A 227,559-nucleotide genomic window follows, 5' to 3' on the forward strand; every position below is an offset into this window, starting at 1 on the left:
TGCCTTTATATAATTCTTTTAATCCTTTCCAATAAATTTTAAAATGGTATAATTTGATTGATTCATTTTTTTATGGAAGGGTATGAGACTTAATGAAATCAGCTTATTGGCTCGGTAATACAATTAAGTTAAGAGCACCTTTAAAAGAAGACATACATATATTTGATACTTTGGATCGTGACATATTAAAGAATCTGAATTCAATTTCTTTTCCTCGAACCAGAATACAAATTCAAGAATGGATTGATACTATTTCAAAAACTCCTTCAAATGAAAGTGACGATTTTTATTTTATTGCTGAAGATGAAAATGAAAATGTAATCGGCACGATTGAAACATTTGATTGTGATATTAAAAATGGTACATTTTCTTATGCCTTATCTGTTTTCCCTAGTTATAGAGGAAAAGGTTTTAGTAAAGATATGATTTTAACTGTGTTGAGATACTATTTTTTTGAACTTAGATATCAAAAGGCAACCATTTGTGTTTACTCGTTTAACAATGAATCTATAACTCTTCACAAAAATCTTAATTTTGTTGAAGAAGGTAGGTTACGAAATATGATTTATACAAATGGTTCATATTTTGATGAAATCTATTTTGGTATGACAAAAGAAGAATTTAAATCCTTTTATAAATTTCCTACTTAATCTTGTAACCCATTCTGTAATCAACACGAGGAAATTCACCCTTCACCGTTTCAATGATCGTTTTTCCATGTTCCGGTGCCTTAGCTTCGTAAGCTGTTCCGTACCACCGCTTTTTTCTCTTGCCCATTACGCGATGACTTGGACTTCTTTTGTTTGATTTCTTCACTCAAAGCAGTTGCGAGATAATATTTGATTGAGTCCATCGCTTTGATCTTTCATGTATCACCATCAGCCTCAAAAAGTGCAAAGATTGGACCATTCTTCATTCTGAATATAAATTCTGACTCTGGCTTGCTCAACTTGGGCGAACGTTCTATATGATGGAGCCAAGACGACTGGATTTGGTACTTGTACGTTTGCCAATGAAGCAACTCCTGTTTTTGCAACAACTTGTTGAAACCCCAACGGAATTGACCTCTTCCTCTTTGATATTTCCAACGACCTTTAACATGAGTCTCGGCCCGCATTTTTCACAAATACCGATTGCAATTTGATGTTGAATTCTTCAGTAGCGTAAAATTGATCAAATCTGAACGAAGGAAGTAGCACTTCAACATTGATAAACTCTTTACGCTGCGTGTCTCTATTAAGCTGAGAGTAAACAGCTAAGATTATTGATTTCGAGAAACCAAGAATTGAAATTATATTTTGGCCAAATACGGTAAAGACCGCGAGCGTGGTTTCCGATGGGGGATAGTCATGAAAGTGAACCAGGCAAATCTAAAATAGATAATTCTTTTTTGATATGGGCGCGGAATTTAGAGTCTTTTAAAAATTTCAGCAGGAACCCATTCATATTTCGAGAAAGTTTTGCTTTCTCGACTGGAGTTAAATCATTTGCAAAAAATGCAATATCTGTCTGGTTTCCATCTTTATCTGTCGCATACATTGCAATCGTAAGAATAAACGCGGTAGATCCTCCCTTTTGTCCCGCATGAACAAGCCATTCACAATTGTTTGGATTTCTCATTATTTGTTCCATTACTGGATCAAGATATTGATATACACTTTCACTAAAATATACTTTGCTATTTAGCTTTTTCATAATAGATACATAATCTCTAGTCGTTGATCGGGGCAAACGGTCAGACCAAATTTTTTGAAAATCATTGTCCAAAGTTTTTCTTAATTGTTTTTTTTCTTGATCAGTTAGTGGTTGGCTCAGCCATCTATTATGAATTTCAATCGCTTTATTACGGTATTCATGCATATCCATGTTTTTCATTACTTCTAGGACTTCTTTTTTCGATAAGTTCTTTTCATTCATCAGTTGGGCAGGTATATAAAGTGCACTTACAATGGGATACATAGGCTCATGCTTTAACATATCTAAGCTCTTTGGAACATGATTGATGTTTTGAAGCCCCAGCACCTCAATTAAGTATTCAGTATTTGCATTAGAACTGTAAGCAATCATCCCGTTGACTACCTCACATAATGGAACACGATCTATCTCTATCTCTTTGTCTTTTTTCAATTGAATAATCCAAGCCTCATGCGCACCGCCGTCTGTTTTTGGGATATAGAAATTCTCTAATTCCTTTAATCTTACTTCTTTTTGCGGATCGATTTTTCCTGCTGCTGCTTGTTGTGCATATTCAATGGCTAAGATGATTTTCACAGTACTTGCCAGAGGGAGTTGTTCGTTTACGTTAACATCAACCCAATTCTCATCGTTGTGTTTTATGGATAATGAGACATTCCCGCTTCCTGATTTTGCTTTAACAAACTGTACAATATACTCTGGATTTAACTTTTTTATTTCCCTCCGAAACATAAGAATACCGATTGCTATTACTAAACCAAGAGAAATTATTATACCTGCAATAATCAATAGTGCAATCTTCAATTTAACACTCCCTATAATGTTCAAATTACTATAGATACGAATTAAATAATGTTAGGTTTCAATTTCCTTCACACCAGCTCTTATGGTACGCAGTCCAGAAACCGTTCTTCTCAGGATTTCTGGGCATCATGGTCCATCCGAATGACACGGCCATCATCACGTTGATACTTAAGCTGGAATCACCAGTCCACCGCTTTTAAGAATAGCAAACGTTATTTCTGCCTTTTTGATAATCTCCGGGTTTCTCATCGTAATCTTCCTTTTAAAATAAGCCATCCCAAACGGCCTTTTTTAACTAAGTCTTGATCGGTTTTAATTTGTCATCAAGCAATTTCTCAACCTTTTTTCAATTCGTATTCGATTCTGCCAGACGAGAGCTCACAGAAATCTTACGACCGCCTTTTTCTACTGGTGTTTGGTGCTTTGCTTCAAAAAAGAAGTTTTTCAGCAAATTAAAAAGCCCTTTTTCTTCATTAGCAGAAGAAAAAAGGCTTCTCTTTTTTTTCGTTGGTTCAGCGGTCGCGACCATTGAATCCCGGTTATGTCACCTTTTTTGATAACGCATTCCAAGCTTATGCGACGAGAACTCAAGCTTCTTTTTTGACCTTGAAATCGGCCGGCGCAGCCTAGGATTCCACTGCTTCACCGACGATGTTGCTTGTCGATCTGCCGTTTTCATGCAGAATATCTGTTACATATGAAGGCTCACTACACTTCAGTGCAGTTGATGACTTCTGTTGGCAGAGTTGGACGCCAACTTGCCAACAGATTTCCATAAATGTATATGGCGGGGACGAAACATCTCTTCTGAATTAATTGAGGGATATCAGGCAGATCACTGTATTCCTAAACTTCCATTCATTCAGTTTTCAATTTCCTTCTTTCTGTCAATTGCAATTTTATGCAATAATGTACAAGGGTTTGCTCATCATGTTCATTCATCTTGATAAATTCAACTGTCATGAGCTGTTTGTTTGTTCTGCGATCAATGTAAGTGCGTTTAACTTGAGCATGGACGTCAATCACATCTTCATCATGTCCCTCATTTGGCAGATGGATACTTAGCTTCAAATCTTCTTCCGGTTCGTGTTTTTGCGTTTCTTCAATGATTAACGCAGCGCCTCCAGCACTGATATTTGCTGTATATGTTTTAAACATTGAGCCAGATCCATATGGGCGAACAGTGACGGGAAGCGTTGTATTGACTCTAAAAAATTGCCGTCTTTGAACTTTTTTCATTTGAACTTCTTCAGGTAAATACATATTTAGTACAGGTATATCCTGATAAATTTCCCGGCCTTTTATTACACTATTAAATTTATATGGGACTTGTTGCTCATTTATAAAATGAACTGTTACCGCTGTATTTGTTGGAATAATAACAGTTCTCCCCGTTTCTTCATCAACAGGATAATGCACTCTTAAAACATTGTCTTCAATAGATAGTACTTTGCTTTTCGCAAGGACATATTCTTGAATTTCGTTTTCAAATTCTATTGTTATAATATTTCCTAAAGATAACAATGGACATCACTCTTTCAATTCTACTTAATCATTATATCGGTACTATGACACATAATTTAAAAAAAGAAAAGAAGAAGGCATTGAAAGGCTACTAAATCTTACATACTGCATAGACTCAGCCGCTTCACCAGTAACCCTGACGATCTTCATCTTCATTCGATACATCATTTGATTATGGAAAGGTGTGTCCCCGGCATTAAAAAGCGGCCGCCAATCAGCTGCACAACATGTGCAAAAGATCAGTGTCCGCAGCCTCTTCGTCTTTGACTTAATATTCACGTTCGTTTTTCTTTTCTCTAGTTTTATCCCCTGAACATAAAACAAGCACTCGATCTGAGATAAGTGCTTGAATATATTAAATTATTCTTCATCGTCCCACTCTTCGTCTTCTTCCCAGTTTTCTTTAGACTCCTTAAGGTCTTTCATGAAAAACTCTAGAAAATTATGTGCAACAACATTTCCGTAACCTCCGTCATTAGCCCATACAATTACAGGACACTCTCCGTCTTCCATTTTATTTGTATCGAGGCAATAGGAGAACTCGTCAACATACTCTATTACAACTATCCCATCAGGTAAATTATAATATTTCCTATAGTCCTCAGTTTGCTCTACAACATAGGCACCCTCAAGGTCATATCCAAGTATCTCCACGCCGAAAATTCCACCTGAGCCATAGTTTTTTAAAAACCATTTATAACTCTCCGGGAATTCAACTTGAAGTGTTTCTTCGATCCACTTTATATTATTTTCATTCGTGCCTCCAGTAAATATTGCCTCATGTTTATTCTCTTCAATAAATTTACTTACTTTTGAGAATGTCATAAAATTATTCACCTCATCTGCTTTTCAATTTCTTCTGCTCTTCCAACGTTTGATCAATGGCTTTGTGCAACGCCTGAACATCAAGAGTCTTCATGGCATTCTCCTCTATTTTGTTTTCATCGAAGAAGCCAGCTGTTTGTCGGTGCCCTGCATTCCTTCGACTGCTGATTCCGTTTGGGCGGCTTGTTTTGAGAAGGCAGAGGCATAGGAAGAAGCGATCTTATGAATCGCCCGATTCAATTCCTCTATCTTCTTCGTCGCATCAAGCTGATTCTGGCCCTTGATATCTGTCGGAACCGATGCTTTCATTGAATGGCTGGAATGCTTCAAATTAGAAAGCTCTTGTTTGACTTCCCCAGTATTTACTTTTATTTCTTGACCCATTTTTCATTTACTCCTTGCTTCGCGCTTCGCGTTCTCAATCTTTTTCTCTAAAGAACGAACTTCCTGGCTGAGCGAGTGAATATCCTCTTCTAAAGATTTGATTCGTTCATCGATTTTGCTTAAAAGATCAGAAAGCTGTTTTCCGCTGATGTCATTGTAGGCAGTCTTCATCAGGCCTCGAATACGGTTAAAGGAGTCAGCAAGACTGCCTTGCCACGAATGAGACGACAACTGTGGTTCGGTGATCGTCTTTTTAGAATCAGAGAACTCCGTTTTGTCTTTTTCTAACTCTTTACGGCAAGCTTTCAGCTCTGTCAAAAATTCTTTCTTCATCGATAAATCAACTTTCATGATATCTAAAGCCAGCGTTTCTCCAAGTATTGAACCGATCATATGCAATACCTCGCTTCCCGAAAAATGTATGACAAAAGTAATGACCAACTAAGAGTTTACCACTATACGGAAAGGAATTGGTGAATAAATCCTTTCAACTATTCTTTAATCAAGAATTTCAAGCGCATAAAAAATACCGCTAATGAAACGGCTGCAAAAAGATAATTCAAAACTTATTTCTAAGCTAAACAACAACATCATGACTGAGAGCGCTTGTGATGTTTCTTGAAGCTGATATACTGCCTCATTTATGCGATCCGTAAGTTTTTCTGCTGCTCGGGTTAAATACTTTTCAGCAAATCAAGAAATACTGATGAAAAAGGTGGTGTCTTTTTTGGATTTTCCAATCATTCATACAAACTTTTGGGATGCTGTTATAGCAGTGCCAATTATTTTGATCGTCACACAGATAATTAAAATTTTTCTCAAGGTTCCCAAAAAGTATGTCCCATCAATTGCGATCGCACTAGGCTTAATCATATCTGTTTGCATAAGCCATCGACACAGCCTCATAGCTGGAGTATTTATGGGCGGATTCTATGGTTACGCAGCTATTGGTTCATATGCATCATTGAAAACAACCATTTCATCATATAGAAACAAAAAAGCATAAACAGGCAGGAAAAATATATCCAGAGTTGAATTCGCTTTTTTTCCGCTTTTATCCCCCAGAGGAGGCGCCCAACGTAAGTTCACATGTTCTTAAATACATAAGCCTTAATCATCGAATAGGAAGTTATCCTGTTTGATGTCTGCCATTGAAAGGATCGGCGTCGTTCCTGCTGCACGCCCGGTTTTGCTTTATGATTTTTGTGCGCCTGTTCTCTTTCCCTTGATATAGGGCTGAAGATTGATTTCCCGAAAAAGCGAATGAATACCACCTCAACAGACACAATAAAAAGAGTTGATATTTCAGCACAATTCGCAAAGGAGTGAAACCATTGTATTGAATGATCATCAGACTGAAAATGCCCCTTTCTATTTTAAAGGAAACATAAAATTCAATAATATGGAGTGATAAACGTGACGCAAAAACATGGAGCAGACAGACCCGATGACTACAAAAGATTTTCTTCAGCAGACAAGGAATACGATTCTCAGCAATCGTTAGACAGCAATGCTAAGACAGAGAACGTTAATACTGAAACTGATAACAAAGAAAACATGAATGACAGCACGGATGTGGCAGGAAAATATTTTGACCCCTCGGATTATGAAGGAGCCACGCAGTTGGAAAAAGGATTGGCTGAAACTCATGAACAAGTCAGTGATGACTATTTTGAAGGAACGATCGATCAAAATCTGGATTAGTCATTTGAACGGCGGAACTAACTTAAAAAGTAAGTTAGTTCCGCTTAGATTAACAAAGTATCGATGTTCTCAAGTCCCAAATTAATCATTCAGTAAATCAAAAGTGATGGCCGAATGACAAGCTTAGTCTTTTTACTGCCTCATCTCTAGAATTCCCTCAATGATCTTGACAATTATAAAAAGATGATTGATCCCTCCTTAAAATAAAAAAGACACAAAGCAAACTCATGATTGCGCTGGTTTTGTGTCCGAGGACTCTCCATTTAAGACTAATATTTTTGTAAATATCTATTTTTTTATTCCCTGTTTCCCTATTATTATCCGTGCCACTCTTTTCATGAAATTCAAATCCCGTCTCCTTGGTCTTCCGCTCCTTTACTTCAAAATCACTTTCAATCATTGCCAATGTGGCGCAATCGAAAGGAAAGCAGCTACGCCTTCCGCCGATCGAACTTTTATATGAATCTTCTATATATTTGTGCTAAGATAAAGTCATCTTTTGACAGAAAGGCGTGCTACGATGAAAAAATATTTACTCATAACAACCAGAACCGAGAATTTTGAAGATCAATATGTGCCAGCCCATTATCAATTTTTGGACAGGCTTAAAGCCGAGAACCGCTTGGAAATGTTTGGCCCTTTCAGCGATGCTTCCGGGGGCGCTTATCTTATCAGCGCAGAGTCTCTCAAGGAAGCAACAGAGATCGGAAATTCTGATCCGATTGTTGACAGCGGCTCTTCAACACTTGTCATTAAAGAATGGCAGATTAAATAAACTATTTGGACATAGCCAACATAAGCCTCTCCAAACACGGGAAGGCTAATCTTAAACGGAAAATCTAGACCTGCGGGTCATTTTGAAATTACGGTAAAACCGTTTTTTCCCTATTGAAGGAGAATAATATAAACGGCCATCGACATTTTTTAAAATTCTTTGATTTTTCATGTTCCATATTTCTTTTCCTTCGTCGGTAGGACAAGAAGCTATTTCTTGCAATCAACAACCTAGGGGGAGCCAAAGGTGAAATCGGCAGCCCCCTAGTCCCACGATTCAATTTTCTGAATAGTCACTTTGTTTATGATCAACCTTCCACCCATTCCTTCTATCCCTTTCACTGACTGCCATGCCCATCTGTTTTTTGTTTTTCATAGTTTTTGACAGTACCGCCTTTCCCTTTGATCCACATGATCCCGTCTACATCTTTTTCATCTAGTAAACCAAGGAGCCTATTTGTTTTTCCGTTAATGGCTGCAGCTCCTGCATATTTGATTTCCCTATTGACACCGATAACGTTTGAAGCAAATAGTTCGTTCCAGCATTCATCAGCCCGGCAATCTGGGCTCCTGCTGTGTACGGATTAACATATTGGTATGTCAAGGTGATTCGATCTTTCTTTGGATCATTGACGCCCATTTAAATAAATTTTTTCAAGGGCAGTCTCTCGGCCTTCATCAACCCCTACAGCAAAAGTCAAACCAAGATCTTCAATTTCATGGCTGCTCGACCATCCGGTTAAAAAAAGTTGGAGAGGCTTTTACACCCTATCAAAGCCATACGCGATTTTTGGTTTTGTGCTTCTCCTCAAAAAACTTCCATCTTTTTCAACTCATCTATGCTACAATAAAATGGAAAAAGGAGGGGGTTTTGAATGAAACGCTTTTTGCTGGTCATGGTGTTATTTTGTGGATTTTTCAGTTTTGGGAGCAGTGCTGAAGCTTATTCGTTCCCGCATAAGCTGAATCTTACGTTTACGGGAACTCATGTGGAGGACATTCCCTATAGCGACTCTAACGTTTCTCACTGGCATATTGGCTACAAGTTTACGATTTTTAATGCAGAAAACTGCAAAACAACGATTAAAATTCAGATGATGCATCTTTCCGGCAGGTTTATGAGTTTAAGCATTAAAGATTTTGAAGGGAACTGGCCTGATCGAACTGCTCAGGATGTCATCACATTGATGCCTAGGACTTACAGGCTTTATTTTGAGAATACCGAAGGTGAATGTAAAGATATTCGTATTAAAGGAACATACGGAGCTATTCCGCAAACGTATGATAATTTCTCGGTCTTCAGCCAAAGATAGCCGTTATAAAAGACTGCAGGAAGGCAATACAAGCATAAAGGCCCGAGCAGCATTTTGCATGATAGATACTGATATAAACGAATGTGGGGGAATCATTTGAAAAACTTTTGGATATACGAAGACGAAGATCCGTACACTTTAAAAAGCATATCAGAGAGAGGCATTCTGAAAGCTGAAAAAAAGTTAGGTGTGAGACTTCCGGAGGAATATAAAGCGCTTATTCTTGAACAAAATGGTGGCTATATCAATTTTAACGCCTTCCCTTCTGAACGGCCCACCTCCTGGGCTAAAGATCATGTCCAGTTTGACTACTTATTAGGCATAGGGAAAAAGGATGGAATTCTCGAGAGTAAAGCCTTTATTAAAGAATGGGGACTGCCTGACAACCTGGTCCTTATTCATGGAGACGGCCATACGTGGATAGCGCTTGACTACAGGGAGACGAAAGAAAATCCGCCCGTTCACTATTTTGACTCAGAATTTGAAGAAGATTTTAGATTAGCCGGCTCATTTGGAGAATTTCTCTCTAAACTTTATACAGATGACTCCATTGACGATGACCGCTGCGGACATACGGGAGGCATACATTCTGGGAATGCAGATATTCCCTATGTCTATTCGGAAGATGCCATCACAAAAGAAAAAGCGGAACAGATTCTGACTGAAAATTCGGCAGCCGATCTGTATCAGATTCATTACTACCCTATTGAAGGTTTGGATGATTTAAATTGGCTTCTGACAAAAATAAAAGAAAGCTCATTGATAGCAAATATTGACAATGGTGTCGAACTTGCCGTTGTTTTGGAATCTATTATTTCCCATCATAAAGATTTAATCCTTGATAACGAACAAACAAGAAGGCTGGTTTTAGACATTTCAGCTATTCTAAAGAATTTGAATGACTCTGTTATAGACATCCTTTTATTACAGATAAAAAATTCCCTTTAAAAAACAACTTTTACGTTGTTTTTTATTTATGTTTCCGCCCCATTCTTTAAACTCTCCTGTTCCGAGACCTCAATGTAGGCAACTGTTGTTACTCAACCCTTTTATAAAACATAGAATACTAAATAGATTGTTGGAAATTAATCCACAAAAGGAGTTAAGATTATGAATTTGAATGATATAAAAGGAGACTATAATGCCATTTTCGGATTAGGCCACCTCTGTTTAACTGCTCTTCAGCTTAGGAAAAACAATTTAAGGCCGTATGCAGGTCCTTTAGACTGGGTCGGCACCTCTTCCCTGACCGAACTGAACCGTCTTTTAAAGAATCGCTTTTCAAATTTTATGGCACCCCAAAATCTAAGGGTAACAGGCTACTCAACAGGTGTTTATACTACTGACCGTTATATCTCTTTAACAGATGATTATTATCATGTCGATTCAGCTCATGATTTTAAAGCAGATAAAAATACACTCGAACATCTTGCCACATACAATGAAGTGATGGAAAAATTCAATAGAAGAATCAACAGATTTTATGAAAAGATGTCAACCGCTAATCGGATCCTTTTTGTCAGAACTAACGGAACCTACAAGGAGGCTCAAGAACTGGAGTCCGTATTATCGGATTTAGTACAAAACGACTTCAGGGTACTCCTTATCAATCACTCAAAAGTTAAAGGAATTGTCGAGCAGAATTGGCCATTAAAAAGAATATGCGCGGTTACACTTCCAGATCGTGAAATTTGGCAGTCTAATGATCATCTGTGGAGAGAAATGCTTAATGGCGTGAATTATATCCCCTTCTAATCAAAACTTATAAGCGACAGGAAAAGGTTATAACATCATCATAACCTTTTCCATACATACTCTTCTCTGAAAACTAAACCAAAAAGCTGGTCTTCAAACAGAAACAATTCCCAAAGAGCGGCCTTCTGAAGTCAAGCAAGGTAAGTTTATCACTGAATTTCAAAGGAAAGATCAATAGGCGCCTTCAGGGGATCGGGATAAGATATGGTCTCTAGCTTCCAGCGCTTTTTGTCTCACCTTTTCAAGATCTGCATCAACCAATCGACCGTTTCGTTTCACTGCTTTTCCTGCGACATATACGGAATCTACATTTCCGGTGTGCGCGCTTTGGACGATGGCCCCCACCGCATCAGTCAAAGGGAGCAAATTGACGCTGTCCGTTTTCACCATGATAAAGTCAGCATCTTTGCCGGGGGAAAGCGAGCCGATTTTATGATCGAGCCTTAATGCCCTCGCCCCGTCAATGGTCGCTGCTTTCAAGATTTGTTCGGCCGATATGCTCAATTCGGGACCAGGCATGATCCCTTCTTTCAACAGCTCTTCATTGCGCTTTGCACGCTCTGCTTGAAGGGCAAATTTCATCTGTGCGAAAAGGTCACCTCCCGTCGATGTCACAACATCAACCCCAAGTGCAGTAAGAACCCTGTTTTTTAGGGCGAGCCCTGTAACAGGATAGCCGTGCCCCATCATCATCTCAATTTCTGGTGTCACAGAAATCGAGCTTCCGTGAGCCGCAAGCATTTTCATTTCTTCTTCACTCATCGCATTGGCATGCACCATATTTAAATCGGGACCGAGCAGCCCGGCTTGATTCAGCTTCTCAATCGAACGATCTTTCGCTCCCCAGTTGCCAAACGCAATATGCATGCTGCATAAGGCATCAAGTTCCCGGGCCGTTTCGATTTCAAACACAGATGTCTTCCATGAAGAAAACTCCGGACCGCGAATGGCAAGCCCCATCGTCAAAAGCTGATCCTTCGATTGAAAATATGCTTTTTTTACCCGTTTCGCTTCGTCCATATTCGAAAGATCACTGTCTCTGTCCCAATATTCGGCATCACCGGATGTTCCGAAAGCGAATACTGCGCGAATGCCGGCGTCTTTCAGTCCCGCAATCAGCTGGTCCGTATGATCAGGCGATTCAATCATCGTCCAGTCCAGCAAAGTTGTGACCCCTGCCTCAAGCGCCTCAAGCGCTCCTAAATAGTTCGCGACCCAATCATCCTCAGGCCTTCTCATTGATCCATAATTGCCATAATAAATCCGGTTTAAATAGGTTTGCAGGGACCAGTCGGCTCCGATTCCGCGGATCACAGATTCCCATACGTGGCGGTGTGTATCGACAAATCCAGGCATGATCAGCATGTTGGAGGCATCAACAATCTCAGCGTCTCCCGGTGCAATCGACTCGGCAACGTCTAGAATGAAGGAGCCTTCAATCAGCATGTCCCCTTTTTCGATCGTATGAAGCTGCGGATCAAGAGTTACAATCGTTGCATTTTGAAAAAGTGTTTTTTTCATAACGGTTCTCCTTTCTTCCCAGCCAACTAGAAAAAACAGCATCCTATATGTACCATTTTAAAATAAAAAAGGTATAAATGATATTAATATGTATTGTGCGACTTGAAAATCCGCCTTCTGAGCTAGATGGAAGAGATGCAGTACACGATCACGTTAGAAAAAAAGAAAGGTGAATTGCAGGAAACAGCGGTTGTTTAAATTGCAATGATGCGTTGTGTATTTATCGTAAATTCTGCTTTCATACTGCTCGCAATCACGATATACGGTTACTACCTCCCAAATGGAAACAGACCATAAAAAAGCTATGGTCTGTGAAATGAGTGAACGTATATTTAACTGCGATCAAAATATGGTATAATCAAGCTTTTATTAATAGCAATGGCCATAGTCCGACTTTTTTTCATAGCCTTTGCAAGGTTTTCCGCAATGATAGTGTTCATGCGAAACGTCTTTATGATGTGAATAAGTGTGCGGATAGTAATGAACATGTTCATATTTGTGGTGGTCAATTTTTTTAGTATGCTGCGGATGAATATGAGGAACGACAGACTTTGAATACTTATGATCCTCACAATATTTCGTAGGGTAAACATGCGGCTCATGATGTTTTTTGCAGTACATGTGTACACGCTCCTTTCATTTTATAGATTCACTAGTACATTATGCTGAAAAGCTAAAGTCTGACTGCATAAGTACCTATACTTTGTCCCTATTTTTGCCCGTTCATTTTCTGAAGATCGTGTTTGGAAAATCTGCTTGATTACCCTGAAGCATCCGCCGGTTGAATACCCCTTGCTTCCGGAGTTAAAAAACACACTAAACGAATACTTTAAATGTTCGCTTAAAGTCCTTCATCTCCAATATACCTTGACGGGCTCTGTATGAATATGCAGCTCTGTTTTTGTATCGAAATGAACAACAAAGCCTCTGATTAATCCATAGAACTTGTTTTTTTCTGTAATTTTCATAACGGTCGCTTCGTCTTTAAATCCTGGCGGATGGCATGGCTCACCTACAATATATTGCTTTGAATGAACGGTGATTGCTTGAATTGACTTCATTAAATTCCATTCCCCCTCAAGAAACGTCATGCTTCCTTCTGCTTCTGCGCAAAACGGAGATTCACCCTAGTAAAAATTGCGATTCTTCTCTTCCCTGGAGTGCAAAATTATTCGGGTATTTTTACGCTACAAACTGTAGAAGCAGTCTCGGTGATTATCATCATAACACGTTATCCAAAATATTCCTTTCTGCTTTTTGAACATTATGTGGCGGCAGCTCCTCGGTATAGAATCAACCGATAAACTGCGTTAAAATACGGTTGAACATTTCACGTTCCTCCCAGAACGGACCGTGTCCGCTGTATTGAAACGGAACAAGATATGAATTTCTTATTTTGCGGTTGAGTCCCTTTGCTTGTGCAAACGGAATCACCTTGTCTTGAACACCGTGAATGATCAAGGTCGGAGCAGCGACTTTTCCAAGATCATCATACAGTTTCTCATCTCTCAGCATGTCGATGACCGCTTTTGTTGACCAGCCCGCCGCCTGCAATCCCAATTGAAAAAACCAGTCCGAGAACGGTTGTGTAATATATTGAAAGAAAAATGTGTCGGTCACTTCACGCATCATCTTAGGACGATCGTGAGACGCTTGCTGAAGCAATTTGGCTGCCGTCTCTTCTGTAAATCCCACAGGTGCCGCTGCATCGATCAAAACCAGCTTTGAGACCCCGGAACCCCTGTATCGCGACATATAGCGAAGTGCTATGGCGCCGCCGGTTGAATGACCGGCAAGCGTGAAGCGGTTTAGTTGAAGCGTCTCAACGACAGCGCGGATATCGTCAGCCAAACGGTTGTAATTGTAGCCCGTCGCCGGCTTATCCGAACGCCCGAATCCCCGCCAGTCAATGCCGATACAGCGGTATCCCTTTTGTGAAAGATCGTCAAATTGATATTCAAACTGCAGATGGCTTAATGGCCAGCCGTGCAAAAATACAATTGTTTTGCGGCTTTGAGGATTAATGTCTTCTACGTACAGGTTAACGCCTGATTCTGCCTGAACAAAGTATCCCATGCCGTCGCCCCCAATCATGGTGTCTTTTACCATAAGGTACTCCCAAAATGTCAATAGGTGAATGTCCTGGCGGCTGAAGGTGAAGAATTTGAAAAGGTGTGACTGGTTAGACTATTTCAAGATACGGAGGTGGTTCAATGATGAAACGCTTGGGAAGTCTTGCGCTGTCGCTTGTCCTCATGCTGCCTGCGGCGGCGATCCAAGCGCAGCCTGCCGCACCAATACCTTATCCATGCAGCGTCGTTCTTCATCCAGCCCAGGATATTCCCAATGCCCGTGGAACGGCTTTAATTGCAAAAGTGAAAAAACCGTATACCGAAGCACCTGACAGTCCAGTCAGGGAACGGCGAAGCGTCGGCATCTACGCCGATTGGCTTCCGGCCCCTGCTTCATTTGGAGATTATGATCAATATGAAGGAATGGCCCGGATACCGGACCAGATCAGCTGGCGCTTCACCATGCATCTCGTCCGGGAAGACGCGCCAAGCTGGTTTGGCGGAAGTCTTTGGGCGGGCAAATTTGACGAAATATCGTCAGAGCTGACTGTGAATACCCGAGTCGAAGTGCGTCCTTTCAATTCGAAGACGAAAAAGGCCGGCCGAGCTGTTTTGCAGGGGACTTTGCAAGGTTGCAGGAACTAAATGAAAAAAAGGCCGCAGAAGCACCATTAGGACGCTTCTTACGGCCTTTTTTTCATGAGAAGAACTTTTTCTTCCGGAAAGGTTAGTATTTTTCGTAGCGATTACAAGGTTTACCGCAGTAAGAGTGATCATGATAAACCGGCTTATAGTTTGAATAAGAATGCGGATAATAGTGAACATGCTCGTATTTCTGATGATCCACTTTTTTAATATGCTGCGGATGGATGTGAGGAACGATCGTTTTAGAGTATCTGTGATCCTCACAGTACCTGGTAGGATGCACAACTGGCGGCAGAACGCGCGGTTTGCAGTAAGACATAAGCACTTCTCCCTTCCTTGAGTTTCATTCTTCATTATCAAAATATGTTGATTAGCACAAACTTGTACTAATACAAGAAACTAAAAAACCGTCCATTTTCCCCGCCTTTTCACTCAAAAAAGAGTTTCTCTGATAGTATAATAAAAAAATACTAATGAAAATGGAGTTGGACAGATGGATGTGATATCGATCGTTTCTTTTTTAGGTGCGGCTGTACTGCTTACACTTATGCCGGGCCCTGACAACTTGTTCGTTTTGGCACAGAGCATCTCAAAGGGAAAATCGGCAGGTACAGCAACCGCATGCGGGCTATGCACAGGGTTAGTCGTCCATATCACAGCTGCTGCAGCAGGTATTTCTGCTGCGATCTATCAATCAGCTGTCGCCTTCTCGATCGTGAAATATGCAGGTGCAGCCTATCTGTTGTTTTTAGCTTACCAGTCTTTCCGGCGAAAAAGTGCTGGTTTCAATCTTGAAGCTAAAGATTCATTGAACCGCAGAGCTTTATACCAAAAAGGCGTTGTGATGAATCTATTAAACCCGAAGGTCTCTTTGTTCTTCCTTGCCTTTCTTCCGCAATTTATTCATCCCGGCACCTTCAGCGTGACAACGCAAATGCTCGTTTACGGCATGTTATTTTTAATTCAAGCGTTTGTGATCTTTGTGATGATCAGCCTGTTTGCGGAAAAAGTCGGAGACCGGCTGCGCAGAAGTCCGCAAGCCGCCAAAAAAGTTCATTTGCTGGAAGGGTCTTTATTCGCTTTGATCGGGCTTAAAATAGCGGTCAGCCAAAGGTAGCCGCTGAAAAAAAGGTGTGCAGCCGGCACACCTTTTCCCGATTTTACCGCTTATAACATTTGACGCGTTTACCATATCCGCCGTCGGCGCCGTTTTCAAGGACACAGCGGCAATGTCATCCCTAGAACATCGAGGTTCATGTGAAAATGAACAGCCCTGCATTCCGTGATTCGTTTTCAAGCTTGATCTGGAGCGGGAGCTGGTGTTGCGGAATCGAAGTGATTTGTTTCTTTGGCTGGAGTCGAATCACAAGACTGTCAAATTCTGCAGCGCTTTCTTGCTGTGTTAGATTCTTCCTTCGTTTCATTGTATAGTGGAGTGTCAGACAATGAGACAAAAATCTAAATACCGTTGTTCTCTATCCTTCCCCCCTTTCTTTGAAGCCAGTATACAAATTTCCCGCTGCTTCGTAATGATGCAAATCGGTTATTTTCCGCTCAATCCAAATCATCAGATCGAGCAAAGCGGACACATCGATCTTAGGGATGGCAGATCAGTCAATCGATGGGCGTGGGTCTTTTTTGATAGAATATGCCGCTTTTTAAGGAGAAACGGGATCGTTTAATTGCTTTAATCAATGAGATTCATTTTCGCTTTTTATCTGCAAAGCGAGTCTTTTGAATTTATTTACAAATGATATTTTAAATGTTATAATAAATTGTTTACAGAAATAAATTCTATTTTTATTTATATAAATCGATGAATTTAAAATGAAGGAGGTAAAAAGATGGCCAAGACTTCAATGATTGTCAAACAAAAACGGGAACAAAAGTTCAAAGTCAGAGAGTACACCCGCTGTGAACGCTGCGGCAGACCGCATTCCGTGATTCGGAAGTTTAAATTGTGCCGCATCTGCTTCCGTGAGCTTGCTTACAAAGGGCATATCCCCGGCGTTAAAAAAGCAAGCTGGTAAGAACGACTTCGTCAGCCTTTTTAAGAGGCTGGCTTTTTTGATTTAGGCTCTGTTGAATTTTAATGTTGATATTGCATGAAAATAGAGGAAATCCTATGATTAGGGTTTCCTCTATACTTGTTCAACTAACGTCTCTGTTAGCTGGATAAGAACTATTGAATCAGTTGCTCATTATACACACTCATTGAGTGTACATTCTCTTTTAATAGGTTATCAATGATTTGCTTTATTACATTTGGTTCTCGTAAGTCTTCGTTCTCAAATGTTACAAGGTCACTTACTTTTATCCACTTGCAGTCTGAAATTTCATCTTCTTCGAGCTTGATAGAACCTCCGGTAACTTCACCAATAAAATGAAATAAAATAACTTGATTCTTCGTCCTGCTGATAAAATTATATACACCAGCAGCCGCAATCAGTTTTACGTCCAATCCAGTTTCCTCTTTAACTTCTCTTCGAGCTGAATGGAGAATGTCCTCTCCATATTCGATACGTCCACCCGGAAAGTTCCACTTATGAACGGCGGTAGGCTTATTCTCTTTTATCATCAAGACTTTATCATCCCGTAAGATTGATACACTGGCTACTAAAACAATTCCATTTTGCGACATCCATTTCTCCTTCATTTTCATTGGTTTGACTGGCTTCTTCTTTCATGAATCTGCTTTGTTCATTGAAAGCTCTCAACGCTTTGCTCACCTTGAGAATCAAACCGAACTCTTGTTCTGTTTTTATTATATCAGGTATAAGCATCAAACATCAATATAAGCGCTCATGAGCCGTCACTGTTCAATATTTGAACAAACCCGTTTGTTCCGTCGATTCGGATGTAGGCGCCGTCTTCTATGATGTCTGTCGCTTTGTCAATTCCGACGACCGCAGGAATGCCGTATTCCCTTGCCACTACTGAACCATGAGTCATCATGCCGCCCACCTCCGTAATCAGTCCAACCGCTGAAGTAAAAAGCGGAGTCCAGCCCGGATCAGTATACGGCGCCACTAAGATGTCCCCTTGATTCAGCCTCGCGTCTTCAGGGCTCTTCACAACTCTGGCGGTCCCTTCAATGATGCCCGCAGAAACCGGTGTCCCTGTGAGAGCTCCTTCGGGACTTTTTGCATTTCGCAGCCTCCCTGTGATGATCTCCCCTTCACTTGTCATCACACGGGGGGATGTGAGCTTTTGATTGGACATATGCTGCCGTTTTCTGTCTGTTAACCATTCCGGAATATTCCCGATGCTGCGATTCTCCAATAGCGCGATAAGCTCTTCAAGCGTCAAGTAAAAAACATCGTCTTCACAATTGAGGATTCCTTTTTCAACGAGGTGGCGGGCTTCTTTAAGAATGGCTTTTTTGTATAAAAACATCAATTTTACAAGTGTAAATTTATGATGCTCCCGCATTCCCATCAGGCTTCGATACATATGAACGAGCCGGGAGATTCTCTTTTTTTCCGTGAAACGAAATTGAGAGATGATTTCCTTTTTTGCTTCTTCCGCTTCCATTTCGCCTTGTTTAAATTTCCTCCTGTGTTCCCCTTGGGCAGTCGTCCGAATATGGCTGAGTATGGACGGAACGAGCTGAACCGGAGCCTCTGCCCATCTTGACCTTGTCATATCGATTTCTCCCACGCACCGCATCCCGTACTTTTTGAGATAACCATCTAAACTCGCCTTCAATTCGGCGCCGCCGGGGATTTTGAGCAATTCTTCCATAAAGTTTTCGCTGTCTGCACGCTTGAAATAGTCAATGACTTCAGGATACTTCCTCGCTTGATCGGAAAGATCCCCCAACTCAAGACCCATTTCCGTTGTGACATTATGAGGCAGGGATTTATACAATTTTCCCAGTAAAATAGCGCTTTTTTCGTCCCCCAGCTTTTTTTTCAGCTTTTTTTCGAGCGCTCCGGCTGCAATCATTCCGCTGAAGACATATACAGCGACTTTTGAAAGCACGTCTTGGAACATCCTTTCCATTCCTTTTTGGATGACGCGGATCGTCTCAGCACCGGAAGTCCGGCTAAGCTTCTCCTCGGTGTCCGTCACGATCGCTTCAATGATCAATTCCGCTTTTTTCTCGGCTTTATCGGGGTTTTTCATCAGCAGGATTCCGACAACCTTTAATGCTGCCGGAATCAAAATCGGCATCAATCTCCCGGCAATATGAAACATGCCTTTTATCGAAATGGAATTAAGCTGTTGTTCTTTGCGCTTGACTGCCTCCGATACAGCAGATGCCATCAGCTGATCCATACCATTTAATACTTTAAGCAGCCGGCTTCGGGCGAATCTGAGGGAAAGAACACCCGTAATATCGGCGAACACTCTTCCTCCCGCTTCGCGAAGAATCGGCTGTGCCGAAGGGTCTTTTTTAAAAAATCGGAGAACTTGGCTGATCACCGATACACCCAATGGTTTCATTGGATCGGTCATCATTTGGATATAGCCAAAATTAATCAATACATGCGGCTTATCATCAAAAACGTGTACGGCCGGGTATAGGGATGTGATCGGCCGGCTTTGAAGAATGTAAAAGCTGCCGCCGGCAAAAGCCCATTCTATATCCTGTTCCTTACCGTAGTGAGCCTCGATTCTGCGCCCCAGTTCTGCCAATTCGACGATTTTTTGATCCGGCAAAGCCTGTGTTTGTTGTTCTTCCGGAGAGAGGGTTTTCTGAATGGTTCCTCCTTCTGGAACGGAGTAAATGGCCGATTCCTTCTTCGAAAGTTGTTTTTTGACGATTTCACCTGACTGAACCTGATACAGATCAGCGCTCACAATTCCGGACACCAACGCTTCACCCAAGCCGAAGCTGGCATCGATGGAAACCGTTTTGCGGTGCCCCGTGATCGGGTCCGCAGTGAACATAATACCGGACACCTCAGGAAAAACCATCTCTTGCACGACAACTGCAAGAAAAACAGAGCGGTGATCGAAACCGTTTTTCGCGCGGTAGGAAATCGCCCTGTCCGTAAACAGAGAGGACCAGCATTGTTTTACCGCATCAAGAAGCTGATCTTTTCCGCAGACATTCAAAAAGGTATCCTGCTGCCCCGCAAATGAAGCTGTCGGCAGGTCTTCTGCCGTAGCACTGGAGCGGACAGCATAGGCTTTATCTTTGCCGGTCGTATCAACGCCTTCCAGTATCGCCGATTTGATCTCGTCAGGTATGGGAATCTGGGCAAGATGCTCGCGAATCTGCTTCCCCGCAATCCGAATCTGTTCCAGATCATCATGCTTGAGCTGTCCAAGCTGGTCGAGCAGGCTGTCGATGATGCCGCTTGTTTGTATGAACGCGCGATAGGCGGCAGTTGATATGCAAAACCCCTCGGGAACGGGAAAACCCGCTTTTGTCATTTCCCCGAGGTTCGCCCCCTTTCCGCCGACATAGGGCAAAGCAAATTGATCGATTTCATTGAAATACAGCACATATTTCTCCATTCTATCCTCTCCTTAGAGCCGCTTTTTGAAATTCCACGCCTCATTTTGGACGATTGATTTTGCCCTGGCCGGACTTTCAACACACTTTGTCTTATGAGGCATGCTTTTTCATACACAAATATTGAACACTGTGTTGATTAATATTCATCATGTTTATTATAATTGCACAAAAGGCGAATGCAATGAACAATCAATCAGCAAATGTTAAGTTCTCAACACAAACATGGACATTGTTGATTTTCATGGACCTCAGGAGGATTTGTATGACTGGACAAAAAAAAGACCGCAGGGTAAAGCGCACGAAAAAAATGATTAGAGACGCACTTTCTGAACTGATGAAAAATAAAACGTTTGAAGAGATATCCGTCACGGACATTACAACGAAAGCCGATATTAACCGCGGCACGTTTTACTTGCATTACGAAGATAAATACGATTTGCTGGAACAAAGCGAGGAGGAAATTATCCAAGAGATCAGTAACATTGCTAAACGCTCGATTCACTCAATGGACATATTAAATCAGGATGTGATTGATCATCCGCTAACGTTTGTCGTCGATATTTTTCAATATATAAGAGAAAACGAGGTTTTTATGAAGGCAATTTTAGGCCCGAAAGGCCCGGGTTCCTTCCGTTTGAAATTCAAATCGGTTTTGAGCATCAATTTAAAACGGCTGAAAAAAGCGATCAAGGCGGATCCGATCGTACCGGAGGACTACTTGATTTCCTATATAACCGGCGCTCATATCAGCGTCATGCAGCAATGGCTGGAAAACGGCATGAAAGAGACGCCGCATGATATGGCGCTCATTTTATCAAAAATAACCGGGATGGGCCCTGCATACGCGGCAGGACTGAGAAAAAAATGACAGGCTTTCAGGAAGAGGGATAACCCTCTTTTTTGCTTTTTTCGTGGTATGTATAAGAAATCAAAAACAATCCAAAATATAGTGAAAAAGGTGGTGAGACCATGCAGAAGAAAGGCATTCAAAACAGCAGCCTCGAGCAGCTGAAAAACGACCACGAAACAGAAAGCGCATTCCAGCAGGATAACAAAAGCAATAAACAGCAACAAAACAGGAATGCTTTAAAATAAGCTGAAAGGTGTGGAAACGAAATGAAGCATGTAAGAGTATTGTGTTTAAAATTTATTGTGAGCCTTGTCCTCTTATATGTGGTGCTAACTCTATTTTTTGGCGTTCCATTTGGCGAAATGTTTGTTTTGACATTGTTTTTAGGTGTGATCTCCTATCTGATCGGAGATCTTCTTCTTCTGCCGAGAACAAACAATACAACTGCAACAATGGGAGACTTTGGCCTTTCCCTCGTATTGATCTGGGCGATTCTCGCCATGCAAAATAATCCGCCGTATGGTTCGCTTGCTGCCGCTTCAATCGTGTCAGCAATCGGCGTCACAGTGTTCGAATATTTCTTCCACCGCTATATGGAAGCCAACGTTTTGGGCGAAACGGAAAACGAAAAACGGGAAAAGCCAGGCTCATTGCAGTATCAAAGTGAAGCATCGGAAGAACTTTACCCGGTTACCCCATCTAAAAAACAGGACGAAGACTAAGCACAAAAACCTGCCGATCGGCAGGTTTTTTACTTTTTATGCCCCGAGGTATTTTTTCCTCATTTAAAGGAATATCGATCTTTTTCACGAATTGATAATAAAAAAGTGAGGAGGGCTAAAAATATGACACATCGCGCACTAAAGCATTTAGATTATCACAACTGGGCGAATCAAAGGGTGCTCAGCCACCTGAAAAGCCTGCCTGAAGAGCTGTTCACCCGGGAAATCCAAAGCGTTTTTCAATCTGTATCTGAGGTCGTTACCCATATGTGCGTGGCCGACGCCTTGTGGCTGAAAGTAATATCCGGAGCCGCTTACGAGGAAGCAAAGGAAACCGGCATGCGGCTGAAAGAAATGTTAAAGGGAAAAAAGATTGATGACTTCGTCTCCATTTTTCAAGACACGGCGCTTCAATATGAAACGTTTTTTGAAAATCTTGAAGACCCCGATGGTGAAATCACGATTGCACATCCGGCATTCGGCGAAATCAAAACGCCTGTTAGCGAACTCCTTCATCACGTGGTCAATCACGGCACGTACCACAGAGGCAACATTTCAGCGATGCTGAGGCAAATGGGTGAAGCGGGTGTGCCGACTGACTATGTTTATTATTTATTAAGCATGAAGCAGCCGACATAAATAAAAAACCCTTGTTCCGCTTTTGGAACAAGGGTTTCACAATTAAAATGATGCTGCAAGTTTTTTAGCTTCTGCTAAGCCGTTTTCAATGATTTTTTGAGCGTCGTCAGGAACAGCGTTGTGTCCTTCGATGACAACGGTATGCAGGTCTTGAACACCGAAGAAGCCCATGACGGTTTTCATGTAGTTCAATGACATTTCCATTGCAGCCATCGGTCCTTCAGAATAGAAGCCGCCTCTGGCATTTAACAGAGCAACCTTCTTGTCTCCCATCAGGCCTTTAGGTCCTTCAGGAGTGTATGTAAACGTCACTCCTGCGCGGGACAAGTAGTCCACATAAGTGTGAAGTACAGCTGGAACAGCAAAGTTCCACAATGGGAAAGCAAAAACAACTTTATCGGCTTTGACGAATTCGTCCAAGTAACGGTCCGCTACAGCTGCAGCTGCTTTTTCTTCCTCGTTCAATTCCATGCCTTTTCCTGCTTTAAATGTCCCGTTAATAGCATTTCTGCCCAGGTACGGCGGGTTTTCTTTGTAAAGATCAAGCTCTACAATTTCATCGTTTGGATGATTTTCTTTATAGCTGTTAAGAAACGCATCATAAAGTTTTACAGATACAGCTTCTTCAGCAGTACGGTCATTAGCTTTAACAAACAATACTTTAGACATTCTATTTTCCTCCCGTGCTAACGTTTCAATATTTACTTACAAATAGTATGTTACTTTCTTTTAAATAGAAAGTCAACTCATTTATTTTGATGCCAAAAGATGTTTCTATCAAAAAAGCCCTGTTCATATTTGATAAAAAACAAACGATTGCTCATATCAGCAAGAACTTTCGTTCGGATAATACAACATTATTTAAGTTCAAGCATAAAATATTATATTATGTAGCATATTTATGCGTGGTAGGAATATGCTGCGAAGCAAATAAAAAAGTTTTCGTTTAGGTTACAATGGCACATCTCATTAGGAACATTTATATCGATAACAATATACAAACCAAGTGATACTTGCACTTAGTAAAGACAACGCAATCAGTGCGGTTAGATAACTATACGTTTGCCAAACTAGAAATGACCTCCAACTAGCCCCAAATATTGTGGGGAGGATTAGGCATAGGATACCTATAAAAATTGTAGTCACAAGCCAAAAAGCTATGAGTATCAATCTCTTTTTCGTTAACGGTAATTTCCTATTCTGTTTCTTTCTACGCACCCCTAAAAAGAAAAATAGAATTGCTAGTAATGTTAGAGCAATTGTAGCGGAAGATAGGGCGATATCGGAAATCTGCATCAAACTCATTTGATAGCTTTGGGAGATGTTTCCGTCTAAAATATCCTTAATATTATATAACATATCAATATTTGTACTGGCACTATTGGATAATAGAGAGATACCTAGCTGTTCTTCTGGGAATAAGAATATATTTGTTGCAAACGTTGGATTACCACCTGCGTGTTGGATGAATGTCTGATCTGCATTCACGACCCACCCCGCCCCATAGTACAGTTCATCCACAGCCGCAACAGACCTATTGCCCTCATGTGATTTTGCAATCAGCCCTTGAAAGATTTCCGGAATATCTTCAACAATTCCCAATTGAATTCCCATCCAACGGGCTATGTCTTGAGAGGACGAAAACAGATACCCAGCAGGTGTGTTTCCTCTAAATTCCGGTGCATCATATGGCAGCGTCATGAAAAAAGCGGAACGATAGCCCTGTGCCAACTGACCTGTCGCTTGTACCTTACCTCTATTCGCATAAGTTTCATACAACCCCAGTGGTCGAAATACTTGTTCTTCCATAAAATCCTCAAAGCTTTGCCCCGATACGGTTTCTATCACCAAGCCCAGCACATCATAATTTACCGTCCCATATTCATATCTTTCGCCAGGAGGAAATACCACTTCGGCATCTATTAACATTTCAACGGTCTTTTGCAACATATCTGGTGTATTTCCCTCTGGGATATGCTGAGTATGATACCTATTGATTAACCCTGTAGTATGATGAAGGAAATGATTCAAAGTAACACTCTGCATGTCAACGGGCTGTCCCTGATATCGCAATGAGAACCAAGGTAAATACTCTACAACCGAATCGTCCATAGACAAAAATCCCTGCTCTTCCAAAAGTAAAATTCCTAAAGCAGTAAAAGCTTTGCTGACGGAGGCTAACTCCCATATGGTGTTTTCATTGGTCAAAATCCCTTCCTCAGAGTTTGCATAGCCGGATGAAAAGAAATAGGTATCATCCCTTGATTGTATTGAAACTGACATGCCCGGTGTGCCAGATATACGCCTAGCATCTTCTAATAATGATTGGATTGCAACAGACTCTTCCTCTGTCAATGCATAGGCTGAGGTGTTAAATCCAACAAACAACATAAATACTGTGATTATTGTTATAATTATCATCTTACTTCCCATGAGACACCCCCAGTAATAAAATATTGACTCGCTATCTGTGATCATGATGCCACTATATTTTTTCATTTCAAAGCAGACACATTATACCGATTATACAAGGGAAAAGGTTATTTCTGAATATGTAATGAGATTAATAAAATGGAAAAAGATAGATTAAGTTATGGCGCAGTACGTAAAAACTATTACCTTATCTTTGATAAACATAATAGAGAAATTTACATATTAAACATGATTATATGTAAATCTCCTTATTTTTCTGCTAATGTAAAAGATTTTGATAGGTGTATATTCAATGCTTTCATGTCTACAATCCATCAAGCAATTGTTTCTTCGTTTTATATCCAGATATTATACTTTATCGGCGTTCTGTCTCTCACTCAACATCGATTATGCCCCTATGACAATATGTCCGCAAGAATTTTATTGCAGCAAGAATTTTATTGCAGAATTTGATACTTTTTTCTCCCTCTCTAATAGTTGATATGATAAGGATATTACACAATATCACAACACATCATGCGATAATAACATTGAACAAATAAAGATTTATTTTGCACCCCCCCTACAACTCCAATACAAATCGTAATATGATATTAACCGTAACAAAGATATAGACAGAAACTTAGCAAGCGAGAAAATAAAAATGAGAAAGAGCGATGTATGAAGAGCTATTTTTTTAAAAAACAACATTGCATATCGTGATATTTATTTTGTGAGAATAGCCATACTAAAACCTTTCTACATGCGAAAAATCACTTCATAAGCTGTCTTTGAAAGGAATTATTTAAAAATACTCCCATACAACTAAATACAGAAGTTTGAAACTACTACATTCATGAATGGAAACCTAAGATGACTTGTTTCAAGCGAGACATACAAGCAGTCTCTAAACATTGTAGTTGATAAAACAGCGAGCAGTATTGACCGTAAAAGCTGTTATGTAGACTAATGATTGTAAAAACAATCTACTATATATCGCCATGATGGAAGCCTATTCCAGAGCGATTGATAAGCGCCGAGATACCGAATACGAACGGTTAGCGAGATAAATAGAAATAGTGCTTCATTTTTCACAATGGAAGTGAGTGCATGGAGAAATTATGAAAAACTGCCGAAGTGACACCGCTTCCGCAAGCGGCAGCAAAAGCGAGCAAGTGGAAGCGGTGTGCGTGTCGTTGCGTAGCAACGACACCATTCTACCTCTCCATATCTAACAGGGAGGTAGGAAATAGAGAATAATAGTATGGAATCCGTTGATACGGTAAGGGAAATGATGTCCTGTGCTGGAATTTTGTGGCGGACATATCAAGGAATTGGATAAAAAAGGTGATAAAAAAAGACTTTTATATCAGATTGATGGAAGAAACAAAGAGATTTGACTTAGGCATGTAGATTCTTTTAAACAACTAACACTGGATATATCTTGTGAAGAAAAATGATATACAAAAAGCTACGTTTCAAAGATACCTAGAAGCGTCAGGGATTATTAGAAAGTTATTCGGAAATATTCAGTTAAAAGATATGAATGACATTGCTGTGCAAAGAAAAATTGATGAATACGCAAAGAAGCGTTCTCACAGTACCACTCGCAGCTTGTTAATAAAAGTCAAAATGGCACTTCGTGACGCTTACGCTCGTGGTTATCTCACGAATGATTTCGCAGAACTTGTCAAACCTCGTGGGAAAGAGTTATCGAAACGAAACAAAGCGTTATCCATTACGGACTTCCAAAAGCTAAGAACATATCTACTAGCACACACAGAGGAAGAATTTCATGTGCTCGTCTTAGTAGCTTTAGAAACAGGTATGCGAAGAGGAGAATTGGGTTAACGTAGACACCTTCTTGATGAAGTGAGTCTGCAAAACGTAAAGTTGTGTCGCGATCTGGAAGAATAATTGGAATAATAGGTGATTCACTATGTAATACATTAAGACCTATTTGTTGAATGCCGTCTCTTAAGTACTTTTCGTTTTCGTGTAACTTTTCCTGGATGTCCGGATTTTTCTCTAGAATATCAATAGCTGCAATTAAACCTCCGATAACTGATAAATGTTTTATTGTGTCGAGTACTTGACTCCCCGTCGACAGTTGTAGGACATCTCTTTTAACAAACAGAGCCATAGAAAAAAGCACCCTGTTTTTGCGGGTGCTTATTTTGAATCCTGCTCCTCATCAAGACGTTCGTAAGCATATGAACGCTTTTGATCCATCGTTTCTCTGTTTGTCAAATCCTTCATTTGCCGTGTAAATTGCTCGTCATATCCTTCCCCCTCTTGATTTCTTTTTTCTGTTTCAGCTTGAGTCTCCGCGGTTTTTCTTGCATATGGAACGGCTTCGAGGCGCTCATATGGTATTTCTTGACCTGTTGCTTCACATATTCCGTATGTGCCGTCTTCCAATCGCTTGAGGGCGTCTTCCACTTCTTTTAATAAATTTCTGTCCGTCTGCCGGAAGGTCTGCTCTCTCATTCGTTCAAAATAAACGCTGGCATGGTCAGCCTGATGATTGTCAACTCCGTTTGAAAGCTCGCCCGTTTCTTCCGCCATCGACTGATCTGTTCCTTCTGCAGGGGAAAGGCTTTGTTTTAAGTCAATTAATTTATGGTAGAGATGGTCTTTTTGTTTTTGTGTTAATGGCATGGCTGATTCTCCTCCTTTCTTCTTCCTTTCCCGATTTCGTGGGAGAAAAACCCGCCTTTCCAAAATAAAAAGGCCGTTCAGACGCGGGCAAGCGGTGAATAGCCTTTACGGTTTATGCACATAAGTATTTTGATAACAGCGCTTGAATTTCAAGCATGTCGGTATCCTTCGTAAATTCCAGGTCAAAGATTTTGCTGCTGGTCATCAGAGAAAGAGAACTGTCTGGATTGAACATGCTGACTTCTCTAATCGCAAAGCCTTCAATCGATCTGTATGGCAGAAAGACGCGGACTTTCTTTTTGGAAAACAGTTTATTATCAAAAAAAATAATCCGCTTGTTCGTAAAACAAATTTGATCTATCCTCAGTCTGCAAACCGATTCAATTTTTTCTCCTTCTATGAGCAGCGGTTCAAATTTTTTGCCGTCTGCTGTCTTGCTTGCTGAAAAAACGCCCAATCAAAACCCCTCTTTCTGTATATCCAATTTATGTTTATGCACAAGGCAAAGTATACTTGTCAGTTACTAATAAGGATACGATAACCCTGATTTATAAACAATTACGAGCAGATTACATTTCTTTAACGCTATATGTTTGTTTTTACTATCAATTAATACGCCCGGCGGACGCGGGAGGTTTCAACTTTTTATCAGTTTTTTCAGCTTATTTTTCGTTTGCTACCAATCAAAAGGTGGATAACGGATAAAACAAAAAACCGCAGCAGGATGTTCTTCCTCTGCGGTTCTCTTCTGACTATTATGCCTGATATGCACATATCAGGCACTTGCTTCTGCTTCGGTCAAGCAACTGATTCAGTCAGCCGATTTTTTATGAATGCGTGCGGGTGTATGTTCAACTCCCATTCATTGCTGTTGATGACCCGTGCAAATTGATTCAGGCTTTTACTTCTTCAAAGTACTCTTTGTAATAGCCGCCGACTTTGTTTGTATTATCGATGATAAACAGAAACTCTTCCGTTTCGTTTTTGACCTCGTATACGTTGCCTACGGTCAGCGCTCTGTTGACGATGTACTTTTTGGCATCGGTATGTATGCACTTTACTTTTTTAATGGTGTTATTGTTCTGCCATTTTTCGTGAATCATGCGGATGTCTCCTTTTTCATACGTGTATAGTTTCCATTGTAGCGTTTTTTCGCCGAAATGCAATGCGATCTGGAGGCGAAAGTGATTTTAAAGAGCATGGATATTGATTTGGATTCATTCCCTGTTATAGAATGGTGGTGTATAGTTCCAAAATCAGAAATATATCCCTCTTTCATCCGCGCAATGACCAAATCAAAAGACAAACCAGCACCAAGACAACTCACCCGAAGACAGACCAAAATTTCAAAGGAGGTTTGTTTGACAAACATGAGTTCATTAACAATGCAGGTCAGTAAAAAGCTGGAGTCATTTTTGCAGGGAACAAAGAAGCTCTATATTAACGGGGAATTTGTAGCCAGCGCCTCAAACAAAACGTTTGAGACCCCAAACCCGGCGACTGGTGAAACGCTCGCCACCTTATATGAAGCAGGTCCCGAGGATGTGGACAAAGCGGTGAAAGCCGCGCGGGAAGCTTTTGACCGCGGTGAGTGGCGGACGATGAACCCGGCCGAAAGAAGCCGGCTGATGTACAAACTCGCCGATCTGATGGAGGAACACAAAACGGAACTGGCTCAGCTTGAAACGCTGGATAACGGGAAGCCGATCAGCGAAACGACCGCAGGCGATATTCCGCTGTCAATTGAACATATGCGTTATTATGCCGGCTGGGCGACGAAAATAACCGGACAGACGATTCCTGTTAACGGACCTTATTTTAACTATACACGACATGAGCCTGTCGGAGTTGTCGGGCAAATTATCCCTTGGAACTTCCCGCTTCTGATGGCCATGTGGAAAATGGGAGCCGCTCTTGCAGCCGGATGTACGGTTGTCTTAAAACCGGCGGAACAAACGCCGCTTTCCGCTCTGTATTTGGCGGAACTGATCGATGAAGCAGGCTTCCCGAAAGGCGTCATCAACATCATTCCTGGCTTCGGTGAGACGGCCGGAGAATCTCTGACCGATCATGCCCTTGTCGACAAACTGGCATTCACAGGGTCAACGGAAATCGGTAAAAAAATTATGGAGAAAGCGGCCAAATCGGTTAAACGGGTGACCCTTGAACTCGGCGGAAAGTCGCCGAATATCATCCTTCCTGACGCCGATCTGAAGAAAGCGATTCCAGGCGCACTAACCGGCGTTATGTTCAATCAAGGCCAAGTGTGCTGTGCGGGATCGCGCGTGTTCATCCATAAGGACCAATATGACAAAGTCGTCGATGAAATGGCCGCATATTCCAAGTCGCTCCGCCAGGGTGCGGGCCTTCATGAAGACACGCAAATGGGACCGCTTGTCAGCAAAGATCAGCACGAACGCGTCCTCTCGTATATTGAAAAAGGACGTCAGGAGGGTGCGAAAATCGCAGCCGGCGGAACATGCCCTTATGAGCAGGGATACTTTGTTTCTCCGACTGTATTCACCAATGTCGAAGACGAGATGACAATAGCAAAAGAAGAAATCTTCGGTCCTGTTTTGGCGGCGATCCCTTATGAAACGGTAGATGAAGTCATCGAACGGGCCAATCGCAGCGAATACGGCCTTGCTGCTGGCGTATGGACGGAAAATTTGAAAAACGCCCACTATATCGCCGACCGTCTGCAAGCCGGTACCGTTTGGGTCAACTGCTATAATGCCTTTGACGCCGCATCCCCATTCGGCGGCTACAAACAGTCGGGACTCGGACGTGAAATGGGCTCATACGCTCTGGATAACTATACAGAAGTAAAAAGCGTCTGGATTCATACAGGCGAATAACGCACGATATGAGTTTCTGCAGCCGCCCTGTCGATCAGGGCGGTTTTCTTTTTTATAGAAATAAACATTTATAGACACATATGGTAAAATGGATGATAGTTTAAGTCGAATGGAATGATAGAATCGTGTTTTCTTCCTCTCTTGGCAAAACCCTCTGGAATCAAAAAAGTTTTAGATACATATGGGCATCACAAACAGCACAGGCTGTCGGGTCGATTTTGATGACGATCATCGTCATGGTCGATGTGTTTAAGGAAACGAACTCTGTATTCGGATCGGGTCTGGTCTTGGCTTTATCCTCGTTCGGCAGTGTATTAGGCGGTGCGATGGCTTCTTTTGCTATTCAGCGCCTCGACCTGCTTCAAACAGCGGCTTGGTCAACATGGTTCAGAGCGGTCTGCGCATTATGCATCGGCTTATGCCAAACGCTGGGCTTACCCTCTTATATCATTTATATGCTGCTGTTTTTGCAAAGCTTTGTCGGTTCCTGGTATTCCCCCGCACAGTTAGGTTTACTGTATCAAGCGATTAAAAAGCGCGATTACGTGGCGGCATCGGGAAGCATCGTAACGGTCAACCAGTTTGTTCAGGCAGCAGGCTGGGGGCTCGGCGGCTATTTAACCGTTTTGGCCCAAACTCACACGCTGACATTGTTTACAGCAGGACTCTTTTTCGTATCAGGACTTTTAATCAAATTGCCGGATTTGAAAACAGCGGTTATCCCTCGTCAAAAAACCCGCACACAATCAGTCTGGCGCACTGTATACAGGAAGAAAACCGTTTTGCTGCTTACGATGATGGACATGTCAGAAGGTTTAGCAAATGCGGTCTGGACTTCCGCCGTTTTGCTGGCTTTTACGAAAGAGGTGCTAAATAAAGGGGAGGCTTGGTGGGGATTCATCAATGCCGGTTATTTTTTGGGAGCGATTTTGGGCGGCATTCTCGCTGTGCTCTTTTCCAACCAGCTCAAAAAAAGGCTTGGCCTCATGATTGTCTTGGGTTCTGTTTCAATGGGAATCACAACGCTTTTATTCGCCTATTCGTCAAATCCCCTCCTTTCGGTCATCCTCTGTATCATGATGGGTCCGCTTTATCAAGTAAGAGACGTCAGCCAGACGGTTATCCTTCAAGATACGTTGACAGATGAAGAGCGCGCACCGGTCACCGCCGCCAAAAATACTATTTTGACTGCATGGTCTGTCTTAACAATTGCCATTATGGGGGCTTTGGCAGACTTGATCGGGATCCAAAGCGTATTTATCGCTGCCGCTGTATTATATGCCGGAACAGCCGCTGTCACATTTTTCGTGCGGGATGTGAGAAAGTACAGCCAGTCTGCAAGGCAAATAGAACGATGAAGCTGCTGTGGATATTCGATGACAATGGCGCTGATTGCCGGCGGCATTTACAGCCGTTCAGCAAAGATTGAAAAATAAAAATGAACAAAGCGGCGCTCAGTAGAATAACATGCTGCGCGCCCTCTGATTCAGCGGGATATCAGCTCTTCGTATTCCCGCTTCAATATCCCCATAATGATTTCATCTGAGTACTGTTTATTCATATAAAGAGCATCCCTGACAGTACCTTCCCTTTTAAATCCGGCTTTTTCATATGCTTTCAGCGCGCGCTTATTGTGTGAAAAGACTTCGAGCTGAAGGCGGTTAAGATCGAGCATTTCGAATGCAAACTGCATGGCCAGCCGCACCGCTTCAGGACCATAGCCTTTGTTCAAATAAGCGGGGCTGTGCAAAGCGATTCTAAACCCTGCTTTTCGATTCGTCCGGTCGATGTCAATGATGGACAGATCGCCTATCAAGCGATCGTCCTCCTTTAAGCAGACGGCAAAATCATAGCGCGTCTCGTCGCTTGTGATTCTCTCGTAGTGCTCATAAAGGTCTTCCATCGTAAATTCGCGCGTCGTGCCCGTCATATATCTGATGTCTTCATTTTGAACAGCTTTGTAAAAGCTCTCCATATCCCCTTTTTCAACAGGTCTGAGATAAACCTTGCGGCACTCGAACATCGAACGCTCCTCCCCTGCTACTTTTGATACGCAGCAAACCAATGGTATGGCTGTATTTCCTTTAAAGATTTATAAAGCAGATGCCCATCCGGTACAGTTACAGCTGCTTTAAGATCCGGCCCCCAATAAAAAAGTCTTTCCTGGCATACCCCACACGGTGTTAATACCTTGCATTCGGAATGTTCATCATCTCTCACGACACAAACAGAGTGCGTAATTTTTGCCTGATATTTATGGGCTTCGAGAATGGCGCCCGTTTCAATGCATAAATCGGTTGAAGCGTTGATTACTTCCGGCGCTACGCTCGTCAAGATTCTCCCGTCTTCGGTATACATGGCGGCTGCCCCGCCCCATCCGGTCGGATACCTCTTTTTGATCAATTCGACTGCGGTGTCATACAGCATCTGTTCAATATTCATTCAGCAACATCCCCCAAACATTGTTTCTAAGGTCTCTCTTTTTACAATACCTGATAATGGAACAGAGGTAAACGAAGATATTCATGATTTCCTGATCGCGCTGACGAATGCCTCTGTATGCTCATCACATATTCAAAATCGCTGTTCTTCTGTTTTCATCCGGTTGGCATGACACATTTCCGAAATGAATACAGTAAAATGAAGGAGATGAGAAGATTGCGTTCTTTACTAGAAGACGTGAAAGCTTTCAGACAAAAGACGCTCGCAAAGCTTCAAAATAGACAGAGACCTGATGGGTCATGGCGGTTTTGTTTTGAAGGGCCCGTGATGACAGACAGCTTTTTCATTTTAATGCTGACCTCACTTGGCGATCAGGACTCTTCTCTCATCACAAGTCTTGCTGAACGAATCCGTTCGAAGCAGAGCGGAGACGGTGCGTTTCGCAATCATCCGGATGAAACGGCAGGCAATTTGACCGCGACAGTCCAGGGCTATACCGGGATGCTGGCTTCGGGGCTCTATGACCGGAGAGATGCGCATATGCAGAAAGCCGAGGCGTTTATTAAGGCAGCAGGCGGTTTGAAGAATGTGCACTTTATGACGAAGTGGATGCTCGCTGCCAACGGGCTGTATCCATGGCCGAGAGCCTATATTCCGCTTTCGTTTCTACTGATCCCGCCCTATTTCCCGCTTCATTTTTACCATTTCAGCACATACGCAAGAATTCATTTTGTCCCGATGGCCATTACGTTTAATCGACGATTCTCTTTAAAAAACAACCAAATCGGCTCGCTTCGGCATCTGGATGAAGCCATGTCAAAAAATCCTCTCGAATGGCTGAACATCCGCTCTTTTGACGAGAGAACCTTCTATTCTTTCAATCTGCAATGGAAACAGCTCTTTCAATGGCCGGCTTATGTTCATCAGCTTGGATTTGAAGCGGGCAAAAAATATATGCTGGACAGAATCGAAGAAGACGGAACACTATACAGCTATGCGAGCGCGACCATGTTCATGATTTACAGCCTGCTGGCGATGGGAATATCAAAAAACGCCCCCGTTGTTAAAAAAGCAGTCGGCGGAATCAAAAGCCTTATTTCCTCATGCGGAGAGGAAGGCTTCCATTTGGAAAACTCAACTTCCACTGTCTGGGACACCGCGCTCATCAGCTTTGCCATGCAGGAATCCGGAATACCTGAACAACATTCTTCCATCTCATCGGCAGCGGACTACCTTCTCAAAAGACAGCATGTGAAAAAAGCGGACTGGGCGGTCTCAAACCCTCAAGCGGCACCGGGAGGATGGGGTTTTTCACACATCAATACAAACAATCCCGATTTGGACGATACCGCTGCGGCATTAAAAGCAATTCCGTTTCAAAGGCGTCCGGCTGCCTGGAACCGGGGGCTCACCTGGCTTTTATCAATGCAAAACAAGGATGGGGGGTTTTCAGCATTTGAAAAAAACGTTGACCATCCGCTCATCCGACATCTGCCGCTCGAATCTGCCGCTGACGCAGCAGTCGATCCGTCAACGGCAGACTTGACTGGGCGCGTTCTTCATCTGCTCGGACTTAAAGAGCGGTTGACAGATAACCATCCCGCAGTCAGACGCGCTCTAAGGTGGCTTGATCACCATCAGGAAGCTGACGGTTCGTGGTATGGCAGATGGGGCGTCTGCTTTATTTACGGGACATGGGCCGCACTCACCGGAATGAAAGCCGTCGGAATTTCCCACAATCACGCGTCTGTCAGAAAAGCGGTCTCCTGGCTTAAATCGATCCAGCTTGAAGACGGAAGCTGGGGAGAATCTTGCAAAAGCTGTGAAGCGAAGCGTTTTGTCCCTCTTCACTTTGGAACAGTTGTTCAATCTTCATGGGCGCTGGAGGCGCTTTTGCAATATGAACGTCCGGATGACCCTAAGATCTTAAAAGGGATTCGTTTTCTCACCGATGATCACGAAAGCTCGCCTGAGCGACTCGAATACCCGACGGGAATCGGGCTGCCGAAACAATTCTACATCCGCTATCACAGTTATCCTTTTGTGTTTTCATTGCTCGCTTCAAGCGCATTTATTAAAAAAGCGGAAATGAGGGAGACATATTGAATGCTTACAAAGAAAAAATAGCGTCATGGGCCAAAGGTCTGAAAGACCAGATGAAAGATGATCCTTCTTTAGAAAGCCAGTTAGAAAAACTTTTTCAATCACTGGATGATCCTCGTGCGACCGAACAGGAATGGTATGAACAGGCAGAAGCCGTGTATCAAGCCATCTCCCGCAGTGATGCGTCTCAAGCCGGCCGGCAGCCATTCAGAACAGTGCCGATCGGAGGCCATCGCCTGCCAAGCCTGCCCTACTCTTATTCAGCCCTTGAGCCTTATATTTCAAGAGAAATTATGTTTCTTCATCATACAAAACATCACCAAAGCTATGTCGACGGCTTGAACAAAGCTGAAAAAGAACTGCAGAAAGCAAGGCAAACCAAACAATTCGACCTTGTAAACCACTGGGAAAGAGAGCTCGCCTTCCACGGAGCCGGGCACTATTTGCACACGATATTTTGGTACGCGATGCATCCAAAAGGAAAAAGGCGGCCGACAGGCGAATTGCTGGAAATGATTAACCGTTCTTTCGGCAGCTATTCGGCCTTTAAAGAACAATTTTCCGAAGCGGCGAAAAAGGTGGAAGGCGTGGGCTGGGCGATCCTTGTCTGGGCGCCTCGCTCGCACCGCTTGGAAATTCTGATCGCAGAAAAACATCAGCTGATGAGCCAATGGGATGTGATCCCCCTTCTCCCGCTCGACGTATGGGAACACGCATACTACCTTCAATATAAAAATGAAAGGGCAAAATACGTCGATAATTGGTGGAATGTCGTTGACTGGAGAGAACCTGAAAGGCGGTTTGCGACAGCAAAGCGCGTTCTATGGGAGCCCTTCTGATTCAAATTCAATGGCGGGACTTCAACTATTGAAGTCCTCTTTTGTTTCGGTAGTTGCGCCGGACATCGGCCTCCCCGTCAAAGCCTTGCCTCAAAAAGCGGACGAGTCTTTCCTCTCGCACCTTTCTCTTCTCTGCGCCAGGCAGCCGTCGACACTGGCCGAATCGAGCGAAAGTGCCGATACCTTATCACTCTCAATACCGTATCTATATCCCTTAAACCCTCTATCGTCTGTAATAAGATAACAAATAAAAGTTTAAATATCCCAGTTTCTCTTGAGGATTGTTAAGACCGCTACACGGAGATTGGCAAGGCGGGGTCGGAAGAGAACCCCCACAACCATACATCCTTCTGAATCTGCTATTTTGATCATCCCTTTATGAAATACTGAATCTCAACAGTCTATCAATATATCCCAAATTTGTGCCTTAAGTATGGAATGTGAACATTTTTTGATTTATTTGGAAAATAGTCGTTTTTTCTCATTCTTCTAATTCCAAAAATCGTTAAGCTATTCTACAAGAAGGGAGGGAATAAATGAATAAACTGTCGATGTTTGTCTGATTCAGCCGGTCAGTTTTTCGAAAATGGCAAATTTATTTTAGGAGGGTAAATCATGAAAAAAATGTTTGCTTTCTTTACAGCCTTAATGCTCGGTTTGACTTGTTTGCCGTACTTATCAGAAGCGAAAGAATCAAAGCATACGGACAGTTCTGTTACAACCTTGCCTTCTATGTCTATATCCACATCTCTCAATCAGTCATTGGACCAGGAAAAACAACAGTTTAAAACTTCCGCTATTAATCTCAACATCAACCTCGATCTTTTAGGAATCGGAAACTCGATTAGAGATGCTATCGTTCAAAGCTCCAACCGCAGCGGTTTCGTCAAAAACTGCATGGAAACCGCTTTTTATTCTGCAGGGCAAAGATACAATGTCATGGTGTTCAACTTAAGCCAAGGCTATCACAACGGTTTAAGAGGAGTTAAATTTTATGGATCTGCCAACTATCATGGCGTGATTTACGGCATTTGGGTATTTGAAAGCGGACAATTTACAAACCAGGGAGACGGCGGCTGGATTAACTGGGCCTTTAAAGGCTGGTTTGATCGAAACGGCCAAACTGTAACATTCCGCAAGCCTTAATCAAAGTCAAAGTATCCCCCTCTTCTGCCTGCCGGTAAAATCGTCAAGAACGAATTCACCGGCAGGCCTTTTTAATATGTCTGCCGCAGAAAAAAGCCGATTAATCATACACTTCCCTTGCCGGTCATACCGCTGCCATTTCACAGAGAGAAAAGAAAGTACCGCTGACAAACTGTCTGCATGAAAAAAAGGCCGGACAAATCCGGCCTTATAAACAATTCAATCTTAAAATACGCCAATGACGTCCAAAAAGACGACAATAATAACGATCGGAGCGGCGTAGCGGATCAGCAAAAGCCATGCTGCAAACCATTTTCTGCTGATTTTAGAGCCCTCCCTCAATTCAGCAAAAAGCTCTTCTTTCGGGATTTTGAGCGGCACAAAAACAGCGATGAGCAAAGCGCCGAGCGGCATTAAAATATTGCTGACAAGGTAATCCGCCGCATCAAAAATAGATAGATTAAAAATCGATACATCCTGAAGCACGCCATATGATAATGCTGAAGGAATTCCGAATAGGAAAATCGCAATTCCCCCGGCCCAAGCGAAAGCCTGTCTTTTTTTAGGATCCCCTTTTGATAAGGAAGAAACAAGGATCTCAAGCATTGAAAATGCGGACGTCAGTGTAGCAAATAAAAATAAGAGCAGAAACGCCAATAAAAAGACGATTCCCAAAGGCATCTTGTGAAAGACTGACGGCAGCACATTAAATAACAGCATCGGGCCGGCATCAGGAGATAATCCGAATGAAAAAACGGCCGGAAAAATCGCAAACCCGGCAAGAATCGCTACAGATACATTGAGCAATGTCACTGAAACGGCCGACTGTATAAGGTTTTCTTTTTTCGATAAATAAGAGCTGTACGTTACCATAACGGAAACACCGACACTCAGCGAGAAAAAGGATTGTCCAAGCGCAAACAGCACCGTTTTGGCTGTGATATGGGAAAGATCAGGTTTTAAGAAAAATTCCAATCCTTCCATTGAACCGGGAAGTGTAAGCGAACGGATGATCAAAAGCAGAAAAATAACGAACAGAGCAGGCATCATAAACTTGCTCGCTTTTTCAATTCCGCTTCTGACCCCTTTTGCAACAACAAGAATCGTGATCATGATAAATGCAAACTGGCTCGCAAGAACGAGATACGGATTTGCAATTGTCTCTCCGAAAAGACCTGCATAATCCGTGCTTCTTGACAGTTCGCCGGTCAGTCCTTTGATAATATAAATGATGATCCAGCCGCCGACAACACTATAAAAAGACAGCAGAATAAAACACGTGATAATGCCAAGCCGGCCGATCCAATGCCAAAGCGAGCCGGGCGCCAGCTCCTTATAGGATTCAACGGCATCTTTTTGAGTCTTTCTGCCGATAATGAACTCCGCCATTAATAACGGAAGCCCAATCAATAAAGTAAAAAGAATAAACATAAGTAAAAATGCTCCGCCGCCGCTTGTTCCGGCGACATAAGGAAACTTCCATATCGCGCCGAGCCCGATTGCCGAGCCGGCCGAAGCTAAGATAAATCCAAGCTTTGATGACCATATATTTTGTTGATTTTCCACTTAAGCACCTCTTCTTCTCGGTCTAATTGCATATGGCTACAAACTATCATTTTAAAAAGCATAAACGAATTCGTCAAGGTTTTCAAACATTTCTTTCAGTTTACATAATAATATTATTTAAAACAAATTCGAATTTTACAAGTATTGAATTATTCAGAATATTAATTATAATAAGAGGATGTTATATTTTCTACAGATGTGAGGAGCTGGACTTATGAGTTATTTGATCAAAATCAGTCAATTTGCAGGAAAAACGTTCGCCATTTGGGTGATTCTGTTTGCGGTTCTCGGCTTTGCCTTTCCGACGCAATTCACCTGGATCACCCCTTATATTACCATCCTGCTTGGCGTGATTATGTTTGGCATGGGATTGACATTGTCAGCGGACGATTTTAAAGAGCTGCTGAGACGTCCCCTGCATGTGCTGATCGGTGTGCTGGTTCAATATACGGTCATGCCGCTGCTCGCTTTTGGACTGGCCTATGGACTCGGGCTTCCCTCCGAAATAGCGGTTGGGGTCATTTTAGTGGGATGCTGTCCCGGGGGAACGGCATCAAACGTCATGACATTTTTGGCGAAGGGGAATATCGCCCTGTCAGTGGCGATTACAACGGTTTCCACATTGCTTGCCCCTTTTTTAACGCCGTTTCTCATTTTATTTTTCGCAAAAGAATGGCTTCCGGTATCTCCGGGCTCACTGTTCTTGTCGATTTTACAGGCGGTGCTGCTCCCGATTATCGCCGGGCTGATCGTTCAATTTTTCTTTAAAAAACAAGTGAAAAAAGCGGTGCAGGTGCTTCCGCTCGTTTCTGTTCTCGGCATCGTCGCCATCGTCACCGCGGTCGTCGGAGGCAACCGGGAAAACATTATTCAATCAGGGCTGTTGATTTTTGCGGTCGTCGTTCTTCATAATGGCCTCGGCCTTTTCCTTGGCTTTGTTTTGGCAAAGTGCTTTAAAATGGATTATGCATCACAAAAAGCCGTGTCCATTGAGGTCGGCATGCAGAATTCGGGTCTCGGTGCAGCATTGGCAACGGCGCACTTCTCTCCTCTTTCCGCTGTCCCGAGCGCTGTTTTCAGCGTCTGGCATAACCTTTCAGGCTCATGGCTTGCGACATACTGGAGCAAGAAAGCAAATAAGCAGAAGAATAACAATTATTCTCCTGCCCCGCAGATGATAAACAAAAAGCTTTGACCGTACATGCGGCCAAAGCTTTTTTCTTGATTTAACCTTCCAACAGAAGCTGTTCAGGATCTTCAAGCAGATTTTTAATCGTAACCAGGAAGCCGACTGCCTCTTTACCGTCGACGATCCGGTGGTCATACGATAATGCAATGTACATCATCGGGCGGTTTTCGAAACGCTCTTCATCAATTGCTACAGGGCGCAGCTGGATCTTATGCATGCCCAAAATACCAACTTGCGGACTGTTCAAAATCGGAGTCGACAACAGTGATCCGAACGTTCCTCCGTTTGTGATCGTAAAGGAGCCTCCTTGAAGCTCGTTGAGCGACAATTTGTTGTTTCTCGCTTTCTTCGCAAGCTCTCCGATATCCTTTTCAATATCAGCAAAGGTTTTGCGGTCTGCATCCCGAACGACCGGTACGACGAGGCCATCCGGCGCAGCAACAGCGATTCCGATGTCATAGAATTGTTTGATCACAAGCTCGTCGCCTTGAATTTCCGCGTTGAGGAGCGGATATTTTTTCAGCGCGGCGACCACAGCTTTTGTAAAGAATGACATGAATCCGAGCTTCACATCATGCTGCTCAAGGAATTGATCTTTTCGGCGTTTCCTTAGGTTCATGACCGCCGTCATGTCCACTTCGTTGAATGTCGTCAGCATAGCGGCGGTGTGCTGAACTTCAACGAGGCGTTTGGCGATCGTCTGTCTCCGGCGGGACATTCTTTGACGCTCTACCGGTTTACCTGCATTTTCGGTTTGTTTAGCAGCCGGCGCCTGTGTTTCGCGTTTTGGTTCAGGCTGAGCTTTTGGCGGCTGCTCGTTCTTCTGATAAGATTCAACATCTTGCTTTCTGACCCTTCCGAGCGGATCACCGGTAGGAATCTCCGATAAATCGATGCCTTTTTCACGGGCGAGCTTTCGGGCAGCCGGAGAAGCGATTGTCCTTGTTTTGGTTGTATCCGCCTCATCGTTCGCGCTTTCGCGAGGTTCGGCTGTCTTTTCAGACGTGGCTGGCTTCTCTTCCGAAGCGCCGGCGCTTTCTTGAGCGTCAGCTTGAGGAGCCGTTGATTGGCCTCCTTCTCCTTCGCCTTCTGAAATCGTTCCGATTATTTCGCCGACCTGAACCGTGTCACCGGAATCTTTCAGCACTTCCTGAAGAACGCCGGACTGCTCTGCCGTCAATTCAACGTTGACTTTATCAGTCTCCAGCTCAAGCAGGAATTCCCCTTGTTCTACATAATCTCCCGGTTGTTTCAGCCATTGGGCTATCGTTCCTTCTGAAATTGATTCCGCTAATTCAGGTACTTTAATTTCCGCCATTTTTTAGTTCCCCCTTAATTTTTGCGAGTCAAGCTATCAGATACAATGCGTTCCTGTTCCTTTTTATGAACCGTCGGATCCCCTTCTGCCGGACTTGAACGTCTTCTTCTGCCAATATAGCGGACCTTCACGTCCTTTGGAGCAATCTCTCTTAAATAAGGCTCGATATAGTTCCATGCACCCATATTTTGCGGTTCTTCCTGTACCCAGACAATCTCCTCCAAATTCGGGAGTTTGCTGAAGATCGCTTTAATATGCTTTGCAGGGAAAGGATACAGCTCTTCAACCCGTGCAATATGCAGCCAATCTTTTTCACCTTCCATTTTATTGAAATGGCTGCTGATGTCAATCGAAACTTTACCGCTTGAAAGGACGAGGCGCGTCACTTTGTCATACTGATGGGAAAGTCCTGACATTTCATAGACCGGCTTAAAGTTACTGTCGCTGAGCTCCTGCACTTCTGATACGGTATTCGGATTTCTCAGCAGGCTTTTCGGCGTCATGATGATCAGCGGGCGGATCTCCTCGCGAAGGAGCATCTTCGCCTGCCTTCTTAAAATATGGAAATACTGGGCAGCGCTCGTCAAGTTGGCGACAGTCCAGTTGTTTTCCGCCGCCAGCTGAAGGAAGCGTTCCGTTCTTCCGCTTGAATGCTCAGGTCCCTGCCCTTCATAGCCGTGCGGCAAGAGAACAACGAGCCCTGATTTTTGTCCCCATTTCGCTCTTCCTGCAGAAATGAACTGATCAAAGTACACTTGCGCCGCGTTTGCAAAGTCTCCAAACTGCGCTTCCCAGATCACCATCGTTTCCGGCGAAGACACGTTATATCCATATTCAAAGCCAAGGACGGATCCTTCAGAAAGCGGGCTGTTGTGAACCGCAAATGACGCTTTCGTATCTGCAAGGTGATGCAGTGCGATGAATTCGTCCCCTGTCTTGCTGTCGTGAAGGACAAGGTTGCGGTGTGCGAATGTGCCGCGTTCTGAATCCTGCCCGGTCAGCCTTAGAGGTGTGCCGTCTTTCAAAATGGATGCAAAAGCCATCGCCTCTGCAAGCGACCAGTCGACTTTTCGGTCATCGTCGAACGCTTTGGCGCGCCTTTCGAGGATTCGCTTTAGCTTATCGAAAACGTTGAAGTTTTCAGGCCATGAAACAAGCTCCTGATTAATTTTGCGCAAAGTTTCAACATCAACCGACGTGTCAACATCCGGAAAACCGTTGGAAACAGGTTCCGGAAGAACGATTTCATGCGTCATATCTTCCTTTTTGGCCGGCACTTTGCGATAGGCTTCTTCTAAACGCTTCATGACAGCGTCCCCGATTTTGTCGACGGTTTCATTATCGACGATCCCGTTATGAATCAGCTTTTCAGCAAAGATGTTCTTGACGGTCGGGTGCTTTCTGACCGCATCATACAGCATCGGTTGCGTTGCAGACGGCTCATCCATTTCATTGTGGCCGAAACGGCGGTAGCCGATCAGATCGATCAAAAAGTCTTTGTTGAAAGTCATGCGGTATTCAACAGCGAGCTGAACCGCTGAAAGGCATGCTTCAGGATCATCCGCATTGACGTGGACGATCGGAATCTCAAAACCTTTTGCAAGGTCGCTTGCATATTTCGTTGATCTTGACTCATTGCTTTCCGTCGTAAAGCCGATCATGTTATTGGCGATAATGTGAATCGCTCCGCCCACCTGATAGCCTTTAAGCTGGCTTAAATTCAGCGTTTCCGCGACAATGCCTTCCCCTGGGAATGCCGCATCGCCGTGAATCAGAATCGCCAGCGATTTTTTAACGTCTTGAAGCGGATAGCCGCTCTCCGTTCTCGTTTCCTGGGCGGCTCTTGTCGATCCCTCAACGATCGGATCGATGAACTCCAGGTGGCTCGGATTGTTCGCGAGCGCAATGCGCGCCGTTTTCGTATGCTCATCCTGAATCTGACGGTTGGCGCCGAGGTGATATTTTACGTCACCCGTCCAGCCGTAATTGATCCCTGTCGAACCTTCCGACGGAACGAGATCTTTGTTCGGCGCATGCTGGAATTCAGAAAAAATGATTTCATAAGGTTTTCCGAGCACATGCGCAAGAACGTTCAGGCGGCCCCTGTGCGCCATTCCGATATTAACGTTTGTCGTACCTGCCGAAACGGACTTGGCGATAATATCATCCAGCATGGGCACAAGCGCATCAAGTCCTTCTATTGAAAAGCGTTTTTGCCCGACAAAGGTTTTGTGGAGAAACTGTTCAAGGCTTTCAACTTCTGTCAGCCTTCTTAAAACTTCCACCAGCTTTTCTTTCGATTTCGGGGCGAATAATTCCCCGGATTCGATCTTTTTCATCAGCCAGTTGCGCTCTTCAAAAATGTGCACATGGTCAAATTCAAAAGAAATCGATTTTTTGTATGTGTTTTTCAAGTACTGGATGGCTTCTAAACCGTTCGTTACTTCTTTAGGGGCATCTTTGCATATGACAGACGCCGGAATTTTTTTCACATCCTGCTCAGTTAACCCGTACTCAGCAAGAGGAAAAAGCTCCTGTTTCTCTTGTGTTTTTCTCAGTGGATTGACGGAAGCGTTTAAATGGCCATAGGTTCTAATATCTTCTGCGAGTTTTATCACTGATGCGATTTTTTGAATAGATCCAGCCGTGAAATCTGCCTCTTCGTTTTTTAGAGAGGCGGCCCTTATATCGCCCGGGGGAGCTCCAAGTTCGTCAAACATCTCTTTTAAATCAGCATCCAAGCTTTCTGGATCCTTGACGTATTGATCGTAAAGCTCCAGCACATAGCCGAGGTTCGGACCGTGAAATTCTTCCCAAGTCATTCTTTGTTTCATACTATTTTGAAACATTTGAACATTACCCCCAACCTAATAATCAAGTGAATGATTCACTATCTTAATATATCTTCTGAACCTTACGCCCAGAAATATGTAATAAAAACGCTTCCACGTACATTTTACCACTGTTTCTCATTTGTTTCTACACAGATTGTTCAAATAAAATTAAAAAATCATCTTGAAAAATAAAAAATTTTATAATTTTGAACTTTCAGACCGAATTCTTTTAAACCGGCTCATTATTTATTCACATATTTCCCCTGACCGTCTATTTTTTAACATCCAGATGTGCTCCGCAAAAAATTAAGTTGATAAAAATAATAAAAATTTCAATATTTCACTGTGTTTCTACGATAAAAAGCAGATGGCCGCGAGTATTGCTGCCATCTGTCATATCTAGCCTATACTTTTGTTCAACAGCTTTTTTAAAAGCGGGTACAGAACATCGGGAAGCTGATCGACGTCCGGGACGAAAAGGCTGTACTTTCCGTACATGTCCTGTATCGTCTTGATTTGCGATTCTTCGATTTCGCTGTTTGATAAAAATACATTGATGACTTCGATATTTCGTTTCCGCGCTTCCATAACGGCTTCATGTGTATCGACAATCCCGTTTTGTTCATAATCGAATGCGGCCGGCTCCCCATCTGAAAAGACAATCAGGAACTTCTGAGCTTCGCTTCTTTGAACAAGCATCTTCGTCATCTGTCTGATCGCATATCCATCCCGGTTGTCTTCCTCCGGTTCAAGCTGCATGATATGCGGTCCGGCGCCTGCTTTTAAGGAATCCGCAAAAGAGACGACCGTATGAAAGTAATTGGGCTGGCTCGTCTCTGTCGCATCGTTCGTATCTTCCCAAAAACCGACGATTTGGTGAGGGACAGCAACAGATTTAAGCGCTTCGTGAAACAGGACAATGCCCCGTTTCGTCTCCGCCATTTTGTCATGCATGCTTGCTGAACAGTCGACGAGCAATGTAAAAACGGCGTCGATCTCTGTTGACGGTTCTTGCTTTTTATAGAAGAGCCGTGGATTGCGCTCTGTAAAGTAACGGAGCAGTTTATTGTTCAATCTGCCTGCATGCAAATCGGTTCTCGGGAGCGTTTTTTTATGCTCGAGCGTTTTTTGAATCATCTGCTTGAGCCGTTTTTGATACGATTCGATTGTTTTTGCTTGAGCCTGGTAGTCTAATATGTCTTCGTTAGAAGGTTTTTCCGGAGGCTTCATCACCGAAAACGCATAGCGGTTTTCTTTGCCGGCTGGTGCGGCGCCGCCGTTTGGCTCATCTTGAACAGATTCAAGCGATTCAAGTTTTGAATAGTCTTTTCTTTTCGTCTGCTTCGCCGTTCCCTGAACTGACCCGAGCGCTTGGTCGCCGTCTTCGCCTTCTCTTAAAGCCCCGCCGGAAATATCGGTTTTTGCACCGTGCTCCAAATCAAACTGGAGAAAGCTTTTCGCCGGAGCTTCCGTTTCTCTGTGCCAAGTCGGCATTTCTTCTTCATGAACTTCCTCATCACCCGCACTTTTCTCTTCAAGCGTCAGATCCTCGCTCAGCTTCGGTTTTGCTTTCAAATCTTGAAAAAGCGCTTCTTCGTCAACTTGTTCGTATTCCAATTCCGGAAAAAAGAAGTACGTATTCAGCATATCTTTTTCGAGCACCTCTTCAAAACCTTCCATTAGCCCGCTTACAATCGAGACGATGTCAGCAGTTGAACGCGCTTCGAATACGCGGGCGAGCTCGGCTTCTATAAATCCCTTCATCGGATCGACCGATTCATGGATAGCCGGTATCTCATCAAGCGGCGACTCCGCGGTCAGCTTAAGATATACAGCGCAAAACAAAGCATCTGTAAAAATGCTCCGCTCCAGATTCAGCGTCAACTGGGTCGCAAAATGTTTCCGGTACATTGATTTCCGGCTCGAAAATACCGGTTTTGTACCGGGCCGCTCCCTCTTGATGAACTCTTCGATTCTGATATCTTCAAAAAGCATAAACAACTGTTTTGCCAAACTCTTAAAATGATATTTCCGAGTCGCGTCAAGCATGCGGGAAAAGTCTTTCATCGAGCTGTAACGGGAGCCGATTGACCGCAAGTATACATCGCTTTTCAAACCGTCTACCATATCCCGGTGGTTCCGGTCTTTCCAAAAATGGCTCATGTAGATCTTTATCTCAAAAGGATTGTAGTAAGACTGAACCCCGTACTCCACTTCAACCTGATCGCTTTTCGCGAGCGTTTTCGCGAGATCTGTCAGCTCCATAAAAAGCAGAGAGTCAATCTTGCTGTCATTGAATTTAATAAACTTCATAAAAAAACCCTCATTCGAACAAAGTCTGGGCAATATTTCGGACCGCCGCTTTTTCGCGTTCATCATCAAGCTTTTCAACGATGCCGCGTTCGATCGCTCGCAGCGGCGGAATATATGTCGACAGGTCGCAAGTATCGAGAAGCGCTCTGATGGAAGCGGCCTCTTCAGAAACCTGTCCATTATGAGCCTGCGTCATTAAGTCCGATGACAGGGTAACAAACCGGTTCAGCAGCTTCTGATTTTTTAGTTCGGATTGTGTTTCAAGCACCCGCTTCAGCAGGTCACCTTTAATGTAGGGCACGTCGATAATGACAAACCGGTTTTTCAGCGCTTCGTTCAACGGGACCGTTCCGACATAGCCTTCGTTTATCGCTGCAATCACGCCGAATCCCTCTTTCGCTTTGATGACGTCCCCCGTAAACGGATTGGTCATCATTTTCCGGTAATCGAGCACCCCGTTTAAGATCGGCAGCGTTTCCGGTTTCGCCATGTTGATTTCGTCAATATATAGGAAATGGCCGTTGTTCATCGCTTTTGTCACAGGACCTTCGATAAATTCAATAGAGGCGTTCCCGTTGGTGTTTTCAATCGTTTTGTAACCGACAAGCGCCTCTGCATCAAGATCCACAGAACAGTTGACACTGTGCATAGGTTTTTGAAAATAAGCGGAGAGCGTTTCGGCAAGTTTTGTTTTTCCGGAGCCTGTCGGGCCTTTTAACAAAACGTTTTTTCCGAGTGACAGCGCGATCATCGCGTCATAGAGAATGGCGCTGTCTTCCGCTTCATAACCGGGCGTTCCAATCAATGATTGGTATTCCGCGGCAACAGGTTTAGCGGCAGACTGAATCAGCCGCTCTTTTATTTTTTCAGGCAGCTCTAGTTCATGCAGATCATATTTCATGTGTTGTAAAATTCCTTTCTCAAAGCGTCTTCTGTATGTAAGTATACTAGAAAAGATGCGCTGCCCTCAATATAAACGGCTTCCATGCGCCGATTCACTTTTTTCCGGTGTTCGTCAGCGCTCCGCAAACCATCCGGGCTCCGGAGTTTCCGGATGGATTTGTCAGATCATCATCCTGATGCTCATGAATGACGAAAGCACTTCCGTCATGATCAAGCAGACTGAACTTGCTTTTCTGATCGAGGGTGACGTCCGGCGCATTTACGATAACGTCGACTTTGCCGTCGGCTCCGACTTCAATATTCGGCAAATCACCGGCATGCGGTCCTTTCGGATTGTGAAAGCCGTGCTCCTTTTGGTCAGGATTGAAATGAGCACCCGCACTTTCAAAATCAGGCTTTTTACACACGCCCGTTTCATGAATATGAAAAGCAAGCATTCCCGGCGGCAGATTATGGGCGCTGACTCTGATATCAAGGCCTTCTGCAGCGGATTCAGACACTTCTATAAAACCGGTTTCCGTACCGTCGCGTTTGATCAGCGGTACTTTTAACGGCTGTGTCATCGCTTCAAAGGTTACTCTATGTTCCTGTTCGACATTTTTTTGCTGAATTTCTTTCTGCTGTGTACATGCAGCTGCCAAACAAACGGCCATACATGTGAGCAATATGTAATGTAATGTTCTCAAACGGCTCCCCCCTTCGCTTTTCTTTTCAGTTTAGACAACGAAGAGGGGCATTAAACCTGTCCTTCCTATCCTGAAAACACGCAAAAAAAAAGCCATATAAAATGGCTTTTTTAGAATGAATACCGTTTTGCGCCGAGATAGCGCTGTTTCCAGTAGGAATTGTTCATGTCGCTGACAGTGACACCGGAATCGTTGGCATTGATAAACTTGTTGTTTCCTAAATAAATGCCGACGTGTGAAGGGCCCGCTTTATATGTTTGGAAGAAAACGAAGTCTCCTCTTGAAGGTTGGCTGACTGGTGACATGACGCTCCAGTATCCGGCTGCGCTCAGCCTTGAGACAGATGTGACTTTGTTCAACGTGTAATAGATGAATCCGCTGCAGTCAAAGCCTGAAGGGTTGTTGCCTCCCCATCTGTAAGGCACGCCGATATGCTTTTCTGCTTCTGCAATCATCCGTTCGACCTTTGCACTTGTCGAAGTGCCGGTTGAAACTGAAGAGTTCGGCGAGCTGGAAGACGGGCTGCCAGATGATCCGGAAGTCGATGCACCGGAGATTTTAAGCTTCTGGCCGACTTGCAGGACATCTGTTTTTAATCGATTAGCTTCTCTGATGCTTTGTACTGTCACATTCATCGAATTTGCAATTTTCCACAGAGAATCGCCTGGTTTAACCGTGTAAGTGGTCGTTTTTGAACTGCTGCTTGTGTTCGTTTTACTTGATGAAGAATTTGAAGACGAACCAGAAGATGTTTTGCTTCCGCTGGAAACGGTTCCTTTCACTTTAAGAACCTGGTTCGGGTAGATCGTGTCCGACTTCAAGTTGTTCAGCGTTTTGATTTCGGCGATTGTCATATTCAAATTATTGGCAATTTTCCATAAAGAATCGCCCAATTTGACTTTGTATGTGCTGCTTGAACTTTGCGAGCTTGAGGATGAGCTGGATGATTTCGAACTGGAACTCGAACTTGAGCCAGAGCTGGAACCGGTGTTTTTCGCGCTTCCTTTAATAACCAGCTTTTGTCCTGGGTAAATCATATCGCTGCTCAGACCGTTTAAGTTTTTAATCTCTTTTACGGTTGTTTTGTAGTCTTTGGCAATCAGCCACAAGGAATCTCCTAATTTCACTGTGTAAGTTGACTTTGCAGTGCTTGAGCTGGAACTTGCGGATTTTGTCTGTGAGCTGCTTTTTGACTTGCCGTCCGGTACTTTTAAAGTTTGCCCGACATAAATAACTGTAGATGAAAGATTGTTGGCTGATTGAAGTGCCAAAACACTGGTATTGTACTCAGCTGAAAGCTTCCACAGTGAGTCTCCGCTTTTCACCTTGATGGTTTGGGCTTCTACCGGTGACGCCGCCAATGAAGTTCCAACTACCGCAGAGGCCGCCAAACCTACTGCTATCTTCTTCTTCATAACCTCTTAACCTCCCGTTTCATTTTCGTTCTCTCTATGTATGCCATTACATTTGCCATTGCTTAAGACTTTATCCAGCCGGTCAGGCAGGTGATCTGATCACCGTATGGATGGCCTTTGGCTGAAAGCCCCCTTTTATATTCTTAAGCAAAAAATGCAATTCACGATTTGTATCGGTCTAATTTATATTTTTTTAATAGTCTTTTTGCCTTTTTACAAATTTCTTATTAAAAATACAGACTGATAGGCACATTGACAAAAATCAACACTTTTTTCAATGCTCGAGATATCGGGTGCTTTTTTTGCAAAGGTTTGAGTTTTAAGTTTTCGGAAATACGATGATCAGTTGTTTTAAAATCAGAGGTTCATGGTGAAAAACAGCGAAAAGGAGTTAACTGGATATGCTGCATGTGCCGAAACAGCCCGAATAGACGCCGTAACATGCGGATTTCTGTGCCGTTTTACAGCCGATTTTCTTTTTCGGATCAAACGGTCAAGCCCAGCGTTCAAGTTGAGGGTGTAAAAACTGCGTATTCTTATTCATTAGTTTACCGTAAATCGCCGATCAATCCTCATCTATTGCCTAATCGAAAAGCAAAGATCAGGATCACTTATACATTTCTACATTTCAGCACAAATTCCTCCACGAAACCATAAATTGACTATATCATACATTTTTTTTGCCAACATCCGGAATTGGGAGTATCTTTTTTTAGATCGAACGGCGTTTTACTATTTCATCTATAGATTCTTATTTCCTATCTTAATATAAAGATAAATGTAAAATTAACACTTAATACTCATTCGTTTTTGTATATAAATAGTCGTTATTTACTATTAGAAAACACATAAAAAAACTTCCGGTTTATTACCGCCGCTTTCATGCATGTTTCCTCCTTTTATGACGCATTTTAAGATATGGAGGTGAATCTTCTTGACCATTCAAAAAATATGTCAATATTTATGTACGTGTTTAGGAATTCTTTCTCTTTCCTTTATTTATGTGCAAATGTTTAAAAAAGCAAAACAGGCGAAAAAAGATTAAACAGACATTTATTGCATTTTATACATAACGTGTTATAATTTCTCTCGTTATCCAAAAGAAACGGGGAACTGATATGAGGGAAACAAAGGATTTGCGGGAGAAAACAAGGCAGTTTTTAACGATTTTAATTCCGATTTTGATTACGCAAGCGGGACTGTCGCTCATTACGGTTCTCGACACGGTGATGTCAGGCAAAGTCAGTGCCGCCGACCTCGCCGGCGTCGCAATCGGCTCGAGTTTGTGGACCCCGGTTTATACAGGGCTTGCCGGCATTTTGACGGCTGTAACACCGATGGTCGCCCAACTGATGGGGGCCAAGCGGCAAAAGGATGTCCCTTATACTGTTATTCAATCGATTTATGTGGCCGGAATCATCAGCATTGCCGTGATCGTCTCCGGGTACTTACTGATTGATCCGGTGCTTGAGAATCTCGATCTTGAACAGAAGGTAGCGGTCATCGCAAAGCAATATTTAATCTGCATCGGGCTCGGCATATTGCCGTTGTTTGTTTACAATGTGATGCGCTGCTTTATTGATTCACTCGGAAAAACGCGGGTGACGATGCTGGTTACGCTCTGTTCTCTGCCCATTAATTTTGTTTTGAATTATTTGTTCATTTTCGGGAACTTCGGCTTTCCAAAGCTTGGAGGAGCAGGAGCCGGTATGGCTTCCGCCATCACATATTGGTGCATTTGTCTGATCTCTTTATACATCGTCCACAAAAAGACGCCGTTTCACCAGTTTAGGATTTTTGGAACATTCTATTCATTTTCTTTTGCTGAAAGTATGAAACTGCTGAAGATCGGCATTCCGATCGGTTTCGCCATCTTCTTTGAGACGAGTATATTCGCAGCTGTCACTTTGCTGATGAGCCATTTTGACACGGTCACGATCGCTTCCCATCAGGCGGCAATGAATTTCGCTTCGCTTCTTTACATGCTTCCATTGAGCGTATCGATGACGCTGACAATTGTCGTCGGCTTTGAGGCCGGAGCAAAACGGTTTAAAGACTCGAGAACCTACAGCTATCTCGGCATTTCAATAGCGGTCGGTTTTTCATTATTCACCGCACTCATCATTTTACTGTTCAGAGAGCAAATCGCCGGTTTGTATGCGGCTGACCGGGATGTGCTGCTTCTGACAAAGGACTTCTTGCTGTTTGCGTTGTTTTTTCAGCTGTCAGATGCCATCGCGGCTCCGATTCAAGGAGCGCTCAGAGGATATAAAGATGTTAACTACACGCTTGTCACAGCTCTCGTCTCGTATTGGATTATCGGGCTTCCGGTCGGTTTTGTGATCGGAACGTATACTTCATTCGGAGCTTTCGGGTACTGGATCGGACTGATCACGGGGCTCGCAGCCGGTGCAGTCGGGCTGTTTTTCAGGCTCAAACGCATTCAAAACCGCTATATTCACACTCAAAGCGTGTAAAAAGGTGCCGGGCTCATATGCCCGACACCTTTTTTGATCATTTTAATCATTCCATTGATAGGTCCAAAATGTTTCTTTTTCAAACCATGTCTCAACAACCGGCTCGCCATTGGCGAGTTTTTTCTCTATTTCTTTCATAAAGCCGCCTGTTTGAGATTTATGCGCTTTGAGCGCGTTCATTTTAATATCTGCGGCTTCTTTGATATCAAGAACGACGTCAGGTTTGCCAAGAACCTCTTCCCTGTGGTGGGTGATGGCCATGCATAAGACGCGCGGCCGGTCTTCTTTCTTTTTCCGCGATAATGCCCTGATGACCGCAGCACCGCACGCATCATGGTCAGGATGAACGCCGTGTCCCGGATAAAACGTCACAACAAGGCTCGGGTTTACATCATCAATGACAGCCTCTATTCGATCGGCCAGTTTTTCTTCATCCTCGAATTCGAGCGTTTTATCGCGGTATCCGAGCATGCGCAAGTCCTGTACATCCATTTCCCTGCAGGCGTCGATCAGCTCTTGCTTTCTGAGCAGCGGAAGGGTTTCCCTGTTGGCAAAAAGCGGGTCTCCCATATTTCTTCCCATCTCGCCCAGCGTCAGGCACGCGTATGTTACAGGTATATCTTCTTTTCGGTTTAAGGCGATCAAGCCGGCGACTCCGAAAGATTCATCGTCAGGATGCGGCAAGATCACGAGTAAATGTTTTTTCATCTATAACACCTTCTTTTTAGACTGCAAATGGCTTTTTGCTGATTTGAAGCGAAATGGCGAGTTTGCCGCCCGGCAAATAGCCGGCGAGAAGCAACCTTCCTTCATCATCAACCGTATAATCCGTCAGGCCTTCGGCGTAGATCCAGCCGTCTTCGATTTTCAAACCGGCGCGAAATGGCCCCTCGCCCGTGATTTTGGCGCGGGAGCATGTCACCTTCGCGTTTCTGATATACGCCACCACGGTCATGTTCTGCTCATCTTTATGCGCGGAATACGATCCGGTTGTCGTCTCCAAATGAATGTAAACAGGCTGGTTTAAAAATGTTTCCAAAGAAGCCTGCACATCTTCTTTTATTATTGCTTTCATGTTACTCCCTGCTTTCTTCGTTTGTTAATAACTCCAATCGTTCCGTATGCCATTCAATCAGCTTGAGCTTCATATCTGGTTCCAATTGTGAATTCACAATGCGCCGGATTGATTGATAGTATTTTTCGTGCTTCGTCTTTCTGAGCCTTGGATGGGTGCGGAGGTCGTTCAACTCATCATCAATCGCCCGATGAAGCGCCTGCCTGCCTTCTCCGTCCATCGTCCGGTTTTTCCAAAGGGTTTTATACGCCCGGAAAAGCTCTAGTTCGTCTGCCATGACGGAATAACCTCCGAATTGCTTCAATAATGTTTAATTATACATAATCAGTGCTTATTGAAAAGAAAAAGGGCTTACGGATGAAAGGAATTTTTTCTTTTTAAAAATACCTTCTCCGGTATCTTCCATTGAAATTGCGAAAGTGTAAACAAAATCAGCGCCGCCCATATGCAGGTAAACGTAAAGACCTTACTGCTGCTGAACGGTTCATGGTAGACGAACACGCCTAAGCATAATGTAATGGTCGGAGCGATATATTGCAAAATGCCGACTTGATAAAGCGGAAGTTTTTTCGCACCTTCCGCAAATAAAAGCAGCGGAATCGCAGTTAACACTCCTGCCAAAAACAGCAGTACCATCATGCCGATGCTCCCTGAAGCGGCTTGAGCCTTTTCCGGATGGCTGAAGAACAACAGATAGATCACTGCAACCGGAGCGATCATCATCGTTTCCAGGGTAAGTCCTATGGCGCTTGAGAGCGATGTACGCTTTTTCGCCAGTCCGTAGAGCCCGAAACTGAATGCAAGTATCAGGGCGATGTACGGCACGGAACCGTACTGGAAGGCGGAAATAAGCACGCCGAAGGCAGCGAGAAGAACTGCCGCTCCCTGCATCCGCGTCAGCTTTTCCTTTAAAAAGACAATTCCGAGCACGATCGATACGAGCGGATTGATGTAATAGCCCAGGCTCGCTTCAAGAATATAACCGTTGCTGACAGCCCATATGTAGACATACCAATTGATCGAAATCAGAACGGACGACAAAATGAGCGGTACAAATTCCTTACGGTTTCCCGAAAGCGCGCGAAATGCTTTGACTCCGTTTTTCCACTGCCGCAAAACGAGAAGCACGCCGCACATGAAAACAAATGACCAGATAATCCGGTGCGCCAGTATATCGAGCGCAGCCGTCTGATCGAGCACTTTCCAATATAAAGGAAGGAGCCCCCACAGCAGATAAGAAAGCGCTGTGTAAATGATTCCTTTCGTTTGAGATGAATGATTCATGTCTGTTTCTTTCCTTTCTTCTCATCACTTTCCGCACTTTTTTGCATATACTGTACCGTCTATGTGAAAGGAAGTGTGATCGTGTTTGATTGGCAACGCTTTTTTCCATTTCAGCAGTTTTCCAAGGACGGATTAAAAAACGCTGACCCGAAAGATGTGGAGCAGTATATCCACCACATGATGAAAAGCGTTTTCGGCCCGGGGTATGCAGTTCAATTTCCTTTTCGTGACCCTCTCTCAAAAGAAACACAGGCGGCAGATGAATCTGATCCGATTGATATTTTTGAAACGACAAGCCATGTATTTGTTAAAATACCGCTCACCAAAGAACAGCTTAACCTTCTGAAAATTAAACATACTTCACAAACCCTGATCATAGAAAACTACCCTGAAAAAGGGCGGCAGGAAAAAGTCGTTCTCCCCTCTCTAGTGCGCAGAAAGGGTACGAAAGCAATATTTAAAGACGGCATTTTAGAAGTGATGTTCTTAAAAAATGAGGACTTTAACCTGTCTGAAATCGACATCACGTTTTGAAAACGGCCAGCTTGGCAAAGCAGGCTGTTTTTTTTCTTCCTGTACCATTTTAACACTAGTCCTCAAGGATGATCACCTCATTTGCCTGACATGCGGCTGAACTTTTACATTTCAACGGTGGTAGTCATTATTCCTTAAAAAATCTCTGTAACTATTTGCTCTTTCGGCTGTTGTCAGTTAGTCCTTATAATGATAATGGTTCTCAATTTATAAAACAGGAGGATGGATATGAAAAAGAAAATCAGCTTATTGATCACAGCAATGTTTTTGACGATCCTTTGTTTTTCACCTCAAGCTTCTGCAGCATACAACTCACTGCATAAGGGCTACGCCACTTACACGGGGTCGGGTTACTCCGGCGGTGCATTGCTTTTGGATCCTATTCCGTCCAATATGAAGATCACCGCTTTAAATCCGACAGATATGAATTACCGCGGAGTGAAAGCAGCTCTTGCCGGCGCCTATCTGCGGGTTGAAGGGCCGAAAGGAAAAACGACCGTCTATGTGACCGATCTGTATCCTGAAGGCGCGCCGGGAGCTCTTGACCTTTCACCGAACGCTTTTCGCCAGATCGGCGATATGAAAGACGGCAAAATCAACATTAAATGGCGTGTAGTCAAAGCGCCGATTACCGGCAATTTCACTTACCGGATCAAAGAAGGCAGCAGCCAGTGGTGGGCGGCAATCCAAGTCAGAAATCACAAATATCCCGTCATGAAAATGGAATATTACAAAGGCGGAAAGTGGATCAACATGGAGAAAACGGACTACAACCATTTCGTCAGCACCAATCTTGGGACAAGTCCGCTTAAAGTCAGAATTACAGATATCCGAGGAAAAGTCGTAAAAGACACGATCAAAAAACTGCCGGAAAACGGGACGTCAAGCGCATATACCGTACCTGGAAAAGTACAGTTCCCTGACTGATCGATCCGGAAAGAATGAGACGGCGGCCAAAGGCGAAAAGATTCGCAAGCTTTGGCCGCCGCTTCATATTGGACATCCGGCATTTAGATGCCAGCAACAATTGGCTTATTGATCAATAGCCCGGTCCCGCCCCTCTGAATGGAGCTGCGCCCGGAACACCTCCGTACGGAACGGCCCCAGGAGCTGACCCGTAGCCGTAATAAGGCGTGCCGCCGTAAGGTCCAGGGTATGGCGGCGGGTAAGCGTAAGGTCTTGGGTAGTTAAAAATCGCACTTCCGAGAAATCCGCCCAGCAATCCGCCGACAAGCGGCGCTCCAAAACCCCAGAATAACGGGAATCTGGCCGGGTATCCGGCAGGACCTGATCTCGAATAAAGCATATGAGGGTTCATTGGCTTTTATCCTCCTTTATGTCTGCCTATAGTAAAGGTATTCATAAAGTCGGGAAACGTTTGGGCTATTCTTCATAAATCATTTTTTTTGTCATTCCGCCGTCCACCATCAAGTTTGTACCGGTGACAAAGCGATTGTCCGGATCGGTCAAGTAAAAGCATGCTTTGACGATATCCTGAGGGCGGCCGACCCTGTTTGACAAATGCTGCCCGTGGTCAATAGGCCGCAGGGCAGTATCATCACCGGTTTCGATCCATCCGGGAGAAATGCTGTTGACGACAATTGAATCTTTGCTTAAAGACGCGGCCAATGCGTGAGTCAAAGCGATTAAGCCCCCTTTTGACGCGGCATATGCTTCCGAGTCAGGCTCGGACATAAACGCCCTTGTCGAAGCGATATTGACGATGGCTCCGCCTGTTTTCGCTTCTTTCATTTTTTTGGCGGCTTCTTTTGCGCAAAGAAACGCGCCTTTCAAATTGGTATTCAGAACATCGTCCCATTCTTCCGCCGTCAAATCATAAGGGGACTTCCAAACTGATCTGCCCGCGTTATTAATGAGCGCAGATATCGAACGGCCGTTTCGGGAAGCTTCCTGCATCAGCTGTTTCACATCTTCTTCAGATCCCACATCACAAGCTGCAAACTGAACCCGCGCTCCGGAAGCGGTCAGCTCTTTTTCAAGCTGTTCACCCTCTTCCTTCAGTACATCGGCGAATACGACGATAAAACCTTTTTGAGCATAGGCGGTCACAAGGTCTCTTCCAATGCCTTTGGCCCCGCCTGTAATGACGACTGTTTCTTTACTAGTCAATCCGGTCAGCTCCCTTCCGGATCGCAATGATGCTCGGCCCAGGTTTGTATCTCTCTGAGGACAGGCTCTAGCGCCGTTCCCTTGTCTGTCAATTGATAGATGACTTTTACCGGCGTTTCCGGCAGCACTTGGCGCTCGATTATTTTGCAGTGTTCGAGCTCTTTTAAACGTTCAGCCAGCATTTTTTGGCTAATCATCGGTATCATTTCGGTCAAGTCTTTAAACCGTTTAGGTCCATCCAACAATACATGGATGATCAATCCATTCCATCGTTTGCCGAGTAAAGAAAAGGCGGCTTCCATTCTAGGACACATTGTAAACCCCAATTCTCTCACCCCTCCATATCCAGTTGACAAATATAATGTGTGCCATTAAAATACTCAATAAAGTTACAAAAAGTAAGTTTCTAACTTTTTGTCTGACTCTATCATAACATGTTTAGCCCAAAGGAGGAAGTCACATGTCTTCACAAGAAAACACCGCTCTCAACATTCTGGAAGAGCGTACTTCGATTAAAGAATATGACACAAGCGTTTCCATTTCCAAAGAGGAGCTGACAAAGCTGCTGAGCGTCACAACAAAGGCTCCGTCAGCCTGGAATCTGCAGCACTGGCATTTTACAGTCTTCCACAGCCAAGAATCAAAAGATAAGCTCCTTCCGATCGCGTTCAACCAAAAACAAGTCAGCCAGGCATCTGCGGTTGTAGCCGTGCTTGGAGACTTACAAGCGAACCTGAACGGTGAAGCCGTATACGGCCCTCTGACAGAAGCAGGTTATATGACCGAAGACATTAAAAACACGCTGCTCGGACAAATCAACGGCGCTTATCAAAACAGCGGATTTGCAAGAGACGCCGCCTTTACTAACGCATCGCTCGCGGCCATGCAGCTGATGATTGCGGCTAAAGCTATGGGCTATGACACATGCGCGATGGGCGGCTTTGACAAGCAAGCGTTCGTTAAAGAATTCAACATCAATGAACGTTATGTACCGGTCATGCTGATTTCGATCGGAAAACCGGTCAAACCTGCGCACAAAAGCAATCGTTTTTATGTGTCTGACGTATCTACATGGCTGTAAACACGCTAAAAACCTTAGTCCCCAAAAAGGACTAAGGTTTATTTTTATGCTTTTATATGCTTTTCATACCAGATTTTCGCCTGGTCGATCTCGCTGTGTGTCAGCTGATGACCTCCGCTTTCCCAGTGAAGGAGTACTTGGGCGCCGGCGTTTGTGAAATAGCCGGCAAGCTCGCTTGATTCCTGCGGCGGGCAGAGGGGGTCTGTTTTGCCGGCTCCAATGAACACGGGCAGGCCTGTCATATCAGGGAGCTTGCGATTTCTAAACGGAACCATCGGATGATGCAAAATCGCCCCTTTCAGTACACGTTCATGACGGAACAGCAGACTTCCCGCGATATTGGCGCCGTTTGAATAACCGATTGCGACCACCCGGCTCCTGTCAAAGTGAAATTCATTTGCGGCTTCATCTAAAAACACTTTTAATTCATCCGTCCGGTCGATCAAATCTTTCTCGTCAAACACCCCTTCTCTCAAGCGCCTGAAAAACCGGGGCATTCCGTTTTCCAGCACATTTCCCCTGACTCCGAGTAAATTTGCATCGGAATCAATCATCCTGCCGATCGGCAGAAGATCGTGTTCGTTTCCCCCTGTTCCATGCAATAACAACAGGGTGGTATCAGAATTCCCTTTCTCATATATATGATTCATTTCCTTTCACTCCTTTTCCCATTTTGTTTCAGCGATGTCATTGCGCCGGTGCTTTCCAGCGGTTCATCAATCAAAAAGCCCCCGTTCGCCCGTCTCTTTCCCATTCTTTTACTCAGCAGTCTCCTGCATGGTGATCCTCTTCATTCTGTTTTATCTCGAATTCAAGATATTAATTATTGTAAAGTTATACTTTCGAATATGCAAGCCAGAACGCCTGTTTAAATAATTTAAAAAATCACTTTTTTCTAATAATTATCTTGTGATTAAATCTGACAACTGCTATGATTATGAACATTAAAATCGCTAAAGGAGGAAAAAAGGTGAATCAACAGCTTTTTAAATGGGTTTTGTTCATCATCCCTTTTATCGGGCAGCTTGCCTTGCTACCATTTGTAAACCGGATTGATCCGATCGTTTTCGGACTTCCATTTTTTCATTTTTGGCTGGTGCTGTGGATTGTGCTGACACCGATGATCACATTTGCGATTTACAGATTTGAGAAAAGAAACGGAGGTTATGAGTGATGCAGGGAAATTTAACAGCGCTCCTCATCACCGCCGGCATTATTTTGACCGTGGTCTGTATCGGGTTTATCGCCGGCAGCAATAAGCAGTCGCGGAAATCGGTTGAAGAGTGGTCTGTCGGCGGAAGGCGGTTCGGAGGGCTGCTCGTCTGGTTTCTTGTGGGTGCCGACTTGTATACGGCCTACACGTTTTTAGGATTGACAAGCACCGCTTTTACAAGCGGTAGCGTCGCTTTTTTCGCGATTCCTTATTCGGTTTTGGCCTATTTCATCGCCTATTTTTTTCTGCCGAAGATTTGGAAGGTTGCGAAAGTGCACCAGCTCACAACGCTGGCCGATTATGCAAGGGAGCGCTTCAGCAGCAAGCTCCTGTCTTCGCTTGTTGCGATTGTCGGCGTCTTAATGCTGATCCCGTATATCTGCCTGCAGCTCAGCGGAATTCAGGATACGCTTCAAGTCGCGGGTACAGGGTTTATTAACGTCAATGTCGTCGTAATCATTTCGTTCGTCCTTGTCGCGCTTTATACGTTTTTCAGCGGCATCAAAGGTCCTACATACACTGCCATTATTAAAGACATTTTAGTTTGGGTGATGATGCTGTTTATGGTCGTTTCGTTGCCGCTCATCCATTTTAACGGCTGGACGCCGATGATTGACAAGCTGGCAAATGAAGCGCCGCATATGCTGACAATCCCTTCTGACGGACCTCGCGGAATCGCCTGGTTCATCACGGCATCGATCGTTTCCGCGTTTGCTCTGTTCATGTGGGCCCATGCGGCGACAGGCGTTTTCACGGCGAACAGCGCGGATGCACTCAGAAAGAACAGTATGTTTCTGCCGTTGTACAATATTGTATTGATTTTAGTCATTTTCTTAGGCTTTATCGCATTTCTCGTACTTCCTGATGACATTAACCCGAGATTTGCATTGCTGTATTTAATTCAAAGTTCCTACGGCGGCGTCACGCAAGGATTCGCCTATTCAACGATTGCCCTGGCAAGTCTGATCCCGTGTTCGATTATGGCGATAGGGGCATCCAACCTATTCGCTAACAATTTATACCGCGATTTGATCAACCCCCGCGTTTCGGGACAAAAGCTGACGATCATCACCCGCTCGATGGTATTCGTCGTCATCGGTCTGGCCCTTTTATTCGGAATGCTGTTCCCGGCAGCGCTTGTAACGCTTCAGCTTCTCGGCGTATCAGGCATGGTGCAGATATTCCCTGCCATCGTCATCAGCCTGTTCTGGAAAAACCAGACGAAGGAAGCGACGATCATCGGTCTTCTCATCGGCCTAGCCGTTACATTTACCGTTTATTTAACAGGTGCTACTTTCGGCATTTACGAAGGCTTCTGGGGGCTTACCGCCAACCTTTTGACCGTTGTCTTGTTGAATCCGTTTTTTGTGAAAAATGTAAAACACAATTCTGTGATCAGCTTTTTGTTCCATGCTAAGAAGGATGTGCAAAAAAGCGCTTGATCACCAAAAAACCCTTGCGCTTCGTGTGAGCGCAAGGGTTTCTTTTATTTTTCTTTTTTTAAGATCTCAATCGCTTTATCCAGCTGCGTATCATTGTCAGCAAGCTTAGCCTGCAGCTTACTTGTCATGCTGATCGTCGTCTCGCCCGTTAGGATGCCTGTCGTTTTCAGCTTTTGGTCTTTTTGAAAAGCCTTAACGGCAGCCTCCGTCTGTGCGTCGAATGCCCCCGTCGCATTCAGCTTATAGCCGAGCGCTTGGAGCATTTGCTGGGCAGCTTTCACTTCGTCTCCGGTGCTGCCTGCCTTATACTCTTTTTTGGAATCCAGGTACGGCAGTTTAGCATAGCTTGGGAGCTCCGCTTTATATTGAGGTTTGATTCCTTTTTCGTGAATCCAGTCACCATTTGGCGTCAGCCACTTGGCAATCGTCAGCTTGACGGTCGATCCGTCGGAGAAGCTCTCCGCATTTTGAACCGTTCCTTTTCCAAACGTATTTTCACCCACAATCGGGATGCCTGAAGACTGGTGAAGTGCTGCGGCCATGATCTCAGCGGCGCTTGCCGTTCCTCCGTTGACGAGAACGACGGTCGGCTTGTTCACTTTTCGTTCCTTCTCAGCTTTGTACACTTCTTTTTTCCCGTTTTTGGATTCAACCTGCATAATGGTTTTGCCTTTATCGACAAACATGTTGCTCATCATAATCGCTTGGTCCATCAGGCCGCCGGGATTTCCTCTGAGGTCAAGCACAAATCGTTCCGCACCTTTTTCAGACAAGTCATCAATGGCTTTCGTCAGTTCCTTAGCGGTATTTTCAGAGAAAGACGTAATTTGGATTTCACCGATGTTGCCGCCGATCATTTTAGAGTACACCGTTTCGATCGGAATCGTATCGCGCTTAATCGTAACATCGATTTGGCCGACGCCTCCCCTGTTGAGAACAAGCTTGACATTCGTGCCTTTTTTGCCGCGGATCATTGCTGTCGCTTCGTTGACGGTCTTGCCTTTTACGCTTTTGCCGTCCACTTTCTGAATTTCATCATGCGGCTTTAAGCCGGCTTTTTCTGCGGGAGATCCTTTAATAGGCGCGACGATTAGAATTTGTCCATTTTTTTCTTCTACTTGGGCGCCGATTCCTTCAAAAGAAGAGGTAATGCTTTCTTCAAAGCTTTTAGCTTCTTTCTTATCCATGTATGTTGAATATGGATCGTCCAAAGCTCCAAGCATCCCTTTAATTGCCCCGTCAGTCAGCTTTTCATCGTCTGCATTTTGATAATAGTCGCTCTTGATTTTGTCGTACGCCGCCATCAGCTTTTCGAATTTCTCGGAGTCTGAAGCGGAATATACTGAACCGCCGCTGCCTTTGCCCACCAGATAAAGCGTCAGTGCGGAGGCGGCGACAGCCGTAATCAATACAGCCAAAAAGAGTTTTAACTGCTGTTTCAAACGAACACCACCTTTTCTTCTTACCATATTATCATGGACGAATCTTTATTCGTCAACTCGAATTACTCAGGATCCGATTTTCCGGGCTGCTGGCATTCGATCGTTTTTCAACCATTATTCCTTTTTTGCATATGCATACAAAAAAGGAGGGATCTCAATTTGAGCGATTATTTAGACATGCTTGCCAGCTTCGGCGTCTCATCCGCTCATCCTGGCGGGATGTCCCTGTCAAAGGCAGTGCTCGCCAAAGCCGGCATCGACCCTGAGCAGCCGATTCTTGATGCAGGCTGCGGAACCGGCCAGACCGCCGCTTATTTGGGGCAGATGCTGTTTCCTGTCACTGCCCTTGATGCCGACCCGGTCATGATCGATAAAGCCCGACAGCGTTTTAAAAAAGAACAGCTATCCATTCCGATTGTCCACTCTCCACTCGAGGAAATGCCGTTTCAGTCTGAAAGCTTTGCCTGTGTATTATCTGAATCTGTACTGAGCTTCACAGATATCCGGTCCGCTTTACAGGAAATCCGGCGGATTTTAAAACCCGGAGGGATGCTGATCGCGATCGAAGTGTGCCTTAAGGAAGGCAACGCTCTGACAGACGAAGCCAAAAAAGAAATCACGGACTTTTACGGATTCACCGCTTTAAATGCCGAGAATGAATGGGTCAATGTCCTGCGGGAAGAAGGATTTTCAAAGGTTAGCATCATCCCTGTCCTATTGGAAGACACAGCAGACCCTGATGACGCCGTCGAAATGGATCTGTCGCCTTCGATTTCCGACAAAAACTATGAAACAATGGAAAAACACCTGCATTACCTGGAAAAATACCGGGATTCTCTTGATCATATTATTTTTATATCACATCTATAAACCATCATTTGTCCTCCTTCTTTCGTCCAACCTTTTCTATTGAAACTGTCATAAGCTGACTAGGAATAGAATAGATTAGATGATGGAAGGAGCATTCAAGTGGACCGATATTATAGGTTTTGCCACCAAAATGTTGGCAGAGTTGCGAGAATCACCGACAAAGGAGGCCGCGTCCATGTCGGAAGAATCGTCCGTGTATCACCAAGCAAAGTGTATATCGCCCCGATGATCAGACGGGGAGGCCGCGGGTTCGCCTACGGATATTACGGCGGCGGATGGGGTTGGGGCCCTGTATACGGACTTGGCCTCGGTTTAATTGCAGGTGTGGCCCTTGCAGGTTTGTTTTTTTGGTAACATGAAAAGGCCGATATCTATCGGCCTTTTCCCTTTTATATCTTTTTCACCTGTTTAAAATACTCTTCAAGCGTCAAGCCGCGTTCTTGGATGACTTTAGCCGCTTTTTTGCCTACATAGCGCAGGTGCCATGGTTCATACTTATATTTCGTAATGTCTTCTTTGTTTTTCGGATAACGGATGATATAGCCGTATTTGTAGGCGTTCTTCTCGACCCATTGTCCGTCTTTCGTATTGCCGAAGTCCTCTGATAAGGCGAAGCCGTTGCTTTTGCTGGAAATATCCATCGCAAGTCCTGTCTGATGCTCGCTTTGACCCGGATATGCCACAGCTTCTTTCGCCTTTTCTTCTCCCTTTTGGCTCACTTCGTTGTTATAGATCGCTTTTTGTCTGTCATAGGATCTGTAGCCGGACACCGCAGCCAGTTCATAGCCTTCTTTTTTCGCGGCACTGAACATCTCTTCAAGCGCTTTGGCGGCTTCTTTTCTGATATACCGCTTGTCAATATCCTCGGTAAAAGAAAACGCGACATCAGGCACTGTCAAGTCGCTCGGTGCATAGTTACCGGGAAGCGCGTACTCTTTATTGACAAGCGCCAGTATGTTTTCCGGATTTTGAATCGTCGGCAGCCCGTCTACATCTTTAATTTGATTAAAATACTTGCTCTCAAGTATGAACTCCTGATCTTCCAGGCTGCTGTCGTCCTTTTGGTCTTTCGCATCTTTGCTTGCATTTGCAGTGTTCTGTGTTTTAGCCGTGTCATTTTGCTTCTGTTCAGTCATGGTACATCCTGTGCCAAGCAGAACCGCTGCACTCAGCAATGAAGCAATCGTCACGTATTTGTACTTTCCGTTCATTCGAATCCATCCTTTTTCAGTGCATGTATCTGGTTACAATGCGGTATCCAGAGCCAGCAGAATCATATCATTAAAGGTCGTCTGTCTTTCTTCTGCCGTTGTTTCCTCGCCGGTAATAACGTGATCGCTGACCGTTAAAATGGAGAGGGCTTTTCGGCCGAATTTCGCAGCTAATGTATAAAGCGCCGTCGTTTCCATCTCGACCGCAAGCACTCCGTGTTTGGCAAGCTTCTCAATTTGGCTGTCGTCATTATAGAATTGATCCGCCGTAAACACGTTCCCTGCCGTAACCGGGATGTTCCGCTCACTTGCAGCGTCATAAGCAGCTTTTAACAGGCCGAAGTCTGCGCAGGGCGCAAAGTCGATCGATCCGAATGCCACTCTGTTGATTTGCGAATCGGTTGATGAAGTCATTGCCAGAATGACATCTCTTACATTGACGTCTTTTCTGATCGCACCGCACGATCCGACGCGGATCAGGTTTTTCACATCATAGCTTCTGATCAGTTCATTGACATAAATTGAAATAGACGGCACACCCATGCCTGTCCCCTGTACGGAAACGCGCTTTCCTTTATAAGTGCCCGTAAAGCCGTACATTCCCCGTACTTCGTTATAACATTCAACGTTTTCCAAATATGTATCAGCGATATATTTTGCACGCAGCGGGTCTCCCGGCAGCAGCACCGTTTCTGCAATTTGTCCTTTTTCTGCGCCAATATGTACGCTCATGAATATTCCTCCTGCCTTTTTAAAGCTGATTGGTGATGATGATTGCAGCATCCACTCGCATATGTATTATAAACCAACATCGCGGAAAAAGAAAATAAAGCCCTGCTTCACTTCGGCATCATTCTTTTGTTGTCATGTTTAAAAAAGGACAGGCATACCTTTAAAAAAGAATCATTACGATTAGCTATTTCAGGATGGAGGAAAAGTGATGTTTCGTTCACTTAATAGTTATTTAATCGACTTTACCGGGCTTGTTGTCATCGGTGTTTTGCTATGCCTTGTGTCAGCCGGCGGATCGCTCGCCGCAGGCCTCCCCTTCCAGATTCCGGCTTCCGTTCAGCAGCTGAATACGATTTTCATCAGCATTTTAATCGAAGCTCTTCCCTTTGTGTTAATCGGGGTATTGATCGCCGGTTTCATCCAGATTTTTGTGACTGAAGAGCACATCCGCTCGCTTTTTCCAAAAAACAGGTTTTCAGGAGTAATTGTCAGCTGTTTGCTCGGCGCTTGTTTTCCGGCTTGCGAATGCGGAATTGTCCCGATCGTGAGAAGGCTCGTCTCAAAAGGCGTTCCCATCTACGCCGGCGTCGGCTTTCTGTTGACAGGTCCGCTGATCAATCCGATTGTCATCTTATCCACTTTTATGGCATTTGGCAATGATTTGCGAATGGCCGTTTTAAGGGTTACTGTCGGTTTTGCCGTAGCGGTCATCATCGCTTTTACGATCAGCATGATGTTCCGCTCCAGCCAGCTGAAAACGGAAAGCAGCATAACAGCTGCACACTGCGCCCATTCCGGCAGACAATCCCCTTTTTCGGAAAAGCTATTTGATATGCTGAAACACGCTGTTGACGAATTCTTTGATATGGGAAGGTTTCTGATTATCGGCGCTTTAATTGCCGCACTTGTGCAAACCTACCTCCCGTTAAAATCGCTGTTTTTGTTCGGAGGGGGCATGCTCGACTCGGCATTGGTCATGATGGGACTGGCTTACTTCTTATCACTGTGCTCTGAAGCGGATGCATTTATCGGCGCCTCCTTCTCCAATTTGTTTCCTTCTTCGTCCATCCTTGCTTTTCTCGTATACGGACCGATGCTCGATTTAAAAAATACGGTCATGATGCTGCATGCGTTTAAGCCGAAGTTCGTCATTTGTTTGTCTGTTCTGATCACAGTTGTTGTCTATGTTTGTATCAAATTTGTCAGTTTGCTTTAGAAAGGAGGTTTCACCAATGGTTTTTCAGCCTCGGCAATTTTTGCGCGCACTCGTGTTGGCGGCTTTTTCCGTCTTTATTTTCAAGCTCCATTACACAGGGGAAATTAATAAGCTGATCAATCCGAAATACGATTACACAAGCCTCATCGCCGCAGGTGTGTTTGCGTTTCTGTTTATCATTCAGCTGACAAGGGTCTGGACAGTGAAGGATGACCACTCTGGAGATTGCGGCTGCGGACATGATCATGACGAATCAAAGCCTTTTTTCATCAGGCTGATGCATTATGGCGTAATCACGCTTCCCCTTATCACCGGATTCACCCTTTCCCCGGCTGTACTGAATTCGTCTGTCGCCGCCAATAAAGGGACGATGCTCACCAAAACGGAGATCGCCCCTCAAACCGAAGGCGAAAAGGAACATGTCATGACACCGGAGATTCAGCAGGGGCTCGCCGATTCAGCGATGCCGAAGTCGGCGTATGACCGGAAGATGGAGCAATTTAAGCATGAAAAGCGAATTGTCATGAATGACGATATGTTTGCAGACTATTATGATGAAGTGACAAGCCGTCTTGATCATTACATTGGAAAAGAAATCACGGTCAAAGGCTTCGTCCATAAGGAAGCGGGGCTGAGCGCACGCCAGCTCGTGCTGTCCCGATTTATGATCACGCACTGCATTGCAGACGCCAGTCTGATCGGGTTTCTCGCCGAATGGAGCGGCGCTGAGCAATTGCAGCCTGATACATGGATTGAATTGGAAGGAACGCTCGGCAAAGCATCTTATAACGGCGCTGTCATCCCGATCATCCGCACGAAGCGATGGAAGGAGATCAGCGAGCCGAAGCAGCCGTATGTCTACCCGGCCGCGATCAATATGACAGAATAAAGACGACTTTCTCTTGGATAAATAGCGGGGCGTTTAGTCATCCTATTTTTTAGGAAGGAGGTCATAAATGATGGGCAAAAAACAGCGAAACAGAGTCACCGGTCTGAAAAAGAACAACCACATCCCGACAAAGGACGTCATCGCAGCAGAGGATGCACACGAAAAGGAATTCAGCGCCAGAAAACGAAAGAATACAACATAAAAAAACTGCGGACAGCGCTTCCGCAGTTTTTTCAGCTTTACGATGACTGCAGCAAAATGCGGTTGATTTTGCTCCATCCCGTAGACAGCAGTTTATAATAGGTTTTTCCCTTTCTTCCTTCATCGATTAAAACGATGTCGCCTGTTGCAAGGAATCTCGCCTTATAATCATTCGGCACCGTGTCATAAACATTGAAAGTGGAAAATGTCCGTTCCAGCACATCTTCATGGGTTCTGCCGTTTATTTCCGTTCTGTAAACCATTTCATATCCCTTATCTTCACCAAAGCAAGGCGTTTGAAAAATCGTCACATCATAAGGTGTCAGCTTCTTTTTAAACAGTTGAAACATTAACGGCAATACAGATCCCTCCTTTTTTTATACAATTGGCGCTTCGCGGCTCAATCCCTTTGACTACTTTTGTCGAACAAGCGGGTACTTTTCGCCAATTTTTTTGAAGATGAAAAACAGCGCCAGACCGAGAGAAAATCCTGAGATGACATCTGTCATATAATGAACGCCGAGATACATGCGGCTGATGCCGATGAGTCCGACGATAAAGCCTGTCCACATGTAAAGTGCGCGGCTGCGTTGTTGAAAAAAAGGAATGCAGAGCAAAAAGAGATATGCGATAAACGGATATATGCTCGCCGCATTCATTGAATGGCCGCTCGGAAAGCTGTGTGACGATTCGTGGACGAGCGGGTTTATCGCAGGGCGCTCTCTGGCAATCCAGCCTTTTAAAGCTTCATTGGCCGTTCTTTCAACAAAAAACAGCAAATAAAGATACAGTGATGCCGCTGCTTTTTTATAGACGGCAAGTACCAAGGTTAAAGCAAGCATCAGCGGCAGCATGAAGCCGCTTGACCCAAGCTCTGTCACCGCTTTAAAAAACGCTGTGAGAACCGGGTGTCTGACAGACTCGAGAGCTTGTATCACGCTCACATCAAACGATTGAACCGCCGGGATGCGGATAAGAATGGCCATCATTGCAAAGACAGCGGCTGAAAATAGTGCTTTATACATTGAAAAAATCAGTGCCTCCTTGTCATTGTTTTTAAACATTTTACACCCGGCTCCCCCGCCGGGCAAATTTATAAGAAAAACCGGAGCAGGTGCGCCCCGGTCCCTTTTTTCAATCCTCTATATGCTCATCTATCATACATTTTGCAATCAGATAATCAAAGGTGATATCGGCAATTTCGAACAGTTCGTCCTCGCTCGGTATGTAGCCTCTTCTTGTCAGCTCTAGATAAAAAAAATCAGCGATTTCTTCTGTATCTATCATCAGTTCAATTTCTTTCATTGTGATCGCCTCCTTATTCTGATGTATGAGCTGGCATCCGGTTTTATAACCGGTTTGTCATAATGTTTGTCCTCTGTCATATACATGTCGTAACAAGACAAAAGCCGGAAGGGGAAAAGAAAATGATCCAAAAAACGCTTGAAGCACTTGACGGAGAAGGGTTTGACCTGGTATTGGGGAAGGTCTTGAAAGCCATGTTCGGCCTGATTGTGTTCGGCTGTTTTCCTTACTTTTTATATTTGTTGTTTATCATTTGAAATATTCTTTCAGGCTGCTTAACACAAACTCCATCATTTCTTTATATTCCGCATCCTGAAACATTTCATACAATACTTTATAGTCATTGTAAATATCAAGCAGCTCATCCACGACAGCAACAGCCATGTTGCGCTCATGCTCATGCTCCTCGGGATCCCCCGCGAATGGCAGAAACACCTTTTCAGATATCGGTTCATCAAGCTCTTGTCCTGCTTCGCCGACATAATGAACAAACAGAAGCTGATGGACGAACTGGTCCATTTCGTAAGTTCTGAGGACGAGCGTTAAATCTTCTTCTTCGGTTTCAAGCCATTCCCCGTCTTTCAAACGGGTCAGCTCGTAAATGATGTCTTCCCAGCCATCCTCCACATATCTCCAAATTTCCGTTCTGTGCCCGGTGATTTTAAACAATTCTTTGCCGTAATCTTTTACATAGACGACATCCCCGATTAAAAATTCATATTCGATATCAAGCTTTTCCGTATCGACAATGACCCCGTCATAATCTTTGTAGAGCTGAAGAGAAGTCTCAAAATAAAGCACTTCATTATGATTGACTTCATACAAAAAATGCTTATCGATTTTATGAACTTTTGTAATCGTTCCGACCGTCCCGTACATCACGACAACGACAACATCCCCGACTTTGAATTTAGGCGCGTTTGACTTCATATTTGGATTCCCCCTTGCCTTGAAGCTTCCGTGTTACGCTTATCGTATGCTGAGTGCTGTTAATTCGCATGGGCTAAGGTTACAAAGCCCGATGAGTTTTCCGAAAAGCCCAGCCGGCTTTAGGCGAACGTAAAAAATCCGCAGTTATTCAGAACTGCGGATTTTTTATCGCTTTGTTTCCGAAATATATTGCTCCCAAGCCTCATCAAATGTCGTCATCGACGATAAATAATCCCCATTAAGCTCAAGGTAAGAGCTGATTTCATCGTAATGAGTTGATGTCTTGGGAAATCCGTGATCAAGATAAGCGTGGTTCGCAAATTCGCTGATCGCGTCCTTCGGTTTCGGATGGCGGTATTTCATTAAATAATGGTAAAAAGACTTCACGGTCTCCCCTCCTGTCCTCTTTTGATGTTCTATTATACAGGGCGTCTGAAAAAATACAAACAAAAAAAACCGGCAAAAAGCCGGCTTCATGAAGAAAAATCAAAGTAATTGCGCTTCAATATGCGCTCTGTTTTCATCAGCGCATCATACGAAACGGACGAAGGCAGTTTTTTTGTATCGATCAAGAGCAGCTGATTTTCAATTTCCCAAGTGACATTGTCCTCCTGATAGACCATGCCGCAGCCTTCGCATTCCACCGCAGGTGTATCGGTGATTTCGATCGCTTTCGTCCCGTCAGGAAGCTCCCAATAAACCGCCGTGCGGGCTTCCCCGGCTTTTTCTTCGCTGCACCATTCACACCTCTTCATTGCACACGCCCCTCAGCTTCGCCTTCTTTTTTTTGCTGAGCAAGGAATTTCTTTTCTTTCAATTCATCGCGCTTTGCCCGGCGGCTTTTCAATGTTTCATGATCGGGCCTTGTGGAATAGCTCTCCCTTCTTTCAAGCCGTTTTAAGCCGTCCGGTGTGTATGAAAGAGCTTGATCCGCATAGATTGCCGATATGCCGATCTCCTCTTTTTCCTTCATTACATCAGGGAAAATTTTGGAAAAATAGTCATCCGCTCTTCCCGGAATATAGTTCTCAGGCTCAGGATAAGACGTAATGACGCCTTCAAAATTGCGGAGCACGACTTTATCGGGGCTTTGCGAAATCAAGTAATTCGGCTGTATGGCGATTTTTCCGCCCCCGCCCGGCGCGTCAACGACAAAGGTAGGGACTGCATAGCCGCTTGTGTGTCCGCGCAAGCCTTCAATGATTTCAAGACCTTTGGAGACAGGCGCTCTGAAATGGCCGATTCCTTCAGACAAATCGCATTGATAGATATAATACGGACGGACTCTAATTTTCACCAAATCATGCATCAGCTTTTTCATAATGGAAACGCTGTCATTTATACCAGCCAAAATCACGGCCTGATTGCCGACCGGAACCCCGGCGTTGACCAGCTTCTCACAGGCTTCCTTCGCTTCCTTCGTGATTTCGATGCTCGTGTTGAAATGCGTATTCAGCCAGACGGGATGATACTTTTTCAAAATGCTGCAAAGTTTGTCGGTAATCCGCTGCGGGAAGACGACCGGGGCTCTCGTGCCGATCCGGATGATTTCCACGTGCGGGATCGCACGGAGGTTTTTCAAAATATATTCAAGAATTTGATCGTTAATGAGAAGACCGTCCCCTCCTGAAATCAGGACATCCCTGACATCGGGCGTATCCCGGATATATGCGATCGCCTGATCGAGCTGCTTTTTCGGCACGCCCATGCCGATTTGTCCGGAAAAACGCCGCCTTGTACAGTACCTGCAGTACATCGAGCATTGATTAGTGACGAGAAACAAAACCCGGTCCGGATAGCGGTGGGTTAAGCCGGGGACAGGCGAATCTTCATCCTCATGAAGGGGATCTTCAAGGTCGTATTTTGTTTTGTGCATTTCTTCTGCCAGGGGCACCGACTGCATTCTGATCGGACAGCGCGGATCATCCGGATCCATCAGTGAAGCGTAATACGGCGTAATATTTAAAGGGATCGTCTTTGTGGAGATTCTCACCCCTTCTTCTTCCTCTTTCGTAAGATTGACGACTTTTTTCAAATCGTCAAGCGTTCTGACGGTGTTGGTCAGCTGCCAGATCCAGTCGTTCCATTTTTCCTCAGGAACATCTTTCCAAAGCTCAATATCCTTCCAGTGCCTTTTCGGCTGAAACAGACCGTTTTCCATCTTTCATCCCCCTATCAGCATTTTCCCTATACTTTTCAGGTTATGTGACCGGTGTGAAAAGTGTCTCTTCAAATATAAAACCCGCGGAAGACCGCTTTTTAAGACCGGCTTAAATTTTTGCACCAGATGTTCATGTTCTCGATGGTTTTATAAATGAGGCAGTTGTTCAAAAGCCGGCCCCTATATGAGTATGATAAATGATAAAGACTGGCGTTCATCCCGAAAGAAGCTGCTCTTGCGATTGAATAAACGTAAAAGATACCCGCTTGTTTCAAATCGGTTTCGAGTGCGGCAATCAGCCGCCTCGTCAATGAAAAGCCCCTGTATTCCGGCAGGACGGCGCAGTCTGTTATTTCCGCATTCCCCAAAACGGGATTCACGTCTGCACCTGCTGATGCAATCACTTTTTCCCCGTCAAAAGCGAGGTAGTAAACGGCCCCTTTCCCCATCGCTTCCTTAAGATATGCCGGATCTGAAACAGGCGCGGGGTATACAGGAAAGACGCAGTTGTAGAGATCGGCGAGACCAGGCGCATCACTGGAGGCGGCCCTCCTGATTTGAAAGGAAGCGTTTTGGGCCTCCGCGATGCGGGGAGTGCTGAACAGCTCTGTCAGCATTTGATCCTGCGCAAACCAGTCAGCGGTTTTTCGCCTGTCTTCTTTCACATATTTTACGAACACGTCAGCATCATGCCCGTTAAAGTATCCGTCAATTTTCCCTTCCTGTTCAAACGTCCGCTCAAGCAAAGCGTTTCTGTCATTCGTTTTGGTGAAAACGATCATTTTCCCTATGCCGTGTTTTTTTGCTTCTTTCAATATGGCGGGGAAAAATGAACACACATCGCCTTCATAATTGATGATTCTGATTCTTTTACTGAACAAGTCGACATCCGCTTCAAGCGTACAGCTGTCATTACTCCATTTTTCCACCATATTTAACCTCCAAAACAGCTGATCTTTTCACCGTTCATAATCACACCAATTCATAATAAACAGGCTGATGATTTTGGCTGACTGAATCAGGGCGTCTTTTTCAATGTATTCATTTGCCTGGTGGGCCATTTTCGTCTCTCCCGGTCCGAAGACGATGACAGGGGTGCCTCCGGCGTGCGACAATATTCCGCCGTCTGTCGCCCACGGGGAAGCTTCGATTAGGGGATCGTTTGCCGTGATGGTTTGATAGGCGGATTTCAGCACTTTCGTCAGTTCATGGTCTTCAGCCAAATCGTTCGGGAGCCACATGGCGCCGAACCATTCTATGTCAACAGGGTAGTGTTTAAACCATTCATCATGGTATTGAAGATCATTGAGCCAGTTTTCAAACTCGGACTGGACGGCTTCAGGAGATTCGTTCGGAGCGATTCCGCACCTTCCTTCCAGTGTCACCGTGTCAGCGACCGATGAAGGCCATGCGCCTCCTTTGATCGTGCCGATGTTAATCGGAACCGGAATCGGGATATTGTCATACAAAGAATCTGTTATTCTCTTATTCCTGACCTGTTCAAGCTGGCGAAGCGACTGGATGACAAGCATGCTTTTTTCAACGGCGCTGACACCTTCATATCTTGTGCCGCCGTGTGCAGAAAGCCCTTTGACCGTGATTCTGAACCACATCGACCCCTGCTGCTTAATAAACATTTTCATATTTGTCGGCTCGGGAATCAAAGCGCCGTCCGCCTTGTAGCCCCTCATGACGGCCGCCAGCGTCCCGGCTCCGCCACACTCCTCGTCTACGACACTTTGAAAAATCAGGTCTCCTTTTAATTGAACCCCGCATTGCTCCAGCGCTTCCATCGCCATTAAAAGAGCCGTATTGCCGCCTTTCATGTCAGTTGTGCCCCGGCCGTATATCCGTCCTTGCTTCATGACCGGCTGAAAAGGCTCCGTCTCCCAGTCTTTTCTGTTTCCTTCAGGCACGACATCGATGTGTCCGTTTAAGATCAGCGATTTCCCGCCGCCCTTTCCTCTTTTGACAGCCGTAATATTCGGGCTTTCTTTAAAGCTTGTTCTGTCTGATTTAAACAGCGGGTGCTGTTCCAATTGCTTCATGCTCGGCTCCCAGACATCGATTTCAGCTTCGAATTGCCTCAGTTTCTCCAGGACGACAGCTTGGGCGGTAAATTCACTGCCCATTGTGCTTTTTTCTCCGACGAGTTTTTTCAAAAGGCGAACCGCTTTTTTCTCGTGCGAATCGATCCAATCGCACACCTTTCTCTCTATGTTCTCCATCCAATTCCTCCTCTTACGAAAGCGGCAGTTCGATCCGGACCTTTCCATCCGTCAGCCGCAGCACATCATCAAGATCCTCTTCATTCATCAGCTCTTTTAATACAAAGCCGCCGCTGTCAATGGTGATCACGGCTTTTTCTGTAATCACCATGTCAACGCAGCCTTTTGCAGTCAGTGGCAGAGTGCAGTCCGCGACAAGTTTGGGTGCGCCGTTTTTATCGGTATGGCTCATCACGACAATGACTTTTTTCGCCTTTTGGGCAAGCTCCATCGCCCCTCCCATTCCAGGAACCTTTTTGCCAGGGACGATCCAGTTGGCCAGATCGCCTGACTGGCTGACCTGCAGAGAACCAAGAATCGTGACATCAATCGCGCCCTTTCTGATCATGCCGAACGACAGAGCCGAATCAAAATAAGAAGCGCCTTTTACTACGGTGACAGGCCAGCCTGCCGCATTGCAAAGATTCTCATCTTCCCTTCCTTTTTCAGGCGACTCGCCGATGCCGAGAAGCCCGTTTTCAGATTGGATCATAACGGAAGTGCCCGGATCTAGAAAATTGGGAACTAAAGACGGAATGCCGATGCCCAGATTGACAATCATTCCGCTTTTGATTTCGCGGGCCGCCCGTTTTGCAATTCTCTCCCGCTCTATGACTCCCAAACCCATTTCCAGTTCACCCCTTCCGTTTCAGCGACACCTTCGACAAAAACACCGGGTGTTACAATTTCTTCTTCATCCAGCTCTCCCAGGGGAACGATCCGCTCCACTTCGGCAAATGTCCGATCAGCAGCCATCGCCATAAGCGGGTTCATGTTACGCGCCGTTTTGTCGTAGATGATATTGCCGAATTCATCGGCGGTTTTCCCATAAATAAAAGCGTATTCCGCACTCAGCGCTTCTTCGGCAAGGTATGCACGACCATTCAAAGAAACGATCTTCTTTCCTTGACGCACCATGTCATTATCGATCCCAATATCGGTCAAAATGCCGCCAAGACCTGTGCCGCCCGCACGGATTCTTTCCGCGAGCGTCCCTTGCGGTGAAAATTCAACGGCGAGAAAACCGTCAGTCATTTGTTTTCCCGCAACGGGATTTGATCCGATATGGGAAGCGATCAGCCGCCTTACGCGGTTATTGACGATTAATGGCCCGATGCCGATGCCGGGAAAGCCTGCGTCATTGCATATGACCGTTAAATTTTTTACGCCTTTTTTCAAAATCGCACTGATGAAAGAAGGCGGTGAACCGACTCCCCCAAATCCGCCAAACATGACGGTCGCTTCGTCTTTCAAATCGGCAATCGCATCTTCAACAGCAATTCGTTTGTTCAGGACCGTCATCTTTCGCGTATCACCTTTTCTGCTTGTTTTTCAATCTCGTGTACGGCATGTTTAAATATATGAATAAGTTCTTCCAGCTCTTGATCCGATATCGTAAGGGGCGGCGCAATGATGACCGCATCTCCCCCGCCGCCGTCAATGCCCGCCTGGGACGGATAAAGAAGCAGGCCTCTTTTTTTCGCTTCGGAAATGACGAGAGCCGACACCGGCATTGATGAAGGAAATGTCTTTTTGCTTTTTCGATCGGCGACAAATTCAATCCCGATAAGAAGCCCCTTGCCCCGAACGTCGCCAATGATGCTCGACTGTTTCATGACTTCTTTCAGCATCTTTTTCAGCTTTTCCCCTTTTACCCTGGCTTGTTTGACAAGATCGTGCTTCAGAATGTAGCGGAGAACAGCGAGCGCCGCACGGGCTGAAAAAGGGTTTGCGCTGTACGTATGTCCGCTCATGATGACTCCTGAGCCGTTTTTGACCGTTTCCATGATGTCATCGGATATGACAGCTGCGGCAATCGGTGAATACCCTGCGCTCATCCCCTTGCCGAGTACGGCAATATCCGGGGTCACACCCCAATGTTCAATCGCCAGCAACCGGCCGGTTCTTCCCATCCCACTCATGACTTCATCCGCAATAAAAAGAATTTCATTTTCTTCGCAAATCTTTTTTACTTTTTTGTAATAACCATCGGGCGCTGTTATGGCTGCTCCAGCAGCCCCGATGACGGGTTCGGCCACGAAGCCCGCGATAAACTGCTTGCCGATCCTTTTAATGGCGAGCTCGATTTCTTTCACGCACGCTTCCTGGCAGTCGGGATGAGAAAGCCGGCATCTGTAGCAGTTTGGCGCAGAAGCGGCGGGATACTTGTGCAGCATGTGCGTAAACCTGTAGCGGCGCTCATAAAATCCCGACAGCGACAGGGCCCCGTTTGTAATTCCGTGATAGCTGTTCCATCTTGAAAGGAAAATCGTTTTGTCGTTTTGTCCTTTTTCCTGCCAGTATTGAACGGCGATTTTCATGGCGGTTTCAACAGCTTCCGACCCGCTGTTGACAAAAAAAGACCAATTCAGATCACCCGGCAGCCATTCAGCAAGGAGTTCGGCAAGCTGTTCAGCCGGTTCACTCGTAAACTGTGAACGGTAGACAAATGAAACGGAATCAAGCTGCTCTTTGAGAGAATCAATCACTTCTTGTACACCGTGCCCGAGATTGCAGGTAACAGCCCCCGAACAGCCGTCAAGGTACCGTTTTCCGGAATTGTCGACAATCCAGCTTCCTTTTGCATACTGAACGACCGGATAGCTTGCGTGCAAATCAGGCTTAAGCAAAAATGACATGAAAACATCCCCCCTTCCCCAATGAGAGGTTTTTCTTTACATTATATGAATGGGGAAAAGGCGGCATTCTCTTTTCAAGTGAAATGGTTGATTTCGGAGCGATCGCCGTTAGTGTAAACAAAAAAATAAAAGGACATGTCCTTTTATTTTTCCAAGCGCGCTTATTCACATTGACGTTTTGTCCTGCAAAGCAACGGTTTCCTTCGTCTGTTTTTCCCATAAATAAAATGATCTCATCATCGAAAACGCAGCAAACGGCGCGGGCAGTGCGACGATGAGGAATAAATATTCGGGACTGACAGCATCCGACAACATTCCCGCGGCCGCATAGCCGAGCGGCATAAAAGCGCTGTTGACCGCAAAAAAAGCGCCCAGCGATCTGCCTCTGTTTTCACCTTCCGTTACCCTTTGCAAGTAACCTTCAATATAGATGTTGACTACGCCGCTGATCATTCCGATGACGATCAAAATCGCGGCGCCGAGCACGACATGATTAATCCAGCCTAGAGGCGACAAAAGCAGGCCGAAAATCAGCATTAAAGCGGGCACAGCAGCTTTTGCGTGCTCCGGTTTTGCGATAAAAGACAAGAAAAGCGCCGCAGACAGCGTCCCGCACGCCCAAAATGATTGAAAAGCGCCGCCCAGCCAAGCCTGATCTTTTAATAATAGCGAGGTCCAAATGACGATATATATTGGAAAACCGCTGAATACAAGCTGCTGTATGCTCGTCCCATACAACAAATACTTGAGCGGCTTATTTTGAAGCAAGCTTGTAAAACCGCTGAACAATTGTTTGTTTGTAAAAGGAATACGCTTTTGGCTGCCCCTTTTATCTTTGATTCTCCACTCCAAAAAGATGGATAGGAAGGAGAGGCTTCCGCACAGCACCCATAACCAGCCGAAATGCAGAAAGGAAAACAGAACCCCTGTGACAAGCGGAACGATCACTTGGATAAGCTGTGTGATCACTTCTTGAAATGCGATTCCTTTTTCAATTTGTTCTTTCCTCAGTGTATCCGGCAAGAGCGATCTTGCAGCAGGTTCGATTGCGGTCAAACATGCCGATACAATCACCCTTGCAACCGCCAGTAACATAACTGAACTCATGCCTGACAGCGCCAAAAATCCGATTATTAAAAATACAGTTGAAATGATCATATCTGAAGCCGCAATCAATTTCCCCCTGTGAAACCTGTCGGACAGCCAGCCTGTAAACGGCGATATCAAAATCGAGACAGTCAGCCCGATGCCGATCACGACGCTTCCCGAAAGGGCGCTTCCGGTTTCAGCTAAAGACCACCATACCAATGAATAATAGAAAAGAACCGAACTAAAGAGCGATAAAAACGTTCCAGACCACAGTCTGAAAAAGTCCCCTTTAATGACCCAAGCATATTTCAAAGTTTCTCCCCCGTTTGTCCGATATTTTCACCTCATGATTATATTACATATATATGTAAAATTTTACAACAAAAACAAAAAACCTTCCGGATGGAAGGCTTTGTGAGCATGTCAAGCGACCGGGCGTTGGGCTTTTAGCTAGCAAATGAAAGCCGCACCGACAATGATGAGCAAAATAAAGAGGACAACGATGAGCACAAATGTGTTTCTGCCGTGAAACCCGTAGCCGTATCCTCCAGTAGGACAGCAATAATGGGAGTAATGCACAGGCTTATCATCCTTTCGTATAAAGTCTACACCCCAGCCTATGCAGGCCAAGTCCCAATTGGTATGTGCACCTGCCTACTTTATTCGAACAAATATTTAAATATCGTCGTAAGCTTTCCCTTCTGCTGAAAACCCAGCTTTTCATAAAACGTTTTCACCTGATCGCTTCCCGAAGTCACAAGATAGCACGATTCCATGCTCGATTGTTTGGCAGCGACGAGCATCTGCTTGATAAGGCCCGATCCATAGCCTTTCCGCTGATAAGGCTCCAAAATGGCGACTTCCTCGATTTTAGCAACGTTTTCGTCCTGATCGAGATAAAGCTCGGCACATCCAATCGGTTCTCCTTCTTCCGAGTAGCAGACACACAGCTGGATGATGCCTTCCTCGTAAAAACGATACTTGCGCAGCAGCTTTTCCTTCGCAAACGCTTCATTGATCGACAACGAATCATAAGCCTGCATGATGCGGCAGCCGTCAATGAGAGATTTCTTCGTCCCCCATTCTGTCCGCACAGGGGAAACTCCTTTCCAATCTGCAAGCCGGATCGAATAAAACAATTCTTCATCAAGAATGTATCCAAGATCAAAGAGCGACTTTTTCATTGTGGAAGGGAGATCGCGGTTAAAAGAGCTTTTCACATGAATATAATTTCGGTTTAAAATATCGGGTACCCCAACGAGCAGGGAGTACAGCTCTGTCAGCGGAAATTCGTCCTGCAGCTGCAGAAAATGAGATGAAAACATTTGCGGGATCTGGTCATCTGTGTATATATGATAATGCGACTCAACTTTTTTGCTGCATGTCAGCATTAAATAACGGTCTTCTGTGTTTGAAATGGATGTCACAACGGCTGCCTCTTTTCTCATGATGTTCTATTATATTGTTTTTCGCTTTCAGAGCAGAAAATCCTCTAAAAAAGATGGCCCTTTTGAAAAAAGTCATCTGAACATGCCGTTTTTCTCAGCTTTCTTCGTTTGTATTTCGTGGGATGTTAACAGATTTTTCTGTATGCTGGGTATCCTCACGGCAGTCTGATGCCGCTTTACTTTAGCAATAGAAACTACTCGACTTTCTAGCTCGGAGTATTCAATTCCAAATTCGGAGATGAAAAAGCCCTCTCTGCTTTGTGAGAGCAAAGAGGGCAAACCATTGGTTATTTATCATACCAAGGTACACGACGAGTGCCTTTAAGATCTATTTTTCCCCTTCAAACAGCTTGGCATATTCGCCGTACCCTTCTTTCTCAAGGTCATCCTTCGGCACGAAACGGAGGGCTGCTGAATTGATGCAATAACGCAGGCCGTCCGGTCCGGGGCCGTCCGGGAACACGTGTCCAAGATGGGAATCGGCAGACTTGCTTCTCACCTCAGTCCGAACCATGCCGTGTGAAGTGTCAAGTTTTTCTTCGATCTCCCCGGTATCGACCGGTTTTGTGAAGCTTGGCCAGCCGCAGTGTGCGTCAAATTTGTCAAGCGATGAAAACAGCGGTTTTCCCGACACGATATCGACATAGATTCCGTCTTCGTGCAGATCCCAGTATTCGTTTTGGAATGGAGGCTCCGTCCCGTTTTTCTGCGTCACTTCATACTGCATCCGGGTCAGCTGCTTCAGCCGTTCTTCTTTATTGTTCGCCATGCTTACGCCCCCAATGCTGTTGTATAAATCCTTCTCTTCCGCTTCCGATCCGATACTGTGTGTAGCGATCAGGATGCTTTTTATGATAATCCTGATGATATTCTTCAGCCGGATAAAATGGCGCGGCTTCCAGAATGTCGGTCGCGATTGGATCTTTAAAGATGCCGCTTTCTTCAAGCTTTTTCTTCGATTCCTCAGCGAGTTTCCGCTGCTTGTTATTATGGAAAAAAATCGCTGTCCGGTAAGACTCGCCGCGGTCTGCGAATTGTCCTCCGCTGTCAGTAGGATCGATTTGCTGCCAGTAGAGTTCCAGCAGTTTTTCGTATGGAAAGACATCGGGATCAAACGTGATTTGCACCGCTTCCCTATGTCCCGTTGTATTGCTGCAAACCTCTTCATAGGTCGGATTTTCCGTATGGCCGCCGGTATAGCCGGATTCGACTTTTATAATGCCCGGCTGTTCGTCAAAAGGCTTGACCATACACCAAAAGCAGCCTCCGGCAAATGTGGCGAGTTCTCGTTTTTCAGCCATCTGTTCTGCCTCCTTCTTTTCAACATTTGTTGGGAACCATTATATCACAGCATGCTCATTTTTAAGCCCTCTCCCGCTCATCGCAAAATCAGCCGCTGCCTAAAAAGAAAAAATGACAATAATATGTCATTGCCATCACTATATTCTAAGAAACAGCAGTATTCATCTATCATTGTCATGGACCGTTGTTCAATTGATGGTCAAATGAACTAAAAATCTTCTGAAACATACACTTGAAAAACGAAAATTATGGTATCATAGTGATATCATGTTCATGAAAAATAATATTCATGCTGATTCGGTCATTCCTTTTTAAAAAAAGCTGAAATTTGCTACTTATATGGAGGGGCGAAATTTTGAAAGTTAGAGAACAAATGATGTATGATATGGAAGCACTGCTTCGCACAGTATTTAAACAGATACGTGATGAGATAAATGAGCTGCTCGAAAAAGAGATGTCCCGCAATGAATTCATGATTCTCCGCCTGCTGAGTGAGCAAGGTCCGAAGAAAGTCACGGAGTTTGCAACGATTTTAGGCGTTTCTGCGAGCCATATCACAGCTGTAACCGATGCGTTGGTTGAAAAAGGATGGATCACGAGAGTCCGGTCAAAAGAAGACAGACGGATCATCAAAATCCATCTGACAGACGCGGGAAAAGAAATTATCAGATATTTTGAAGAAAAGAAAACGGAATATTATTTCAAGCGGTTCAGCAGCTTCAGTGATGAAGAGCTGAAAACGCTGATTGAACTGTTCAGCAAATTGGACAAAAAACGGGAACAGCGCTAATCGGGTTTTCATAAATTGGCCCGAATCTGTGCACCTTAATTAAAAAAGAGGTGTATTGACATATGACAGCTCCTTATCTTTGTCCAAACTGCAAAACAAACCGAACACGGTTCAACTTAATCGAACAGTCCCCGACATCCGTTAAGATTGATCCGGCAACAGGGGAGATCATGGAAACGTATTCAGATGACGAGCTTTCTCCATTTCACCTGCCCTACAGCGGTCCCGCCATAAAAGTGCAGTGCGGCGCGTGCGGATTAATTGAAGACGAAAAGACTTTTATCAAACTTGCGGAATTCGATAAACGAACATAACAAAGACAGGATAGATGGACATCGTTTCATCTATCCTTTTTCGTGCAGCTTAACGTGAATTCAAACGGAGGCGCACACCCGGTTTCTCCCAAGGTGTTTAGCCCTGTACAAACATTGGTCGGCTTTTTCAATCAACTCGTCCGTACTGCGAATGACCTCCGGAAATGCCGCAACCCCAATCGAAACGGTAATATGAATCTTTTTAGAATGAGAAATTGAAAAAGTGTGTGTCTCCACTTCCTTGCGTATCCTTTCAGCAATCTCTGCAGCCTGCGAATGAGAACTGTTCGGCAATATGACCGAAAACTCTTCTCCGCCGTTTCTTGATACGATATCTTCCGCACGTGTTGACTTTTTTAAAATCGTTCCCAGTTCTTTTAAAATCACGTCTCCATTTGAATGTCCGTATGTATCATTAATCCTTTTGAAATAATCGATATCGATCATAAGCAAAGACAGTTTCTCGTTCTTCTCCCTTGCGTTTGAAATATGAGCATTCCATATCGCATCAAAATGGCGGACATTATTCAATCCCGTTAAATAATCAAGCGACGATTCCTCTTCATACTTTTTCAACAGAAAATGAGATTTTTTTAAATATGAGACGACATATACTGATGTAAATCCGCCGATAGTAGATAAAATCCAGAACCATATCATTAAAATTTTCACTAAATGGAAATCATGGAGGAGCATCAAGATCACAATTGAAATCGCCACATTAGCAAAAATAACCAAAGCAAATGTCTTTCGATAAGTGTCAGCGTCTTTATCCATGACCCTGAGGATGAGATAATATCCTATGAATATAGCGATCATTCCTGTAAGCGCTGCAATCGAAGATATATTCCCCCCGTAAACAAATCTTCCTCCTATAATCAGTAGAGAACAAATAAAGGCCGGAAAGACGCCCGTAAATAGAAACAAAATCATAACGGGCACATAACGCAAATCAACGATCGTTTCATCGGTTGCCTGGATCGAAAAGAACATGAGCACATTCCCGAGCAATCCTCCCATGACGCCGTCAATCCAATTAAGTTGTTTGTTTGTAGCTTTTCGGGAAAAAATATTCCACTTTAGCTGAGTGTAGATAAAGAGTGAAGTAATTAAAATGCACAAATTCAAAAATAAATCGATTAAAAACATGACAAGCCCCCAACACCAAACTCATTTTATATTGTATATATCGTCAATTATTAAGACGTTAACAGCATTTTTGTTTCTTTGCTTCAGATGCCCGGCGGGAATCGCTTCCGGGGCTTGCCGCAGGAGCTTGTTCTTTCATTTTTCAAATAAAACGAGGTGCTTCCACTTCCCGTAGCGGTAATATAAAAACGCGGTCAGGCTGCTCAGCATAAAGCTCATTCCAATGCCAACCGCTATGCCGTTATCTCCAAGCCACTTTGAAAATAAGTATGTAAACGGATAGCGCAAAACCCAAAAAGAAATCACATTCAGCACCAAAATTTGAAACATCGCGCCGGCTGCCCTTACAACACCGTTTAACACAAAGTTAATCCCGATAAACGGATAGAAAAAAGCAATCGTTTTTAAATATTCTTCCCCGAATGCAGCTGAATCGGCTTCCGAAATAAACAGCCTGACCGCATGATAGCCTGTCAGAAATATCGCGGTGCTGACGACAGCCATAAACAGCAGAACATAAATGACGCCGTAGTGAGCGATTTTTTTCGTACGCTCCATATCGCCGCTGCCGACGGTTTGGCCAGCCATACTGTTGACAGCCGTGCCGATGGCCATCGCCGGGAGTATCAGCAGGCTGTCAAGCCGCTGTACCGCGCCAAACCCTGACACGACACGTTCTCCAAATGAATTGACAACGCTCATAATCGCCATCGAGCCGCCTGAAATCACCATCATTTGCAAGCCGGCAGGCACTCCGAGCTTCAAAATGACGGACGTCTCTTCCAGAGACGGAAGCGCGGGCTTTGAAAATGGAACAAGCCGCTTTCTCACCGTATAGACCACACCGTAAATGAAAGCAATCCCTTGGGAAACGACGGTTGCATAGGCCGCTCCGGCAATTCCGAGGTTGAATACCGAGATAAACAGCGGATCCATGAACAGGTTCAGGATGACGGCCAAGAGGACGAAACGCAAAGGTGTTTGACTGTCGCCGACCGCCCTTAACACTGTACTGATGAAATTATAGCCGAATAAAAATATAATCCCGATAAAATGAATGCTCAAATAGCTTGCAGCCAAATCCATCATATTTCCGGGCGTTTGAAGAAGCGAGAGCAGAGGCTCTGTGAAAAAATAGCCGATAACCCCGAGCAATACGCTCATCGCTGTCATCAGAACAACAAACGCGTTGATATATGAAGCAAGTCCCTTCTTATCCCTTTTTCCTTTCTGCTGCGCAAGAATCGTCAGCGCCGCATTGTTGACGCCCAATACGAACGACAGCACCGTAAAGAAAACCGTCCCCGAGACGGCCGCAGCACCGAGTGCTTTTGCTCCGAGCAGATTTCCGACCCACAAGCTATCGACGAATTGAAATGAAATCTGCAAAAGATTGGCTAAAATGATCGGGCCGGAAAAAAAGACCAGCTGTTTAAACACATTTCCGTATGTAAAATCCGTTTTCATTGTTTACTCCTTTTCATCTGTCGTCTTGATCGCGATGTGACCGATCGCTTCTCAGCCTCATATAATGTCAGAAAGCATGCAAAGGGGCGTGACAAAATGTTCTCTACAGATCATGATGCCCGGCAAACGGCGGAGGGTTTTCGGAGGAACTGCTACCATCTTCCGCCTGTAGAGGCGCCCTTTTATTTTCGAAACGGCGGAAAAGCAGCGATGATCAGACTGCTCCACGCTGCTCCTCACACCGACAATCTCGACGTATTCATAAACGGCATATCCGTTTTTCAAAACATCTCCTATACAGATTTATCTTCTTATGTCCGGTTTCCTGCCGGCCGTATTCAAATCGATGTTTTTCAAAGAGGCAGGGCGCACGGTCCCTTGCTGTCGGTACAGTATCACCTGATCCACGGCGGGTACTGCACGGTTGCCGTTACAGGCACAGCTGCAAAGCTCATTCCCGTCGGAATGTATGACCGGCCTGCGGCTGATCCGGAAAGCCGCAGCATCCGTTTCGTTCATTTATCACCGGACTCTCCGGCTCTTGACTTTGCAGTGCAAAACGGACCTGTCCTGTTTTCAGGTGTCCCCTTTCAAACGGTCACGCGGTACATCCAGGTGCGTTCACAGAAAATCGACATGGAGGTAAAGGCCGCCGGTTCAACAGCGGTCCTGCTGAAGGTTCCGAAAATCACGCTTCACGCCGGGAAATCCACAACTTTGTATGGCCTCGGTTTCGTCAACGGCTCCCCTTCTCTCACAATAAAAACGGCGCCGTTTCCTGCCAAAGCTCCCCCTTCATAGCGAAAAAAAAGAGACCTGATGTCTCTTTTACAGTCTGCTGAAGCATGGACAACAAAATCCTAAAACGGTCTCATGTTTTAGGATTTTGCCGGCAATTATTGATTGTGATGGTCAGTTTTTTTATGTTTTTTCGCATCTAGGGTAAAAATCATAATGCTTAAAAACAACGCACAATACCCGATGTTCAAATACATCTTGTCCATGTTTTCATCGATGAAACTGAAGGCGGCCAGGCCGCCGAAGTACAGTGAAAACAACATAGACAGCAAGCTGAAATATGTGTAGATACGTTCCATATGTTCACCCCTGTAAATCCCGCCGCACGATCTATGAATCTGTTTGTGCAGGCTGATAATAAACAAATTCGATTTGATCTTTTTCTAAATCAATGTCTTTTGCTTTCACATACATTCCGTTTTTAAGCGGCATCTCTGACAGACGGACTTGAATTTCTTTAGCATCCGAACGAACGTGTACAAAATCAGGAAGATCATAAAATTGATCCATGTAGTTCAGCACCATCGATATCGGAACATTTAACTTGCCGATCGAAAATCTCGTCACGTCAAGAACCACATCTCCGTTTTTTTCCACTGTCGGCCGAAAGGACACCCTCGCATCGACTGTCGAGGAAAAGGCGCGGATCGCACCGACGATGTGGAATTCATCGTCGATTTCGATTTGATAGTCAAGATCCGGCGAAGACTCCTTCTCCAAATATGTGTTGATGAATGCGGCCAATGATTCTTTCGTGCTCGTCACGTTCAATTGGTATTCGCTCGGAGTCGGCCGCGACGGTTCCTTTTGACCGCCGGGCATGAATACGAGAATGAAAATCCCGGCAAGTATGATGACGTTGACTGCTGCTAAAATTAAAAATAAGTTCTTCCATTTCTTCATTTTTTCACCTTATTCTGCTTGGGGGTCTTCGTTTTTAATTTGTTCGTAAACGCGTTTCGCTATTAAAGAATATCCGTATTGATTAGGATGAAACTCATCTTTTGCAATCTTCTTTTCATCGCTGTATTCCTCAAAAATATCAGCGATATTCGCTATTTTCGTGTTGGAGACCTTTTTCAGGCTTTTTTCTGCTCCTTCATTCCATTCGTCTACGACTTGGTCAATTTCCCTCAGTTCAGACAGCGTAAACTTAAACGGATTATACATGCTGACATAAATCAACTCAGCGCTGGCGTTTTGCTCTCTAATTTCCGCTAAAATATTCGAAAACCGCTTTTCAAACAGTTTTTGTTCAACGCGGAAAGGTGTAAGCGTTAAGTGCGCGAAGTTTTGGCGGACGACTTTCATCAGGTCGTTGCCCCCTATTGTAAACAAAATGTAGTCTGCATCTTTCAGGCCCTCTTGTACTTCTTTTTCTTTTAATCTTTCAAGCAGCTGATCAGTCCGGGAGCCTTTAACGGCATAATTTTTGACCGTTACGGACTTCACATCGCTCCGGCTTTCAAGCTCGTCGGCCACCATGCCGACATAGCCTTTCTTCTCTTGATCGCCTACCCCCTCTGTCAGAGAATCGCCCACTGCTGCAATCACGATATCGCGCTTAGGGGAGACCGATGTTTTTTCAACGCCCGCATTCCATTCCGTACAGGCTGAAAGCAGACAGACGAGGGCCATCATGACTGTTATAAACCGTATGTTCAAAAATGATGCCCCTTCCTTCTAGATACCTAAAAAAAAGTGTACCATGTTTTGATTCTTTTGAAAATGATTTGACAGGTGTAAAAAAAAGCCTGTTTCCGGTGGTCAGGAAGCAGGCTTCAGCGGCAGGCGCCCGTTTTTATCAACGGTTTTCCAGCGTCTTAATATCGGCGATGATTTCATCGTACGGCGTTTTTTTTGCACCGTCATAATCCTTGACGACTTTGCCGTTTTGATCGACTAGATAAAATGACGATTGGTGAATCACCTGATCCTCATCTTCAGGTTTTTTCACGATTGCTTTAAAGCTTTTCAGCGCAAATTTTTCAATTTCCTCCTGCGAGTATCCAGTTAAAAAATCCCAGTTTTGAAAATTGAGCGGATAGTTGGCCGCAAATTTTTTCAACTTTTCCGGCGTGTCATTTTCGGGGTCAACGCTGAAAGAGACGATGCGGGCCTGCAGGTTTTCCTCTTCCATTTGTTTTTGCAGTTCAGCCATATGTGAAGTCATCGGCGGACAGATCGTTTTACAGTTCGTAAATATAAAGTCGGCCACCCACACCTGGCCTTTTAAACTTTCAAGAGACACGGTTTTCCCGTCTTGATTTTGAAAAGAAAAAGATTGTACGTCATAGTTTAAAGAATTTTCAATCTTGCTAGTTCCGCAGGACGAAAGAAACACTGTGAGAATCCCTGCAAGGAAAATGCCAAAAACGTTTTTCAATCCTTCCATCCCCTTTTTCAATCGGTGTAAAAAGTAAAACCGATCGCTCCTTTTCCGGTATGAACAGAGATAATCGGCGTTGTGTACGCAATATCAATATCGATTCCCGGGATATGTTCAAGCAAAGAGTCTTTCAGCCTATGAGCAAGGTCGAGTGCATCGGCATGGGCGATTCCGATCGCTTGCACCGTCCTTCCCTTCACCGCGGAAAGAAATTGACCCGTTAAATAACGGATAAGCTGACTGGTGCTCCTGACATTTTTTTCAGGCGTATAGATTCCGTCCTCAAGCCTCGCGATCGGCTTAACCTTGAGCAATGAGCCGATCAGCGCTTTTCCTTTCCCGATGCGGCCGCCTTTGATCAAGTTATCAAAATGATCAATTGTCACATAGAGGGATGTCCGGTCGCGCAAGTTCTCCAGGTCTTTTACAATCGCTTCGGCCGTCATTCCCTCTTCGGCCAGCAAGGCGGCTCGTACGACCTGAAAGCCGAGGCCTTTTGAAATATACATGGAATCAATCACCGTAATATTCCCGTCGACCATGTTTGAAGCGCTTACAGCCGTCTGGTATGTCCCGCTCAATTGGCTTGAGAGATGGATGCTGATCACTTCGCTTCCGTCAGCGGTCAGCTCTTCGTACAGTTTGATAAAAGCGCCTAAAGGCGGCTGTGAACTTTTCGGGAGTTCTGCGGCGCTCTCCATTTTCTCAATAAATTCGTCCGGCTGAATATCGAACCTGTCTCTGTAAACAATGCCGTCGATTGATATCGAGAGCGGGAGAACGGAAATATGATATTCTCTGAGCAGTTCTTCGCTCAAGTCAGCTGTTGAGTCCGTTACAATTTTAATGCTTGGCAATTCCCTTCACATCCTGTCGGTTCAAATGGTGAATTTCCTAGTGAGGCCAAATTCGGCATGAAAAATTCTTTGCCGGCCGAATGCCGTCTTCCGCCCTTTTCCAAGCGGATTTGGCTGTCTTCATGGGCCGGCAAAGAATGCTATCAATTCTTATGCATTATGCTTCAATTCTTCCTCTTGATAAATGGCGAGGTAATCCTGCCATTTCAATGCTCTCTTTAAGTAGTCCCTAAAGGAGTAGACGTTTTTTTTCCGCTTTGAGCAATAGAGTGTCTTTAAAAAGATTTCGAGCCTCAGACTGGCCATAAAAAAATGCGGGTCGTCCTCCTTCAGCAGGGGTATTTCCGTCACCTTCACCTTCTGTCCATCCGAACGTTTGAACTCCAGGCTTTTAAGTAACAAGCTATCAATCCTCATTTATGAGATATTTTCTTTATTATACATAATCTCAGGAGCCGTTGTCTTTGATTTATGCGTGTTTTCAAAAAAATTTCTTAAATCAGCAAATGAAAGAGCCCTTCATCTTTATTCACTTCGACATAGCGGAAGCCTTTACGGTCCATTCTCGCAATCAGCGGCTCGTAGTCTTCGCGCTGTTTCAATTCGATGCCGACGAGCGCAGGGCCGCTGCTTTTATTATTTTTCTTCGTATATTCAAACCGGGTGATATCATCGGTCGGCCCGAGCACTTCATCTAGAAATTCGCGCAAAGCTCCCGCCCTTTGCGGGAAGTTCACGATGAAATAATGCTGGAGTCCTTCATACATCATCGATCTGTCTTTGATTTCCTGCATTCTGCCGATATCGTTGTTTCCTCCGCTCACAATGCATACGACATTCTTTCCTTTGATTTCATCCCTGTAAAGGTCTAAAGCGGCGATCGGCAGCGCTCCCGCAGGCTCGGCGACAATCGCGCATTGGTTGTACAGCTCAAGAATCGCGGTGCATACCTTTCCTTCAGGAACGAGCAAAATATCATCTACAACGGTTTCAAGCGTTTTAAATGTCTCTTCGCCGATTTTTTGCACGGCGGCTCCGTCTACAAATTTATCGATTTTCTCGAGGGTCACGACTTCGCCTTTTTTGTTTGATTCAAATAGAGCCGGCGCGCCTTTGGGCTCAACCGCGATCAGCTTTGTATCCGGGGACACGTTTTTCATGTAGGTTCCCACTCCTGAAAGCAGGCCGCCGCCGCCTACACTTGCAAATAAATAATGGGGTTCTGTTTCGATATCGTTTAAGATTTCGACCGCAACCGTTCCCTGTCCGGCCATGACGGCAGGATCGTCAAACGGGTGGATAAATGCCCGTTTTTCTTCCTCGCAGCAGGCGACTGCGCTTTGATATGCATCATCGAACGTGTCGCCTGTCAGGATGATCTCGATGTATTCCTTGCCGAACAATTCGACTTGAGAAATTTTTTGCCTCGGAGTCGTCGACGGCATAAAAATCTTTCCGTGAATACCGAGATGTTTACAGGAAAAAGCGACCCCCTGCGCATGGTTTCCTGCACTGGCGCAGACGACCCCGTTTTTCGTCGTTTCTTTTGAAAGCTGCTTCATTTTATAATAGGCGCCTCTCAGTTTAAAAGAGCGGACAACCTGCAGGTCTTCTCTTTTTAAATATACGTTGCAATCGTACCTCTCGGAGAGCCTCTCATTTTTTTGGAGGGGGGTATGAATGACAACATCTTTTACATTTTGATGGGCTTTTAAAATGTCTTTGACTTGGATGAGAGAGTTTTCTTTAAGCAACGGTTTCATGTATAAGATCCTTTCTGTATAAAGCTTTATTTAATACGCCATTATATCATGAATATTCAAAATTTAAAGGGCAATTCTTTGTTATTTACAGAATATTATACACTTTCTCAATATATACGGAGTTCTTTTCGATTCTTAATGTGCAGCCAAATATACTTTTTTTCAAAAAACTCTTTATTTGTTCTAATTGGGTGTTATAATAGAACCAATTAGAACCAAAAGGAGACCCGCCATGATTAAACACACGTACCCATCCATAGGGTTCTCCGAGCTGATCGGGGAATGCGATTCCTTTTTGCAAACGAAAAACAGAGCGATACAATTTGCAGCCTCTTCCCATCCGATTCTGATTCATGGAGAAACAGGCACAGGCAAAGAGCTGTTCGCCAAAGCCATTCATTCCGGATCATCTTTCAACCATGATCCCTTCACACACGTAAGCTGCAGCACGCTGAATGAAGATGAAGCGGCTGAAGACTTTTTTCTTTCAGAGATGAATGAATCCGGAACCTTGTTTCTCGACGAAGTGTGGGGGCTTTCCTTGCCTCTCCAGGGCAAGCTTTTGGCAGCCATTGAAAAAGGGATGCCAAAAAGACTGATTGTCACCTCAAGCGTGCCGCTCGGTGAACGGATTGAAAGCAGCGAATTCCGCAAGGATTTGTACTACAGGCTCAATGTGCTCGACCTTCCGCTTCCCCCCCTTGCTGAACGGCGAAGCGACATCCCCCTTCTCGTGCATCATTTTTTAAAAAGCGGGGATCATGACATATATGTCGAACCGGTCGTTTGGAAGGCTTTAGAGCAGCATGAGTTTGAGGGGAACGTCAGAGAACTCAAAAACATGACGGATTATATGAAAACCGTCTCAGACGGGAAAACGATTCAGCTTTACGACACTCCGCCGGCGTTAAGAGAACAAATCGAAAAGAAGAAGCCAAAAGATAAAAAAACGGCTTCAACATCACTGACTTTAATGGAAAAAGAGGAGTTTGCGTTTTTGCTCGATGCAGTCAAGCAATTAAATGAAAAAGGAGAGCCTGCCAGCCGCAGAGTTCTGTCTGAACTGAGCAAAAACGGCAAGTCGGAGCTTACCCCCCAGCAAGTGCGCAGCAGATTGGATTATTTGGAAAAAAGAGAGTTTATTACAAAGGGCCGCGGAAGAGCCGGGACAAAAATCACGCTTGAAGGCCTCCGCTTTTTAAGCTCTTTAAAGCATCACATTATTCAAGAATAGAAAGGGTGTCTTGGTATGTACACGATTAAAGAAGAAATTGCGAATGCAATTACCCATGGGCTCGGCGTTCTCCTCTCCATACCCGCCATCGTATTTTTGGTGATATTTGCGATTCGCTACGGAAGTCCGGTGGATGTTGTCAGCTTTTCGATTTTCGGCGCTTCCATGCTGTTCCTGTATTTAAGTTCGACCCTTCTGCACAGCATTCAGCACCAAAAAACAAAAGATATTCTTGAGATCATCGATCACTCAGCCATCTACGTACTGATTGCGGGTACATACACACCGCTGCTCCTCGGACCTTTGAAAGGCACGCTCGGCTATACAATGCTTGCGGTCGTCTGGGGACTTGCGATTGGCGGAGTTGTATTTAAAATCTTTTTTGTGAAACGATTTATCGTGGTCAGCACGCTGGTGTATCTTGTGATGGGCTGGATGGCGATTATTGCGATCAAGCCGCTTTATACGGCCTTGACCGGAGAAGGATTCGCCCTGCTGCTCTTAGGGGGAATATTGTATTCTGTCGGAACGATCTTTTATTTATGGAGAAAGATCCCGTATCATCATGCGATTTGGCACACCTTCGTACTCGGCGGCAGCGCCTCCATGTTTTTCTGCGTGCTTTTCTACGTGGCAAAGGTGCCGTTTATATCATAAACGGCGAAAACCAGGCTCCCATAAAGGAAGCCTGGTTTTTTTATGCCCGAAGCTGTTTGTTTTCGGTCAGGACGTATGCCGGGTAGATCGTCAAGTCGATATCAGCAGGTCTCAGCCTCTTGAACAACTTGCCTTTCTTCATGTCTTCCGTACCGGCTGTTTCGACTGCAACGATCGGAATGCCGAGCTTTTTGGATAAAGATTTGTAATCGAGCCCGTCATCTTCAGACAGAATAAAGCTTTGGCCTTTCCTGACGATCTCTTCCACTTTTTCAAGTGATGCTTCCTTGTCGGCGCTTTTTTTGACCGCGGCCATTTTATTGAGCCAGCCGCTGAGCAGCGGATAACGAAAGGCGCGCGGATCAGCAAAAAACGAAGCCGTTTTATCAAGGTGTCCGAGCAGCACGGCGAGCTCTGACAGGCCGAGCTTTGGATGCACGTAAAGGACGGGGCCAGCCGGGGATCTTCCATTCTGATGGATGGAAACGGTCGAACCGGTTAAGCCGATGCACCCCCGTAAAAAAGCTTTCGGCTTATCAAAGACAGCTTCCATCTGATTGGCGTACGAAAGGCGCGGGTCAAGTGTCTGTAGCGCCTGCAGGAGCTTGATATGCTTGATGAACATATAGGCCGAATACATCCATAAAAAACAATAGCGAAACATGAAAATCCTCTCCTCTATCCTTTTCTTTGATAAACGAGGAATTCGTAGTCATATGGATTTTTGTCATCTTTCAGGCCTTTCCGCCTCGAAACGATTTCCCACTCAGCTTCGCTGAATTCAGGAAAATACCGGTCCCCTTCAAAGGTTTCATCGATTTTTGTCACATACAGCTTGTCCGCAAAAGGCAGAATCTCCGCGTACAGTGTTGAACCGCCGATGACAAAACATTCTTCGTTTTTGTTTTTCGCAAACCGCACCGCTTCTTCTGCCGAGTGCATCACCTGACAATTCGGAATATCCAGTTCTTTATTGGATGTGACGATGATGTTCTCCCGGTGAGGCAAAGGTTTGCCGATGGATTCAAACGTCTTTCTCCCCATGATCACGGCGTGTCCTTTCGTCACCTCTTTAAAATACTTCAAATCCTGCGGCAGATGCCATGGCAGATCATTATCTTTGCCGATCAGGCGGTTTCTGTCCATGGCGGTAATCAATGAAATCATTAATTTAAAGCCCCCTTATGATGTTTGTAGCGAAATAATGCCGGATGATGCTCATCTCTTTGTGTGATCATCTGTGAACATGATGCATGAAGATGGAGGTTAAAGCTGTGATGAGAGGAAACCTTTCTTCGAGGTTTTCATTCTGATCAGGCCGCCCGAATGCATTGGTGTCATTCCCCGTTTTGTTCAATTCCGGTTCTCTAACATATGACGGCATATATCCGCATGATGTTTCATTTTTTTCATCCTTTTGTAGTGTATCTTGTTTAACCTTTCGAAAACAAGACATTTTTCGGGAAAAGACATAAAATATCGGCATAAAAAAACCCCGCCTGATGGCGGGGAGGGCGAGGTCTTTCAACGGCTTTTCGCAACGCTCTGTCCGTCTGTTCTCTCTTCATCCTCAAGATCCTGATGCGAATGGGCAATTCGGCTTGCAGCAGCTGCCGCCAAGGCAGCGACGATATCATCAAGGAACGTGTGAACCTCATCGTCCGGACAGTCGTCCAGTTCTTTAATGATGCCGAACTTTTCTTTATCCAGATAGCCGAAGTTCGTCAAGCCGATCGAACCGTAGACGTTTACGATGGAAAGCGGAATAATCTCGTCGATCCCGTAAAGGGGTTCATCCGTTTCGACCAAATATTGAAGCGGTTCAGGCAATAGCTTTTTCTCGGCAAGCTGGTCAAGCGCTATCCCCGTTAACACGGCATGAACGATTTCCCTTTTGTTTAAGACCTTTTCGACATTCTCAACGCATACAGCAAGCGACAGATCAGGATGGTATTTTTCCTGCAGCTTTTGTACGATCAGTGCAATATCCTCAATCGTAACCCCGCGCTCATTCAGCATATTTTTCGTTAAGTGCACCATTTCATTCATCGTATACTTCTTCATCTGCATCAATCTCCTTTAGTGGCTCATCCAGTTAGGCGGTGTATTGCGGTCCCAGTATATGCTTCCGAGATCGTGATGTTTTTGAAAGCCGTCTTCGGCAGTATGATAATGAAAGTTAAACCAGTACCCTTTATGCGGCGGCTTGTCCCTGCGCACATGGAACCTCAGCACATCCTCCCCCGTTTTCCGGTTGTAAACGTGGAAGATTCTCTCCGACTTCCCCGCCGTCGGCGTTTTGGAAATGACAAGATCCTGGTAAGCGTCATTGTCCTGCATTGTCATGAGATGGCTGACGATGATCTCCTCGACCTTTGGAAGCACTTCTTCCCTGTACTCGTCTTCGATGACCGGCGATATCCTGCTGCCGAATTTTACGAATGACAGATCTTCTGCTTCATTGAGCAGTTCATCCTTGTAGCTGTCAAATGAAGATTTGGATTCGCCGTCTTCTTCAAGTTCGGGCTCTTCCTGCTTTTGATAAACAGCTGTATACCCGGATTCTTTCATGCTCTGATGCTCCTGCGGCTTGTCCGCCATTAATGCCGCAGGAGGAGATACAAGGCCGAACGTTGCAATTGTAAATAATGTGACAAGCGCTTTTCTCATCCACATCTTCATGACTGGTTAGTCCCCTTTTGGATCGCTTTCTCGTTTTCTCTTATTCTATCATAGGTTGAATTTTCAGTCATTCATAAAGTGACGGTGCAAATAAACAAAACGCCTTTTCTTTTGGCGATAAAACGTTTACAATCAAAGATGAAAATTCCAAAATTGGGAGTGATCGTTCATGATTGAAGGTCTTTTTATAACCGCTTCATTGATTACCCTCGCTTATTTTATCGTCATGGAAATCGCAGATTAAAAAATCCCAAGGTATATGCCTTGGGATTTCATTTTTCGAGAACACCGTAATGAAACAGGGCCGTTTTGCGTTTTTTTACGCGAAATCCGTATTTTTCGAAGCGCGGACTTTTCCAGTGGTCTTTCAGGACCACTCTTTTTCTGGCGACCCGAAGGGCTTCATTTAAAGCACCGTCAAGCGTAAACTCGGAATGCGCCCACTTTCTTAAAGGGGCGATGCCGCTTGATTCTTCGATTCCATCATCAAACATCGGGTCAAAGTAGACGATATCTGCTGAATCATCATCAAGCTCCAGCAGATATTCAAAGCTGTCGCCGGAATGAACCCGAATCCTTTTCATCGCCTGATCCAAAGCGTCAAGGCCTGTCTCCCACGATTGAAGCCCCGCCTCGACAAGAAAAGCGAGGAGCGGGCTTTTTTCAATTCCGCACACCTCGCCTTGTTCGCCAGCGGCAAGGCTTGCAATGATGGCGTCTGATCCAAGGCCGAGCGTACAATCGAGCAGCTTGTCTCCCGGTTCAACTTGTGCAGCTTCGACAAAAGGATCCGGTTCGCCTCTTAACATGCGCTTCGCCCGGAACATCGCAGAGTTCGGGTGGAAAAAGAACTTTTCGCCTTCTGAATGATACAGCTCGAAGCGCTCTTTTCCAACCACGAGAACATCTTCCTGCTCTGTCTCCCGGATTTGGCGAATCGGCCGTTTTCTCCGTTCGGAAAAGCGGGCGCCGAGCGTCCGGCTGATTTTTTCCGCCGTTAAAACCGTGTTTTCAGTCGGTCTGTAGCTTGTTGTGACAATCATGTTCTTCTCCGTAAAAAATGCCCTTCAAAGGGCATTTTAGCAATGTTTTTCAAAAGCGTCCGTGATGTTTTTCATAATCTCCGTCATTTCACGGCCTTCAATCTGTTCACGAGGAATGAAATGAACGACTTTTTTGCCTTTCAGCAGTGCCATTGAAGGTGAAGACGGTTCATATCCTTCGAAGTATTCCCTCATTTTCGCCGTTGCTTCGCGGTCCTGTCCGGCAAAGACTGTAACGGTCTCATCAGGCCCGTTTTCGCTTCCGGAGACGGCCTGAACGGCTGCCGGTCTCGCCAGCCCTGCGGCACATCCGCAGACTGAATTGACGACGACGAAAGTCGTGCCTTCTGCACCTTCCATGAATGTCTCAACTTCTTCCGCGGTCGATAACTCTTTAAAGCCGGCCTGCACCAATTCCTGACGCATCGGAAGAACGAGCTGGCGCATGTATTCTTCATAAGCTGTTGACATATTAAAAAGCCCCCTCTATAAACCTTGACTACTGATGTCAAGGATACTACAGCGGGGGCTGAATTTCAAACACCGGGCGAAAAAACCGCTAGATTTTCATAATGCCGCCGGTATTGGCAGATGTCACCAGCTTTGAATACCGGGCGAGATAGCCCGTTTTCACTTTCGGTTCAAATCCGGGCCAGTTTGCTTTTCTTTTTTCCCACTCTTCATCGGAGATTTCGATGTTTAAAATCCGCTTTTCGATATCAACAATGATATGGTCGCCGTTTTCTACGAAAGCAAGCGGGCCGCCTTCGGCTGCTTCCGGCGAAACGTGGCCGATCGAAAGACCGCGGGAGGCTCCGGAAAAGCGGCCGTCGGTAATTAAAGCAACTTTCGGACCGAGGCCCATTCCGACGATCTGCGAAGTCGGTGCAAGCATTTCAGGCATTCCCGGTCCGCCTTTAGGACCTTCATAGCGGATGATGACGACATCTCCCGCTTTAACTTTACGGTTGATGATGCCGTCAAGCGCTTCTTCCTGTGAGTCAAAGACAACCGCAGGTCCTTCATGGCGGGTAATCCCGTCTTGGACGCCGCCGGTTTTAATGATCGCACCGTCAGGCGCCAGGTTGCCGAACAGGACGGCGAGTCCGCCTTGCTCTGAAAACGGCTGATCGATCGGATGAATGACCTCGTAATCTTTCACTTCGCGCCCGGCAATATTTTCGCCAAGCGTTTTTCCCGTTACGGTCAGCGTATCCAAGTGAAGCGCGCCTTCTTTTTTCGACAGCTCGTTTAAGACTGCTGATACGCCTCCAGCTTCATGCAAATCTTCAATAAACACATCGGAAGCCGGCGCAAGCTTTGATAAATGCGGAACCCTTGCCGCTACCTCATTGATCCGTTCAAGCGAGTAGTCGACCCCCGCTTCATTGGCGATCGCAAGCGTATGAAGGATCGTATTCGTTGATCCGCCGAGCGCCATGTCTAAAGCGAACGCGTTGTCGATCGCTTTTTCGGTCACGATGTCGCGCGGTTTAATATCCGACTTGATCAACTCCATCAGCTGGCGGGCCGACTGTTTGGCAAATTCCCTGCGGTCGGGCGATGTCGCCAAAATGGTGCCGTTGCCCGGCATGGCGATGCCAAGAGCTTCAGAAAGGCAGTTCATCGAGTTGGCCGTGAACATGCCCGAGCATGATCCGCATGTCGGACAGCCGAACTGTTCAAGCTCCTCAAGCCCTTTCTCATCGATTTTGCCTGATTGATAAGCGCCAACGCCTTCAAATACAGAGGAAAGCGAGATTTTCCGTCCGTCGCTCGTTCTTCCCGCTTCCATCGGCCCCCCGCTGACAAACACGGTCGGAATATTGATCCGCATTGCTGCCATGATCATACCCGGAGTGATTTTATCGCAGTTTGGAATACATACCATTCCGTCAAACCAGTGCGCTGATACAACCGTTTCCACTGAATCGGCGATGATTTCGCGGCTCGGAAGAGAATATCTCATTCCGATGTGCCCCATCGCAATTCCGTCGTCGACCCCGATTGTATTAAATTCAAACGGAACACCGCCGGCCTCTCTGATCGCCTCTTTGACGATTTTTCCAAACTCCTGCAAATGGACATGACCCGGTACGATATCGATATATGAGTTGCAAACGGCAATAAACGGTTTGCCGAAGTCCTCTTCTTTTACCCCAGCCGCGCGCAGCAAACTGCGGTGCGGCGCTCTGTCGATCCCTTTTGTAATCATGTCACTGCGTAAACCTGTCATCGTGATCCTCCTAAACATCTTCGTATTTACATTCTATATTTTCTGAATATTCAGTTTTAAAAAACTGTCTGCTAACCGCTTGCCGGACTGATCCGCAAGATGACGGCTGTTTTGATCTTCATCTGTAAATCATTCCCCATGAATCAGAACCTCCACATTCCATATGATTGCTAACTACTATATATATTTTCAGCGTGTTTTTCAACAATATTCGAAATATTTTTATAGAAAAAGTGATATTTTATAACAAGACGCGTGACTTTTTTCAAAATTCCCGGATGGATCGCCGCTGCAGAGCGAAGAGCTTAAGGCATAAAAAAAGACGCTGTTTCCAGCGTCCTTGTCAGCCGTCTTTTTTGCGGCTTTCCGTCATTTGCTTCCATACGGAGCCTTTCGCTTCTTCACCGTATTCGATCCGTTCGACCGCCATTTTGACTTGAAGGCTGACTTCAAATTCGGGATCGTTTTCAGCTTCTTTTAAAGCGGGAAGCGCGCTCTCATCGCCGACTTCGTACAGAAACATGGCGGCTCTCCAGCGCACAAGCTTGCTCGGGTCCTTGAGCGCTTTGATCATTGCCGGAATCGCTTCCGGGTTTCCGATGTCTGACAGACAATCACCGGCTGTTCTTCTGACCGTGATCGTTTTGTCTTCGAGTGCTTGATATAAAAGAGGAAGCACCGCAGGCGTTTCGATCATGCCCAAATAAACGACAGCAAGTCTTCTGATCGATGTTTTCGGGTCATTGAGCGCTTTTTCGAGTACTGGAATGTCCTTTTCATCCGGATCCATTTGTTCAAGATGGGCATAGCGTTTTTGCCAATCTTCCTCATCCATCATTTCAAGCGTTACCCGGTAAGACTTTCGCTGCACAGCCGCGCGTTTATCCTCAGCATCGCTTGATGCGGCTGATTCCGTCAGCTTCCGCAGGCGCTCCTCATCGTAAGCCGCCTCAAGCTCTTCCGTTACTTCACGGCCGATTTCTGAAAAATCGCCGAATCTGACGCCTTGCTCTTTCCAAGACCGTTCGAGCACGACGTTGGAAGACGCGGTTTTAAGCTTCAAGATCGCTTCTTGGAAACGTTCCGGAAGGCCGAAGCGCTCCTCGCGCTCGCCGTCGGTCAATTTCACCTGCATCGGTATCCCGCTGAACATTTGCACGAAGACTTTAACTTCGCCAAACGATTCTTTTTCTTCGGAACGGCCCCCCGCCTCTTCGGCTTCGTCCATTCCGAAAGCAGCACGCACCGCAGGGAGGATGTCTTTCCAGTCAAATCTCGCATTGCGCTCGACAGCGATAAAATCGGCCACATGGTAGACGCCTTTTACTCCCTCTATGTTTAAAACCTCTTGGATGACGGGAGGCGCGCCTTCCGCATGGTCCTTTTTATAATTATTGCTTTTTCCGCCCGGCAGTTCTTCGGTCAAAATCACCTTCATTGTATTCGGGCTCGGTGTCGGTTCTATCGATTTAATTTTCATCATTGTCCCCCTCTGTTAAAAGATCCGGTCTTATTCTACCATAACCCCCGGCCCTGATCTATCAAGGCGGCTTTCTCCGGAGAAGGCGCATTCATTTTCCAGTTCGCCGAGAAATTCGAGCATCAGCTGATGCCTTTTTTCCGCGAGCATCCTTCCCGTCTTTGTATTCATCAAATCTTTTAAAAGGAGAAGCTTCTCGTAAAAGTGGCCGACAGCAGTAGGCGCATTGGCGCTCCCGTAGAGGAGATGACCCTTTGCCCCTGCATACATCAAAGCCCTGGCGATCCCGACGGCGCCGATCGCATCAAGCCGATCGGCATCCTGAACTGCCATACCTTCTTTTGAAAGGCGTTCGTCTTTATATTTTTCTCTGTCTCTGAATGACATTCTTGTGATGATGGCAAGAATCCCGTCAACCGTTCCAGGATCGACCTTCCAGTCTTCTGAGAGGCGCCTTTTCAACTCATCAAGCGGAACCCGGTGTTCATCGTCCAGCTTTACATCAATCATATCGTGGAGAAGGGTGGAAGCTTCGGTCACAAACAGGTCTGCACCCTCTTCTTTTGCAATCTGAAGGCTTATGTTCCGAACCCTTTCGATATGCAGCCAGTCATGTCCTGTCCCTTCGGCTGCGAGCTTTTTTCTTACCCATTCGGACATCAAGCGGATCTGTTCTGTTTGTTCCTGATTCAGCCCAGCCATTTCTGAATGGCCTCCTCCATCTCCTTTGGATTGGTTTGCGGTGAAAAACGCTCAACGTTCTCCCCGGTTTGATCAACGAGAAATTTTGTGAAATTCCATTTGACCGCTTTTGTTCCAAGCATGCCCTTCGCCTTGTTCGTCAAGTGGCGGAACAGCGGGTGGATTTGATCTCCTTTTACATTCACCTTCGAAAACATCGGAAACGTGACCCCGTAGTTTACGCTGCAAAATTCTTCTATGCTTTTTTCATCGCCAGGCTCCTGATTCATGAATTGGTTGCTGGGAAAGCCCAGAATCTCAAGCCCCCGGTCTTTATATGTTTCATACAAGTCTTGAAGCTGTTGATATTGGGGTGTAAATCCGCACTTTGAGGCCGTGTTGACGATGAGAAGCACTTTGCCTTTATACGGCCGCAGTGTCGTGTCCTCGCCTTTAATCGTCTTGACGCTGATATCGTAAATGGACATGACGGTCCCTCCTTTTTAGAATAAACCTTTGGCCCTGCCGTCTTCACCGACATCCATTTTAAGTGCAGCAGGATGTTTCGGCAGCCCGGGCATTGTTAAAATGCTGCCAGTTAAAGCGACGATAAATCCCGCGCCCCTCGATGGTTTTAATTCACGGACGGTGATGCTGAAACCTTTCGGCCTGCCAATTTTCTCCGGATCATCTGATAAAGAATACTGAGTTTTGGCCACGCATACTGGCAGCCCGTCCAATCCGTTCTTTTTCAATTCCAGCAGCTGCTTTTTCGCCTTTTCGGTAAACTCTACCCCCTCGGCTCCATAAACGGTGCGGGAAATTTTGGCTAATTTGTCTTCGATCGAGTCGGTTAATTCGTATAAATAGGAAAAATGATTGTCCTTTTGCTCCATGACATGAATGACTTCCCTTGCCAGGTCAATCCCGCCTTTTCCGCCTTCTTCCCAAACATTGCACAGTGCAGCCGGATGCCCGTTGTCCCTGCACCAGCCAAGAACCGTCTCAAGCTCATCCTCCGCATCGTGTACGAACCTGTTGACGGCCACAACGTACGGAAGACCGAAGGCGTCTATCGTTTCGATATGCTTGGCAAGGTTTGCGATTCCGCTTTTTAATGCGTTTACGTCTTTTTGCTTCAAATCGGCGAGAGGCATTCCGCCGTGCATTTTCAGCGCTCTTACGGTGGCGACGATCACGACCGCTCCCGGGGTGAACCCGCCGGCTCTCGTTTTGATGTGCATGAATTTTTCCGCACCCAAATCCGCGCCAAATCCCGCTTCAGTCACGACATAATCAGCCAGTTTCGCCGCCGTTTTAGTCGCGATCAAACTGTTCGCCCCGTGTGCGATGTTTGCAAACGGGCCTCCGTGGACGAGCGCCGGTGTTCCTTCAACAGTCTGAACAAGGTTTGGTTTGATGGCATCTTTTAACAGGAGAGCGAGCGCTCCCTGAACACCGAGCATGCCGGCCGTCACCGGCTGTCCGTCAACAGTGTAGGCAACGATCATTGCCGCCAGACGTCTTTTTAAATCGGCCAAGTCTCCGGCCAGGCATAAAACGGCCATGATTTCCGATGCGACTGTAATGTCAAAGCCGTCTTCCCGGGGAAATCCGTTCGCTTTTCCGCCTAAGCCGACAACGGTTTCGCGCAGCGCCCTGTCATTGAGGTCAAGCGTCCTTTTCCAGACGATTTTTCTAATATCGATGTTTAATTCGTTTCCCTGATGAATATGATTGTCTATAAAAGCCGCTAAAGCGTTGTTCGCAGCTGTGATCGCATGCATATCTCCTGTAAAGTGAAGATTGATATCCTCCATCGGCAGAACCTGGGAATATCCTCCTCCGGCAGCCCCGCCTTTCAGTCCCATTGTCGGACCGAGTGAAGGTTCCCTCAGTGCAACGATCGATTTTTTGCCAATCTGCCAGAGCGCCTGGCTCAATCCGACGGTGACAGTCGACTTCCCTTCGCCGGCCGGGGTCGGGTTGATGGAGGTTACCAAAATCACCTGTCCATCGTTTTTTTCTTTTAAACGCTCAAAAATTTTTAAAGAAATTTTCGCTTTTGTGCAACCAAAACACTCTATTTCATCGTCATTTATATTGAGCTTCCGTGCAATTTCGGCAATCGGTTTTAATTCCGTGCTTTGGGCGATTTCTATGTCTGATAGATGGGATTTCATTTGCAAGAGGATCCTCCTTTTGGTTCATCACACGATGATTTTCCATATTTTTCACACACTTCTTTCATTGTAACACAATTCACACATTGAAATATCGCCAAAAAGTTCCTATAATGAAGAAAAATCAGCGGAGAAAACCGGAGGTGGCGTGTTGCCTATCAACATACCTATCAATTTGCCAGCGAAGCAGATTCTTGAAAGTGAAAATATTTTTGTCATGGATGAAAAACGGGCTTTTCATCAGGACATCAGACCTTTAAATATTGTGATTCTTAATCTGATGCCGCAGAAAATCAGGACCGAGACACAGCTGCTCAGAATGCTCGGAAATTCTCCTTTACAGGTATATTTCACTTTTTTAATACCGTCTACACACACGCCAAAACATACACCAAGGCAGCATTTGGAACAGTTTTATACAACTTTTTCTTCGATCAGGGACAGAAAATTTGACGGCATGATCATTACCGGCGCGCCGATCGAGCACCTGGAGTATGAGGAAGTGTCCTATTGGAAAGAACTTCAGGAGATTTTAGAGTGGAGCAAAACGCATGTCACGTCAACGCTTCACATCTGCTGGGGAGCGCAGGCGGGGCTTTATCATCATTACGGAATTCGCAAAGTCAAACTGCCGAAAAAAACATTTGGCGTTTTCGAACACAGAATAATGGAGAAAAATGAAAGACTGGTCAGAGGCTTTGAAGAGTTCTACTATGTCCCGCATTCAAGGCATACAGATATAAATATGGATGACCTAAAAGCCGTTTCTCATTTAAAAGTGCTCAGCGTATCCGATGAAGCGGGCGTCTGTTTAATTGCTTCAAAAGATGAAAAACAAGTTTTTTTAACTGGACATCCTGAGTATGATACAGATACTCTTAAAGAAGAGTATGAAAGGGATTTGGCCAGAAACATGGACATTGATCCGCCGGTGAATTATTTTAAAGACGGGCCGGACGGTGCGGCGCCTGTAAACCGCTGGAAAGCCCACGCGACTCTTTTGTTCATGAACTGGCTGAATTATTACGTTTACCAGGAAACACCGTACGAGTGGAAATGAAATTCTCATGCCCTGGTCTGATGCAAGACATTCAAAATGTGTTAAAATACTGTTGGGTTAGTCTTCCATAAGGGGGTTCGGCTTGGCCGCGAAAGCAGGAATAATAAGGAACCCAGTGCTTTCCTGCCGATCCATACTTTAAAAATACCTTAATTTTTGTTCTTCATTTATAATTAAAATAATATTTATGGTATGGTATGTGTGGACATTGACTCCTGTTTTTTTACCATTTTAGCTCTTGCTGTTTGAATTAATTGAGGTGAATATGCTTGAATACCAATAAAAATATATTAATTTTGACTGCAAATTACGGAAATGGCCATGTTCAAGTAGCCAAAACGCTCTACCAAGAGTGCGAACGGCTCGGTTTTAAGAATGTAACTGTTTCGAATTTGTATCAAGAATCAAACCCGATTGTGTCAGAGATCACACAGTATCTCTACCTGAAAAGCTTTTCAATCGGTAAACAGTTTTATCGCCTTTTCTACTATGGGGTCGATAAAATTTACAATAAAAGAAAGTTTAATATTTATTTCAAAATGGGAAATAAACGGCTGGACCAACTGGTTAAAAAACATCAGCCAGACATCATTATCAATACGTTTCCAATGATTGTCGTACCCGAATACAGACGGAGAATGGGAAAAGTCATTCCGACCTTTAACGTCATGACGGATTTCTGCCTTCACAAAATTTGGGTCCACGAACACATTGACAAATATTACGTAGCCACTGATTATGTGAAGGAAAAACTGCTCGAAATCGGCACTCACCCGAGCAATGTCAAGATCACGGGTATTCCGATCCGCAGGCAGTTTGAAGAAGAAATGGACAAAGATAAAATCTACGAGAAGTATCAGCTGTCTCCCGACAAGAAGATATTGCTGATCATGGCAGGCGCACACGGGGTTCTTAAAAACGTAAAGGAACTGTGTGAATCTCTGGTGACGAAAGAGGATGTTCAAGTCGTCGTGGTGTGCGGAAAAAATACGATGCTGAAATCTTCACTGGAAGACATTGAAGCCCTTTATCCAAACAAGCTGAAATCACTCGGTTATATCGAAAGAATTGACGAGCTGTTCAGGGTGGCTGACTGCATGATCACAAAGCCGGGCGGAATTACCCTGACGGAGGCCACGGCAATCGGCGTTCCCGTCATCCTTTACAAGCCTGTTCCCGGGCAGGAAAAGGAAAATGCCCTGTTCTTCGAAGACAGAGGAGCTGCCATCGTCGTCAACAGGCATGAGGAAATTCTTGAATCAGTCTCCTCCCTTTTGGCTGATGAGAAAAAGTTAAACGAAATGAAGAAAAACATTAAAAACTTGCATTTATCCAATTCATCAGAAGTCATCCTGACGGACATTATCGAGCAGTCTGAAATCATCATGAACAAAAAACAGACTGTCCGGGCGCTGTCCTAAAAAAGCCCGAGTCAAAAAAACACTTGCCCTGCAAGTGTTTTTTTCGTTTAATATTAAGATTCCGAGTAATAAACTTCTTCAAACGGCTGCACAACGACAAACCCGTTCCCTGAAAACTTCATTTGGATCGATTCCCCGCTTCCCCTGCCGATGAACGTCTTAAAAGATACATCTGTCACAAATTCAGGCTGAAGGCTTCCTGACCAGGCAACCGTTGCGTTTGGATCGGTATAGACTGGGCTTTCCGGGGTTACGATCAAAGTGAGCGGTTCGTAATGGCTTGTGATTGCAGCCATTCCAGTTCCCTCAAGCTTAATGTTAAACAATCCGCCGGCCAGCATGCCGGAAATTCTTTTCATCAGTTTGATGTCCCAATGGATTGACGGCTCAAATGCGAGCAGATCGTGCCCGTTCACAAATATGGAGTCCCCCTTCAAGTTTAAGATGGAGATCTTCTTTCCTTGATCAGCAAGGTACACCTTTCCGTTTCCTTCCGCTTTCATCAGTGCAGCCCCTTCTCCGCTGAACACTTTTTTCACCATCCGTCCAATTCCGTGTTCAAATACCCCTTCACGCTTAAATTTGACTCTTCCCCTGTAGGAAACCATCGAACCGGCCTTTGCCCACACTTTTCCATCGAGATTAACTTCCAAGAGACGGGGTGTTTCCATTTCAAACAGCCCCTCCCCTTTGTCTTCCTGCTGGGTTTTGGATACAAACTCATCAACCGAATAACGGTTCATCTATAAACACTCCTCTTCGCATTCCTGATATTGGTTTTATTATATACGGGCTGACGCTTAAAATGTTTCGTCCACTTTGCGAAAAATAATGATCAATAACCAGAAACTGAAAACGATTTCAAAGAAATTCCTTAAAAAAGCATTAAAGTTCATTTTTTTCTCTTGACAGCTTGACGAAGCCTCCATAGATAGTGTATAGTGAAACCATCATTTAGCAGAACACCGTTAGATGATGAAAATTTTTTTTAGCACATTGTGCTACAGTACTAGGAGGATTAAGCAATATGCAAAACGGTAAAGTAAAATGGTTTAACAATGAAAAAGGCTTCGGCTTCATCGAAGTTGAAGGCGGAGACGATGTATTCGTTCATTTCACTGCAATCGAAGGTGACGGATACAAATCTCTAGAAGAAGGACAAGAAGTTTCTTTCGAGATTGTTGAAGGTAATCGTGGACCTCAAGCATCTAACGTTGTAAAGCTTTAACAAAATCAAGACAATTGAGACTTCAAATAAGAGGAGAGGCATTTTTTGCCTCTCCTATTTAATTTTCAGCTGAATTTCGATTGCCAGTATATTTTGCTTCAACCTTTGCTCGATTTCTTCAATGTTCTTCTCGAGAGATGGACGCCCCTTTTTCGCGATATCAACGAGCTGTTCAAGATCTTTATATACCTCCACAAATGTCTTGTGAAGAACGGTTTGCAGTTCATTGCTTTCCACTGTTCCTCAGACTCCTTTTTTTCATGATTACCTAAATTAGTAATAAAGACTTATATTTTTTAGGTTCAATAGTTATATCGGATTAATTTTACTTTATTTTTTCTATTTCACACATAAAAATGCCTTTTTTAGAAAAAATACTTGTCGGAGGTGTATGATCATGAACTCAGAACATCGCGATGATCTTATAACGGGATTTAATCAGCGCAAGCAGCTTGAAATAGCCGTAGAAACCGCCCAAAAGACGACGGGAATGGCGACGAGGCAAAAGAGCTCCACTTTGCTGAAATCGGCGTATCAATCCATCGAAGACGCCAGACAGCTGTCACAGGCTGAGGAACTATCCGCACTGGATGAAGACTTCTTAAACGAACAGCTCAACATCTTAAATGATTGCCAGCACCAGCTTGACGAATCACAGCATTAAAAAAACCGCGTTCAGCGGTTTTTTTAGCGCGGCCCAAGGAAGATGGTTTATTGGGGGGATCAATTTTTGTTTGTCAGCACGTCTCCATAGGTTCGGAGCTTTTCTCCGACCGTGCATTTTGAAATGCAAAATGCGTGGGCATACGTTTTTCCGTATTCTTTTCTGAAGTGTTTTTTAATGAAGCACCCTTCACAGTAGGTGTCCTGCAAATGTGTGAGTTCCTTAAAGATCTCTTTCTTATCCAAAACGTTCATCTCCGTTATTCATCTAGTTTGATTTGGCTTTCCACAATGGTATGCTCAAGCATTTTTTTTGCGAGCTGATCCGCTTCCTTGTTGTCTTTGCGGCTGATTTGAATATAGGTGGGCGTTAGCTTTAATTTTTGAAGCTGGCTCTCGATTCTGTCCAGCCATTTCGAATGAACGGGGTCATAGCATGGCCAGTTACCTTCAAGCTGGTTCAGCACGACGAGCGAATCCCCTTTTATGACGACGGAGTTCCTGCTTGCCCCAAGGTCTCTAAGCTCTTTAACGGCTTCGGAGAGAGCCGCATATTCCGCCTCGTTATTCGTTGTCAGCCGAAAGCTCTTGTTCTTTCTCAATCGGTACCGGTCCCCGCCGAGGGAGTAATATATCACAATGCCTAAACCAGCGAGCTGACTTTCTTTATCATAGCTGCCGTCAAAATAGACGGTGATCTCATCCGGTTCAGCCGCAAGTTCTTCTTTCAGCTTTTCCAGCTCTTTCAGAGTCCAAAAGCTGCCCTTCTCATCTTCAAACTCAAGTTCAGTGACATACGGACTTTGAGAAAGCTGACGCCCAGCCGCCACTGCCTCTTTCATCTCGATCCATTCATCAGCTGTAAAAGGAATTGGTGAAGACCCTTTAATCTTGATTTTCATACCTGCTCTCAGTTTCACAAAATCACCTTTATTCAAATTATGGCTTGTTATGCTATAATCAAAACAGTTTATTCAGAAAGGAAGTACCCGTTCTTGTTTAACGAAATATTATGGATTAGTTTTGCGATCATTAATTTTATCATTGTTCTCTTCTTTTTTAAACGATTTGGCAAAACCGGTTTATTTGTCTGGATCGGTTTTGCGACAGCCGCCGCCAATATCGAGGTGGTCAAAACGGTCGAGCTGTTCGGGTTGACCGCGACACTCGGCAACATCCTGTACGGAAGCGTATTTTTTGCGACTGACGTCATCAATGAAAGATACGGAAAGGAAGAAGCGAAAAAAGCCGTTTCAATCGGTTTTTTCATTCTGATTGCTTTGACGCTCGTCATGCAGGGAGCGCTTCTGTTCAAGCCGCATCCGGAAGACATTGCACAGCCTGCGCTGGAGACGATATTCGGCTTCTTGCCCCGTGTGGCGCTCGGCAGCCTGCTCGCCTATATCATCAGCCAAACGCTTGATGTTTATGTATATTCGGGAATCAGAAGGTTATTTCCTTCCGATCGGGCACTGTGGCTTCGCAACAGCGGCAGCACAGCCCTAAGCCAGCTGCTCGATACATTGATTTTTACAAGCGTCGCATTTATGGGCGCTTATCCGCTGAATGTCTGGATTCAGATTTTCATCACGACATATGTCTTGAAATTCGTTGTCGCCGTTTTCGCAGCGCCGTACGCTTATGCCGCTAAAAGAATCACCCCTTTGGATGAAAGGAGCGGAAACAATGCCGATTGAGGTCTATATCGACGGAGCAAGCGCGGGTGATCCCGGACCGTCCGGACTTGGCATTTTCATCAAAGACGGTCAGAAGACCGAGTCCTTCTCCCTTCCCGCCGGCTTACTGAGCAATCATGAAGCGGAATTCAAGGCGCTGATCGAAGGAATGAAGCTGTGCGCCGAACGAAACTACCGGATCGTTTCGTTTCGGACCGATTCGCAGATCGTCGAGCGCACGGCGGATTTGGAGTTTGTCAAAAATCAGGCATTTAAGCCTTATCTGGATGAAATCATCCGCTTAAAAAACGATTTTGATTTATTTTTTATCAAGTGGATTCCTTCGAAGTCTAACCAGGCGGCTGACAAGCTTGCGAAAAAGGCGATATTGCTGAACCACCCCGAGTAAAATCCATTCCCGCTGCACATCATAACGAGTGAGGTGGTTCATGTGGAAAAACAGCATTCAGCAGGAAGAGGCCGCCTGACAGGCGGTGTCACGCCCCAGGGAGATATTGTATTAAACCGGGATAACCGGCATACAGACCCAAAAACCGAGCTTGAAAACCGGGCGAAAAAAAGCAATACAAAACATTAGAGAGATCGGTTATCCGATCTCTCTTTTTTCGAATTTCACCAGCAGCGGTTCGATTCCCCGTATTTGATGAAGTCTCAGCATCGCTTTCGCCCTGTCATGCATCAAGGTGAAGTCTGCGTCGTCCAATGAGCAGGAAAGCGGTACATCGCATTTGATTTCTGCAAGGATTCTGGACAGCTTCAGGTCTTCAAGACATTCGGTTATTTTCGTCTGCTGACCCTTTGTCAGCTGTCCGATGTTTTCCAGCAGCCGGTCAACAGTCGAATATTCCTTAATCAGTTTGTAGGCCGTCTTTTCGCCGATGCCTTTTACACCCGGGTAGTTATCGCTTGTATCACCCATCAGCGCTTTGATGTCAATCAAAGCCTTCGGCTCGACACCGGTCTCTTCACTGAATGATTCTTCCGTGTATACTTTATAATTGCCGATTCCCTTTTGTAGCAGGGCGACTTTAACATTGACTGTTAAAAGCTGAAGCAAATCTTTATCACCGGTGACGATCGTGATCTCCGCTTCTTCGCTGAACATCGCTGACAGCGTGCCGATGCAGTCATCGGCTTCATAGCCCGCAATGCCGATATTTAAAATCCCGAGCTCTTCCGCCGCTTCCTTTGCCATGTCAAATTGCGGTATCAATTCTAGAGGCGGCTCGCCGCGATTCGCTTTATAGTCCTTAAATAAATCGTTGCGGTACGTTTTGCTTCCCATGTCCCAGCAGCAGACGACATGACTCGGTTCAAACGCAGACACCGCGGTTAACAGATGCTTTAAAAAGCCGTGAACCCCGTTTGTCGGCACCCCTTTGTCATTCAGCATAAAATTGCGGTGCACCGCAGTCGCAAAAAAAGACCGGAATAATAAAGCCATCCCGTCTACAAGCAGCAGCTTCTTGTTCATTATGGAAACTTCCTTTCATCATACAATGCACTTATTGTACCACAGGAGCAAAAATGATGAAAACAGCGTCAATCGACGCTGTTTCTATTTTTGGTGCTGTTTTTTGCTAGAAATTAATTTGGCGGCTTCCATTTGCGAATAGGATTCAGTCGCAAATTCAGTATTAAAGCCGTTCTTCTTTTTAGCGTTGTTGTTTCGCTGTGCATTCGCGTTGCCAAGCTTTGTTCTTCCCATTACACTTCACCTCCAGCGGGCGTGTCATGGTTTATGTTTTGCAAAAAAACATGACGCCACACGCGGAAGGATTCACCAGCTAGGCCTGCGGATATTTTCGGCTGACGTATTCGGCGACCATTTCTTTCGAGACGAGCCGTCTCGTGGGAACGATGCCTTTTTTGGCCAATTCGTTCATTTGCATGGTAATTTGGTTGATGAGGCCGGTTGAAAATGCTTCATTTCGCCGGCACTTATCAACCGCTTCATCGATCGCTTTTTCCCTCTCCTGTTCGAGACGCACGAACTGCTTGATGTGCTGGTGCTGTTTTTTGGAATGTGCTGTAATGGCTTCATGAACGTTTGTCATCATCTAATTCCCTTCTTTTTTTATTCAGTCTATCATGTCTGCCGGCCAGATATCCATACCAATATCAATCTGATTTAACTTGAGCGGAGCCATTGGCCTGCCAAGTTATGCGCTTTTTCAATGTTTTCACGCTCTGCGCTTTCCAACGGCTCATGAAAGTACGCTTCTTTTTGTTCTTCGAGTTGAGCTTTTGCGGACAGAACAGCCGCTTTCTGTAATTGTCCGGCGCTCGTTTTGCAGCGCTTTAAACATGTCCGCTTTTCACGTTGAATCCATTCGTCCGTGATAGCCAAAAGCTTTGCAGTAAACGCCTCGACAAGCCGGGCTTTGCCATTTTGCTGAAAAAACGCTTTAGGCGTTTTGAACATTTTCAGTTCATCTGCAAATTCCCCTTCATCCGCTGACGCTGCAGCTGTTTCCCAGCTGCCGGTCTCAGGGCGGTCAGCTGTGATATGAACCGCAAAATAAGGATTATCGGCAAGCCGCTCTTTTACGGCATTTGCCCACTGTTCGCCGGCATACTTGAGCATGATGTTTTCCATTCTGATATCAAGCGCTTTTAGTTCCTGCAAAAATTCGAATTCATACTCCTTTAAGCAGCTTTTCAAAGCGGTTTGCAGATTGGCGCGCCAATCTCCGTTCTGAAGCCCTGGATGGATTGCAGCTTTAAATAAATCGTGTGCATAAAAGGCCAGGCGCTGCCTCATGTGGTAAAATTGCTCTTCCACATCCTTTTCGGTCATTTGAAGGATTGATGATCCCTTTTCTGCTTCTTCAATGACAGCTAAAGCCGCTTGATAAGCTTTGGCGATCCGCTTTTGCTCCGCTTCCTTTTCTTCAGCGGAACGGTGCAGTGAACGGCGGAGCTGAAAGACGGTTTCACACAGTTTTTTGCCTTCATCAAGCAGCTCTTCGACAGCTGTTCTGGCTAGACCATTTTCGATAAAATCGTCGAGCTCCCGCTTTAATCTGCTGAAATCGTTATTCGGCGAAGCTTTTTTGCTGAGCTCCTGTTTGCTCGATACGTGATACAGATGCGGGTTTTGAATGCCTTCTTTCAAGAGCTCTCCCCTAACATAGTCTTCAACCGTCTGTAATTCGGCCGGGTTTTCCGCGAGGTCTGCCGCATTTAAAATAAAAAACATTTTATCCATGCTGAAAGCGTCTTTAATGAGTCCGAGCTTGCGCAAAAACGACCGGTCCGCTTTGGAAAATGCATGCTGGTAGTATGTTAAGTAAAGCAGAGCATCGGCATCTTTCATGTATTGAAACGCAAGCTCAGTATGCCGCTTATTCATGCTGCTGGCACCCGGTGTATCGACGATCGTAATTCCTTTCTCCGTGACCGGTGTGCTCAAATAAACGGTGACTTCACGGACGGCGCAGGCCGTTTGTTCTTCAGCGACATACGGATGCAGATCTTCAGCGTGAATCGTCAGGATTTCCCGATCGTTGATATATGAACCATAACGCTCATAAGCTTTGAGGAAGTTCTTGATCAGCAGCCGTTCATCATCATCCAGGTCTCCTTTTTTCAAAAGCTTTCCAAGTTTTTCGCCAAAAGCGGAGCCTTTTGCCTCAGCCATTTTCCCCTCCAATAGCTGATCCAGTTCCGCTCTGATTTCCTCTTCCGTTTTAAAAACGACTTCAGCCGTCCCGTTCCTTTTGGTTCCCGACGGTTTTGTTATTTTATTAATCGTTGCCGTTGTCGGCGTCGGAGATGACGGCAGCACTTTCCGCCCGCAGAGCGCATTTGCAAAAGACGATTTGCCGGAACTGAATGCGCCGAAGAGCGCCAGGGTAAACTGCTTTGTATGAAGGCGTTCCGTTTTGTCCAAGAATGCTTTTCGCTGCTTTTCCAAAGCAGGAATATCCGCCAAAAACCGGGCCAAGTCGAAAAAGTGCTCAATGTACTCAGAAACGCCCTTTTTCGGATGGAGCACATCGTCTTTACGGCTGCTGTTTTCCCCTTGCACACGGACCGGTTCCGCTCGTCGGGCATCAAGCGGTTTTTCAAGGGGCTTTTTTTCTTCGGCATACCAATTCGCTGGTAGCTCGCTCTGATCGCCGTGTTCCCATTGATCCCAGAGACGGTTTGCTTTTTCATATGACTTCTGCTGTTCGATCAACCGGCTTTCGAGCTCGGCGAGCTTCGCCTGTTCCGCTTCATATTCGACTTTCATCGCTTCCGCCTGCAGGCCGCTTCTTTCTTTGATGAATGTTTTGAGCTGATCGATAAGCGGCTGCGCTTGTCTTTTTGCCTTTCTTCTGATGTTTTCAGCCAGTTCTTTCGTATAGTTCAGCACATATTCCGGTGTAAGCTCAGCCCCTTTTTTCTGGGAACGAAGCAGTTCATTTTCATCTACCTCTGTCCGAAATTGAAGAACGTCCCGAAGCAGTTCATCACTCTGGACGTTAAAGCGGTTCATGAAAGCCTTGATTGCTTCAATGACATGCCAGTCGATTTCGGCTTGAACCCTTTTTTGAACGTCGGCAAGAAACACTTCTTTTCGTTTTTGTTTTTCTTCAAGCGTTTTGGCCTTGCTGAAAAGAAAGCCTTTTTTAAAGCCTTTTTCGATAGATTCCAAATACGATTTGGCCAGTTCTCTCATCTCAAACGGCGTTAAGTTTGCGTTTTGGGCAATTGTATGAATGTCTTTTTTGATTTGTTCCTCCGCCCGTTTTTCCTGTTCTATCAAATCGGCAAGCCGTGCTTTTACAGACTCGACTTTTTCTCTTAAGGAAGCGGTTTCTTCAGACAGAGCCATGTCTTCGTCACTGATCAGCATTTTGATATGTTCATGAATCAGGCTGCTGATTTTTTGCTCCGTATATGCCTTTAGCTGCTGTTCGGATTGATGCTGCAACCTTTCCAGCACAGCGCGAAGCCGGGTGAATTCGTTCAGCGGATGACCGGCTTCGGTGACCGATGTAAAAAAGAGATGATCTTCATCGATCCCTTCTTTCTGCAGCATATCAAGCACTTGCTTTTTATAGGCATGGAAGCCTGTTTCTGCTTCGTCATGACGGTCAATCTGGTTCACGATGAAAAAAATATTGGGTATCTGATCTTTTATTGATCGAAGAAATTTCACATTTTCTTCGGAATGGACATGATTGTAATGCACGACATAAAACAAGGCATCCGCCTGGTGAAGTATCGAAGACGCCGATAAAAAATGGGCATCGTCCGTCGAATCAATTCCGGGCGTGTCAATTAAGACGGCCTGAGGCGCGATTCCTGAAAATGGCCCCTCGATTTCCACCATTTCAATCTGGCTGCCGTCCCTGCAGTACGCCTGCACTTTTTCTTTATCATAAGAGCCATCCATCCGGGCGTATCTTCCATCGATCGTATGGAGTGTTGTTTTCATTTCCCCCCGGCGGACCAGCACAAGATTGGCGCTCGTCGGTATCGGACTTGTCGGCAGGACGTCTTCCTGAAGCAGCGCGTTCAATAGCGATGATTTTCCTGCTGAATAATGTCCGGTTAACGCAATGTACACTTCTTTTCTCAGCCATTTTCGGATGATTCCCGCAAGCTGCGCAGACCGCTTGTCATCCCCGTTCTTCCTGAGCTCCCCGAAAACCGCTCCGGCTCTTTTCAACAGGTCGTCTTTCGTGTTTATTTGTGCCATGTTTCCTACCCCTTTTTGCGTTGTTGTTTGCCATCTTAGCCCTTTCTCCCATTTTACACAACCTTGCTGTATTTTTCTTCACAATCTGAAAGAAAAAACGAGAAAAAGCTGCCTGTTTCGGCAGCTTCAGCACGTGTATTTATTTATTTTTGCGGATTCGCTCCTGCGATACCTTTTAAGACATAACCAATCAATAAACTGTATGTACTGACCGCCGCCAGCAAAAAAAACATCGTCATACGCGACTCACCATCCTATAATGAGAATGTTTATCATCATTATAAATGAAATGATAATCATTTTCAATGGTGTAATTTTTCTAATGCCTGTTCTTCCGTGCGGATGCGGATGTACATGACAGCAGCGTTGAGCACCGTAAATAAAAGTGCGGTGGCGTATGCCTGGAAAAGCAGGGGCAAAAGCAGAAATTCAAGAGCCACCGCCACATAGTTAGGGTGTTTGAACCATTGATAAGGCCCCTTTCGGACAAGGTTCGTTCCAGGGATGACAAGGATTTTCGTGTTCCAGCATCTCCCCAGAGAAAAGAGCGCCCAATACCGGAGGGCCTGAGTGAAGATGAGGCCTGTTAATACGACAAGCGCCATCGGAAGAGGTCCGCGTTGAAAAGCGATCGTTTCCCAAATCAAACATATGAAAAACAAAACATGCATCGCGACGATATAAGGGTAATGACGTCTCCCGTATTCGACCGCTCCCTCTTTCAGAGCGTTTTTTTCATTGAACTTCGCGACTGCCAGCTCAAGCAAGCGCTGGGCGGCAAAAATGCTTAAAATTGTCCAAAACATGTGTCAGTCACTCTCTTTTTGTCCATTTCAAAAGCAGCAGCTCCGATGAAAAGCCCGGGCCGAGCGCCCCTAAGAGACCGTATTTTCCCGGTATGGGACTGCCATGCAGGCAATATTCTTTTAAAACATGCATCACAGTGGCTGATGACATATTGCCGTGCCTGGCCAAAATTTTTCGTGAACAGTCGATGTGCGCTTCGGAAAAGCCGAGGCTTGCTATATAAGCGTCGAGAACTTTTTTTCCGCCAGGATGGGCAAGAAATACTTGAATGTTCTCCAAAGCGAGTTGTTCCCTATTGAGAAATGCTTCGACATCATTCTTTAAATGTGTTTTGATCAATGTCGGAATGTCCCTGGAAAAAACGACACGGAAACCGTTGTCATTGATTTCCCAGCCCATGACATCTTCCGAATCTTCCAAGGTGGCTGATTGTGAGCTCACTACTTCCGGAAGAACCTCCAATCTGGCTGATGAGATATCCGCTTCCTTGCCGCACATTAAGAGCGCGGCGATTCCATCGCCAAATAAAGATGTGCCGATAAGGTTGCTTTTCGATTGATCATCCTTTTGAAACGTTAAGCTGCACAGCTCCGCCGCAATCACAAGGACATGGGCTTTTGGAAACGCTTTGCAGTATTCGAATGCCCGCGCTATACCTGAAGCTCCTCCTGCACAGCCGAGCCCCCAAATCGGAATCCGCTTCGTCTGTTTTGAAAAAGGCAGAATGTTCATGAGCTTCGCTTCAATGCCGGGAGTCGAGATGCCTGTAGAAGATATAAAAAAAATCGCTTCAATTTTTTCGAAAGGGATTTCTTTTTTCAAAAACCGTTCGTCTGACAGGCAATTCGAAACGGCTTCTGCACTGTGTCTGACAGCCATTTCAATGTACGCCTGATTTTTTTCCTTGAAGCTCCTGGATTCTTTATACCAATCCAAAGGCATGACAAATTGTCTTGAAGCGATTTCTCCATTTTGGAAAGCTGACAGCAGCCGGTCAATGTCTTTAAATGAATCTTTGAACATCTCCCTCGCAAAAACGGCCGCTTCCTTCTGGTCGACATGGCAGCGGGGAAGGCTTGTCCCCGCCGAAATGACGTAGGCCATAATACCACCTCTATTTACAGCGTCTCCCGAATCGCCCGGCCTTATGTGGACCTCTCGAAAAAATAGGCCATCAGCACTTCATCTTCGTATTTCCCGTCCGCAAAAACCTGCTCCTTTTGAACCCCTTCAATGATAAAGCCGCTTTTCTCATAGAGCGACAGCGCTGCTTTATTTGCAGAAAATACGGTCAGGCAGAGCTTATGCAGACGATGCAGCCTGCACCAGTTGAGGGTGTAGGACATGATTTCCCTGCCAATCCCAAGCCCTTGCGCTTTGCTGTGAAGCCATGTTCTGAACAGCCCCGTGTGCCGCTTCATTTTGAGGTCGCCGCGAATGACCCGGGCAATTCCGTACACCGCACCATCGATTTCAACCGCCGCATACATGTTATCCTTTTCCATCATATCGCTGATGAATGCCCGCTCTTCCTCAAGTGTGCGCGGCCGTTCTTTTTGGATGTACACACCGGTTTGAATCACATCTTTTACTGCTTCAATGATGTCGGGGGCATCCGCCATTTTGACGGGACGGATGACAGCTTCACCGCCGTCTTTCGTGCTGATTCGTTCGACAAGCTCATTCACAGTTTCCATTCGTTACGCCTCCTCTTCATACCGGTAGTATGGCTTATCCGCAATGCAAAAAAACCTCACAATCTGTGAGGTTTTAAACGGCTGATTTTTCAGTTGGAACTGCTTCAGGCTGTTCAGCATGACGAGAAAACGGATGGATATGAAAGATCGCATTCAAGAGAATGGCTGTAAAGCTTCCCGCGACAATTCCGTTCTCTGTCAAAAGCTTGACGGCATCGGGAAGGTTTTGAAACATTTGCGGTACAACCGTCACGCCTAGGCCGATTCCGATGGAACACGCTACGATCAATAAGTTCTCCTGCTTTCCGAAATCAACCCGGCTCAGCATTTTGATCCCGTAGGCGATTACCATGCCGAACATCGCGACCATAGCGCCGCCGAGCACAGGTTTAGGAATGATCGTCGTTAAAGCAGCGGCTTTCGGAAACAGCCCCAACAGAATAAGAAAAGCTCCAGTGAGCGCAATCACGCTGTTTTTCTTAACTCCTGTCAGCTGGACGAGACCGACGTTTTGCGAATAGGCCGTATAAGGGAAGGCGTTGAAAACCCCGCCCAGCAGCACGGCAATCCCTTCGGCACGGTAGCCTTTTGCTAAATCTTTTTCTGTCAGCCGGCGGACCGTCAAATCACCCAATGCAAAGTAGACGCCTGTAGACTCGACAAGGCTGACGATCAGCACGAGGGACATCGTCAAGATCGGTGTGATCTCAAAAACGGGAGTGCCGAAGTAAAACGGATGGATCATCTGCACCCAGCCTGCGTTTGCCACTTCTGTAAAATCAACTTTTCCTATCAGAGCGGCGCCGGCTGTTCCTGCAATTAAACCGATTAAAATGGAAATTGATTTGATAAATCCTGTTGTAAAACGATATAAAAGGACGATGACCAGTAAAACGGAAAAAGCTAAAGCAAGATTGGACAGCTCACCGAAATCGCTGCTGCCTTCACCGCCGGCCATGTTGTTCATCGCAACGGGAATCAAGGTGATACCGATCACCGTGACGACCGATCCTGTGACCACGGGAGGGAAAAACTTAACAAGCTTTCCGAAGAAAAAAGAAACGATAACGACAATCACACCGCCTGCTATGATGCTTCCATAGATCGCTGGAATACCGTATTTTGAAGCAATCGCAATCATTGGTGAAACGGCTGTGAACGTACACCCCAATACAACAGGCAAACCGATTCCGAAAAAGCGGTTTTTCCAAACTTGCAGCAGTGTCGCCACACCGCACATCAAAATGTCGGCAGACACAAGGTATGTGAGCTCAGCCGGCGTCAAGCCGAGAGCGCCGCCGACGATCAGCGGCACGACAACGGCTCCTGCATACATGGCCAGGACGTGCTGAATACTTAATGAAACGGTTTTACCGGCCGTAAGTTTCATGACCCAACCTCCTGTAAAAAGGTAACTTTTCCATCGGCAAGGGATGCAATACGCGCAAGGGATTCGACTCTGATTCCAAGATTGTCAAGCTCCTCCCTGCCCGTCTGGAATGATTTTTCGATAACAATCCCGATTCCGCACACCTTTGCGCCGGCCTGTTCAATGATGGAAACGAGCCCTTTCGCCGCTTGTCCGTTTGCCAAAAAATCGTCGATGATCAGAACTTTGTCATCCTTTGAAAGATGGCTGGCTGATACGGCAATCGTACTTTCCGTTTTTTTTGTAAATGAATAGACAGAAGCCGTCAACAGATTTTCCGTTAAGGTAAGCGATTGACGCTTTCTTGCAAATACTACCGGCACGCCCAGCTTCAAGCCTGCCATCACGGCAGGTGCGATGCCTGAGGATTCGATCGTCACAATCTTCGTGACGCCTTCCTCCCGGAAAAGCGAGGCAAACTCTTCGCCCACAGCAAGCATTAATTCCGGATCGATTTGATGATTTAAAAATGAATCAACTTTCAGCACTTCGTCAGACAACACCGTGCCATGCTCTGCAATTTTTCGTTTTAGCTTTTCCATTAAACCCCTCCGTTCATCAATTGCCCTTCATAAAAAAAAGCATTGTCCGCTCGGATTTTGAATGCGAGCGGGCAATGCTTAAAAAGACGAATTCCGTCTGTTTCACTAAATGACGTTCGTTTTCTTAGCGCCCACTCATAGTCGGACATTTACGGTGTCCGGTAGAAACTTGCGTGCCATATCCACGCGATTATATGAGTGATATAATGTATCAAATTATATCAACTTTCGATCCGGTTGAAAAGGGATAAAACAAAAAAAGACGAACCTGCACACATTTTTTTAGTTTAATGTTCGTATTTAACAGAAAATTCTGATCCAAAAATCCCTCCCGGACTCACGGGAGGGATTTCTTTTTTACAAATAGAGTGTTGTATATTTTTCTTTCAGGTAGCGGATTAAATGACGGACGTTTAATTCTTCGCCTGTCGCAGACTTGATGATGTCCAACGGTTTTTTTCTTTTGCCGTGGATGTGAACGTGCTCTGTCAGCCACTTTCTGATCGGTTCAAATTCGCCGTTTTCAATCATGCGGTCAAACTCCGGAAAATCTTTCAGCATGCTTGATTTCAGTTGAGCCGCATACATATATCCGAGCGCATATGAAGGGAAATAACCGAAATCGCCGCCGGACCAATGGACATCCTGGAGAATTCCTTTAGCATCGTCAGGAGGCGTAATGCCCAGATATGCTTCATATTTGTCATTCCATAGTTTCGGAAGGTCTCCGACCGATACTTCGCCGCTGAAAATCGCTTTTTCAATTTCGTAGCGAATCATAATATGCAGCGGATATGTCAGCTCATCAGCCTCAATCCGAATCAGCGACGGCTTTGATTCATTAACGGCCCTGTAGAACCCTTCAGCAGTAACGCCTGCAAACTGGTCAGGACTTGCTTCTTTTATTTTCTCAAAATACCGCTTCCAAAAACCTTGATGTCTGCCGATAAAGTTCTCATAGAAAAGGGATTGGGATTCATGTATCCCCATTGATGCGCCGTCTGCTAAATTGGTTCCGCCCAGCGCTTCATCAATGTTCTGTTCATAAATGGCATGGCCGCATTCATGAATCGTTCCGAAAACGGCCGAGCGAAAATCGTTTTCATTATATGCTGTGGTCACCCGGGCATCCCCTTGACTGATCGTCACCTGGAAAGGATGAACCGTCTCATCCAGGCGCCCCGCCTCAAAATCATAGCCCAGTTCTTTTAAGAAAAAGTGGCATACATCGCGCTGCCGCTCTTTTGGAAAACGTTCGTGCACAAAGCCCGTATCAGGCTTTTGATCACTGGCGGCAATCTTTTGTACAAGCGGAACGATCGCCTCCCGCAATTCAGAAAAAAGGCCGTCGAGCTTTTCGACTGTAACACCTGGTTCGTATTGGTCCAGAAGGGTGTTATAGGGGTGGCCTTCATATCCCCAGTACGAGATAAACCGTTTTTTATAGTCGATGATTTTTTCTAAATACGGAGCAAAGAGAGAAAAATCGGACGCCTTTTTCGCTTTTTCCCAGACGGATTCCGCTTTGGATGTCAGCGTCGTATATTCTTTGAAATCTTCTTCCGGAATCTTGCTGTTTAAATCGTATTCTTTTTTCGCTTCCTCAACCGCTTTCTGTGTATCGGCAGGCAGATCCTGTTTTTGCTCGGCAAGGGCATCCAAAAGCTCCTTCATCCGCGGGGACGTTCTCATTTGAAAGACGTCTGCCGACAATTGTCCGATCGCTTCGGCGCGGCTTTCTTCGCCTTTTCTCGGCGCGCCCGTCCTCATATCCCAATACATCACGTTAATCGCCTGCTCATACCGGCTGATTTTCTTTAATGTTTCTAAAAACTCTTTTTCATATGTATTGATCGACATCATTCATCCTCCTCTTCCCTTATATGATGCGAATTGTAATCAGACTAATGGAAATATTTACGAAAGTCAACTTTTATGCAGCCAAAAAAAAGAAAAGCGGGATGTCCGCTTTTCTTTATACATAAACCGGCTGAACAGGAAGCACAGATTCGACTTCTTTTATCACATTCCATTCTTGTTCATCGCCCGCAAAAATGCTGATCGTGCCGCGGTCGCTGTTTGATCTGATCAGACGGCCGATGCCTTGGCGCAGCCTTAGCAGCATGTAAGGAAGGTCTACTTCGCGAAAGGCGTTTTCCAAACCGCTCCGCTTCGCTTCAAACACAGGATCATGCGGCGGAAAAGGAAGCGACCAGATGATGACATGTTGCAGCGGATCTCCGGGAATATCGAGCCCTTCCCATAGATGCACAGAGCACAAAACGGATTCTTCAACCGTTTGAAACTTTTCAACAATTGTACTGATTTCTTCATCCCCCTCAAAGTAAACAGGAAACGAAAATGATTCCTGTGCAGTCCGGCGCTTGAAGGACAGAAGCTCCTCAAAAGACGGAAACAGGAGCAGCGTTTTCCCGCCCGATTCTTTGATTGCACGGATTGCCGCTTTTTCTTTTGCTTCTTTTTCCTCAATTCGATGGATGTACACTTTCATCTGCTCTTCATAGTCGTACGGCGAATCAACGGTAAATGATAAGTAGTCGCGGATCCCAAGGCTTGTCGCTAAATAATCGAACGATCCGTTTTCCGATAATGTCGCCGATGAGAAAATAAATGGAATCTGCTTGGAGAACACTTTTTCTCCGAGAACTTCGGAGACGGTTCTCGGCATGACGACGAATGTTGACTCAAGCTCTTTTTGCTCAAGCCAGCTGATCGCATTTTTCCTGTAGAGCGAAAGGGAGTAAGCCATCTGTTCGAGATACTCTTCAACAACGGTTAAAGCGTATTGGTCGATCGTGTACAGCTCGCCTTCAAAAACGAGCGCCTCCCCGATCTTTTCAAGCAAATCATACAGCTCGGCGGCCGCTTTTTTCAGATTGGCATGATCTTTGATGCGCATGCGCTCAGAGCCTTCTGCTTTTTCGGCGTTTTCTGAAAGCAAACCGAAAAATTCGTCGTTGGCGCGAAGCGCTTCTTCGACAAGCTCTGCAAATTCTTCTCTGATGTCATTGCCGAGCAGGCGCTCGAGAAACATTTCGAGCGTCGATTGCTTCACCCTGTACGTCAGCGCCTTTTGCGCCGCAAACTCGAGCAGATGCCCTTCATCGAAAACCACAGCGCTGTGTTCCGGCAAAAGCGGAAGCTGGCCTTCCCGTTTTCTCGCCTCTTCTGTCCAAACGTGCTCCATATAGAAATCGTGGGAACAGATGATGAAATCGGTTGATTTTCGATAATGGTCTCTTGACAGTGTAAGTCCGCATCGGTGCCTCATGTCGCACGTGAGACAGTCTTGAAAAGAATCGTAACCGATTTCAGACCATTCATCATTTGATAAAGACGAATACTCTTTGCGGTCTCCGTACGGATAAAAAGACTGCATGCCCTGCGATTCATGAACGAAAGACGGCAGACTTTCGTAGAGGTCAAGCCATTTCTCATCATCAGATCGCTGCATCGTTTTCTCCAGTTTTTTCAAACATAAATATTGATCATGCGATTTGCTGAGCCTTGCGTCAATCGTCAAGCCCAAATGCTCGGAAATTTTGTAAATATCGCCTTCTTTTTTGACGAGCTGTTCGATCAGCGTCTCATCCGCACAAGCGATGACCGCCGGCTTGCCCGTATACCTGGCATAGCTCAAGGCAAACAGAAGATAGACGAGCGTTTTTCCGGTTCCGACTCCGGCTTCTGCAAACATGACCTTCTTTTCCTTAAATGCCCGTTCTAATTGAAAAGCCATGAATATTTGCTCATCGCGCAAATCAAAGCCTTTTTCAGGAAGAATATCGTAAAATACATCACCGATCCAATTGTTCAGTTCTTCATAAAAGTTTTTTGTTTTTGTTAATGAAAAAGGCAGACGAGATGCTGTCACCCTGCTCCAACCCCCAACTATCGAGTTTTCAGAACTTCTATCCTATCACTATGATTCGGGAAATTCAACAAGAAAGATTTGAGAAAAGGAGCAGGAAGCCTCTCTTAACTATTTCCGGTAAATCGAATGCGTCAAAAACGGATGATCCGTCGATTCCATATGGCTGATCGCGTTTTTCAATTCTTCCTTCGCATATGTAAGGCGCTCTTCGCCAATGTCCTCGAGCTGGTTTTCTGACGTCTCCAGCGCTTTTTGAATCATATGAATGTGATCGCTGTTCAACATGAAATCACCCCTTTTCAAAATCAATAATCCCGAGTATATGCAGGATGAATCGTTTTTATACAGGCTGATTTTATGTTTTTTCTTTGCTCTTGATAAATACGCAAAAATAAAGGGAATCCATAGTATATATGGTTTCCTTCAATCTTGTTATGTAACTCACCCGATTCCGGAACAATTAAAAACTTTAAGAACCGTCTTATATAAGACGGTTCTCCAAAGATTCGATTGCCAGTTTTAGTGCAGTCAAGCGACGCTCATTTAATGTTTTTTGAGGACTGCCTTCTTTTGCTTTGGCTATTTGTTTTTCAATAGATGGAATGATACCTTGTAAAACTTCTTTAGAAGTCAATATGATTTCTTCGTTATAGCCAAAATCTTCTCCATTCCAAATACCTTTTAGGCTTTCTAAACCAATTTTTACTGCGTTTAGTCTCTTTTTGACAAGAGTTGTGTTTGAACCTTTTTCTTTCGTGCTTTTATAAGCATTTGTTAGTTTATTAAAAGTTGACTCCAACGATTGAATGGACAAATCTTGGATTTCTTGGCTGACAGAATTCATATACAAACCTCATTTTTCTTTTTTAATGATTCAACATTTTTTAACAATCTGCTTAATGGTTGAATTAGGACTGCACATTCCTTTTTGCGAGTCGTAAACTGTCATTTCGACTATCGACAAATAAAAATCAAGATATTTCGCAGCGACAATCGACCACTCACAGTGGAAGAAGGTTCAACATAGCGTTTAACCCATCTTGTTCTTTTTGGGTGTGTGGTAATCTGCCGATATCCTTTAACAAGTTGCTAAACGCTTTGCTCTCCTTGATAACTTACCATCGAATATTTGTTCTGATTTTGATTGTATCAAAATTTCGGGGAAGTTATCAAATATCAACATTTACGTTTAACCGTTTTCACAGCGGTCAAACACCCTTTTTCCAGTCAAACAACAGCTTAACATCAGATAGTAAGGACTGTGTTAGACAATGTGCGCTTTATCCACAATAAAAACCCAGTCTATTCTGTTTTTCTATCATATCCTGTAGGGACTTAAAAATTTATAGACTAAAGGTGGAGAGTTTATGTACTATTATGAACCGGCAAAGAAAGATTATTGGGATTATGATTATGATCCTTACAAGAAAGATCACGATTATTGCAAAAAGGACTACTACTACCATGAGCCTTGCAAAAAAGACTTCTATTACCATGAACCTTGCAAGAAGGATTACGATTATTGCAAAAAGGATTATTACTACCATGAGGATTACAAAAAAGACTACGATTACCACAAGCCTTGCAAGAAGGATTACGATTATTGCAAAAAGGATTATTACTACCATGAGGATTACAAAAAAGACTACGATTACCATAAGCCTTGCAAGAAGGATTACGATTATTGCAAAAAGGATTATTACTACCATGAGCCTTGTAAAAAAGACTACGATTACCACAAACCTTGCAAGAAAGACTGCTACTATGAGCCGCGCAAAAAATGCTATGATTCGTCTTATAAAAAGAAAAATGATTCATGGATTTACTAGTGAATCGATGTTTTGCCATGCGCTTTTAAGGGGATAATCCCGCGGGCGCGCAAATTTAAAAACGCCGTTCGGCGGCTTTCCAGCTATGGAAAGAAAAAAGGCTGCCGTTTCATGGCAGCCTTTTAGCTTCACTTCTCTTTATTCGGTTTTGGCGGCCTTTTCCCCCAATACTGGTAATAGTCCGTCTTAATAAAACCGTTAAAGAGTTTCCGTTTTTTTGTCGCTTTTTTCCCGTAGCACTCTTCAAAACGCTCGTTTGATGTCAGCATGTAAACAGACCACGTATCAAGTCCGGCAAATGCTTCGCCCATATCTTTATACATGGCTTCGACTGCTTTCTTTTCACCGAGGCGTTCCCCGTACGGCGGATTTCCGACAATCACGCCGTATTCCTCTTTCGTCCGAAAATCCTTTACCTGCATTTGCTTAAATTCGATGACATCGGCGAGTCCTGCTTCCTCGGCATTCGCTTTGGCGATCTCGATCATACGATGATCCAGGTCATACCCCGAAATTGACAGCGGCTGATCATAATTCGCTTTGTCTTCGACTTCAAGCCTTGCTTGATCCCACACTTCTTTGCCGATCCATTCCCATCTTTCGGATGCAAAATCCCTGTTGAAACCCGGCGCAATATTTTGGCCGATCAAAGCCGCTTCGATCGGTATCGTGCCCGAACCGCAAAACGGATCGACGAAAGGTCTGTCAGGCGTCCAATTTGTCAATTGAATCAATGCTGCAGCGAGGGTTTCTTTCAGCGGCGCTTCCCCTTGACCGGTTCGGTATCCCCGTTTATGAAGCCCGGCTCCGGATGAATCAAGCGTAATGACCGCTTTGTCTTTTAAAAGGGAGACCTCGATTTTATATTCCGGGCCTGTTTCCTCAAGCCACCCGCCTTGTGTCTGATACGCTGATTTCAGCTTCTCGGCGATCGCCTTTTTGACGATGCGCTGGCAGTCCGGCACGCTTGCAAGCACTGATTTAACAGACTTTCCCGTCACGGGGAATGAGGCGTGTTCAGGAAGATAGGCGCTCCAGTCGATCGCTTTTGTCTTCTCGAATAACTCGTCAAAGGTCTTGGCCGTAAATTCGGCAACCTGCACTTTCACCCTGTCAGCAGTTCTCAGCCACAGATTGGCTCTGCAGATGGCGAGGGCATCACCTTCGAACACGACTTTGCCGTTGTCAACCGTACAATCATATCCTAGATCTCGCACCTCTTTGGCAACGATCGCTTCAATTCCCATCGGCGCTGTTGCAATTAATGTATAGGTTTTCATCATATCACCTGTTTTTATGTATGTTTTTTACATGATAAAAGCTCTCCTACCTGCGGAGAGCTTATACATTGTCATCATCATAATAGTGTGTAACGTTCTGTAAGCCATGTTTTGTTCCGTCGTACTGCTGTCGGCTGCTAAGCCTCGTACTCGGGTGGTAATCATCTATCTACAGAGTCAACTCTGTCCTTCTTTCCGTTCATTTCCGTCCAGAAGGTTCCCCTACCAAAATTTGGGTTTCTCGCTCGAGGGGTTTACCGCGTTCCACTCTCACCATTTCTAGTGAGACTTCGTCACTGTGGCACTTTCAAGGATACTCAGCCATATCCATAAAGGACGTAGGCTTTTTTCCTGCCGTCAGCCTTCTGCAAGGCTGCCCTAGCTTATGACTTCGCTAGGCACGAACACTACGGGCATCTCAGCACCGTGCGAGCATGGACTTTCCTCTACAGATGTAAAATCTGCAGCGATTACCCGAACGTTAAGACATCAACTATTATAGCTTAGTTTGTTCTAAAGGGCAAGCGGTTTTCATCAATCGTATAATTTGCTTCCAAACACATGTTTTTCCAAATTGGAAAGCCGTTTTAGAATATCAAAATTGGTCGTATTTGATTGAGCCGGCTGTCTCTTGTTCGCTTCTTCAAGCTGTTTTTTCAACTGCAGGTTTTCCTGCTGCAATTCTTCGATTTCCTGATGGAAGGCTTCATAGTCTTTAATGACCATGTCCAAGAATTTGTCAACATCTTCCTGCTTGTAGCCTCTGACTCCTGTTTTGAATTCTTTTTCCAAAATTTCTTTAGCAGAAAGCTTCACTTTATCAGCAAGCATCTTTTTCACCTCATATCGTGAATCATCATCTTATATTTTTTCAGAAAACGTGTGCAATGTCAAATTTTCTCTTGCACTTTTTACTCTTCGTAAAAGCTGCTTTCTTCAACGGTGACTCTCAGGTCATCCATCGTAATCGTGTAAATCGGAAAATCGCGTTTTTCTTGAGCTTTTTTTGCTTCATTCAGCATATACACAGGCGAGCCTTCTCTTTCTTCGTCGTACAGAATCAATAAGCCATCCGCCTTTTCGATGAAAAACCGGTTTTTTTGTTTAAATTGGACCGGGCTTTCGTACGGCCTGTGTGTCAAGCTTTCAGTGAAATCGCTGGCTGCGAGCACAGCTTCATACTGCTCTTGATTTTTCTCGTTCCACTTCTTTTCCTGTTCCAAAAACGGAGTGATAACCGCCACTTTCAAGTCGGGATATTCTTCCTGCAGCGAAAACGCAACTTCCGCCGCCCATAGTTCCGTGCCGAGCTGGCCTGAGATAAGGATCCATTCCAGCCCTTCCTCAAGCAGGGCGGTCAATCGGTTTTCAAGCGCTTTTTTTATGTAGAACAGGGCCTTGTCATCCTGTTTGAAAATCCCCAGTTCAAACGGCTTGTACCCTGTAACGGCCAATACTTTCATTATGATCACCTGCTAAAAAATGGGGCCGTATTCCGCCCCATTTTTTTAAAAGATATTCTGTTGCTCACGTTCAATCCGGCGCTCGTTCATCCTGACAAAACTTCCGAAAATCCTTTTTAGTAAGGACCCATACCCATTCCAGGTCCTGGCATCGCTCCAGGCCCGGGCATCATTCCTGCGCCAGGGCTCACGAAGTGCTGATGTGATGCCTGGTTGACAGCTGATTGAGTTTGCGGGAAGTAATGAACATGCTGAAAATGCTGATGGTTGACATTCGTTGTGTGCTGCGGGTGAATGTGCGGTACGACGGTTTTGCTTTGCGTATGGTTGTAGCAGCATTGAGTAGGATGAACAATCGGCGCCATTACATGCGGTTTACAGTGCATGAAAATTCCCCTTTCTTTAAGCTTCTATATACACTATTAAACTATGAAGCAAGGGGTAAACATGTACTAATATAAAAACCTATTTTAAAAGTAAGCCATAAAGCTTTCCTTGAAATTCGTCATGATTAATACGATAAACAGTACGACGACAAAAAACAGATAAAACAGCCCCTTATACATATCGACGCTCCCTTCAAACTATTCTAACGCTATTTTACAAGAAGCGATCGGTTTCTACAATTCATAACATGCTTGAAATGTTTGGCTTTCGAAGATCGTCGTTTTCTGCGCTTGCCCGGGGAATATTTCGTCCGAATTTCCTTTCCAGCCGCTCGCGCCGTTTCAAAAGACCGGCTACTTCTTTTTCGGTCAGCTCAAACTTTTGTGAACCGTGCTGCAGCATCAGGTTATCCGTTACCTCGAGGGCGGCCCGAATGTCCCGCTTTCGATGTTCAAAGTATTTGGCGAGTTCGATGCCTGCGCGCCAGGCGGTTTTTCCGTCTGTTCCATTTTGGAGCTTCAGCCAAAGGGATGCGGCTTCTTTTAGCATGCCCTGCTTTTTATACTGCATGGATAAATCGAATGATGCGCGTTCAGACTGCTCGAAAGGCTTTTTTTCAAGCTCCTGCAATTGCGCTGTCGCAAGCTCTGTCTCCCGGTTGGCGAGAAGCCATTTGGCCATCGCGTACTTTTCGTTTGCTTCCGCTGTCTGCTCCGGAGTGAGGATTTTCTTCGATAAATGGATGTAAAGAGAAATTAAAGAAAGCACATCAAGCTCATTGTGGCGCAAAACGCCTTCAATGATTTCCGGACGCTCCTCCTTTAAAAAATGAAAATACATCATCGGCGCCAGGTAGCCCGGCGTATCTTCAGTTCTTACAACGGCCAGCTCTTCCTTTTCCACCGTCCCCAAAGAGACGCGGTCAAACTTATGCTTCCAAAGGCGGCGGGATCCGTGGAGTAGGTCAAAATGGCCGAAATCCGGCAGCTTCGGAACCCTGTCGCGGATCAGCGTGTGCCTCGTTTTCACCTGAGGCCAGTCGAACGCTTTCCCGTTATAGGTGACAAGAGACTGAATATCGACTTCACTCAGGAAGCTGTGATAGAGGGCGGCTTCGTGCCCCGGCTTTGGCAGCAGATGCTGTTTGACGACTACGCGGTCGTCATACACCCGTGCATGGCCGAGCAAAAAGATCGTATTGCCGGCCCCTCCCCCGAGACCGGTCGTTTCCGTATCAAAGAAGAAAAGCTGGCTCGGTGTATACCCTTTGCTTGAAAGCGAATGGGAAACTGCGCTGTTGTTCCAGCGCATAACCGTCTCATGCAGTTCAGAAAATGCGTAATGGCCATGAACATGTGTCAACGGATAAACGACTTCCCTGATCAGGCAATAGCAGTTCTCAAACACATACGGTTTAACACCGAGTTCGGCCCATTCTTTCTCAAAACCGACGGACACGGAAGTCCGCTTTTCTGCCGGAGAATCCGTTTTTTCTTCTTTCGCTTGATTTCCCAGGTGATGCTTATAGCGGTTAAGTTTTCGTTTTAAAGACATTCCGCTCAACCTTTCCAGCCTTTTAAAAGGCGCAGCGCATTGTTTTTTGTCTGATCGCCGCTGCCGCCCACTCCTATGCAGGAAGGGCATCCTGACTCACACGGACATCTTGAAATCAGCCGATGCGCTTCACTGATGATCTCAGGCATTTGTTCATACACTTTCTGAGACAGCCCCACTCCGCCGGGATAGCGATCATACAAAAAGATCGTCGGCTTTTCGTTATGAACGGCTTTAATTTGCGGAAAAACGTGCAGATCAGACGGATCGCACATCACTTTTAAGGCGGCGACATGTCCCAGTACGTTTGCAGTCCCAAGCAAAGCTTCTTCCAATTTGATGTCGTTCCAATTTTGCCGCTCCTCATCGTTCACCTGCACCCAAGCCGCATTGGTATGCAGTTCCTCTTCAGGCAGATGAATCGGGCCTGAGCCGATATTTTCATGCGTCTCAAATTTTATTTTCTTAAAAATCGTCGCTTTCGCCTGAACGGTCACATCCCCAAAACCGAACGCTGCGGTTTCTGTCTTTTTCTCCTTGTCAACTTCGAGAACTCTCAATAGGACGGCAAGATTGGCATCCGTATAGTAATCAACTTGAACCTCGCGGACAAACGCCTTTTTCTCCTCCCAGTCAAGCTTTTCCACCTGGTATTGGATGCCTTGATGCAAATAAATGGCTTCATCATGCAGAAGCGTCATGGCGCTGAACCTGTCCATTTCCCCGATCACTTTCGCCTTCTCGCGCTTTGACTGATCAATAATGACAACATTTTCCTGAGAAGCCGACCTCAAGCTGATGCCGTGCGCCGGAAAAGCGTCATTCATCCAGTGATACGTGTTCCCGGTTAAGTGGAGGACTCTTTCTTCTGCCAAGTAGTCAAGAATATCCTCGATTTCGGCACCGCCGAATGTGTCCGTTCTTTTGAAAGGCAGTTCAAAGGCTGCGCATTTAATATGATCGACAAGAATGACCAGGTTATCCGGATTAATGACGGCAGTCTCGGGATTTTGTTTAAAGAAATAGTCCGGATTCTGTACAATGTACTGATCGAGCGGGGCGGAACTTGCCACCATGACAATCAGCGCTTCGTTGTGCCTTCTTCCAGCACGGCCGGCCTGCTGCCAGGCGCTCGAGATCGTTCCCGGATATCCGGTCATGATGCATGTCTGCAGCTGTCCGATATCAACGCCCAGCTCAAGCGCATTCGTGCTGACAACGCCTTTAATGTCCCCGCTGCGAAGGCCTTTTTCAATGACGCGCCGCTCGTTCGGCAGATAGCCGCCCCTGTACCCCTGAATCGAATGAGGGCCGACAATCGGTTTCATCACTTCCTGCAAGTATGTCAATATAATTTCAACCCGGACTCTGCTTCTTGCAAACACAATCGTCTGAATACCGTTTTTCAGAAATTCGGATGCGAGCTTTCTCACTTCAAGGGTCGCGCTTTTCCTGATGTTAAGCGAACGGTTGACCATCGGCGGGTTGTAAAATAAAAAGTGCTTTCTTCCCGACGGGGCGCCGTTGTTTGAAATCAGATGCATCGGCTGCCCTGTGAGCGTCTCAGCGAGCTCCAATGGATTGGCGATCGTCGCGGATGTACAGATAAACTGCGGCTTGCTTCCGTAAAATTCAGCGATCCGCATCAGCCGTCTGATGACATTGGCTACATGGCTGCCAAAGACTCCCCTGTATACGTGAAGCTCATCGATGACAATATATTTCAGATTTTCAAACAATGACACCCATTTTGTATGGTGGGGCAAGATCGCCGAATGCAGCATATCCGGGTTTGTAATGACGATATGTCCTGCTTTTCTGACTTTCTGCCTGATCGAAGGCGACGTATCTCCGTCATATGTATAACAGTTGATCGACGCACCGATTTCATCGATTAATTCGTTCAGTTCACTTTTTTGGTCCTGCGACAATGCCTTTGTCGGAAAAAGATATAAGCTGCGCGCATCCTGGTCTTCTGTGATCCTCTGAATGACGGGCAGATTGTAGCAAAGCGTCTTCCCAGATGCCGTCGGCGTCACAAGTGTCACGTTTTTGCCGGCGGCGCTGTGCAGAAACGCGTCAGCCTGATGGGAATACAGCTTTTCTATCCCTCTCTGCTGTAAAGCATGCACGATTCTTTTATCTAAACCTTCAGGAAAATCGCGGTAATCCGCTTCTTTTTCCTCAATTGTATGCCAATGAACAATTTGCTTGCTGAAAGCTTGGTCTTCTTTCAGAAGCTGAATCATATCTGTCAAATTTCGTTTTTGAAACAACGCTGTCACCTCTCCCTTCTATTTTAGCGAATGTCCGTTCGTTCTGAAAGAGGTGATTTCCTGAGAAAATGAAAAAGCAGAGAATCGCTCTCTGCTTTTTTGCTGTTACTTAACTTTAAGCTCCATGAGCTTTGTCTCGCTTTTTTTCGCCTTTGCCTCTTCATGTTTTGTGACGCGCTCCAACACATCGCCGTTCATAATGACGATCGGCGTAATGGTGCTGCTCGCTTTTTCCTTGATCAGTTCCAAATCGCACGTTATCAAAGGATCGCCGACTTTTACTTTGTCTCCTTCTTTGACATGGGCTGTGAAACCTTCGCCTTCCATCGCTACGGTTTCCAGACCGATATGAATCAAGAGTTCCACGCCGGACAGTGAACGGATGCCGATGGCATGTTTTGTGTGGAACAGCTGGATCACTTCCCCGTCGACAGGTGATACGATCTCGCCTGCGGAAGGCTCGACAGCCATTCCGTCACCCATCATCTTTTGGGAGAAAACGGGGTCAGGGACTTTTGAAAGTTCCAAAACTTGTCCGTCTACCGGTGAAAAAACGGTTTCTTCTTTCATTTCATTTTGTTTCTGACCAATACCGAATAATTTTTTCAGCAATACAGTTGGGCTCCTTTCAAAACGCCTCTTTATGATGGCTATTAAAAGAGGAACAGGTTAAATAAATCTTTGGATTCCCCACTATTTAACCACACTTTCAAATTCCCATCAATGAATAACCATACCAAGAGCCCCTGCATAAGCTGAAAATAAAAAACCGGGGTGATGAAGAATGGATTTCAAGGAAAACGACAATCACTCGCTCAGCAAGAAAGACGAAATTCAAGAAGCGGTTGAACAGTTATTTTACAATTCACCTTTCCACGATATTTTAAATTCATTCCAAAAACTGATATCAGACCAGCTTCAGAATTCCACCATTTCCATGAACATCAGAGAGGAGAATGAGGCGCTTCACGTCGACATTGCCGTTCCTGAATCGTTTCAAAACGGAGATATCATGATTGAAGCGAAATCAAGGTATCTTCATGTCGCCTTGAAGGAGAAAAAAGAAAGCGGCGGTTCTTCATCGTTTACAAGCCTGTCCAGAACCGTTTTGCTCCCATATCCCGTCCGCGAAGAAACAATGAAGACGTCGTGGAACCGAAATATCCTCACGGTCTCATTTCCGGAGCAAAAAAAGCATGAATGACCTTCATCCATGCTTTTTTTATTTAAAGAATCCCATAAACCCTTTGGCCAGCGCTCCGACCTGGTTGACCGTGCTCACCATCTGGCCAGCGGTGTCCATCATTTTGCTGAAATCAAACTGCCCGTTCTTTTTTTTGAATTGCGACAGAAAGCTTTGAAACTGAGATGGCTGGTGGAGATTCGGCCGCGGCGAGGGATATGGATGCTGATAAGGAAATGCCTGAAACGGCGGAAGCGGCGGCTGTATTTGTTGCTGAACAGGCTGATGATAGACTGAAAACGGGTCCACATTCTGCTCGATCGGCTGCTGATAGGCCTGCGGCCGCTGAGCTGGATGAACGTACGGGACGGTTTCCTGGCTGTAGTACGGCTGAACGGGATGATAGGCATGATGGTTTTGCTGATCGGCTTGAACATACGCACCGGGGCCGGAATAAGGATATACGGCGGTTCTCCTCTCTTCCATCTTTCCTCTCCTCCTAAAGCCCTTTTTTATATGTGTATGATATAAAGGCATTTCCTGTTCCAAAGGTTCTGTCACAAGTTTGTCAAAAAGTGTCGAAAATTTTAATATTTGAAAAACAGAAAAAAGTCGAATCGTTATGGTACGATATTATTAATATAAAGGAGAGGGGATGCACCATATGAACGTATCATACTTAAGAAATTGTTTTGCCGAGATGAAACAGTATGAGACAGACTGCATGAACAAACTGATGGATTTCGCCAAGTTTTTGTATATCCAGGGACATCTGACATTAAACGAATTTCGCACAAGTATGAAAGTTCTTGAAGCGAATGGCGCACAGCACCCTGCTTATGATATGAATACGGACGCCAGCTAAACAAACAAAAAGAAGACCGGGTCTAATCCCGGTCTTCTTTTAATATATCGTCTTCTACGTTTTTCAGCGTATAGAGGACGGACTCCGTCAGATCTTTAAAGCGTTTTTTATGGATTTTGCAGAAATAGGACTGCATGAAAATTTCATTTGCATTTTCCTCAACCGAGCTGAGCTGCTCTTCATAAATGTATTTTGGCCGATTCGCCTTGATATAAGGCAGGCTTTCCGCCAGCCAGCTTTTCACTGTTTGTTCGAATCTCTCGACAGAAGGTTTGACAACCTCGAAAAAATCGTATTCCGTCCCTTCCTCTTTTCCCTTACTGTATCGTTCTTCCGCTTCTTTTATGAGGCGGATTAATTCCCGTGTCTGTACAAGAAGAGATTGTGTATCCAATTTTTTCACCTCGGGTTTATCGTACCAAAGGAAGACGACCGTTACAACGAATCCGGCTTATGCCGTCTCTCCTCTTGGCTCCACTCCCATTAACGTGCTGTTTAAACAAGCTGAGAGCTCTGCCAGTTCTTTTTCAATCAGATCGAGCCGTTCGTTCCAGCCAGCCCGCTTTTCATGCTCCGCCCGGCGTACGGCTTCTGTCAAAGCTTTCTCAGCAGACGACATGTGTGATTCCGTTTCCAAAAGCATTTGAAGGACCGAGTCTTTGCTTGCAAATCCGTTCATTTGCTTCCCTCCTTTTTGATCGCCTTCTATGCATTCTCCCCTATGTGCCCCCTCTCCTCCGCAGCTGACAAAACTAGAAGCAAACCGCCAAAGAAACTCATTTTCCAGCCAAACGCGCCGCTTTCGACAAGTGATCTTGCGAAAAATGGTATGATCAGCGCTTTTTTGCAAAATCTAAAAAGGTAAGGAGGTGCCCGCTGTGGAAAACAACAAAAAGAAATCACCTGCGAAAACAAAACCTGATGCTAAACAAACAGACACACTGGATAAGAAATTAGGCGGACCTAACCGCCCATCCACTTAAAAAGCAAGGAGAACCCTTGCTTTTTTCTGTTTTACCTCTTATTCAGCCAATGCTCCAGTGAAAACAATGCCTGCAGCTGCCTTCTTTTTTGAAAATACCAATCGGTGATTTCGATCGTTTTCGGCAGTTTTTCATCTTTGAACATCGCCTCTCTCTTTCCTCCGCGAAACCAATCGGATTTTAATCCGTCTAATGAATGGGCAACAACGGGATAACACGTTCTCAAAAATGGCGAAGTTCTGATTTTAACCCCTGCCCAGCGTTCCATATCAAAGCGCGACCCGGTATGCGGAACACATGATGTAAAGTGAAAAAAACCGGGGAAAAGCTCAGGCGAAAACAGTAGCTCGCTTAATTGCTTGCCGAGCTTGATCCTTTCCTTTAAACTAGTGAAGCGTTTGACAGACACGCCATAAAAAACGCCTTCTACCGTCGGAAAAATGACTGTGTTGAAGTGAAACCATTCACATAGCTGAAAAGGAATCGTCTGAAAAACATTCTTTTTAAACAAAGGATTTTGTATAATAGAAGTTTGGATAGTGTTTTGTTCATTTATAATGAGAGCGTACATGAGCCGCTTTTGATCGCGCTCATGCCAGAACCGCTCCCACTCCGTTTTCATAAATGAAGACACACCAAATGAGGAGAGCAAATGAAACAGCGGCTGGCCAAGCTGCTTGGACCAATGGTATAACAGGAGCTGCGGATAGGCGTCCGAAAAAATCAGCCAGTTCGCTCTTTCATACGTTAAAAACAGCCAGTTCTGCTGAAAAGCCGTAAGTCCGAGCTCGAATAAACGCCCTTTTAAATCGGTCATCGACCAGCCGGCATTCCTGGAAACAAATGAAGCCAAAAGCGACCACTTGATTTCAGGATGGCGGTCAAAGTAGCGTTTGTAGGCATTTGTCCGTGAGATATTGTCCTTGTTCAGTTTTGCGGTCAGCTCTTGAATGCGGCTCGTCAGCTCCGCCGCGGAAAAAGTGTTGTGCAAGATCAGCCACTTCCGTTAGTATCCATATTTTTTGTAAAAGGAGGATGAAGAAAGTGATTCGTTACCCGAACGGCAAATCGTATCAGCCGAAAACAGCTGCCTCATCCTTGCAAAAGAAGCCGTCGTATTCCAATCGCGGCATGACCCTCGAAGATGACCTGAATGAAACGAATATGTATTATCAATCTCATTCGATTGCGGTCATCCATAAAAAACCGACTCCTGTACAGATTGTTCAGGTCGATTATCCGAAGCGAAGCGCTGCGGTGATCAAGGAAGCATATTTCAAGCAGTCGTCAACTACTGATTATAATGGGGTTTATAAAGGCCGCTACATCGATTTTGAAGCGAAAGAAACGAAGAGCCGGACCTCTTTCCCGCTTCAAAATTTCCACGATCATCAGATCGAGCATATGAAGCAGGTTGTGGCGCAAGACGGCATTTGTTTTGTTATCATATCCGCTTTTGAAGAAATTTATTTTTTGGAAGCAGAAAAATTATTTTATTTCTGGGAGCGGAAAAAGCAAAACGGCAGAAAATCAATCCGAAAAGACGAGCTTCAGGAAGCCGCTCACCCTATTTCACTTGGATACTCGCCAAGAATTGATTATATTAAGATTATTGATCAGTTGTATTTTTCGCCATCATAAATTATGATTTTAAAGTCATGTGAGCGGAAAGGTTTAACTACGAAAGGTTGAGATGTTATGTCAGATCAATTTAACAGCCGCCAGGAACGGCGAAAAGCCCAGCAGGGCAATAGCAGGTCTAATACTCATTCTAAACCCAAGAAAAAGAAAAAAGCAGGATTGTTTAAGAAAATTCTTTTATCCATTTTAATCATTGGTGTTATCGGCTTGATTGCCGGGGGCGTCACTTTTGCGGTGATGGTAGCGGACTCGCCGTCCCTTGATGACGCAAAACTGAAAACACCGTACTCTTCCACCGTCTATGACAAAAACGGAAAAGAAATCGCCGAAATTGGTTCAGAAAAGCGGACGTACGTGTCGATTAAAGACATCCCTGATTCCGTCAAAAACGCATTTCTTGCAACGGAAGACGCGCGTTTCTATGACCACCACGGCGTCGACCCGATCCGGATCGGGGGAGCGCTTCTGGCAAACTTCGAAGGCGGATTCGGTTCTGAAGGTGGAAGTACGATCACACAGCAGGTCGTCAAAAACTCCCTTCTGTCACATGAAAAAACGCTGAAACGGAAAGTCCAGGAAGTCTGGCTGTCGTTCCAGCTCGAAAGAAAATATTCAAAAGACGAAATTCTGGAAATGTATTTAAACCGGATTTACTTCTCGCCGCAAGCCTACGGTGTCGGAAAAGCGGCTGAGCAGTTCTACGGGGTTACAGATCTTAACGACTTAACGGTCGAGCAGGCCGCAACGCTTGCCGGCATGCCGCAAAGCCCGAATAACTACAACCCGATTAAACATCCGGAAAAAGCCGAGAAACGGCGCAATGTCGTGCTGAGTCTGATGAATAAACACGGCTTTATCTCTGACGCAGAGTACAACAAAGCGAAAAAAGTAGCCGTCACAAAAGGCCTTGTCTCTCCGAAGGAGTACGCAAAATCAACGTCCAACAAATACAGCGCGTTTGTCGAGCAGGCCGTCGCCGAAGTAAAAGAAAAAGCGAACGTCACGCCGGGAACGGACGGACTGAAGATTTACACGACGATTGATACAGACGCCCAGGATTATGTGGATGAGCTGATGGACGGCGATTCGATCCAGTATACCGAAAAAATGCAGGCCGGCCTCACCTTGCTTGATACAAAAACCGGAGAAATCCGCGCGATCGGCGGCGGGCGAAATCGAAATACGGGCGACTGGAATTATGCAGTTGATGAAAAACGCCAACCGGGTTCAACAATTAAACCGATCCTTGACTACGGACCTGTTATTGAGAACAAAAAATGGTCGACATATGAACAGATTAAAGATGAGCCGTACAAATATTCAACTGGCCAGGAAATTCATAACTATGACCGGAATTACAAACGCTGGATGTCAATGAGAGAGGCACTCGCCGATTCAAGAAACATCCCTGCTTTAAAAGCATTTCAGGCTGCCGGTAAAGATAACGTGTTAAATTTTGCAAAAGGCCTTGGCCTTTCGATTGATAAGGATGAGTTACACGAATCCTATGCGATCGGTGGGTTCGGAAACGGTGTATCGACACTGCAAATGGCCGGAGCGTACAGCGCATTCGGCAACAACGGCTACTACAATGAGCCGCACACCGTCACAGCGGTGGAATTCAATGACGGCACAAAACTTGACTTGACGCCTGAATCAAAGGCTGCCATGAGCGACTACACGGCATTCATGATGACGGATATGCTACAAACAGCCGTCCAGACGGGAACAGGTAGAGCCGCACAAGTTCCTAATGTTACTGTAGCTGGTAAAACAGGTACAACCAACTTTGAAGAAGCCGATATCAAAAAATATGGCATAAATCCTAATGGAGCAAGAGATTCTTGGTTTGTCGGCTATACACCGCAATACACAGCTGCCGTCTGGACCGGAAAATCTGGCCATAATTCGCTGAGCGCGAACGAACAGCAAGTCGCCAAACTTCTGTTCAAAAAACTGATTGCCAAGGTGGACAACGGCAGCGGCTCATTTGAAAAGCCTGACAGCGTCGTTGAAGCGACAGTTCTAAAAGGCTCGAACCCGCCGGTGCTTGCCAGCAGCAACACGCCTAGCGATAAAAAAGTCACTGAGTACTTTGTAAAAGGCACACAGCCGACGACTGTTTCGAAAAAATATGAGGAAAAAGAAGATGCCGACAAGCCGACAGGTTTGAGCGCAGAATATGATGAAGCATCAAAGAGCATCAAGCTTTCATGGTCATATTCCGGAGACGGTGATGTATCCTTTAAAGTCAAACAATCTGTTGACGGAGGCGGATACAGCGAAATTCAAAACAGCAGTGCGAAAGAAGCCGTCATACCGAATGCAAAAGAAGGATCCGTCTACAAATTCCAAGTCACGGCCGTTACTGAAGATGGCGAAAGCGACCCTGCTTCTGTGACGCTTAAAGTCAACGCGGCTGAAGATGATGAGTCAAAAGCGGACGATGAAAAGAAAGACGAGGATGACGAGAAGAAGCAGGATGCTGATGATGATCAGGACAAAGACAAACAAAATAACGGCAACTCTAATCAGCCGGATGATCAAAATTCAGGCAATCCAGATCAAAACAATCAAAATCCGGGAAATACAGACGGCAGAAAAGATGATGACGCCGATGATCAAAACAAAGATCAGAATAAAGACAAAAACAAAAACCCGGATCAAGACAGCAACACAGATGATCAACAAACAAATTCCAATGGTCAATCAACCGGCACCCATTAATCTAAAAAGCCACTCACAGTTTAGTGAGTGGCTTTTTTATGATTGATGGCAACATATTTATAAAATTGCTTTTTCATTTCCGTAAACAATTCGTCAAGCTGAATAAAACAATGATACTGCGTTGGTTTCTGGAGGATAAACTCGAGGCGTTCCGTCCAGTTCATCGGCTTGGCTCCAAAATCCTTACGGGTGATGGCCTCCCAGTTGAGACTTGTGACAGGCTCCCCCATCGTCCAGTGGAGGCTTGCGATCAAGCAGCACACCCCGTTCAGCATATCATCCTGGCTGCACCTTGACTTTCTCGTTTTAAAGACGGGCAGAAGCTTTTCTTTTGTACGCTCCCAAGCCGCAAACAGAAGCGGAACCCATTCTTCCGCATGCTCCCACGGCTTGTCCTCTTCTATGTCCTGAAAAAAATCGCAGCAGAGCGGATTTTCCAAAAGAACGTCAAGCCTTTCGCCGGATTCCGGTCTTCTCTTACGCAGCGTTTTTTCGTATTCGTCCAACAGAGAAACGCTTGTCACGGCAGCTTCACCAGCCCTTTTTTATATCGTTTTTGCCCTTCCCTGCACAGAGAAAACAACGGGCATTCTTCACATTTCGGCCTTTGCGCCTTGCAGTGATAGCGTCCGAAAAAGATCAGGCGGTGATGAGTAACGGACCACTCTGATTCAGGCACTTTTTTCATCAGCGTCTTTTCGACTTCCGTGACCGAATCCTTCCATCTGCAAATGCCGAGCCTTTTTGAGACCCTTTCCACGTGGGTGTCGACGGCAATGGCTGGAACACCGAATGCAACGGAAACGACGACATTGGCGGTTTTTCTCCCGACGCCCGGAAGTTTCACCAGCTCATCCCGGTCTTTCGGCACTTCACCGCCGTATTCTTCCAGCAGCATTTTGCAGAGCTTTTGAATATTTTTTGCTTTATTCCGGTATAAGCCGATCGATTTGATGTCCTGCTGCAGCTCTTCAAGCGGAACAGCAAGATAATCTTCAGGCTTTTTATATTTTTTGAAAAGCGTTTTCGTCACTTTATTGACAAGCGCATCTGTGCATTGGGCCGATAAAGCGACGGCGATGACAAGTTCAAACGGATTGTCATGGACTAATTCGCATTCAGCATCCGGAAACATTTCACCGATTGTTTCTAAACAAAACTCGATCTGTTTTTTTGTCAGCATGTCTTCACCTTTCACTTTATTGTTCAAGCCAATTGTAAAAAGGAACCTGTCTTGTATACTCCTTTTGCTCACTCTGCCGCGGTGCGGTCTTCCGCCTGAATCTTTGGCTGTAGTTTGCGGCTTGTTCGACTGTTGAAATGCCGTTTTTCTTCCACTCAAACAAAATCCGGTCAATGTAGCGGAAATTGAGTTTTCCTGATATGACGGCTTCTTTGAGAGCTTGTTTGATCAGCTGTGCATCGTGATGATCCTGGTCAAGCCAGATGCTGAGCGTCTCGCATTCAAGCGGAGACAGCGGCCGCGCAAATTCCTCTTCAAAGATCGTATAAAGGCTCTTCTCTTCGCCTTCATTCTGTTCAGCGAGTTTCTTCTGCTCGTCCATTTCAAGATGCTCAAACAGCTTGCCCCAGAGAGGTTCGAGCGAATACTTTTCAAACTTAATGCCGTTCTGGTCTTCGCATTCTTCTATATAGATGAAGCCTTTTTGAATGAACATTCTCAGCATGTTCATACATTGTTCGGTTTCAATCGACATCGTCTTGCTTAATTCCTCCGGCGTCGGAAAAAATGAACCTCTTTCAACATGCATTTTAATGTTTAAGAGCAGCATGAATTCTGTCTCATTTAAGCCAAGCTCCCGATAGTTCAAAAAAAGCAGATTCGGAATGGTGACAGATCCCATCTCCTGCATCTTAATAAAGTGCTGTTTTTTCATTCGATACACCTCTTACCTTCCAGTATATCATGGATGACTGTGAAAAAGTCTCCTGCAATCAGGAGACTTTTTTCTTAAGGATATAAGCGATTTAATAGTCTTGGGAACGGAATCGTTTCGCGGACGTGCGGAGAACCGCAGATCCAGGCAACCGTCCGTTCGAGTCCGAGTCCGAATCCTGAATGCGGAACTGAGCCGTATTTTCTCAGCTCTGCATACCATTGATAAGCATCCGATTCTAAACCATGCTCTTTCAGGCGCGCTTCGAGAAGCTCAAGATCATGGATCCGTTCAGATCCGCCGATAATCTCACCGTAGCCTTCAGGCGCAATCAAGTCAGCGCACAGTACGACATCGTCCCTGTCAGGTGCAGGCTGCATATAAAACGGCTTTAATGATGTCGGATAGTGTGTAATAAATACCGGTTTGTCATAGCTTTCGGCAATCGCCGTTTCGTGAGGAGCGCCGAAGTCATCGCCCCATTCAATATCGTCAAAGCCTTTCTCTTTTAAGAACTGAATCGCTTCATCATACGTGATTCTTGGAAAAGGCGCTTTGATAAGCTCCAGTTTGGAAGTGTCTCTGCCGAGCGTATTCAGTTCAATTTTGCAGTTTTCAAGCACGCTTTGAATGATGAAAGAGACATAGTTCTCTTGAACTTCAAGGTTTTCATTGAATTCGACAAACGCCATTTCCGGTTCGATCATCCAGAATTCAATCAGATGGCGCTTCGTTTTTGATTTCTCAGCTCTGAAAGTCGGCCCGAATGAAAAGACTTTTCCTAAAGCCATTGCAGCTGCTTCCATGTAAAGCTGGCCGCTTTGCGAAAGGTAGGCATCTTCGTCAAAATACTTTGTCGCAAAAAGCTCTGTCGTTCCTTCAGGTGCGCTTCCCGTCAAAATCGGAGGATCGACTTTAACAAAGCCTTCCTTATTGAAAAATTCGTATGTAGCGCGAATGATTTCATTGCGGATTTTCATCGTTGCATGCTGCCGTTTTGATCGGAGCCACAAATGTCTGTGATCCATCAAAAATTCTGTTCCGTGTTCTTTTGGCGTAATCGGATAATCTGTCGCTTCATGGATGACTTCAAGCGATGTGACTGCAAGCTCGTAGCCGAGTGGCGAACGCTCGTCTTTTTTGACGACGCCTTTTACATATAAAGATGTTTCCTGTGTGACAGATTTAGCGGCTTGAAATGTTTCTTCGTCCACTTCCGCTTTGACGACGACTCCTTGGATAAAGCCTGTCCCGTCTCTAAGCTGCAAAAACGCAATTTTGCCGCTTGAGCGTTTGTTGGCGATCCAAGCGCCGATTGTTACTTCTTCACCAACATGCTTGTACACTTGGTTTATTGTTGTTTTCACTATCGTTTCCCTCCAAAACACGAAAGAATTCGGTCAAGCCCTCATTCTTTCTGACGTCCATAACGTATATTATACCTTTTTTGATTCGATCAGGTCAATGCAGCTTGCGTGCATGCAAAAAGCGTCCAGCTGCGGACGCTTTCTGCTTCTAGCGGCTGCGATTCACGACAAAGCGGCGAATCCGTGCGACCGCTTCTTCTAAAAGTGACAGGGATGTCGCATACGACAGACGGATGTTGTCCGGTGCGCCGAACCCTGAACCGGGAACAATCGCAACTTTTTCTTCTTCCAAAAGCGCTTCGGCGAATTCATCAACGCTTGAAAAGCCGCACGATTCTGCCGCTTTTTTTGCATTCGGGAACAAGTAGAAGGCCCCTTCAGGCTTCAGGCATGTCAATCCCGGAATGTCAACAAGCAGTTCATACACCTTGTTCAGCCGGTCTTCAAAAGCTTTTCTCATCTCTTCAACAGGCTCGTTTGGTCCATTGTAAGCAGCAATGGCTCCGTATTGTGCGACAGATGTCGGATTTGACGTGCTGTGGCTGGCAAGGTTCGTCATCGCTTTAATGATCGGTTCGCTGCCTGCCGCATACCCGATTCTCCAGCCGGTCATGCTGTGTGACTTGGAAACCCCGTTGATGATTACGGTTTGATTTTTAAGTTCTGGAGAAAGCTGTGCGATGGATACATGTTTTTTTCCGCCGTAAATCAGCTTTTCATATATTTCATCAGATACGATTAGAATGTTGCGGCGAAGGCATACTTCACCGAGCGCTTTCAGCTCTTCTTCCGTATACATCATGCCTGTCGGATTGCTTGGGGAATTGATGATCACAGCCTTCGTTTTTTCCGTGACGGCTTTTTCAAGCTGCTCCGGAGAAATTTTGAAGCTGTTTTCCTCAAGGCCTTCCACAAATACCGGTTTGCCGCCTGCAAGCTTGACTTGTTCAGGATAGCTGACCCAGTACGGAGTCGGAATAATCACTTCGTCCCCTTCGTCGAGGAGCACTTGAAATAGGGTGTAAAGAGCATGCTTTGCACCTGTGCACACGATAACTTCAGATTGGCGGTACTCGATTCCCTGATCGCGCTTGAATTTTTCGCGGATGCTGTCTTTCAGCGCCGCAAGACCTCCGGAAGGCGTGTATTTGGTATGTCCTTCATTCATCGAACGGACAGCCGCCTCAATGATGTGCTCAGGCGTATTAAAATCCGGTTCACCCGCCCCAAGACCGATGACGTCGTGCCCTGCCGCTTTTAAATCTTTTGCTTTTGCAGTGATTGCCAGTGTTGCAGATGGTGTTAACGCTGATACTCTTTTAGCTAGATTCAACTCGATTTCCCCCTGTTTCGTCTAAGGCGTAATATTTTTGTGAATTTTTCCGTTTATAAAGTCCACATAGCTTAAACTGTACTGCCCATCTTTATTTAAGTATGTAACTTCCCACAATAGAACATTGCCTTCCCTTGCAAGGTGCACCTCTTTAAGCTCAGACACAAGGCCTTCATCCTGAACCGCTTTTGAAGCCTGGCGGCCGGTAATGCCGTCTGCCGCTTTTTTGTAAATCGTTTTCTGCTTTTTGTCAGCAGGCACCCAAACATACATTTTGCCGCCTTTTTTGTCCGTCCCTGTGACAATGTACTGCTTTTCTTTGCCGACAAACGTCTCCACGCTGTCAACTTGTTTTAAGCCTGCTTCCTGCTTGGCTGTTTCGGCAGCCTGCTCGTGGCCGCTTTCTTTCTGATCCATAGCCGTACGGTAGACATTCGCTCCCGCAAGAAGTGCTGTTAAAAAGATAATACCAAATATCAGTATGAAAATTAATGTTTTTTTGCCCATTTTCTGCTCCTAAGTACGATAAATCGTAAAAATGGCCTGTTTTTGATCTTCTTCATCGAGAGCGAGGCCGAACATGAGATCATCGCGTTTGAGCGTGCGGTTCAAAAGGTCGACGATTTTATACAGGTCTTCTGAATGCTCGACGCTTACGGTAGATAAAATTTCGATTTTGTTTTCCATTTTTCAAATACCTCCGAACGAAACAATAATTGTAATTCATACTCTCTGTGCCTAAAGCCATACTAGTTGTTACAACGGGATAACCGTTTAAATAAACAGCCTAAAAAATAAAACCTTAATCCACACCATTTAAGAGCCGCTTTATGCGGCTTTTAGCCGTTTTTCCCGGCTATGTAGGCTTCAAGCTCAAGGAATGTAGGCTCCATGACTTTTGCAGGGGGCAGAGCCTTCATAAACACCGTACCGTAGGAAGAGGTTCGGATGCGGCGGTCGAGAATCACGACCGTTCCGCTGTCTTTCTCCGAGCGAAGCAGCCTGCCGATGCCCTGCCTGAATGCCAGGACAGCTTCCGGCAGAGATACCGCTTGAAACGGGCTTTCTCCCCTTCTCTTTGCCCGGTCACACTTGGCTGATTCAACGGGGTGGTCTGGCGGCCTGAACGGCAGCCTTGCGATGACCAGCGTCGTCAGCTCGTCACCCGGAAAGTCAACGCCCTCCCAAAAATGGTTCGTTCCGAGAAGAACCGCATGGGGATACGATCTAAACAATTTCATAACCTTGACGGGGCTTCCGCCGGAAATCCCCTGCGCAAGGAGCTGACAAGGAAAGTCTTCCTCTTGTTTTATTGCATGGTAGACATCTCGCAGCATATCATGAGACGTAAACAGGACGAGCACTTTGGCGTTTTTCTGTTTTGCAAGCGCCTTGACGAAACGCGTGACATCTCGAATATAGTCTTCAGGATCGTTTTGAATCGGGCTGACATCCGTCGGAATCATGATGTTCATATGCTTATCATAAGAAAAAGGCGCCTCGATTTGCAAGGTCCTCGGATAGAAATCGCTTAAACCGAGCTTTTTGATCATATAGTCAAATGAGTTCTCGACGACAAGCGTCCCCGATGTGAGCACAACACTTTTTTTCTCGGTGAAAAACCGGTCGGCCAGAATTTCGCTTGTATCAAGCGGCTGAGCGTAAATGGCCGCGGCGTTTTTTGCGCCCTTCGCGTCAATTTCAATCCAGACGACCTCATCTTCGACAGGGTCAAACATCAAGCGGGCGAGCGTCTTTCGATATTCTTCAAGGTCGTCCATGCATGAATCGTATTCCTCTAACAAAAACGCCTGGCGGCTGGTGAAGGAAGCCTGTTTTTCAGCGAGGCTTTTCTTTTGATCCGAAAACAGCCGGTGCATGTCATACAGCAAGGAACACAGTCTTCTCGCGCTTTCTTCAAGCCTGTTCCATGCCCTGCTTTCACCGATTTCGCCGATCTTATATAAGAGACGGTTGAGATCGTTTCTTGGTTTCCTCCGCTTGACAAAAGAATGAACAGCCGTAAAGAACAGATCGCTTTCTTCAAGAAGCTGAGCGAGCCATTCGTCCATTTGGAAAAAAGATTCTGGTGAAATGCCTGCTGACCGGTAGAGGCGTTCGGCTTTTTTTAAAATCCCCCTTTGTTTGAGGGTGCCGAGCCGCATCAACCTTTTATGGAGAAAGACATAGTCTGCTCTTGCCCCATACTGCTCGCCCGCTGCGCGTTCAAAGTGATGGGCTTCATCAATAACAAACGTATCGGCATCACCGGTATGAATTCGCTGATTGGCTTCGTCAGTCAACAGAAGCGCATGATTGGTAATGATCATATCAGCCTTCTGCGCCCGCGCTTTGGCTCTCTCATAAAAACACAGTTTCCTTAGGGTGCTGTTTTCTGCATATGAATGCGAATCATATGCCAGTCTGTCCCACAGAAGCTTTCCGCCTGACGGAAGATTAATTTCCGATAAATCGCCCGTTTCTGTATCTGTCAGCCAGACGAGAATTTGCGCTTTTGCAAGGACGCTATCATAATTGTCATCATCTTCCTGTAAAATATGCTTGAATTTGCGAATGGATAAATAATGAGAGCGGCCCTTTAAAACCGCGGCTTTGACCGGGAAAGGAAAAATCTTTTCCAAAAGCGGGATATCACGGTTGATCATCTGCTGCTGAAGCAATGTCGTATATGTGCTGATCACGACCGGCTTGCCTGTTTGCTTGGCGCGGATTGCAGCCGGCACGAGATATCCGAGCGTTTTTCCGATTCCAGTGGCAGCTTCGATCAGAGCATGCTCATGATTTTGAAAAGCGGTCCAGACCTCCCGCATCATTTTCGTCTGTCCTTCTCTCTTGTCAAACCGGTCGTCCAATGAAGAAAGTCCGCCGTCTTTTTCCCAAATAAGCGGCTCTGTCTGCGGGACCCGGCTCTTATGACCGGCCTCTTCATCCTCGTCTTCAGGGGTCCTGATCACAAAGGAACCAACCTTCATAAAGCCGGCATCAAGTTCGGCATCGGCGCCTTTTTCAGCGATCAAGCCGTCAAAAAGCTCCTGCGCGTCACTGATCAAATGCCAGGATAAACGTCTGATTGATTTCAAAACCGGAATCGGCAGCCTTTTCAGTCTGTCCATCATATGTAAAAAGATCAAAGCGGTCACTTCCGCATCGCTGTCAGCCCTGTGCGGGTTTTCATGGCGAATCTGAAGCTCTTCGCTCAGCTCAGTCAATTTATAGCCGTCAAAACCCGGAAAAACGATTCTCGAAAGCTCCACCGTATCGAGAACGCTGCATTCAAGCTCGCCAAAACCGGCCTGCTGCAGCTCATACTTTACAAAAGCAAGATCAAAATGAATGTTATGAGCGATAAAACAGCTGTCTTGAAGCAGCTCAAAAATATCTTCGGCAATCGCCGAAAATGGCTCTTCATTTTCAACCATTTCATTCGAAATTCCCGTCAGCTGCTCGATAAAAGCGGGAATCGGCTGATTGGGATTCACATATTTGGAGAAACGTTCGGTCATTTGTCCATTTTCAATCACAACCGCTGCAATTTGAATGATTCTGTCGCCTTTTTTTGGCGAATTCCCTGTCGTTTCCACATCAATGACCACATATCGTTGATTGTTCATTCAATGGACACCTCAATTTCGATACCTTCGACAAAAGTGTAACACGTTTTAGAAAGATGCGGGGAAAAAGCTTCGCCTTCTACTCTTTCTAAACGATATGAAAGCCCCCTAAAGGCAAGGGGGCTACAGAATGGTACGGGCGGGCTCCTGACCCAGCATTTCCTCGATTTCGTTTCTCTCGTTCAAAACGGCAACCTTCGGCTTATGGGTCTTTGCTTCCTCTTCAGACATCATGGCATAAGAAACGATGATGACGACATCTCCCACTTGAACAAGGCGGGCGGCAGCTCCGTTTAAACAAACGACGCCGCTCCCCCTTTCACCGGGAATGATGTACGTTTCCAGCCGGGCCCCGTTATTATTATTCACAATTTGCACTTTTTCATTTGCCATCATTCCGACGGCATCCAGCAAATCTTCATCAATTGTCACGCTGCCGACGTAGTTCAAATTGGCTTCCGTCACTCTCGCTCTGTGAAGTTTTGCGCTCATTAACGTACGGTACATCATAAATCCTCCTTTTGATCTGCCGGGATATCGACGATGATATTATCAATTAAGCGGGCTTTGGAAAACTGAACGGCAACCGCTATGATGACTTTTCCAGTCAATGGCTCCCTGATCTCCAGATCGGGATATGAATAAATTTCCGCATAATCGATGACACCGCTCGTTTTTTCAAGAATGCTCCGAACCTCTCGCTTAACAGCTTCCGCATCCCTCTCTCCATCGCGGATCAGCTCGGCGCCGCGCTGAAGGGCTTGATAGAGAGCGGGTGCTTCCTGCCGTTCTTCTGCTCGCAGGTTGACATTTCTTGAGCTTTTGGCAAGCCCGTCTTCTTCCCGTTTTGTTTCAACCGGGATCAGCTCAATATCCATGAAAAAGTCGTTGATCAGCCCGTCGACAACGGCAACCTGCTGCGCATCTTTCATGCCAAAATAAACCCTTGTCGGAAAGGTGAGATTGAACAGCTTTGTGAGCACTGTTGCGACACCGTCGAAATGACCTTCCCTTGAACGGCCGCAAAGGACGTCCGTCCGCTTTTTCACGCTTGCGGTAACCGTCGGCTCCTGACCGTACATTTCTTCAGGCTCAGGAGTGAACAAGATGTCCACTCCTCCGTCAGCCGCAAGCTGCCGGTCCCTTTCGATATCTCTCGGGTACGCTTCATAGTCTTCACCTGGACCGAACTGCATAGGATTGACAAAAATGCTCATCACGACAATATCATTGTCTTTTCGCGCTTTTTCCACAAGCGACATATGGCCTTCATGAAGGAAGCCCATTGTCGGCACAAAACCGATCGTTTTGCCTTCTTTGCGATAATTTTTCGTTACATTTTGTATATCTTTTGCTGTATGGATCTGAATCATGCTTATTTCCCTCCGTATAATCCTTCAAGAACTTGCTGATCGATACGGAATGAATGAGCATCTTCAGGAAACACGCGGCTTCTGACATCCTCAACATATCCCCGAAGCGCTTGTTCAAGCGGCTGATCGATTTGCACATACTGTTTTACAAATTTAGGCGTCCGGCTCACTCCGTGTCCGACAACATCGTGGTAAACGAGAACTTGTCCGTCTGTACCAGGGCCTGCTCCAATGCCGATGACAGGAATCGTGAGCTCCTTTGAAATCTGTTCAGCGAGCGCTGCCGGGACGCATTCGAGAACGAGCGCAATTGCGCCTGCTTCTTCACAGCGCCTGCTGTCTTCAATCAGCTTGCGGGCGCTTTCTTCATCTTTCCCCTGAACTTTATAGCCTCCCAAGACACCGACGGATTGAGGAGTCAAGCCTAAGTGGCTGACAACAGGTATTCCGCCGCGTGTTAAAGCCGTGATCGTCTCAAATACACCGTCGCCGCCTTCAAGCTTCAAAGCATCGGCTCCGCTTTCCTGAACGATCGCCGCGGCATTATTCAGAGCGCTTTCCAAAGAGCAGTGATAAGACATAAACGGCATATCCGTCACCACAAACGTATCTTTTGCCCCGCGTTTTACGGCTTTTGTATGGTGGATCATATCAGCGACCGTCACAGATACGGTCGAATCAAGGCCGAGCACAACCATGCCGAGCGAATCGCCGACAAGAATCATATCGACGCCGGCCTGTTCGGCAAGCTTTGCCGCCGGGTAATCGTAGGCCGTCAGCATGACGATCGGCTCTCCCTCTTGTTTCATTTTTAGAAAATCAATCTTTGTCTTCATGTTTTCTCCTCCTCTTTTTCAGAGGAGATGAGCTGCCGTGCTTGCATGTGCATCTTTTCGGACAGCAAAAAAACCTTCCGGCAAGAAGAAGGATTTCGAATCGTCCGTGTTCGGCAAGAATCATCCCTCTGTCCCAGTCCTTTTTGGATCAAGGCAGACTGTTTTTTATCAGTTGCATGTTTTCCAGGTGCAGTTCCTACAGGATACTGCCCATCCGAAGTATACCAAAAACGCATGGATCCTTCCAACTATGACGGATTTATATCGATATCGGCGGAGTATATTTTTTTGATGCCGTCACTCGTTTCCAGGATCAAGACGCCTTCTTCGTCTATTCCCAGCGCTTTGCCGTGAAACGTTCCGTTCAGCGTCCTGGCCGTCAATTCACGGTTCAGGCTCAAAGCGTAGCTCTCCCATAAAAGCTTGATCGGCTCGAAACCGTAGGCGAGATAGTCTTCATACCTTTTTTCAAATGTCGCCATTATCGTTTGAATCAAAGCGGCTCTGTCGATTTTTTCACCGCTTGCGAGACGAAGGCTTGTCGCTGTTTCTTTTAATTCTTCCGGAAAGTCGCCAGCAAGCTGATTGACGTTGATCCCCATTCCGACGATGACAGAATGGACCTGATCGGCTTCCGCCTGCAGTTCGGTTAAGATCCCGACGACTTTTTTGCGGTTGATCAAAATATCGTTCGGCCATTTGATTTCAGCTGCGATGCCGGTTTGCTCTTCGACTGCCTGAACGATCGCGACTGCGGCTAAAAGCGTCAGCTGCGGCGTTTTTTGTACGGGCATTTCAGGTCTTAAAATGATGCTCATCCAAATGCCGTTTCCTTCTGGGGAATGCCATGCTCTCGCCATTCTTCCCCTTCCTTCAGTCTGCTTGTCGGCAACGATGATCGTTCCTTCCGGCGCACCGTTGTTTGTTAGCTCATGGGCGATTTTTTGAGTTGATGAGACGACATCCTGAAAATGGATGGTCTGTCCCATTTTTTTCGTTTTTAACCCGAGCCTGATTTCATCTTCGGTGATTTTGTCAGGTTTTTTTATCATTTTATAGCCGAGCTTTCGGACCGCTTCAAGTTCATATCCCGATTTTCTCAGATCTTCGATATGCTTCCAAACGGCGGTCCTTGAGCATCCGAGCTCTTCGCTGATTTTCTGGCCTGAAATGAATTCGCCGTCGGCCTCTGTAAACAATTGAATGAGTTTCTTTCTTAAATTTGACTGCATGAATCCAGCCACTCCTCTATGGCTTTTTTTTGATTGGCAAGCTCCCCGCTTAACACGGCCCGCTCAATCCGTTTCAAATCATCGGACACCCATTTCCCGGCCGGCTTCTTTCTGAAATTCAACAAATCGCTTCCAGACACCGCCAGGTCTTTCAGGCTTTTAATCGGAAGCGCGCGGTACGACTGTCTGATTTCAGCCAGCCGCTTTTCATCGATTGCCTGCTTGTCCCTTAAGCTGCGGATGGCGGAAGCGGACAGCAGCGTCTCTTCCCCCGCCTCATACATCGAGACGGCATCCCATTTTTGATCGATTCGTTCAGCCGTCAGGAGCGCCTGTTTTATGACTTTCCCCGGAAGCTTCCACCCTTTTAAAAACCGGTGAGCCTCAGCGGAATCGAGTGATATCATGTGAATGAAAGCCGCCCATATATCCGCTCTTTTTTGAAGTTGGTAAAAAGGAAAAGCACGGGCAGCCAGAACGCGCTCCTTTTTGCCGTCCAGCCCCGGAAGCTCCTTGTAAAGCCCTGTTTCAGCCGCCGCTTCCAAAGCCCTGTCCGCCGCTTTTCCTTTTAAAAGCTTTTCGAATTCAACCGTTTTCCGCTCTGTAGAAATATGAGCCAAGAGCAGACGGTTTTCGCAAATCGCTTTTTTTGTATTTGGAGAAAGCTCAAACTCGAGCTGACTCATAAAACGGAGCGCCCGCAGCATGCGTAGCGCATCTTCGTGAAAACGCTCCGCCGGGTCGCCGACCGTTTGAATCAATTTTTCCCGGATGTCGCGGAGTCCGCCGAAATAGTCGATCAGTCTCCCCTGTTCATCCATCGCCATAGCATTAATCGTCAAGTCCCGCCTCTTCAGGTCTTCTTTCAGCGATTTGATAAACTGAACGCCGCTCGGCCTTCTGTAATCCTCGTACTCAAGCTCTGCACGAAAGGTCGTCACCTCATAGGATTCTCCCTCAAAGAGGACGATGATGGTTCCGTGTTCCTTTCCGACATCAACGGTTTTCGGAAAAATGGCTTCAATTTCTTCCGGGGATGCATCTGTAGCGATGTCAATATCACCGATATCCCGGTTCATTTGGGCATCCCTGACAGATCCGCCTACAAAGTAGGCCTGCCGGCCGTGTTTTTTCAGCTCACGAAGGAGAGGAAGAGCCTTCAAAAAGAGATCCTCCATTGTCACACTCCCCGTCTGTTAATTGTTGATAAATTTCTTCATATTGCGCGATGATTTTACTGGAAGAAAAGCGCTCCTTGATGCTTTCTAGCGCCGCTTCCGCAAACTGGCGCTGCAGGCTTTCATCAGTCAGCAAATGGAGCGCTTTACGAGCTGCGCATTCAATATCTCCTACATCGACCAAGTAACCGGATTTACCGTTTTTGATCACCTCGGGAATACCTCCGATATTGGTGCCGATGCACGGAACGCCGCAGGCCATCGCCTCCAGCAGCACTAAACCGAAGCTTTCCTTCTCGGACAAAAGCAGCTTTAAATCGCTGATGGCGTAAAGCTCTTCTACGCTGTCCTGTTTGCCCAGGAAAAGAACATCATCTTTTAGTCCGAGCTGTCTGACAAGCTGGCAGATCACGGTCATCTCCGGCCCGTCGCCGACGAGAATCAGCTTCGACTTCATTCGTTTGACAATGCGGCTGAAGACATGGATGACGTCCTGCACGCGCTTCACCTGTCTGAAATTGGATACGTGGATGATCACTTTTTCATCAGGGGCGATGCCGTACTGCTCTTTCAGCGAATGATGCTCCTGCTTTTTTAAATACACGCGCTCATCCACAAAATTATAGATCGTTTCGATTTTTTTGTTCGGTTTGATCAAATCGTACGTTTGCGCGGCAAGAGCTGAAGAAACCGCTGTTACGCGGTCAGACGACTCGATCGCAAATTTGATCAGATCTTTTAAAGACGGATCATAGCCGAGAACGGTTATATCTGTGCCGTGCAGCGTTGTGACCGTTTTAATGTTTCCGTTCAGCATTTGCTTCGCTAAAAAAGCGGAAATCGCGTGAGGCACCGCGTAGTGGGCATGCAGAACATCAAGCTGTTCCCGCTTCGCCACCTCCGCCATTTTGCTGGCCAAAGCCAAATCATACGGCGGGTGCTTAAACACGGCATATTGATTGACTTCGACTTCGTGAAAATAGATGTTGGAATACACTTTATTGAGCCTGTACGGAACACTTGATGTAATAAAATGAATTTCATGTCCTTTTTCCGCAAGGAGCTTGCCGAGCTCGGTAGCGATAATTCCTGATCCTCCGACACTCGGATAACATGTGATTCCGATTTTTAACTGTTTCATCATCCGCCCCCAAATAAATCGTTGTTTAACAGAAGAGTCCGCTTTGAAAAAAACCCTTCCGCGTATGCGACGCCGACCTCTTTTCCCAAAAGCTTTTCCCTTGCTTCGACCGTTTCAATATATCCGTTCGTCAACGGTGTTTCAACCGACTGCCGGGAACGGGTGAACTGGCTCTGATAAGCAGCAAGGCTTTCCTTTTTTTGATTGATCGTTTCGGAAATGTCGATGACAAATTCGGGTTTGTGAAAACCGTTGATCATATAGTAGTACACGTTTTGGACTTTATGGGCCGGCTGTTTTTCTGCATCTTCGTATTTATGTATTCCAGCGGAAAAGACCGCTTCTTCGACGATTTCCGCTGCATGCCCGTGATCGGGATGCCGGTCCTTCGGATAAGGGACAAAGACAAGCTTCGGCTTATGTTTTCGAATGACGGCAACCGCTTCCCTGATCGCCTCCTGGCTGGGAAACAGCCCCCTGTCCGGCAGCGTGAGGGAAATCCGCGCGCTGGCGCCGAGAATGTCGGCCGCCTGCGCCGCTTCGCTTTTTCTCGTTTCGACTGTTCCGTTTGAAGACAGTTCAGCCTGGGTTAAATCGCAGATGCCAATTTGAAAGCCTTTTTTAGTATATTTGGCAATGGTTCCTCCCATGCCGATTTCTACATCATCGCTGTGCGCGCCGAAAGCCAGTATATCAAGCATCTCGATCCCCGCCGTGGACAATGTTTCTGAATTCAAACGCGCCTTCCTCGACAGATCGGATCAAGATTTCCGCCGTTCCCATATTGGTGGCGAGCGGAATGGCATAAACGTCAGACAAGCGGATAAGAGCTGACACATCAGGTTCGTGCGGCTGGGCCGTCAGCGGGTCTCTCAGAAAAATCACAAGGTCGATGTCATTTTTCGCAATTAAAGCACCGATCTGCTGGTCTCCGCCAAGCGGTCCCGATTGAAAACGCACGACGGGCAGCCCTGTCGCTTCGGTGATTTTTAAACCGGTCGTCCCTGTCGCAAACAGCTCGTGCTTTTTTAAAATATCTTTATAAGCGGTCGTCAGCTGAATCATGTCCTGTTTTTTTCGGTCATGGGCAATTAAGGCGATTTTCAAAGCGATTTCCCCCTTCTTGTTACTCTATGATATTTTCAAGGCCGTAGACAAGCTGATCGATTTTCATCACTTGTTCAACAGCCAGTTTCACACCAGACATAAAAGATGCGCGGTTGTATGAATCATGACGGATTTTCAAGGTTTGGCCGTCTCCGCCGAACATCACTTCCTGATGGGCGATCAATCCCGGCAGACGAACGCTGTGGAGACGGATTCCGTTTTGATCGGCTCCTCTTGCTCCCGGCAGAATTTCTTTTTCATCCGGATGCCCCTGCATTTTCGCTTCGCGAACAGCCGAAATCATTTCCGCCGTTTTCAAGGCCGTTCCGCTTGGTGCGTCAAGCTTTTGATCATGGTGCTGTTCAATGATTTCGACATCGGTAAAATAGTTGGCAGCCATTTGCGAAAACTTCATCATCAACACGGCTCCGAGCGCGAAGTTTGGCGCGATGATGGCTCCGATCCCCTTCTCGTCGGTCAGTTCCATAAGCTCGTTCAAGTCACTCTCAGAAAATCCTGTCGTTCCCACAACAGGACGGACGCCGTGCTCCAGCGCGATTTTTGTATGTAGCTTGCCGATTTCCGGCGTTGTCAAATCAATTAGAACGTCCGGAGCCGTTTCTGAAAAGCATTCGGTAATATCGGTGTAAATGACGGCTTCTGAACTTGATATCATCACGTCTGACAGCTTTTCACGGTTATATGTACGGTCGATTGCACCGACAAGCTCAAAATGTGCGGTATCTTCAACAAGTTTGACCGCTTCGCTTCCCATTCTTCCGCGCGGTCCTGCTATTGCGATTTTAATGGTCTCCTTTTGCATCTTGATTCTCCTCTACTTTCCTTCTTCTTTTCTTGTCCAGCGGTCTTTGTCACGGGTGTTGAACTTCTCCATGACCATATCATGCGCTTCATCCAATGATATATGAAGCGAATTCGCAAGACAAACTAAAACGAACAATACGTCGCCGATTTCTTCATCGATCTTTTTTTCTGATTCGGTTTTTTTCTTCGGTTTTTCACCGTAATGATGGTTGATTTCCCTCGCCAGTTCGCCAAGCTCTTCCGTCAGCCTGGCCATCATGGCAAGCGGACTGAAATAGCCTTCTTTAAACTGGCCGATATATTCGTCAACCTCACGCTGTATATCTTTCATCGTTTTTTCTTTCGTCATGCTGACAAAACCTCCTGTCATCTCTTACATGTTAGCGAATTCAAACAAGTTTGACAAATGTTTAAGACGGGTTTGCTGTTTTAAAACGGATACACTATAATATTAACGCCAGCTTATGGAAGGAAAGGAGTTTTTTTATGTTCGGAGACATCAGAATGAAGAACGTCCTGTTCATTTTAGCAGGCGCCGCTGTTTTTTCCTTTGGACTCGTTCATTTTAATATGCAGAACAACTTGTCGGAAGGCGGTTTTACCGGCATTACCCTGCTGCTTTATTTCCTGTTTAACATCGATCCTTCCATATCCAATCTGGTGCTGAACATCCCGGTCTTCTTCATCGGCTGGAAACTCCTCGGCAGAACGGTCTTCTCATATACCATTCTCGGCACAGTCAGTCTGTCGGTGTTTTTATGGATTTTTCAGCGCTTCCAGATTCATATGCCGCTACAAAACGATCTTGCGCTCGCGGCTCTTTTTGCAGGCGTGTTTATCGGTACCGGATTGGGCATTATTTTCAGATACGGCGGAACGACGGGCGGCGTCGATATTATTGTGCGGCTGATCAACAAATATTTTCAAGTGCCGATGGGCAAAGCCATGTTTGTGTTTGACGCCTGCGTCATTACATTATCCCTTATTTTTTACCTCTCCTATAAGGAAGCGATGTACACGCTTGTTGCCGTATTTGTCGCCTCAAAGGTCATCGATTTTATGCAGGAAGGCGGTTATGCTGCAAAAGGCGCCACCATCATCTCTGAAAAGAACGACCAGATCCAGCGCAAAATCATTGAAGAAATGGAAAGAGGCGTCACGGTTTTAAAAGGTCAGGGGTCATATACGAAAACAGAGCGGGACGTTCTCTACTGCGTCGTTCCGAAAAATGAGGTTTTCCAGCTGAAAAACGTGATTACCTCGGTCGACCCGCACGCTTTTGTAGCCGTAAGCGACGTACACGACGTTCTGGGAGAAGGGTTTACGCTTGATGAGAACAAAAATCCCATCACACGCTGATTGAAGGTCAGCAAAAAAAAGAAGCTCGCGATCAGCGGAGCTTCTTATTTCGGCCAATCTTTTTCTCTTTTTCTGCGCCTGTCCTCTTCAGCTTTATACTTTCTGAAACCGACATATGTCAGCGTCGAGAGGATAATGCTTCCTGTCGTCAGGATGACCCATAACAGTGAAGGGTCTGCATCATCTTCTTCTACTTGATCAAACACATCTTCCAAATCTTTTTCCAAAAGCGTCAGCCTTTCCAGCTTGCTGCTTTCCGTCATTTGCTGAAAGCCCCCGTTTTCCACGACTGCAATATGGTTGGAGACGCTTTTTAACTGCTTTGGCGAAACATCAATCGTTAAGCTTGGATAAATCGTATCATACAAGGATAAAAAATGATTCCACTTTTCCCTGAATGTCAGGTTGTCTTCTTTCTGAATCCCGGCCTTCAAAGCGCTGAAAGAATCCATGATCGGCTTTTTCAAACTGCTCCACAGCGGATCATGGTCAGATTCTATGGCGTCCATCAGCATTCTAAACTGGGCAGCGGCTTTAAATTTCTCCTGCTGTGCGACATCTTCGCTTTCCAGCCTTTTCAGCGTATCATGGTAGGCCAGACTGACCTGGCGGATTTCCGAGCCTGTCATAATACCCTCTGTTTCCCCATTCTCCGCTGCTTTCAGCCGTTTTTCAAAGTATTGAAGAATTTGTACCGCTTCCTCATATTGAGACTGCCTTGTTAGCTGGAATACCGTATCTGACAGTTCCGTCAATTCCTGCAAAGCCGATGATTCTTTCGCTTTTAAACCGGCCGCAGGAAAAACAAGCGCAAGCATCATGCAAAGGATCACCTTTCGTATCATTACGGTCCCTCCCACTCCTTCTATTAAAGCGTATGAAGAGAGGGACAAGGTTAGACCTAGATTGTGAATCCGTGTTAAAGCTTAAAAGCTTTCCGGGACAAAATCAAGTAATAGGCCAAAGCGATCGAAGCGATACTGAGCCAAAATGTAAAATAGCCGATCTGCGGCATATATTGATCGAGCATTGAATAATTCGGCATCATGCCAAACAAGTAATCAATGACATCATTATGCAGCGTCCAAACAGCCGCAAGCGCCAAATGCCACCCTTTAAACCGGTAATGAGGGGCGTACAGCACGCCTTGCACAGCCATTGCGAAATGCGACGCGATCAGCATATAGCCCGTCCAATGGAGGCTTCCGGACACCGCAAGCACAAGAATATTCATCACAACCGCCCACAGCCCGTATTTGACGAGCGTAACAAGCGCAAGCGCCTCAAAGAGAGGAGCATTCCTCCCCAATAAAAGTCCGATGAGAACAAATAAAAAAAACAATGTCGCCGTCGGGCTGTCGGGAACGAAAATCAGAAATTTCGCAGGCGTATTCGTCAGCTGCGGAAGGTACCAGTAATACCCGTAAACCGTACCGAAGAAATTAATGATCAAAAGCAGCAGAAGCAGCGGCTTTTGAGCGAGCATGTAGGAAATCAGTTTCAAAGCAATCAACTCACAGTCTCTTTAAATAAAAAAAGCCACCGCCGAGTCAGCTTCACAGACTGACCGCAGAAACGTGCGCCAAGAAGCAGCGGCCTTTCCGGCTTCCGTACGGTTCACGATCAGCAGCGGTCAAAATTGAAAAGGCCATCGACATCGTCGACAGCCCGAGAGGCTGACTTGGCGTCAGCTTCAGCTCTATCAAGAGTATAGCCTGCCTTCATCAACTTGACAACCGTTTTATTTCGCCGTTGTTTCGGAGATGAATTTAGACAGTTCTTTAAGCTCTTTATCAGATCCTTTAAAAACGCCAGCAGGCATTTCGCCTTTTCCTTCCTTGGCGATTTTCGCAATCTCTTCCGGAGACAAGCCGTTGTCAACGAGAGACGGGCCTGCCGCTCCTCCCTGCATGTTGTCTCCATGGCACGAAATACAGCCTTGCTCCTGATAAATCTTATACCCTGCTGCACTCGTATCTATATTGGCCTCTTCCTTGATCTTACCCTGCTCTTCAGCAGCAGCCCAGTCGTGGGTGACAACGGACTGCCATGTTAAGAAAATCGTCGCTGAAATTGCCAAAAGCATTAACCCTACGGCAACCGGGCGTTTAAACGGCCTTCTTTCAGGGCCTCTGTCAAGAAACGGTGCCAATAATAGCGCTCCGAATGCAATTGTCGGGATAATAATTGCGCCGACCACCGTATACGGCCCGGCAGCATATTCGTATTTCAGCAATTGGTAAAGAAATAGAAAATACCAGTCTGGCAAAGGTATGTAGCCGGTATCGGTCGGATCTGCCATCCGCTCGAGCGGAGGCTCATGCACGATGGTCAGCACGAGAAAACCGACAAGGAAAACCGCCCCGACCATCCATTCTTTCAACAGGAAATTCGGCCAAAACGCTTCCGTTTTCCCTGGAAATTCGGAATAATCTTTTGGAATATTCGGTTTTCTTTCCGCCGGGATCCGTGAATCACCGACAAACTTCATCCCTTTTCCCCTCTTCATGCCATCCCCTCCTTCTCAATTGAGTCGCTCGCTTACAGCGGCCCAGAAATTCCTTGCTTGCGAATCATGATAAAGTGTGCAGCCATCAGTCCGAACAGAGCGGCTGGCAGGAAAAAGACGTGTATGGCAAAAAAGCGCGTCAACGTCTGAGCGCCGACAATATCCGGATGACCGGCAAGCAGCGTTTTAATTTCCGAGCCGATCAGCGGCGTCGCCTCAGCAATCTGCAAACCTACTTTTGTCGCAAACAGAGCTTTCATATCCCAAGGCAAAAGGTAGCCTGTAAAACCTAAACCGAGCATGACAAAGAAGATCAAAACGCCGACAATCCAGTTCAGCTCTCTCGGCTTCTTATAGGCCCCCTGGAAGAAAACCCTGAGCGTATGAAGAAACATCATCACAATGACCAAGCTTGCACCCCAGTGGTGCATTCCCCTTACAATCTGTCCGAACGCCACTTCATTCTGCAAATAATAAACAGATTCCCAGGCGTTTTTAATATCCGGAACGTAATACATCGTCAAAAACATGCCGGACAGCACCTGAATCACCGTAACGAAAAACGTCAATCCCCCGAAGCAGTACACGAAAGCTGAAAAATGGTGAGCCGGGTTCACGTGTTCAGGAACTTCATGGTCGGCGATGTCCCGCCAGAGCGGCGTAATGTCAAGTCTTTCGTCCACCCAGTCATAAATTTTGTTTAGCATGATCACCCATCCTTCCTCGGCTTGGCTTGCCCTAAGTAAAGGTAGCCGTCTTTAACCTCTTGCTCATAGCGGTCCAAAGGAGCAAGCGGCGGAGTTCCGGGCACGTTGGTACCATCCTTTTCATAAAGTCCGTAATGGCACGGACAAAAGAACTTATTCGGATTTTTAGGATCGCTGTTCCAGTTGACCGTACACCCCAAATGTTTACAAACCGGTGATAAAGCTACAATTTCGTCCCCACTTTTGAAAACCCACGCTGATCTCGATTCTTCCGATTCGTACCAGGCATCCACTTGTTTGATTTTAAAATCGAAGCGCTGCGGTTCATTTGTCAGTTCATCAACGCTGACAACCTGAACCATGTCCTGATCTTCAGTCGGCCTTAAAACCGGATCGAGCGCGAAGCGAACCATAGGCATGAGCATCCCCGCCGCCATAAAGCCGCCGACTCCGGTCAGCGTATAGTTTAAAAACTGACGTCTGGATACCCGATGTCTTTTTTCGCTCATCTTCATATCCCCCCTCAAGTCCCCAGCTACAATATAACTGAAATAGAAAAAAATTCATGAAACTAGGACACCCTCATAATATATCAATATTTTAGGAAGGTCAACATTCCCAAAATCATTATACAAAGGAAATGTAAGTGTTTTTATTAAGAGTTCCAATATTGTAACAAAATGTTCAATATTTGCTCAATTTGGTCTTCCAGCAGCTTCTGCTTTAACGAATCCTTCATATGTTCGAGAGGAATCGCCGGAACCCACAGCAGCTTTTGCTCGCTTTCGAGCACCTGCTTCCAGCGTTCATCCGTCGTTAAAAAAACGATGTGGCGAAAATGTTTTCCGGCCATTTCTTTTAAATCGGCGATATGCTGCGCCGATTTTTCATTCGCATCTAAATATGTACAGGGCGGAAACAAATAGATTCTGCCCTTCAGCTGCCTTTCAAGTTCTTCTGCAAGTATAGACGTAAATTCCCCTTTTGATACGGCCGATTTAAACTGATCTCCCAAATTAACCGATATTAAAGGGATGACAGCTGTATCGATGTATTCTTTCGCGTTCAAGTAAATATCCGCATCGTGCGTATTCCATTTCACGGCTCCCGGCCTCCTCGTTTTGACAGCGCTTTCTCCAGAGCTGAACAAGCCTTGCTCTCGGCAAGGCTTGATTGGCAGCGGATTATCGCAGCTGGCTCAGTTGTTTAGCTAGTTTTTCGAAGCTCTCTTTATCTTGGCGGTCAAGCGCTTCATCGATTTCCCGCAGCAGCTTTTGTCTCTGAAAAGTGGAAATGGAATGCTCCAAAATCTGTTCAGCGACAATTTTATCTTTTTCATTTTCATATAGGTCTTTCGGAATATGGGGGTTGGCTTCGAGTACCGCCGCATATTCCGGAGAATTATAGGCTGAGCGGAAGTTCAGCTGGATAAAGAGATCCTGCTGCTTATTCAGCCTGATATCATGAAATGATTTTTCTGCATCGGTCGTCATGACATTTTCTTTATAAAAACGAAAAGGCACTTCCTCAACGCAGTGGGTAGACATGATAATGCCCCTCGGACAAAATTCGGCCTGCTCGACAAAATGCACTTTTTCCATCAGCGAGTCATGGCTCATTAAATAATTCAGAATCCATACACACTCTCTTCGTTTCAGCTGATAATGGTTGAGAAACCAGCGGATAAAATCTTTTTTTTCATTGACAGAAACAGGGGTCTGCATGTTATTCCCTCCTCTATCGCATCTTGTGTATTACTTTATAAATTCCACACAAACCGATCATATCCTGCTTATTCAAAGGAATTTTCATCTTCGATTCTGAAAATCGTCTCCTGGACTTCCTCGTTTGCCGGGTCGAGCTCTGCCAGTTTTTTCAGCATAGGCAGCGCTTCTTTTCGCCGTCCTTCTTCTAGCAGAAACATTGAATATTCGTAAAGGAAATCGGCGTCATCCCGATAGTGCAAAAATGCGTTCTCATATTCCTCACGCGCCTTGTCGTACACCTCTGTCCGGGCGAACGCCGATGCCAGATGCCAGCTGAACTTCGGATCATCCTCTCCGTATTTGCGCACTTCCTGTACAAGTTCAATAATGCTCTCATCGTCGTCTTCTTCAAGAAACAGGGCAAGCAGGGTATGGACGGCTTCCAGAAATCCGGGGTCCAGCGCCAGCGCTTCACGAAGCAGCTCTTTCGCTTCCGAATGCCTTTTCGTTTTTAAGGCTGCTTTTGCAGCAGAAAGATAAAGCTCTTTGTTGAATTCATCGAAGCGGATTCCTTCTTTTGCCGTTTCAAATGCTTCTTCATAAAGCCCTTCTGCTTCAAAGCTGTTTGCCAGAGGCTTGTAAAGTGAAGAATAAGCAGGATCCATTTCCTTCAGCTCTGTCAGTTGTTTAATCGCAGTTTTAGGATACCCCGCTTTCAGCGCCGTAAAACCAAACCCGAACAGTGTGTTGGGCTCCGGGTTCTCCTTGACGGCTTTTTCATACCATTCAAGCGCTTCTTCAAACGCGCCGGATGAACTTAATGATTCCGCCAGCCTTTGGTACACATTGACGCCGCCGATGACGGCTTCTTCTTCGGCCGCTTTTTTGAATTGACGGACCGCTTTGCCGTAAGCTCCCTGAGTGAAATACAGCTCTCCCAAGGCAAAATCGATAATCGGCTCATCCGGCAAAATGGCTTGGGCCTTTAACAGCTTTTGCTCGCTGACTTCAAACAGACCCTGCATCTGATAGAGGTCAGCCATTAAAAGCAGGCACTGCGGGTACGCTTCATCTGTTTCCGGAATCGTTTCGAGCACGCTCAGCGCTTTTTCTTCCTGGTCGGTTTCGATGAGGAGTTCGGCATAAAAGCATGTCAGTTCCGTTTCATCCGGATACAGTTCATGGAGATCATTCGCGATGGCGATAGCCTTATCGACAATGCCCCATTCGTAATACAGCTGAGCTACTATGGCTTTGTCTTCATCATGAAGGTCAGACTCGATATCAGCAAGCTTTTTCAATCCGCTTTCCGGGTGGCCTGCTTCAACTAATTTTATGGCTTCTTGAATCGAAGTATTCAAATCTAAACGTCCCTTTCTTTCGTCAATTCATCGCCTGCCGTATCAGCCGGCATATCGCGGTGAGTTACTTACTATCATAATTCACGCGGCGGCTTCCGGCAAATATGTTGCCCGCACACCTGTATGAAGCAGATTGATTCTGTTAAGACAAGCTATGCGGGAGACATTCGTTTTATGATCAAACGCCCGGCTTTCATGATTTTCCGGGCTGAAAAAGCCTGAGCACAAGGCTTCAGGCTTTTTTTGCAAGCTTTTCAATATGTTCAAAAAACGAAGGATATGAGACGCTCACAGCTTCAGGCTGTAAAATGTCGATCGGCTGCTCGCAGATGCAGGCGGCGATTCCCAGCATCATTCCGATCCGGTGGTCCCCGTGGCTTGAGACTTTCGCGCCGCCTGTAAGAGGCGTCCTGCCGTGAATCTTCATCCCGTCTTCTGTCGGCTCGATGTTCGCACCGATTTTTTTCAGCTCTGAGGCGACGGTATCGATTCGGTTCGTTTCTTTTACTTTGAGCTCAGCCGCGTCTTTGATGACCGTCGTTCCTTGAGCTTGTGTAGCGAGAAGAGCGATGATCGGTATTTCATCGATGAGGCGCGGGATCAAATCGCCCGAAATCTCAGCGGCTTTCAAAGAGGACGTTTTGATTCTCAGATCGCCGTACGGCTCGGCGTTTCCGGCATTTTTTTCTTCGATTTCAAGATCGGCCCCCATTTCTTTCAAGACATCGATGATTCCCGTCCTGGTCGGATTGAGTCCGACATTGCGAAGCACGACTTCACTGTCAGGAACTAGGGAAGCCGCTGCCAGGAAAAACGCAGCTGATGAAATATCACCCGGCACGAAGACTTCGGCCGCTTTCAGCTGCTGCCCGCCCTCAATTGTTACGCTTGTTTCATCTTCCTGAAGGCTGACACCGAACATTGACAGCATCCGTTCCGTATGGTCTCTTGATTTATGAGGCTCCGTCACCGTTGTGGCGCCTTCGGCCTGCAGACCTGCAAGCAAAACGGCAGATTTGATTTGCGCACTTGCAACAGGCGACTGAAAATCGATCGCTGCCAGATGTCCGCCGCGGACAGAGAGCGGTGTATATTCCCCTCCGGCGCGGCCGTCGATTTTCGCTCCCATTTTTCGAAGCGGTTCTGTGACACGCTTCATCGGCCTTTTGGCGATGCTCTCATCGCCGGCGACTGTACTGTGAAACGGGCGTCCCGCCAAAATGCCGAGCATCAGCCTGATCGTCGTTCCGGAATTCCCCACGTCAAGGAGTTCCGCAGGTTCAGCCAGCTGATCGAGCCCTTTGCCGAGGACGGTGACATCACTGCCATTCTGTTCGATTTCCACACCCATTTTCCGAAAGCAGGCGATCGTGCTCAAGCAGTCAGCTCCTGGCAAAAAGTTTTTGATGACAGTTTTCCCTTCTGCTATGGCTCCGAACATAACAGAGCGATGAGAGATGGATTTATCTCCCGGAATATGAAGCTCTCCTTTTAGTGAACTGATTTTTCCTCTTTTCATGTGTTCCACCTCAATCAGCATAAAATGTTTCATATTTTGCACGGGTTTGAATGCATTTTTCGGCGCGTTTTCGATCTTCATCGGACTGAAAGCTGATTCTGAGAACACCATTTATGTCTTCCCTTGTTTCAATAATCCGGATGTTCGTAATGCTGATTTTCTCGTCAGCGAGAATCGCCGTAATTTCCGAGATGACCCCGGGATGGTCGGGGACATCGACATAAAGATCGTAAAAGGAAGGAATCGCGCCTTTTTGCCGCAAAGGCAGACCGTCGCGGTATTCCTTGGCCTGCCGAAAAAATTCAAACAGCCCGTCTGCATCTTCATTTTCGATAAAAGACTGGATTCTGTCCAGCTCAAATTTCCATTCGTCAAACCGTTCCAATATTTTATCTTTATTGTGCAAAAGAATATCGCGCCACATCGCCGGGCTGCTTGAGGCAATTCTCGTAATATCGCGGAAGCCCCCTGCGGCAAAACGCTTGACGAGCGGATAATGATCTTCGAATTTGACGGTCTGGTGGACGAGACTGGCCGCTACGACGTGCGGAAAGTGGCTGATCACGCTTGTAACGGCGTCGTGTTCAGCCGGAGACATTTCCACAAACTTTGCATTTGTTCCTTTGAGCAGATCTTTTAAGGAAGCAACCGCTTCTTTGCCGGCGGAGCCGGAAGGCGTCAAAATGTAAAACGCGTTCTCGAAAAGGAAGTCTTTGGCGGCTGCGACGCCCGATTTATGCGATCCGGCCATCGGATGGCCCCCAATAAACCTGTATTCATCCGGCAGCACTTTCTCGGCATGGCTGACGACCTTTTGTTTCGTGCTGCCGACATCTGTAATGAGCAGCTTTTTTCTGATGCCTGAAGCGGCAAGTTCATCAAGCATGTGAAGCGTCTGTTCGACCGGCGCCGCTAAAAAAACGGTTGATGCTTCGTTCACCCCTTCTAAAAAAGAAACAGCCGGAGCATCAATAACGCCAAGCTTTTGTGCAGCTCTTGCCTGCTCTTCTGACACGTCAAACCCGATGATCCGTTTGCCGGGGTGTTCCTTTTTGATGGCAAGGGCGATCGAACCGCCGATTAAGCCCAAACCGGCCAATAAAATCGTTTCATTTGGTTGAGTCATTTTTTATCACCTAAGTTCATCAATAGACTAAAGAGGTGACTGAATCATCACCTCTTACAACATGCCGGCTAACGTTTTCAACAAGCCTTCGTTCTGTTCCTTCGTACCGACCGATATTCTAAGGAATGTCGGAAAGCCGAGCGCATTCCCCGATCTGACGATATAGCCTTTTTTCAGCAGATCCATGAAAAGTTCGTCTGCATTCCGTTTAAAATCGATCAGCACAAAGTTCGTTTGTGAAGGATAGTAATTTAGCCCGTGCTCATCACAGAAATCGTAGTACTGTTTGAGCCCTTCATTGTTTTTTTTCACGCAATCGTCGATAAATGCCTGATCGCCCAGCGCGGCAAGCGCGGCAGCCTGGCCGAGCCGGTTTGTATTAAACGGCTGTCTCGCCGGCTCAACCGCCTGAATCAGCTGTTCAGAGGCAATCCCATAGCCGACCCTCAAAGACGCTAAACCGTAAGCTTTTGAAAACGTCCTGAGAATCATCAAGTTCGAAAAGCGTTCCAAAAGCGGAATGGTCTCAGGGTAGTCTTGAGCCGTTACGTATTCGTAATAAGCTTCATCGACGACAGCAAGGACATGTTCCGGGACTTTTTCAAGAAAACGGATCAGGTTGCGGCCGGATTCATACGTTCCGGTCGGATTGTTCGGGCTGCAAACCCAGACAACCTTCGTCTGTTCATCGATCGCCTCCAGCATTGCATCCAGGTCGTGGCAGCCGTTTTCAAGCAGGCCGATTTCCCTGACTTCCGCTCCTTCGATGACAGCATTGTGCTTGTATTGTGAAAATGTCGGATTCGCCATTACAGTGTTTGATGCAGGATCCAACAAAGAGCGGGAAATAATTTGAATGACTTCGTCCGTTCCGTTTCCAAGGATGATGTTCGTTTCGTTTACGCCGAGATGGGAGGCAAGCTTTGTTCTTAATGCCGCACTATAGCCGTCAGGATAGAGAGCCATTTGCTGCACTTCAGTCTGGAGCGCTGCTTTTGCCGCTTCCGAACAGCCGTAAGGATTTTCATTTGAAGCGAGCTTGACGACCCGGTCGAGGTTGAATTCTTTTTTGACCTCTTCAATCGGTTTGCCCGGCTTGTAAGGCGTTAATTGTTTTAACTGTTCTTTAATTTGCAACATTCTGTCACCTCATTTTACCATGTACGATCCGCTAAATGTCTTAGCGTATGCCTCAAACGCCTTTAAGGCTTGTTCCCTTGTCTCAGGGGCGATGAGTTCGTCTTTCAGCTCTTCGATCTTTCTGACAAGGGCGCTTCCCACGACAACGCCGTCCGCCAGTTCATTCATCATCTCCACTTGTTTGGAGCTGGAAATCCCAAACCCAACGGCAACCGGGACGGAGCTCATTCCTTTAACTGACCTGATAAATGAAGAAACAGAATCTTCGAATTCATTGCGCACACCTGTCACACCGAGCGAAGAAACGCAATACACAAAACCTTCCGCTTGCTGCGTTATTTTTTGAATGCGCGATTCGCTTGTCGGCGCGACCAGCGAAATATAGGTAATCCCGTGTTTTTTACACTGCTGCTGCAAATATACACTTTCCTCAAAAGGAAGGTCCGGTACAAGGAGTCCGTCTAGCCGATTTTGTCGCAGTAAAGCGAAAAAGTGATCTGTATCTAATTGTAACACAGGATTATAATACGTAAAGAGAATAATCGGAATATGGACGCCGTTTTTTTTCATTTCACCGCCAAGCCTGATCGCTTTTACGATGTTCATGTCGTTGTCAAGCGCCCTTTTGGACGCGCGCTGAATCACCGGGCCGTCAGCGAGCGGATCAGAATACGGAACCCCGAGTTCAAGGGCGGACGCCCCCGCCTCTTGAAGGGATTTCGCCAGCTCGATCGAGATTTCAGGCAGCGGGTCTCCCGCTGTAATAAACGGAACAAATAACTTATCGGACGGCTGTTTTTTCAGATTGAACATCTTGATTCACCTCTTCTTCCAACACCTTCATCAAGGTATGGACGTCTTTGTCTCCCCTGCCTGAAAGGCAGACGAGAACACTTTTCTCTCTCGGCAGTTCTTTAGCGATGTCAAATGCTTTTGCCAATGCATGGGCGGATTCAATAGCCGGCAAAATGCCTTCTGTCTCTGTCAGCAGCCTTAATGCCGAGACCGCTTCATCATCAGTGACAGATTCATATGTGACGCGCCCTGTTTGATGAAGATGAGCGTGCTCGGGGCCGACCCCCGGATAATCAAGGCCTGCTGAGATGGAATAAGGCTCAATGATCTGTCCGTACTCGTCTTGAATCAAGTAGGTCAAAGAACCGTGGATAACGCCTTTTGTACCCTTTGTGATCGTTGCCGCGTGAAGGGGGGTGTCGACACCTTTTCCCGCAGCTTCGACTCCGATCAGTTCAACAGTTTCTTCAATGAATGCGCTGAACATCCCGATCGCATTGCTTCCGCCTCCGACACAGGCGACAACTTTATCGGGGAGGCTTTGCTCCAATTGATAAAACTGCGCTTTCGCCTCTTCGCCGATCATCCGTTGAAATTCACGGACGATATAAGGATACGGGTGCGGCCCGACGACGGAACCGATCATGTAAAAATGATCCTGGCAATGCTGAACCCAGTAACGGATCGCCTCGTTTGTAGCATCTTTTAATGTCCCGTTTCCGCTTGACACCGGAACGACCTCCGCTCCCAAGAGCTTCATCCGGAACACGTTCAGCGATTGTCTGGCAACATCTTCTTCACCCATAAAGACAATGCATGACAAGCCGAACTTTGCAGCGACAGTCGCCGCAGCCACGCCGTGCTGCCCTGCGCCGGTTTCAGCGATGAGCTTTGTTTTCCCCATTTTCTTGGCCAACAGAGCCTGGCCGAGGGCATTGTTGATTTTGTGGGCGCCTGTATGGTTTAAATCTTCTCTTTTTAAATAAATCTTCGCTCCGCCCAGCTGCTTTGTGAGCCGGTCAGCGAACGTCAAAGCCGTCGGCCTGCCTGAGTAGTCTTTTAAAAGCTTTTGATAATCCTTTTGAAACGAGGGGTCGTCTTTCAGTTCAAGAAACGCTTTTTCGATTTCTTCCAAAGGCTGCATGAGTGTTTCCGGCACGAATTTCCCGCCAAAATCACCAAACCTGCCTTGTTCATTCGGATATGAATACATGTTCGAACATCCTTTCTTCTAAAAGGCCGATCAGCTTTTCGCTTTTCCTGCCTCTTTCTTCAATTCCGCTTGCCAGGTCGATTCCCGGCGGGCGCCGCTTTAAAAGATCCGCGATTGTGTCCGGGTTCACGCCCCCGGCGATAAACAGTCGCTTTCTTTCTCTTTGCGCTGCATCTTTATACATCGGAACGCTGTCCCACGAAAACGAAACGCCCGTTCCTCCTCTGAGCCCTTTAACAGACGAGTCGATGACATACCCGTCGATGTAAGGTGCGAAAGATGCCATGCGCTGAACGGTATCATCCCCATGGTGGAGCGCCTTCCAAATCTCGCAGTCTGTCATGCTTTTCAGCCGCTTGATGTCTGCCTCTGTTTCATCTCCGTGAAGCTGGATCACGTCCAAACCGGCATCTTTTACGATTTCTGCTATTCTGCAAATATTTTCATTAACAAAGACGCCGACAAGCTTTTTACCCGCTGTATCCGTTTTGCCACACCAGCGTTTCACATCCTCCGGGTCTGCCGACCGTCTGCTTTCGGCGAAAATAAATCCGAGGTAATCGGCTTTCGAGCGGGCTGTCACCTTTAAATCTTCCAATGAATGAATCCCGCAATATTTTAAGCCCGGTTTCTCCATCATCCGTTCTCTCCGAATAACGCATGGACAGCCTTCAGCTGTGACGGCTCTCTCATTAACGATTCGCCGACTAGCACAGCCCGGGCTCCGCACGCTTTTACAAAAGCGAGGTCTTCCGATTGTCCGATGCCGCTTTCGCTGATAAGAACGGTACCTGACGGAACGAGTTTTGCCATACGCTCCGTTTGCCCGACGGATGTTTCAAAGGTTTTTAGATTTCGATTGTTTACGCCGATGATTTCGGGTGTAAAGACATTTAAAATACCTTCAAGCGTCTCTTCGCCATGAACTTCGACAAGCACATCCATACCTTTTTCAGCAGCTTGCTGATAGAGGTCAAACAGCTTTTGCGGTTCAAGCGCTTCTCCGATCAGCAGGATCGCATCCGCTCCGATGCGGTCCGCTTCTTCAACCTGAATGGAATCAATGATAAAATCCTTGCGCAGTACTGGCAGCGAAACCGAGCGTTTCACATCTGACAAATAACTGTTCTTCCCTTGAAAAAAAGGTGTATCTGTCAGAACAGACAAACAGTCGGCTTTAGCCTGTTCGTACTGTTTAGCGATTTGTACGGGCTCAAAGTTTTCCTGAATCACACCTTTTGACGGTGAAGCTTTTTTCACCTCCGCAATTAAAGCGACAAACCGGTTAGGAGAAAGAAGCGCCTTTTTAAATGACCGCTTTGGCAGCTTCAAATCTTCCGGCAGTTCGATTTTCAGAATGTCTTCTCGTTTTCTATCAATAATTTGATTAAGCATACAACTCTTCCTCTTTCTGTTTTAATCGTTCCAGCTGATCAAGCGCCTCACCGCTTGCAACAGCTTCTAAAGCGAGTGCAACGCCTTCTTTTAAACCCGGCGCCTGTTCTGCGACGTATAAAGCGGCTCCGGCATTAAACGCTGCGATATGAACAGCCGAATCCGGAGCGCGGTTTTTCAAAATATCGACGATGAGACGGCCGCTTTCTTCAGGCGTCGCCACCTGAATGTCGCTTATGCTGCCGAACGGCAGACCGACATCGCCAGGCTCAACGGTGTATTCGTATGTTTTGCCGCCTTTCAGTTCAATCACATCTGTCGGCGATGTGATCGACAGTTCATCAAGACCGTCCCGGCTCGATACAAACAATACGTGTTCCGGTTCAAACGCTTCAAGTGCGCGGGCCATGAGCTTTGCTTTTTCAATCGAGTAGACGCCGATCACCTGGCGCTTGGCTTTCATTGGATTGCTGAGCGGGCCGAGCAGATTGAATACGGTTCTAAAAGCCAAATCCTTCCTTGCGCCGGCCACGTGCTTCATGGAAGAGTGATAGCTTGGCGCATAGAGGAATCCCATATTGCGGCGTTCAATGCTCTGAATCGTTTCTTCAGGCGACGTCTGAATTGAAACGCCGAGATATTCGAGAACATCAGCGCTCCCGCTTTTTGAAGAAACGGAACGATTACCGTGTTTGGCGATTTTTGCCCCGGCTGATGAAGCGATGATCGCCGCCGCTGTGGAAATGTTGAAGGTGGAGCTTCCGTCTCCTCCGGTTCCGCACGTATCAACAACATCTTCCGGCCCGTTTATTGTTTGCGCCTGCTCCCGCATGGCTCTGATAAATCCCGCAATCTCTTCAGCCGTTTCTCCCCTGTAGGCGAGAACGGACAGGAGGCCTCCAATTTCCGCGGCGCTCAGCGAGCCGGTCATCATGTCACGCATGATGCTGTGTGCCTCGGTTTCATTCATTGTTCCTCCATTAACGCATGATTTCAGCAGTTCGTTCATTGCCGTCCTCCCCCTTTTCGAGAAACATTTCTTCAGCGATTTGAATCGTTTTTAACAGAGCCCCCGCTTTATTGCAGGTCTCTTCCCACTCTTTTTCAGGCACGGAGTCGGCTACGATGCCTGCTCCGGCCTGGATGGACGCCACTCCGTTTTTCACGCTCATCGTCCGGATCGTGATGCATGAATCGATATTTCCGTCAAATCCGATATAAGCAATGCATCCCCCATATGTTTCCCTCGGTTCGGGCTCAAGTTCATTTAAAAGCTGAATCGCGCGGATTTTCGGAGCGCCGGTCAAAGTTCCGGCCGGAAATGCGCTCATTAAAGCGTCTACCGGATGAACGCCCGCTTTTAACGAGCCGGTTACGATCGAAATGATGTGCATGACGTGTGAAAAGGAAACGATTTTCGTAAACTCGGGCACTTGGACAGATCCGTACTCAGCTACTCTGCCGATATCATTTCTCGCCAAATCGACGAGCATGTAGTGCTCCGCTTTTTCTTTCTCATCAGCTAAAAGATCTTTTTCGAGCCGCTTATCTTCAGCCTGATCACCGCCTCTTTTCCTCGTGCCGGCAATCGGATGAATTTCAAGATGACCGTTTTGAACATGGATCAGGCGTTCAGGCGAGCTTCCGACGAGATCGCGGTCAGGAAGCTTCATGTAGTACATGTACGGGGACGGGTTGACCATTCTCAGCACTCTGTATAACTCAAAAGAACTGACCTTCACCGGAATATCGAACCTTTGCGAAAGGACGCCTTGAAAAATGTCTCCCGCTTTAATGTACTCTTTCAAGCGATTAACATCGGCCAAAAACCGGGATTTCTCATATGTTGATTGAACCCCTTTAAAGCTGGGGGCCGTGTGCCGTCCTTGCGGGAGAAACAGCTCTTTCGTCGTTTTCCGGCCTGACAGCCTTTGTGTAAGCTGTTTGAGCTCTTCTTTCCCCTTTTTAAAAATGCGCTGTTTCTCCTCCCTTGTTTCACTGCCTTCAAGCCTTGCATAGTGGATGAAATGCAGCTTTTTCAGCTCGTGATCATAGGCGATCATCGTCCGGCAGACAAACAGGAGGCATTTTTCCATCTCCGTTTCTTTGCTGTGCCCTTTGACGGACGGTTCAATGAGCGGCATTAAATCATAGCTTAAATAGCCGACCGCTCCCCCTGTAAACGGGATGTCGAGCTCAGGCGCTTTGATCGAATATGTCTCCGACATCCATTCGAGAATTTCTTTTAACTGTGAAGCTGAATATAGCTTTTTCTGCTTTTGATCGCAGGCGTGAAACCGGCCGCATTCTTCTTTGATCGTCAAAAAGGGGTCCAGACCGATGAAAGAATATCTTGACCATGCAGAGGTTTCATCCTGGCTTTCCAGCAAATACACGATGTTTTCCTGCAGCTTCTCGACCAATTGAACGGGCGTCAGCGTATCGACGGAAAAACTCTCAATTATCGGTATTGTTTTAAAGTGTGAAGTATCCTCTGAAAAAGAGGCAAAATCGGTTTGCAGACTCAACAATCTCTCACTCCTTATTCAGGCGGAGAGAATGAGAAGAAGGCCTTTAGAGGACAAATGATTGAATTGAAGAGGGGAAAACGAAACAAACCCAAAAGAACAGCGTCTTTTGGGTAGAATGAATAAACGTTTTGTCTCAACTCAGCTCATCTCAGCTCATTCTCAATCTACCCTAGTCTCATACTCAGCTTTTCTAAACTAAAACCCCATACACACTCCTGTGTATTTCAAGGTTTCTACAATCGTATTACAATTCAGTATTTTTTGTCAATGATAAATCAGGTCTGAGCGTTACGGCATTTTCTAAATAAACGTGGCGGACTTCATCCTGCCGCATATCCGTCTGAACCGTCATCATCACTCTGATGCATTTTTTAAGGGCGTGTTCAACATCCATTTCCTGCATGCACATGACGGGCACATGCTGCCAGCCGTCAAACGTTCTGACGACCTTTGCGGGAAAAGCAGCGTGAATATCGGAAGTGGCAGAAATGAAGATCTGCACAACTTGCTCAGGTTTGAGTTGATTTTCATCGATCATTTTTCCGATCAGCTGTTTCGTCCGCTCCGTAATGTCTTTTTCTGTATCCTGGTCAACTGTCGTCGCTCCCCGAATTCCGCGCATCATCATTTGCCTCCCTCCAATCTCCACATATTCAGCCATCGTTCAATTTCATCGGCTTTAAAGGAGTGCAGCCGCACACTGCCGATCTTATCCAGCAGAACAAACTGAATGATGCCTCCGCGTGTTTTTTTATCGTTCATCATTCGATTGATGAGAGCTTCTGTTGAAACTTCGCGTTTTACGCTTTCCGGATAGCCGAGATTATTCAGCCAGGCGGCGATTTTTGTACGGTCAACAGGACAATTCAACACCTTCTCGCTGACAAACAAAGCAAATTGCATGCCTAAAGCGACAGCGTCGCCATGGGTCATCTCTCCGTAGCCGTATTCGGCTTCAACGGCGTGGCCAAGCGTGTGCCCAAAATTCAGAAAGGCCCTGATTCCCTGTTCGCGCTCGTCTTGTGAGACAACTTCCGCTTTAATCGAAATGCCTTTGTACACCATTTCACTGAGCTGGCCGGTCGTAATCGCTTTAATTGAATCAATTTTAAGCAATTCGTTCAAGAAAGATTCATCACGGATAAATGCGTGCTTAATGACTTCCGCAAGACCTGAACGCATTTCTTTTTCAGAAAGCGTGCTCAAGCATTCGGTATCATAAACCACCGCCTTCGGCTGATGAAAAGCGCCGATTAAGTTTTTTCCGAGCGGATGATTAATGGCAACTTTCCCTCCGACCGCGCTATCATGAGACAGCAGAGTCGTTGGGAATTGCACATAATCGATGCCCCTCATAAAAGTTGAAGCGACGAACCCTGCAAGATCGCCGACAACGCCGCCGCCCAGCGCCACAATGCATGACGAACGGTCAAGGTGAAATTGAATGGCTTCCGTCTGGAGCTTCATAAACAGATCGATTGATTTGGCCTGTTCACCGCTTGGCACCGCAACCTTTTTGACGGGCCATTTGCTGCGGAGAAGGCCGAACAGTTCTTCTCCATAGTGTTTATCAACTTCTTCGTCGGTGATCAATAGCACTTTCGTCATCGGAAGGTTCAAGGATGACAAGAGCTCTGCCGCGTTTTTTCTAATGCCTCCCCCGATGAACACCGGGTAGGACAAAGAAGCGGTTTCGATTTGAAGTGATTTCATTAAAACTCCCTCGCAAGCTTTCTCATTTTCTCAACATTTTCAGCGATCCGGTCCATTTGGTCAACGCCAAACTGCTCGACGATCGCCTTGGCGATTTCCCATGCAACAACCGCTTCAGCCACTACGCTTGCGGCAGGGACAGCGCAGGAATCGGAACGCTCGATGCTTGCTGTAAACGGCTCTTTCGTCTCGATATCAACGCTTTTGAGCGGTTTGTATAACGTTGGAATCGGCTTCATCACGCCTCTGACGACAATCGGCATTCCCGTTGTCATCCCGCCTTCAAGGCCGCCGAGACGGTTTGTAGCGCGCGTATAGCCTTTTTCTTCGTCCCAAATGATTTCGTCATGGACTTCACTGCCGTTTTTGCGTGCAGCTTCAAAGCCGATGCCGAATTCAACACCTTTAAAAGCATTGATGCTCAGCACGGCGGCAGCCAGCTTGCTGTCGAGTTTGCGGTCGTAATGGACATAGCTGCCGACTCCTACCGGCACCCCTTCAACAATCACCTCGACGATTCCGCCGATCGAATCGCCATTTGCTTTTGCTTCATCGATCGCGTCCATCATTTTTCTGCCCGCTTCTTCGTCATAGCATCTGACAGGAGACTCTTCGGTTACTTTTTTCAAGTCTTCGATAGATTCATAATTTGTTTTTTCGGCTTTTACTCCGCCGATCTCCAGCACGTGGCCGGCCACTTGGATGCCGAGCTGGGAAAGGATCTTTTTGGCGACGGCTCCTGCCGCCACACGGACGGTCGTTTCTCTGGCAGATGAACGTTCAAGCACGTTGCGCATATCTCTGTGCCCGTATTTGATCGCGCCGTTCAAATCAGCGTGACCCGGTCTTGGCCTTGAAATCTGTCGTTTCATTTCGCTTTCTTCTTCAGCCGTGATCGGCTCTGATCCCATGATTTTCGTCCAGTGTTTCCAGTCGTTGTTTTCGACGACGAGAGCGATCGGCGATCCAAGAGAACGCCCGTGCCTTACACCGCTTGTGATCCGTGCCTGATCTTTTTCGATTTGCATCCGGCGTCCGCGGCCGTGGCCTTTTTGACGTCTTTGAAGCTCGTAATCAATGTCTTCTGTTGTGATATAAAGCCCTGCTGGGACTCCTTCGATAATTGTCGTAAGCTGCGGACCGTGAGATTCACCGGCTGTTAAATACCTCATGCTTTCGTTCTCCCTTCATCACATTAACGCTTTTAAGTAAAACTATAACATAACCTTTTATAAAAAGTCAGCTAACTTTTTTGATAGAAAAACGTATCTGTCGATTGAAAACCGTATTTTTCCGGATTGAAGATCTGTTCCGTGCTTCCGACAAACAAAACTCCATTATTCTTCAAACTGCCGCTGAACTTATGATAGATCTTCTCTTTTGCTTCCTCTGTAAAATATATGAGAACATTGCGGCATACAATGATATCAAAATCTTTCTCATATGCATCAGCCAGTAAATTGTGTTTTTGAAAGCGAATGTTTTTCTTGATCTCGTCTTTGACGGCAAATCGGTTTCCGTCTTGCGTAAAATAAAGTTCCTTTATCTCTTTCGGCACTTCCTGCAGAGATCTTTCCTGATACACGCCTTCTTTCGCTTTCGCAAGAACTTTGTCATCGATATCTGTTGCGATGATCTGATAGTCTGAGAGGCCTTTCTGTCTGCTTAAAATCATCGATAATGTATACGGCTCTTCACCGGTTGAACATGCCGCACTCCATACTTTCAATGTTTTCGCAGGCTTTAAGAGCGGGAGGATGGTTTTTTCGAGAACCTCCCACCTCTTATAGTTTCTGTAAAATTCTGAAACATTAATCGTCATCCTGTCCAGCGTTTCCTGCAGAAGAGCTTCATTCTTTTCTAAAGCAAGCGCAAATTCGCGGAAATCGCCGTACCCCTTTTTTTCATAAAGAGACGTTAGCCTTCTTTTCATTTGCGCTTCTTTGTACAATGCCAAATCCACACCAGTTATTTTTTTCCATTTATCAACAAAGAAACTGTAATTGTCCATGTTTTCTCTCCTAATCGTCGTGCTGATATGAGTACAATTATAGCTTGTTTTCTTTTAAATTTGTATCTTTAAAAAGAAAAAAGCCTACCCGGCGGCAGCCATTCTGATCCATATAAAAAAATCAGCTTTTCAGCTGATTTTTAGTAAATCCATTGATTCATTAACTTCTCGTCTTCAACAAGTTCGTCTTCTTTAAAAAACAAGTTGATTTCGCGTGCTGCACTTTCAGGAGAATCTGAACCGTGAATGATATTTTTTCCGACAAACATGCCGAAGTCTCCGCGAATTGTTCCTGGGAGCGCTTCCTTAGGGTTCGTCTTCCCGATCAGCTGTCTGGCGACCGCGATTGCGTCTTCGCCTTCCCACACCATGGCGAATACCGGGCCTGAAGTAATAAAGTCGACAAGCTCGCCGAAAAACGGTTTGCCGTTATGTTCTTTATAATGCTCGCCTGCCGTCTCTTCTGAAACCTTCATCAGCTTGGCTCCGATTAATTGTAAGCCCTTACGTTCGAATCTTAACAAAATTTCGCCGATCAGCTGACGCTGAACGCCGTCAGGTTTTACCATCACAAAGGTTTTTTCCATAGTCGATTCTCCACCCCGCTAATATGTATAGGCTTTCAACACTACAACAGAAATATAGCATTTTTCAAACAATTAATCAATAAAGGGTGGAGAATATTCATACTTTCGACTCATTTGTCTTTTTTTAGAACTTTCGTTTGCCGATGTATTTCGCAATTTGGCCCAATGCCGTCCGCGCCCGGTTTTTCGGGAGCGTTTCAAGCAGTGCGAAAGCCTTATTTAAATACATTTCGCTGACTCTGAACGATTGTTCTATGGCATCGGTTTTCTTCAGTTCCTCGATCACTGGTTTGATCTGTTCCGGAGTCGTTTCACTGTTGACCAGCATAAGCCGCGCTTTTAATTCAGGCGATTTCCGTGCATATAATACGGGAAGCGTGACATTCCCCTGAAGCAGATCACTGCCCACAGGCTTGCCAAGCTCTTTTTCGCTTGAGGTGAAATCGAGGATGTCATCAATAATTTGATAGGACATGCCGACATAATAGCCGAACCAGTACAACGTTTTATGAATGTTTTCACCCGCGCCGGCAGCAATGGCGCCTAGCTGGCAGCTCGATGCGATCAGAAGGGCTGTCTTGCGCCTGATTCTCCGCAAATAGGTTCTGAGGTTTTGCTCCATATTATATTTATCTTTGATTTGTTCAATTTCTCCAAGACAGACTTCGACAATCGCCTTGGACAAGATTTCGTGGGCTTTCGGTTCGTTTATTTTCGTCATCGCTTCAAGTGAGCGAGCGAACAAATAATCACCTGTGTACATTGCAATCCGGTTATCCCACTTCGCTTTGATAGTCGGCTGTCCCCTTCTAAGCTCCGCATCATCGATGACATCGTCGTGTACGAGCGAAGCCATATGTATCAATTCCAATGAAACAGCGACATTTTTAATTTTGTTGATATCGTATTCACCGAACATGCCGGAAAGCAGGACAAACACAGGACGAATCCGCTTGCCTCCGGCCTGCAGCAAATGCAGGCTCGCTTCACTTAGCAATGGATAGTCGGAGTGCACGGTCTTTTCAAGCTCTTTTTCTATTAATTCAATATCGTCATTTAAAAAAGAATAAAACGTTGTCAATTTCATATCGATTCACCCGAGTATTTCAGTAGTCATCATCGCTTCAAGCCGACATGTGTAGCCGCTACGCCGCCTGTGAACGGATGATATTGAACATTTTCTAATCCAGCCTCTTCAAACAATGCAGCAAGTTCTTTCATACCAGGAAATTCCCTGGCCGATTCCTGAAGCCATGAATACTCCTTAAAGCTTTTGGCAAAGAGCTTTCCAAACATGGGCATAATAAAACGGAAGTACAGGAAGTACAGCTGTTTGAACCCGAACATTTCAGGCTGGGACGTCTCAAGGCATACAACCTGGCCGCCGGGTTTTACCACGCGCGCCATCTCTTTTAATACGGTTAAATAGTCGGGAACATTGCGAAGCCCGAAGCCGATGGTGACATAGTCGAACGTATTGTCCGGGAAGGGCAGTTCCATCGCGTTGCCGTGGATCAGTTCGATCTGGCTGTAGCTGTCGGTCTTTTGTTCGGCGATGCTCAGCATGTTTTTGCTGAAATCAAGGCCCTTGATTTCCCCTGTCTCTCCGGCCGCATCAGCGAGCGCGATTGTCCAGTCGCCCGTCCCGCAGCAGACGTCAAGCGCTTTGGCTCCTTTTGGTACGTTCATGAGCTGCATCGTTTTGTCGCGCCATTTTTTATGCTGTTTAAAGCTGATGACGGAGTTCATCTGGTCGTAATTTTTATAAATCTTTTCAAACACGCCGTGTACGCGCTGTTCTTTTGACTGCACCATGATTACCCTTCTTCCACTTTCTGATGATAAGTTCGTTTTTCAGGCCGAATTTCCTGCAGGCGTTTCAAAAGCCATTTTTGGACGGCGGGCTTTGCAGCAAGCGACTGGTTGATCGCAAGCTTGGCTTCTTCATAAGCCGCTGCAGCCAGCTGTCCGCATGAAGCCTGGTCTTCCGGAAACTCTTTCTGTATGATCGTCTCCAGCAGCCGGGAATCTGAAGCTTTTTCTTCGGCCGCAAACCTTTTAAACACAAGAAAGTCATTGGCGGCTGTTTTCCAGTGAGGCAGGTAAAAGTGGTCGGCGAGATGGTGAAAAAGTGCAGCTTCCACTATGCTGACGCTTTTTTTCAGGCTGTCCGCATCTTTTGCGGAATGGTCGTAAATCCTGATTTTATGTTCGTTTATTTCTTTGATGGCCGCAGCGAGCGTCCGAATCATATAAATATCCTTCATACCCGATAACAGCGAGTAGTACATGCCGCTGAAATAATCACCGGCCAATACGGTCAGCTGGCGGTTTTTATAGTCGTCCTGCTTAATTGAAGCTGCGGTCGTGACTTCATCATGGGTATCAAGGGCTGTTTGAACAAGCATCGCCGTTAAGATGTAACTTTCCTTGTCAGCTTCTTTTAAATCCGTTTCCTCAAACAGAGCGTAGAAAAGAAACAGCTTATCCTCATCAACTTTCGGCGCAGTCAAATGCTTCGCCAAATATGGATGTGAAAGCTTTTGATTCAGCTTGATTTTCAAATAAGATAATTGTCCGTAGATGTCTTGCAAAGATATCACCCTTGTCCCAAAATTCGCAGTTTTTCTTTTTGATTGATTATGTATCTTTTTTGAGCGGAGAAAGTTTAATTATACCATAATATGTTGAAAGATATTGTCTTATGCCACGCAAACGGCCATAAAAGGCCGGCTATCTATTTTTTCGACTCGCTTTTCATCTCGCCGTTTGCCGTCTGAATCAGGGCCTCGCCCCGGATCTTGATCGCAGAGGTGTGCTCGGTAAACTGGCAGATCATCACCTCTCCTTTATCAAGCTTTTCTGAATGATGAAATCTTGTGTCCGTGCCCCTCGTCAGGCCGATCACGTTGACGCCGTCTTCGACGGCTTTGATAACGACAAAATCATTCGATTGATTATTGGTCATGTTCATCGCACACCTTCTCATTTTTAATCATGATGTTTTGATAAGCTCCAACACCTCAGAGCGAGCGGCTACATCTTGTCTAAACGTTCCTCTTACGGCTGAAGTGACAGTTTTTGAACCCGGCTTTTTCACGCCGCGCATCGTCATGCACATGTGCTCGGCTTCAACAACAACCATGACACCGTGCGGAGTCAGCGTTTCAACAATGCTGTCGGCGATTGTTGACGTAATCCGCTCCTGCAGCTGCGGGCGCTTTGCCACCGCTTCAACGGCTCTCGCCAATTTGCTGAGCCCTGTCACTTTTCCCCCTTTAGGGATATAAGCTACATGGGCTTTCCCGTAGAAAGGGACTAAATGGTGCTCACACATTGAATAAAAGGGAATATCTTTAACAAGAACAAGCTCTTCGTGATCCTCGCCGAAAATCGTTTTGAAATGCTCTTTCGGATCTTCGTTTAACCCTGCAAATACTTCGGCGTACATTTTCGCGACTCTTTTCGGTGTATCAAGAAGGCCTTCACGGTTCGGATCTTCTCCGATCGCCTCCAATATTTGCCGGACAGCTTGTTCAATTTGTTCTTTGTTGATTTCTCTCATTGTTTTATATCCTCCAGAAACGCATACATTTAATTCAGATTCTAGCACACTTCAGCTTATAAAAGCAAAATGAAAGGTTTTTTGCCGGCAAAATGTTTTCCGTCTGAAAAAAAGCCTTAAAATTATGAAAAGCCCCTTTGAAAAGGGGCTTTCCTGTGAAGAAACAACATGGTATGTATTACGCGCGAAAACGGCATATATACATACAATTATTTTCCTGCTACAGCGTCTTTAAGCGCTTTACCTGGTTTGAAAGCAGGTACTTTGCTTGCAGGGATTTCGATTTCTTCACCTGTTTGAGGATTGCGTCCTTTACGAGCTGAGCGCTCACGAACCTCAAAGTTACCAAAACCGATCAATTGAATTTTTTCACCGTTTTTAAGTGCATCTAAAATTGTATCAAAAACAGAATCAACTGCTTTAGTAGCGTCTTTTTTAGATAGTTCGCTTGCTTCTGCAACCGCATTGATTAGTTCTGTCTTGTTCATGCCTTTCACCTCCTCCCAAAAGGTATCAAACAATAGATTATCATCATTTCTTCACAGTTCAACCTGTTTCTATACCTGTTTGAACAGAAATTTCAAATAAATATAGAAAAGGCATTTCACGGCTTTCAGTGAAAATTTCACTTTGAGAGGAACGTTTGTCCAGTAAAGTGAAGATTTTCTGTATGTAGATTAACACATCTGAATAACCATATCAAGCATTTTAAAGCGATGATCCCTTATTCGTCAAGGTTTAAGCAGAATGAAACGAACAAATATTCCTGTTTTTCCTTTTTTAATCATAATCTTTCCTATATTTCCAGCCGCTTGCCCCTGCCGTCTCAATCCCTTTCACGGCGCCTGTTCATCCTGTTTCAGGCATGAAAAAAAGACCTCCCGTATGATAAGAGGCCTTCCCTTTTATAAGATGATCGCAATCAAGCCGCCTGATCCTTCATTGATGATGCGCTCGAGCGTCTCCTTCAGCTTATATCTTGCATTTTCAGGCATGAGGGACAACTTCGCCTGAATCCCTTCTCTGACGATGGAGCTCAGGCTCCTTCCGAAAATGTCGGAATTCCAGATTGACAGCGGATCATCCTCAAAGTCCTGCATTAAATAGCGGACAAGCTCTTCGCTCTGCTTCTCTGTTCCGATGATTGGCGCAAACTCGCTCTCCACATCGACTTTGATCATATGAATCGACGGCGCCACCGCTTTCAGGCGGACTCCGAATCTTGACCCCTGCCTGATGATTTCCGGTTCATCAAGGCTCATATCGGTTAATGCGGGAGCAGCGATTCCATAACCGGTTTGTTTCACCATTTTCAACGCATCTGATACTTGATCATATTCGGTCTTGGCATGGGCAAAATCCTGCATGAGCTGAAGGAGGTGATCCTTTCCTCTGATTTCAACGCCGACGACTTCCCTCAAAATTTCATCGTACAGGTAATCCGGCGCGTACAAATCGATTTCGGCGATCCCCTGGCCCATTTCTATTCCGGCGAGGCTGGCGCGCTCGATAAAATCAAATTCGCTGAAGTGTCCGACGACGCGGTCGACATCTCTCAGTCTTTTAATATCTTTGACGGTTTCTTTAACGGAATCTTGATAGTTTTCCCTGAGCCAATGATTCTCTTTTAATACCATGACCCAGCTCGGAAGATTGACGTTGACTTCGAGTACAGGGAATTCGTAAAGCGCTTCTCTGAGAACGCTCAGAACGTCCGCTTCCCTCATGCTTTCAACGCTCATCGCCAGCACCGGAATGTCGTATTTCTCCATCAGCTCTTGCCTGAGCGCTTCCGTTTCCGGATGGTACGGCCTTACGGAATTGATGACCATGATAAACGGTTTTCCAACCTCTTTTAATTCATCGATCACCCGTTCTTCAGCCTCGATATAATCCTGTCTGGCGATTTCTCCAATCGTGCCGTCAGTCGTAATCACAACACCGATGGTGGAGTGTTCCTGGATGACTTTTCTCGTGCCGATTTCGGCAGCTTCGTGAAATGGAATCGGCTCTTCATACCAAGGAGTGTTGATCATTCTCGGCCCGTTTTCATCCTCGTATCCCTTTGCTCCGGGTACAGTATAGCCGACACAGTCGACAAGCCTTATATTCACATCGAGTCCGTCACTGACATGAACTGACATTGCCTGATTCGGAACAAACTTCGGTTCAGTTGTCATAATGGTTTTGCCAGCGGCACTTTGGGGGAGCTCATCTTGTGCGCGCGCCCGGTCTGCTTCATTGTTGATATTCGGGAGCACCACTAGCTCCATAAATTTTTTGATAAACGTAGATTTTCCTGTACGTACAGCTCCTACGACACCTAAGTATATATCGCCTCCTGTTCGTTCAGCGATATCCTTGAAAATATCGACCTTTTCCAAGTGATCCCCTCCCGGACTTCCAATCCTTTTCAATTTTTTACTTCTTCATCAATCAAAAACAGGACACTATAGTGTATGACGTTGTCCTATTTCAATATGACAGCTTAGGGAAATTTTTTCGGCATGCATGAAAAAACCTTTCTCCTCATTGTATGCTGAGGAGAAAGGTTCATGACTGATACTTGCATTTTGACCGATATTCTATTCGAGAAAAACAGGTTCCTGTTTGTCATTCACTGTATACTTTACCGAAAACGCTGGAACAAAAGGCGTCTCTTTCCACATCAAATCCTGAATTTCCTCACCCGGCTTTACCGTTTTTTTCGACCGCTTTATCAGGTTGGCCAAATCCACTCGGTAATCCACTTGAATGTCGCCTTTTTCATCGACGAGAAGCGGCAGAGAGGTGCCGGAAAGCGGACTCGTGACAGAAGGCGCCTCTTTCAGTCCGAGCTTTTCATGGTCAAGCATGAATAAGTGATTGGATACGACTTTTTTATACGGCGGATACTTGTGCTGATCTTTATACATTTCGACCCGAAGCTTTAGCTCTCTGATCATTTCCGACATTTTTATATCAATGAGCTTGACCGTCGGCTTTTTTTCTACATCGACAAGAACGTACAAGTACTCTCCGCCGCTTTCATAGGAAGTACCCGGCGGCTCAGCCATATACCGGGGGGACAGCCTGTTAAAATCGATAGGGTATTTTTGATAGATTGGAACGCTCATATCCCTTGTCTTAATCGGCAGAAGCCCTCCCGTCGCCTCCCTGAATTCATCAACGGCCGCCTGCACTTCTTTGAGCTGGTGCTGATACGGCACGCTGTTTTTCGCCTTTCTTTCTTCAGGGTACAAACAGCCGCTTAGCATGATTGCGGTCAATACAGTAACAAGCAGTGCGTTTACGATTTTCATATGAATCTTCCTTTTTTATGCTTTATTCGTTGACGGGACCGCTGAAGACGACAAAAAAGACGATCACGCCGGAGATGAGCATACATGTATAGGCGACGAACGACGTGAGCACTTTTAAAAAACGGTTTTTAAATTTATATCTGCTTATGTATATGGCAATCACCGCTAAGAACATCAGGCCCATTGATCCCAAGGCAAACCACATTTTTAACAGACCGACATTCACATTGAAGCCCTCCTTCTACCTTTTCTTGTGATGTAAGCGTTATATTTCATTTTATATAAGAAAAATCAGAAGTTCAACAGCTTTTCCAATATTTCGAAACGGAAAAAACCGCAAAAAAAACCTGAAGCAAAGAGGGGGGCTTTGCTTCAGGCATAACGATTGTGACTATATAACCCAATTGGTAAGATACAGCTCTTCCAGACTTCGATTCTATTTTATGCAAGTCTTCGGACAAATGTATCCTCTCTTGCCTAAGTCTCCAAAATGTTTCGGTTTTTTTAAAACGAACTTAGAGGAGAGTATAAAGCAGTTGGTGATGGAGTGGTCATTTCATTTGATTTTCAAATGTGTTCACAAGATCTTCCATCTCGTGTGTTTTGACTCTCGCCATCAATGATTCGACTGCCGTCTCAACTTTTTCGCCGTCAAACAATACTTTGTGCAATGCCTCGGTAATCGGCATTTTCACATCAAATTTCTTTGAAAGCTGATAAGCGGCTTTTGTCGTGCGGACCCCCTCAACGACCATCCCCATTTCTTCCAGAACTTCATCCAGTTTGAAGCCTTTACCCAGCATATTACCGGCTCGCCAATTTCGTGAATGGACGCTCGTGCAGGTGACGATCAAATCCCCGATTCCTGTAAGCCCCGAGAATGTCAGCGGGTTTCCGCCCATTTTCGTGCCGAGTCGGGCGATCTCTGCCAAGCCCCTTGTAATCAGCGCAGCTTTCGCATTATCTCCGTACCCCAAACCGTCTGTAATGCCCGCGGCAAGCGCAATGACGTTTTTCAGCGCGCCGCCGATCTCTACGCCGATCATATCCGGATTGGTATACACGCGGAAATTCTGATTCATAAACATATCCTGGATCGCCTGTGCCGATTCAATGCTGCTGTCGGCAGCTACGGTTACGGTCGTCGGGTGTCTTAAACCGACTTCTTCCGCATGGCTCGGCCCGGAGAGAACGACGATGTCCTCCCTTAATTCAGCCGGAATTTCCTCTTTCATCATTTCAGAAATGCGGAGCAGTGTGTCAGGCTCAATTCCTTTTGAAACATGTACAAAAATCGCCTTTTGGTCGATGAAGGAAACAGCCTGTGCGAGAACTTCGCGGATCGCTTTTGTCGGAACGGCGACGATGATCGTCTTGACATCGGCCACTGCAGCTTCGAGATCTGGTGTGGCATGCACGTTTTCAGAAAGTTTGACACCCGGCAGATAATCTTTGTTTTCATGGTGTTCATTAATTTGCTGAATCAGTTCTTCACGATGACCCCAAATGCACACATCGTACTGGTTGTCCGCCAAAACGAGCGCCAAGGCTGTTCCCCAGCTTCCGGCTCCCAAAATCGATACTTTTGTCATTTTTACTACACCTCTTTATTTTCTTGCTCTTGCGAAAATCTTGATTGGTGTTCCTTCAAATCCAAAGGCGTCGCGTATCCGGTTTTCCAAAAAGCGTTCGTAAGAAAAATGCATCAGCTCAGGATCATTGACAAATACGACAAATGTCGGCGGCTTCACAGCCACTTGTGTCGCATAATAAATTTTTAAGCGGTTGCCATTATGCGTCGGCGTCGGGTTCATAGCCACTGCATCCATAATGATATCATTAAGAATATTGGTCTGCACCCTCATCGAATGGTTTTCGCTTGCCGTCATGACTGCAGGCATCAGCGTATGGATGCGCTTTTTCGTCAAAGCGGACATAAACAAAACAGGCGCGTAGTCCAAAAATTGAAAGTGATCTCTAACCTTTTCTTCGAATTCTTTCATCGTCCGCTCGTCTTTTTCGACTGCATCCCATTTATTCACGACGATGACGACGGCTTTTCCCGCTTCATGCGCATAGCCGGCAATCCGCTTGTCCTGCTCGATGATGCCTTCTTCGCCGTCCAAGACGACGCAGACGACTTCTGAGCGGTCGATCGCCTTTAAAGCCCGGAGGACGCTGTATTTTTCAGTTGCCTCATACACTTTTCCCTTTTTTCTCATCCCGGCTGTATCAACGATGACAAAGTCTCTTTGATTGTATGTAAACCTCGTGTCAATGGCGTCGCGCGTTGTTCCCGCAATATTGCTGACGATCACGCGCTCTTCTCCAAGCATGGCGTTTACAAGAGAGGATTTTCCGACGTTCGGCCGGCCGATGAGGCAAAATTGAACGACCTCATCCTCATACTTCGTTTCGGGTATGTTTTTAAAATGTTCGCTGACCGCATCAAGCAGATCGCCGAGACCGAGGCCGTGCGTCCCTGAAATCGGGTACGGCTCGCCAAAGCCGAGGGCATAAAAATCGTAAATGTTTGCTCTCATTTCAGGATTATCCACTTTATTAACCGCCAGAACGACGGGTTTTTTTGTACGGTATAAAATTTTTGCCACTTCTTCATCAGCAGCCGTGACGCCTTCGCGGCCGTTCGTCATGAAAATAATCACATCTGCTTCTTCCATGGCGATCTCGGCCTGATGGCGAATCTGCGCCAAAAACGGCTCATCACCGACTTCGATTCCGCCTGTATCAATCAGGTTGAAGTCGTGATTCAGCCACTCGGCAGAGCTGTATATCCGATCCCGCGTCACGCCAGGTGTATCTTCCACAATCGAAATTCTTTCGCCAGCGATCCTGTTAAAGATCGTGGACTTCCCCACATTGGGCCTTCCAACTATGGCTACGACAGGTTTTCCCATAGTACCCTTCCTTTCAATTCAGTAAAGCTTTTCCATCTTTAAATGAATCATCATTTATTTTTCTTTTCAAAAATCAGTTTGAAGAAAGAAACCCTTCTTATTCCATGAGAAGGGCTTAACTCATATATTATATCAATTTCTAAAAAGATCACAACTGTAATTAAAAATGTTTCACAATCAAATAAAGGTCATCTCCTATTCCGTGGGCGATTCCGTCGAGAATGGCTTCAAGGTTTTTCGCGTACGTGTTCATTTCCTCGGGGGTGTCGCAGAAAAATGCAGCCGTCCCTCCGATCACTCGCTCTCGCCTTGTTGTGACGACGGCGAGGATGAATTTTTCGATTGATTCGCTCATTTTATCACCTTGCTGTGCTTTTCTTTAATAAATTCCATCGGTACGCGAATGGCGTTTTCCAGCGTCGGAACATCGCCGATGACCCTGATCGCCGTCTCCTTGTCCTTGATGACCGGAAGGACAAAAACCGCGACCCGCCCGTCATTCAAATCCCTTTTCGCCAGCGGCGAAAGAGAGGGTTCTCCGGAGTCTCGATACACTCCGAGCACATTGGAAACGTCGAATAAAATCGCTTGCCTTTGCCCGAGATTGGCAATGGTTACTGCGGAATTAAAATTTTTCGGTTTTAAAATAAAACCCATGCCGTGTTCCAAAATCAGCTTCTGTTTTTCAGGAAGCCCGATATTCATAATGTAAATATTGTCGACATAAAGGCCGGCTCCTTCAAAATGAGGCTTTTTATACTCTATATCGACGATGTCCTTAATAAAGCTTCCGGACATTAAGATCCTGCCCGAGATAAAACAGATGAAAGCTGCAGCAAGGCCTGCCCATACCGATGAAAACAGAATATATGCGAGGGTCGTCAGGAGCGATGTGAAAATGACAATGTAATTTCTGCTTTCAAAGGCGATCGCAATTCCTTCGATATACGTGCTGCCTCTTGAAACAAGTTCATAGCCGTCAAGCTGCGTCAATGTTTCGCGTTCCATATTCCGGACATCCCTGAATTGGGTTGCAGCCAGCGTTAAAAACGTAATCGCTGTATAATCCGATTTTAAGATCGACGGAATAATGATCGCTCCAATGCTGGCAGCGATCAAAGCCAGCGCAATATGTATCGTTTTCCCATGAAGATATGTAGGGTACTGGCGGTAGTCGGTTCGGAGCATGTACACTCTGACAACAATACCGGCGATAATTCCCAAGATGATCGGATAAGTATATTGGCTCATGACATTTTTGCTGCTCCTTTATTCAATCGCTTCCATTTGTGATAGAACTGATGCATCAGCCGTTCATACTGGGAGATTCCGTAAACGAGAACGATCCCCGCAGCGCACATTGACAGCCATGAATAACCGCCGGCTGCAATGTCTCCATAAAGCTTTCTGATGACGAATGTATACAAGAGCTCCCCCTGGCACGCACCGAGCACAAACATCCCGAGACGGGCGGCGAAGCTTCTTTCAAAAGCCGTCGTCATGATGACAAACAGAATGATGATCAGCCATTCAGGCTTTAGGATAAACCAAACAGGGTCATATAATGCAAACAGAAACAAAAAACCGTAGGCGGACACCATCGACAAATGAAGCAGGAGCCGCTTGACGCTTTTATGAAGCCTTAAATAACCGCACAGCATGAAAGCTCCTATATAAAACGACAAATAGGCGGCATTAAAATGCAGAAAGAGCTGAATCTGATACATACTTAACATGATGTTGAGCAGAATAAATGCTGACGCATAAAAGCGAAAGCTGTTTTTCTCAAGAATAAAAGTCGTTAACACCCATAAAAACCACATTGACCAATAATAATAGAATTCTTCCATATGTTTTCGTCCTCCATTTTCAGTATGGAGTGACTTGAGATTTTTTAAACGTGCAATAAGGAGGGAACAGCGTTGGGAAAAGACAGGCAGGAAAAGAAGCTGAAACAGCAGAAGCGAACCGAATCCGACCGTGACCAGTCCATCAGCTACAATGGGGCCGCCTCTCTCGAAAGTGCGGAGGAAGCACGGAAGCGAAACCCGTAAAAAAACCGGCTCATGAGAAGCCGGTTTTTTTAGCGCTTGCTGTAAACAAAGGGGTCAACACCCCTCGCTTTCAGCCAATGATATGTATCGCCCTTGATGACGAGCGGTGCTTTTTTCAACTGTTCAATCGTCCGGCACCCCAAGACGGTCATGATCCTTTTTAAATCTTCGATCAGGCTCTCGATTTCGGCGGCTAACGCCTCTTCTCCCGAAGCTGTCAGCACTTGGAGAAAATAGCCCGCCATCCCCGCCGCAGACGCACCCAGCGCTATCGATTTGGCCAGATCAAGGGCATCTTGAATGCCTCCGGATGCGATAATCGGCTGATCGCCGAACAGAGAGCTGACTTCGGCCAGGCTGGCTGCTGTCGATATGCCCCATTGATCGAAAAACTGAACCGCTTTATCTCTGCGCAAATTTTCGATTTTCGAAAAATTCGTTCCTCCGAAACCGCCGACATCGACCGCCTGGACCCCGGCGTTAAAAAGCCGGGCCGCGGTGTCCCTGCTCATGCCAAAGCCCACTTCTTTTACGGCGACCGGTACGCTGACATTTCGGCAGATGTCTTCAATCCGGTGCAGACGACCTGTAAAGCTGCGGTCGCCTTCAGGCATGACAATTTCCTGAATCACATTGAGGTGAATTTGAAGCATGTCGGCTTCAATCATGTCGACCGCCCGTTTGGCCTGATCCACCGTCGCTTCGCTCCCCAAATTGGCGAATACAAGACCCTTCTGATTTTCTTTTCTGACGATCTCGTATGAAGGACGTTCATCAGGGTCTTTCAAAGCGGACATTTGCGAGCCGACAGCGACCGGTATGCCCGTTTGTGCAGCCGCCCTCGCCAAAGCCCTGTTGATCTCAAACGTCGCCTTCCCGCCCCCGCCTGTCATCGCATTGATAAAAATAGGCGAACTTAAAAACAGTTCGCCTATTTTGGTTGAAGTATCAACTTGTGACAATTCCGTTTCCGGAAGGCTGACGTGAACAAACGTAATATCATCAAGCCCGGTCTGACGTTTCTGTCCGGTGGACAAGGCATGATCAATGTGTTCTTTTTTTCTTTTTGCTCGCGTCACCATCATCACCAAATTTTACTTTAATTTATTCAGTTTGTCTCCGATCATTTCACCAAGCTGGAATCCTGAAGACTCTTCCTTCGCCTGGTATTGACGGTAATCTTCCTGCTCTGCTTTATCGGTGTTTTCTTCAAGCTCTTTCATGCTTAAAGAAATGCGCTCTTCCTCTTCGTTGACGTCAAGAACTTTCACTTTAACGTCCTGGCCTTCCTCAAGGACTTCATGAGGTGTTCCGATGTGTTTGTTCGAGATTTGCGAAATGTGGACGAGGCCTTCAACTCCAGGCAGCACTTCGACAAACGCACCGAAGCTCACCAAGCGCTGGACTTTTCCGTCCAATACGTCTCCAGGCTTCACTTTTTCGCCGATGTTGGACCAAGGCCCAGGAAGCGTTTCTTTGATTGATAGCGAAATTCGCTCATTGTCGCGGTCGACGGACAGCACTTTGACTTTGACATCCTGGCCTTCTTCGACTACGTCTGACGGTTTTTCAACGTGTGAATGCGACAGCTGGGAGATGTGAACAAGACCGTCAATGCCGCCGATGTCAACGAAAGCACCGAAATCTGTCAGGCGCTGCACTTTTCCTTCAAGTACCTGTCCCGCTTCCAGCGTTTGAAGAAAATCCTGTTTTCTTTCCGACTGCTCTTTTTCAACAACCGCACGGTGTGATAAAATCACGCGGTTTTTATCTCTGTCAAGCTCAACGACGATTAAAGTAAGCGTCTTTCCTTTATAATCTGTAAAATCTTCAACAAAATGCGCCTCTACAAGCGATGCGGGAATGAATCCGCGCACGCCGATATCGACGACCAGACCGCCTTTAACGACGTCTTTTACTTCGGCTTCAAACACTTCTTTTGACTCAAACTTTTTCTCTAGGTCTTCCCAAGCGCGGTCTGCATCAACAGCACGTTTTGATAAAATCAATGCATCGTCTTCCACTTTTGTCACTTTTAATTCAAGCTCATCGTCTACATTGACGACATCTGATGCTTTTTCAACATGAAGACTTGATAATTCACTGATTGGGATAATTCCGGTTTGCTTGCAGTTGGGGATGTCAACATCGACATGCTTGTCCTCAACTTTCGTTACAATACCTTTCACCACATCTCCAACCTCTGGTACTTGAACATCAATTTGATTCATTTCCTCTGTCATTTCAATAACCTCCTTGGTCCAAACCTACACAGCTTTTGTAAAAACGGTTATTCCGGACGAATTGATATCCGATCCGGACAGCCGATATGTATTAAAGAACCATTCAAAAATGGATATTTGAATGTTCTAAAACATGATTTATTATTACTAACTTCTAATAAAAGCCTGTGTTTGTCAAGTCAAAACATGCAGACAATAAGTAATTTGCCCGGATTTTTTATTTTTGAGCCTTTTTGTCTACAACCTGCAGGATTTTTTCGGCCACCTCATCGATCGTCAGTGAAGTCGTATCGATTTCAAGCGCATCGTCCGCTTTTTTCAACGGCGAAATCTCGCGCTCTGAATCGAGTTTGTCACGGCGCCTGATTTCTTCTGCAAGCGTTTCATAGTTTACATTGTACCCTTTTTTGACGTTTTCTTCAAAGCGGCGTTTTGCCCGCTCTTCAACGGACGCCAAAAGAAATATTTTCACTTCCGCATTCGGGAGAACGTGGGTACCGATGTCGCGGCCGTCCATGACGACGCCGCCTTTTTCAGCCAGCTGCTGCTGCCTTTTCGTCATTTCTTCGCGGATCCCGGCGTATTTGGCGACGATTGAAACCTGGTTGCTCACGTCATCCGTGCGGATCGCCTCTGTTACATCTTCGCCTGCGATATAAACCTTCTGCTCCCCTTCAAGCGAAACCGTGAGATCGATGGCAGATTCTTTTAACAAGGCCGTCAACGCCGCTTCGTCGTTTAAATCGACGCCCTTTTTCAGCGCTAAATACGTAATCGCCCTGTACATGGCACCCGTATCGATATAAATATACGACTTTTTTCCGGCCACGATTTTAGCCACGGTGCTTTTTCCGGCTGCCGCAGGGCCGTCTATTGCAATGCATAATTTCTTTTCCATAATTCCTCTCCTTGCTATCTGGTACTCCTTATAGGATTGTATCATGTATCAGGCGAAAAAGGGGAGATTTTAGCGTGAATTTACGGCTTAAATGTCTCGATCCATTCGCCGATTTTCATGTTGTTCACGCCTTCATACTGCACAACTTTTGACAGATAAGGCTCAGCCTTGGAGAAATGAAAAAGAAGCTGCACGCTGATTAATATGACCGCCTGTACGACAAGAATCTTAAATAATAACCGTTCTATTGTTTTCATAACATTCCTCCGCTGCCCGGAAAGTTTATGGCACCGGGCATGTTCAATTTTCACCGGCGGACGTTCCGCCCATACGTTCAGTATGGAAATGTTTAGGACGAATTATTCCGAATGCTAAAAAGGAAAAGGCATGTATCCGCCTTTTCCCTCTGATCTATCGTTTTACAAATCGTTATATATCGGTTCTGCACTTTTCATTTTTTGGACCTTCTCTTCCGTGCCGTCTTCGGTATTGATAAACATGCGGAATGTATCGTTTTCAATCGTGCCGAGAATTTCGTAGCAGAGCACTTCTTGTGAAAGCTCGTTTGTGACTAAAGCAAGGCGCGTCTCCTGAACCTTTACGTTGGGATTCAGGCTTGCTTTCGCTTTTTCAAGCGTTAATTTCGGCTTCGGCAAGTCTCTTTTTTTATGGGAGATTAAGAAATCCTTTGCATTAAATCCGGTAATTTCGCCGTCGTCAAGCGCGACCTTGATGCGGATGCTGTCCGGATAGAGCCAGACGCCGTCCTGGACCGGAACAAACGAAAATACGCCGACGCCGTCGTATTGCGAGCTTTCATCCATCTTCAGGTCTTCGGTTTTATAGCCGTTTTTTTTCAAAAATTGAAGGGCTTTGTTCGACGCGTCGTTCAGGCTGATTTTTTCATCTTTAATTTTTTTGTTTTGGATCAGATAAACTGGATATCCGCCTTTTTCGGTAATGTCCATATAAATATCCGCTTTTTGATCAGGGTCCTGCATGCTGATGCTATATACATCCCTGTTCGTTTTCTTGCCGCTTTTCGACACTTTGATATTGTAATTTTTGTCCTGAGCGAATTTTTGGGCAATCTTGCGCGCTTCTTTTTCGGTTATTCTCTTGCCTTTTAAATGGTCGTACCCTTGCTGCTCTTTTTTCGTGTTCGTCATCTCTGTCGCGCTTAAATCCGTATCAGAAAACGCACTTGCGCTTTTTTCAACGGTTTTAAATCCATTAATGATCGTATTGTCGCTTTGTTTTTGGCCGGACGCGAGCGCAAGCTCTACATCCATCCATCTCAGATTTTTGTCTATAATCAAATGCTGGACATTACGCAATTCATTTTGTATATCCTTTGAATTTTCATATAGCTGATTTAAAGAAGCGTACTCTTTTTTATTAAGCGGCTCTTTGTCAAGGTCGCGCACGGCTGCTTTGTAGCTGAAATCTCCGACCTTTGCCAAAAATTCTTCTGTCTTGTTAAACGGCATTAAGGTCAGCGGCAGCTGGCTGACATTGTTATGCGCTTCAGAAGTCGTCTTCCATACTTCCGCCAAGGCGGGAGACAGGGTTTTTTTGCTGTTCATCGCAAGTGTGCTCCCGATTTTGTCATGCAGCTGATCCACCTGATAAGTTAAATCGTGAAATGCCCTTTGATAGTTGTTTTCGGCATGAAGCAAAACGGCGTCTTTCTCCTGATGTTCCTTATAGCCCCAATAGCTTGTTCCGACGATGGCGACACCTAAAAGGGCGATTAAAATTCCTCTGATCATTTATAGCACCTCGCTTTTATTCACAGAAAATGTGTTTACCGATCCTTTTAATTTGTGGTCTGCCCCAAATCCATGAGCTAGTGGCCGTGTCAGGGTTAAAGTAGTAAGTCGCATTTTCTGACGGATCCCAGCCATTGATGGCGTCAAGAACGGCTTTTTTCGCCGTTTCATCCGGGGTCATGTAAATCTGTCCATCCGCGACAGCTGTAAATGCAAGCGGTTCAAAGATAACACCAGCCACCGTGTTCGGGAAGGTAGGGCTGTCGAGCCTGTTTAAAATAACGGCTGCAACAGCAACCTGGCCGTCATACGGTTCTCCGCGCGCTTCACCGTAAACCGCTTGGGCCAACAGATTAATGTCGTTGTTCGAGAAACCGCCCGGCATGTTGGCTGCAACGGCATCCTGTTTTTTAGGCGCCTGCTGTTTAGGTGCAGCCTTTGGCTGCGCTTGTTTTTTCGGCTGTGCAGGAGCGGCCTGCTGCTTTTGCTGCGGCTGCTTTTGGGCAGTGCCCTGCTGCTGTGCGCCCTGCTGCTGTCTTGCTTCCGCCTTTTTTCTCGCCTGCTGCTGCACTTCTTTTGAAGGCTTCGTCTGATACTTTAGCGGCAGTCCGCCGTAATGTGTAAATTGGTTTCCTTTTCGAAGTTGTCTGTGCACGTAGTCGCTGTAATATTTAGTATGATTGATTAAAAATCGTTTTGTTTTCGGCCCGACCAGGCCGTCTGTATCCTTTAAGCCGAACTGATTTTGGAAATTGCGGACGGCCCAGTATGTCGCCCATCCGTATACTCCGTCAATTCTGCCATTGTAATAGCCGTTGTATTGAAGCCTTGCCTGCAGTTCAATCACATCATCCCCTGTCGCCCCCCGCTGTATTACCTGTTCAGAAAAGGCAGCGCTTTTTTGACTGAATGGAAGTGAAAGACTGGTTGCCATAATGGTACATAAAATGACATTCAAACAAAAAGAACCTTTCGACTTCATGTTTTAAGCCTCCTCCAGCATTTTTGTACCCATATCTTTTGTAGAGAGGCAGATTTTATACACGCTTTCCTTTCTGTTTCAACTTTAGGTAAATATGCCGGACAGAAAATGAAAAAAACCGCCTATGCTCGAGGCGGCTATTGCTGAAGAGACTGCCCGCCGGCTTTGACGGAACGGGCTTTTTTTGCTTTGCGCAAGCCGAACCACCAAAGAAACGCCATAAAGGGCAGCATAAAATAAATCCAGTTTTTTAAGGCAAGCAGAATATAATCGTAGAGACCGTGAAGCAAAGCCGGAATAAAAAGCGAGCAGAACAGCCATTTCATCTTTGTTTTACTTGAGGAAAAACGGGCTTTGCCGATGTAAAAGCCCATGATCACTCCGAATAAGGCATGGCTGGAAACCGGAAGCAAAGCGCGCATAAAAGCGTACTCCACCCCGTTCCCGATGAGATACAATATATTTTCAAGCGTCGCAAACCCCAATGAAAGGCTTGTCCCGTATACGATCCCGTCATAGTGTTCATCAAAATCGATATGCTGAAAAGCGCTGACCATCAGCAAAAACCATTTTAAAAATTCTTCCAAAAAGCCGGAAGTTAAAAATGAAACGACAAAACTGCCCTCAGAAATGTGTTCTTTTTCCAATACATACTGGATAAACATCGTCGGAAAAACGAGCAAGACCCCCAGTATAAAAAGGCGGATGACCATATGAATGGGCTCGGATTCATATTTTTCCTTTAAGTAAAAATACATTAACAGTGCGATTCCGGGAGCTAAGCCTGCTGAGATAATTCCGAACATGAGGAAACCTCTTTCCTTTTCATCTCATTCTATCCTACCATGATTCTGATTGTTTTGAAATTGAAAAAGAACGGGCCGCCTAGTAGCAGAATTTGTCTTTTATACCTTCTTCATAGCTTGCAAGAAGGACGGCCAGTTTCATTCTCGCTTTTTTGCTGTCATAATCCTTGCCTAAGATGACCCCTTTTTTTGCGAGGTCATAGCTGCTGCCCGCATAGTCATAGGTCGTATACACTTCGCCTTCCTCTGCGCTCGTCGTGATGACGATATAAACGCCCTGATGTAAAGCTTGCTCAATATCGCCCACCATATTCGGCGGTACCTGTCCCCTTCCGACTCCTTCAAGGACGATCCCTGCTGCACCCTCGCGGACAGCGGCTCTGATAAACTTGCCGTCTCCATCCAGATAGCATTTGACGATATCCACTTCAGGAAGCGGTCTTTGCAGCTGATGAACATCCCGCTTTAAGGGCTTTTGATAAACGTATACTTTATCATTGTCAATAATCCCTAAGTAACCGAAGCCGAATACGTCAAAACCCTGCAGGTTCGAAGCGTGCACTTTTTTAACGTAGCGCGCGTTGAAGATCCTCTCGTTAAAAACAACGACCGTGCCGGCTCCTTTTATATCTGGGCTGCACGCTGTATAAACGGCGTGTCTGATATTTGTATATGCATCTGTTCCTTGCTGCTCGGGGGCTCGTTGTGAGCCTGTGACAACGACCGGCCTCTCATCCTGCAAGGTTAAATCTAAAAAATAAGCGGTTTCTTCAAGCGTGTCCGTACCATGCGTCACAACCACGCCGTCATAGCTGCCGTCCTGAAAAACGCGTTCGACGGTTTGTTTGAGTTCTAGTAAATGCTGAAATGTAATATGCATACTCGGAAGCTGAAACGCCGGATAGACATCGATCTGGACATCTTCCGGCAGGCTGCACATTTCGGCTAATTCAGGACCGCTGATCGCCCCTGCCGCAAGCCTGCCGCTTTCGGTTTTCCGGCTGGCGATCGTTCCTCCCGTTGTAATAAGAGCTACTTTCTTTTTCATGTCAGGCTGCCCCTTTTCATGTTGGTCTGTGTGCCGATAAAAAAAGAGAGCACATCTATTTATAGAATATGCTCTCTTTTGCCTGATAAAAATCATAAAATATTGGTTTTATATTCGTTTAGCAATTTCAGCTGCAATTAAGCCGCCGTGAAAACGTCCGTTTTCAATGAAGATTTCATTTGCGTTGTTCCCGGCCGCAATAACGCCGGCGATGAAGATGCCTTCTTCGTTCGTCTCCATCGTTTCTTCATTAAAGGAAGGACGGCCCGACTCCGCGTCAATTTCGACTCCCATTTTTTGAAGGAAGCCGTGATCAGGGTGATAGCCTGTCATCGCGAATACAAAATCATTTTTGATCTTGGTCTCTTTTCCGTCGACAGAAAAAATCAGCTCTTCTTCCGTAATTTCTTTGACGACCGCCCGGAATTCCATTCTGATTTTTCCGTGCTTGACAAGCGAAAGGAATTCGGGAAGGATCCATGGTTTGATGCTGGAGGAATATTCGTTCCCTCTGTACAGAACGGTCACTCTTGCGCCCGCTTTAACGAGCTCCATCGCCGCGTCGACGCTTGAGTTTTTCCCGCCGATAACCGCAACATCTTTATCAAAATACGGATGAGCCTCTTTAAAATAATGGAATACTTTCGGAAGGTCTTCTCCCGGGACGTTCATATAGTTCGGGTTGTCATAATATCCCGTTGCGATCACGCAAAATGACGACAAATACGTATCCTTTGATGTTTCCACGACAAATTGGTTATTTTCTGTTTTTGTGACGGATTGAACTTTCTCAAACGCGTTGATCCGCAAATTTTTCCGCTTGGCGACTTCCCTGTAATAAGAAAGCGCCTGATTTCTGACCGGCTTGTGATTTTCGGTAATAAAAGCGACATCGCCAATTTCAAGTTTTTCGCTTGAGCTGAAAAAGGTTTGGTGTGTAGGATATTGATAAATGCTGTTGACGATGTTTCCTTTTTCAATGACGAGTGCATCTATTCCGATCTCTTGCATGTGAATAGCTGCTGAAAGCCCGCAGGGGCCACCGCCGATAATGATCACTTTTTCTTCTTTCATGTTCCGTTCATCTCCTGTCATATCGGGCAAATCAAAAAATCTCCTATTTTATGATAGGAGATTTTTTGGGTTGTTGCAAATGTTTGAACCTATATCCAGCCTCTGAAGCGGGATGCTTCCGCCATCTTGCGGACGCCCACCATATAGGCTGCAAGCCGCATGTCGATTCTGCGGTTGTGCGCCATTTCGTAAATATTGTTGAACGACTTGACCATCATTTTTTCCAAACGTTCTTCAACTTCTTCTTCAGTCCAGTAGAATCCCTGGTTGTTTTGCACCCACTCAAAATACGATACGGTTACACCGCCGGCGCTTGCCAGCACGTCCGGTACAAGAAGAATGCCGCGGTCGGAAAGAATTTTCGTCGCTTCGAGCGTCGTCGGGCCGTTGGCTGCTTCGACAACGATTTTCGCCTTGATGTTATGGGCGTTTTCCGCGGTAATTTGATTTTCTATTGCAGCCGGCACCAGAATGTCGCATTCCAGCTCCAGCAGTTCTTTGTTTGTAATGGTGTCATTAAACAGCTTTGTGACCGTTCCAAAGCTGTCCCGGCGGTCAAGCAGGTAATCGATGTCAAGCCCTTCAGGATCATACAGGCCGCCGTATGCATCAGAAATGCCGACAACTTTTGCACCCGCGTCATACATGAATTTCGCAAGGTAGCTTCCCGCATTTCCGAACCCCTGCACGACGACAGAAGCTCCCTCAATGTCGATGTCTTTCTTTTTCGCCGCCTCTTTAATGCAGATTGTAACCCCTTTTGCTGTCGCAGATTCTCTGCCGTGAGAACCACCTAAAACGAGCGGTTTGCCGGTAATGAAGCCCGGCGAGTTGAATTCGTCGATTCTTGAATATTCGTCCATCATCCATGCCATGATTTGAGAATTGGTAAATACATCGGGAGCCGGCACGTCTTTTGTCGGTCCGACAATTTGGCTGATCGCCCGGACGTACCCTCTGCTTAAACGTTCCAGTTCAGGAAAGGACATATCCCGCGGATCACAGATGATCCCGCCCTTTCCGCCTCCATATGGAAGGTCGATGATGCCGCATTTCAGACTCATCCAAATAGAAAGCGCTTTAACTTCTTTTTCTGTAACTCCCGGATGAAAACGGATGCCGCCTTTTGTCGGCCCTACTGCATCATTGTGCTGGGCTCGGTAGCCCGTGAAAATCTTAACAGATCCATCGTCCATGCGAACCGGAATTTTCACCGTTAAAAAACGGATCGGTTCTTTTAGTAATTCATACACCTCTTCAGGATACCCCAATTTTTCAAGCGCCTTATGTATCACCGTTTGCGTTGATTTCAAAACGTCATGTGTGTTTTCTTCAGTATGACCGGTGTTTTGATCGGCTACCATTATAAGTTAACCTCCTAAAGTCTTTCTGGCATGTTGTCCTTTCAGAGAATAGTATACACCCTTGCACTAATCATGCAAAGAACAATCAACCATTTTTCGTGAAAATATTCGAGAAAAATCTTTTTTGTTATATTCTTATTTTCGGCAGAAAAAAACTGCTGTTTAACACAGCAGAATATCTTTTTTGAATGCGGGCTATTTGAAATATGTCTGAATGGTCTGAACGGCATTGTTTTCCATGATTTTCTTTCCGTATTCCTGAAGCCTGTAAATCGTTAAAGTCGTCGGATTCCCATATTCGGCTAAAATCGAAATCACGCCGTCAGCCTCATGGGAGTCAAAATCGTCGAGACTTAAGAAATACCTGTCTTCATAGTGGTAGACTGTCCCGCCTTGAATACCGATGCGGTCCAGGTTTTTGGAAAGTTCAATCAGATGCTCAAACGTTTGAAATTCATATATAATGTCAACACTTTCGCCAAGTTTGACTTGCATTTCAATATAGTCCTCATCATACTCATTATCGTCTTCATCTGTTTCTTGATTTTTTGTGACAATGATGACCATTCCTTGTGCTTGAAGAGAATACACTTCAACAGCGATTGGGCCATTCGCTTCGAACCCGAGCTCTGTATTCGCTTCGTTCATCATGTCTTTAAACAGCTGCTGAACTTTAAATGAGTCTTTCCAAAGGTCTTCTTTCGTCAGCCCCCGGTCTGTCAGATCGTCAAGTGTCAGAAAGATTTTGATCTTATTATAATTTAGACGCTCAAGCCGCATAACGTTCCCTCCTGCCTCTTCTTGCACACATCATATATCTTATTATATGGAGATGATGAGTCATAGGTTCTTAATTTTGATACCAGTTTACACTGTGTTTGGGCGGAAGACAAGCACAATGCCGCCTTTTCGTTCCTTTTCAGTGAAAAAGCATCAGTTTCCTTCCATGCAGGGTCCCGGGACCAGCTTAATCAGATGGGTTTCCGGCCTCGCTCCCAGCCGCAGCGGAAGCTTCGATGTGCCATAGCCGTTGCTGATCAAGTACGGCGCCTGATGAACGGTTCCGGTTCCTCCGATTTCACAGAGCCCGAATCTGCCGAGGCGAATCTGTCCTCCGTGGGTATGACCGCTCAATATGAGATCAATACCGTCTGTCTCCTGTATTTGATGATGAATCTCCGGATTATGTGACACAAGGATGGTCGGAAAATCCTGCTGCACGCCTCTGAGCGCTGCCTGGTAATCATCCAATTCGAGCCTGATGTCATCCACTCCGCAAATATTGACGGCTTGTCCTTGATGGTCATGCAAAACCGAAGCATTGCGCAAAGGCGTTACGCCGTGTGCCTTGAATATTTCCTGCAGCCTTTCCTGATCAACTTCATAATCGTTATTTCCCCATACAAAATACGTTTTTCCCAAACTTGAAAGCCTTTTGATATTTTCTTCAAGTCTCGAATAAGGAACGCCGCCCTCCGCTAAGTCGCCGCCGATCAAGACGAGCTGAACCCCGTGTTCTTTCACTTCACGAATAATGTCTTCACTGACTGTCCGCCTATGAATATCCGAAATAAAAAAGACGGTCAATTCGTTATTTAGGCGCCTGAGCGAAAACTCGGCTTTCAATACCCGGTTTTCTCGCGCGATACCTGACATTTTCCACACTAAAGCAGCAAAACCGATGAAAACGGCCGAAGCCAGACTGAGCCAATAGATCATGTGCATTCTCCAATCTGTTTTGTTTATCATAAGACGGCTTTATGCAAAAAGACGTTTCTTTTAATAAGAAAACGTCTTTTTTATTTGCTTTCGAAATAAAGATTAATGTCATACTGCTGTTTCATGATCTTAAAAACCGTTTCCCTTGATTTCCACTCTTCAGGCTGGGGCCATAAATCCGTGCTTTTCTGAATAATCTCGCATCTCAGCTTATGAAATTCCCCTTCTGCTTTTTCTTCCTTCTTTTTAAAATAGTAAGCGGTGCTGTATGCAAAAGCGGCCGACAAAATCCAAAGCAGGTAGACGGAGTCATTCAGCAAGCCGGAAAGGAAGCCGTTTTGCCCGAGCCCTTTTGACGCTGCAAACAAACAAAACGAAACCGCGCATATCGCCGCCAGCGCCTGCCACCTGAATGTCTGTCTGGCATAGTTTTCGTACTTTTTCTTCCTTTTAATTAAGGCGCGGAGCATTTGTTTCGTCGGTTCGTCCGTAAAACGGTTCAGCTCTTCAAGCTCGCTTCCCACAGTCCTCACACCTTGTCCTATTTGATAGTACAATGTATATGTATTCGCGGGCAAAATGATGCCATTGTTAATAAATCGGGATATTCAGAATCTGGCCGGTGTAGACATTGTTGCCTGATAATTGATTATAATTGCGGATTTTTTCCTCTCCTGACCGGTTCTTATAATATTTCATCGAAATCCGATAAAGCGTCTCTTTTTCGCCAACCGTGTGCTTCAGCACCTTTTTGGGCTGCGGCGCTTGCTGAACGGGCGGCGTTTGAGCTGCGCTTGCCGTTTTCTTCTCTTGTTCCGCAGGCTGCTTCGGTGCGGTAGGCTTCTTTGCAGCGACAGGCTTCTCCTCAGCTTTTTTTGCCTCTTTAGGCTGCTCTTTTTCCTTTTGCTCGTCTTTTTTTGACGGTTCATCCTCTTTATTTTCCGATTGTTTGTTCTCTTTCAGCTTTTCTTCTTGAAGGGCGGCGGCTGTATGCTGCGAAGCCGCCTTTTGATCCGCTTCTTGTTCACCGTTTTGATTTTCATTCGTCATTCCCGTCTCACCGGATTTGTTTTCATAAAACACATTATCATACTGATCAGAGTTGGAATCGCCGCCTTTGTCTTGGTTCAGCATGTACATAAACACCACGAAGACGATGATCGGAATGAAAACAAACATGACTGCAAGTGACGTGAATAGCGGATTTCTGTCTTTATTCTTTTTTTTGGTGTGCTTCTTTTTTTTGTGATACGTCTGCCTGGAAGGAATGTCATCATCAGGTGTCTTCAGTTCAACAGCCACGGCCGCCTCCCGGCTCATTTCAGCACGGGTCTTCTCCTGCTCCTTCTTCTTCCTCTCTATCCTTGACATCTCCGTCATGCGAACTCCTCCTTACGTGTTGAAAACGAATCTGGCACGCAAATACAACATCGATCAAAAAGTGTGCCGTCACAGGAACGAATAAATTCCCTGTCCATTCAAAGCTCAATCCGAGCAAAAAGCTGATGGACACAACCATTACAAACAGCAGCCATTTTTTCAAATAACGAAAATGCAAAATCGCGAAAATAATGCTCGCTGCCCAGAGACCGAAATGCGTCTGAATAACGCCTCTGAACAATATTTCCTCTGCAAATGCAATGAAAAGGGTAAGAATCACGATATGCGGGTACGAGCGTTCACGAAAAAGCTTTTCATTTATCCCTTCATCGTCATACATATGCTTCGGAGCCCATTTCATCACCATCAGGTCGGCGATAATCACGAGAGCCGCGAGCGGCGCCCCGTATTTCAAGATGCTCAAGTCCGATGGATTCCAAAGCGACAAAAAATCGTCTGCATCATCAAATAAAAAGATGCCCATCAATAATGCGGTAAAAAGCATCAGCATCTGGGAAAAATAGAGCTGTTTCAGCATTTCCCTGTCTGACAGGCGACGTATGATTTCCGACTGCTTTTTCAGCATACACGATCACAGCTGGCGGCAAATATGGCATCTAATTCTTCTTCCCACGCTGTCAATTTGTTCATAGACGGACGGTCTCCTTTGGCTTCGTATGCTTCAAGACTTAAACCGCAGGATGTACAGCACGCTGTGTCATCCGTTTCCAGCGGTTCTTTTTGTTCATTAAAATAAGCGAGCAAGCTTTCCCTGAAACACCCTTCGCTTTCGGTGACGGCGGCGAACCCAGCCGCTTTTTTCAACTTGAGCTCCCTGCGGCTGTCCATCTCCCTCTGAATGACCGCCCGGCCGTCGTCGCCAAGGTGATGCACCTTCTGATAAAGATGTAGAAAATGGCGGGCTTGCGTTTCCGATAAACCGGCCTGCTGTAGAACTTCCCGCCGGTTTCGCTCATCTTTCACTCCGGCAAGCTTTTCGTATAAAAAGCCGATATCACTTTGAGAGAGTGCTTCCATTTGAATGAGCTGCTCCTGGATTTCCTCGTCTCCCGGAGCTTTCAGCAAAATGCTGACGCTCTGCTTTCCATCCCTGCCCGCACGTCCGATTTCCTGCAGATACGCCTCTGTCGTCTGCGGGAGGCTGAAATGGATCACATATCTGACATCAGGCTTGTCAACTCCCATACCGAAGGCGTTCGTGCAGCAGACTACATCAAGCTGGTTGCGAATGAACTGCTGCTGAATCAGCATCCTGTCGCTTGCCTCCATCCCGCCATGATAAAATCCCGTTCTCAATTTTGTCTCATCACGAAGCTTGTCAGCCAGTTCTTCAGCCCATTTTCTTGTCGGGCAATAGACAAGACCGGGACCTTGCAGCTTTTGAACCAGCCCTGTCAGTCGCTCCGTCTTCTCAGCGGTATCCCGCAACTTTTCAATATGAAGCGCAATGTTCGGGCGATCAACGGAATGGATCAAATAATTGGCGCCTTTAAGCCCCAGCATATTGGAAATGTCCTTCAATGTCGCTTCGGTTGCCGTCGCTGTAAGCGCCAGGGTGACGGGATGACCGAGGAGCGCCTTGATGTCTCCAAGCTTCGAATAATCAGGCCTGAAATCATGCCCCCATTCTGAAATGCAGTGAGCTTCATCAACGACAAAAAGGCTGACATTGAGCAATTGAAGCTTTTTTAGCACTTGGCCGGATTGGAGGGCTTCTGGTGAAATATACAGATATTTGAGGCTGTGAAGCCGACTTAATACGTCATTTTTTTCCTGGTGTGTCAAAGCGCTGTTCAAGGCCGCGGCCCGCTTCTCTCCGCGCATTTTTAATTGCTGCACCTGGTCTTCCATTAAAGACAAAAGCGGTGAGACGATCAGGACGGTTCCGTCTTTCAACAATCCGGGAAGCTGGTAGCACAGCGATTTCCCGCCTCCTGTCGGAAGCATCGCCACCGTGTCCCGCCCCTCCAGCACGCTTTTGATGATCTTTTCCTGGCCGTTTTTAAAAGTATGATAACCAAAGTACCGGCGGAGCGCCTGATGAAGTTTATCCATTCCTGATCACCGTTTTCGACAAGGCCAGGCGGATTTTAAAATAGCTGTATCGGCCGCCGAGCCCCTCTTTAATTTGTCTGATTTTATTGGTTTGGTTCGCTTTCGCATAATCGGCAATGATTTTCTGCTCCTCTTTCGACACGTACTGATCGATGGAAAAAGACGGATCATGAATGGCAATTTCCACAATGTGATCCTCGATCGTCGCCGCTTTCAGCTTTCGAATGTCTGCGATCCGGTCTATTGTATGCCCTTCTTTTATAAGAAAAAGCGTTTTTCTCGTCGATTGTGTCAAGCCATCATTCAAAGGAATGTCCTGAATGAGCGTTTGAAAAAGCGGACTTTCACCATTTTGGGCGGATTGAATAAAATAATGCAGAACATCCCAAAACAGTGCATATATGTACCACTCATCAAGGTCCATTTTTTCGGAAAGCTGTCTAAATGTATAGCCCGCTTTTGCCCCGGAAGTCAGGGAGTGGACAAAAATAGCGGCCTGTTCATCATCGTTCAAAACAGACAGCTTCTCTTTCAGCTCATGGTGAAACTGGGCTGCTGTTTCAGCGGCATTCCGGCTTCTTAAATATTGTTTAATCCAGTTCTGAATCTGATAATCTTTTACGATCGGTAAATACACGCGTTCGCGGTAAAGTTTGTTGGAGAGCACCTGAATCAAAAGCGACATCCTTGCCCACATGATTTTGGCTGCCGCCTGATAATAGCCGCCGTGAAAATGGCGGGGCCACGGGTAAAGGGCAAAAAAGCCGGCAAGTTCCGCTTCTCCTTTTTCGGTGACGATGTAAGCGCCGCTTTCCGCTTTTTCTCTGACCAAAGACTCCTGTTTCAATTGTTGAACGCTGACTGTCACCTGCTCTCTGGATAGAGCCGAACAAAAGCCAAAGTATTTTGAAACGGCAAATAAACCGGCGTCCTGTATCGTCTGTGACGACCTTTTTCCTTTTAATAAATGATAGACCGCGCTTGAAGAACGCTCACCCTTCATGGATGACAGAATGTCGAGCACAATGGCGTCAAAAAAATGAACCGGCATATCATCACCTACAATCTTCCGGCAACATTCGATCTTTTCTTCTTTTTATTTTAACAGATTTTGCGGAGAAATCGACGTTTAAACTCATATAAAAGGGGTATGTTAGCAGTAGAACCCTTGTGTGATAAGCATTCTCAATATTTTTGAGTTGAAATGTAAGATTAACACCATTACAATAAGGAATGGGAATAGGTTTCATATCGGATAGATAGAGGGTTAAACCATTTGTTCCAACGAAGAACAATCTGGGAGGTTTTTTATTCATGCCAAAATATACAATTGTAGACAAAGATACGTGCATCGCATGCGGAGCTTGTGGTGCTGCGGCTCCTGATATTTATGATTACGACGATGAGGGAATCGCGTTTGTCACCCTTGACGACAATCAGGGTGTCGTCGAAGTCCCTGACGTCTTGGAAGAAGACATGATGGACGCATTTGAAGGCTGTCCTACAGATTCGATCAAAGTTGCGGATGAGCCGTTCGAAGGCGACCCGCTTAAACACGAATAAAGCAAAAAAACATCCGGTGCACAAAGTGCCGGATGTTTTTTTATCCAGATAAGCACTGCTTCGCCAACAAGCAAAAAGAAGCCGGCTCCTTCTGCAGCTGAAAATGCCCGGCACTGTGCCGGGCATTTTTCATGTCTATTTATTTGGCGGCCATGCGGACGTTTTCCTTCAGCCGCGGCTTCAACGAAAGGAAAATCGGCGTGGACACGAGAGCCACAGCGATGCCTTTGATGAAATTAAATGGCAGGATTCCGGCCAAAACTGTGGTTTTGAGCGCTTCTCCCGATAGCACTGGAGCATTTAAAAACCAAGTGTAGGCAGGCAGAAATAATAGATAATTTAAAATGCTCATCGAAACGGCCATCACAAGCGTCCCTGCGAAAAGAGCTGTGACAAACCCTTTGGCAGAACTTGATTTTTTAAGCAGCACAGCCGCCGGCAGGATAAACAATGTTCCGGCAATGAAGTTAGCCGCCTGATCAATCGGAACGCCTGAGGCGCTTCCGGCAATAAAGTAATTCAGCACGTTTTTGATCGCTTCAACAGCAATTCCGGCTCCCGGACCATACAAAATAACAGCGAGCAGTGCCGGGATATCACTAAAATCGATTTTCAAATACGGGAATGCCCCCAAGATCGGAAAACTCAGCATCATTAAAATAAATGCGATGCTGCTCAGCATGCTGATTGAGACGAGACGTCTCACCTTGTTGTGTTTCATTTTGTCACTCTCTCCTTTTCGATCACATCTCACGAAAAGAGGAATGGTTCTTTCCCCCTGCCCTAAACAAAAAACCCGCTTTATTGAAAAAGCGGGGCTGTTTTACAGACAGGTCAAATAAACGTTTGAAAATATCATTTCAAAACGCACGGAACCTCCATCTTCTCCCATCCAGACTATACTGTCGGCTTCGGAATCGCACCGAATCCTGCCCCTAAAGAGGCTCGCGGGCTTAGAGCGCTTGCTCATCACCGCCGGTAGGGAATTTCACCCTGCCCCGAAGATTGATCTTATTTATTTTTGATACTGATATTATTATAAATGAATTGTGAAAAAATGTACAGATTCAAAGCTTATTGAGCTGTTTTGGGGCGTCCTTCAGGATATTTCGGCAAACTCACTTTTTCCACACACTAAAAACCGCACATTCACAGTTATTTCATTTTTAATTTTCGTCTTTCCGCGCGAAACTCATTGACACCCTTTATGGAATATGGTAAATTATCAGATATTTATGACGCTTATTTAGGAGGAAATCTTACATGTTTCGAGTATTGGTCTCAGATAAAATGTCCAGCGACGGCCTCAAACCATTAATGGAAGCAGATTTTATTGAAATTGTAGAAAAGAATGTTGCGGAAGCGGAAGACGAGCTTCATACGTTTGACGCTCTCTTGGTGCGGAGCGCCACGAAGGTGACCGAAGAATTGTTTAAAAAGATGACTTCGCTAAAAATCGTTGCCAGAGCAGGTGTCGGCGTCGACAATATCGATATTGACGAGGCGACAAAGCACGGTGTCATCGTCGTAAATGCGCCAAACGGAAATACAATTTCAACTGCTGAACATACTTTTGCAATGTTTTCAGCGTTAATGAGACATATTCCGCAGGCAAACATCTCCGTTAAATCCAGGGAGTGGAATCGTTCGGCTTACGTCGGTTCAGAGCTTTACGGAAAAACACTCGGCATCATCGGAATGGGCCGCATTGGAAGCGAAATCGCGAGCCGCGCAAAAGCGTTCGGCATGACCGTTCATGTATTTGACCCGTTCCTGACGCAAGAAAGGGCAAGCAAGCTCGGCGTTAACGCGAACAGCTTTGAAGAAGTTCTGGCATGCGCTGACATTATTACAGTTCATACCCCACTCACAAAAGAAACGAAGGGACTTTTGAACAAAGAAACCATCGCAAAGACGAAAAAAGGCGTTCGTCTCGTGAACTGTGCAAGAGGCGGGATCATCGATGAAGCGGCGCTTTTGGAAGCTTTGGAAAGCGGACATGTCGCAGGCGCTGCCCTCGATGTGTTTGAAGTCGAGCCTCCGGTCGATTCAAAACTGATCGATCATCCGCTTGTGGTCGCGACTCCTCACTTGGGCGCTTCAACGAAAGAAGCTCAGCTGAATGTCGCTGCACAAGTTTCCGAAGAAGTCCTTCAATATGCGCAAGGAAATCCTGTGATGTCCGCGATCAACCTTCCGGCCATGACAAAGGATTCATTCGAAAAAATCCAGCCTTATCATCAGTTTGCCAATACGATCGGAAACCTTGTGTCTCAGTGTATGAATGAGCCTGTTCAAGATGTAGCCATTCAATATGAAGGCTCTATCGCCAAGCTTGAAACGTCATTTATTACGAAAAGCCTTTTGGCCGGATTCCTGAAGCCGAGGGTCGCGGCTACCGTCAACGAAGTGAATGCCGGCACTGTCGCGAAAGAGCGCGGCATCAGCTTCAGCGAAAAAATTTCTTCCAATGAGTCAGGCTATGAAAACTGCATTTCTGTGACTGTCACCGGAGATGTGACGACATTCTCTTTAAGAGCGACGTACATTCCGCACTTCGGCGGTCGCATCGTTGCCTTAAACGGCTTTGATATCGATTTTTATCCGGCTGGACACCTTGTGTATATTCACCACCAGGATAAACCGGGGGCTATCGGCCATGTCGGACGAATTTTAGGAGACCATGACATCAACATCGCCACTATGCAGGTGGGCCGAAAAGAAAAAGGCGGAGAAGCGATCATGATGCTTTCATTTGACCGCCACCTTGAGGACGATATTTTAAATGAGCTGAAAAACATCCCGGATATCGTGTCTGTTAAAGTCATCGACCTTCCTTAATAAAAAGCCCCGGAACCTGAAAGAAATTCCTTTCGGGTTCCGTTTTTTTTAGGAACTCTCCCTGATCTCTAGCAGCTGGCGGGGATAAATCTGTTCGCCTTTCAAATCGTTCCATTCTTTGAGGTGCCGGACAGTAACGCCCATTTTTTCGGCGATATGATGAAGCGTATCCCCTTTCTGCACCACATATGTGCCGGTCTTCGGTTCATCGTCATGAAGGCGGAGTGTTTGGCCGGCCTTAAGCTTCGAATGTTTCAACCCGTTTATTCTCATGATCTCCTCGATAGATATACCGCTATCCTTGCTGATTTTCCAGAGCGTGTCCCCTTTTTGAACAGTTACGGCACCGCTCATTGTCCCGGTGTTTTGATGAACGTGGACCGAATTTTGCTGGAACGCTTCTTCACGAAGCACCGTCAGCGGATTGATTGCATATCTTTTATCTTCAGTCCATGAACCGTGATGCATTTCAAAATGCAGGTGGGTTCCGGTCGATATTCCCGTATTGCCGATGATTCCGATTTGCTCGCCTTTTTTCACCCGTTCTTTTTCCTTTTTCAGGCGTTTGCTTAAGTGGGCATAAACGGTTTCATATCCGTTGTCATGTTTGATAAATATCACGTGGCCGTAGGAGTCCGATTGATACGATTTGCTTACCGTTCCGTCTGCGGCTGCCGCTACAGCTTCCCCTTCAGGAGCGGCAATGTCAAGCCCCTTATGTTTTCCGTCTCTCGTCCCGAATTGATCTGTGATCTCCCCTTTAATCGGTTCAATCCACTCTGAAGCTGCCGCTCCCGGCGTAGTGACGAGAAACGCAAGCCCCGAAAGCCATGCGATCGCGAACAGGAAGTTTTGATGTCTGAGTATCTTCAAGGGTTTCCATATCCTCCTATTACAAGCATCTGCGGTAAAATTCCCCCTATTCGGAGACAGCTTAGTATACTTCCAAATCAATACATTTTATACATCAAAAAAAGACTCCGCGCGGGGAGTCTTTTAGCTTTCTATCGTTATCGGATTCGGTGCGTAAGGAACCTGTACAGATTTCGACAAGTCATAGGCGCCGACCTTGGTTGTGGATGCATTTTTAAATTTCACTTTTGTGAACCCGAAATCTTTGGCGGTCAATAGAAGGCCTTCAACCATCAAAACGTCTTCAGGTTTATTTTCAATATTCGCGGAGGAAGAAAATTGAATGATCAGTTCTTTTCCATTCTTTTGAATATCTTCAATCTTTGTATCATCGGATAGAATGGGTTGTAAATTAGTGCCGCTTTCTTTAACTTTCATCATCTTTATCGCTTCCTGCACCGTTTCGTAAGATTCGCTTGAAGGTGCAAGGAACCGGCGTCCGTCAGAGCTTTCATATAAATAGTAGCCTTTTTGCGTCTGATGCATAATCGCCATATCAGCGAGCATTCCGAATGATTCAAATTCAACGCCAGATTCATCATCGGAAATAAACAAAACAGAATCATATGAACCCCATTTAAAGGTTTCGTTGATCACATTTTTCAGCCGTTCGAAATCTTCCACTGAAAGCTCCGGTATTTTTTCATTTACTTGAATCGTCAGTTTTTTACCGTTTTTCTGTTCTTTGAACTTCACCTGATCAAGATAAGATGTATCAAATGATGTAAATTGGTCCACTTTAAGCCGGCTGTATGCGTGAAGTGCATCTTCAAGATTCGTCATGCTTATGCTTTTCTCAAGACTTATCGGGACAACGACAGACTTGGACTTGTCAAGGAAAGCGAAGGTGATATAGTCGTCTTTTTGATTCTGGGAGACGACAAACGTATTTGCAGGTTCAGACTTGGCAGCATCAGCCTCCGTCTGCACCAATTTTCCGTCAGATGAAATGTTGGCGTCGGCGCTGTTTTGAGATCTGATCTGTTCGATTAATTGAGGAGTGATCAGCATCAGAAGAAAGAGAACCAAAACTGTAGCAGCAAATGCGCCGACCCGTTTTTTCGGTGATTTACGCTTTGGTGCGAAAATCAGCTTTTGATAGATCTGATTTGCCGAACGATTATCCTTAACCGTTGGAAGTTGGCTTAGTAACGCCTTCAGCCGTTCTTCGTTCCATTCTGACTTCTTCATTCTTTGGATCCTCCTTCAAAAGCTCCATCTGTTTACGAAGCACTTTCAGACCGCGGTGCTGAGTGGTTTTCACCTTGCTTTCGGAAAAATTTAAGGCTTTTGCCGTTTCACTGATCGAATACCCTTGGATAAACCGCAATACGATAACGGATCTTTGATCAAGCGTACACCTGTCAAGGGCCTCGAAAATTTCCTTCAGGTTTTCATTCTGCATCACGATGTCCTCAGGCAGAGGCTTGCGGTCTTTTACATCTTGCTTCTCCCAGTCAAACGTCCCCAAAATCCGCTGGCGGATCGTCTGCTGCTTTCTGAACCAGTCGATCGCAACGTGCCGCGCAATCGAAAGAAGCCAGGTTTTTTCGCTGCTTCTGCCTTCAAATGTTTCATAAGAATGCAGGACGCGGATGTATACTTCCTGAACTAAGTCTTCTGCCTGGTTTTTGTCTTTTACCATATAAAATAAAAACTGAAATAAATCCTGATGATACTGATCATATATTTTCTGAAAGGTTTCTTCCACCTGAAACCCCTCCGTTCAATTTATTGTCGTTTGTCAATCTTAAAAGGTTACATTACAACTATTACAACTATATTACGAACATATGAAAATGGAAAGGGGGTTTAACTAAAGTTAAGCTTAATTTTAACTTAACAAGCATAAAAGCACCCGTTCTAAATGAACAGGTGCCAAACTTACAGGAACTTCCGCTTTCTCACTAAGCTGCGTCCGTATACTCATAATCGGAACGTTCCTTAAGGCGGATCCTTTGAAATGGACTGATTTTCATCCGTTTATGACTTTAAGTCCAATTGTTGGCGAAGCTTTTTGGAAATCTCCTTTCTCTTTTCGTCAGTCACCAGGTGATACCATAAGCCGTCAACTTTTTTATCTTCACCCTCAATTTCTATCTGTTTAATATCCTTGGCAGCTTCTTTATAAGAATGTTGAATATCGATCATCTTGTCCAGTGTTAAGTTTGTTTTGATGTTTTTTTCTAATGCTGTCAAAATTCCTTGATAGTTTGTTAATGATTTTAATTGGGCACCTTCATGAATGATTTCATTGATGATCTCACGCTGACGCTCTTGACGTCCAAAATCACCGCGGGGATCGTCTTTTCTCATCCTAGCATATGTCAAAGCAGTTTTGCCATTAAGATGCTGCTTTCCTTTTGACAGATGCACGCCTTCAAGGGTGAAATCAATCCGATTATCCACCGTAATGCCGCCAATTGCATCGACAATATCTTTAAACCCATCCATATTGATTTTAATATAATAATTGATGGGAATGTTCAAAAATTGTTCTACAGTTTCAACGGTCCCTTCAATTCCGCCATAGGTGTAGGCCGAATTCATTTTCGAAAATTTATTCTTCGATTTGATAAACACCCTTGTATCACGCGGAATACTTGTCATTGTCGTTTTCTTTGTCTCCGGGTTAATCGTCATCACAATCATAGAATCCGGTCGTCCTTTATCACCAGGGCGCTCATCTATCCCTAATAAGAGAATGGATATAGGATGGTGCGGAGCAGTATCCTTCTGCTCGGCATCCCTGTGAAGAGGCTCGTACATTCCATTTATTGATTTTGCGACGGTACGGTAAATCCCGTATGAAACCACACTGCCAATCGTTATCACTAGCGCGAGGGCGAACAATATCACATTTTTCATCTTTAGTTTTCTTTTTCTCATTTTCACCATAGTATCCCTTCCTTGTTGATCCAGGTCATATTTTTTAATTCCATCTGAAATGAACCGGTTTTATCGAATCATGAATAGGCTTCATTTCATATCCGTTTTCCTGAAAGTATTTCAATAGTTTCTCCAAATGGGCCGCAGTTGTCGGTTTTTCATGCATTAATACGACAAGCGGCTCAACACCGGAAAGGTTATTGACTTGCTGAATCACATTATTGACGAATTGACCGTTTGTATTTGCAGATTTCCAGTCCTCTGAATCAACAGTCCAGTCCCAAAGATTAAAGTGGTCGCGCTTAATGACTTCTTGAAATGGACCGGTAATATAAGGCTTTGATCCGTAAGGCGATCTGATCAAATGTGTGTCAACGTTGGTCGTTTCTTTGATCGTTTTCAACGTATCGTTCATTTCTGCTGCAAAGCTTTCAGGAGATTTATAGATTTTCGATACTTGGTGCGTCACTCCGTGAGAGCCGACAGAGTGGCCGCTTTCAACCATTTTTCTCACAATATCGGGATTTTGTTCGATATTCGGTTTTAACATGAAAAAAGTAGCTTTTGCATGATACTTATCGAGCAAACTTAAGATCTTATCTGAAGCCGCAGGATTCGGCCCGTCGTCAAATGACAAATAGACGACCTTTCCGATTTCCGGCGCTGTTTGCTTATTTTCTTTTTTCTCTGCTTTATGTTTGCCTCCCGTCACAGGTGCTGAAGCGGAGGAATTTTCTTTTAGCGGTTCCTGCTTTGGACCAGCGAGTGCATTCCACGAAATGCATAACAAAGTCACCCCCAGTACAATCAACATACCCAGCACTAATTTTCCTAGTGCGCTCAATTTACGATCTTCTTTTGGTGAATTTAACACTTTTTCCAACTCCTTAAGCTGTAATTATCAATCACTAGGTTTCTTTTAATCTCGTCACATACAAGACAACGTTCTATAAGAAGGATGCTCTTTAAATATAAAGGGAAGATATCGCAGAAGTTCGGCCAACTTGTAAACAAAATGTCACAAAAAGAGGAAAAACATCATTTTTTGAGGGATGTTAATCAGTAAATAATAAGACTTATTACCTTGAAGGGGATAGTGAGAAAGGAATGGATAAAAAGAAAAACCTTATTTCGGTATTTAACTGAAATAAGGTTTTTTTGCCTGATATTAAAGTATAAAACGATCGGTTATTTAAATGTGATGATATAAGCTTGTTCTTCTAAAAATCGCGCCGATGCACTCTCCATAGAAGGATACTGGTATTGTGCGCTAACGAGCAGGCTGTTGCCGTCCGGGCTCCAATATATTTCCGAAGGGATGGTGCCGTGGTATATCGGTTCTTCATAGAGGATATTTTTCCCTTGAAGCTTGCCTGCATAGATATTGTCTTCATCCTTCAAAGAGTAAGCGATTTTCTTTAAGTCGTTTGAGAATTTAAAAACAGTTACTTTTTCGAGCAGAGCAGAAAGCTCGCCGTTTCTGCGATCATATTCGTACAGGGTTTCCCCTGTGTCCAGGAATACAAATTGATCATTGTTTAACCAAACCGGTCCGCCGCGGCTGTCCAGACGCTTGTCCTGGATTTTAATGCGGTTGCCGTCAATCGTTCCTATTCTGATTCCGTACTCGTCGGAACGCTGCAACACGGTAAGCAAAAAATCTCGTCCATTATCAGAGATGTTAACTCCCGTAAGCGAATCTTTCTCCGCAAAATCATTCAATGTATACGTTTTGAGCGTTCCGGAATCCGTATCATAAACACGAAGGCTTGTCTGATTCCCCTGCCCAACATCTAAAACGAGATAACAAACGTATCTGCTATTATTTGACCATGAAACATCTTGGACATAGACCTCATTGCTGGCGGAGATGCTGGCGATTTCTGTGTTTTTTCCGTTCGCCGGCGAAAACAGCTGCATTGATGTCTTACTTAATGACAAAGTGACTCCGGCGATACGCTTTCCGTCTGGAGACATTTTCAGGTTGGACATGTTGCTTTCAATGCCTTTTACGATTTCAGCTTTTTCATAGGGGGAGGAAAGGCGCTGAAGACTGCGCGCTGTACGTTCGGATGTCCCATCTCCCTTGAAAAAACCGACAACGGAATCCGGTGAAGACCACCCAAGCAGCTGCCCTGCTTTTGGAAGGCGATAAATCGTATTGACTTGAAAAGGGCGGGTTTTCTGGTCATCGACATGATTGTCTTCCCCGCTTGGGATGATAATCGTTTCAGATCTTTTTCCGACATTATAACTGGACACGATAATGGCCAGAAACAACAGCACTCCTGCCCAAATGATAAACGGTTTGTTTTTCATCATTTCTCAACCTTTGCGTAAGCTAATTCAACATGAATCACTGTTTGGTTTTCCTTGTAGTACATCTCGATTGTTCCTCCGTGTTCGTCAACAATTGTTTTCACAATGCTTAATCCCAAACCTACACTTCCCTCTTCCTTAATCTTCTGATTGACTGAATAAAAAGGCTGGAACATTTTGGAGTGTTGGTCATTTTCCAATGGAGCACTTGGATTCTTGAATGTAAAAAGAATGTTTTCTCCAACGATTTCGGCCTTAATGAAGATTTCCGAATGAGATAAGCTGTATTTGATGGCGTTGTCCAGCAGATTGATAAAAAGCTGGCGCAGCCTGCTCACCTGACCGTGAACGTACAGGCCATCTTCAATGTCACAGGTAATCCTTTTCTTATACCGTTCTGCCCGAAACTTCATCGATTCGCAAACATCTTTTAAAATTTCCCCTGCCTCGACCCTGTCAAATTGAGCGCCCTTGGCAGGTTCCCGGGATACTTCAAGAAGCTTGATCACCAAATGATGCAGGCGCCTGCTTTCTTCAACAATGTGGTTCATTCCTTTATCAAAAAACGCCCGATCCGATTCCCCTTTATCTTTTATGATCTCTGCATATCCTTGGATGGAAGTCAGAGGTGTTTTCAGCTCATGCGTCATATTGTCAAAAAATCGTTTTTCTTGTTCGTTCAGTTCCTTTAAACGGTCACGATCCCTTTCAATGGTTAAAATTTGTTCTCGAATTCTGCTGATCATATCGTTAAAGTTGACGGCAAGCTGGCCGATTTCATCTTTCCTATTAAAGTGAATATCCATATCCAGCTTGCCCTTCTTGACTTGCGAGGTGGCATCGGTCAGCTTGACGAGCGGAATCGTGATATGTCTGGACAGGATATAGGAGAAAAGGAACGCCGCCAAAAATATGGCAAGCGCGATGTAAAAAACAATATCCAGAACCTCTCCGCTTTGCTTATACAGCAGGTCAAAATTTTTCGAAAAACGCAATATGCCTACCTTTGTACCTTCAACGACAACCGGATATGAAAAAAACACTTCTGCTTTATTGCGATTATAGGTGATATGATAGGCAGTCTTTCCTTTGATCGCCTGTTTAAGATCTTCATTACTTCCACGGGAAAACGCCTTCTGATCAGAAGCAGACAACAATGCGCCATTCACGGTATAAACACCGACATTGCTTCCTGTGGAGTGATTCAAATTATCTACCATTTCATCGGCCATATCACCGAAATAAAGTTCATTGTTTTTATAATGATTGATTAAAAATGCCTGGTTTACATAGACGGTACTGTTTTTTTTCAGTTCGACTAAATCCGATGTTACAATTTTTTCATTACTCGACCAAATCACGTTCTTAACCGTATGATTGAGCACAAGGAAAGAGAGAGAAAAAATCAGAAAAAAGCCAACAATAAACTTGCCCTTGATGGTCCGTAACACTCTCTACTCCTCCTGCTTCTCGAATTTATATCCGATACCGAACACCGTTTTAATCAAGTCGCTTGCATCGAGCTTTTTGCGGAGTCTTTGAATATGGGTATCAACTGTACGGGTGTCACCGAAAAAATCGTATCCCCAAATGAATTCTAAAAGCTCTGAACGCGTAAAAACTTTTCCCCGATGATCAACCAAAGTCATCAGCAGATCATATTCTTTAGGAGTCAATTCGACGGCTGCCCCGTCTTTTTTCACCAGTCTTTCACCCGGGATGATCACAATATTTTTAAACCGGATCTCATCCTCTTTTTCCGTTTCCCGTTCGTTCACATGATAGGCTTGTTCCAGACGCCGAAGGATCGTGCGGATTCTCGCGACAACTTCGCGCAGATCAAACGGCTTTGTAATATAGTCATCGGCCCCGAATTCCAACCCGAGTATTTTATCCGTGACATCTGATTTTGCGGTGATCATCAGTATCGGAATATTATAGCTTTCAGTCACTGTTTTGCAAATATCCAATCCGCTGCAGTCAGGCAGCATCCAATCGAGCAGCAGAAGATCAGGTTTGAATTGATCTAATTTCCTCATGCCTGAAGAGCCGTTATTGACCGTGCACGTTTCAAAACCTTCGGACGTCAGCCCGTAAGCAAGCAAATCAGCAATTGCTTCATCATCTTCTATAATCAGTATTTTGGTTTTATCCATAAAGTCATCACTCATTCCCTGTTTCAAGCTTATTTTTGTCTAGAAACCTCTTTTGTTTCTCGCATCCTTCTATAGAGATTATACATAAATCCAAACCAAACTCTTCCTTTGACGGTCCGCAATTGGAGCGCTGGCGGACTTTTAAGGCGCAGAAAAAATAAACGGCCTTTTATAGATGATCAGAACGGGAGCAATTATGTCCATATGTGATTTTCACTAGTCCATTTGTCCAAATCCTTCATCCATTTCCTCTGATGTTCATCTGTCTTTTGGAATCCCCACTCTTTTAACGGCAACAAAGGCAAAAACGTTTCAGGATAAGCAGAAATTTTACAACTTGGATACAAGTTGCCCTCAAATAACGGAGCACCTGTTCTTCATGAACAGGTGCTCTTTGTTTCTTATGGAACAAGATTCTTCGTCAAATTTGGCCAACATCCTGCTTATTTCTTGGAATGTAAAACGTGAAGGAAGTACCTTCGTTCAGCATGCTGTGGACGGTGATCGATCCGTTGTGTGCATCGACGATGTTTTTAACGATCGCAAGTCCGAGGCCCGTCCCGCCTTTTCCTCTCGTCCTTGCTTTATCCGCCTTGTAAAAGCGTTCAAAAATAAACGGCAGGTCCTCTTCTGGGATGCCGCTGCCCGAGTCTTTCACGGCGATTTTCAGCCCGCTTTGCGCTGACTGCACATCGACATGTACGGTGCCGCCGGCATTTGTATGGCGGATCGCGTTGTCAATCAGGTTCGTTAATACCTGCTCCATTTTGTCCGGATCAAACACAAATTTGGCTTCGTGCAGATCAAGATTGTGAGAAAGCGTAATTTCTTTGTCACCGGCCACTCCGTAAAACTTTCTGAACACCCTCTCGAAAAATTCGCGGAGCTCCACCAGTTCTACGTTTAAGGAAATATGGCCCGCCTCCATTCTGGCAAGGTCCAGCAAATCATTCACAAGCCTTCCCATTCGTAAAGACTCGTCATAGATGACCTGCGCGATTTCCTTTTTTTCTTCCTCAGAGCTTGCAATGTCGTCAACGATTGCTTCACTGTACCCTTGAAGCATCGAAATCGGTGTTCTCAGCTCATGGCTGACATTGGCGATAAAATCTTTTCTCAGCTTATCAAGCCGTCTTTCCTCCGTCATATCCCTCAAAACGGCGACCGCTCCGCGCACATGTGACTGATTGTACAGCGGACTCATGAGCAGCACCCATGTTCTGCCTTGCAGGGTCATTTCAATCATCTGCTCCTTCTCCGTGCCGACGGTGTTTTGAAAAAGCTCACGCGCTTCAGGAGGCAGTTCATGGCCTTCTTTTACATTCATGTTCTGCTCATAATACCACGCCTGTAAAAAGCGTTCAGCCGGAGGGTTAGTCACAAGGATCGTCCCGTCGATATTGATGGTGATCACGCCGTCAGCCATACTGCTTAAGATATTCGACAAATGCTCCTTTTCCTGATTGAGCGCTGTAATATGGAACTTCAGCTGGCGCCCCATTTGGTTAAAGGCAATCGCCAGCTCGCCGATTTCATCCTGGGTCAGGATCGGAATCTTCGTATCAAACTTCCCTTTTGCAAGATCCTGTGCACCCTGCCGCATTTTTCTGAGCGGGTAGGTAATCCGGCTTGACAGGAAGAAAGCGAAAATCGTCGTTAACACAATCGCAATCGCAGCGGCAAAGAGAATATACCTTGTCGTATGCTGTGTCGTATCTTTCACGGCAAGAAGCGATTGAGAAAGAAACACCATGCCTTCATCTTCGCCTTTCCCGTACGGTACACCGACAATCAGCTGATCGTTCTTTTGATCGGAGATGACCGTCCGCTTCTGCACTTTTTGATGCTTCTGAAGCGCTTCGTTCAGATCGGAATCATTTTTAATATCTTTTAATGTAATGGAAGCCACTTTTTGATTTTCCCGCGGTGAATACCAATATTCATTCTCATTTTTGATAACGGTGATGCTCGTCAGTTCATCGGCAAGCTCCCATGTGATCGATCTGGCCGTCTCCTGGTCTTTATGGTTTTCCATGATGACGGCCACCTTGCTGGCGAGCTTTGTCAAATCAGCTTCCGCTTCATCGACATGGTAGTTTTCAATAAACTCAAGCAGAAAGAACGTAAGGATAAATAAGACAAATGAAACCAAAAGCAGTATGGTAAACCACAGTTTACCGACTACGCTCTTCCAAAACTTCATTCGTTTCCGACCTCAAATTTATACCCGACACCCCATACTGTTACGATTTTTTTCGCAGCTTTCGGCGAGACTTTGTTCAATTTTTCACGTAGACGTTTAACATGGGTGTCGACCGTTCTCAAATCGCCGAAAAACTCGTATTGCCATACTTCCTTCAGCAGCTTTTCACGATCGTATACTTTATCAGGAGTTTTGGCCAGGAAGTAAAGCAGTTCATATTCTTTCGGCGTCAGGCTGACTTCGGTTCCGTCCGCCATAACTCTGTGAGCATCGTGATCAATGGATAAGTGAGAAAAAACAAGAACATTTTTTGCCGTTGTATCTGTATTCAGATAAGAGGTTTGCGATGATCTTCTCAAGAGCGCTTTGACTCTCAGCACCACTTCCCTCGGACTGAAAGGTTTTACAATATAGTCATCGGTTCCGACTTCAAAGCCCTGCACCCGGTTCGCTTCTTCGCCTTTCGCCGTCAGCATGATGATCGGAGTGGCTTTTTTGTCGCGTACTTGGCGGCATACTTCAATGCCGTCGGTTCCTGGCATCATCAAATCGAGCAGGATTAAATCGTATTCGTTGCCCAGGGCTTTATCGATGGCTTCGTCGCCATTCTCGGCTTCCTCGATCTTATAATTTTCCCTTTCCAGGTACATTTTTAAAAGTCGTCTGATTCTTGCCTCATCGTCTACTACTAATATTTTTGTCTCTTTCGTCTGTTCCATCGTAAACCTCCTGATTTGAATCTTCTTACATTCATTTTATTAGAAAAGCGATCGTAAGCCAAGCTAAGAATGGCCTTTCCCAATTTAAAACGATAAGCTGCGGAAGGCCCGGCGAAAAGCCCGGACCTTCCTGCACCGCACGGATCATGCATAAGAGTGAAGTCCAGCGATGACAAGGTTTACAAAAATAAGATTAAACATAATAATGGCAAAACCGATAACGGCAAGCCACGCCGATTTTTCGCCGTGCCAGCCTCTTGAAAGCCTGAGATGCAGATAAGCTGCATAAAACAAAAATGTAATCAGCGCCCAGACTTCTTTCGGATCCCAGCCCCAGAATCTGCTCCATGCAAGCTGTGCCCATATCATCGCGAAAATAAGCGCGCCAAGCGTAAAAACCGGAAAGCCGATCGAAACGGATCGATAGCCGATTTCATCGACAAGGTCAAGGTTCACATTTTTCACGAGCGGCTGAAGAAGCTGACTGATGCGTTTTCTGATGATCAGCCTGATGACACCGTAAAGCAATGCGCCGGTTCCAAACGACCAGAGAACCGTATTCAGCTTCCGTCCTGAAAAAATAGGCGGCACATTGACAAGCGGCTCCATTCTCTCCTCTGTTAAAAGTTCGCCTTTGTTCGGCCCGATCAGAGCGGGAAGCTCGTAAATCATGACGTCTTCCTGGTTGTCTTTATCAATCCACTTGAACTGCGCTTCATAGCCCCCAATGCGGAATGAGGTCGTGACAAGGATAAACGCGAGCGTTGTCACGAGCATAAACATGACAAATTCGAGCCAGAACGTTTTTTTGCCAGGCTGTGACTGATCCACATGCTTGAGCAGAAAGATCACGCCGGCGACAAAGCTGATGGCGAGAATCGCCTGGCCGAGAGCTGCAGTCGTAACATGAATATAAAGCCAGTTGCTTTGAAGCGACGGAATCAGCGGTGTGATATCGGTCGGAAACATGCTGGCATATGCGATTAACAGCAGGACAACGGGCAGTGTAAACAGCCCCAAAGCAGACAGCTTGTAAATAAAGTAGATGATGATGAACGCCAGAACGAGCATCATGCTGAAAGCAGTTGTAAATTCGAAAAGATTGCTGACCGGTGCGTGTCCGGAAACGATCCATCTCGCAATAAAATATCCAAACTGGCATACAAATCCGATGATCGTGATCAACACTGCGATCGACGCCCAGCGGTTCTTCTTCTTCCGGTCTGAAGCCTTGCTCCTGATGGAGCCGCCAAAAAAGAAGACCGCTGAGAGATACAAGAGAAATGCCGCGTACAATAAATTGCCGCTTAACTCTGCCATGAAAACCCCTCCCTATGCTGGCCGTTTATTTTTTTCCTTTGACAGTTCTTTTTGATCGGCCGGTTCGGATATCCCCGTATCCTCAAGTACGGCCTTCAAGTCCTGTTTCAGCCCGTACCAGTTTTTATTCGTATGTCCGGCGACGAGCACATGCCCGTCCAGCGTTCTGAGCCAGATCCTTCTGTGGTGCCAGTACATCCCCTGGATGACGCCGATCATAAAGATGGCGCCGCCGACCATGAGCACCCACAAAGTCAAATCTTTTCTAATGGTGAGGCCTGAGAGATTTTTCGTTTCGACGTGGTCAAACTTCATTTTGTATTTATTGTCGTCAGAACCTTCGATTGTTTCCTGAATCGCAACGAAACTCTTTTCTCCTTTAGGCTTATCCGGGGCGGTGATCTGGAATACAAAAGCCGGATTGTTCGGATTCCTCGTTTTCGTGCTCGGCTCCCCGTCTTTGTTAAAATAAAAGTCCGGCAGGTAGCTTGCAATATGAACTTTGTAACCGTTGCCAAGATCATATTCCGGCTTCGGCTCCAAGAGGTTGATTGCCACTTTGCCGAAAGATTTCCCGCTGTCTTTTTCAATCAGCTGAAAGACCATTTTGTCGAGCTCGCCTTCCTTGTAAGTCAGCTGATAGAGTGCATATGAACCGAATTTCAGCGGGTCATTGACCCTGATCTTGCCGCTTTTCACTTTCTTCAATTCAGGCGCTTCACCCGGGAGGCTGTCATTTTTTCTTTCATATAGTTCAACATCGGTTTGATATGTTTTTGCGACAGTACCGTCACCTGCTTTAGTAATCGCCTCTGAAAATACTTCTTTTTCTTTTTCACTGTCGTACATTTCTTTTGTAAACCGGTTGTTTTTCAAGTAGTAATGGCCGTCAGTTCCCGGGATGGGCACGGTCTCCCCTTCCCTGATCCAAAGGGTTTCGTCGACATACATGCCCGGAACAAATCTGAGCATGACACCGATGAGGAATATGATCAGCCCGATATGGTTCACATATGGGCCCCATCTTGAAAAACGGCCTTTTTCCGCAAACAGGTTTCCGTTTTCTTCTTTGACTCGGTATCGTTTTTTCTTCAGTTTACCGACGATTTGTGATCTGGTGTCTTCAGACATGTCCGCTTCCGTCCGGCTGAAAAGGCGCTGCCTCTCCATAAAGTTCGGATTTCTCGTGACGCCCTGATTTTTCAGCGCCCTGTACAAAGGAACGACCCTGTCAAGGCTGCAGATCACAAGCGATATGCCGATTGAAGCAACCAGAACAATAAACCACCATGAACCGTAAAGATTGTGGAAACCGAGAGTATAATAGATTTGTCCGAGAAGCCCGTATTGTTCGCTGTAGTATGTATCAGCCTGCGCACCCGGCGGCAGGAACATTTCCTGCGGGAAAATCGTTCCAAAAGCAGATGCTGTCAGCGTAATGACGATCAGCCAGACGCCGACCTTTACAGACGAAAAGAAATTCCATATTTTATCTACGATTGTTTTGTTATATGTTTGAGAGCGTCTCGCACTTCCGTCATACCGCATGTCAAGGAGTTTGGCATCCTGTTTGACGAGCGGCTTTCCGCACGATTCACACAAAACGGTGCCCGTCGGATTCACATGGCCGCATTCGCATTTGATTTCTTTCATCATGACGATCCCTCTGGTTTGATCATATTCATATAATCATGGATCATTCGTTCTGTCATCGTGCCAGACACGACTTTGACAATCTCTCCGTCAGGATTGATCAAAAACGTGGTCGGCAGCGGTGTGACATCGTATGCGTTCAGAACCTGCCTGTCTTTATCAAGCACAACCGGAAAATTGACGCCGTAGTCTTTCATAAAGTTTCGGACGGCAAGGTTTGATTCGCCGACATTGACGGCGACGATTTCAACCCCTTGATCCTTAAACACTTTATATTGATTCGCCATGTAAGGAAATTCTCTTTTGCATGGTTCGCACCATGTTCCCCAAAAGTTTAAAAATACCCCTTTGCCTTTTAGATCGTCCAGCTTGAGACGGTTGCCGTCAACATCCTCCAGCGAAAAATTGGGAGCTTTTTCCCCCACCGCCACACTCTCCGTCTTTTGAAACACGGCGCTGTACAGCGTGTAGCCAAGCGCTGCAAGCAGCACAAGGAGGATGCCTGTCCGAATGTAAAAACGCTTTTTTTTCATAATCCGCCCCCTCATTTAGACATTCAGTATCATTATATCATCTCATGACTGCCTGCCATTTGCCTTTTTTGAAGGTTGTGTGAAAATTTAGAAAGCCGCTTTACCGTGTTCAGCCAATGCCCTGAGCCTTTTCACTTCATGAGGCGTGAGCTCTCTTTTTTCCCCGGTTTTCAAGCCCGCCAGGTTCAAAAAAGCGTACTCTTCCCTTTTCAGCTTGAGCACTTCGTGTCCGATGGCTTCAAACATTCTCCTGACCTGACGGTTTCGCCCTTCATGGATTGTGATTTGGACGATGCTGGTCTGCTTTTTCTTATCGAGTGACAAAAGCTTCACTTTTGCCGGAGCTGTCTTTCCTTCCTCAAGGCGTACGCCCCGCTCAAGTTTTTTTAAATTCTCCTTTAAAGGAATGCCTTTCAGCTTTGCCACATACGTTTTATTAATTTCGTATTTCGGGTGCATCAATTTATTGGCGAAGTCCCCGTCATTCGTTAACAATAAGAGGCCGCTTGTATCATAATCAAGCCTTCCGATCGGATAAATCCGCTCCTCCACCTCTGTGAAAAAGTCGGTCACAACTTTCCGGCCTTTATCGTCTTTAACCGCTGATATAACCCCTCTCGGTTTATACAGGAGAAAATAAACGGGTTCTTCGCTTTCAAGCTGGACGCCGTTTACCTCGATCCGGTCTGAGCTTGATACTTTAACGCCGAGCTCTCTGACGGTTTTGCCGTTGACCGTGACTTTCCCTTCTTTTATAAGTTCCTCCGCCTTTCGCCTTGATGCAATACCGGCGTGGGCGATTACTTTTTGAAGTCGTTCCATATCTTTCACCTCATGTATTATCTTACTTTTTTCCAGACCAACAAACAAGTTTGCGGGCGCCTTCTTCCTTAGGAAAGAAGCACTCCGCCCTTAAATGTATCCTTTCTCACGTCAAAAGTAAAACAGTTTTGGCTAGAAAAGCAAAAAAGCGCCTGTTGATCAGGCGCTTCCAAACAGCAATGTTACAATAATCACAGACGCGATAATCCCCGCTAAATCAGCAAGCAGTCCCACTTTTAAAGCATCCCCCATTTTCTTGATTCCGACCGCGCCGAAATAGACAGTTAAAACATACAGCGTCGTGTCTGTCGATCCCTGCATGACAGAGGCCAGCCGGCCGATGAACGAATCGGGTCCGTAAACTGCGATTAAATCGGTCGTCATGCCGAGCGCCGCCGTTCCCGAAATCGGCCGGATCAGAGCCAGCGGAACCACTTCCGTCGGAATTCCCACGGCGGAAAATACCGGCTTTAAAAGATTCATAAAAAAATCGAGCGCCCCTGAAGCACGGAAAACGGTGATCGCTACAAGCATACCGACCAAATAAGGGATAATGGAAAACGCAATTTGGATTCCTTCCTTCCCTCCCTCAACAAACGCTTCATAAGTCGGGACTTTTTTGAATGTACCATACAGCAGAATCGTGGCGATGATAAACGGGATAAGGGCCAGAGAAAGCCAATTGATGAATTCCAAATGCTCACCCCTTCTTTTTTCTTCTATAATAAAAGTATCGGTCGATGAAGATCGCAAAGATTCCCGATATTAAAGTCGCCAAAATGGTCGGCCCGACGATGTCTGTCGGCGCCTTTGCATCATATGTCATCCTGACCGCGATGACGGTCGTCGGAATCAAGGTAATGCTTGACGTATTGACCGCCAGAAAGGTGATCATTGAGCGGCTCGCTTCCCTGCGGTTCCGGTTGAGCGCCTTCATCTGTTCCATTGCTTTAATGCCGAGCGGTGTCGCCGCATTGCCCAACCCGAAAAAGTTGGCCATTAAATTGGATAAAATATACCCCATCGCCGGATGATCCGGAGGGATCTCGGGAAACAGCTTTGAAATGAACGGCCGGCACAACCTGCTGAATTTTTCGAGAAGCCCGGATTGTTCGGCGATTTTCATCAGCCCCAGCCAAAAAACAAGGACGCTCATCAGGCCGATCGAAATCGTGACAGCTTCCTTCGAACCTTTAAATACGGCCTCATTGACTTCCTGAACCGTTCCGTTGAAAAGCGCAAACACCAGACCGATCACCGTTAAGCCGACCCAGATTATATTGACCATGATGAACCGCCTGCCGCTTTTTGGAATACGGATTGAAAGGTCTCGAAAAACGATTTTTTCGGCTTTTTGTTGCGTTCGTTTTCATAATAGATCGGTACACTTGCAATCGTTTTTCCGTTGAACATGACGTTCATTTCCCCGATGATGTCCGGGATTTCTTTTTTGTTTTTACGCCACGATTTTTTCGGTTTAAGAAGCTCGATGTCAACCTTCACGTCTTCTTTTTCATCTTCGTTTAACAAATATGTGACATCCCGTTTAATAAAAGCTTTATTCCCGTAAAAAGAGTCTTTTAATTTCGGAACCTCGCCTTTTTTGGCGATGATATATGTTTTGTAGTGGCCGTATACATAGTTGAACATGTTCATATGATCATTCCAGTCGTCAGGGGCATTGATGGTGACGGCGATCAAATCGGTTCCGTCTTTCGATGAAGTGGAGACGAGCGTGCGCTTCGCCAGCTTGGTATATCCCGTCTTCCCGCCTGTACTGTATTCGTAAAGCCCTGTTAAAAGCTTGTTTTTATTTCTCCAGATGCCTTGCATCGTTTCTGCCTTATAGCTCTTCGTTCCGGCGATTTTTTGGTACGTTTCGTTTGTCATCGCATATTTCGTCAAAAGCGCCATATCATAGGCCGAGGAATAGTGGTCAGGGTGATCATCGAGTCCGTGCGGATTGCGGAACAGGGTGTTTTCCATGCCGAGGTCGGCCGCTTTTTGATTCATCATGTAGACAAACCCTTCCAGGCTTCCGCCCACATGCTCAGCAATCGCAACGGCTGCGTCATTTCCCGATCTCAGCATCAAACCGTAAACAAGGTCCTTCAGCTTCACCTTTTGCCCGCTTGTCAAATAGATTGATGATCCCTCCGTTTTGACCGCCCTGTCGCTGACCGTGACTGTCTCATCCAATTTGCCCGATTCCACGGCCAAAATGGCTGTCATAATCTTCGTAATGCTTGCAATGCGCCGTTTTTCATGCTCATCCTTCGCAAACAATACCCGTCCGGATTGCCCGTCCATGACAATCGCGCTTCTTGCGCTGACATGAAGGGAAGGCTGTGCTTCAGCGATTTGGTATGAAGAGCATAAAAGAGAGCATATGATGATGGCTGCTGCAGCCTGTTTTAGAAAAAAGCGCATTTTTTCTCACGTCCTTGTGGTTGTTTGTACAAGTTTATGCGCTTGTCTTTCCGTTATGAACACCAATTGGATGATTCCCCGAGAAAAATCTCAAGCAACATTAAAACTCCCCCTTTCATGAAAGGGGGAGTTCCGGCACACGGTTCATTTAAGCTATGATCTCGGCTGAACCATCTTCATCCGATAGTCAGTCGCATAGTATTCCAATTCTTCTCTCATCGATTGATATTCTGTTTCAAGCGAAGCCATCAAATTTTTTAATGAGGCCGGCGCTGGTTCGTGAAAGCAAATGGCGTTTTTTCCCGTGTAGGCCGCTCTGCTGTCTTCGTACCAAGTATCTTTTTTCGGTGTAAAAAATTCTTCTATGCATCGATGATAGATCTGATAGAGCGTCCTTTCGGCGGCAGCGTCCTGAAAAGGAACCTGCTTCAGCCTGATTCGGCAAGCCAGAAGCCCTTCTTCACAGTAAACCGCCAGTTTTCTCAAGTTGCTGAGGACATCGCGATAATAATCTCTGCTCCCGGGCTCTTCGGCTTCAAGGGATGAGAGCGTCGTTTCGTTTAAATAATCGCTCAGCGTCTGAACGGTCTGTGCTAAAAATTCGCCTGCCTGCTCGGTTTGGGCTCTTGCCATAGATTTTCCCATTGGTGTCGGCACCCTCTCCTCATCGCTTTGTTACAATCGTATTCTTTCATGCATGAAATTAAACATAAAAAATACGATAATATATATTATCATACTTCGGTCCTTAAGGTGAGTCTATTTTAAATCTTCGAACGTCTGGTTAAAGTTCTCAAAGAACAGATCGGCTTCTTCCTGAACCCCGTCTTCTTCTACATTTTCGGGCAGCGGCGGAAGCTCTTCAAGCGTTTTTAAGCCGAATTGTTCAAGAAATGTTTCGGTTGTACCGTACAAGATTGCCCTGCCCGGTCCGTCCGCCCGGCCTACTTCGCACAACAGCGCTTTTGCGACAAGGCTCTGGAGAATCCGTTCAGATTTGACCCCTCTGATCTCCTCGACTTCCGCTCTCGTAATCGGCTGCTTATATGAGACGATGGCCAAAACTTCGAGGGCAGCCTGAGAAAGCCCTTTTGAAGGGGCTTCAATCAGCTTTTTCAAATAGACGGCGAATTCTTTTTTGGTCGAAAGCATGTACGTATCCGCGTACTCGACAAGCTCGATGCCCCTGTCTTCTTTTTCATAGGTTTCTTTGACATCGAGCATAATATCCTGAAGCTCGGCTTCATCGATCTCCAAAACGGATAATAGCTGTTTTTTTGTCAGGCCCTCGTCGCCGGCGGCATACAAAAGCGCTTCGACAATGGCTTTCCAATTCACGATATCAAGCGTCATGAATCGCTTCACTCCCTGTTATGTAAATGTCTGAAAAGTTGTGTTCCTGCTCAATGATGATCAGCTGGTTTTTCATCAGCTCCAAAATCGCCAAAAACGTCACAACGAGATGCTCTTTCTGTTCGTATGGGAACAGTTCCATAAAATGCATCCTTTGACGGGACGATTTCAAACAATCGACGATTTGCGTCATTCGTTCTTCTATCGGTATTTCCTGTCTTGAAATTCTAGTTTCAGACGGCCGGCTGATTTTTTTACGGTTTAACACCTTTTGAAACGCCCCGAGCATGTCGTAAACGGTGACGGACAGCTTTTGCTCGCTGAGTTTGATTTCCTTGGCATAGTCGCTTAAATCGCTCGGCGGCTTCGCGAATGCTTTTTGCCGCTCTTCCTCGCGCTCCTTCAAATTTTGCGCGGCACTTTTGTATTTTCTGTACTCTATTAATTTTTCAATCAATTCTTCTCTCGGGTCCTCTTCCTCCTCGAGAAACTCTTCGTCAAACAACTCCTCTTCCTGCTTTGGAAGGAGCATTCGGCTTTTAATGCTGAGAAGGGTCGCAGCCATCACCAAATATTCACTGGCCACGTCGAGCTCAAGTTCGCGCATCGTATGCACATATAATAAATACTGCTCGGTTATCTTCGCAACAGGTATGTCATAAATGTCTATTTCAAGGCGGTTGATT

The 227,559-nt window shown here is 45.5% G+C and carries 252 protein-coding genes, 1 other RNA gene, 2 pseudogenes and 2 riboswitches (1 of these 257 running past the window's edge); of the genes and pseudogenes, 55 read left to right on the forward strand and 200 right to left on the reverse strand.

Going from position 1 to position 227,559, the window contains the following annotated elements:
* Positions 1–92: 92 nt before the first annotated feature.
* Positions 93–650: a GNAT family N-acetyltransferase gene (locus CP943_RS11490; RefSeq protein WP_105981015.1), complete on the forward strand. Its 558-nt coding sequence runs from the start codon at positions 93–95 to the stop codon at positions 648–650.
* On the opposite strand, the pseudogene CP943_RS22295 reads toward CP943_RS11490, so the two are convergent.
* The 6 genes and pseudogenes from CP943_RS22295 to CP943_RS11525 form a co-directional block, all read right to left on the reverse strand.
* Positions 643–750 (reverse strand): annotated as a pseudogene (locus CP943_RS22295) (XtrA/YqaO family protein); the annotation flags it as partial. The gene CP943_RS11490 and the pseudogene CP943_RS22295 sit on opposite strands and share 8 nt — an antisense overlap.
* Positions 751–1,347: 597 nt before the next feature.
* Complete coding sequence (locus tag CP943_RS11500) at positions 1,348–2,499, reverse strand: serine hydrolase (protein WP_051502138.1); 1,152 nt, start codon at positions 2,497–2,499, stop codon at positions 1,348–1,350.
* Positions 2,500–3,357: 858 nt separating this feature from the next.
* Positions 3,358–4,023 carry a flagellar brake protein gene (locus tag CP943_RS11510; RefSeq protein WP_025811311.1) on the reverse strand — a complete coding sequence of 222 codons (666 nt, stop codon included), beginning with the start codon at positions 4,021–4,023 and terminating at the stop codon, positions 3,358–3,360.
* A 360-nt stretch (positions 4,024–4,383) separates the two neighbouring features.
* Positions 4,384–4,848, reverse strand: coding sequence for an SMI1/KNR4 family protein (locus CP943_RS11515; protein WP_025811310.1), 465 nt, complete (start codon positions 4,846–4,848; stop codon positions 4,384–4,386).
* Between the two features lie 105 nt (positions 4,849–4,953).
* Positions 4,954–5,232: a YwqI/YxiC family protein gene (locus CP943_RS11520; RefSeq protein WP_025811309.1), complete on the reverse strand. Its 279-nt coding sequence runs from the start codon at positions 5,230–5,232 to the stop codon at positions 4,954–4,956.
* Positions 5,233–5,235: 3 nt separating this feature from the next.
* Positions 5,236–5,625, reverse strand: a complete 390-nt coding sequence (locus CP943_RS11525; RefSeq protein ID WP_033155122.1) for a YwqH-like family protein — start codon at positions 5,623–5,625, stop codon at positions 5,236–5,238.
* Between the two features lie 334 nt (positions 5,626–5,959).
* Here CP943_RS11525 and CP943_RS11530 point away from each other — a divergent pair, with 334 nt between their 5' ends.
* The 6 genes from CP943_RS11530 (at position 5,960) to CP943_RS11565 (ending at position 10,778) form a co-directional block, all read left to right on the forward strand.
* A complete protein-coding gene (locus CP943_RS11530; protein ID WP_039072786.1) occupies positions 5,960–6,238 on the forward strand; it encodes a hypothetical protein in 279 nt (92 codons plus the stop codon).
* A 410-nt stretch (positions 6,239–6,648) separates the two neighbouring features.
* Positions 6,649–6,936 carry a YozQ family protein gene (locus CP943_RS11535; protein WP_020451786.1) on the forward strand — a complete coding sequence of 96 codons (288 nt, stop codon included), beginning with the start codon at positions 6,649–6,651 and terminating at the stop codon, positions 6,934–6,936.
* A 520-nt stretch (positions 6,937–7,456) separates the two neighbouring features.
* Positions 7,457–7,711: a YciI family protein gene (locus tag CP943_RS11545; protein WP_020451787.1), complete on the forward strand. Its 255-nt coding sequence runs from the start codon at positions 7,457–7,459 to the stop codon at positions 7,709–7,711.
* Between the two features lie 874 nt (positions 7,712–8,585).
* Positions 8,586–9,023: a hypothetical protein gene (locus CP943_RS11555; RefSeq protein WP_020451788.1), complete on the forward strand. Its 438-nt coding sequence runs from the start codon at positions 8,586–8,588 to the stop codon at positions 9,021–9,023.
* 96 nt (positions 9,024–9,119) lie between these two features.
* Positions 9,120–9,971: an SMI1/KNR4 family protein gene (locus CP943_RS11560; RefSeq protein WP_105981017.1), complete on the forward strand. Its 852-nt coding sequence runs from the start codon at positions 9,120–9,122 to the stop codon at positions 9,969–9,971.
* A 162-nt stretch (positions 9,972–10,133) separates the two neighbouring features.
* Entirely contained in the window at positions 10,134–10,778 is a 645-nt protein-coding gene (locus tag CP943_RS11565; protein WP_020451790.1) for a DUF1796 family putative cysteine peptidase, read from the forward strand.
* A gap of 171 nt (positions 10,779–10,949) precedes the next feature.
* On the opposite strand, the gene CP943_RS11570 is transcribed toward CP943_RS11565, so the two are convergent.
* The 4 genes from CP943_RS11570 to CP943_RS11585 form a co-directional block, all read right to left on the reverse strand.
* On the reverse strand, positions 10,950–12,299 hold the full coding sequence (locus CP943_RS11570) for an amidohydrolase family protein (protein ID WP_103749488.1): 1,350 nt from the start codon (positions 12,297–12,299) through the stop codon (positions 10,950–10,952).
* Between the two features lie 369 nt (positions 12,300–12,668).
* Positions 12,669–12,920: a CotD family spore coat protein gene (locus CP943_RS11575; protein WP_020451792.1), complete on the reverse strand. Its 252-nt coding sequence runs from the start codon at positions 12,918–12,920 to the stop codon at positions 12,669–12,671.
* 230 nt (positions 12,921–13,150) lie between these two features.
* The gene (locus CP943_RS11580; RefSeq protein ID WP_020451793.1) at positions 13,151–13,360 is read right to left on the reverse strand and encodes a hypothetical protein; all 210 of its coding nucleotides are present in this window, start codon (positions 13,358–13,360) and stop codon (positions 13,151–13,153) included.
* A gap of 232 nt (positions 13,361–13,592) precedes the next feature.
* Positions 13,593–14,375, reverse strand: coding sequence for an alpha/beta fold hydrolase (locus CP943_RS11585; protein WP_105981365.1), 783 nt, complete (start codon positions 14,373–14,375; stop codon positions 13,593–13,595).
* A 137-nt stretch (positions 14,376–14,512) separates the two neighbouring features.
* Here CP943_RS11585 and CP943_RS11590 point away from each other — a divergent pair, with 137 nt between their 5' ends.
* On the forward strand, positions 14,513–15,016 hold the full coding sequence (locus tag CP943_RS11590; protein WP_031305168.1) for a YoqH family protein: 504 nt from the start codon (positions 14,513–14,515) through the stop codon (positions 15,014–15,016).
* A gap of 82 nt (positions 15,017–15,098) precedes the next feature.
* On the opposite strand, the gene CP943_RS11595 is transcribed toward CP943_RS11590, so the two are convergent.
* On the reverse strand, positions 15,099–15,335 hold the full coding sequence (locus CP943_RS11595) for a CotD family spore coat protein (RefSeq protein ID WP_023857337.1): 237 nt from the start codon (positions 15,333–15,335) through the stop codon (positions 15,099–15,101).
* Between the two features lie 174 nt (positions 15,336–15,509).
* Between CP943_RS11595 and CP943_RS11600 the strand changes: the two genes are divergently transcribed.
* Entirely contained in the window at positions 15,510–16,133 is a 624-nt protein-coding gene (locus CP943_RS11600; protein WP_020451796.1) for a LysE family translocator, read from the forward strand.
* 727 nt (positions 16,134–16,860) lie between these two features.
* Complete coding sequence (locus CP943_RS11610) at positions 16,861–17,046, forward strand: type Z 30S ribosomal protein S14 (RefSeq protein ID WP_003182651.1); 186 nt, start codon at positions 16,861–16,863, stop codon at positions 17,044–17,046.
* Positions 17,047–17,198: 152 nt separating this feature from the next.
* Here CP943_RS11610 and CP943_RS11615 read toward each other — a convergent pair whose 3' ends face one another.
* Positions 17,199–17,657 (reverse strand): NUDIX hydrolase, encoded by a 459-nt coding sequence (locus tag CP943_RS11615; protein WP_023857340.1) that lies wholly within the window; start codon positions 17,655–17,657, stop codon positions 17,199–17,201.
* Positions 17,658–17,818: 161 nt separating this feature from the next.
* On the reverse strand, positions 17,819–20,485 hold the full coding sequence (locus tag CP943_RS11620) for a phosphoenolpyruvate synthase (protein WP_105981018.1): 2,667 nt from the start codon (positions 20,483–20,485) through the stop codon (positions 17,819–17,821).
* Positions 20,486–20,748: 263 nt separating this feature from the next.
* Here CP943_RS11620 and CP943_RS11625 point away from each other — a divergent pair, with 263 nt between their 5' ends.
* The 4 genes from CP943_RS11625 (at position 20,749) to CP943_RS11640 (ending at position 22,697) form a co-directional block, all read left to right on the forward strand.
* Complete coding sequence (locus CP943_RS11625) at positions 20,749–21,354, forward strand: TetR/AcrR family transcriptional regulator (protein ID WP_026579558.1); 606 nt, start codon at positions 20,749–20,751, stop codon at positions 21,352–21,354.
* A gap of 101 nt (positions 21,355–21,455) precedes the next feature.
* The gene (locus CP943_RS11630; RefSeq protein ID WP_020451800.1) at positions 21,456–21,581 is read left to right on the forward strand and encodes a hypothetical protein; all 126 of its coding nucleotides are present in this window, start codon (positions 21,456–21,458) and stop codon (positions 21,579–21,581) included.
* 21 nt (positions 21,582–21,602) lie between these two features.
* The gene (locus CP943_RS11635; protein WP_105981019.1) at positions 21,603–22,058 is read left to right on the forward strand and encodes a YndM family protein; all 456 of its coding nucleotides are present in this window, start codon (positions 21,603–21,605) and stop codon (positions 22,056–22,058) included.
* Between the two features lie 123 nt (positions 22,059–22,181).
* Positions 22,182–22,697, forward strand: coding sequence for a DinB family protein (locus CP943_RS11640; RefSeq protein ID WP_020451802.1), 516 nt, complete (start codon positions 22,182–22,184; stop codon positions 22,695–22,697).
* A 42-nt stretch (positions 22,698–22,739) separates the two neighbouring features.
* On the opposite strand, the gene CP943_RS11645 is transcribed toward CP943_RS11640, so the two are convergent.
* Both CP943_RS11645 and CP943_RS11655 read right to left on the reverse strand, forming a co-directional pair.
* On the reverse strand, positions 22,740–23,366 hold the full coding sequence (locus CP943_RS11645; protein ID WP_020451803.1) for an FMN-dependent NADH-azoreductase: 627 nt from the start codon (positions 23,364–23,366) through the stop codon (positions 22,740–22,742).
* A 300-nt stretch (positions 23,367–23,666) separates the two neighbouring features.
* Complete coding sequence (locus tag CP943_RS11655; RefSeq protein ID WP_025811298.1) at positions 23,667–25,130, reverse strand: serine hydrolase; 1,464 nt, start codon at positions 25,128–25,130, stop codon at positions 23,667–23,669.
* A 1,425-nt stretch (positions 25,131–26,555) separates the two neighbouring features.
* Between CP943_RS11655 and CP943_RS11660 the strand changes: the two genes are divergently transcribed.
* On the forward strand, positions 26,556–26,960 hold the full coding sequence (locus CP943_RS11660; protein ID WP_020451805.1) for an integrase: 405 nt from the start codon (positions 26,556–26,558) through the stop codon (positions 26,958–26,960).
* On the opposite strand, the gene CP943_RS22690 is transcribed toward CP943_RS11660, so the two are convergent.
* The 4 genes from CP943_RS22690 to CP943_RS11680 all read right to left on the reverse strand — a co-directional run bounded on the left by CP943_RS22690 (position 26,848) and on the right by CP943_RS11680 (position 28,873).
* The gene (locus CP943_RS22690) at positions 26,848–27,252 is read right to left on the reverse strand and encodes an aminotransferase class I/II-fold pyridoxal phosphate-dependent enzyme (RefSeq protein ID WP_043054340.1); all 405 of its coding nucleotides are present in this window, start codon (positions 27,250–27,252) and stop codon (positions 26,848–26,850) included. The two genes, CP943_RS11660 and CP943_RS22690, sit on opposite strands and share 113 nt — an antisense overlap.
* A 29-nt stretch (positions 27,253–27,281) precedes the next feature.
* Positions 27,282–27,770 (reverse strand): TraR/DksA family transcriptional regulator, encoded by a 489-nt coding sequence (locus CP943_RS11670; RefSeq protein ID WP_020451807.1) that lies wholly within the window; start codon positions 27,768–27,770, stop codon positions 27,282–27,284.
* A 112-nt stretch (positions 27,771–27,882) separates the two neighbouring features.
* Entirely contained in the window at positions 27,883–28,227 is a 345-nt protein-coding gene (locus CP943_RS11675; protein ID WP_020451808.1) for a PH domain-containing protein, read from the reverse strand.
* A 436-nt stretch (positions 28,228–28,663) separates the two neighbouring features.
* A complete protein-coding gene (locus CP943_RS11680; protein WP_020451809.1) occupies positions 28,664–28,873 on the reverse strand; it encodes a DUF6501 family protein in 210 nt (69 codons plus the stop codon).
* 267 nt (positions 28,874–29,140) lie between these two features.
* Here CP943_RS11680 and CP943_RS11685 point away from each other — a divergent pair, with 267 nt between their 5' ends.
* Positions 29,141–30,628, forward strand: coding sequence for an aldehyde dehydrogenase family protein (locus tag CP943_RS11685; protein WP_041817449.1), 1,488 nt, complete (start codon positions 29,141–29,143; stop codon positions 30,626–30,628).
* A 221-nt stretch (positions 30,629–30,849) separates the two neighbouring features.
* A complete protein-coding gene (locus CP943_RS11690; RefSeq protein WP_232513478.1) occupies positions 30,850–31,986 on the forward strand; it encodes an MFS transporter in 1,137 nt (378 codons plus the stop codon).
* 128 nt (positions 31,987–32,114) lie between these two features.
* Here CP943_RS11690 and CP943_RS11695 read toward each other — a convergent pair whose 3' ends face one another.
* A complete protein-coding gene (locus CP943_RS11695) occupies positions 32,115–32,651 on the reverse strand; it encodes a GNAT family N-acetyltransferase (protein WP_020451812.1) in 537 nt (178 codons plus the stop codon).
* Between the two features lie 17 nt (positions 32,652–32,668).
* Positions 32,669–33,070 (reverse strand): cytidine deaminase, encoded by a 402-nt coding sequence (locus CP943_RS11700; RefSeq protein WP_095291980.1) that lies wholly within the window; start codon positions 33,068–33,070, stop codon positions 32,669–32,671.
* Positions 33,071–33,277: 207 nt separating this feature from the next.
* On the opposite strand from CP943_RS11700, the gene CP943_RS11705 reads away from it, so the two are divergent.
* From CP943_RS11705 to CP943_RS11715, 3 genes are all read left to right on the forward strand, one after another.
* Positions 33,278–35,176 carry a terpene cyclase/mutase family protein gene (locus CP943_RS11705; protein WP_407640586.1) on the forward strand — a complete coding sequence of 633 codons (1,899 nt, stop codon included), beginning with the start codon at positions 33,278–33,280 and terminating at the stop codon, positions 35,174–35,176.
* A 50-nt stretch (positions 35,177–35,226) separates the two neighbouring features.
* Positions 35,227–36,012 carry a superoxide dismutase gene (locus CP943_RS11710; protein WP_229078804.1) on the forward strand — a complete coding sequence of 262 codons (786 nt, stop codon included), beginning with the start codon at positions 35,227–35,229 and terminating at the stop codon, positions 36,010–36,012.
* 615 nt (positions 36,013–36,627) lie between these two features.
* Complete coding sequence (locus CP943_RS11715; protein ID WP_026579554.1) at positions 36,628–37,158, forward strand: hypothetical protein; 531 nt, start codon at positions 36,628–36,630, stop codon at positions 37,156–37,158.
* 225 nt (positions 37,159–37,383) lie between these two features.
* On the opposite strand, the gene CP943_RS11720 is transcribed toward CP943_RS11715, so the two are convergent.
* The gene (locus tag CP943_RS11720; protein WP_020451817.1) at positions 37,384–38,724 is read right to left on the reverse strand and encodes a sodium-dependent transporter; all 1,341 of its coding nucleotides are present in this window, start codon (positions 38,722–38,724) and stop codon (positions 37,384–37,386) included.
* A 214-nt stretch (positions 38,725–38,938) separates the two neighbouring features.
* Between CP943_RS11720 and CP943_RS11725 the strand changes: the two genes are divergently transcribed.
* Positions 38,939–39,919, forward strand: a complete 981-nt coding sequence (locus tag CP943_RS11725; protein ID WP_026579553.1) for a bile acid:sodium symporter family protein — start codon at positions 38,939–38,941, stop codon at positions 39,917–39,919.
* A gap of 31 nt (positions 39,920–39,950) precedes the next feature.
* On the opposite strand, the gene odhB is transcribed toward CP943_RS11725, so the two are convergent.
* The 6 genes from odhB to CP943_RS11755 form a co-directional block, all read right to left on the reverse strand.
* The gene (gene odhB / locus CP943_RS11730; RefSeq protein WP_020451819.1) at positions 39,951–41,231 is read right to left on the reverse strand and encodes a 2-oxoglutarate dehydrogenase complex dihydrolipoyllysine-residue succinyltransferase; all 1,281 of its coding nucleotides are present in this window, start codon (positions 41,229–41,231) and stop codon (positions 39,951–39,953) included.
* Positions 41,232–41,245: 14 nt separating this feature from the next.
* Positions 41,246–44,080 carry a 2-oxoglutarate dehydrogenase E1 component gene (sucA, locus tag CP943_RS11735; RefSeq protein WP_020451820.1) on the reverse strand — a complete coding sequence of 945 codons (2,835 nt, stop codon included), beginning with the start codon at positions 44,078–44,080 and terminating at the stop codon, positions 41,246–41,248.
* Between the two features lie 384 nt (positions 44,081–44,464).
* The gene (locus tag CP943_RS11740) at positions 44,465–46,378 is read right to left on the reverse strand and encodes a nitric oxide reductase activation protein NorD (RefSeq protein ID WP_105981021.1); all 1,914 of its coding nucleotides are present in this window, start codon (positions 46,376–46,378) and stop codon (positions 44,465–44,467) included.
* Between the two features lie 10 nt (positions 46,379–46,388).
* Positions 46,389–47,279: an ATP-binding protein gene (locus CP943_RS11745; protein WP_023857357.1), complete on the reverse strand. Its 891-nt coding sequence runs from the start codon at positions 47,277–47,279 to the stop codon at positions 46,389–46,391.
* Positions 47,280–47,373: 94 nt separating this feature from the next.
* On the reverse strand, positions 47,374–47,934 hold the full coding sequence (locus tag CP943_RS11750) for a superoxide dismutase family protein (RefSeq protein ID WP_407640594.1): 561 nt from the start codon (positions 47,932–47,934) through the stop codon (positions 47,374–47,376).
* A 143-nt stretch (positions 47,935–48,077) separates the two neighbouring features.
* Positions 48,078–49,382, reverse strand: coding sequence for a C40 family peptidase (locus CP943_RS11755; protein WP_105981022.1), 1,305 nt, complete (start codon positions 49,380–49,382; stop codon positions 48,078–48,080).
* Positions 49,383–50,500: 1,118 nt separating this feature from the next.
* Here CP943_RS11755 and CP943_RS11765 point away from each other — a divergent pair.
* Positions 50,501–51,859: an MATE family efflux transporter gene (locus tag CP943_RS11765; RefSeq protein WP_023857362.1), complete on the forward strand. Its 1,359-nt coding sequence runs from the start codon at positions 50,501–50,503 to the stop codon at positions 51,857–51,859.
* Between the two features lie 42 nt (positions 51,860–51,901).
* On the opposite strand, the gene bshB2 is transcribed toward CP943_RS11765, so the two are convergent.
* The 4 genes from bshB2 to rarD all read right to left on the reverse strand — a co-directional run bounded on the left by bshB2 (position 51,902) and on the right by rarD (position 54,218).
* Positions 51,902–52,567, reverse strand: a complete 666-nt coding sequence (bshB2, locus tag CP943_RS11770; RefSeq protein WP_025811289.1) for a bacillithiol biosynthesis deacetylase BshB2 — start codon at positions 52,565–52,567, stop codon at positions 51,902–51,904.
* 16 nt (positions 52,568–52,583) lie between these two features.
* Positions 52,584–52,934: a YojF family protein gene (locus CP943_RS11775; protein WP_020451827.1), complete on the reverse strand. Its 351-nt coding sequence runs from the start codon at positions 52,932–52,934 to the stop codon at positions 52,584–52,586.
* A 1-nt stretch (position 52,935) separates the two neighbouring features.
* Positions 52,936–53,211 (reverse strand): hypothetical protein, encoded by a 276-nt coding sequence (locus CP943_RS11780; RefSeq protein ID WP_023857365.1) that lies wholly within the window; start codon positions 53,209–53,211, stop codon positions 52,936–52,938.
* Positions 53,212–53,285: 74 nt separating this feature from the next.
* The gene (gene rarD, locus CP943_RS11785; RefSeq protein ID WP_105981023.1) at positions 53,286–54,218 is read right to left on the reverse strand and encodes an EamA family transporter RarD; all 933 of its coding nucleotides are present in this window, start codon (positions 54,216–54,218) and stop codon (positions 53,286–53,288) included.
* An 81-nt stretch (positions 54,219–54,299) separates the two neighbouring features.
* Here rarD and CP943_RS11790 point away from each other — a divergent pair, with 81 nt between their 5' ends.
* Positions 54,300–54,752, forward strand: a complete 453-nt coding sequence (locus CP943_RS11790) for a germination protein GerT (RefSeq protein ID WP_020451829.1) — start codon at positions 54,300–54,302, stop codon at positions 54,750–54,752.
* 228 nt (positions 54,753–54,980) lie between these two features.
* On the forward strand, positions 54,981–55,679 hold the full coding sequence (locus tag CP943_RS11795; protein ID WP_020451830.1) for an expansin ExlX: 699 nt from the start codon (positions 54,981–54,983) through the stop codon (positions 55,677–55,679).
* Between the two features lie 112 nt (positions 55,680–55,791).
* On the opposite strand, the gene CP943_RS11800 is transcribed toward CP943_RS11795, so the two are convergent.
* From CP943_RS11800 to CP943_RS11810, 3 genes are all read right to left on the reverse strand, one after another.
* Positions 55,792–56,070 (reverse strand): hypothetical protein, encoded by a 279-nt coding sequence (locus tag CP943_RS11800; RefSeq protein ID WP_023857367.1) that lies wholly within the window; start codon positions 56,068–56,070, stop codon positions 55,792–55,794.
* A gap of 65 nt (positions 56,071–56,135) precedes the next feature.
* Positions 56,136–56,882: an SDR family NAD(P)-dependent oxidoreductase gene (locus CP943_RS11805; protein ID WP_026579550.1), complete on the reverse strand. Its 747-nt coding sequence runs from the start codon at positions 56,880–56,882 to the stop codon at positions 56,136–56,138.
* 5 nt (positions 56,883–56,887) lie between these two features.
* Positions 56,888–57,208, reverse strand: coding sequence for a transcriptional regulator YodB (locus CP943_RS11810; protein ID WP_023857369.1), 321 nt, complete (start codon positions 57,206–57,208; stop codon positions 56,888–56,890).
* A 134-nt stretch (positions 57,209–57,342) separates the two neighbouring features.
* Between CP943_RS11810 and CP943_RS11815 the strand changes: the two genes are divergently transcribed.
* Positions 57,343–57,963: a nitroreductase family protein gene (locus CP943_RS11815; protein WP_105981024.1), complete on the forward strand. Its 621-nt coding sequence runs from the start codon at positions 57,343–57,345 to the stop codon at positions 57,961–57,963.
* Positions 57,964–58,007: 44 nt separating this feature from the next.
* Here the strand turns inward: CP943_RS11815 and CP943_RS11820 are convergent, their stop codons facing one another.
* Positions 58,008–58,613, reverse strand: coding sequence for an alpha/beta hydrolase (locus tag CP943_RS11820; RefSeq protein ID WP_025811283.1), 606 nt, complete (start codon positions 58,611–58,613; stop codon positions 58,008–58,010).
* A 320-nt stretch (positions 58,614–58,933) separates the two neighbouring features.
* Between CP943_RS11820 and CP943_RS11825 the strand changes: the two genes are divergently transcribed.
* Complete coding sequence (locus tag CP943_RS11825) at positions 58,934–59,137, forward strand: DUF3311 domain-containing protein (protein WP_020451835.1); 204 nt, start codon at positions 58,934–58,936, stop codon at positions 59,135–59,137.
* Positions 59,137–60,618 (forward strand): sodium:solute symporter family protein, encoded by a 1,482-nt coding sequence (locus tag CP943_RS11830; RefSeq protein WP_023857371.1) that lies wholly within the window; start codon positions 59,137–59,139, stop codon positions 60,616–60,618. The genes CP943_RS11825 and CP943_RS11830 overlap by 1 nt, the downstream gene beginning before the upstream one ends.
* 44 nt (positions 60,619–60,662) lie before the next feature.
* Here the strand turns inward: CP943_RS11830 and CP943_RS11835 are convergent, their stop codons facing one another.
* Positions 60,663–62,060: a S41 family peptidase gene (locus tag CP943_RS11835; protein ID WP_020451837.1), complete on the reverse strand. Its 1,398-nt coding sequence runs from the start codon at positions 62,058–62,060 to the stop codon at positions 60,663–60,665.
* A gap of 159 nt (positions 62,061–62,219) precedes the next feature.
* Between CP943_RS11835 and CP943_RS11840 the strand changes: the two genes are divergently transcribed.
* Both CP943_RS11840 and CP943_RS11845 read left to right on the forward strand, forming a co-directional pair.
* On the forward strand, positions 62,220–62,930 hold the full coding sequence (locus CP943_RS11840) for a class I SAM-dependent methyltransferase (RefSeq protein WP_026579549.1): 711 nt from the start codon (positions 62,220–62,222) through the stop codon (positions 62,928–62,930).
* 99 nt (positions 62,931–63,029) lie between these two features.
* Positions 63,030–63,284, forward strand: coding sequence for a hypothetical protein (locus tag CP943_RS11845; protein WP_020451839.1), 255 nt, complete (start codon positions 63,030–63,032; stop codon positions 63,282–63,284).
* Between the two features lie 35 nt (positions 63,285–63,319).
* Here CP943_RS11845 and CP943_RS11850 read toward each other — a convergent pair whose 3' ends face one another.
* Both CP943_RS11850 and deoD read right to left on the reverse strand, forming a co-directional pair.
* The gene (locus tag CP943_RS11850) at positions 63,320–64,141 is read right to left on the reverse strand and encodes a M15 family metallopeptidase (RefSeq protein ID WP_025811280.1); all 822 of its coding nucleotides are present in this window, start codon (positions 64,139–64,141) and stop codon (positions 63,320–63,322) included.
* 33 nt (positions 64,142–64,174) lie between these two features.
* A complete protein-coding gene (gene deoD, locus CP943_RS11855; protein ID WP_003182742.1) occupies positions 64,175–64,873 on the reverse strand; it encodes a purine-nucleoside phosphorylase in 699 nt (232 codons plus the stop codon).
* A 208-nt stretch (positions 64,874–65,081) separates the two neighbouring features.
* Here deoD and CP943_RS11860 point away from each other — a divergent pair, with 208 nt between their 5' ends.
* The 3 genes from CP943_RS11860 (at position 65,082) to CP943_RS11870 (ending at position 67,180) form a co-directional block, all read left to right on the forward strand.
* Positions 65,082–66,089 (forward strand): permease, encoded by a 1,008-nt coding sequence (locus CP943_RS11860; protein ID WP_026579548.1) that lies wholly within the window; start codon positions 65,082–65,084, stop codon positions 66,087–66,089.
* Between the two features lie 16 nt (positions 66,090–66,105).
* Positions 66,106–66,978, forward strand: coding sequence for a TIGR03943 family putative permease subunit (locus CP943_RS11865; RefSeq protein ID WP_020451842.1), 873 nt, complete (start codon positions 66,106–66,108; stop codon positions 66,976–66,978).
* Positions 66,979–67,048: 70 nt separating this feature from the next.
* Positions 67,049–67,180 carry a hypothetical protein gene (locus CP943_RS11870; RefSeq protein ID WP_023857374.1) on the forward strand — a complete coding sequence of 44 codons (132 nt, stop codon included), beginning with the start codon at positions 67,049–67,051 and terminating at the stop codon, positions 67,178–67,180.
* A 37-nt stretch (positions 67,181–67,217) separates the two neighbouring features.
* Here the strand turns inward: CP943_RS11870 and CP943_RS11875 are convergent, their stop codons facing one another.
* The 3 genes from CP943_RS11875 to CP943_RS11885 all read right to left on the reverse strand — a co-directional run bounded on the left by CP943_RS11875 (position 67,218) and on the right by CP943_RS11885 (position 68,484).
* Positions 67,218–67,529 carry a YodL domain-containing protein gene (locus CP943_RS11875; protein ID WP_173636688.1) on the reverse strand — a complete coding sequence of 104 codons (312 nt, stop codon included), beginning with the start codon at positions 67,527–67,529 and terminating at the stop codon, positions 67,218–67,220.
* A gap of 63 nt (positions 67,530–67,592) precedes the next feature.
* Positions 67,593–68,204, reverse strand: a complete 612-nt coding sequence (locus CP943_RS11880) for a phosphatase PAP2 family protein (protein WP_026579547.1) — start codon at positions 68,202–68,204, stop codon at positions 67,593–67,595.
* A gap of 109 nt (positions 68,205–68,313) precedes the next feature.
* A complete protein-coding gene (locus CP943_RS11885) occupies positions 68,314–68,484 on the reverse strand; it encodes a YozD family protein (protein ID WP_020451846.1) in 171 nt (56 codons plus the stop codon).
* A gap of 122 nt (positions 68,485–68,606) precedes the next feature.
* Between CP943_RS11885 and CP943_RS22695 the strand changes: the two genes are divergently transcribed.
* Complete coding sequence (locus tag CP943_RS22695; protein ID WP_020451847.1) at positions 68,607–68,741, forward strand: hypothetical protein; 135 nt, start codon at positions 68,607–68,609, stop codon at positions 68,739–68,741.
* Here CP943_RS22695 and CP943_RS11890 read toward each other — a convergent pair.
* The 14 genes from CP943_RS11890 to msrA form a co-directional block, all read right to left on the reverse strand.
* Complete coding sequence (locus CP943_RS11890; RefSeq protein ID WP_020451848.1) at positions 68,734–69,414, reverse strand: hypothetical protein; 681 nt, start codon at positions 69,412–69,414, stop codon at positions 68,734–68,736. The genes CP943_RS22695 and CP943_RS11890 overlap by 8 nt on opposite strands.
* Positions 69,415–69,579: 165 nt before the next feature.
* Entirely contained in the window at positions 69,580–69,801 is a 222-nt protein-coding gene (locus tag CP943_RS11895; protein WP_020451849.1) for a YozE family protein, read from the reverse strand.
* Positions 69,802–69,887: 86 nt separating this feature from the next.
* Entirely contained in the window at positions 69,888–70,169 is a 282-nt protein-coding gene (locus tag CP943_RS11900; RefSeq protein ID WP_020451850.1) for a YokU family protein, read from the reverse strand.
* Complete coding sequence (gene kamA, locus CP943_RS11905) at positions 70,166–71,575, reverse strand: lysine 2,3-aminomutase (protein ID WP_105981025.1); 1,410 nt, start codon at positions 71,573–71,575, stop codon at positions 70,166–70,168. Before kamA ends, CP943_RS11900 begins: the two co-directional genes overlap by 4 nt.
* A 98-nt stretch (positions 71,576–71,673) precedes the next feature.
* On the reverse strand, positions 71,674–72,507 hold the full coding sequence (gene ablB / locus CP943_RS11910; RefSeq protein ID WP_043054351.1) for a putative beta-lysine N-acetyltransferase: 834 nt from the start codon (positions 72,505–72,507) through the stop codon (positions 71,674–71,676).
* A 27-nt stretch (positions 72,508–72,534) separates the two neighbouring features.
* Complete coding sequence (locus CP943_RS11915) at positions 72,535–73,803, reverse strand: peptidase (protein WP_043054352.1); 1,269 nt, start codon at positions 73,801–73,803, stop codon at positions 72,535–72,537.
* 13 nt (positions 73,804–73,816) lie between these two features.
* Positions 73,817–74,470 (reverse strand): 3-oxoacid CoA-transferase subunit B, encoded by a 654-nt coding sequence (locus tag CP943_RS11920; protein ID WP_020451854.1) that lies wholly within the window; start codon positions 74,468–74,470, stop codon positions 73,817–73,819.
* On the reverse strand, positions 74,452–75,144 hold the full coding sequence (locus tag CP943_RS11925; RefSeq protein WP_020451855.1) for a CoA transferase subunit A: 693 nt from the start codon (positions 75,142–75,144) through the stop codon (positions 74,452–74,454). Before CP943_RS11925 ends, CP943_RS11920 begins: the two co-directional genes overlap by 19 nt.
* Complete coding sequence (locus CP943_RS11930; RefSeq protein ID WP_043054353.1) at positions 75,141–76,481, reverse strand: aspartate aminotransferase family protein; 1,341 nt, start codon at positions 76,479–76,481, stop codon at positions 75,141–75,143. The genes CP943_RS11925 and CP943_RS11930 overlap by 4 nt, the downstream gene beginning before the upstream one ends.
* A gap of 165 nt (positions 76,482–76,646) precedes the next feature.
* Positions 76,647–77,882 carry an MFS transporter gene (locus CP943_RS11935; protein ID WP_020451857.1) on the reverse strand — a complete coding sequence of 412 codons (1,236 nt, stop codon included), beginning with the start codon at positions 77,880–77,882 and terminating at the stop codon, positions 76,647–76,649.
* Between the two features lie 138 nt (positions 77,883–78,020).
* Positions 78,021–78,149 (reverse strand): YjcZ family sporulation protein, encoded by a 129-nt coding sequence (locus tag CP943_RS11940; protein ID WP_003182774.1) that lies wholly within the window; start codon positions 78,147–78,149, stop codon positions 78,021–78,023.
* Between the two features lie 80 nt (positions 78,150–78,229).
* Complete coding sequence (locus CP943_RS11945; protein WP_095291666.1) at positions 78,230–78,997, reverse strand: GNAT family N-acetyltransferase; 768 nt, start codon at positions 78,995–78,997, stop codon at positions 78,230–78,232.
* 349 nt (positions 78,998–79,346) lie between these two features.
* Positions 79,347–79,787, reverse strand: a complete 441-nt coding sequence (gene msrB / locus CP943_RS11950; RefSeq protein WP_020451861.1) for a peptide-methionine (R)-S-oxide reductase MsrB — start codon at positions 79,785–79,787, stop codon at positions 79,347–79,349.
* A complete protein-coding gene (msrA, locus tag CP943_RS11955; RefSeq protein ID WP_075213126.1) occupies positions 79,774–80,319 on the reverse strand; it encodes a peptide-methionine (S)-S-oxide reductase MsrA in 546 nt (181 codons plus the stop codon). The genes msrB and msrA overlap by 14 nt, the downstream gene beginning before the upstream one ends.
* A gap of 356 nt (positions 80,320–80,675) precedes the next feature.
* Here msrA and CP943_RS11960 point away from each other — a divergent pair, with 356 nt between their 5' ends.
* On the forward strand, positions 80,676–81,110 hold the full coding sequence (locus tag CP943_RS11960) for a MarR family transcriptional regulator (protein ID WP_020451863.1): 435 nt from the start codon (positions 80,676–80,678) through the stop codon (positions 81,108–81,110).
* Between the two features lie 62 nt (positions 81,111–81,172).
* Positions 81,173–81,424, forward strand: coding sequence for a hypothetical protein (locus CP943_RS11965; RefSeq protein ID WP_020451864.1), 252 nt, complete (start codon positions 81,173–81,175; stop codon positions 81,422–81,424).
* 60 nt (positions 81,425–81,484) lie between these two features.
* On the opposite strand, the gene CP943_RS11970 is transcribed toward CP943_RS11965, so the two are convergent.
* Complete coding sequence (locus CP943_RS11970) at positions 81,485–82,573, reverse strand: GGDEF domain-containing protein (protein ID WP_105981026.1); 1,089 nt, start codon at positions 82,571–82,573, stop codon at positions 81,485–81,487.
* A 135-nt stretch (positions 82,574–82,708) separates the two neighbouring features.
* Complete coding sequence (locus tag CP943_RS11975; protein WP_105981027.1) at positions 82,709–84,040, reverse strand: MATE family efflux transporter; 1,332 nt, start codon at positions 84,038–84,040, stop codon at positions 82,709–82,711.
* 96 nt (positions 84,041–84,136) lie between these two features.
* Here CP943_RS11975 and CP943_RS11980 point away from each other — a divergent pair, with 96 nt between their 5' ends.
* Complete coding sequence (locus tag CP943_RS11980; protein ID WP_105981028.1) at positions 84,137–84,841, forward strand: DUF4397 domain-containing protein; 705 nt, start codon at positions 84,137–84,139, stop codon at positions 84,839–84,841.
* Positions 84,842–84,936: 95 nt separating this feature from the next.
* Here CP943_RS11980 and ypmT read toward each other — a convergent pair whose 3' ends face one another.
* From ypmT to ilvA, 7 genes are all read right to left on the reverse strand, one after another.
* Complete coding sequence (ypmT, locus tag CP943_RS11985; RefSeq protein ID WP_020451868.1) at positions 84,937–85,137, reverse strand: protein YpmT; 201 nt, start codon at positions 85,135–85,137, stop codon at positions 84,937–84,939.
* 31 nt (positions 85,138–85,168) lie between these two features.
* Entirely contained in the window at positions 85,169–85,741 is a 573-nt protein-coding gene (locus CP943_RS11990; RefSeq protein WP_020451869.1) for a YpmS family protein, read from the reverse strand.
* 9 nt (positions 85,742–85,750) lie between these two features.
* A complete protein-coding gene (locus CP943_RS11995) occupies positions 85,751–86,503 on the reverse strand; it encodes an SGNH/GDSL hydrolase family protein (protein ID WP_020451870.1) in 753 nt (250 codons plus the stop codon).
* Between the two features lie 139 nt (positions 86,504–86,642).
* The gene (locus CP943_RS12000; protein ID WP_041817451.1) at positions 86,643–87,233 is read right to left on the reverse strand and encodes an SCO family protein; all 591 of its coding nucleotides are present in this window, start codon (positions 87,231–87,233) and stop codon (positions 86,643–86,645) included.
* A gap of 8 nt (positions 87,234–87,241) precedes the next feature.
* Positions 87,242–88,084 carry a DegV family protein gene (locus tag CP943_RS12005; protein WP_020451872.1) on the reverse strand — a complete coding sequence of 281 codons (843 nt, stop codon included), beginning with the start codon at positions 88,082–88,084 and terminating at the stop codon, positions 87,242–87,244.
* Between the two features lie 150 nt (positions 88,085–88,234).
* The gene (locus tag CP943_RS12015; protein ID WP_020451873.1) at positions 88,235–88,486 is read right to left on the reverse strand and encodes a YpmP family protein; all 252 of its coding nucleotides are present in this window, start codon (positions 88,484–88,486) and stop codon (positions 88,235–88,237) included.
* 92 nt (positions 88,487–88,578) lie between these two features.
* Complete coding sequence (gene ilvA / locus CP943_RS12020; protein ID WP_020451874.1) at positions 88,579–89,847, reverse strand: threonine ammonia-lyase IlvA; 1,269 nt, start codon at positions 89,845–89,847, stop codon at positions 88,579–88,581.
* 232 nt (positions 89,848–90,079) lie between these two features.
* On the opposite strand from ilvA, the gene CP943_RS12025 reads away from it, so the two are divergent.
* Entirely contained in the window at positions 90,080–91,081 is a 1,002-nt protein-coding gene (locus tag CP943_RS12025; protein WP_023857390.1) for a sigma 54-interacting transcriptional regulator, read from the forward strand.
* Positions 91,082–91,096: 15 nt separating this feature from the next.
* A complete protein-coding gene (gene trhA, locus CP943_RS12030) occupies positions 91,097–91,738 on the forward strand; it encodes a PAQR family membrane homeostasis protein TrhA (protein WP_020451876.1) in 642 nt (213 codons plus the stop codon).
* Positions 91,739–91,778: 40 nt separating this feature from the next.
* Here trhA and CP943_RS12035 read toward each other — a convergent pair whose 3' ends face one another.
* From CP943_RS12035 to CP943_RS12090, 11 genes are all read right to left on the reverse strand, one after another.
* Positions 91,779–92,402 (reverse strand): acyltransferase YpkP, encoded by a 624-nt coding sequence (locus CP943_RS12035; RefSeq protein WP_020451877.1) that lies wholly within the window; start codon positions 92,400–92,402, stop codon positions 91,779–91,781.
* Positions 92,403–92,416: 14 nt separating this feature from the next.
* Entirely contained in the window at positions 92,417–92,905 is a 489-nt protein-coding gene (locus CP943_RS12040; RefSeq protein ID WP_020451878.1) for a dihydrofolate reductase, read from the reverse strand.
* Between the two features lie 357 nt (positions 92,906–93,262).
* The gene (locus CP943_RS12050) at positions 93,263–93,802 is read right to left on the reverse strand and encodes a phosphatidylglycerophosphatase A family protein (protein WP_025811261.1); all 540 of its coding nucleotides are present in this window, start codon (positions 93,800–93,802) and stop codon (positions 93,263–93,265) included.
* A 15-nt stretch (positions 93,803–93,817) separates the two neighbouring features.
* Positions 93,818–94,420 (reverse strand): YpjP family protein, encoded by a 603-nt coding sequence (locus tag CP943_RS12055; RefSeq protein WP_023857393.1) that lies wholly within the window; start codon positions 94,418–94,420, stop codon positions 93,818–93,820.
* A 272-nt stretch (positions 94,421–94,692) separates the two neighbouring features.
* Positions 94,693–95,463, reverse strand: coding sequence for a class I SAM-dependent methyltransferase (locus tag CP943_RS12060; RefSeq protein ID WP_020451882.1), 771 nt, complete (start codon positions 95,461–95,463; stop codon positions 94,693–94,695).
* A gap of 36 nt (positions 95,464–95,499) precedes the next feature.
* A complete protein-coding gene (locus tag CP943_RS12065; RefSeq protein WP_020451883.1) occupies positions 95,500–95,934 on the reverse strand; it encodes a BrxA/BrxB family bacilliredoxin in 435 nt (144 codons plus the stop codon).
* A gap of 88 nt (positions 95,935–96,022) precedes the next feature.
* Positions 96,023–97,699, reverse strand: a complete 1,677-nt coding sequence (ilvD, locus tag CP943_RS12070) for a dihydroxy-acid dehydratase (protein WP_020451884.1) — start codon at positions 97,697–97,699, stop codon at positions 96,023–96,025.
* Between the two features lie 343 nt (positions 97,700–98,042).
* Positions 98,043–99,179 carry a conserved virulence factor C family protein gene (locus CP943_RS12075; protein ID WP_026579412.1) on the reverse strand — a complete coding sequence of 379 codons (1,137 nt, stop codon included), beginning with the start codon at positions 99,177–99,179 and terminating at the stop codon, positions 98,043–98,045.
* Positions 99,180–99,209: 30 nt separating this feature from the next.
* A complete protein-coding gene (locus CP943_RS12080; RefSeq protein WP_105981029.1) occupies positions 99,210–99,881 on the reverse strand; it encodes an HD domain-containing protein in 672 nt (223 codons plus the stop codon).
* On the reverse strand, positions 99,869–100,348 hold the full coding sequence (locus CP943_RS12085) for a glutathione peroxidase (RefSeq protein WP_020451887.1): 480 nt from the start codon (positions 100,346–100,348) through the stop codon (positions 99,869–99,871). Before CP943_RS12085 ends, CP943_RS12080 begins: the two co-directional genes overlap by 13 nt.
* 15 nt (positions 100,349–100,363) lie before the next feature.
* Positions 100,364–102,043 (reverse strand): formate--tetrahydrofolate ligase, encoded by a 1,680-nt coding sequence (locus CP943_RS12090; RefSeq protein WP_105981366.1) that lies wholly within the window; start codon positions 102,041–102,043, stop codon positions 100,364–100,366.
* 151 nt (positions 102,044–102,194) lie between these two features.
* On the opposite strand from CP943_RS12090, the gene metA reads away from it, so the two are divergent.
* Both metA and CP943_RS12100 read left to right on the forward strand, forming a co-directional pair.
* Entirely contained in the window at positions 102,195–103,103 is a 909-nt protein-coding gene (gene metA / locus CP943_RS12095; protein ID WP_023857398.1) for a homoserine O-acetyltransferase MetA, read from the forward strand.
* Between the two features lie 269 nt (positions 103,104–103,372).
* Positions 103,373–104,524, forward strand: coding sequence for a diglucosyl diacylglycerol synthase (locus CP943_RS12100; RefSeq protein ID WP_020451890.1), 1,152 nt, complete (start codon positions 103,373–103,375; stop codon positions 104,522–104,524).
* A 53-nt stretch (positions 104,525–104,577) separates the two neighbouring features.
* Here the strand turns inward: CP943_RS12100 and CP943_RS12105 are convergent, their stop codons facing one another.
* Entirely contained in the window at positions 104,578–105,267 is a 690-nt protein-coding gene (locus CP943_RS12105) for an AIM24 family protein (protein ID WP_020451891.1), read from the reverse strand.
* Between the two features lie 284 nt (positions 105,268–105,551).
* Here CP943_RS12105 and cspD point away from each other — a divergent pair, with 284 nt between their 5' ends.
* Positions 105,552–105,752 carry a cold-shock protein CspD gene (gene cspD / locus CP943_RS12110; RefSeq protein WP_003230776.1) on the forward strand — a complete coding sequence of 67 codons (201 nt, stop codon included), beginning with the start codon at positions 105,552–105,554 and terminating at the stop codon, positions 105,750–105,752.
* A 54-nt stretch (positions 105,753–105,806) separates the two neighbouring features.
* Here the strand turns inward: cspD and CP943_RS12115 are convergent, their stop codons facing one another.
* Positions 105,807–105,989, reverse strand: coding sequence for a hypothetical protein (locus tag CP943_RS12115; protein WP_003182837.1), 183 nt, complete (start codon positions 105,987–105,989; stop codon positions 105,807–105,809).
* Positions 105,990–106,149: 160 nt separating this feature from the next.
* Between CP943_RS12115 and CP943_RS12120 the strand changes: the two genes are divergently transcribed.
* On the forward strand, positions 106,150–106,416 hold the full coding sequence (locus CP943_RS12120) for a DUF2564 family protein (protein WP_026579409.1): 267 nt from the start codon (positions 106,150–106,152) through the stop codon (positions 106,414–106,416).
* A 59-nt stretch (positions 106,417–106,475) separates the two neighbouring features.
* Here CP943_RS12120 and CP943_RS12125 read toward each other — a convergent pair whose 3' ends face one another.
* Both CP943_RS12125 and CP943_RS12130 read right to left on the reverse strand, forming a co-directional pair.
* The gene (locus CP943_RS12125; protein WP_003182841.1) at positions 106,476–106,661 is read right to left on the reverse strand and encodes a zinc-finger domain-containing protein; all 186 of its coding nucleotides are present in this window, start codon (positions 106,659–106,661) and stop codon (positions 106,476–106,478) included.
* A gap of 14 nt (positions 106,662–106,675) precedes the next feature.
* Positions 106,676–107,335: a reverse transcriptase-like protein gene (locus CP943_RS12130; protein ID WP_020451893.1), complete on the reverse strand. Its 660-nt coding sequence runs from the start codon at positions 107,333–107,335 to the stop codon at positions 106,676–106,678.
* A 75-nt stretch (positions 107,336–107,410) separates the two neighbouring features.
* Between CP943_RS12130 and CP943_RS12135 the strand changes: the two genes are divergently transcribed.
* Genes CP943_RS12135 through sspL form a run of 3 tightly spaced genes read left to right on the forward strand, consistent with a single transcriptional unit; the run spans position 107,411 to position 108,689 of the window.
* The gene (locus tag CP943_RS12135; RefSeq protein WP_023857402.1) at positions 107,411–108,112 is read left to right on the forward strand and encodes a queuosine precursor transporter; all 702 of its coding nucleotides are present in this window, start codon (positions 107,411–107,413) and stop codon (positions 108,110–108,112) included.
* The gene (locus CP943_RS12140) at positions 108,102–108,500 is read left to right on the forward strand and encodes a reverse transcriptase-like protein (RefSeq protein ID WP_020451895.1); all 399 of its coding nucleotides are present in this window, start codon (positions 108,102–108,104) and stop codon (positions 108,498–108,500) included. The genes CP943_RS12135 and CP943_RS12140 overlap by 11 nt, the downstream gene beginning before the upstream one ends.
* A gap of 42 nt (positions 108,501–108,542) precedes the next feature.
* Positions 108,543–108,689 carry a small, acid-soluble spore protein L gene (gene sspL, locus CP943_RS12145; RefSeq protein WP_003182847.1) on the forward strand — a complete coding sequence of 49 codons (147 nt, stop codon included), beginning with the start codon at positions 108,543–108,545 and terminating at the stop codon, positions 108,687–108,689.
* Positions 108,690–108,698: 9 nt separating this feature from the next.
* On the opposite strand, the gene CP943_RS12150 is transcribed toward sspL, so the two are convergent.
* The 15 genes and pseudogenes from CP943_RS12150 to CP943_RS12210 form a co-directional block, all read right to left on the reverse strand.
* A complete protein-coding gene (locus tag CP943_RS12150) occupies positions 108,699–109,586 on the reverse strand; it encodes a 5'-3' exonuclease (protein ID WP_020451896.1) in 888 nt (295 codons plus the stop codon).
* An 84-nt stretch (positions 109,587–109,670) separates the two neighbouring features.
* Positions 109,671–109,820, reverse strand: a complete 150-nt coding sequence (locus tag CP943_RS22445) for a hypothetical protein (protein ID WP_003182852.1) — start codon at positions 109,818–109,820, stop codon at positions 109,671–109,673.
* A 79-nt stretch (positions 109,821–109,899) separates the two neighbouring features.
* Positions 109,900–110,169, reverse strand: a complete 270-nt coding sequence (locus CP943_RS12155; protein ID WP_023857403.1) for a YpbS family protein — start codon at positions 110,167–110,169, stop codon at positions 109,900–109,902.
* Positions 110,170–110,243: 74 nt separating this feature from the next.
* On the reverse strand, positions 110,244–113,807 hold the full coding sequence (locus CP943_RS12160; protein ID WP_020451898.1) for a dynamin GTPase: 3,564 nt from the start codon (positions 113,805–113,807) through the stop codon (positions 110,244–110,246).
* Positions 113,808–113,950: 143 nt separating this feature from the next.
* Complete coding sequence (gene fbpC, locus CP943_RS12165) at positions 113,951–114,046, reverse strand: Fur-regulated basic protein FbpC (protein ID WP_003182857.1); 96 nt, start codon at positions 114,044–114,046, stop codon at positions 113,951–113,953.
* A 63-nt stretch (positions 114,047–114,109) separates the two neighbouring features.
* A complete protein-coding gene (locus tag CP943_RS12170) occupies positions 114,110–114,613 on the reverse strand; it encodes an isoprenylcysteine carboxyl methyltransferase family protein (RefSeq protein ID WP_020451899.1) in 504 nt (167 codons plus the stop codon).
* Between the two features lie 7 nt (positions 114,614–114,620).
* The gene (locus CP943_RS12175) at positions 114,621–115,718 is read right to left on the reverse strand and encodes a type III polyketide synthase (RefSeq protein ID WP_020451900.1); all 1,098 of its coding nucleotides are present in this window, start codon (positions 115,716–115,718) and stop codon (positions 114,621–114,623) included.
* Between the two features lie 41 nt (positions 115,719–115,759).
* Positions 115,760–116,311, reverse strand: a complete 552-nt coding sequence (locus CP943_RS12180; RefSeq protein WP_020451901.1) for a GNAT family N-acetyltransferase — start codon at positions 116,309–116,311, stop codon at positions 115,760–115,762.
* A gap of 73 nt (positions 116,312–116,384) precedes the next feature.
* Positions 116,385–117,701: a nucleobase:cation symporter-2 family protein gene (locus CP943_RS12185; RefSeq protein WP_105981030.1), complete on the reverse strand. Its 1,317-nt coding sequence runs from the start codon at positions 117,699–117,701 to the stop codon at positions 116,385–116,387.
* Positions 117,698–118,282 carry a xanthine phosphoribosyltransferase gene (gene xpt / locus CP943_RS12190; protein ID WP_020451903.1) on the reverse strand — a complete coding sequence of 195 codons (585 nt, stop codon included), beginning with the start codon at positions 118,280–118,282 and terminating at the stop codon, positions 117,698–117,700. Before xpt ends, CP943_RS12185 begins: the two co-directional genes overlap by 4 nt.
* 118 nt (positions 118,283–118,400) lie before the next feature.
* Positions 118,401–118,500, reverse strand: a riboswitch (purine riboswitch).
* 139 nt (positions 118,501–118,639) lie between these two features.
* Positions 118,640–120,142: a carboxypeptidase M32 gene (locus CP943_RS12195; RefSeq protein ID WP_023857407.1), complete on the reverse strand. Its 1,503-nt coding sequence runs from the start codon at positions 120,140–120,142 to the stop codon at positions 118,640–118,642.
* Between the two features lie 115 nt (positions 120,143–120,257).
* On the reverse strand, positions 120,258–122,177 hold the full coding sequence (locus tag CP943_RS12200; RefSeq protein ID WP_020451905.1) for an ATP-dependent DNA helicase: 1,920 nt from the start codon (positions 122,175–122,177) through the stop codon (positions 120,258–120,260).
* 108 nt (positions 122,178–122,285) lie between these two features.
* Positions 122,286–122,462: a hypothetical protein gene (locus CP943_RS22450; RefSeq protein ID WP_020451906.1), complete on the reverse strand. Its 177-nt coding sequence runs from the start codon at positions 122,460–122,462 to the stop codon at positions 122,286–122,288.
* Positions 122,463–122,658: 196 nt separating this feature from the next.
* A complete protein-coding gene (locus tag CP943_RS12205; RefSeq protein WP_020451907.1) occupies positions 122,659–123,021 on the reverse strand; it encodes a hypothetical protein in 363 nt (120 codons plus the stop codon).
* Between the two features lie 146 nt (positions 123,022–123,167).
* A pseudogene (locus CP943_RS12210) lies at positions 123,168–123,289 on the reverse strand (IS1595 family transposase); the annotation flags it as partial.
* A 255-nt stretch (positions 123,290–123,544) separates the two neighbouring features.
* Between CP943_RS12210 and CP943_RS12215 the strand changes: the two are divergent.
* A complete protein-coding gene (locus CP943_RS12215) occupies positions 123,545–124,006 on the forward strand; it encodes a hypothetical protein (RefSeq protein WP_020451908.1) in 462 nt (153 codons plus the stop codon).
* 128 nt (positions 124,007–124,134) lie between these two features.
* Here CP943_RS12215 and CP943_RS12220 read toward each other — a convergent pair whose 3' ends face one another.
* The 8 genes from CP943_RS12220 to CP943_RS12255 form a co-directional block, all read right to left on the reverse strand.
* Positions 124,135–125,286: a THUMP domain-containing class I SAM-dependent RNA methyltransferase gene (locus CP943_RS12220; protein ID WP_105981031.1), complete on the reverse strand. Its 1,152-nt coding sequence runs from the start codon at positions 125,284–125,286 to the stop codon at positions 124,135–124,137.
* A 95-nt stretch (positions 125,287–125,381) separates the two neighbouring features.
* Positions 125,382–125,768: RNase P RNA component class B (rnpB, locus tag CP943_RS12225), an RNA gene on the reverse strand.
* Between the two features lie 52 nt (positions 125,769–125,820).
* Entirely contained in the window at positions 125,821–126,117 is a 297-nt protein-coding gene (gene gpsB, locus CP943_RS12230; protein WP_003182873.1) for a cell division regulator GpsB, read from the reverse strand.
* 80 nt (positions 126,118–126,197) lie between these two features.
* Entirely contained in the window at positions 126,198–126,749 is a 552-nt protein-coding gene (locus tag CP943_RS12235; RefSeq protein WP_039072801.1) for an SLOG family protein, read from the reverse strand.
* A 116-nt stretch (positions 126,750–126,865) separates the two neighbouring features.
* Positions 126,866–127,135, reverse strand: coding sequence for a CotD family spore coat protein (locus tag CP943_RS12240; protein WP_020451911.1), 270 nt, complete (start codon positions 127,133–127,135; stop codon positions 126,866–126,868).
* A gap of 241 nt (positions 127,136–127,376) precedes the next feature.
* Positions 127,377–128,690 (reverse strand): ribonuclease H-like domain-containing protein, encoded by a 1,314-nt coding sequence (locus tag CP943_RS12245; RefSeq protein ID WP_105981367.1) that lies wholly within the window; start codon positions 128,688–128,690, stop codon positions 127,377–127,379.
* Between the two features lie 5 nt (positions 128,691–128,695).
* Positions 128,696–130,939 (reverse strand): DEAD/DEAH box helicase, encoded by a 2,244-nt coding sequence (locus CP943_RS12250; RefSeq protein ID WP_043054590.1) that lies wholly within the window; start codon positions 130,937–130,939, stop codon positions 128,696–128,698.
* A 132-nt stretch (positions 130,940–131,071) separates the two neighbouring features.
* A complete protein-coding gene (locus CP943_RS12255) occupies positions 131,072–131,578 on the reverse strand; it encodes a PTS sugar transporter subunit IIA (protein WP_020451914.1) in 507 nt (168 codons plus the stop codon).
* Positions 131,579–131,750: 172 nt separating this feature from the next.
* Here CP943_RS12255 and CP943_RS12260 point away from each other — a divergent pair, with 172 nt between their 5' ends.
* On the forward strand, positions 131,751–132,170 hold the full coding sequence (locus CP943_RS12260) for an Hsp20/alpha crystallin family protein (protein ID WP_020451915.1): 420 nt from the start codon (positions 131,751–131,753) through the stop codon (positions 132,168–132,170).
* A gap of 18 nt (positions 132,171–132,188) precedes the next feature.
* On the opposite strand, the gene CP943_RS12265 is transcribed toward CP943_RS12260, so the two are convergent.
* Positions 132,189–132,635: a YppG family protein gene (locus tag CP943_RS12265; RefSeq protein WP_105981032.1), complete on the reverse strand. Its 447-nt coding sequence runs from the start codon at positions 132,633–132,635 to the stop codon at positions 132,189–132,191.
* A gap of 178 nt (positions 132,636–132,813) precedes the next feature.
* On the opposite strand from CP943_RS12265, the gene CP943_RS12270 reads away from it, so the two are divergent.
* Positions 132,814–133,014, forward strand: a complete 201-nt coding sequence (locus CP943_RS12270) for a YppF family protein (RefSeq protein ID WP_011198064.1) — start codon at positions 132,814–132,816, stop codon at positions 133,012–133,014.
* A 22-nt stretch (positions 133,015–133,036) separates the two neighbouring features.
* Here CP943_RS12270 and CP943_RS12275 read toward each other — a convergent pair whose 3' ends face one another.
* Positions 133,037–133,408, reverse strand: a complete 372-nt coding sequence (locus tag CP943_RS12275; RefSeq protein ID WP_105981033.1) for a YppE family protein — start codon at positions 133,406–133,408, stop codon at positions 133,037–133,039.
* 57 nt (positions 133,409–133,465) lie between these two features.
* A complete protein-coding gene (locus CP943_RS12280) occupies positions 133,466–133,693 on the reverse strand; it encodes a YppD family protein (protein WP_075213145.1) in 228 nt (75 codons plus the stop codon).
* Positions 133,694–133,892: 199 nt separating this feature from the next.
* Here CP943_RS12280 and sspM point away from each other — a divergent pair, with 199 nt between their 5' ends.
* The gene (gene sspM / locus CP943_RS12285) at positions 133,893–133,997 is read left to right on the forward strand and encodes an acid-soluble spore protein SspM (protein ID WP_009328007.1); all 105 of its coding nucleotides are present in this window, start codon (positions 133,893–133,895) and stop codon (positions 133,995–133,997) included.
* Between the two features lie 31 nt (positions 133,998–134,028).
* Here sspM and CP943_RS12290 read toward each other — a convergent pair whose 3' ends face one another.
* Positions 134,029–134,988 (reverse strand): DUF2515 domain-containing protein, encoded by a 960-nt coding sequence (locus tag CP943_RS12290; protein WP_105981034.1) that lies wholly within the window; start codon positions 134,986–134,988, stop codon positions 134,029–134,031.
* A gap of 53 nt (positions 134,989–135,041) precedes the next feature.
* Between CP943_RS12290 and recU the strand changes: the two genes are divergently transcribed.
* Positions 135,042–135,638 (forward strand): Holliday junction resolvase RecU, encoded by a 597-nt coding sequence (recU, locus tag CP943_RS12295; protein WP_003182896.1) that lies wholly within the window; start codon positions 135,042–135,044, stop codon positions 135,636–135,638.
* Between the two features lie 57 nt (positions 135,639–135,695).
* Complete coding sequence (locus CP943_RS12300; protein ID WP_105981035.1) at positions 135,696–138,365, forward strand: PBP1A family penicillin-binding protein; 2,670 nt, start codon at positions 135,696–135,698, stop codon at positions 138,363–138,365.
* A gap of 20 nt (positions 138,366–138,385) precedes the next feature.
* Here the strand turns inward: CP943_RS12300 and CP943_RS12305 are convergent, their stop codons facing one another.
* From CP943_RS12305 to CP943_RS12395, 18 genes are all read right to left on the reverse strand, one after another.
* Positions 138,386–138,889: a YpoC family protein gene (locus tag CP943_RS12305; RefSeq protein WP_023857419.1), complete on the reverse strand. Its 504-nt coding sequence runs from the start codon at positions 138,887–138,889 to the stop codon at positions 138,386–138,388.
* Positions 138,886–139,548 carry an endonuclease III gene (nth, locus tag CP943_RS12310; RefSeq protein ID WP_023857420.1) on the reverse strand — a complete coding sequence of 221 codons (663 nt, stop codon included), beginning with the start codon at positions 139,546–139,548 and terminating at the stop codon, positions 138,886–138,888. The genes CP943_RS12305 and nth overlap by 4 nt, the downstream gene beginning before the upstream one ends.
* A 16-nt stretch (positions 139,549–139,564) precedes the next feature.
* The gene (locus CP943_RS12315) at positions 139,565–140,263 is read right to left on the reverse strand and encodes a DnaD domain-containing protein (RefSeq protein ID WP_023857421.1); all 699 of its coding nucleotides are present in this window, start codon (positions 140,261–140,263) and stop codon (positions 139,565–139,567) included.
* 74 nt (positions 140,264–140,337) lie between these two features.
* Positions 140,338–141,630: an asparagine--tRNA ligase gene (gene asnS, locus CP943_RS12320; protein ID WP_026579395.1), complete on the reverse strand. Its 1,293-nt coding sequence runs from the start codon at positions 141,628–141,630 to the stop codon at positions 140,338–140,340.
* 148 nt (positions 141,631–141,778) lie between these two features.
* On the reverse strand, positions 141,779–142,963 hold the full coding sequence (locus CP943_RS12325; RefSeq protein ID WP_023857423.1) for a pyridoxal phosphate-dependent aminotransferase: 1,185 nt from the start codon (positions 142,961–142,963) through the stop codon (positions 141,779–141,781).
* A 21-nt stretch (positions 142,964–142,984) separates the two neighbouring features.
* Entirely contained in the window at positions 142,985–143,470 is a 486-nt protein-coding gene (tseB, locus tag CP943_RS12330; protein WP_020451926.1) for a cell wall elongation/penicillin-binding protein regulator TseB, read from the reverse strand.
* A gap of 9 nt (positions 143,471–143,479) precedes the next feature.
* Entirely contained in the window at positions 143,480–143,650 is a 171-nt protein-coding gene (locus tag CP943_RS12335; protein WP_003182913.1) for a YpmA family protein, read from the reverse strand.
* A 152-nt stretch (positions 143,651–143,802) separates the two neighbouring features.
* The gene (gene dinG, locus CP943_RS12340) at positions 143,803–146,595 is read right to left on the reverse strand and encodes an ATP-dependent DNA helicase DinG (protein ID WP_105981036.1); all 2,793 of its coding nucleotides are present in this window, start codon (positions 146,593–146,595) and stop codon (positions 143,803–143,805) included.
* 123 nt (positions 146,596–146,718) lie between these two features.
* Positions 146,719–147,102 carry an aspartate 1-decarboxylase gene (gene panD, locus CP943_RS12345; protein WP_003182918.1) on the reverse strand — a complete coding sequence of 128 codons (384 nt, stop codon included), beginning with the start codon at positions 147,100–147,102 and terminating at the stop codon, positions 146,719–146,721.
* Positions 147,102–147,968 (reverse strand): pantoate--beta-alanine ligase, encoded by an 867-nt coding sequence (gene panC / locus CP943_RS12350; protein WP_105981037.1) that lies wholly within the window; start codon positions 147,966–147,968, stop codon positions 147,102–147,104. Before panC ends, panD begins: the two co-directional genes overlap by 1 nt.
* 2 nt (positions 147,969–147,970) lie before the next feature.
* The gene (panB, locus tag CP943_RS12355; RefSeq protein WP_020451930.1) at positions 147,971–148,804 is read right to left on the reverse strand and encodes a 3-methyl-2-oxobutanoate hydroxymethyltransferase; all 834 of its coding nucleotides are present in this window, start codon (positions 148,802–148,804) and stop codon (positions 147,971–147,973) included.
* A 248-nt stretch (positions 148,805–149,052) separates the two neighbouring features.
* Entirely contained in the window at positions 149,053–150,036 is a 984-nt protein-coding gene (locus CP943_RS12365) for a bifunctional biotin--[acetyl-CoA-carboxylase] synthetase/biotin operon repressor (protein ID WP_020451932.1), read from the reverse strand.
* Complete coding sequence (locus CP943_RS12370; protein WP_020451933.1) at positions 150,021–151,214, reverse strand: CCA tRNA nucleotidyltransferase; 1,194 nt, start codon at positions 151,212–151,214, stop codon at positions 150,021–150,023. The genes CP943_RS12365 and CP943_RS12370 overlap by 16 nt, the downstream gene beginning before the upstream one ends.
* A complete protein-coding gene (bshA, locus tag CP943_RS12375; RefSeq protein WP_105981038.1) occupies positions 151,174–152,355 on the reverse strand; it encodes an N-acetyl-alpha-D-glucosaminyl L-malate synthase BshA in 1,182 nt (393 codons plus the stop codon). The genes CP943_RS12370 and bshA overlap by 41 nt, the downstream gene beginning before the upstream one ends.
* The gene (bshB1, locus tag CP943_RS12380) at positions 152,355–153,056 is read right to left on the reverse strand and encodes a bacillithiol biosynthesis deacetylase BshB1 (RefSeq protein ID WP_020451935.1); all 702 of its coding nucleotides are present in this window, start codon (positions 153,054–153,056) and stop codon (positions 152,355–152,357) included. The genes bshA and bshB1 overlap by 1 nt, the downstream gene beginning before the upstream one ends.
* Complete coding sequence (gene mgsA / locus CP943_RS12385) at positions 153,049–153,462, reverse strand: methylglyoxal synthase (protein WP_020451936.1); 414 nt, start codon at positions 153,460–153,462, stop codon at positions 153,049–153,051. The genes bshB1 and mgsA overlap by 8 nt, the downstream gene beginning before the upstream one ends.
* Before the next feature lie 19 nt (positions 153,463–153,481).
* Complete coding sequence (dapB, locus tag CP943_RS12390; protein WP_020451937.1) at positions 153,482–154,285, reverse strand: 4-hydroxy-tetrahydrodipicolinate reductase; 804 nt, start codon at positions 154,283–154,285, stop codon at positions 153,482–153,484.
* A gap of 12 nt (positions 154,286–154,297) precedes the next feature.
* On the reverse strand, positions 154,298–154,636 hold the full coding sequence (locus tag CP943_RS12395; protein WP_023857432.1) for a nucleotide pyrophosphohydrolase: 339 nt from the start codon (positions 154,634–154,636) through the stop codon (positions 154,298–154,300).
* Positions 154,637–154,773: 137 nt separating this feature from the next.
* Here CP943_RS12395 and CP943_RS12400 point away from each other — a divergent pair, with 137 nt between their 5' ends.
* Complete coding sequence (locus CP943_RS12400; RefSeq protein WP_023857433.1) at positions 154,774–155,646, forward strand: YitT family protein; 873 nt, start codon at positions 154,774–154,776, stop codon at positions 155,644–155,646.
* A 44-nt stretch (positions 155,647–155,690) separates the two neighbouring features.
* Here CP943_RS12400 and ypjB read toward each other — a convergent pair whose 3' ends face one another.
* From ypjB to CP943_RS12585, 37 genes are all read right to left on the reverse strand, one after another.
* Positions 155,691–156,491 carry a sporulation protein YpjB gene (ypjB, locus tag CP943_RS12405; protein ID WP_023857434.1) on the reverse strand — a complete coding sequence of 267 codons (801 nt, stop codon included), beginning with the start codon at positions 156,489–156,491 and terminating at the stop codon, positions 155,691–155,693.
* A gap of 74 nt (positions 156,492–156,565) precedes the next feature.
* Positions 156,566–157,150, reverse strand: a complete 585-nt coding sequence (lhaT, locus tag CP943_RS12410; protein ID WP_025811229.1) for a lipoprotein heptaprenylglyceryl N-acetyltransferase LhaT — start codon at positions 157,148–157,150, stop codon at positions 156,566–156,568.
* Positions 157,151–157,202: 52 nt separating this feature from the next.
* The gene (locus CP943_RS22455) at positions 157,203–157,352 is read right to left on the reverse strand and encodes a hypothetical protein (RefSeq protein WP_164468298.1); all 150 of its coding nucleotides are present in this window, start codon (positions 157,350–157,352) and stop codon (positions 157,203–157,205) included.
* Positions 157,353–157,387: 35 nt separating this feature from the next.
* The gene (locus CP943_RS12415) at positions 157,388–158,155 is read right to left on the reverse strand and encodes a menaquinol-cytochrome c reductase cytochrome b/c subunit (protein WP_020451942.1); all 768 of its coding nucleotides are present in this window, start codon (positions 158,153–158,155) and stop codon (positions 157,388–157,390) included.
* Positions 158,156–158,187: 32 nt separating this feature from the next.
* The gene (qcrB, locus tag CP943_RS12420; protein ID WP_003182952.1) at positions 158,188–158,862 is read right to left on the reverse strand and encodes a menaquinol-cytochrome c reductase cytochrome b subunit; all 675 of its coding nucleotides are present in this window, start codon (positions 158,860–158,862) and stop codon (positions 158,188–158,190) included.
* A gap of 2 nt (positions 158,863–158,864) precedes the next feature.
* Positions 158,865–159,371, reverse strand: coding sequence for a QcrA and Rieske domain-containing protein (locus CP943_RS12425; protein WP_105981039.1), 507 nt, complete (start codon positions 159,369–159,371; stop codon positions 158,865–158,867).
* A 146-nt stretch (positions 159,372–159,517) separates the two neighbouring features.
* The gene (locus tag CP943_RS12430) at positions 159,518–159,964 is read right to left on the reverse strand and encodes a YpiF family protein (protein ID WP_025811228.1); all 447 of its coding nucleotides are present in this window, start codon (positions 159,962–159,964) and stop codon (positions 159,518–159,520) included.
* An 82-nt stretch (positions 159,965–160,046) separates the two neighbouring features.
* Positions 160,047–160,586 carry a ReoY family proteolytic degradation factor gene (locus tag CP943_RS12435; protein WP_020451944.1) on the reverse strand — a complete coding sequence of 180 codons (540 nt, stop codon included), beginning with the start codon at positions 160,584–160,586 and terminating at the stop codon, positions 160,047–160,049.
* A 68-nt stretch (positions 160,587–160,654) separates the two neighbouring features.
* Positions 160,655–161,929, reverse strand: coding sequence for a tetratricopeptide repeat protein (locus CP943_RS12440; protein WP_105981040.1), 1,275 nt, complete (start codon positions 161,927–161,929; stop codon positions 160,655–160,657).
* Positions 161,930–162,161: 232 nt separating this feature from the next.
* A complete protein-coding gene (aroA, locus tag CP943_RS12445) occupies positions 162,162–163,448 on the reverse strand; it encodes a 3-phosphoshikimate 1-carboxyvinyltransferase (RefSeq protein ID WP_020451946.1) in 1,287 nt (428 codons plus the stop codon).
* A 10-nt stretch (positions 163,449–163,458) separates the two neighbouring features.
* The gene (locus CP943_RS12450) at positions 163,459–164,574 is read right to left on the reverse strand and encodes a prephenate dehydrogenase (RefSeq protein WP_105981041.1); all 1,116 of its coding nucleotides are present in this window, start codon (positions 164,572–164,574) and stop codon (positions 163,459–163,461) included.
* A gap of 54 nt (positions 164,575–164,628) precedes the next feature.
* Complete coding sequence (gene hisC / locus CP943_RS12455; protein WP_105981042.1) at positions 164,629–165,714, reverse strand: histidinol-phosphate transaminase; 1,086 nt, start codon at positions 165,712–165,714, stop codon at positions 164,629–164,631.
* Positions 165,715–165,723: 9 nt separating this feature from the next.
* Positions 165,724–166,527, reverse strand: a complete 804-nt coding sequence (gene trpA, locus CP943_RS12460) for a tryptophan synthase subunit alpha (protein ID WP_026579384.1) — start codon at positions 166,525–166,527, stop codon at positions 165,724–165,726.
* On the reverse strand, positions 166,496–167,722 hold the full coding sequence (gene trpB, locus CP943_RS12465) for a tryptophan synthase subunit beta (protein ID WP_023857444.1): 1,227 nt from the start codon (positions 167,720–167,722) through the stop codon (positions 166,496–166,498). The genes trpA and trpB overlap by 32 nt, the downstream gene beginning before the upstream one ends.
* Entirely contained in the window at positions 167,703–168,359 is a 657-nt protein-coding gene (locus tag CP943_RS12470; RefSeq protein WP_025811224.1) for a phosphoribosylanthranilate isomerase, read from the reverse strand. The genes trpB and CP943_RS12470 overlap by 20 nt, the downstream gene beginning before the upstream one ends.
* Positions 168,359–169,117 (reverse strand): indole-3-glycerol phosphate synthase TrpC, encoded by a 759-nt coding sequence (trpC, locus tag CP943_RS12475; protein WP_105981043.1) that lies wholly within the window; start codon positions 169,115–169,117, stop codon positions 168,359–168,361. The genes CP943_RS12470 and trpC overlap by 1 nt, the downstream gene beginning before the upstream one ends.
* On the reverse strand, positions 169,110–170,126 hold the full coding sequence (gene trpD / locus CP943_RS12480; protein ID WP_105981044.1) for an anthranilate phosphoribosyltransferase: 1,017 nt from the start codon (positions 170,124–170,126) through the stop codon (positions 169,110–169,112). Before trpD ends, trpC begins: the two co-directional genes overlap by 8 nt.
* Positions 170,098–171,645 carry an anthranilate synthase component I gene (gene trpE, locus CP943_RS12485; protein WP_025811223.1) on the reverse strand — a complete coding sequence of 516 codons (1,548 nt, stop codon included), beginning with the start codon at positions 171,643–171,645 and terminating at the stop codon, positions 170,098–170,100. The genes trpD and trpE overlap by 29 nt, the downstream gene beginning before the upstream one ends.
* Before the next feature lie 247 nt (positions 171,646–171,892).
* On the reverse strand, positions 171,893–172,276 hold the full coding sequence (gene aroH / locus CP943_RS12490; RefSeq protein ID WP_023857449.1) for a chorismate mutase: 384 nt from the start codon (positions 172,274–172,276) through the stop codon (positions 171,893–171,895).
* Positions 172,273–173,361 (reverse strand): 3-dehydroquinate synthase, encoded by a 1,089-nt coding sequence (gene aroB, locus CP943_RS12495; RefSeq protein WP_105981045.1) that lies wholly within the window; start codon positions 173,359–173,361, stop codon positions 172,273–172,275. The genes aroH and aroB overlap by 4 nt, the downstream gene beginning before the upstream one ends.
* Entirely contained in the window at positions 173,361–174,533 is a 1,173-nt protein-coding gene (gene aroC / locus CP943_RS12500) for a chorismate synthase (RefSeq protein ID WP_020451957.1), read from the reverse strand. The genes aroB and aroC overlap by 1 nt, the downstream gene beginning before the upstream one ends.
* Before the next feature lie 71 nt (positions 174,534–174,604).
* On the reverse strand, positions 174,605–175,372 hold the full coding sequence (locus tag CP943_RS12505; RefSeq protein WP_020451958.1) for a CheR family methyltransferase: 768 nt from the start codon (positions 175,370–175,372) through the stop codon (positions 174,605–174,607).
* 140 nt (positions 175,373–175,512) lie between these two features.
* Positions 175,513–175,959 (reverse strand): nucleoside-diphosphate kinase, encoded by a 447-nt coding sequence (gene ndk / locus CP943_RS12510; protein ID WP_003182994.1) that lies wholly within the window; start codon positions 175,957–175,959, stop codon positions 175,513–175,515.
* A gap of 124 nt (positions 175,960–176,083) precedes the next feature.
* The gene (hepT, locus tag CP943_RS12515; RefSeq protein ID WP_020451959.1) at positions 176,084–177,046 is read right to left on the reverse strand and encodes a heptaprenyl diphosphate synthase component II; all 963 of its coding nucleotides are present in this window, start codon (positions 177,044–177,046) and stop codon (positions 176,084–176,086) included.
* A 29-nt stretch (positions 177,047–177,075) separates the two neighbouring features.
* The gene (locus CP943_RS12520; protein WP_020451960.1) at positions 177,076–177,774 is read right to left on the reverse strand and encodes a demethylmenaquinone methyltransferase; all 699 of its coding nucleotides are present in this window, start codon (positions 177,772–177,774) and stop codon (positions 177,076–177,078) included.
* Between the two features lie 2 nt (positions 177,775–177,776).
* Positions 177,777–178,553, reverse strand: coding sequence for a heptaprenyl diphosphate synthase component 1 (locus tag CP943_RS12525; RefSeq protein WP_023857454.1), 777 nt, complete (start codon positions 178,551–178,553; stop codon positions 177,777–177,779).
* A 143-nt stretch (positions 178,554–178,696) separates the two neighbouring features.
* Complete coding sequence (mtrB, locus tag CP943_RS12530) at positions 178,697–178,927, reverse strand: trp RNA-binding attenuation protein MtrB (RefSeq protein ID WP_023857455.1); 231 nt, start codon at positions 178,925–178,927, stop codon at positions 178,697–178,699.
* Between the two features lie 27 nt (positions 178,928–178,954).
* Positions 178,955–179,524, reverse strand: a complete 570-nt coding sequence (gene folE / locus CP943_RS12535; RefSeq protein ID WP_020451963.1) for a GTP cyclohydrolase I FolE — start codon at positions 179,522–179,524, stop codon at positions 178,955–178,957.
* Between the two features lie 209 nt (positions 179,525–179,733).
* Positions 179,734–180,012 (reverse strand): non-specific DNA-binding protein Hbs, encoded by a 279-nt coding sequence (gene hbs, locus CP943_RS12540; protein ID WP_003183006.1) that lies wholly within the window; start codon positions 180,010–180,012, stop codon positions 179,734–179,736.
* A 417-nt stretch (positions 180,013–180,429) separates the two neighbouring features.
* Positions 180,430–181,908 carry a stage IV sporulation protein A gene (spoIVA, locus tag CP943_RS12545; RefSeq protein WP_020451964.1) on the reverse strand — a complete coding sequence of 493 codons (1,479 nt, stop codon included), beginning with the start codon at positions 181,906–181,908 and terminating at the stop codon, positions 180,430–180,432.
* Between the two features lie 201 nt (positions 181,909–182,109).
* Complete coding sequence (locus tag CP943_RS12550; RefSeq protein ID WP_020451965.1) at positions 182,110–182,826, reverse strand: hypothetical protein; 717 nt, start codon at positions 182,824–182,826, stop codon at positions 182,110–182,112.
* A gap of 22 nt (positions 182,827–182,848) precedes the next feature.
* Positions 182,849–183,052 carry a DUF2768 domain-containing protein gene (locus CP943_RS12555; RefSeq protein WP_020451966.1) on the reverse strand — a complete coding sequence of 68 codons (204 nt, stop codon included), beginning with the start codon at positions 183,050–183,052 and terminating at the stop codon, positions 182,849–182,851.
* 325 nt (positions 183,053–183,377) lie between these two features.
* Complete coding sequence (locus tag CP943_RS12565; protein ID WP_095291594.1) at positions 183,378–184,418, reverse strand: NAD(P)H-dependent glycerol-3-phosphate dehydrogenase; 1,041 nt, start codon at positions 184,416–184,418, stop codon at positions 183,378–183,380.
* Positions 184,419–184,433: 15 nt separating this feature from the next.
* Positions 184,434–185,744 carry a ribosome biogenesis GTPase Der gene (der, locus tag CP943_RS12570; RefSeq protein WP_020451968.1) on the reverse strand — a complete coding sequence of 437 codons (1,311 nt, stop codon included), beginning with the start codon at positions 185,742–185,744 and terminating at the stop codon, positions 184,434–184,436.
* Positions 185,745–185,904: 160 nt separating this feature from the next.
* Positions 185,905–186,099: a capping complex subunit for YIEGIA gene (locus tag CP943_RS12575; RefSeq protein WP_023857457.1), complete on the reverse strand. Its 195-nt coding sequence runs from the start codon at positions 186,097–186,099 to the stop codon at positions 185,905–185,907.
* A complete protein-coding gene (locus tag CP943_RS12580; RefSeq protein WP_020451970.1) occupies positions 186,096–186,995 on the reverse strand; it encodes a YIEGIA family protein in 900 nt (299 codons plus the stop codon). Before CP943_RS12580 ends, CP943_RS12575 begins: the two co-directional genes overlap by 4 nt.
* Positions 186,992–187,594: a YphA family membrane protein gene (locus tag CP943_RS12585; RefSeq protein ID WP_026579374.1), complete on the reverse strand. Its 603-nt coding sequence runs from the start codon at positions 187,592–187,594 to the stop codon at positions 186,992–186,994. Before CP943_RS12585 ends, CP943_RS12580 begins: the two co-directional genes overlap by 4 nt.
* A gap of 72 nt (positions 187,595–187,666) precedes the next feature.
* Here CP943_RS12585 and CP943_RS12590 point away from each other — a divergent pair, with 72 nt between their 5' ends.
* Complete coding sequence (locus tag CP943_RS12590; protein WP_105981046.1) at positions 187,667–187,798, forward strand: YpzI family protein; 132 nt, start codon at positions 187,667–187,669, stop codon at positions 187,796–187,798.
* A 29-nt stretch (positions 187,799–187,827) separates the two neighbouring features.
* Here the strand turns inward: CP943_RS12590 and fni are convergent, their stop codons facing one another.
* The 17 genes from fni to CP943_RS12670 all read right to left on the reverse strand — a co-directional run bounded on the left by fni (position 187,828) and on the right by CP943_RS12670 (position 204,211).
* Positions 187,828–188,877, reverse strand: coding sequence for a type 2 isopentenyl-diphosphate Delta-isomerase (gene fni / locus CP943_RS12595; protein WP_023857459.1), 1,050 nt, complete (start codon positions 188,875–188,877; stop codon positions 187,828–187,830).
* A 15-nt stretch (positions 188,878–188,892) separates the two neighbouring features.
* Positions 188,893–190,041, reverse strand: coding sequence for a 30S ribosomal protein S1 (rpsA, locus tag CP943_RS12600; RefSeq protein ID WP_023857460.1), 1,149 nt, complete (start codon positions 190,039–190,041; stop codon positions 188,893–188,895).
* 217 nt (positions 190,042–190,258) lie between these two features.
* Positions 190,259–190,939 carry a (d)CMP kinase gene (gene cmk / locus CP943_RS12605; protein ID WP_023857461.1) on the reverse strand — a complete coding sequence of 227 codons (681 nt, stop codon included), beginning with the start codon at positions 190,937–190,939 and terminating at the stop codon, positions 190,259–190,261.
* Positions 190,940–191,019: 80 nt separating this feature from the next.
* Positions 191,020–191,196 (reverse strand): YpfB family protein, encoded by a 177-nt coding sequence (locus CP943_RS22300; protein ID WP_023857462.1) that lies wholly within the window; start codon positions 191,194–191,196, stop codon positions 191,020–191,022.
* 162 nt (positions 191,197–191,358) lie between these two features.
* Positions 191,359–192,711 (reverse strand): germination protein YpeB, encoded by a 1,353-nt coding sequence (gene ypeB, locus CP943_RS12610; protein ID WP_023857463.1) that lies wholly within the window; start codon positions 192,709–192,711, stop codon positions 191,359–191,361.
* A gap of 16 nt (positions 192,712–192,727) precedes the next feature.
* Positions 192,728–193,645 (reverse strand): spore cortex-lytic enzyme, encoded by a 918-nt coding sequence (sleB, locus tag CP943_RS12615; RefSeq protein ID WP_371268733.1) that lies wholly within the window; start codon positions 193,643–193,645, stop codon positions 192,728–192,730.
* Between the two features lie 185 nt (positions 193,646–193,830).
* Complete coding sequence (gene prsW / locus CP943_RS12620; protein ID WP_023857465.1) at positions 193,831–194,499, reverse strand: glutamic-type intramembrane protease PrsW; 669 nt, start codon at positions 194,497–194,499, stop codon at positions 193,831–193,833.
* A 79-nt stretch (positions 194,500–194,578) separates the two neighbouring features.
* Positions 194,579–195,547, reverse strand: a complete 969-nt coding sequence (locus tag CP943_RS12625; RefSeq protein WP_020451978.1) for an asparaginase — start codon at positions 195,545–195,547, stop codon at positions 194,579–194,581.
* Positions 195,548–195,655: 108 nt separating this feature from the next.
* On the reverse strand, positions 195,656–196,621 hold the full coding sequence (locus CP943_RS12630; RefSeq protein WP_023857466.1) for a YpdA family putative bacillithiol disulfide reductase: 966 nt from the start codon (positions 196,619–196,621) through the stop codon (positions 195,656–195,658).
* Between the two features lie 89 nt (positions 196,622–196,710).
* A complete protein-coding gene (locus CP943_RS12635; protein ID WP_020451980.1) occupies positions 196,711–197,985 on the reverse strand; it encodes a Glu/Leu/Phe/Val family dehydrogenase in 1,275 nt (424 codons plus the stop codon).
* A gap of 195 nt (positions 197,986–198,180) precedes the next feature.
* Positions 198,181–198,765, reverse strand: a complete 585-nt coding sequence (locus CP943_RS12640) for a genetic competence negative regulator (RefSeq protein WP_020451981.1) — start codon at positions 198,763–198,765, stop codon at positions 198,181–198,183.
* Between the two features lie 153 nt (positions 198,766–198,918).
* Entirely contained in the window at positions 198,919–199,704 is a 786-nt protein-coding gene (locus CP943_RS12645; protein ID WP_026579371.1) for a metallophosphoesterase, read from the reverse strand.
* Positions 199,705–199,784: 80 nt separating this feature from the next.
* Positions 199,785–200,174, reverse strand: coding sequence for a YpbF family protein (locus tag CP943_RS12650; RefSeq protein WP_229029999.1), 390 nt, complete (start codon positions 200,172–200,174; stop codon positions 199,785–199,787).
* A gap of 121 nt (positions 200,175–200,295) precedes the next feature.
* Positions 200,296–201,024 carry a LysM peptidoglycan-binding domain-containing protein gene (locus CP943_RS12655; RefSeq protein ID WP_105981047.1) on the reverse strand — a complete coding sequence of 243 codons (729 nt, stop codon included), beginning with the start codon at positions 201,022–201,024 and terminating at the stop codon, positions 200,296–200,298.
* Between the two features lies 1 nt (position 201,025).
* Entirely contained in the window at positions 201,026–201,670 is a 645-nt protein-coding gene (locus CP943_RS12660) for a CPBP family intramembrane glutamic endopeptidase (RefSeq protein WP_020451986.1), read from the reverse strand.
* A complete protein-coding gene (locus CP943_RS12665) occupies positions 201,664–203,160 on the reverse strand; it encodes a RecQ family ATP-dependent DNA helicase (protein WP_105981048.1) in 1,497 nt (498 codons plus the stop codon). The genes CP943_RS12660 and CP943_RS12665 overlap by 7 nt, the downstream gene beginning before the upstream one ends.
* Complete coding sequence (locus CP943_RS12670) at positions 203,153–204,211, reverse strand: YpbB family protein (RefSeq protein ID WP_105981049.1); 1,059 nt, start codon at positions 204,209–204,211, stop codon at positions 203,153–203,155. Before CP943_RS12670 ends, CP943_RS12665 begins: the two co-directional genes overlap by 8 nt.
* A 263-nt stretch (positions 204,212–204,474) precedes the next feature.
* On the opposite strand from CP943_RS12670, the gene CP943_RS12675 reads away from it, so the two are divergent.
* Entirely contained in the window at positions 204,475–204,723 is a 249-nt protein-coding gene (locus CP943_RS12675; RefSeq protein ID WP_003183064.1) for a ferredoxin, read from the forward strand.
* Positions 204,724–204,862: 139 nt separating this feature from the next.
* Here CP943_RS12675 and CP943_RS12680 read toward each other — a convergent pair whose 3' ends face one another.
* A complete protein-coding gene (locus CP943_RS12680) occupies positions 204,863–205,444 on the reverse strand; it encodes an ECF transporter S component (RefSeq protein WP_035338506.1) in 582 nt (193 codons plus the stop codon).
* Positions 205,445–205,599: 155 nt separating this feature from the next.
* A riboswitch (FMN riboswitch) is annotated at positions 205,600–205,733 on the reverse strand.
* 253 nt (positions 205,734–205,986) lie between these two features.
* Between CP943_RS12680 and serA the strand changes: the two genes are divergently transcribed.
* On the forward strand, positions 205,987–207,564 hold the full coding sequence (gene serA, locus CP943_RS12685; RefSeq protein WP_023857473.1) for a phosphoglycerate dehydrogenase: 1,578 nt from the start codon (positions 205,987–205,989) through the stop codon (positions 207,562–207,564).
* A gap of 48 nt (positions 207,565–207,612) precedes the next feature.
* Here the strand turns inward: serA and CP943_RS12690 are convergent, their stop codons facing one another.
* From CP943_RS12690 to CP943_RS12785, 20 genes are all read right to left on the reverse strand, one after another.
* Complete coding sequence (locus tag CP943_RS12690; RefSeq protein ID WP_035338504.1) at positions 207,613–208,437, reverse strand: M23 family metallopeptidase; 825 nt, start codon at positions 208,435–208,437, stop codon at positions 207,613–207,615.
* A gap of 123 nt (positions 208,438–208,560) precedes the next feature.
* The gene (locus CP943_RS12695; protein WP_105981050.1) at positions 208,561–209,667 is read right to left on the reverse strand and encodes a GerMN domain-containing protein; all 1,107 of its coding nucleotides are present in this window, start codon (positions 209,665–209,667) and stop codon (positions 208,561–208,563) included.
* Positions 209,603–210,187 carry an RNA polymerase sigma factor SigX gene (sigX, locus tag CP943_RS12700; RefSeq protein ID WP_023857476.1) on the reverse strand — a complete coding sequence of 195 codons (585 nt, stop codon included), beginning with the start codon at positions 210,185–210,187 and terminating at the stop codon, positions 209,603–209,605. Before sigX ends, CP943_RS12695 begins: the two co-directional genes overlap by 65 nt.
* A gap of 272 nt (positions 210,188–210,459) precedes the next feature.
* Positions 210,460–211,374 carry an LCP family glycopolymer transferase gene (locus CP943_RS12705; RefSeq protein ID WP_043054360.1) on the reverse strand — a complete coding sequence of 305 codons (915 nt, stop codon included), beginning with the start codon at positions 211,372–211,374 and terminating at the stop codon, positions 210,460–210,462.
* Between the two features lie 34 nt (positions 211,375–211,408).
* On the reverse strand, positions 211,409–212,239 hold the full coding sequence (locus CP943_RS12710) for a polysaccharide deacetylase family protein (protein WP_095291563.1): 831 nt from the start codon (positions 212,237–212,239) through the stop codon (positions 211,409–211,411).
* A 314-nt stretch (positions 212,240–212,553) separates the two neighbouring features.
* Positions 212,554–213,687 (reverse strand): WD40 repeat domain-containing protein, encoded by a 1,134-nt coding sequence (locus CP943_RS12715; RefSeq protein ID WP_031305183.1) that lies wholly within the window; start codon positions 213,685–213,687, stop codon positions 212,554–212,556.
* Positions 213,684–215,135 carry a HAMP domain-containing sensor histidine kinase gene (locus CP943_RS12720; protein ID WP_105981051.1) on the reverse strand — a complete coding sequence of 484 codons (1,452 nt, stop codon included), beginning with the start codon at positions 215,133–215,135 and terminating at the stop codon, positions 213,684–213,686. The genes CP943_RS12715 and CP943_RS12720 overlap by 4 nt, the downstream gene beginning before the upstream one ends.
* 3 nt (positions 215,136–215,138) lie before the next feature.
* Entirely contained in the window at positions 215,139–215,840 is a 702-nt protein-coding gene (locus CP943_RS12725; protein WP_023857481.1) for a response regulator transcription factor, read from the reverse strand.
* 421 nt (positions 215,841–216,261) lie between these two features.
* Positions 216,262–218,043, reverse strand: coding sequence for an ATP-binding protein (locus CP943_RS12730; protein WP_105981052.1), 1,782 nt, complete (start codon positions 218,041–218,043; stop codon positions 216,262–216,264).
* Positions 218,040–218,762: a response regulator transcription factor gene (locus tag CP943_RS12735; RefSeq protein WP_020451999.1), complete on the reverse strand. Its 723-nt coding sequence runs from the start codon at positions 218,760–218,762 to the stop codon at positions 218,040–218,042. Before CP943_RS12735 ends, CP943_RS12730 begins: the two co-directional genes overlap by 4 nt.
* Before the next feature lie 144 nt (positions 218,763–218,906).
* On the reverse strand, positions 218,907–220,082 hold the full coding sequence (gene ccsB, locus CP943_RS12740; protein WP_020452000.1) for a c-type cytochrome biogenesis protein CcsB: 1,176 nt from the start codon (positions 220,080–220,082) through the stop codon (positions 218,907–218,909).
* Positions 220,083–220,094: 12 nt separating this feature from the next.
* Entirely contained in the window at positions 220,095–221,735 is a 1,641-nt protein-coding gene (gene resB, locus CP943_RS12745) for a cytochrome c biogenesis protein ResB (RefSeq protein WP_023857483.1), read from the reverse strand.
* Entirely contained in the window at positions 221,735–222,271 is a 537-nt protein-coding gene (resA, locus tag CP943_RS12750) for a thiol-disulfide oxidoreductase ResA (RefSeq protein ID WP_023857484.1), read from the reverse strand. The genes resB and resA overlap by 1 nt, the downstream gene beginning before the upstream one ends.
* A gap of 84 nt (positions 222,272–222,355) precedes the next feature.
* Positions 222,356–223,090 (reverse strand): 23S rRNA pseudouridine(2605) synthase RluB, encoded by a 735-nt coding sequence (gene rluB, locus CP943_RS12755; protein WP_020452003.1) that lies wholly within the window; start codon positions 223,088–223,090, stop codon positions 222,356–222,358.
* 159 nt (positions 223,091–223,249) lie between these two features.
* Entirely contained in the window at positions 223,250–223,786 is a 537-nt protein-coding gene (locus CP943_RS12760; protein ID WP_023857485.1) for a spore maturation protein, read from the reverse strand.
* A gap of 4 nt (positions 223,787–223,790) precedes the next feature.
* Positions 223,791–224,378: a nucleoside recognition domain-containing protein gene (locus CP943_RS12765; RefSeq protein WP_020452005.1), complete on the reverse strand. Its 588-nt coding sequence runs from the start codon at positions 224,376–224,378 to the stop codon at positions 223,791–223,793.
* Entirely contained in the window at positions 224,366–225,520 is a 1,155-nt protein-coding gene (locus tag CP943_RS12770) for a D-alanyl-D-alanine carboxypeptidase family protein (protein WP_035338495.1), read from the reverse strand. Before CP943_RS12770 ends, CP943_RS12765 begins: the two co-directional genes overlap by 13 nt.
* A 153-nt stretch (positions 225,521–225,673) precedes the next feature.
* The gene (locus CP943_RS12775) at positions 225,674–226,165 is read right to left on the reverse strand and encodes a YpuI family protein (RefSeq protein WP_023857487.1); all 492 of its coding nucleotides are present in this window, start codon (positions 226,163–226,165) and stop codon (positions 225,674–225,676) included.
* 114 nt (positions 226,166–226,279) lie between these two features.
* Complete coding sequence (gene scpB, locus CP943_RS12780; protein WP_023857488.1) at positions 226,280–226,873, reverse strand: SMC-Scp complex subunit ScpB; 594 nt, start codon at positions 226,871–226,873, stop codon at positions 226,280–226,282.
* Positions 226,863–227,559, reverse strand: the 3' portion of a protein-coding gene (locus CP943_RS12785; protein WP_023857489.1) for a segregation/condensation protein A. It continues 59 nt past the right edge of the window; the window shows 697 of its 756 coding nt (coding positions 60–756); its start codon lies off the right edge, out of view; the stop codon is at positions 226,863–226,865. Before CP943_RS12785 ends, scpB begins: the two co-directional genes overlap by 11 nt.

The organism is Bacillus paralicheniformis (genome assembly GCF_002993925.1).
Lineage (GTDB): Bacteria > Bacillota > Bacilli > Bacillales > Bacillaceae > Bacillus > Bacillus paralicheniformis.

Excerpts from the sequence above, each read along its gene's own strand:
- CP943_RS12080 (WP_105981029.1), bottom strand. The coding sequence starts at position 99,881 with ATGGCTGGGCTGAATCAGGAACAAACAGAACAGATCCGCTTGATGTCC.
- CP943_RS11710 (WP_229078804.1), top strand. The coding sequence starts at position 35,227 with ATGAAAGATGATCCTTCTTTAGAAAGCCAGTTAGAAAAACTTTTTCAA.
- CP943_RS11870 (WP_023857374.1), top strand. The coding sequence starts at position 67,049 with ATGGGCAAAAAACAGCGAAACAGAGTCACCGGTCTGAAAAAGAACAAC.
- CP943_RS11830 (WP_023857371.1), top strand. The coding sequence starts at position 59,137 with ATGCAGGGAAATTTAACAGCGCTCCTCATCACCGCCGGCATTATTTTG.
- CP943_RS12635 (WP_020451980.1), bottom strand. The coding sequence starts at position 197,985 with ATGGTAGCCGATCAAAACACCGGTCATACTGAAGAAAACACACATGAC.
- tseB (WP_020451926.1), bottom strand. The coding sequence starts at position 143,470 with ATGGGCAAAAAAACATTAATTTTCATACTGATATTTGGTATTATCTTT.
- CP943_RS11740 (WP_105981021.1), bottom strand. The coding sequence starts at position 46,378 with ATGAAGTTTATTAAATTCAATGACAGCAAGATTGACTCTCTGCTTTTT.
- CP943_RS11885 (WP_020451846.1), bottom strand. The coding sequence starts at position 68,484 with ATGAAAGAAATTGAACTGATGATAGATACAGAAGAAATCGCTGATTTT.
- bshB2 (WP_025811289.1), bottom strand. The coding sequence starts at position 52,567 with ATGAAAAAACATTTACTCGTGATCTTGCCGCATCCTGACGATGAATCT.
- CP943_RS12630 (WP_023857466.1), bottom strand. The coding sequence starts at position 196,621 with ATGAAAGAAGAAAAAGTGATCATTATCGGCGGTGGCCCCTGCGGGCTT.
- CP943_RS11610 (WP_003182651.1), top strand. The coding sequence starts at position 16,861 with ATGGCCAAGACTTCAATGATTGTCAAACAAAAACGGGAACAAAAGTTC.
- CP943_RS12415 (WP_020451942.1), bottom strand. The coding sequence starts at position 158,155 with ATGAAGAGGGGAAAAGGGATGAAGTTTGTCGGTGATTCACGGATCCCG.
- msrB (WP_020451861.1), bottom strand. The coding sequence starts at position 79,787 with ATGGCGAACAATAAAGAAGAACGGCTGAAGCAGCTGACCCGGATGCAG.
- CP943_RS12280 (WP_075213145.1), bottom strand. The coding sequence starts at position 133,693 with ATGAACGGATTTGCAAGCAAAGACTCGGTCCTTCAAATGCTTTTGGAA.
- aroC (WP_020451957.1), bottom strand. The coding sequence starts at position 174,533 with ATGAGGTATTTAACAGCCGGTGAATCTCACGGTCCGCAGCTTACGACA.
- msrA (WP_075213126.1), bottom strand. The coding sequence starts at position 80,319 with ATGGCTGAAAAACGAGAACTCGCCACATTTGCCGGAGGCTGCTTTTGG.
- CP943_RS12680 (WP_035338506.1), bottom strand. The coding sequence starts at position 205,444 with ATGAAACACAACAAGGTGAGACGTCTCGTCTCAATCAGCATGCTGAGC.
- CP943_RS12675 (WP_003183064.1), top strand. The coding sequence starts at position 204,475 with ATGCCAAAATATACAATTGTAGACAAAGATACGTGCATCGCATGCGGA.
- CP943_RS12650 (WP_229029999.1), bottom strand. The coding sequence starts at position 200,174 with ATGCTCCGCGCCTTAATTAAAAGGAAGAAAAAGTACGAAAACTATGCC.
- CP943_RS11980 (WP_105981028.1), top strand. The coding sequence starts at position 84,137 with ATGTTCTCTACAGATCATGATGCCCGGCAAACGGCGGAGGGTTTTCGG.
- bshB1 (WP_020451935.1), bottom strand. The coding sequence starts at position 153,056 with ATGCTTGATATACTGGCTTTCGGCGCGCACAGCGATGATGTAGAAATC.
- CP943_RS12260 (WP_020451915.1), top strand. The coding sequence starts at position 131,751 with ATGGATTTCAAGGAAAACGACAATCACTCGCTCAGCAAGAAAGACGAA.
- CP943_RS12315 (WP_023857421.1), bottom strand. The coding sequence starts at position 140,263 with ATGAAAAAACAGCACTTTATTAAGATGCAGGAGATGGGATCTGTCACC.
- CP943_RS12665 (WP_105981048.1), bottom strand. The coding sequence starts at position 203,160 with ATGGATAAACTTCATCAGGCGCTCCGCCGGTACTTTGGTTATCATACT.
- CP943_RS12365 (WP_020451932.1), bottom strand. The coding sequence starts at position 150,036 with ATGCAGTCAAATTTAAGAAAGAAACTCATTCAATTGTTTACAGAGGCC.
- kamA (WP_105981025.1), bottom strand. The coding sequence starts at position 71,575 with ATGGAAAACGGTCTGTTTCAGCCGAAAAGGCACTGGAAGGATATTGAG.
- serA (WP_023857473.1), top strand. The coding sequence starts at position 205,987 with ATGTTTCGAGTATTGGTCTCAGATAAAATGTCCAGCGACGGCCTCAAA.
- rpsA (WP_023857460.1), bottom strand. The coding sequence starts at position 190,041 with ATGACAGAGGAAATGAATCAAATTGATGTTCAAGTACCAGAGGTTGGA.
- CP943_RS12660 (WP_020451986.1), bottom strand. The coding sequence starts at position 201,670 with ATGCTGAAAAAGCAGTCGGAAATCATACGTCGCCTGTCAGACAGGGAA.
- aroB (WP_105981045.1), bottom strand. The coding sequence starts at position 173,361 with ATGAAATCACTTCAAATCGAAACCGCTTCTTTGTCCTACCCGGTGTTC.
- trpD (WP_105981044.1), bottom strand. The coding sequence starts at position 170,126 with ATGAACGAACTGCTGAAATCATGCGTTAATGGAGGAACAATGAATGAA.
- CP943_RS11915 (WP_043054352.1), bottom strand. The coding sequence starts at position 73,803 with ATGGAGAACATAGAGAGAAAGGTGTGCGATTGGATCGATTCGCACGAG.
- CP943_RS22450 (WP_020451906.1), bottom strand. The coding sequence starts at position 122,462 with ATGTTGAACAGCGATCACATTCATATGATTCAAAAAGCGCTGGAGACG.
- CP943_RS12550 (WP_020451965.1), bottom strand. The coding sequence starts at position 182,826 with ATGAAAATCGTAAACGCACTGCTTGTTACTGTATTGACCGCAATCATG.
- nth (WP_023857420.1), bottom strand. The coding sequence starts at position 139,548 with ATGCTGACAAAAAAACAGATCGAGTTTTGTTTAGAAACAATCGGTGAA.
- ablB (WP_043054351.1), bottom strand. The coding sequence starts at position 72,507 with ATGGTGGAAAAATGGAGTAATGACAGCTGTACGCTTGAAGCGGATGTC.
- CP943_RS12150 (WP_020451896.1), bottom strand. The coding sequence starts at position 109,586 with ATGAACAAGAAGCTGCTGCTTGTAGACGGGATGGCTTTATTATTCCGG.
- CP943_RS11880 (WP_026579547.1), bottom strand. The coding sequence starts at position 68,204 with ATGTATAAAGCACTATTTTCAGCCGCTGTCTTTGCAATGATGGCCATT.
- CP943_RS12450 (WP_105981041.1), bottom strand. The coding sequence starts at position 164,574 with ATGACTCAACCAAATGAAACGATTTTATTGGCCGGTTTGGGCTTAATC.
- CP943_RS12730 (WP_105981052.1), bottom strand. The coding sequence starts at position 218,043 with ATGAAGTTTTGGAAGAGCGTAGTCGGTAAACTGTGGTTTACCATACTG.
- rluB (WP_020452003.1), bottom strand. The coding sequence starts at position 223,090 with ATGGAACGACTTCAAAAAGTAATCGCCCACGCCGGTATTGCATCAAGG.
- CP943_RS12395 (WP_023857432.1), bottom strand. The coding sequence starts at position 154,636 with ATGACGAAAGAAAAAACGATGAAAGATATACAGCGTGAGGTTGACGAA.
- CP943_RS12695 (WP_105981050.1), bottom strand. The coding sequence starts at position 209,667 with ATGAAGAAGTCAGAATGGAACGAAGAACGGCTGAAGGCGTTACTAAGC.
- CP943_RS11695 (WP_020451812.1), bottom strand. The coding sequence starts at position 32,651 with ATGTTCGAGTGCCGCAAGGTTTATCTCAGACCTGTTGAAAAAGGGGAT.
- CP943_RS12705 (WP_043054360.1), bottom strand. The coding sequence starts at position 211,374 with ATGGTGAAAATGAGAAAAAGAAAACTAAAGATGAAAAATGTGATATTG.
- CP943_RS12220 (WP_105981031.1), bottom strand. The coding sequence starts at position 125,286 with ATGAAAACCTATACATTAATTGCAACAGCGCCGATGGGAATTGAAGCG.
- resB (WP_023857483.1), bottom strand. The coding sequence starts at position 221,735 with ATGAAAGAAATCAAATGCGAATGCGGCCATGTGAATCCGACGGGCACC.
- CP943_RS11750 (WP_407640594.1), bottom strand. The coding sequence starts at position 47,934 with ATGGCCGTTTGTTTGGCAGCTGCATGTACACAGCAGAAAGAAATTCAG.
- CP943_RS12120 (WP_026579409.1), top strand. The coding sequence starts at position 106,150 with ATGAACTCAGAACATCGCGATGATCTTATAACGGGATTTAATCAGCGC.
- CP943_RS12520 (WP_020451960.1), bottom strand. The coding sequence starts at position 177,774 with ATGGTGCAGTCAAAAGAACAGCGCGTACACGGCGTGTTTGAAAAGATT.
- scpB (WP_023857488.1), bottom strand. The coding sequence starts at position 226,873 with ATGACGCTTGATATCGTGAATTGGAAAGCCATTGTCGAAGCGCTTTTG.
- hepT (WP_020451959.1), bottom strand. The coding sequence starts at position 177,046 with ATGAAATTGACAACGTTTTATTCTTTTTTAAATGACGATATTGAATTA.
- CP943_RS11920 (WP_020451854.1), bottom strand. The coding sequence starts at position 74,470 with ATGGGTTTGGGAGTCATAGAGCGGGAGAGAATTGCAAAACGGGCGGCC.
- CP943_RS11925 (WP_020451855.1), bottom strand. The coding sequence starts at position 75,144 with ATGACGGTCCTGAACAAACGAATTGCTGTTGAAGATGCGATTGCCGAT.
- trpC (WP_105981043.1), bottom strand. The coding sequence starts at position 169,117 with ATGCTTAATCAAATTATTGATAGAAAACGAGAAGACATTCTGAAAATC.
- CP943_RS11815 (WP_105981024.1), top strand. The coding sequence starts at position 57,343 with ATGTCTTCACAAGAAAACACCGCTCTCAACATTCTGGAAGAGCGTACT.
- ilvA (WP_020451874.1), bottom strand. The coding sequence starts at position 89,847 with ATGAAACCGTTGCTTAAAGAAAACTCTCTCATCCAAGTCAAAGACATT.
- CP943_RS12065 (WP_020451883.1), bottom strand. The coding sequence starts at position 95,934 with ATGTCAACAGCTTATGAAGAATACATGCGCCAGCTCGTTCTTCCGATG.
- CP943_RS11975 (WP_105981027.1), bottom strand. The coding sequence starts at position 84,040 with ATGAAAACGGATTTTACATACGGAAATGTGTTTAAACAGCTGGTCTTT.
- CP943_RS11595 (WP_023857337.1), bottom strand. The coding sequence starts at position 15,335 with ATGTCTTACTGCAAACCGCGCGTTCTGCCGCCAGTTGTGCATCCTACC.
- CP943_RS12055 (WP_023857393.1), bottom strand. The coding sequence starts at position 94,420 with ATGAAGATGTGGATGAGAAAAGCGCTTGTCACATTATTTACAATTGCA.
- CP943_RS12250 (WP_043054590.1), bottom strand. The coding sequence starts at position 130,939 with ATGATTCAGCTTCTGAAAGAAGACCAAGCTTTCAGCAAGCAAATTGTT.
- cmk (WP_023857461.1), bottom strand. The coding sequence starts at position 190,939 with ATGGAAAAGAAATTATGCATTGCAATAGACGGCCCTGCGGCAGCCGGA.
- CP943_RS12245 (WP_105981367.1), bottom strand. The coding sequence starts at position 128,690 with ATGTCTTTAAAACGAAAACTTAACCGCTATAAGCATCACCTGGGAAAT.
- cspD (WP_003230776.1), top strand. The coding sequence starts at position 105,552 with ATGCAAAACGGTAAAGTAAAATGGTTTAACAATGAAAAAGGCTTCGGC.
- CP943_RS12155 (WP_023857403.1), bottom strand. The coding sequence starts at position 110,169 with ATGACAAACGTTCATGAAGCCATTACAGCACATTCCAAAAAACAGCAC.
- bshA (WP_105981038.1), bottom strand. The coding sequence starts at position 152,355 with ATGAAACAGTTAAAAATCGGAATCACATGTTATCCGAGTGTCGGAGGA.
- CP943_RS12725 (WP_023857481.1), bottom strand. The coding sequence starts at position 215,840 with ATGGATAAAACCAAAATACTGATTATAGAAGATGATGAAGCAATTGCT.
- CP943_RS12140 (WP_020451895.1), top strand. The coding sequence starts at position 108,102 with ATGCCGATTGAGGTCTATATCGACGGAGCAAGCGCGGGTGATCCCGGA.
- CP943_RS12160 (WP_020451898.1), bottom strand. The coding sequence starts at position 113,807 with ATGGCACAAATAAACACGAAAGACGACCTGTTGAAAAGAGCCGGAGCG.
- CP943_RS12640 (WP_020451981.1), bottom strand. The coding sequence starts at position 198,765 with ATGCGGCTTGAGCGTCTAAATTATAATAAGATCAAAATCTTTCTGACA.
- CP943_RS11930 (WP_043054353.1), bottom strand. The coding sequence starts at position 76,481 with ATGTCATTTTTGCTTAAGCCTGATTTGCACGCAAGCTATCCGGTCGTT.
- CP943_RS12400 (WP_023857433.1), top strand. The coding sequence starts at position 154,774 with ATGTTCGGAGACATCAGAATGAAGAACGTCCTGTTCATTTTAGCAGGC.
- CP943_RS12050 (WP_025811261.1), bottom strand. The coding sequence starts at position 93,802 with ATGAAGAAGTATACGATGAATGAAATGGTGCACTTAACGAAAAATATG.
- CP943_RS12425 (WP_105981039.1), bottom strand. The coding sequence starts at position 159,371 with ATGAGCGAAAAAAGACATCGGGTATCCAGACGTCAGTTTTTAAACTAT.
- CP943_RS11625 (WP_026579558.1), top strand. The coding sequence starts at position 20,749 with ATGACTGGACAAAAAAAAGACCGCAGGGTAAAGCGCACGAAAAAAATG.
- CP943_RS11890 (WP_020451848.1), bottom strand. The coding sequence starts at position 69,414 with ATGAAGTCAAACGCGCCTAAATTCAAAGTCGGGGATGTTGTCGTTGTC.
- CP943_RS22690 (WP_043054340.1), bottom strand. The coding sequence starts at position 27,252 with ATGGCTCTGTTTGTTAAAAGAGATGTCCTACAACTGTCGACGGGGAGT.
- sleB (WP_371268733.1), bottom strand. The coding sequence starts at position 193,645 with ATGGCAACCAGTCTTTCACTTCCATTCAGTCAAAAAAGCGCTGCCTTT.
- CP943_RS12575 (WP_023857457.1), bottom strand. The coding sequence starts at position 186,099 with ATGAGCGAATCAATCGAAAAATTCATCCTCGCCGTCGTCACAACAAGG.
- CP943_RS12735 (WP_020451999.1), bottom strand. The coding sequence starts at position 218,762 with ATGGAACAGACGAAAGAGACAAAAATATTAGTAGTAGACGATGAGGCA.
- panB (WP_020451930.1), bottom strand. The coding sequence starts at position 148,804 with ATGAAGACAAAGATTGATTTTCTAAAAATGAAACAAGAGGGAGAGCCG.
- CP943_RS12180 (WP_020451901.1), bottom strand. The coding sequence starts at position 116,311 with ATGGAAACTGTGAATGAGCTTGTCGAACGAATCAGCACGAAAGACGGC.
- CP943_RS11630 (WP_020451800.1), top strand. The coding sequence starts at position 21,456 with ATGCAGAAGAAAGGCATTCAAAACAGCAGCCTCGAGCAGCTGAAAAAC.
- CP943_RS11970 (WP_105981026.1), bottom strand. The coding sequence starts at position 82,573 with ATGTTTTTAATCGATTTATTTTTGAATTTGTGCATTTTAATTACTTCA.
- CP943_RS12265 (WP_105981032.1), bottom strand. The coding sequence starts at position 132,635 with ATGGAAGAGAGGAGAACCGCCGTATATCCTTATTCCGGCCCCGGTGCG.
- CP943_RS11700 (WP_095291980.1), bottom strand. The coding sequence starts at position 33,070 with ATGAATATTGAACAGATGCTGTATGACACCGCAGTCGAATTGATCAAA.
- CP943_RS11620 (WP_105981018.1), bottom strand. The coding sequence starts at position 20,485 with ATGGAGAAATATGTGCTGTATTTCAATGAAATCGATCAATTTGCTTTG.
- CP943_RS11990 (WP_020451869.1), bottom strand. The coding sequence starts at position 85,741 with ATGAAGAAATGGAAGAACTTATTTTTAATTTTAGCAGCAGTCAACGTC.
- trhA (WP_020451876.1), top strand. The coding sequence starts at position 91,097 with ATGTACACGATTAAAGAAGAAATTGCGAATGCAATTACCCATGGGCTC.
- CP943_RS12770 (WP_035338495.1), bottom strand. The coding sequence starts at position 225,520 with ATGCGCTTTTTTCTAAAACAGGCTGCAGCAGCCATCATCATATGCTCT.
- CP943_RS12040 (WP_020451878.1), bottom strand. The coding sequence starts at position 92,905 with ATGATTTCATTGATTACCGCCATGGACAGAAACCGCCTGATCGGCAAA.
- CP943_RS11635 (WP_105981019.1), top strand. The coding sequence starts at position 21,603 with ATGAAGCATGTAAGAGTATTGTGTTTAAAATTTATTGTGAGCCTTGTC.
- sucA (WP_020451820.1), bottom strand. The coding sequence starts at position 44,080 with ATGTTTCAAAATAGTATGAAACAAAGAATGACTTGGGAAGAATTTCAC.
- CP943_RS12090 (WP_105981366.1), bottom strand. The coding sequence starts at position 102,043 with ATGAAATCCCATCTATCAGACATAGAAATCGCCCAAAGCACGGAATTA.
- ilvD (WP_020451884.1), bottom strand. The coding sequence starts at position 97,699 with ATGACAGGTTTACGCAGTGACATGATTACAAAAGGGATCGACAGAGCG.
- CP943_RS12470 (WP_025811224.1), bottom strand. The coding sequence starts at position 168,359 with ATGGAGAAACCGGGCTTAAAATATTGCGGGATTCATTCATTGGAAGAT.
- CP943_RS12585 (WP_026579374.1), bottom strand. The coding sequence starts at position 187,594 with ATGGAAGAATTCTATTATTATTGGTCAATGTGGTTTTTATGGGTGTTA.
- mtrB (WP_023857455.1), bottom strand. The coding sequence starts at position 178,927 with ATGACCAATAATCAATCGAATGATTTTGTCGTTATCAAAGCCGTCGAA.
- trpB (WP_023857444.1), bottom strand. The coding sequence starts at position 167,722 with ATGTATTCATATCCGAATGAACAAGGCAGGTTTGGTGATTTTGGCGGG.
- CP943_RS12195 (WP_023857407.1), bottom strand. The coding sequence starts at position 120,142 with ATGTCGATCAATACATATGAAAAAGAGTTTTTAGAAACATTAAAGAAA.
- CP943_RS11685 (WP_041817449.1), top strand. The coding sequence starts at position 29,141 with ATGAGTTCATTAACAATGCAGGTCAGTAAAAAGCTGGAGTCATTTTTG.
- CP943_RS11590 (WP_031305168.1), top strand. The coding sequence starts at position 14,513 with ATGATGAAACGCTTGGGAAGTCTTGCGCTGTCGCTTGTCCTCATGCTG.
- qcrB (WP_003182952.1), bottom strand. The coding sequence starts at position 158,862 with ATGCTAAACAAAATTTATGACTGGGTGGACGAAAGACTTGACATTACG.
- CP943_RS11670 (WP_020451807.1), bottom strand. The coding sequence starts at position 27,770 with ATGCCATTAACACAAAAACAAAAAGACCATCTCTACCATAAATTAATT.
- CP943_RS12655 (WP_105981047.1), bottom strand. The coding sequence starts at position 201,024 with ATGAGCCGGGAGGCGGCCGTGGCTGTTGAACTGAAGACACCTGATGAT.
- CP943_RS12105 (WP_020451891.1), bottom strand. The coding sequence starts at position 105,267 with ATGAACCGTTATTCGGTTGATGAGTTTGTATCCAAAACCCAGCAGGAA.
- CP943_RS12025 (WP_023857390.1), top strand. The coding sequence starts at position 90,080 with ATGATTAAACACACGTACCCATCCATAGGGTTCTCCGAGCTGATCGGG.
- ypeB (WP_023857463.1), bottom strand. The coding sequence starts at position 192,711 with ATGATCAGAGGAATTTTAATCGCCCTTTTAGGTGTCGCCATCGTCGGA.
- aroA (WP_020451946.1), bottom strand. The coding sequence starts at position 163,448 with ATGAAAAGAGGAAAAATCAGTTCACTAAAAGGAGAGCTTCATATTCCG.
- folE (WP_020451963.1), bottom strand. The coding sequence starts at position 179,524 with ATGAGAGAAATCAACAAAGAACAAATTGAACAAGCTGTCCGGCAAATA.
- dinG (WP_105981036.1), bottom strand. The coding sequence starts at position 146,595 with ATGAACAATCAACGATATGTGGTCATTGATGTGGAAACGACAGGGAAT.
- CP943_RS12565 (WP_095291594.1), bottom strand. The coding sequence starts at position 184,418 with ATGACAAAAGTATCGATTTTGGGAGCCGGAAGCTGGGGAACAGCCTTG.
- CP943_RS11705 (WP_407640586.1), top strand. The coding sequence starts at position 33,278 with ATGAGAAGATTGCGTTCTTTACTAGAAGACGTGAAAGCTTTCAGACAA.
- CP943_RS11755 (WP_105981022.1), bottom strand. The coding sequence starts at position 49,382 with ATGAAGAAGAAGATAGCAGTAGGTTTGGCGGCCTCTGCGGTAGTTGGA.
- ccsB (WP_020452000.1), bottom strand. The coding sequence starts at position 220,082 with ATGGCAGAGTTAAGCGGCAATTTATTGTACGCGGCATTTCTCTTGTAT.
- CP943_RS12060 (WP_020451882.1), bottom strand. The coding sequence starts at position 95,463 with ATGATTGTCACAACAAGCTACAGACCGACTGAAAACACGGTTTTAACG.
- CP943_RS12240 (WP_020451911.1), bottom strand. The coding sequence starts at position 127,135 with ATGCACTGTAAACCGCATGTAATGGCGCCGATTGTTCATCCTACTCAA.
- aroH (WP_023857449.1), bottom strand. The coding sequence starts at position 172,276 with ATGATGATGCGCGGAATTCGGGGAGCGACGACAGTTGACCAGGATACA.
- CP943_RS12670 (WP_105981049.1), bottom strand. The coding sequence starts at position 204,211 with ATGCCGGTTCATTTTTTTGACGCCATTGTGCTCGACATTCTGTCATCC.
- deoD (WP_003182742.1), bottom strand. The coding sequence starts at position 64,873 with ATGAGCGTACATATTGGCGCAGAAAAAGGACAAATTGCAGAAACGGTG.
- CP943_RS12085 (WP_020451887.1), bottom strand. The coding sequence starts at position 100,348 with ATGTCCATTTACGATATCAGCGTCAAGACGATTAAAGGCGAGGACACG.
- der (WP_020451968.1), bottom strand. The coding sequence starts at position 185,744 with ATGGGAAAACCTGTCGTAGCCATAGTTGGAAGGCCCAATGTGGGGAAG.
- CP943_RS12715 (WP_031305183.1), bottom strand. The coding sequence starts at position 213,687 with ATGATGAAAAACAAACCGTTTATCATTTGGGCAGGAGTGCTGTTGTTT.
- CP943_RS11850 (WP_025811280.1), bottom strand. The coding sequence starts at position 64,141 with ATGAACGGAAAGTACAAATACGTGACGATTGCTTCATTGCTGAGTGCA.
- odhB (WP_020451819.1), bottom strand. The coding sequence starts at position 41,231 with ATGGCGGAAATTAAAGTACCTGAATTAGCGGAATCAATTTCAGAAGGA.
- CP943_RS12765 (WP_020452005.1), bottom strand. The coding sequence starts at position 224,378 with ATGGTCAATATAATCTGGGTCGGCTTAACGGTGATCGGTCTGGTGTTT.
- ypmT (WP_020451868.1), bottom strand. The coding sequence starts at position 85,137 with ATGGAACGTATCTACACATATTTCAGCTTGCTGTCTATGTTGTTTTCA.
- CP943_RS12435 (WP_020451944.1), bottom strand. The coding sequence starts at position 160,586 with ATGCAGACCCCTGTTTCTGTCAATGAAAAAAAAGATTTTATCCGCTGG.
- ypjB (WP_023857434.1), bottom strand. The coding sequence starts at position 156,491 with ATGATACGAAAGGTGATCCTTTGCATGATGCTTGCGCTTGTTTTTCCT.
- hisC (WP_105981042.1), bottom strand. The coding sequence starts at position 165,714 with ATGTTGCAAATTAAAGAACAGTTAAAACAATTAACGCCTTACAAGCCG.
- CP943_RS11725 (WP_026579553.1), top strand. The coding sequence starts at position 38,939 with ATGAGTTATTTGATCAAAATCAGTCAATTTGCAGGAAAAACGTTCGCC.
- CP943_RS11765 (WP_023857362.1), top strand. The coding sequence starts at position 50,501 with ATGAGGGAAACAAAGGATTTGCGGGAGAAAACAAGGCAGTTTTTAACG.
- CP943_RS22300 (WP_023857462.1), bottom strand. The coding sequence starts at position 191,196 with ATGAAAACAATAGAACGGTTATTATTTAAGATTCTTGTCGTACAGGCG.
- CP943_RS11690 (WP_232513478.1), top strand. The coding sequence starts at position 30,850 with ATGACGATCATCGTCATGGTCGATGTGTTTAAGGAAACGAACTCTGTA.
- ndk (WP_003182994.1), bottom strand. The coding sequence starts at position 175,959 with ATGGAAAAAACCTTTGTGATGGTAAAACCTGACGGCGTTCAGCGTCAG.
- CP943_RS12505 (WP_020451958.1), bottom strand. The coding sequence starts at position 175,372 with ATGGACAATTACAGTTTCTTTGTTGATAAATGGAAAAAAATAACTGGT.
- CP943_RS12370 (WP_020451933.1), bottom strand. The coding sequence starts at position 151,214 with ATGGAGGATCTCTTTTTGAAGGCTCTTCCTCTCCTTCGTGAGCTGAAA.
- CP943_RS12270 (WP_011198064.1), top strand. The coding sequence starts at position 132,814 with ATGAACGTATCATACTTAAGAAATTGTTTTGCCGAGATGAAACAGTAT.
- xpt (WP_020451903.1), bottom strand. The coding sequence starts at position 118,282 with ATGGAAAAGCTAAAACGAAAAATTGCAGAGCATGGCACGGTGTTGTCT.
- rarD (WP_105981023.1), bottom strand. The coding sequence starts at position 54,218 with ATGAATCATTCATCTCAAACGAAAGGAATCATTTACACAGCGCTTTCT.
- CP943_RS11520 (WP_025811309.1), bottom strand. The coding sequence starts at position 5,232 with ATGGGTCAAGAAATAAAAGTAAATACTGGGGAAGTCAAACAAGAGCTT.
- CP943_RS11900 (WP_020451850.1), bottom strand. The coding sequence starts at position 70,169 with ATGAAGAGGTGTGAATGGTGCAGCGAAGAAAAAGCCGGGGAAGCCCGC.
- CP943_RS12215 (WP_020451908.1), top strand. The coding sequence starts at position 123,545 with ATGTACTATTATGAACCGGCAAAGAAAGATTATTGGGATTATGATTAT.
- CP943_RS11865 (WP_020451842.1), top strand. The coding sequence starts at position 66,106 with ATGGTTTTTCAGCCTCGGCAATTTTTGCGCGCACTCGTGTTGGCGGCT.
- CP943_RS11965 (WP_020451864.1), top strand. The coding sequence starts at position 81,173 with ATGACAGCTCCTTATCTTTGTCCAAACTGCAAAACAAACCGAACACGG.
- CP943_RS11545 (WP_020451787.1), top strand. The coding sequence starts at position 7,457 with ATGAAAAAATATTTACTCATAACAACCAGAACCGAGAATTTTGAAGAT.
- CP943_RS11565 (WP_020451790.1), top strand. The coding sequence starts at position 10,134 with ATGAATTTGAATGATATAAAAGGAGACTATAATGCCATTTTCGGATTA.
- CP943_RS12775 (WP_023857487.1), bottom strand. The coding sequence starts at position 226,165 with ATGGGAAAATCTATGGCAAGAGCCCAAACCGAGCAGGCAGGCGAATTT.
- CP943_RS11800 (WP_023857367.1), bottom strand. The coding sequence starts at position 56,070 with ATGAACCCTCATATGCTTTATTCGAGATCAGGTCCTGCCGGATACCCG.
- CP943_RS11555 (WP_020451788.1), top strand. The coding sequence starts at position 8,586 with ATGAAACGCTTTTTGCTGGTCATGGTGTTATTTTGTGGATTTTTCAGT.
- CP943_RS12625 (WP_020451978.1), bottom strand. The coding sequence starts at position 195,547 with ATGAAAAAGAAAGTAGCTCTTATTACAACGGGAGGAACGATCGCCAGC.
- CP943_RS11645 (WP_020451803.1), bottom strand. The coding sequence starts at position 23,366 with ATGTCTAAAGTATTGTTTGTTAAAGCTAATGACCGTACTGCTGAAGAA.
- CP943_RS22445 (WP_003182852.1), bottom strand. The coding sequence starts at position 109,820 with ATGGGAAGAACAAAGCTTGGCAACGCGAATGCACAGCGAAACAACAAC.
- trpA (WP_026579384.1), bottom strand. The coding sequence starts at position 166,527 with ATGTTCAATCTGAAAAAACAGCCGTCCGATAAGTTATTTGTTCCGTTT.
- CP943_RS22695 (WP_020451847.1), top strand. The coding sequence starts at position 68,607 with ATGATCCAAAAAACGCTTGAAGCACTTGACGGAGAAGGGTTTGACCTG.
- CP943_RS11490 (WP_105981015.1), top strand. The coding sequence starts at position 93 with ATGAAATCAGCTTATTGGCTCGGTAATACAATTAAGTTAAGAGCACCT.
- CP943_RS11615 (WP_023857340.1), bottom strand. The coding sequence starts at position 17,657 with ATGTCGCAAAATGGAATTGTTTTAGTAGCCAGTGTATCAATCTTACGG.
- CP943_RS12185 (WP_105981030.1), bottom strand. The coding sequence starts at position 117,701 with ATGAAACTTACGGCCGGTAAAACCGTTTCATTAAGTATTCAGCACGTC.
- CP943_RS11715 (WP_026579554.1), top strand. The coding sequence starts at position 36,628 with ATGAAAAAAATGTTTGCTTTCTTTACAGCCTTAATGCTCGGTTTGACT.
- CP943_RS12235 (WP_039072801.1), bottom strand. The coding sequence starts at position 126,749 with ATGAAAGTATTGGCCGTTACAGGGTACAAGCCGTTTGAACTGGGGATT.
- panD (WP_003182918.1), bottom strand. The coding sequence starts at position 147,102 with ATGTACCGTACGTTAATGAGCGCAAAACTTCACAGAGCGAGAGTGACG.
- CP943_RS11745 (WP_023857357.1), bottom strand. The coding sequence starts at position 47,279 with ATGAAATATGATCTGCATGAACTAGAGCTGCCTGAAAAAATAAAAGAG.
- CP943_RS12580 (WP_020451970.1), bottom strand. The coding sequence starts at position 186,995 with ATGAGCCAATATACTTATCCGATCATCTTGGGAATTATCGCCGGTATT.
- CP943_RS12335 (WP_003182913.1), bottom strand. The coding sequence starts at position 143,650 with ATGGAAAACAAAATCGAAATTTTATCTACCGTAAGCGTCGAGCATTCA.
- CP943_RS11640 (WP_020451802.1), top strand. The coding sequence starts at position 22,182 with ATGACACATCGCGCACTAAAGCATTTAGATTATCACAACTGGGCGAAT.
- CP943_RS12170 (WP_020451899.1), bottom strand. The coding sequence starts at position 114,613 with ATGTTTTGGACAATTTTAAGCATTTTTGCCGCCCAGCGCTTGCTTGAG.
- dapB (WP_020451937.1), bottom strand. The coding sequence starts at position 154,285 with ATGCAAAAGGAGACCATTAAAATCGCAATAGCAGGACCGCGCGGAAGA.
- CP943_RS12645 (WP_026579371.1), bottom strand. The coding sequence starts at position 199,704 with ATGATCTATTGGCTCAGTCTGGCTTCGGCCGTTTTCATCGGTTTTGCT.
- gpsB (WP_003182873.1), bottom strand. The coding sequence starts at position 126,117 with ATGCTTGCTGATAAAGTGAAGCTTTCTGCTAAAGAAATTTTGGAAAAA.
- CP943_RS11575 (WP_020451792.1), bottom strand. The coding sequence starts at position 12,920 with ATGTACTGCAAAAAACATCATGAGCCGCATGTTTACCCTACGAAATAT.
- CP943_RS11580 (WP_020451793.1), bottom strand. The coding sequence starts at position 13,360 with ATGAAGTCAATTCAAGCAATCACCGTTCATTCAAAGCAATATATTGTA.
- CP943_RS12300 (WP_105981035.1), top strand. The coding sequence starts at position 135,696 with ATGTCAGATCAATTTAACAGCCGCCAGGAACGGCGAAAAGCCCAGCAG.
- CP943_RS11525 (WP_033155122.1), bottom strand. The coding sequence starts at position 5,625 with ATGATCGGTTCAATACTTGGAGAAACGCTGGCTTTAGATATCATGAAA.
- CP943_RS11775 (WP_020451827.1), bottom strand. The coding sequence starts at position 52,934 with ATGAAAGCAATAATAAAAGAAGATGTGCAGGCTTCTTTGGAAACATTT.
- CP943_RS11680 (WP_020451809.1), bottom strand. The coding sequence starts at position 28,873 with ATGATTCACGAAAAATGGCAGAACAATAACACCATTAAAAAAGTAAAG.
- CP943_RS11600 (WP_020451796.1), top strand. The coding sequence starts at position 15,510 with ATGGATGTGATATCGATCGTTTCTTTTTTAGGTGCGGCTGTACTGCTT.
- CP943_RS11570 (WP_103749488.1), bottom strand. The coding sequence starts at position 12,299 with ATGAAAAAAACACTTTTTCAAAATGCAACGATTGTAACTCTTGATCCG.
- fbpC (WP_003182857.1), bottom strand. The coding sequence starts at position 114,046 with ATGACGATGTTTTTTTTGCTGGCGGCGGTCAGTACATACAGTTTATTG.
- CP943_RS12075 (WP_026579412.1), bottom strand. The coding sequence starts at position 99,179 with ATGAAAATTAAATCGATAGAACCGACACCGAGCCCGAATACAATGAAG.
- prsW (WP_023857465.1), bottom strand. The coding sequence starts at position 194,499 with ATGTTCGGAATTATCTCAGCAGGCTTAGCTCCCGGAATCGCACTGTTA.
- CP943_RS12175 (WP_020451900.1), bottom strand. The coding sequence starts at position 115,718 with ATGGCCTACGTCATTTCGGCGGGGACAAGCCTTCCCCGCTGCCATGTC.
- CP943_RS11585 (WP_105981365.1), bottom strand. The coding sequence starts at position 14,375 with ATGGGATACTTTGTTCAGGCAGAATCAGGCGTTAACCTGTACGTAGAA.
- CP943_RS11795 (WP_020451830.1), top strand. The coding sequence starts at position 54,981 with ATGAAAAAGAAAATCAGCTTATTGATCACAGCAATGTTTTTGACGATC.
- CP943_RS11820 (WP_025811283.1), bottom strand. The coding sequence starts at position 58,613 with ATGAATCATATATATGAGAAAGGGAATTCTGATACCACCCTGTTGTTA.
- CP943_RS12205 (WP_020451907.1), bottom strand. The coding sequence starts at position 123,021 with ATGAATTCTGTCAGCCAAGAAATCCAAGATTTGTCCATTCAATCGTTG.
- CP943_RS11860 (WP_026579548.1), top strand. The coding sequence starts at position 65,082 with ATGTTTCGTTCACTTAATAGTTATTTAATCGACTTTACCGGGCTTGTT.
- CP943_RS12035 (WP_020451877.1), bottom strand. The coding sequence starts at position 92,402 with ATGTTTCGCTATTGTTTTTTATGGATGTATTCGGCCTATATGTTCATC.
- CP943_RS11875 (WP_173636688.1), bottom strand. The coding sequence starts at position 67,529 with ATGTTTCAACTGTTTAAAAAGAAGCTGACACCTTATGATGTGACGATT.
- CP943_RS11655 (WP_025811298.1), bottom strand. The coding sequence starts at position 25,130 with ATGGGAAGTAAGATGATAATTATAACAATAATCACAGTATTTATGTTG.
- panC (WP_105981037.1), bottom strand. The coding sequence starts at position 147,968 with ATGATTCAGATCCATACAGCAAAAGATATACAAAATGTAACGAAAAAT.
- CP943_RS11780 (WP_023857365.1), bottom strand. The coding sequence starts at position 53,211 with ATGGCAGACGAACTAGAGCTTTTCCGGGCGTATAAAACCCTTTGGAAA.
- CP943_RS11515 (WP_025811310.1), bottom strand. The coding sequence starts at position 4,848 with ATGACATTCTCAAAAGTAAGTAAATTTATTGAAGAGAATAAACATGAG.
- CP943_RS12000 (WP_041817451.1), bottom strand. The coding sequence starts at position 87,233 with ATGGAAGGATTGAAAAACGTTTTTGGCATTTTCCTTGCAGGGATTCTC.
- hbs (WP_003183006.1), bottom strand. The coding sequence starts at position 180,012 with ATGAACAAGACAGAACTAATCAATGCGGTTGCAGAAGCAAGCGAACTA.